This is a genomic window from Shewanella sp. DW31 (assembly GCF_015767295.1).
GTDB classification, from domain to species: Bacteria; Pseudomonadota; Gammaproteobacteria; order Enterobacterales; family Shewanellaceae; genus Shewanella; species Shewanella oncorhynchi.
The window spans coordinates 1-230,686 of sequence record NZ_JADWMP020000002.1 but is presented as its reverse complement, the minus strand read 5'-3'; the positions used below and the strand labels follow the sequence as shown (position 1 = coordinate 230,686).

The window sequence follows — 230,686 nt, the reverse complement described above, 5'->3', positions numbered from 1 at the left end:
TGGCACGTTTAGGTAGACTAGTTTTAAACATGCAAAAATAAAGCATGAATTTAAATTAGGAGTCTATCCATGTTCTGTATTCAGTGTGAGCAAACCATTCGTACACCCGCTGGCAATGGTTGTAGTTATTCCCAAGGTATGTGTGGCAAGTTGGCGGCAACGTCCGATCTGCAAGACTTGCTGATTTACATGCTACAAGGCGTGTCTGTATATGCGGTTAAAGCTCGCGAGCTGGGCATTATCGATGCTGAAATTGATAGTTTTGTGCCTAAAGCCTTTTTCGCGACCCTCACCAACGTCAACTTCGATGATGAGCGCATTATGGCCTATACCCAGCAGGCGGCTAAGTATCGTGCTCAGTTAAAAGCTTCTTACGAAGCGGCTTGTGAACAAGCCGGTATTGCTGCTGAGCAAGTGCCGCAAGTCGCTCAGTTAGTGCTGGGGACCAGTAAGATTGAAATGCTAGCGCAGGCACCGATTGCATTGCTGAATAAAGATAAGCATGAAGTTCATGAAGACATCATGGGGTTGAGGTTATTGTGTTTATATGGCCTTAAGGGCGCGGCTGCTTATATGGAGCATGCTCGCGTGTTGGGTCAGACTGATGCTGATGTGGCAGGGCGCTTCCATGAAATTATGTCTTTCTTAGGTGAGCCGAGTGTTGATGGCGATAAGCTGTTTACTACGGCTATGGACATAGGTCAGTTGAACTACCGCATAATGGCAATGCTGGATGCGGGTGAAACTCAGGCCTTTGGTCATCCTGAGCCAACTGTGGTCAACACTAAGTCAGTTAAGGGCAAAGCCATACTAGTTTCTGGCCATGACATGAAGGATTTAGAGCTTATTCTCGAGCAGACGGTAGGCAAGGGTATCAATGTGTTTACCCACGGTGAAATGCTTCCTGCACTGGCGTATCCTGCCTTTAAAAAATATGCACATCTTGTCGGAAATTACGGCAGTGCTTGGCAGAATCAACAGCAAGAATTTGCCAATTTCCCTGGCGCTGTAATGATGACATCTAACTGTATTATCGATCCAAATGTGGGTAGTTATAGTGATCGTATCTTTACTCGCAGCATAGTGGGCTGGCCTGGTGTGGTGCATATCGAAGGAGATGATTTCTCGGCTGTCATTGATAAAGCGTTAGCCTTAGAAGGCTTTATCTATGATGAAATCCCACACACTATCACTATTGGTTTTGCCCGCAATGCCTTGATGGCCGCAGCGCCCGCCGTGGTTGAAAATGTGAAAAGTGGTGCGATTAAGCATTTCTTCCTTGTTGGCGGTTGCGATGGCGACAAAGCTGACAGAAGCTACTTCACTGAACTTGCTAAATCCACACCTAAGGATTCAATAATCCTGACGCTAGGCTGTGGTAAGTACAAATTCAATAAGCTCGAATTTGGTGACATTAACGGTATTCCACGTTTGCTCGATGTGGGCCAATGTAACGATGCCTATTCAGCGATTCAGTTAGCGATTGCATTAGCTGAAGTGTTTGAATGTGATATCAATGAATTACCTCTGAGCTTAGTGCTTTCTTGGTTTGAGCAAAAAGCCATTGTAGTACTGCTGACGCTGTTGTCACTTGGCGTTAAAAATATTCGAACAGGCCCGACGCCACCTGCATTCCTGACGGCCAATTTAGCCAAAATTTTGGAAGATAAGTTTGGCTTGCGTAATACCACGACAGTCGAAGCCGATTTAAAAAATATGTTAAACGTGGCTTAAATCAACCAAGAATTGTTGCTGAACTGCGGTTTTGGCTTGTTTACTGAGGCCGCAGTGTTTTGTGGGTAAATGCTATGAACATGAGTGTGATAGCGGGAGCGCGGGCATTATCGGTTTCGCCCCATAAACCCGGAAGTGTTAATCAATTAGTGTGCGTCGAACGCTGGAATGAAACCTCGGATGTCGTGAGTTTTCGTTTTCAAGCGGGCGAGCCGATGAAGTTTGACTATAAACCCGGTCAGTTTATGACCTTTGTGCTTGAGATTAATGGCGAGCAAGTGTGCCGCAGTTATACCTTGTCATCATCGCCATCTAGGCCCTATTCCTTGATGGTGACGATTAAGCGTGTTGCGGGTGGACTCGTATCTAATTATCTTATCGACAATCTATTACTCGGCCAGAGTGTACGAGTGCTGCCGCCCGCGGGGCAATTTAATCTGTTTGATATTGCTCGGCTAAGCCATAAACAGCCAGAGACTGAAAAGTTAGATGCTAATTTGTTAGCTATAACGGCGCAGAAATACCTTTTTTTGAGTGCTGGTTGCGGTATTACCCCCATGTACTCTATGTCGCGTTATCTGACTGATACACAAATTGATGCCGATATTGCCTTTGTGCACAGTGCGCGATCAGAGAATGATATTATTTTTAAGTCATCATTGGCGACTATGGCCAACCGTTTTAATGCATTTAAGCTCAGCTACGTACTTGAGACTGTCACTGAAACACTGGGGTGTTCACCAAAGATAGCATTCGATTTCGGGCGGTTAAGTGCACAGATGCTACAAACCTTAGTACCTGATTTTGCAGAGCGTACTATCTACCTTTGTGGGCCAGAACCTTATATGCAAGCGGTAAAAGCCTTATTGGTCGAACTCAATTTTGATATGAGTCGGTTATACCATGAGAGTTTTGCCACGGCCGAGAAAGTTGCCCGTAGTCAGCTTATGCAAGCAAACTCGTCAGATGGAACGAGTGAAAACCCACCAGAAGTGGCTTTCGCCTTGTCTATTGGCGATCGAAGCACGACGCTAAATCAAGGACAAAGTCTGCTGGAGGGAATTGAGGCGGAAGGGTTGCCGATTATTGCGGCCTGTCGTTCGGGCGTTTGCGGCGCGTGTAAGTGTCAAGTCTTGGAGGGCGAAACGGTATCGACAAGCGTGATGACACTGACTACTGCAGAAATTGAAGCCGGTTTTGTACTCGCTTGCTCCACAAAATTAGCATCCGACGTGACACTTAAACTTTAACGTGCTGCTAATTAGCGTCATTTACTTGTGACTTATTTTTAAATGGATGGAAATATTTCTAATCCTTAGTTGCGCTTATCTCAGTGAGAACGTAAGGTTAATGACAAGGGCGTATGATGTTTGCGCCCAGTCTATTAGTCTGGCTGGAGTCTCTCAATGACAATGACAACCACTTATGCCGCAAAAATTGAAGACCGTACTCTGGGACATTTGTTGTACGCCTTGATGTCGGGTTTTCCCTTATTATTACTTCCTGTGCTGCTAAGTTTGTTCATTAATGTTTCCCAACGCCAATTCCATGGTAATCCATTATTGGCGTCGCATTTACGTTGGCAACGGCATTCTAATCTCGCCTTTCTTGGCTTACTAGTGCTCGGCTATTGCGTTCCACTGACTTGGCTCAGTCTTTCGATTTATCTCTTTGGGATCATTTGGTTTTGCCACAGGATCATTAAAGGGTGGTTAAGTCTATTGGATGGTTTAGAAATCTAAACTTGTGCTAGAGTCTCTAAATTGATGATTTTTAGAGGCTCTTATGTCCAGCTACCAAATTCTGTGTGTCCTCTGCGCATTGGCGCTAGTGACTTCGGTTATCTCCTCTCGCGTCCATAAACTGCAGGAAACTGTGGCCATTACTGCTATTGCCCTAGGAATGAGTTTGTTGTTGCTCCTTGGGGGAAAGGCTTTAGGTGGGGACGTTTATGTGTATTTTGTCTCTGGCTTAGAGAAACTCGATTTTCAAGCTTTACTGCTCAATGGCATGCTCGGTTTTTTACTCTTTGCCGGCGCATTACAAATCCGCTTAAAAATACTGAGGCATCAAAAGTGGGAGATCCTAATCCTTGCTTTTATAAGCACCTTATTGTCGACATTTATTATAGGTGGGCTGTTATTTTGGTTCGCGCCTATGCTGGGTCTCCCGCTACAATTCAGCCACTGCTTACTGTTCGGCGCCTTGATTTCGCCCACCGATCCTATCGCTGTTTTGGCTATTTTAAAGAAAATGGGTGCGCCGGAAGATATTGCGATTCAAGTAGAAGGTGAATCTTTATTTAACGATGGCATAGGGTTAGTGATTTTTGTGGCAATATCGCAATTGGCTTTCTCCACCGAGCCACTGACGTTTATCCATATCTCTGAGTTATTTATTCGTGAGGCGGTAGGTGGGGTTATTTACGGTAGCGTGCTTGGTTTTCTGCTGCATCATTTTTTCCGCTACTGCGAGGAAGAAACGCAATTAATGCTGGTTACCCTGCTGATCCCAACCGCGGGATATGTCATGGCGGATGTGCTTGGTGTTTCTGGTCCTTTAGCTATGGTGAGTGCGGGGATCATCATAGGAAATTTCAGTGTGCCTAAGTTTTTTGCTCGCAACGAGCGAGTGAAACTATTTACTTTTTGGTCGCTGATTGAATCCTTCTTTAATGCCTTACTCTTCCTATTGCTTGGTTTATTACTTTTGTTAGTCACTTTCAAAGCGCCATTATGGTGGTTTATGTTTGTGGCTATACCAATAGTCTTGTTGGCGCGTGCAATGAGTGTGTTATTACCTTATTTAGGCTTTCGATTGTTTAAGTCATACAACCCCTATGCAGAGACGATTTTGATTTGGGGTGGCTTAAGGGGAGGATTAGCCCTCGCTATGGCGATGAGTTTGCCAGAGGGTATCGTCATAGATGCTATTGGTGGTGTGGAGCTGCGGGAGTTGTTGTTAGTGATGACCTATGCCGTCGTCGTATTTTCGATTCTAGTGCAGGGCTCTACTATGACAGGGCTTATCCGTAGGAGTAATGCCGTTACTGAACCATCGAGTGCTGTTGGCTCTTCTTAAAATGCATAAAGGCTCACTGCGCTGCAATACTAAACAATATTAAGCCTGCTAGTCATCACACTGGCTAGCAAGCTTGTCTGAGTCAATTAGGAATAAAAGAAGCCTCATTTATCCCTTAACACACTTCGAACTAACCACATTTCACTTTAAATTAAATCACTCAAGATCAAAGCTTTAGTTCGCCCGATATAATTCCCGTACCACAGCGCTTATTAAGTTAAGCGACTCATGGTCATCACTGCTAGCTAGTGGACAATTGAGTATCAATCCATCCACTTTAAGCTGTTTAATTCCTTGTGTTTGAACCAGCAGGGCATCATCCGAAACGGCATAGCTAGGGTTGATCAAAATGGGCAAATGACTCGTGGCTTTAATCTGGATCAGGCTCGCCAAATCGAGTGAGGGTAGATTGGCGTTATTTAAGGTTCTAATGCCAGAGTCACACAGGATAAGTTGCTGATTGCCTTGGCTTAAGATAATTTCTGTTGCCGTGAGTAATTCTTCAAAACTTGCCATATCGTTACGTTCAAGTATTAAAGGTATCGGTAGGGTTCCAGCTTGAGTCAGTAAAGTTTGGTTAAACATCTGCTTGCCTGCGAGGAATAACATATCGGCGTGCTGGACTGCTAATGGCATATCAGCTTCTTGCGCTATGGCAATAATGCACACTAGGCCATATTGATGCAGGATTTGGCGTAGTTTAGCGAGAGTAACTTCTGCCATAGTCAGTTGATTAACAGCGCTGAGCAAAACGGCTTGGAATCCCGCTTCTTTAAGCTGCTTCACTTGCTGCTCGAAAGCCGATAATGCTAAATGTGAAATGTCATTATTCAGTGTGATTTGGGCTATGGCACCGACATGCCCTGCACCGATTGTCATTGCGCCACAGTTGATTTCACTTGCTTGCTCTTTATAGGCTTTGTTATATCGAACTGGACTGGCATTAGCACCATTTTCGCTGATGACTTGATCCTTAGAGGTGCTGGGCTCAATCAGTAGCTGGCTGTTGCTCAGCTGTGTGGGCTTGACTGTTTCACAAGGATAACAGCCTAATACTTTGATAAAACGGGTGATCCGCTCGAGTTGCTTTAAACCCGCCTGCATAGATTCACTGGAGATATTCGCGTCGATATCCAAATAGAACATCTCTTCCCAAGGAGTTCCTGGAATCGGGCGTGACTCTAATTTACTCATGTTTAACTGATGCGCTTTTAGAACCAGTAAGGCTTCCACTAAAGCACCGGCTTTTTGGCCTGTTGCCATGATCAATGTAGTCTTAGCGGGTAACTGCTCTGGTACGGCAACGGCTTTGCGTGCAACAACGATAAAGCGACTTTGGTTGATCTTCTGATTCGCTAAACCTGCTTCTATGGACTCAAGTTGATAGAGTGCACCACCTTCTGCGCTGCCAATCGCTGCTGCACTGTTATCTGGACTTTGGTTTACCTTTTCCATTGCTTCTGCGCTGCTTGAGCAGTATTCCAGTCTCAAGTCTTTGTGTTGAGTTAAATATCTGCTGCATTGGCTAATAGGTTGAGGGTGGGCATAGACAGTTTTGATCTCAGCTAATTTACTGCCAGCTTTTCCTAGTAGGCAATGGCTGACTTCAATCGTCGTTTCGCCAACAATCGACAGACTGGTGTGCTGTAGCACGTCGTAGACTTCGTTGATTGAACCTGAAGATGTATTCTCAATCGGCAGGAAACCATAATCAGCATGTCCAGACTCAACGGCTTGCACTATTTCATCGAAACTTTGGCAACCTAAGTCCAGCATTTCAACTTGGCGACGTTGGCAATAGCGTGTAGCTGCGAGATAAGAGTATGAACCTCTAGCACCGAGGTAAGCGATACAATACTGTTGTTTTTGTGTCTCTGGATTGGCGCGGCCGTGAAGGTAAGCTTGTTGATTCAATACTGAATCTTCAATGATGCTCTGGTAAAGGGAGATAACATAGTGGGCATCTAATCCTTTCTCTCTGCCTTCTTTCACGAGTCGAGCGAGCAGTTCTTTTTCCCTTTGAGTATCTCTGATGGGTCTGACATCCACTTCTTTGCTACGGGCTACTTCTAAACTTAAGCGACGGCGCTCTGCGAGTAATGCCAGCAGTTCATTATCCAGATGGGTGATCTGCTCTCGGGTTTGATTTAAAGGCTGTGGTGTATGCATTCTGACCTCAATTGCCGCCATGTATTTTATCAATCGTTTAAGACAAAAAAGCCTCCCAGTTGGGAGGCTTTGGATTTTTACTTTCGTTTTTACACAGTAAATCCGCCTCCTAGAGTGGGGGTGTAAAAAAGAAAGTAAAAAAAGCTGCTGTTATCATTTTCATGGTCTTAAAACTAAAGGGCTAGGGCTTAGCTGTCAATCAAAACTTTCTTAAAGGTAATCTAAAAAGAAAGCGCACCCGAGGGTGCGCTGGTTTGGTTCAAGTATGTATATATGGTCAAGCGAGTTTATCCTCCTTATGGTCAGTGTGGGACAAGGTAACACATTCGTTTATCTTACATTTACGTGTAACAGTAAAACGTTGACAACTCACTAGATAACGACTTGCATTTACAATGAACATTAACAAGTACTTTATGCGGCATAGCGTATAACCTTGAAACTATGCAGTTTGCAGTACCAGCGAACTTACGTTGACATGTCTTGCACTTATATTTTAACAATTAACACTTGCATGGAGCTATAACATTAAAAACTAACACTAACAAAACGAACATTTAAAAATAAACGATTTACGGCTCATTGGTTGTACTAGGTACATTTTGCTGTAAGAACAGCTTAGCCTTGTCACGCGTTTAGGTCTTGCTACTTACATTATTACCATTATTATTTTTTACTTTAAAACCTAACATGTTAATACATGGAGCGTATAAAAACTTTCATTTACTGTTATTACAATTTTCGTCAAGTCTAGATTTCCTCCTTTTAAGTTGATAAGTAAACATTATTTAAGGTGTCTATAAATATCAAAACTCAACTAATGGTAAACGTTAACACATTACATAAATAAACATTTATACGTTTTACAGTTTTTACTATACAAATAACACTAAGTAAACTAATGACTTTTAATCAAATCAACGTATTGCACTTACATTAAATCACACGCTAAAACGCTAACTAACATATCAGTGTAAATATGACTCTCTTCATATAACTAATCTACATCTAACTAAACGTGACAGTTGTTACCTCATTTTATCTCAGTGTTTAGCACGTATTGGTGCTGACCCGTTTTACAATAAACGCTTTTATTCATGTAGCTTTTGTAAATGTGACTTTTGTTTATGTTTACCTGAGCCTCCATTGTGGATATAAACATTTTATAGTTAAAGGTTTTGCTAATGTACTCGTTGTACTGTACTCGACTCCTTATGTTAACTCTGGTATTCAGCAATGCCGCCTGTTTCTGGTGGTCATCCTGATATTGGGTCAAAATTGAGTACTGCTTTTAGTGAATGCCAACATACTTGATTGTTTCTAAAATCAAATTGTTCGCTCTTGTGTTGCCTCCTTTCCAAACTTGCTATTGAAAGTGGAACCTAGTTGAAAATAAAAATTGAACTTTTAAACGTAGAAATTATAAGTAAAATTAATCATTAACAGTAAACCTTAGTACTTAAAACTATATAGCTTAGATTAGTAGTGCTCCTTAGTTATATCCAGTAACGTTACTTAGAACTTAAGATCTGTTAATCAATATTTGTAAATCAAAATTTAAAGTAAATCAACATTTGAAACGATTTAAATCCGCACCACTTCGATTCTTGCTGTCACTTTGTAAAGTGTAGTAGGTATTTAGTCAAAAGAACTGTTTTTTTCATCATTAAAATGATTGCACTAAGCTTTTGTAAAAACTGTGATCTGATTAAATATTTCTACTTTATTGCTCTCAAAGTGATGCGTTTCTCGTACTCACCAGATTTAAATTATGCCGCATCTTCCTCCTCGTACTCGTCGTCAATTTCAACAACATTATTAGTCGGTGTTAGTGATGTGGAGCGTTGAGCTTCAGGTTTGTGTGTTATGCGATTGAGCTGCTTCTCTAATTTTTGGCCCATAGCGTTAATCGCAGTATATAAATTTTCATGTTTTGCTTGAGCGAAGAGTTCTCCATTTGGGATGCCAACCGATGCTTCAATTTTGAAACCAGGTTTCTCCTCCGTAATGATTACATGGGGATTTATCATTTGCACATCATGCCTTGAAAGTTTTTCAAAACGGCTTTCAATGCGTTCGCGAATAGGAGATGTGACTTCAAGTTGCTTGCTAGTAATCTTTAGCATATTTCGAACCTTCTGTTGTTTCCTTGGATTTCAGATTACCAAGGTTCGCACTATAAAACGAGATGTAGATCACGTTTTTGTGCCCATTAGATACTGTTCGTTGGATATTTGATCACTTAGACAAATATCAATAATTCTTGGCCCAAAAGCCTTGTATTGCCAGCTAAATGGGGTCATATTCGATGGGATAACTCCGCAGTCTTTGCCCTTATTTACTTATATTTACTTTAAGTTTCATCCCGAATCCCGATAAAATACTTCTACTTATTCCATTCGGTCACTTTGAGTTTGCCCATTTTATGAATACTGAACACGTTAAAATTAAGATCTGGGATTTACCCACGCGAATTTTCCATTGGGGCATGGTGTGTCTGTTGGCACTTTTATGGTGGAGTGCCGATGCGGGAGAAATGCAGTGGCATCAAATTTTTGCTTATAGTTTGCTGATCCTTATTGGATTTAGGATCCTCTGGGGGCTCATTGGTAGCGATACGGCAAGGTTTAGCCACTTTGTTCATCACCCCAAAGTTGTACTCGATTACTTGAGATCGATTCGAACTAAAGGGATGTCTGTGGTACTTGGACACAATCCTATCGGTGGCTATATGGTCATCGCGTTGATTGGGATCATTAGCCTTCAATTAGTTACAGGCCTTTTTGCGACCGATGATATTTTTACCGAAGGTCCGCTATATAGCTATGTCAGTTCAGATACCAGTGGGTTTTTGACTTGGTTACACAAAACGAACTTTAACCTTATTCTCTTGCTGAGTGCCATTCATATACTGGCTGTGATTATTCATGCCATGAAAGGGGATAAGTTAGTTGGTGCTATGATCAGTGGTTACAAGAAAGTCTCGAAGGTTGCTTTTTCATCAAGTGCGAAGAGCGAGCTTCGATTCAAGTCTGAGTGGCTTGCTTTAGTGCTGTTCACAGTATGCGCTGCTGTGGTCTTTGGCTATTTAATGTGGCCAATAGTGCAAGTTCTGTAGATTTATACTCAGTTTGGGAACAACAAAAAGCCTGCTATTTAGCAGGCTTTTTGATGGGAAAAACAACGTCAAATTAATCTTTCTTATAAATGTCGTGACAACTTTTACAGCTTTTTCCTGTGTCCATAAAGGCTTGTTTGATTTCAGCTTGATTACCTTTTTGAGCTACAGTAGCCAGAATGGCAGCATTCTCTTGGAAGGTTTTCATTTTTGCATCAAAATCAGCTCTGTCTTGCCAAACTTTGGCTAGGGCTTCGGTATCACCTTTGTCTGAGCCATCAATAAAACCTTCGAAAGGAATTTTGGATAATGCAGCAACATTCGTTGCGCGCATTGCGAAGGTTTCTGCTTCGAAAGGTTTTTTACCTTTCATCATGGCAGCCATATCGCCGAAGTTATAAGCAATAAGACCAAATGCAGATTGGCGGTATTCAATTGCATCTTTAGAGTCTTCGAAATTGTGTGCTTGAGCAGTTGAAGCCAATAAGGTACTGGCAACGAGAGTAAGTAGTAATTTTTTCATCGTATTCTCACAAATTAGCGTCGAAGTGTGACATTGCACTCCTATTGTACACAAATTAACTTGATGTACTAGAAGCAATTTTGTCAGTTTTTGTCTGGATAAGACGGCTAAACGTAACAATTTATTTGTATGTAGGCGAAATCTGTTAGACTGCTAATGTAATGCTTGAACAGTACTTATGAGGGTGATTATGCGAGCTAACTGGGATCTAGTATTAGAAAAAATTTTGAGCCACAGCAATTATGAAGATCTTTCTGTGTTGTTTCATTTACTGTTAACCGAAGAAGAACGTAGTGCCGTTGCCGGACGTTTGAAGGTCTTTCAATTGCTGCTAGACGGGGAAATGAGTCAAAGGCATATCGCTGCGGAATATGAAGTCAGTATTGCAACGATTACACGTTGTTCTAATTATTTGAAGAATATGTCTTCTGAGCATAGGGCGAAAGTTCAAAAATTAATTGGTTAGTGTTCATGTGGATACAACTCTTGTGAATATCATCTGCTCCTACTGTGGTGAATAGAACTAAGCCTTAAGGCGTGATGGGAAGCTTATGACGACGATAGAGGGAACGACGAACCAGAATGTATAAGCCGTAGCTGAGTAAACAGATAGCCAGAATTGGGTAAAGATCCTTGGGAAGGAATTTAAAGATAGCCAGCGCCGCTAAGAGATAGATAAAAGGTAGAAAGTTATAAATTATCTCGGGAAGATAACCCGATTTACGCCGCTTAGCCGAGTCTGTTCGACGGTTTTGAGAACGCATAACGTAGATCCTCGCACCTAATACAAATACCACAGTTGCCGCTATCAAGGCATAGTTGATGTCGAGTGCAATAAAACTCGAACTACCGAGCGCCATGTAGCCAAAAGGCAAAATTTCGTAAAGTGGTTTGGTTAACATAAGCACTCCGTCGCTTAACTTAGGTTGATATCAATATCTAATTGAAAATATTCATATAAAATTTGAATACTTCAATTTACCAGTCAGTTATTTATCTATTACGAATATTATAAACGCTTGTGTATAAAAAATGCACGACCTTAAATTAAGGGCGTGCATTTTAAAAGGTTAAACCATGGCAGTTTAATCACTTACGGATAAACAACTTCTCGTTTAACTTCTGGTATCAGGCTTTGTTTAGCCGCGGCAACCACAGCCGCCATTGCCGTCACAGCCTGTTTTAGGTGTGTCGCAGGCTTCGTGTTCTTCATGGTGGTGTCCATGATCGTGGTCTGAACCACCACCACAACAGCCGCCCGCTTCTTGTTTACCTGAACCGCCACAGCATCCACCGCCGTGGTCGTGATCATGTCCATGGCTTCCACAACCACCTTGGGCATGAATGTGGCCATGAGCGATTTCTTCGGCTGAGGCTTCACGAACGTCAACGATTTCGACGCTGAAATTGAGCGATTGGCCCGCTAAAGGATGGTTGCCATCGACGATAACCACATCGTCTTTCACTTCCATGACTTGAACTGGGCGCTGACCCATTTCAGTTTCAGCGATGAAGCGCATACCTGGGACGATATCTTCGATATCACCAAAGGCTTCTAATGGCACGGCTTGACGTAGGCCATCGTGATAAGGCCCATAGGCTTCTTCGGCGCTAATAGTGACATCGAGTTTTTCGCCTTTGCTTTTACCATCTAATGCGGCTTCTAAACCTGGGATCAGGTTTTCAGTGCCGTGTAGATATAGCATAGGTTCAGAGTCGAAAGAGTCTTCTAATAGTCTGCCTTCTTGATCTGATAAACGGTAATGAATGGTTACCGCGCTGTGTTGAGTGATCTTCATATCGCCTCCAATTCGTAATGTGTGCGCATAATAACGTGCTTTTTTAGTGCTGGCGATAATTTGAAGTGGCTTATGTTAGATATCGCACAGGTTTTTTTTAGGCAAATTTGTCGGTGCTTTACGGTAGAAAGGATGAGTAATGTGTTTTTTGCTCGTTAGCCTGTTAATTTAGCCTGAGTGATGAGGTAGAACAAATAACGCATTATTTTAAAATACATTATAAATAATCAGATGTAAAACAAGTGATTATCTAATGTTTTTCGTACCGTGTTACGTTGACGTCAACAGTTATCTGTTGCGTAAATCGCATTTTTACCCCTAGAAAACTTCATATTAACGAATCTTGATGCAGTATTTTATCGAGCGTTAATATTTGCCTATAAATAATCCATTTTAGGGGTTGACAAGCGCGGGTAAAAAAAGCAATTCTGTTTATCAAGAAATTAACATGGATTAGCCCAAACACATGCATAGCCTAGGTTTCGTAGTAACTACCATTATTACAACCACCACTACAACAACAGTGGGGGCGGGCTGATACACCCTAAAGAATTTTAACGATGAGCCCGCTTCCCACAAAGAAGCGGGCTTTTTTGTTTCTAGCTCTTATTTCTAAGTCGGGCGCGGTACAGGAGAACAAGATGAAAGTAATGAAATTTGGTGGTACCTCGCTTGCAAATTGGCAGCGATTCTCGATGGCGGCGGATATCGTTGCTAAGTCATCTAAGCTTGAACCCATAGCCACTGTGCTATCGGCCCCGGCGACTGTGACAAATGCGTTACTAGAAATGGTTGATGTAGCCGTTAAAGGTGAAGATTATTCGTCTGTGCTGCAGCATGTTGAGCGGGTATTTACCTCGCTATACCAAGATGCTGTTACTTCAATGTTGTCGAGTGAGCAGAGTGAACAGCTCTTTTCTGGACTTAATGCACAGCTGGTGATTTGGCAGGATAGATTACGTGGCATTAGCTTACTGCAAGAGTGTCCCGATGGCATACGTGCTGAAATCGTGGTGGCAGGTGAGCGTTTATCTGCAGCCTTGATGGAACAAGTGATCCTATCTAAGGGGATCACGTCTGCTCAACTCGATCCGCGCGCCTTGTTTCTAGGTCGTGGTCGGCCGTTAGAATCCGTGGTCGATATCGCTGTGAGTAAGCCAAGGTTTCGTGCGTTGGCATTAGGTGAAAAGCGCGTATGGGTAATGCCGGGATTCACCGCAGCCGATGAACAGGGCAAAGTGGTGACGTTAGGCCGTAATGGTTCGGACTATTCTGCTGCTGTGCTCGCCGCCTGTTTAGATGCTTCGAGTTGTGAAATCTGGACCGATGTTGACGGTGTTTATAATACCGATCCCCGTGTGGTTGCCGATGCTAAGCTGTTATCACAACTCAGCTATCAAGAGGCGATGGAACTCTCCTATTTTGGCGCTAAGGTGCTGCATCCTAAGACGATTGCGCCTATCGCCCAGTTCCATATTCCCTGTTATATCAAAAACAGTTTTAACCCCGATGCGCCCGGCACTCTGGTATCAAACCAAGCCGATGAAACGGGCTTACAGGTTAAAGCTATCTCCAATTTAGATAACCAGACCATGTTCGATATATCAGGCCCTGGCATGAAAGGCATGGTTGGCATGGCGAGCCGTACCCTTGCGGCGATTTCCCGCAGCGGCGTGTCTGTGTCTTTAATCACCCAAAGTTCCTCTGAATACAGTATTAGCTTCTGTGTGGCGACGTCTGACTCGGCCAAAGTGAAATGGGCCTTAGAGCAAGAGTTTGAATTAGAAATAAAAAGTGACTTGCTTGAACCTATTGCTATGCGTCATGAGCTCGCTATTGTTTCTTTGATTGGTGATGGCATGCGCACCCACAAAGGTGTGGCAGCGCGTTTCTTCCAAGCGTTAGCGCAGGCGAGCGTGAACATTATCGCCATCGCCCAAGGTTCGTCCGAACGGTCGATTTCGACTGTGATCGAGCAGCGTAAGACTAAGCATGCGGTGGCGGCTTGTCATCAAGGCTTTTTCGATGTGCAGCAGTATTTAGATGTGTTTTTAGTGGGTTGCGGCAATGTGGGGGCAGGCCTGCTTGAGCAGATAAAACAACAGTCCGCCATGCTTAAAGAGCAGCACATCAGTATCCGTGTTTGCGGTATAGTGAATTCGAACAAGATGCTACTCGACAGTGCGGGCATCGATTTAAATAATTGGCCAAGTTTGCTTGCCGATAGCCAGCAAGCTTGTGATATTCCAGCATTACTCGCATGGGCGAAAGATCAACAATTACTGAATCCTGTGCTGGTGGATTGCACTTCGAGCGAGCAAGTATCGGATCTGTATTTGGATGTGATGAACTCAGGTTTGCATGTGGTCACGCCGAACAAAAAGTCGAACACTCGTGATTATGCTTATTATCAAGCACTGCGCCAAACGGCATTAAAACAGCGTCGCCAATTCTTATACGAAACCACAGTCGGTGCGGGTTTACCTGTGATCGATAACCTGAAAAAACTGTTATTTGCGGGTGACAAACTGCATAAATTTAACGGTATTTTATCGGGCTCTTTATCCTTTATCTTTGGCATGCTCGATGAAGGTATGACGCTTTCTGAAGCGACAGGTCTGGCACGGGAAAAATGTTTTACTGAGCCCGATCCCCGTGATGATTTGAGTGGTATGGATGTGGCGCGTAAGGTGCTCATTCTTGCCCGTGAAGTGGGACTAAAGTTAGAGCTCAGTGATGTGCAGGTTGAATCTGTATTGCCAGCAGAGTTTGATGATTCAGGTGATGTTGAAAGTTTTATGGCGCGTCTGCCGCAGGTTGATGCTGCAATTGCCGCAAAAGTGGCGCAGGCCAAAGCCCAAGGTAAAGTGCTGCGTTATGTTGGGCAAATTGAGGATGGTGTGTGCCGTGTGCGTATCGCCGAAGTGGATGCACAGGATCCGCTTTATAGCGTTAAAGGCGGTGAAAATGCCTTGGCGTTCTATAGCCGCTATTATCAGCCCATTCCCTTTGTGCTACGCGGCTATGGCGCAGGGACTGAAGTGACCGCTGCTGGTGCCTTTGCCGATGTATTAAGAACCTTGAATTGGACTCGTGAGGTGAGTGTATGAGTTTGACTGTTTACGCTCCAGCCTCTATGGGTAACGTGGGCGTCGGATTTGATTTACTGGGCGCTGCATTAGCGCCGATTGATGGCAGTTTACTGGGCGATAGAGTGACTATCGCCGCGGCAGCGTCGGGTGTGAGTCTGATACAGATCGGCGCTTGGGCCCATAAACTACCTGATAATCCGCAAGACAATATTGTGTACCAATGTGCCGAATTCTTCTTAACAGCCATGAGTAAGGAGTTTTTAACTGCGCTGGGTAAAGCAGATGAAGGCGTGGCACTCACACTGGAAAAGAACCTGCCCGTCGGTAGTGGGTTAGGGTCGAGTGCAAGCTCTGTCGTGGCGGCGTTATATGCCTTGAATGAACATTTTGACAGACCCTATAACGAGCAAGCACTGCTTGAACTGATGGGCGAGTTTGAAGGGAAGATCAGCGGTAGTGTGCACTATGACAACGTTGCCCCCTGTTATTTGGGCGGCATGCAATTGATGCTCAATGTGCCGGGCAATGTCTGTGAAGCGATACCCAGCTTTAAAGAATGGTATTGGGTTGTGGCCTATCCAGGGATTTCACTCTCAACGGCAATGATGCGCAAACTCATGCCTGATCAATATGATAAAAGTGTCACTATCGATTTTGGCCGTTATTTAAGCGCCTTTGTGCATGCGTCTTACCAGCAGAATGCCAAGCTTGCGATCAGCGTATTAAAGGATGTGTTAGCCGAGCCCTATCGCGCCGCCGCGATTCCGGGTTACGACAAGGCCAGAGCCGCTTTAGCCGCTTTAGGCATGTTGACTACGGGGATTTCCGGCAGTGGCCCAACGCTGTTTTCGATTACCGATGATTTAGCCACGGCAAATGCCGCTAAAGCCTGGTTAGAACAGCATTATCTTACCGAGGTGGGTGGCTTTGCCCACGTGTGTCGCCTCGATGAGCAAGGCACGCGTAGAGTCGATTAATAGTTAATTTAGCTAAGACTAAGTACCCCAAATTAGCATTTAAGGTTTAGCATCAAAAGGTTGAGTTGAGCATGGAACTATATAATTTAAAACACCCTTCGCAGAAAGTGAGCTTTAAAGAAGCGGTACAACTGGGGTTAGGTAAAGACAGAGGTTTGTTTTTTCCTAGTCAAATACCCGTACTAGACGATATTGAAGGGCTGCTGGCGTTGCCATTCGTTGAGCGCAGTAAAAAAGTACTCGGCGCATGGCTTGCCTCTGAGTTAGGCCAAGATGCGGTCGATGAATTAGTTGAGCGTGCCTTTAACTTTGATTTACCTTTGGTTGCCGTCGATGAGCAGCGCGCTTGCCTCGAATTATTCCACGGTCCAACACTGGCGTTTAAAGATTTTGGGGCGCGTTTTATGGCGCAATGCGTTAATACCTTTGTGGGCGACACGCGCTTAACCATTTTGACTGCGACCTCGGGCGACACTGGCGCCGCGGTTGCCGATGCTTTTTATGGGCTTGAGAAAGTCAATGTGGTGGTGCTCTATCCTAAGGGCAAGATCAGTGAACTACAGGAAAAGATGTTCACGACTTTGGGCAAGAATATCCATACAGTTGCCGTTTCGTCCGATTTCGATGCCTGCCAAGATCTGGTTAAGCGCGCCTTTGATGATCCCGAAGTCCGCGATGGGCTGAGCTTAAACTCGGCAAATTCTATCAACATCAGTAGGTTGCTCGCACAAATTTGCTATTACTTTGAAGCGGTTGCCCAGTCTAAACAACGCCATGAAGCCGATCCTGTGATTTCAGTGCCAAGTGGTAACTTTGGCAACCTCACCGCAGGTTTATTCGCTAAAGCGATGGGATTACCAGTTAAACGCTTTATTGCCGCGACCAATGCCAACGATACAGTGCCGCGTTATTTAGACAATGGCCAATGGCAGCCCAATCCGACTCAAGCGACTATGTCCAATGCCATGGATGTGAGTGAACCCAGTAACTGGCCGCGTGTGGAAGCCATTTGTGAGAAATTAGGCTGGCCACTGAGTAGCTTAGTGGGTATTCGCTTATCGGAGGAACAAACGTCACAGGCATTAGCTGAGTTGCATGCACAGGGTTATGTGTCTGAACCCCACGCGGCGATTGCAGCTAAGGCCTTATCTTTAACCTTAGTGCCCGATGAAGTGGGCATATTTTTGGGGACTGCCCATCCCGCTAAATTTAAGGATGTTGTGGATAGAGAATTAACGCTTAACTTACCCTTGCCGCCTGAGCTTGAAGCTGTTGCGAGTAAGCCCATCTTATCCGCGGAATTAGCGGCAGATTTTGCTGCATTAAAAGTGCATTTATTCAAAATATTAGCTTAAGGGCTTTAGCCCTACTGATGTCTGCCTAGCAGTGGAATAACATGGCGTAAAAGCAGGAAGGGAGCTTGGCTCCCTTTTTTACAAGTGTGAGTTTTATGGTGAGGAATTGATGAGCTTGTGTTACCAGTGAACATAAAACAACCCTTAGTTAACTACATGATATTTAATTAATATTTGTAACTTTCTGTATTATCCTTGGTTTCTTATATGTGACATTGTTCACAATTTTATCGATTGCAATTAGTTATGTTCATCCGCGTGTTTAATCTGTGGGTTAATTGATTTGTCTAAATTTTTTCTGTTAAGTACATGTTTTTGCATTTTAATATCTGGATGTGCGACCAAGCAGCATGAACTATATCGTCGCATTAACGTGGCCTACGATTTTGAAGTCACCCACTGCGATAGTTTTGCTTTAGTCACTGGGGTGAGCCGCCATGAAAACCGGCTTGATGAAGCTAAAGAGTCCGCCACGGCTCAGGGTGAGGAATTGGGGGGAACACACATAGTTTGGTTACAAGTCGATATGGGGGATCCCACTAAAGTTGTTGCTATTATTTATAAGTGTCTGATTTAAATTTATAAAACTTTATTTTATTTCCTGCGTTCAGGCTTAGCCTTTATCGCAGTATAGTGAGTCGTTTAGATCTCACTCTTGGCTGTTGTGCTTTTTTGTTATTATCCCCCGTCCTTTTTTAGGCTAATTACTGTGATCTCGCCGGTGTTTATGGCGCGCTATCTAAGTGACAACTACGCTTACTGAGGTAGAACCCCCTCGCGGAAGTCTGACACTGAATCGTTATACTTCATCTTAATCAAGAGAGGATCGTCAACTTAAGAGGCAAGTAACTTAGCCTATGCCATGGTTTAAATACGTTCCTGTCTTATTTTTGCTTTTTTTAGTCTTGCCCGCTGTAAGTGCGCCGCAGGTCAATAGTTCTTTACCTTGTAAGAACACGATTAAAGTCGGTTACAACGATTGGCCTCCCTATGCTTGGCAAGATCCTCAAGGAGAAGCCCAAGGCTTAGATGTGGATCTGATGCGGGCATTTGCAGTGTATCTTGGTTGTGAAGTTCATTTTATTAATGTGCCCGCTAAGCGCTCGCATCAGATGTTGCGAGCAGGACAGTTAGATGTGTTGATGGGAGCGACTATGACGGATGAACGTCAAAACTATGCTCTTTTTTCAACCTATTACCGGGATGAAGAGCTGCGCTTATTTGTACTTTATGAGCAAAAAGATCAGATTAATATCGATAAATGGGAGGACATTTTTACCAAAAAATTGCGTCTACTTGTCCCTTCTAGCGGTTGGTATGGTGCAGATTATCAAGAATCTCAATATCGATTAGAGCAGGAGCACTTGTTAGTATTAAGTCCAGACTCAGATAAGTCTGTGCAAATGCTTATCTACGGTAGAGGAGATATGATCGTCGGAGATACCTTAGCCATGCCCTATATCGCCAGCCAGCATCAACGCATCAAGCTAGTGCCACTTAAGTTAGTGTTAGATCAAAACCATATTCATTTAATGTTCAGCAAAGCGAGTATCAAGACAAGCCAGTTAGAGCAGTTTAATCATGCGATTAAGGCATTGATGGATAACGGTGAAATTGCACGAGTGATCAATAAATGGCAACAAATGACACTGGCGAAACAGTCTAATATGAGCCGCCTAAACAGTCCGCTAAAGACGCTGTATGTCAGCCCTTAACATTAGCCACTCATGTCCGACTCTGGTATACTTTTATCCTAGTGCAATATGGTAACGCTATGATCTTTGATGTTTTCCTCTAAAGAATCTTGTCTTTTATTCAGTTGTTCCTCCGCGATTTAAGATGTGACACATTTGCTAAAACTTCTCTGACTTGAAGTTACTGAACTCTCTATCAAATTCTGCTAGCTTGTTGGGCTCAATTGTCATGCTTTGGACTTGATTGTGGTTTTTTACAAAAGCCCATGGCAAGAATTTCTTCGCTAAATCTGCTAGCAAAATCTCGTAGTAAAGAGTCTATTGCTAAAAAATAACAATAGGATAGAGGTCATACATGAAACTTCGCCATTCTGTCGCCTGCTGTATGCTTGCCCTAGGCACATTAACAGCGTTCCAAACCATCGCTGCCGATGCGGTGAGCAATCATGGGTATTACCGTGCACCCGCGTTGCACGATCAAACCTTAGTCTTTACTGCAGAAGGAGATTTATGGACTCAGACCTTAGGTCAAAAAGCGGCTACTCGCTTAACGAGTTTACCTGCGGAAGAGCTAGGGGCGACTATTTCGGCCGACGGTAAGTGGGTTGCTTATGTTGCCAACTATGAAGGCGCGAGCGAAGTGTATGTGATCCCCATTACGGGCGGTGTGGCTAAACGGGTGAGTTTTGAGAATAGCCGTGTACGAGTTCAGGGCTGGACTGCCAAAGGCGAGATTTTATATTCTACCGACACTGGTTTTGGTCCTGCTAATAATTGGATACTGCGCAGCGTCGATCCTCAAACCCTCACCACCACAGATTTACCCTTAGCCGATGCAGTTGAAGGTGTGATTGATGATCGCAACGAATACGTGTACTTCACCCGCTTTGGTCTGCAAGTGACTGGCGATAATGCCAAAGTGTACCGTGGCGGCGCAAAAGGTGAATTATGGCGCTTTAAACTTGGCAGCAAAATCGAAGCACAGTTGCTTAGCGGCCAACACGACGGCTCAGTGCGCCAACCTATGCTATGGCAGGACAGACTCTATTTTATCAGCGACAGCGATGGCAACGACAACCTCTGGTCGATGGCGCTCGATGGTTCAGATGCAAAACAGTTGACTCAATTTAAAGATTGGCAAGTCCGCGGTGCGCGGATGGACCAAGGCAAAGTGGTATTCCAGTTAGGTGCGGATATCCATGTGTTTGATATTGCGGCCGCTAAAGACTCGTTACTCAATATTGAACTCATTTCCGATTTTGCCGAGTGCCGTGAGCATTGGGTAAAAGATCCTATGGATTACGCTTCTTCGACTAATTTTGCCCCCGCTGGCGATAAAGTGGTGATTACCGCCCGCAGCCACGTGGCGATCGCGGGTGTTGATGGATCGCGTTTAGTTCAAGTTGCACTGCCGGGGACTTATCGCGTTAGGGAAGCTGTGTTGAGCCAAGATGGCAAGTCGGTTTATGCGATTAGCGACATGACAGGTCAGCAGGAAATTTGGCAATTCCCTGCTGATGGCAGCAGTGGCGCTAAACAGTTAACCAAAGACGGTCATACTTTAAGAATGAGTCTTAATTTGTCCAGTGACGGTCGATTTATCGCCCATGACGATAACGATGGTAACGTTTGGCTGCTCGACTTAAAGAAAAATACCAATCAAAAAATAATCACTAACGGCGAGGGACTTGGGCCTTACGCCGATATCCGCTGGTCAGGTGACAGCCGTTTTATTGCATTAACTAAGTCGGAAATCGGTAAACAACGTCCGCAAATCGTCCTGTATTCTGTGGATGAAAATAAGGCCGAGACGCTCACAAGCGACAAATACGAGTCCTATTCGCCAACCTTTAGCAGTGACGGCCAGTGGCTATATTTCCTGTCAAACCGCCAATTCAGCGCAACACCAAGTTCACCTTGGGGCGATAGAAACATGGGCCCTGTGTTTGATAAACGCAGCCAAATTTTTGCCATCGCACTGGTCAAAAATGCCAAATTCCCCTTTAGTAAACCCAATGAACTCGAATCGAATCAAGTTGAAAAAACCGATGCTAAGGATAAACCGAGTCCAGTAAAAATCGATTGGGCAGGGATCTCTCAGCGTTTATGGCAAGTGCCTGTCGATTCAGGCAATTACAGTAAGCTGCGCGTCGTCGATGATAGACTTTATCTGTTAGATCAAGCTATTGGTGACGATGTTGCACCTAATTTAATGACCATCAAATTTGACCGATTAAGCCCCAAAGCCGAGGTTTTTGCCGAGGACATTGGCCAATATGAGGTTTCTGCCGATGGTAAAAAGCTGATGCTACGTAAGCACAGTAATGAGAAATCACTCCTGATTGTTGATGGCGGCGATAAATTAGGCGATACGGATAATGCCAAAGTGCAAACGGAACAATGGCAGTTAGCGATTTCTCCGCAGCTTGAATGGCAGCAAATGTTTGAAGATGCGTGGTTGATGCACCGAGAATCTTTCTTCGACAAAAAAATGCGCGGCCTCGATTGGCAAGCAACCAAAGCTAAGTATCAGCCTTTGCTCGACCGCCTGACTGACCGTAACGAACTGAACGATATCTTCATGCAAATGATGGGCGAGTTAGATTCTTTGCACTCACAGGTGCGCGGTGGTGACATACCTCAAGATCCCGATGCGGCTAAAGCGGCAAGTCTTGGCGCGCGCCTACAACAAACGGCAGATGGCGTTAAAATCGCGCACATTTACAGTAACGATCCTGAGTTACCGGCTAATGCTTCACCGTTAAATCGTATCGAAGTCGATGCTAAAGAAGGCGATATGCTGTTGGCTATCAATGGCACGCCAGTGGCGAATGTGGCTGACGTCACGCGTCTTTTACGCAATCAACAGGATAAGCAAGTATTACTACAGCTTAAGCGTGGTAGCCAAACCCATAAAACCATCGTCATGCCCGTTAGTGCTGTGGTGGACAGTCAATTACGTTACTTAGATTGGGTGAGCCATAATGCGGCTGTGGTCGAGGATGCAAGTCAGGGCAAGATGGGTTATTTGCACTTATATGCCATGGGCGGTGGTGATATTGAAAGTTTCGCCCGTGAGTTTTATGCCAACTACGATAAAGAGGGTTTGATTATCGATGTTCGCCGTAACCGCGGTGGCAATATTGACAGTTGGATTATCGAGAAGTTACTACGCCGCGCTTGGGCGTTTTGGCAACCGACCCACGGCACGCCAAACACCAATATGCAACAAACTTTCCGTGGTCATTTAGTGGTGTTAACCGATGAACTGACCTATTCCGACGGCGAAACCTTCTCCGCAGGGATTAAAGCGCTCGGTATTGCGCCCTTAATTGGTAAGCAAACGGCAGGGGCGGGCGTGTGGTTATCTGGGCGAAATGCGTTGACTGATAAAGGGATGGCGCGGGTGGCCGAGTATCCACAGTATGCAATGGATGGCCGCTGGGTGCTTGAAGGCCATGGCGTAACGCCGGATATTGAAGTCGATAACTTACCTTTTGCTACCTTTAATGGAAAAGATGCGCAGCTTGAAACTGCAATAAGTTATTTAAAGGATGAGTTGGTTAAACAGCCAATCCCAGCCTTAAAAGTGCAACCTTTGCCTGTAAAAGGTATGGCACAGGATATTAAAGCTAAGTAATTGATATTTAAATTCAGTATTTAACCGAAATTTAAGGTATCTCGGCTAGCATATCCGCGTACAAAGTTAGGGTGTTGTCTCTTGGTTCCCGAGACAACACCCATTTTTATGCCCATTCATTAATACTTCTATTCCCATTTTTACTTGTTTCCGCATAGGTTTGCATAGTGTTCACTTGCTGTTGTTGGGCAAGGTGATTAACTGTCATTGCTCTCGCGTCTTCGTTATGGCTTAGATAATAGGCCGTTGGCGCTGAAATTCCTTGGCTCGTTCCTGTCGCTAAATTGGTCATGTCGGCGATCACTTGATACTTCATCTTCGCGTGTTTCAATTCGACTAAGGTTTCTATGTTATCCATCAGTGCTGGCATTTCTGCTGGTTTTTGCGCATTCGCCGCCAATTGTTTTGCATTGCTAGAAAGCGTTACTGTATCAGTTGACGCGGGTGCGCTGGTTTGAACGGCATTGTTAACTTGTGCAAATTCAGCAGTGGAGACATTTTTTTGTGGGCTGACAGACGGGGAATTTCGCAGTGGTTGAATGTGCATCTTTTAACTCCAACAGATGATACCAAGCTAAGATTGGCTTATATCGTACTGTTTAAAAGCTGGACCTGAGCTGAATAATGGTGAAAAGTTAGACTATGTGGATGGTTAGGTGGCGCGGATAATTCGATGATAGCAATGATTCAGACAGGTATTGAGTTACGGTGCGGCAATAAAAAAGCCCGCTTAGGAAAACCATCAGCGGGCCATAAAGATCTGCTCAAATCCTAAAACTTGATTTGAATATCTGTTGCTAAACTATTAGCGATAAAGCAATTTGCATGTGCTTTCTCGTGAATTTTCTCAAGGGTTTCTTGGCTGACTTCGACCCCTTCAGCGAAAATGACCTTAGGATTAAGCACCATCTTAGTCACGGCCAACTTGCCCGCATCGTTTTTACCTAGCTCTGCAGTGGCATTATCCACATAAGAGGTTACAGGTAAGCGCTTAAGATGCGCAATTGCTAGAAAGGTCAACATATGGCATGAGGATAATGCAGCCAACAGGCTTTCCTCTGGATTGACATTTTGCCCATTGCCTTTGTATTCCGGTGCCGACGAGGCTTGAATCGTCTGGCCGCTGCCAAAGGTAATACTGTGGTCTCGACAAAATTCGCCTTCTTCGGCGGGCGAGGTTTGCCAGTTAACCGTTAAGTTAAAGCCCATTATTTTCTCCTATCTGAAGGACATCAGGGCACTATAGCCTAGCGGTGCTCACTTAGCCATGATCGCCATGTCAGTGTTAGCTGGACATTAGATCCCAGCACTCAGTAATAGAGTGCCAGTGAGCACGCTGCCAGTGACGATTCCTATCGGTAAATGGCGCGGGCTGTAGCTTAACGTTAGGATGACTAGCATTGCCGCGAGGGAAATTATTCCCATAAACAAAATGCTCCCGTAGGCCCAGCCCTGATCGCTCGCGCAGGCACTTAAGCTAAATGCTAGTAGTAACCAAGCAAACAAGGTTAGCAAACGACTTTGCCATTGTGCTGGTGGACGATTGAACACATCCTTGAAGTGACCAAATTTAGCTAAGGCAAACAGGGCGAGGGAAAGATAACTCAAACCTAAGATCCCAAGTAGGGGAATAAGTTCTGGCATCATGATTTGGCTTCCTCCAATGAAGATGACGAACTAAGGTCGCTGGCAAGGGATGTTTGGGATTCGCTTCTACGTACATTTTTTGCTTTTGCTGGGCGTTTAGTGGGGGCCTTAGCAATCAAAGTCACTCTTTTACTGGCAAATAGCATAGCGCCACCAAGTAGTACTGCAAGCACGTCAAATCCGACTAAAGCCCATTGATGGGATTGGATATTGTCGATGATATTGCTTGGTGATGTGAAGGCATTGAGCACGGGCAGCGCACAGCACAAAGTCCCTGTGAGTCGTAATGCGGTTTGCCACTGGCGACGTGAACGACCCAAGAAAGCCCAAACACCCATTACCGCTAACGCGATAAAGAAACTGTGAACTTCCCATTCAGAGCGGCTTGCAAAACTTGTTGATAAGAGACGATTGGCGTAAAAGAAGGCTACAGTGCCTAAGGGTAATCCTAAGATAAACATGAAGTTTAACCCTTCAACTAAACGTAATCCAAAGCTTGGTTTCTCGCCTTTATCGATCAATTTTTGCTGTTTTTGACGTAGACGAATGGCCCACATCAAAGTGCCTGTCGCGATCATAGCGCAGCCTAATAAACCGCAGAAAAAGAATAAAAATCTTAGCAGCGGTGCGGCAAAACGTGCCGTGTGCAGCGACATCATAGTATCGTAAGTCGCGGAGGCTCCAGAGGCTTCGTGCGGGCTGGCATATTTAAGCTCACCATTTACCCCGTTGAATATCAAAATATTGGCTTCATCGGTCACATCTTTACCTGTGTTTTGGTAAAAGGTCACTTGGCTATTTTGATCTTTAGGGTATGACACTATCACTTGCTTAATTGGCGCATCGCCCCATGCGGCTTTCACTTGAGGTAGTAATTGGCTCAGTTGCACCTGTGGCGCACTAATCCCCGCGGCTTTCTCGGTTTGTCTGGCGGGATTAAGTTCTTTTAAAAAAGCTTGGTTATCACCCGAATAGGCGGTATTAACCGTCCATGGGATATAGATAAGCATTAGGGTAATAAGCCCTGTATAAGTGATCATCAAATGGTAGGGCAGGGCGATGACAGAGCTCACATTGTGCGCGTCTAGCCAAGAGCGAGCGCCTTTATCCCGTCTAAAACTGAACAAATCTTTGAAGATCCGTTTGTGGATCACTATGCCACTGATAAGGGCGATCAGCATAAACATAGTGCAAACGCCGACGATATAACGCGCTGTAATAGCGGACATATAGTGCAAGTCAAAGTGCAGACGATAGAAGAAATCACCGCCGCGACTCTCACGCACTTCAGAGATCATGCCGCTGCCATCTGCTAAGGCTACATGTTCTTCAGTCTTGCCACGACGCTGACCTTTTTCTGGTGGCAGTTGCCAGCTAACGCTTTGAAAGGGGGTCCGTTCAGTTGGAAAACCTATCATCCAGCGCTGCGCTGTTGCCGGCGAATGCGCTTCTATGTAACTTTGCCCTTTATCTAATTGGTTTTCGAGGGTATCGGCTCGGTAGTCTTGATAAACCCCTTTGTGTAATTCGGGTTCATTCCAAAGGCTGATCTCATGGCGAAAATAGCTCAAGCTACCCGCAAAAAAGATCAACAATAATACCCAACATACCAGCAAGCCTGCCCAGGTATGTAGCCAAGATAAAGTTCTAAAAAATGTCTCTTTCATCTTATTGCCCACATACCTTGATCAATCCAAAACATAACAAACTCACTAAGCCTAAATCTCGCCACGCATGCCAGGTTTTACGCACACAAAAGGCATAAATAATAGCGATGGCATAAAACAGGAAAGCTAACATATTGGCCGTTATCGTGCTTTCAAAGCGCGGCATAGGTAGCACTAATGTCAGCAGGCAAGCCAAGGTTGCTGCCGCAACATAACCCGCCAGTAGAGCGGCACTCGCACGGGCAAAGACTTTGAAGGCAAACTGCGATTGTTCTTGCTTAAACCATTGCACAATTCCCCGCGAAATCAGCGAGAACGAGCGCATTTGAGTTGTAGAAGATTGCGTTGAGGTTTCAAACGCGGGTGTATTAGACATAAGTGCCACTTCTCATTTCGAGCCAATATGGGTCTGTTATGGCTATCCGTTACTGTTGATTCTGCAAAGTGTGCTTGAGCTTTTTGGCTTAACGACAAATGCATTTCTATAGCAGTAGATAGCTAACCGCGAGAAGTATAACTTAGTTAATTCAAATGATAAACGATATCATTTAGATTCGAATGTGAATTTGTGATCTTAAGCTGATCTGCTTTAGCGAGTGTAGGGTGACGAGTTTAACGTATGTAGCGTAACGAGCGCCCTGTCACAATTGTTTGTTTTTATTTGTTGATATGTGTTTAGTGGTTACTGCTTGTTTAGCGTTAGGTTAATTTTTATGCTGCCAATGTGAGCTTTATCAATTTTGATAGACGACGGTTTTGGCAGAATGCGTTATCTTTTTTACCGAGACCTAGCCTGATAACCCTATGCATAAAAATTCTACAAATGGTGAAACACACCTGTCAGATAATGCGATTTTACTATCAACGACGGATCTGAAGGGAAACATTAAATATGTGAATCAGACCTTTTCGCAGATCAGTGGGTTTAGTGTTGCTGAGTTGCAAGGGAATCCACATAACATAGTGCGCCATCAAGATATGCCTGCGGCTGCATTTAAGATCCTCTGGGAGCGAATTAAGCAGGGCAAGCCTTGGATGGGGATAGTTAAAAATCGCACCAAAACGGGCGGCTATTATTGGGTGAATGCCTACGTCGCGCCTGTGTATGAAGATGGTAAAGTTCATGAGTATCAATCTGTTCGTCGCCAAGCTACCCCTGAGCAGATTAAAGCCGCTGAGAGTATTTACCGTGATATTAATCAGGGCAAGCAACCTAAAGTATTGCGTAAAGATAGGTTAGGTTTCAGTGGCAAAATACTGCTGGCCATGTTGGTTTCGATTACGGCTACGGCGATGATTGCCAGTTATTCCCCCATAGTTGCCGCGATGGTAGGGATGAGCCTCGCGTGCCTAGCATGGTATTACCTGATGCAGCCGCTGCAAAAGCTTGTGTCTATGGCAACCAACATTATTGACGATCCCGTCGCTACGGGCGTGTACACCGGCCGCCAAGATGAGATCGGTAAATTAGACCTCGCCCTACGTTTTTTGATCACTGAAATTGGTGGCGTTGTTGGCCGTATGGCTGATTCTGCCAGTGAGATCCAAGCACAAAGTGTCAGCCTTAAACAAACCATTACAAACACTTGGGAGCATGCCGATAGTCAGAGTGAACAAACCACGCAAGCTGCGACTGCGATGGAGCAGATGAGTGCCAGTTTTGCTGAAGTAACGGGAAACATTCATCGCACTGCCTCGGAAATGGTGTCGAGCCATGAGGCGGCTCAACGCGGTCATTCACGTTTAGAAACGGTTATTGATGCGATACATCAGTTAAGTGTACAAGTGAGCCACTTTTCCGATGTTGTACAAGCTATTGAACAAGATAGCCGTGCGATTCACCAAGTGCTAGAAGTCATACGTGCCATTGCCGACCAAACTAACTTATTAGCCTTAAATGCGGCAATTGAAGCGGCACGGGCAGGGGAGAGTGGTCGTGGTTTTGCCGTGGTGGCCGATGAGGTCAGGCAGTTATCGAGCCGTACTAGCCAATCCACCTCACAAATTGAGTTAATTGTTAGTCGTTTTAGGGAAAGCACTCAAAGGGCAACCTCGACCATGATGGCAGGGCAGGAACAGGTAAAACGTTCGGTAAGCTTAGCGCAAGATGCGAGTGTGGCTTTTGGCGAGTTGCTTTCATCTATTTCGCGAATTAATTCTTTGAGTGATGATAATGCGGCGGCGATGACGCAGCAGACTTCGGTGGCCGCAGAAATTAGCCGAGCTATCCATGTGATCAGCGACTTGGCTCAGCAGAGTTTAGAGCAGACGCTCGATGCGGCAGCGCGGGGTGATCAAGTGTCGCGTTTATCGACCAAGACGCATCATTTGTCCCAACAGTTTTGGCAGCAGAGTGTGCAACGTAAATATTAAGCGTATTTACCTTATGTCGTATTGCATTTTGTGATTGATTTATTATTAATGCCTGTTTATAAATCAATCACTTAATCATGTTTTTCTCGCTGTTTTATTTTTGACTTCTTGATGGAGGTCACATTTAGGAGATGCTAATACCTGAGTTGACCGAAATATTTGCCAATAACCCTTGTGTTTTATCCTGCATGCCCCAAGCTCTATTAGTGAAGCAAAAATAAAAGTAATGACACTAAAAGGGACAACCTATGAAAATAAATATTTCTGGTCACCACGTCGATGTTACTGATTCTATTAGAGAAGATGTTAACGAAAAATTTGCAAAAATCGCCACCCATTTCCCCTCTCTGATCGCACTGGACATTATTATTGCGAAAGAGCATGGCGAGTATCAGGTTGAGCTTCGTACGAATTATGAAGGAAGCCGTATTTCTGCTTCAGGTACCGATGAGGTTATGTACCCAGCAATCAAAGCAGCATCGAAAAAATTAGATGCAGCACTTAAGCACCGTAAAGGTCAGTTAAAAGCGGATTTGCATGAAACCCCGAGCTGTACAACGCCAGCTATTGCCCATGAAATTATCCAAGAGATGGATCTTCGTTAGGTTTTAGCCATAACTCATCGCTTTAGATGAGCACAAAAAGGGCCTTAAATGGCCCTTTTTGTTGGCAATCGGGTTTGGTTTAATGCTAATGGGTTAAATCAATGCCAGTTGTAATCCCTTGAGCACAGCTTGGGTACGGTCTCGGCAATCGAGTTTAGTGAGTATGTTAGAGACATGATTCTTCACTGTGCCCTCGGCTAAAAATACCGCATTGGCGATTTCCTTGTTGGAGAAGCCGCCCGCCATAAAACTGAGAATTTCCCGCTCCCGTTCCGACAATAATTCATTTCTAGTTACCCCAACGCTAGGTGCAGGTTTAGGCTCACTCATCTGTTTGAGTACCGAAGGCTCTATCAAGTAGCCGCCTTTGGCGACGGTTTCGATGGCGTGCAGTAACTTGTCGAGTGACACGTCCTTGAGCAAAAAACCATTGGCGCCCGCCTGCAAACTATTGAGGAATAACTCACTGTCATCGAAGGTGGTTAACATGATGATAGGTAAACTATTGGCACTCTGGCGTATCTGTTTGAGCATGGCGATACCATCAAGATTTGGCATGCGGATATCACTGAGCAGTACATCGACGGGATTGCTGGCAAGCTTTTTGAGTGCATCTTGGCCGTCTTCGGCTTGCCATAACACGCGAATGTTGTCGGAAATGGCGAGCAGGCTGGCGATACCTTGGCGAACCAATTGTTGATCTTCTACTAAACCGACACTGATAATGTTGTTTTGCATATCCATAGAGATCCCAAAGCGTTTTTAATAAAAAGTTAAGCGAGTGCAGGGAGTGTGAGGGTGAGTTGGCAGCCGGGCGCCGAGTCATTTGCTCTTAACTCCAAGGTGCCATTAAAGGGTTGTAGCCTTTCCTGCATGCCGCCGAGCCCAGTACTGAACTGTCCAGTGCCGCTTTTAGCTGATGCGTTTCGCGCGGATCCCCGTGTTAGCCCCATGCCGTTGTCGCTTAGTTGCAATACCAGCGCGCTTTGGGAGTCTTGCATGCTCAATTGCAGTTGATTCGCCTTGCCGTGACGAACGGCGTTGCTGATGCCTTCCTGCAGCACTAACAGTAGTGCCTGAGTCAGTTCGGCTGTTTGCAGTGGCTTCATCCCTTTGCAGTTAAGAGTCACGCTGGGTAAGCGGGTCATCAGTGCCTCTAAAGGTGGGACTAAATCCAATCCCACTTGCACTCTTTGAGCCCTGACGACGGCGCGAATACTTTCAAGTAGCTCTTTAGCTAAGGATTTACTTTGGTTCACTTGAGGTTTGAGTTCCTCGGGCGCTGTATGGCTTAGTACTTCCAATTGCAGGGAAAGCGCTGTGAGTTGGTGGCCGAGAATGTCGTGCAAATCGCGTGATATCCGCAGTCTTTCTTGCTGTTCGCTGGCTTGGCTCAGTAGGGCGCGAGTGGCAATAAGCTGTTGGTTTAGCTGTTCTTGTATCAAACGTGATTTACGTTCAGAAAGCCTTGCTTGGCTACTGCTGTAGGCAAAGAATTGAAAGCCAAGATAAATCAAAATATTGAACACATTGCTTTGTTCATGCAATTGCCATTTCAGCAGCGCGTAATAAACAAGGTTGGCTAGCAGCAGCTGTGAAATAGCTTGGCGACGACTAAAAAACTCAGGCAACAGTGACGCCCAAATGACGAAGAGGATCGGCAGCAATGCATGGTTTGCCGTGAGTAATAAGCTCAGTACGATCAAGGGCATTGCTAGCGTGGTTATGCGGCGAAGTTGAATATTATTATGTGGAGCTATGTCCGTTGCTATTAGTATAAATTGCACTAAAAACAGCCCATACAGTACGGCATTTAGCATGCCTTGCCATGTATGCAATGCGGCTTGGGTTATTCCGACCCAAGCGATTAATGCCCAAGTGATCACTCCAGCGGCAATCAACATGCTCTCTTCTTTTGCTAATCGATTTTCTAGCACGAATGTCTATTCCTTAATCCGATTCTGCCGACCATTCTAAGGTATCAGCGCCAGATGTCACTATGCCAAAAGTCATCTTGTTAAATTCTTGTTTCATGACTTTTGGCACCTGTTTTTCGTCCTGTGATTTTTTAAGCTAACTCCATCGCAGTCACTTATCAGCGCAAATAACAGGAGCAAGACATGAAACACGTGAACTTAACGATGACAACAACCCAGATTCGCCGAGCAAATATGACCAAAAGGACGTTATCAGCGATTTGGGGCGTAGGCTTAGCTTGCTTGCTCTTGTCGGCTGGAAGTGTATCGGCTGGAAGCATGTCGGCTGAGAGCCAGGCACATACCCTGACTGTGGATATCGATAATATTCAAGTACAAACCGGCGCCTTGATGGTTGAGCTTTACGCCAATGCCGAGGATTACGCCGCAGGCCACAATCCTAGTGCGTCTATGATAAAACCCGTCACTAAGACAGAGCATAGGCTGGTATTTAGCGATCTCGCTGATGGCCAATATGCGGTCAAGGTCTTTCACGATGAAAATGGCAACCACAGCTTAGATACCAATATGTTAGGTGTGCCGAGTGAAGGCTATGGTTTTAGCAATAACGCCGGCAGTTTTGGACCTGCGAGCTTTAAAGACGCCAGCTTTAGTTTGCAGGCCGATGCGCAAATCACTATACACATTCGCTAAGAGGGGCGCTGCACCATGGATAGACGTCAATTTCTAGCAGGCTCAGCCGCCCTCATGACGAGTGCAGTTTGGGCCAGTTCAGTGGATAAATTGCTGGCGCTGGATAACGCACAAACGGTCGCACGTGAGCCATGGGCGATTGGATTTAGTGGTGCTGAAGCTGACTATCAGCCACTGACTATGCAGGTTTCAGGCGAGTGGCCAGCGCAGTTGAGCGGCAATCTATATCGTAATGGGCCAGCGAAAATGTCTCGGGCAGGTAAGGCATATCAGCATTGGTTCGATGGCGATGGCATGGTGCAGCAGTTTAGTGTGAGCAATAGGCAAATTCAGCATCAGGCTAAGTTTATCCAAACAAAGAAGTTTAAAGTGGAAGAGGCCGCTGGCGCGTTTAAGTACACGACTGCAGGCACAGTGATCCCCAATGCTTTACCTATTCGAAATAACGACGATTTGAATGTGGCCAATACTAGTTTATTGCCGCGCCACGGCGAGTTGCTCGCTTTATGGGAGGCGGGTTCACCCTATCGACTTGATGCTCAGACCTTAACCACGCTTGGCGTGAAAAGTTTTGGTGACAAATTTAAGGGCTTGCCCTTTTCTGCTCACCCACTCGATGACGGACAAGGTGGACTATGGAATTTTGGCGTCTGGTATGTCGGTGGTGATAAGCAATTACTTGTGTATCAAGTGGCAGCCGATGACAGCATTGCCAGAATGGAAGTGATTGAATTACCTCAAGCTAGCTATTTACATGCCTTCGCGCAGAGTGAGAGTAAGCTGGTGTTTTACATTTCATCCTGCGTGTATGAAGAGGGCGAAACCTATGTTGATGCCTTTAAATGGCGCCCCGAATTGCCATCGCAATTACTAGTCATCGACAAAGCTGATTTTAGCGTGCGCCAGTTGCACCTGCTACCTGCGGGATTTGTATTTCACTTTGGTCAAGCCATTGAGAAGAATGACGAACTTTCGGTGCAGCTTTGCCTCTATCCCAATTCTGCTATTTTAACCCAAGGGATGAAGGGGTTGCTGACGGGGGAGCGAAAAACTAAGACACCCCATGCAGAGTTAGTGACGATCACAGTACCGCTCACAGTAGCACTTACAGCAGCTAGCAAAGCGCAGTTTGCGGAGACCTTGTCTTCCTCTGCACGTATTAACCGCAGCGGCGTGATGATGGAGTTTCCCCAGTTTTCGCAGCACATTATGAGTAAAAAACAAACTAGCGGTGAAAAAGCGTTTGCAGAGAAAACAGGTGGGGCTTCGGAGTTGGTTCCGTTATTTGGCGTTGGAGCAAGATCAGATTCAGCTGTTAACTCTGGCTCCAGCTCTAACTTTAAATATGAAGCAGAATCTGACTCTGAATCAGGGCTAAGTAACACTCTGTATTGTATTCATAATGCAAAAGACAGCAGCAAGCACAGTGCGGATACACTTGGCGACGCGAGCTATAGCGCGTTTTATCTTGGCAAAGGCAAGATTGCCGAAGAGCCGCTCTATATCCCCGCCACTGAGCAGCACGAAGCCTATTTACTGATGACTTGGCTCGATTACCATAATGCACAGTCTGGTTTGTCTTTGTTTCGTGCCAGTGATATCAGTGCGGGCCCCATCGCTTCGGCTCAAATGAACAGGGTATTGCCACTAGGGTTTCATGGCTGCTTTATTGAAGCTTAATATTTTGATCTATAAATAAAAAAACGCAGCTCTTAGCTGCGTTTTTGTTTCAGGCGAAAGAAACGTTTAGTCATCAATTTCCGCATTGTGATAGACGTTTTGTACGTCGTCACAATCTTCAAGTGCGGCAATAAACTTTTCAAACATAACGACATCTTCACCTTCAACTTTAGTCATGTCCTGCGGTACGAAGGTGATATTGTCAAATTCAAAGTTAACCTCTGGCATCGCTTCGGTCAGTGCAGTTTTGACTTTAAAGTATTCAGTGTGCGGCGCGTAAACTGTGATTAAGCCATCTTCAAGCTCAACATCGCTTACATCAACGTCAGCCATCATCAGCAGTTCTAAAATCGCATCTTCGTCATCACCCGCAAACACGAACACGGCTTGATGATCAAACATGTGGCCAACTGTACCTGGGCCGCCGAGTTTGGCATCGTTTTTCACGAAGGCTTGACGCACTTCGGTGAAGGTACGTTTTACGTTATCGGTTAAGCAGTCAACAATGACCATGCAGTTGCCTGGACCAAAACCTTCGTAACGGGCGGTATCGTAATCTTCACCACCGCCGCCTTTGGCTTTTTCAATTGCGCGTTCAATAACATGCGCAGGCACTTGGTCTTTCTTAGCGCGTTCAATTAAGCGACGCAGTGATAAGTTTCCATCGGGCTCAACGCCGCCTTGCTTAGCGACAACGTAAATCTCTTTACCGTAGCGTGAATAAATGCGGGTTTTTTGACCGGCTGTTTTCGCCATGGATTCTTTCTTGTTTTGATATGCTCTGCCCATCTTGATCTCGTTAGCTCAAAAAAATTGCGCCGATATTAGCAGTTTTCTTGGCATAAGTGCAGTCGTCCCTATGTGATTTATTACCTAGAAGGCGACGGGGCACGCATTTCAGGGCAAAGTTGGTTTTATCAAGGAAGATCTGCTTTTAGATAGGCTAGGACTATATCGCGATAGATTAATACTAATGTCTAATGCCATACGCTCGTGAGACTGTTGATGATAGCTAACTTCTACTTTGTTTATTTAGCGAGATAAATTATCTAGCTTATTCAGAGAAATAGACTAAAACTATAAATCTTGAGCGCTATCATAGTTAGCCCTCCCTCGTCAGTTGTAAGCAATAGCCGCTGTAATTGATAGCAGCTGAACGAAGGCTAATGATTCGACTCTTAGCATTTCCCTTTCATTTTTACCTTGCGCAGTTACGGGAAGTATATGGAAATACAGCACAAAATTTTAATTTTCATCAGTTTCACGCTGGTCACTCTGGGGAGTTTATTACTTGAGGGACTGCATCTTCCTAGTATTGTGCAGGCGTTGATCTTGGGCGTTCTTGCCTGTGGCTTAGTGGTGTGGGTGTGTTTGCGCGCATCTAAGGCTAAGCTCGACACCGATGAGGCAAACATTAAGGCATTACAAGAGCAAAGCATTCCCGCCCACGACATTAGTGTGCAAACCAGCAAAATGGCTATCGGTTCGGCTGAGGTGTCGCATTTTATTGATTTATTGAATAAATCAATTGAATCAAATGGCGAGCATGCCAGCGCCATTGCGGTTGCTGCAGGGCAATTGAGTCACACTACGGCCCAACTTGGCGATAATGCCGCCGACATTTTAGGCCAAGCTCAAGAGGCTGAGCGCGTTAGCGTGCAGGGACGAAGTCAAGCTCAGAAAGGTGTTGCGGCCATTCGTTCACTGAGTACGGATATTGATACTGCCGCTGAGCAAGTGCAGGCGCTTAAATCAAGAGCCGAAGAAATCCAAAAAATTACCGAAGTGATTAACTCCGTTGCCGAGCAAACGAATCTGTTGGCGTTAAATGCGGCCATCGAAGCGGCTCGTGCGGGAGAGCAGGGTCGAGGTTTTGCGGTAGTGGCTGACGAAGTACGCAGCCTTGCGGGTAAAACCGCAGGTGCGACCCAAGATATCGGCAAGATGTTATTAGAAATCCGCAGTGAAACGGATAAAACTTCTGGGCTGATGGAGCGAGTCGTGACGCAAACAGCCGATGTGGTCGCCGCCATGGGCGAGTTAGACGCGCACTTCACTGAGATTTCGGCTTCTGTGACCCAATCGGCCCATGCCTTAGGTGATATGGAAGATTCACTCAAACAATATAACAACACTACTAACGACATTAGCCGCTCGGTGACTCAAATACGTGACTCATTAAATTCGACGGGTAAACAGAGTCATAGCGTATCCGAGCAGGCCTTTACTTTATCCTTGACCACTGAGGGTATTTTTAAAGCGCTGTCTAAATGGGATACACAAACCTTCGATCAGCAGGTTCTGCAATTGGCGAATGTTGCCGCTAAAGCGTGCGGTGACAAGTTAGCACAAGGTTTAGCCAGTGGCAGTTTTAGCGAGGCTGATTTGTTTAATCCTAAATACCAACCTATTACCAATACTCAGCCGCAGAAATACAGCACGGCTTTCGATCGTTATACCGATCAGCATTTTCCAACAATTCAAGAGCCCATTCTGGCAAAACACAGCGAAATTATTTATGCGGGAGCCGTTGATAGGAAAGGTTATTTTCCGACCCATAATAAACGCTTTAGCCAAGCACTGACAGGCAAAGTTGAGGTTGATATGGTGCACAATCGAACCAAACGCTTGTTTAATGATCCTACAGGGATCCGTTGCGGCGCCCATACTGAACCTGTGCTATTGCAAACTTATAAACGCGATACGGGCGAAGTGATGCACGACTTGTCGGTGCCCATTTTTGTAAACGGTAAACATTGGGGCGGATTTCGAGTGGGATTTAAAGCTAAGTAGATTACTGATAACTCAAATTTAGGTTATTTACTCTAAAAAATGCATAAAAACGCATCTTTATTTGTGTCTTATATGTGATCGATCGTGGGTAATTGATTAACATAATAGAAATAGATTGGCATCTTTTTGCCGAAGTGCTTAAATAGCCCAAGGTGTACAGTATAAGACAGTATTGTATCCAATAAAAAATCATAAAATTTGAATAAGACCTTAAGTAATTGATTTAAAATGTTTAAAATATCTTCCTGGATATTTTAAAATGTTGAGGACAGGGAGCTCTCTTGCGACGTAAATATAACGCAGTAGATGCTGCTTAATGTGAGTTAAATGTGATGCAAGCAAATCAAGCGACTGTAACTGTTTTATATTATGATGCGCCCGTAGGGTTAATTATGCACAACGCCGTATTAGGTAATTTGCCAGTGAGTGAAGCTGGGCGTGTGATGATACCTGCAAGTTTCCGCAAGGGAAAATCTATCATTGCTGTACTTGAAGGTGAGTGTAAGATATTGAATTCATTAGGCGAGCGAGTGTTTGCTCAAGCTAATATAGGTTAACATTTTAAACTAATCGTCATTCTTGGGACGAATAATTCACTTTGCTAAATTATCGTCCCGACATTTTCTGCAAAAACTCTATTCAATCCATCTATTTCTATTAATGTTAGCGCTTGTTCGCTTAATCATATTCGATTAGTCATTCAGATATTTACTGTCCCACAAATTAACGCACTTTAATGGCAGACTTCTACCAGCAATTGGTCTGCAAGATACTGTAAGGTTTCGGCATTAGGATGGGTGTGGGCGAAGGTTCTTAAACCATAAATTCCCATCATTAAATATTGGGCTCTTTGCTCGCTGCTGCGATCGCCTTGGAGGAGTCCTTGTAACGTTGCGGTGGCAAATTGTAGTGTGAGTGCTTGCTGCCAAGATTGTAGATACTGATTGATGATGTCCCGGATCTCAACATCTTGCTCTGCAATTTCATTTAACGCTTTTGTCAGTAAGCAAGCTTGGGCGCTATCGCAACTCAGACATTCAATAACGAGATGATCTAAGTAGGTTTTCAAATTAGTCAGCACATTCTCGCCATTGCCGAATAGATTGTTGAATTGCTCGTTTCTGTCGAGTTGATATTGCTCTATGGCCGCGATTAATAACCCGCGTTTATTGGTGAAGGCACAGTAAATCGACCCCGGATGTAATCCCGTGGCTTGAGTAAGATCTTGCATGCTCGTTTTGGTGTAACCCTTGTGCATGAAGGCGGCCATAGCGCCGCGAAGTACCTGTTCTCGGTCGAACTCTGCATTACGCATCGAATTTAATTCACTTGTATAGAAACGCTTAGGCCAGATTCTACCTAAATTTGAACAAACATTCAAAAATGAACTTGAATGATCGTTCAAATAATAATATCTTGAATGCATATTCAAGAATGGGACTGAGAAAATGACCACACAAACCACGCCAAATTCATTGGTAAATCTGTTCGATACCTACTCACTTAATGACACTATTACCTTAAATAATCGTATCTTAATGGCACCTTTAACCCGTTGTATGGCGGATGCCGATTTAGTGCCGACCGATGATATGGTTGCCTACTATGCACGCCGCGCTGAAGCGGGTTTGATCATCACAGAGGCGACTATTATTCGTCCCGATGCTCAAGGTTACCCAAATACCCCTGGTATTTTTACTCAAGCGCAAATTGCTGGCTGGCGTAAAGTGACCGATGCGGTACATGCCAATGGCGGTAAGATTTTTGTGCAGTTATGGCATACGGGCCGTGTTGCTCATCCACACTTTTTCGATGGTGGTGATGTGCTTGCGGCATCAGCACAGAAGATTGAAGGCAGTGTGCCAAGAATGCGCGAACTGACATATGTCACGCCAAAACCTGCCACACTTGAGGATATTCAAGGCCTAGTGCGTGATTACGCCAAAGCGGCGGAAAATGCCATTGAAGCTGGGTTCGATGGCGTCGAAATCCACGGTGCAAATGGTTATTTGATTGACACTTTCTTACACCATGACAGCAATCGCCGTACTGATGAATACGGTGGAACACCTGCCAATATGTCCCGTTTTGCGCTTGAGGTTGTCGATGCTGTTGTGGCTCGTATCGGCAAAGACAGAACCGGTTTACGGATTTCTCCAGGGGCTTATTTCAATATGGCGGCAGATAGTCGTGACCGCGAAGTGTTCGATTACTTCTTGCCTGAGCTGGAATCCCGCGATATCGCTTTTGTGCATATTGGGATTTTCGATGACAGCATGGAATTCGACTATCTTGGTGGCAGAGCTTCAAGCTATGTGCGCGCACACTATGGCAAAACCTTAGTGGGTGTTGGAAGCTACAGCGCTGAAACCGCCAGTGAAGCGATTGCGGCGAATAAGTTTGATTTGATTGCTATTGGTCGCCCATTCATTGCTAACCCTGACTATGTTGCTCGCGTGCGTGATGGCGTTGAACTTGTTCCTTACAGCGATGAAATGCTTACAAGCTTAGTGTAATTTCGCTTAATAGCTTTATAAAGAAAGGGTTAGCATGTGCTAACCCTTTTTTTGTCTCTCTCGTTTTTATTTAATCCGCTTTAACTAAGGATCTGAGTGCGGTGAGCTTTTGCTGAGCTATGCCAAAAATACTCTCGGGAGAATATTGCCCTTGGCTAGGTGCTGCCGTTTGCGGCAAACTTCCTGCGGTTTTACCGAGCAGTAATTCCATTGCTTGAGTCACATGGGTAATAGCCCAAATATGGAATTCCCCCTGTGCCACTGCATCGACAATGTCTTTGCGCAGCATAAGGTTGGCCATGTTCGAGGCAGGAATAATCACCCCTTGCTCCGGCGTACGGCCTTTTATTTTGCAGACATCGAAGAAGCCTTCAATTTTTTCATTCACGCCGCCAATGGGCTGAGCCTCACCAAATTGGTTCATCGAACCTGTGATGGCAATATCTTGCCTAATTGCTTGCTCGCTAATAGCCGAGATAATGGCGCAGCATTCGGCCATCGATGCGCTGTCACCGTCCACACCGCTGTATGATTGCTCAAAGGTGAGGTAAGTGGTGAGCGGGATTTGCGCCGTCTTACCTAAAACTGATGCTAAATAAGCGGTTAAGATCAACACGCCCTTAGAATGGATCCGGCCTCCAAGTTTGACTCTGTGCTCGATATCCATCACTTCACCCTTACCAAACGCAGTGGTTGCTGTGATGCGATTGGGCATACCAAACTGATGATCTGAGGTCGAGATGACGGATAAGGCATTGATTTGCCCAACCACTTTACCCTGAGTGCTAATCAAGGTCGTGCCGTTGGTAAAGCTTTGCATTATGTTATCGTGCAGGCGCGAGACTCTTTGCTCCTGATTTCGCAGTGCTTGCTCAACGTGCGGCACTAAAATTTGTTGACTGCCCGAAGATTTAGCGCAGTAGTTTGATTCCCGCAGCAGGTTGGCAATATTGGCTGAGTGTAGCGACAGTTTTTGTTGATCTTCGGCTTCCCGCGAGCTGTATTCGATGATGCGTGCTATAGCCGCACGGTCGCAATGTAGCATGTTGTTGTCGTGAACTATGCTCGAAATAAAGCGGGCATAGTGCGCCTCAGAAGTTGAGGTTCTGTCCATCACATCTTCAAAATCGGCGGTAACGCGGAATAACTCACTGAAGTCAGGATCATAGTGCTGTAACAGCTGATAAGTTTCGTGATCGCCAAACAGAATAATTTTCACATCTAAGGGGATAGGCTCAGGCGCCAATGAAATCGTGCCCGACAGTGACACTTCCCGCTCCAGTGAACTTAAATCGAGTTTGCGTGAACGCAGGGCGCGTTTTAACCCGTCCCACACGTAAGGGCGCTCTAACACTTTTACGGCATCCATCAATAACACGCCGCCGTTAGCTTTGTGCAGACTGCCAGAGCGGATAAGTGAGAAGTCGGTGAACACTGTCCCCCTGAAGGTAGCGTTTTCCACATAGCCAAATAGGCTGTGATAACTTGGGCTTTCTTCTACGACAATAGGGAATTTTTGAGTCCCTTGAGCGACCAAAACGTTAACTTGGTAGCGGCGGGGCATTTTCTTTTCAAGGGAAGCGTAGGCTAGGCCCAGTTGTTCTTCACTTTCTTCTAAAAAGATATCTAAATTGTCTAAGATATCCGCCTGCATACCGGTTAGGAAAGTCCGCGCTTCGGGCTGGTGCTTGAACTTATCTTTGAGTGGCTTAATAAAATGAATTAACACTTCTTTGGCGACTTGTTCGTCATGCTCTTGCTGCTTGTCGCTGAATTCTTCTTCCCATTCAGTGATTTGGCGAATAATACCGCGCAGTTTAACTTCTAGGCCATTGATATTACTTTCAAATTGACTACGTTCAGTCTCTGTCAATGCTTCGAATGAAGCTTCGTCATGGGGTTCTTCACCATTGAGCGCTACCATTTGATAGTCGCCCTGCATGGTTAAACTGAGGCTGATGCCTTTCTGTTTCGCTTCTTCGGTTAATTCAGTGAGTGCGACTTCTTGTTTCTGTGATAATTGGCTTTTGAGCTTTTCAGTCCGGGCATAATACATTTCATTATCAAAGGCTAAAGGCATAGCTTTGACAAGTTTAAGCATCAACTTTTCGACGGCTTTTTTAAATTCAAGCCCCGTCCCTGCGCTCAGTTTCAGCACTTTAGGGCAACGGGTATCATCGAAATTGACCACATAGCACCAATCGTACAGGGTATGGTCGTTTGGCTCGTGACGGCTTAGGTAACGCAGCATCATGGTCCGTTTGCCGAGGCCGTTCTGACCTATTGCGTAGATGTTGTAACCCTTTTCTTTAATTCCCATTGCAAACTCTACCGCTTGCTGGGCGCGTTCTTGGCCGACAATATCATTGAGAGGTGTGAGTTCTGCTGTCGATTGGCAATCTGTACTTAATTGGTCGAGTTCGCAAATGCGATATAATTGTTTACTGTTGAGCAGGGTAGCTTGGCTTGATACGACGTCAGTGGGCATAAATATCCTTGGTTTTTCAGCCTTATTATTTCCATTGTAGACAATAAGATAGCATTTTTGTCAATCAAAACTCTGTTATTGCTGATATATGTCTTTAGGGATGGTTTTCTCTCGCTAAGAAAGTGCTGAATTATCGGGGGAAGACTTAATTGATTAAGTCTAACTAATTGTTACTCAATAAACTTATCGCGATACTGACACTAAAATTTTGTGCTAAAGTAGCAAATGCAATGTTAGTTGGATTTACCCGTGCAAGCAGTCTGCTGAGTGTGAGTAAGTTAGTGTGAATTTTGATGGTTTGACCTCTACCACCCTAAAAGGTGGATATGATGGAGTAAGTTTTAGATCCAACCTTAGTGCCAATTGAGATGTATTGATTTGATGTTAAACGTAAAATTTTATGAGATTTTACTGCTTGGTTAACGTTTTCCCTCTGTAGCAATATTGGGCATGTGTTTAAGGTCTTACGGTATTCTCGCCGTAGGCCGATTGAGCAGTAACGAGATCTGAGTTGGCAAGATGATGATAGATGTACCTATTAAGCAGCAACAGCTGGATAACTGGTTGAGTGACTTAAATTTAGTCGCTGAGTTATCAAGCAGTAAAGCAATGTTATTAGCATGGAATGCTGCGGGTGAACTTAGCAGCATGTTAAGTTCAGACTCTGCGGCTGAAAGTGAAATACAGGCAATACTCAGCCACTTAAGTGGCAATCATTTGGCTACCTCCCAGCCTGCGATAAGCCAGTCCGTTGTGATGCCCTCAATGCTCACACCATCAGAAATCGTTTCCAATCCCTTTGATATTATTGATAAACCTACTATTTCCCCTCTAAGCAATGCTAAGTTGTCCAGCCTGAGTGAGCCGATTTCAGCATTGCCGCGATTAGGCAGTCATCAAATCACGGCTGCATTATCTGTATCACAGCTAACTGAGCAGGTACGTGAGCCTCTGTTAATTATGGATACTCGGCAGCACTCAGATTGGCACACTTGTAGCGCAATCGGCAGCGTGATTTGTTTGTCTCTCGCTTGGCCATCTGGGGCAAATTTTGGCTTTTTATGTTTCTATCATAACGAGGCTCACGGCGTAGATTCAAAAACGCTACAACTTGCCAAGCTTATCAGCGATAGCATTCAACATCAGTTAGGCGAGATATTGAGCCAACATAATGCGGCTGAAACATTAAGCCGAGGTTCACCGAGTCGTGTCGAAACGGTCGATTTACAAACTTTTATCGATAGTTTTGACGAACATATTTGGATGAAAAATGCCGCTGGCATTTACACTCTTTGCAATCGTAGTGTTGAGAATGCGTGGGAAATGCCCCGTAGTGAGATTGTTGGTAAATCCGATGTTGAACTCTTTGGTACTGATATTGCAGAGATTTTTCTAGAGGGTGATAGGCTCGCTATCGAGTCTGGTACGCCTATCATTGTCGCTGAGTGTTTAGATGGCTGTGAAGCTAAAAATCATCTTTGGTTAGAAACGCTAAAACTCCCAACACTCAATGCCAAGGGGGAGCTCGTGGGCGTTATCGGTATGACTCGCAACATCTCCAAGCATAAAGCAGTTGAAGAACAGCTGACACTGGCGACCAATGTGTTTAAAAACTCGGTTGAAGGTGTCGTTGTGACCGATCGGCATGGCAATATTACCGACGTTAACGGTGCATTTTTTGAGATCACAGGTTATGTGAGGGAAGAGTTACTCGGCCAGAATCCTCGGATTTTTTAGTTCGGGTCGGCATGATAAAGATTTTTTCGATAAACTCTGGAATACCTTGTTTACTCAAGGTAAATGGAATGGCGAAATTTGGAATCGGCGCAAGAACGGCACGATTTTTCCGCAAAATATCACCATAAGCACTATTTATGATGACGTTGGAGGTGTGCGTTATTTTGTCGCTGTGTTTGCCGATATTTCAGCCCAGAAAGAGAATGAAGCGCAACTCACGCACTTAGCGTATTTTGACCCGCTAACGCATTTGCCCAATCGCATGAAGTTCATGATGCAGCTTAAGCAAGAAGTGCGACAAGCTAAGCGGCTGAATTTGCAATTAGCGACAGTGATGATTGATGTCGATTTGTTCAAGCATATCAACGACAGTTTTGGCCACAGTATAGGCGATGAAATGTTAGTTGAGCTTGCCAAGCGTTTACGCAGCCAAGTAGGCGATCAGGATGTGTTATCACGGATTGGTGGCGATGAGTTTGTGGCATTGATTTCAGGGATCGACAATAGTGCAGATGCCGCAGTTGCCATAAATCAATTGCGCCAAGTGTTTGAGCAACCTTTTATTGTGAGCACGGGCGACCACTTACGTTTAACGGCGAGTATGGGCGTTTCTTTGTATCCAAATGATGGAACCGATGCGGACACTTTACTGCGTAACGCCGATGCGGCCATGTATCGCGCCAAAAATGATGGCCGCAATAATTATGCTTTTTATACAGAGTCCTTAACTCAACAGTCTTTTGAGCATCTTAAGCTGCAAAGTGCCCTCTATGGCGCGATTGAGCAAAATGCCTTGTACTTAATGTACCAGCCAAAACTTGATTTAGTGACTCGACAAACCGTGGGATTTGAAGCATTACTGCGTTGGCACGATCCTCAACTGGGTTTGATTTCGCCCGCGATATTTATTCCTGTGGCAGAAAAAATAGGTCTTATCCATGAAATTGGCTTATGGGTGTTAGAAACTGCTTGCCGTCAGGGAATGCGCTGGCTTAGTGAAGGCAAACACTTTGGCCGCATTGCCGTGAACGTGGCAGGACAACAGTTACAGCGCAGTTCCTTTGTGGATGATGTGAAACGTGTCTTAGCTGAAACGGGTTTGCCCGCCAAGCATTTAGAGCTTGAAGTGACCGAAAGTGTGATGATGCAGAATCCTGATCTTGCTATCCGTGACTTAAAGCGACTTGGCGATCTGGGTATCGAATTATCGGTTGATGATTTTGGTACTGGCTATTCATCGCTCAACTATTTGAAAAAACTGCCTATTCATAAATTGAAAATTGATCAATCTTTTGTGCGGGACATTCCCTTCGATACCAACAATACCGCTATCGCTAAGGCTGTGATTGCGCTTGGACATGCGTTGAAGCTGGAAATTATCGCCGAAGGGGTTGAAACTAAAGAGCAAGCTGATTTCCTACAACAAAACCAGTGCGATCAAGCCCAAGGTTACCTTTTTAGTCGTCCGCAACTAGCTGCAGATCTCGACGCATTTTTATCGTAAAACAAGTTTGCATATAACAATAGGACTAGCGCTATGCCGCTAGTCGCTTAGGGTTGTGTCTGCTAAAATTCTAGCCATTATTTTCAGTGGTTAACCGCAATGTCTTTTAGTGCCTTATCCTTAAACTCCACGTTAGTGAATACCTTAGCGGCTCTTGGCTATGAATCGCCAACGCCTATCCAGTTAGAAGCGATCCCTGCCATCTTAGCTAAACGGGATGTGATGGCTGGCGCCCAAACGGGTACAGGCAAAACCGCTGCGTTCGCCTTGCCTATCTTGCATCATTTGATGACACTCAGCCCTTCGCAAGAGTTAACGGCTGTGAGACCCGTACGTGGATTAGTCTTAGTGCCGACACGTGAACTGGCGGTGCAGGTACAGCAGAGTTTTGTTAAGTACGCTAAAGGGACTGATATTCGTATCGGTATCGCCTACGGCGGCGTGAGTATCGATGCGCAGGTCGCTGTGTTTAATGCAGGGATTGATGTGTTAATCGCAACTCCGGGTCGCTTACTTGACCACCTTAGGCAAGGTGCATTAAATCTTAAGCAATTGAGTGTGCTTGTTTTTGATGAAGCCGACCGCATGCTCGACATGGGGTTTATGGATGAAATTCAAGCCGTGCTCAAGCAAGTACCGAGTGACAGACAAACCCTGTTATTTTCTGCCACCTTAGATGCCGCTATCTTCAGCTTAAGTAAAACCTTACTGCGCGATCCCAAGTTGATTGAAGTTGCCAAGCGCAACACGACCGCTGCCGAAATTGAACAAGTGGTTTATGCCGTCGACGCCGACCGTAAAACCGAACTCGTCAGCCATCTGGTACGCAGTAAAAACTGGCATCAAGTGTTGATTTTTAGCCGCACTAAGCAAGGCGTCGATAAACTGGTTCAGCAACTCAATAAAGCCGATATTATCACTCAGGCGTTTCACGGTGACTTGTCCCAAGGCGCGCGCGAGAAAGTTTTGCAGGAATTTAAACAAGGCAAAATTCAAGTGCTAGTGGCAACGGATGTCGCCGCCAGAGGCCTAGATATCGTCGAGCTTAAATATGTGATCAACTTTGAGCTACCCTTTATCGCCGAAGATTATATTCATCGTATCGGTCGCACAGGTCGAGCGGGTAGTGCAGGGCTTGCCATCACCCTCTTTAGTCAAGAGGACGCCCTATTATTGGAAGAAGTTGAAGTTGTGCTCGACAAGCGTCTACCACAACAATGGTTACTAGGCTTCGAACCCGACTTTAATAAGATGGATACCGAACCTAGACGTAACGGCAAAGCGGCTCAGAAGCAAAGAGCGAAGAAACGGGCTTTGGGTGGAAAGGGGAAAAGGTAGGTTTTTAGGTGCGGCGTCTGAATGGCTGAATCTAATAGAGATTAGATCAAGTGGTGACATGATTCATTTATCGACGCCAGTTCAGTTCCCGCCGCCGCATTTGAATCGTTAGCAATCATTTGAACAGCCAAACAAAAAGGGCTTAACCTTGCGGTTAAGCCCTTCTGGTAAAATTGGTGGAGGCGGCGGGACTTGAACCCGCGTCCAGAACACCTACATCCAAGGCACTACATGCTTAGTCTCTCTTTTAATTAACCCGAATAAACTCCGAAAGACAGGATTTCATCGGGCGAGTCCGGTACTATTTCGCGGTTCACCCCCGGACGGAGTTCCCTCGCTATCAAATGTAAGATGACCATCTGTATACACCGCCCATTTGAGAGACCTGTGTCAGATGGCTAGCTAGCCTAAGCTGCTAGAGCGTAGTTATCGTCGTTTGCAACTATAACTGTGCGGCTTTTTACGAGGCCAACCGCCCCTCGGCATGCTCCCAGGGTTTCGTGAATCCTGTCGAATCCAGAATCGCCCCCAAGAATTTGATTGTAACCCGTAGCACTATGATCACCTAGCATCATTTGCTTCAAGTTCAATCGTTTGTTCATTATCCGTGCGTTTTTTCTTTTTTCATCACGCGGGCTTTTTCAACTTCCCATTCACGCGCTTTAGTATCTTCGCGCTTATCGTGATCTTTCTTACCTTTACCTAGACCAATTTCCACTTTCACCCATGCACCTTTACGCCAGTACATTGAGATAGGAATGATAGAGTAGCCTTGGCGCTCAACTAAGCCCGCAAGTTTATCTAGCTCTTTACGGCTGAGTAGCAGCTTTTTCAAGCGCAGGGGATCGCAGACAACGTGTGTCGATGCCGTATTCAAAGGAATAATGGTGCAGCCATGCATAAAGGCTTCGCCATTTTTCAGGAATACGTAACAGTCGGACAAGTTGACCTTACCCATACGGATAGATTTAACTTCCCATCCCATTAGGGATAGGCCGGCTTCCATTTTCTCTTCGAAACGGTATTCGAAGGTTGCGCGCTTATTACGTGCGATAGTCGCAGGCGCGGCTTTGCTTGAATTTTTCTTTACCATAGTGGCGCCATTATACGCACGGTGAATCAATTTGGTATTGATATAAGGGTTTATTTAGTTAATTTCAAGCCTCTATCGTGTTGTTGCTTGTTTTTTGAACGCCATTAAGGGGTTGAGTATCAGCTTAAGTGCACAAGGGGTGCGTTTTTTACGTATCGTGATAAAATCCGTGCAAATTTTGATTGCTTGCCTAAGTTGTTTATTGCACGTGCGTTATTTTCGTGCGTTTGAGTTTGCTTAGGTCGCTGTGAATACGTTAGTGAAGAGTACTAAGTCCTATGCCGCAAATTTCTCGAAGTGTGTTAGTCCGTTTTAGTGCGATGCAAATGTATGACTTAGTGAATGATGTCGAGTCGTATAAGGAATTTTTACCCGGTTGTGTGGGTGGCAAAGTCTTAGAATTTGATGGTAAGACTATGCTGGCATCTGTTGATGTGAGTAAAGCGGGGATCCGTAAGACATTTACGACTCGCAACCAAGTGGTTCCTGGTAAGAGTATTGATTTAACATTGGAAAATGGGCCCTTTAAGCATTTATTGGGGCAGTGGCGTTTTACTGAGCTGACTGAAGAGGCCTGCAAGGTAGAATTCGAGCTGAGTTTTGAGTTTTCAAGCTCGTTAGCCGATATGGCCTTTGGTAAAGTGTTTAATGATCTTATGGTATCAATGGTGACGGCATTTACGAGTCGCGCTAAGGTGATTTACAGTGACAAATGAGACAGATAAGTTTGTAGTTGATGTGGTTTACGCCTTGCCTACACAGCAAAAAGTGATTTCGGTGAATGTGAATCCCGGCACGTCAGCGATTGAGGTGGTGCGTTTAAGTAACATTGTAAGCTTTTTTCCTGAGATCGATTTAGATACGGTTAAGCTCGGTGTGTTTAGTAATGTGGTTAAGCATGACCAAGTGATTTTACCGGGGCAAAGGGTTGAGATTTATCGTCCTTTGATTGCTGATCCTAAGGATGTGCGTCGTCGCCGAGCAGATAAAGCTAAAGATGAAGGCCGCGCGAATAAAGTGACGGGTGGACGAGCTTAAATATTGACATCATAGCTCAATAAAAAAGCGCCCTTGGGCGCTTTTTTATATTTGATTGACTGAGAAGAGCATAAGCAAAGTTTAGGATATTACTTAATTGGTTTTTGAACTTGCGCTTCAGCTTGATTTTCTTTAACTAATGGCTTTTCATCGGCGCGCTGTGCTGGAATTTGTGGCACTAGCTCAGTTTTATTACCTGTTGGCAAGCTGCTTTGCTCTAGCGGCGTACTAAATTCTTTGCTCAGTTCATAATCGCCTTTCACTGAGGTAAGTTTATCGCCCGTAAAGTGCAGTATGAGTTCTTTATGCGTAATGCTGGCATCACGCCCACTCTTGTAGTGATACACATAGTACCAAGTATCGTCAGCAAAACTATCTCGTAATACCGGACGGCCGAGAATGTATTCGGCTTGTTCTTTGGTCATGTCAATGCGCAACTTTTCAACTTGTTGCGGTTCCATGTAGTTGCCCTGTGGAATGTCGGGCTTATAAATCAACCAATCGAACACGCTACAGGCACTGAGCGAAACAGAGAGCGCCACAGCGCCCAGTAGGGTAAGACTTTGCTTTTTATTGATCATTGTATGCGCTACTTCTGAAAATCTGGCGGCCATAATACCCAAGCATTCCCCCTCATGACAAGGGCAATCGGGCTTTGCTACCGTCATAGATCGAATTGTGTGACTTTTCGACCCAGTATGTTGGCTTTAGTTCTCAATCTTTAAGGATATTTATTAGCTAAAGTCATATGGGGCTATGAGTATGATTTTCGGTGTCAGAGCCGTACAGGTTTACTGTTGGCTGGATTGGGAAAAGAGTAAATGTGAGCGATTTCTTCTTTAAAGCCAAGCAATTAGTTACTAAGTCGATAGACAGTATGTGTGGCGATAAACATAGTAATCTCATTAAAATCAGATTAAAGTTACCGATATGTTTTTATTGTGTTCTTGTACTGTGGCTTTTTTGCCGTAAGTTTGCAGTGTTCGAAATAAAATAGTGGGATAGATGCATTGGGTTCTTTAGTTTGCGTAGGTACGGGTTTACAACTGGCCGGACAGATCAGTGTGATGAGTCGTAGTTATATTGAGCACGCTGATGTCGTGTTTTCACTCTTGCCCGATGGTTTTTCGCAGCGTTGGATCCAGAAAATTAATCCCAATGTCATCAATTTACAGCCGTTTTATGCACAAAATGGTGAAGTTAAAAATCGCCGAGAAACCTACGAACAAATGGTTAATTCTATATTGGAGGCCGTAAGGGCTGGCAAAAAAACCGTTTGTGCGCTCTATGGTCATCCTGGAGTCTTTGCCTGTGTTTCCCATATGGCGATTACGCGGGCGAGGGCAGAAGGGTTTTCAGCGAAGATGGAGCCGGGGATTTCGGCTGAGGCGTGTTTATGGGCTGATCTGGGTATTGACCCCGGCAGCTCTGGGCATCAAAGTTTTGAAGCTAGCCAGTTTATGTTTTTTAATCATGTGCCCGATCCGACAACCCATTTATTGTTATGGCAAATTGCGATTGCTGGTGAACATACCTTAACTCAGTTCCATACTACGAGTGACAGGCTGCAGATTTTGGTTGAACAACTGAATCAATGGTATCCGCGAGATCATCAAGTGGTGATCTACGAAGCTGCTAATCTGCCAGTTCAAGCCCCTAGAATTGAGTATTTGCCGTTGAGTAAGCTGCCCGAGGCAAACTTGTCTCCGATCAGTACTTTACTGATCCCGCCAGCAAAAAAACTCGAATACAACTATGCTATTTTAACTAAATTAGGCATTAGACCTGAAGATTTAGGCTAATTGTGAGTGCTGTACTTCTGAGCTGAATTCGGGAGTCATCATATAAATAAGGAAAGGTATGTCTGCATTATCGGATTTTTTTACCCAGTTAGGTCAAGATGCACAACTGATGGAAGCGTATCAACAGGACCCGGAGGCCGTAATGCGCGCCCATGGGTTAACTGATGAAGAAATTAGCGCTGTAATGAGAGGGGATATGACAAAACTAAAAGTTTTGAGTGGCGACCAAAATTATCAAACATTTGTTTTAGTCAATCATGGTAATAATTAACTAATCTTGAAACGGTTACGTTGTGCCCTATTAGCCATCTTCGCCTTGTGTTCGACAGCTTTGATGGCTAACTCTCTCGATTTTGATCAGGCACTCAATGAGCTTGATGTATTACTGCAATCTGATCTTAGTGCTGCGCAGAAAAAGCTTGCCGAATATGAGAAAGAATTCAGTCGTTTAACTACAATACAACAAGGACGACTGAGGATAGATAGAGCGATAGGTTATTTTTTCACTGGTGAATATACTAAAGCGTTAGATGATCTACACCAAGCCGAAACCTTAGTGCCAAATACTGATTTATTGGCGTCAGTTTATAGTTACAAAGCCACTGTATATATAGGTCTGCGTGACTATGACAAAGCCTTGGCTGCAGTCGCTCAAGCATTAGCCCTAGTGGTGAATATTGATGATGTCACGATTAAACGGCACTCATATCTAAGAATTGCCAATATTTATTCCGAAATGGACGCTTATAGCGATATGGGCCTTTATGCCAATAAGGTGTTACAACTCGCAAAGGAAACCGATGTCCGCGATATTTGCCATGCCAAATTGCTGCGCGCTATTTATTTACTCGGCGTGAAAAATCCCGACGCCTTCGATGCCTTCGAAGATAGCCGTCAATACTGTGATGCGAAGCAATTCCCCCTTTTGGCGACTATGTCGATGAAAGGCAAAGCTATGGTTTTGCAGGAGCGGGGCGACTTTTTAGGTGCGAGAGCGATTCTGCTATTAGCTTTAAAAGGGTATGAAGCTTTTCAATTTCAGTTAGAAATTAGCCATGTGCATGCACTACTTGCCGAGAATTACTTTGCCATGGATGAGCAGGTTCAAGCGAAAAGTCACGCCGTTAAAGTGCTTTCATTCCCCGATGATAATAGCTACATCGAACATAAGCATATTGCATATAAGGTATTTGCCGAACTGATGGCGGCGGATAAACAATTTGAGCAAGCCTATGAATACACAAGAAAAGAACAATATTATAATCAATTGATTTTTGACCAATCTAGAATGAAAACCCTCGCTTATCAGGCGGCTAAGTTTAATGCTGATGAACAGTCGCGTGAAATCAATTTACTCAATAAAGAGCGTGAACTTTACATCGCTCAGCAAATGGTAAAAGAGCGGGAATACACCAATATGCTGATGTTTATCACTATTCTAGTGGGTGGGCTGTTCTTCCTTGGAATTTTGTTAGCCGTAGGTCAGATGCAGAAACGTAAGTTTATGCGTATGGCGAGAATGGATGCCTTAACAGGCATATTGAATCGTGGTGCAGGGCAAGAGTTGGGAGAAAACCTTTTTGTGCAAGCCACGGCTCGTAGCGGGGATTTCTGTGTCATTTTATTCGATTTAGATTTCTTCAAACGCATCAACGATTCTTTTGGTCATGGAACTGGCGATTGGGCGCTTAAAAAGGTGGTTGACTCCCTTAAATCCCATATCCGAAATGGTGATGTTTTTGCTCGTATCGGCGGTGAGGAGTTTGCAATTTTATTACCCTATGCCGATGAAGCGAAAGGCATGGAAGTGGCGGAGCAATGTCGAGCTCGTATCGAGGCCATTGATACCCAACATTCAGGGCATAAGTTCGTCATAACGGCGAGTTTTGGCGTGAGCGGTTTAATGGCTGATGATCTGAGTTTGGATCCATTATTTCACCGAGCCGACATGGCGCTCTATGCCGCTAAGGCCAATGGCCGCAACACCGTAGTACGCTATTCTGACATATTAAAATGTGACAAGCAGGCAACTGATTTACGGCGTCATATCGCATCGCCCTCTGTGTAATGCAAGTCGAGTGAGCATTTAGTCTCATCCAGAGTTGGCAAGCCCTTACTGGTTTTATCCTTCCTTAGTTTATTGCTCGTTTTTTTATTTTGCAGCCACTCACTAAAATGCAATAACAGTCTAAGGTGTCTCTAAGCGCTCTTTTACTCTGCTTTGTTGCTCCAGTTGATTTCCCCCACGCTTAAGTGTTTTCCGTATCAAAAATTTCTTATTTTTAATGAATTGCCTTGACCTTGTTAATAAATAAATGGGATATCATAGCTGATAATTGCCTAGCTATTGCTGGGTCCTTACATAGAACAATGCGCATTCCTTTTTCCGTTGGAGCCTTCATGGAACAGTCGAGTTTACTCACGTCGGTGCTGCTATTTTTATTGGCGGCGGTTATTTTTGTTCCCTTGGGTAAACGTTTTGGCGCGGGCCCTATTCTTTCCTATTTGGCCGCAGGGATTATTTTAGGCCCAGGTGGTATGGCGTTGGTTTCTGATCCTGCAGCCGTGTTGCATTTTGCCGAGTTAGGTGTGGTACTTATGCTGTTTGTACTTGGACTCGAATTGAATCCAAGTAAATTATGGGAACTTCGCAGTGCTATCTTTGGTTTAGGCAGTGGTCAGCTGTTGTTGTCATGGGCTGCGATTGGAGGTTTGGCTTGGGGCTTTGGCTTGTCTATTGAGGCGGCTTTAGTGGTTGGTGCCGCGCTATCTTTATCATCGACAGCCTTTGCCGTGCAGTTAATGAGTGAGCATAGGTTGCTCACAACCCCACTTGGACGTGATGCTTTTGGGGTCTTGTTAATGCAAGATCTTGCGGTTATCCCTATGTTGCTGCTGACAGCATATTTGGCGCCCAATTCTGCTCAGATTGAACATCATGCGGTGCCTTGGTACTGGACGTGTCTTGCGCTCGTTGGTTTTGTGTTAGTGGGGAAATATTTATTGCCTAAATTCCTTAAACTAGTGGCAAGCAGTGGGGTGCGTGAAGTGCTCACCGCTTTTGCATTATTGCTGGTCATGGGTAGCGCTGAGTTAATGGAGTGGTTGGGACTTTCTGCGGGCATGGGGGCATTTTTGGCGGGTATTATGCTCGCTAACTCAAGTTATCGGCACCAGCTCGAAACTGACATAGAACCTTTTAAAGGCTTATTGCTTGGGCTGTTTTTCATGGCTGTCGGTATGAGTATGGATTTGAGATTATTGATATCTGATCCGTTACTTATTCTGGGCATTTTAATGGCTATGTTGCTGATTAAAACCTTTGTGCTTATGGTGCTGGGGCGCATTCGGCACCACAAATGGCGGCCTAGTATTGCACTAGGGTTGATCCTTGCTGAAGGGGGCGAATTTGCCTTTGTGCTGTTATCTCAGGCGCAGCTATCTGGTATTGTCGGCGATAAAATTGCGCAAGTGCTAGTGCTGGCGATTGGTTTGTCTATGGCAGTAACGCCTCTATTGTTTACTTTGTTCCGAGCAACTAAAGCCAAAGTGGTGGATACTCGTCTGCCAGATACGATTAATGTCACCGAATCTGAAGTGGTGATTGCTGGATTTGGTCGAGTAGGCCAGATCACGGGGCGTATTTTGGCCTCATCAGGTATCCCTTTTGTCGCATTGGATAAGGATGCGAGTCATGTGGATGTGATTCGTAAATACGGTGGTGAAGTGTATTTTGGTGATGCCAGACGCTTAGACATGTTGATGTCGGCGGGGATTGCTCGGTCTAGATTACTATTGCTTGCCGTGGACAGTGTTGAGGATTCCATTGAAATTGCTCAGCAAGTGAAAACACATTTTCCCCATATCAACATAGTCGCGCGGGCGAGGGACCGTAACCATGCTTATCGTTTGATGAGCCTTGGGGTGACGGATGTGTTTCGTGAGACCTTTGGTTCGGCGCTATCGGCCAGTGAGAAGATTCTCCAAGGTCTAGGTTTATCGCAGGTACAAGCCAACGAGCGGGTAAAAATCTTTGCTGAGCATGATAAGAAACTGGTGATTGCGAGTGCGGCTCATCAAAATGATTTAGCGACGTTAATCAATTTATCGAATAAGGGTAAGGCAGAGTTGGAATCCCTTATGCGTGGCGATAGGGAGAATGTGAGCTAATGTTGTCACTCTGATTTGGATATAAAAAGAGAGCATAAATGCTCTCTTTTTTATTGGTTTAAAACATCAAATATAACGCTGATGTTTAGGTGTTAAAAGCTATAGCTGTATTGCAGTTTGACGTTGCGTTCTTCACCCGGCATACCACCGAGGAACATGGCTTTACTGTAATAGTCTTTATTGAAAAGGTTATTGATGTTCAGCTGGATTTTCCAAGAATCCGCGTTGTAGCTCACTGCCGAGTCAACGACGGTATAGCTAGGCACGTAACCGTCTGGAATACCAAATGAGCTTGAGTGCGTACTGCGATCATCGACAAATTTTGCACCAAGGCTCAGCTCGATTGGACTTGATAATCTAAACCAATCCGCGCCATAGGTAACCCAAGCACTGGCGGTGACATAAGGCACACCTTTTTGACGGCTGTCGTAATTTGCGACGTCATTCGGGTTTTGCTTATCCCTTGCATCTTGGTACATGCCATTAAGGTTAACGCGCCATTGATCATTCAGGTGGGCATTGAGATCGAGTTCGACCCCCTGAGTATCTTCGCTGCCATCGTAAAAATACACGGGAATATTAGGGGTTAATATGCCATTGGTATAATCAGGGTTGTTATAGGCGACATTAGTACGCGAGCTTTTAAAGAATACCAGTGAGCCAAGCAATTGATCCTCAAATGCTTTAAAGCGCATACCTAGATCATTGCTAATTGATTCTGAATCATCTCGGTCGGTAGCATTATCTTTTACTGCATCAAGTACACTGTAAGCGGTTCGCCCTTTAGAATGGTTGATGAAAAATGATAAATCCTCAATCGGCATGTAGGTTAACCCTAGGTTATAGGTCATACCGTTATCTGTGGTATCAGCTTCTGGTGTCGCTTGGGATTGGCTAGTGCTATAGCGTGGATCAACACCAAAGTGCTCATAGGCTTGTTTAATTTCATTAAAGGCAACACCAATACGTGTGGTAAAGCCGTATGGCAGATAACTGACATGTTGTAAGCCTACGCCCCAAGCGCTGACTTTTTTGTCATAGTTAGCGGTTTTGAGTGGGTCATAGTCCTCGAATTTACCTGTGCCCCAATTAGGATTGCGGATGTCGTATATATAAGGCAGAGATCCTTGGTAAATGATTTTGCCATCTTTGTTTTTAAAGATTTGATCCGCATCGTAGATAGAATATTGCTGGAAGCGAATATTACGGTCTTCATAGTTGGCATTGACCAATAATTCATTGTCTATATTGCCAATTTGGAAGTCATAACGTAAATCGGCAAAGTACTGCCACGAAGTCTCGTCGGCATCCACTTTACGGTATTCCTGACGTCTTGCAGCAAAAGGATAAAGTTCGCCGTTTTCAACTAAAGGCGCGCGGGGATCAGCGTTGATCGGGTTTTTGCCTTGTTTCCAGTAGACGTAGTTATAAGCACCTGTTTGGCGGGCGAAGCCTGAAGTGTAGTCGCGATACTGTAATTGCTGATTAAGAAACAGACTATCGTTGAAGTAAATATTATGGGTTAGTTTAAATCTTAACTCTTCGCCTTCATTGTCCTTCGCCATGGGTGAAATCAGCCCTGCATCACCAAACGAATAGGGCCTTAAGCCATCAGCGCCCGACAACGAGGCCGCTAACTGCTGACGCTGTGCATCGGTCAGTTGTAGACCCTTACCACTTGGATCGTTGATTAAATCCTGCCAAGTGACCTCTCCCGCGCTCTTACCGCCGACTGAATCGGCATTGTAAATTCGAATCGGGTGGCCAATAGAGTCAACGGCAATAGCATCTTTGATGTAAGCACCTGAAAGCATTACATCTTGGCTATCACTTAATACCCATTTTAAGGCGCCATAGATTTCGTCTCTGTCTGTACCGATATCGCGATACCCATCACTGCGGCCGGATTTTGCCACTAAACGGTAGGCGACATCATCATTCAGGGCGCCTGTGCTATCCAGAGCAAGGGAGTAGGTATCCCATTGTCCAACTTCGGCGGTAAATTTGTTTTTTGACTCGAATTGCGGTTTTTTCTCAATTAAATTGATGACGCCGCCAGCACTCCCCATGCCATAGAGTCCAGTCGCTGGGCCTTTTAATACTTCTACGGATTCAACGTTGGTTAAAGAGCGCGTGGGGTTGAAAGTGTTACCAAGGCCAGCACCGCCATACATACCGTCATAGGTGTAATTTGCGCCTAAACCACGGATGACTATGTTGTCACCGATGCCATAGTTATTACCCGCTTGAGTCACACCACTGATGTTACGGATCAAGTCTTGCAGATTATCTGTACCTTGGGTTTCGATCAGTTCTTGGTCAACAATTACAACTGCAGCGGGTGTTTCCATGAGAGACATGTCGGACTTAGTTGCTAGCCCTGAATTCTTCACTACTGAGTTTTGTCTGCCATAAACCGTGATGCGCTCAACGTTGGCTTCAGCATTTGCTGATACCGAGTTAGCTTCGGCGGATGCAGTTTGCGATAAAACGGAAAGGCAGGCGAGTGCAGTTAGTGACAAACGAAATGATTTCATTAATGGTTCCCCCAAATAAATAGGTCGCGAATAGTAATGATTTGCATTTAAGTTGGCAACATATGTTTCAGATGTCGTGGTTGAAATGTGCAGTGCTGCGAATAAGTGTTACGAAAAGGCATGTATTTGAGGAAGTAAGGTATGGGTTCTCGTAGGAGAAAAGCTTCATAAAAAGTCGCGTCTAAGTTCCATCCCGCTGTAATGTCAAATTTGTTTCATTTTTTTTATAAAAAAGTGATTTATTTTTTGAGTTAACCATCACATCCCACCTTGTTGATCGGGAAACGCAACCTGGTACTTAGTTTGAATCGCACATGATACTTATTTCGTTTACGTAAACGTCAAAATGAAACGGTCGTTTAAATTTGTGACAATGGCAACAGTCTTTATCATTATGATTTATATGAATTTATCTGACTTACCTCTAGGTTAGTTCAAAACATTGAGCATTTTCTACTTAGGTCTAATAGAGTAAAAATGATGTAATAATAAATTTACTATAAGTTATTTAATTACGTAATTAATTACTTTGCGTATTGATTGGTAAAGTTGTCTGACAAGTTTCATTTAACTGCAATTGTCATATGTGATTAAAATGTTTAATTACATATTTATCAGTTGTTTGTTGTTTGTTTTCTTGCTTGGTCAGACCAATTTTAGCATGGTTTTTACTTAGGTAATGCATGTTTTTGTCAATCTTGGACTGTTGCAAATACAAACGTTTGTCGGTAAGTTTTAGTTCGAAACAAACATTTGATGGTTTTTTGGTGAGTTTATAAGCAGTGGTGATTGGGGATGCTACTGCTTTATATGTCAGCGTTAAGCCTGTGATAGTGGAGCCTCTTGGGAGGGCATCAAGATGACGGAACACACTTTGAGTGAACAGCAATTGAATTCGACACTGGGTAAAGCTACAGCAAACGCCACGCTTAATATTGTGGGTCGTGACATTCCAGGCCAAGAAGTCATATTTACCGAAGGGGCTGTCGCCTTACTCGAATCCCTTTGTCGTGAGTTTGCCGACGAAGTACCTGCCTTACTCGCTAAACGTAAAGATAAACAAGCACGTATTGATAAAGGAGCATTACCTGACTTTCTGCCTGAAACCCGCGCTATCCGTGATGGTGCATGGCAGATTCGCGGTATTCCCGATGACTTGCTTGACCGTCGCGTGGAAATCACAGGTCCCGTTGAACGTAAAATGGTGATTAACGCACTCAACGCCAACGCCAAAGTGTTTATGGCTGACTTTGAAGATTCCTTAGCACCGAGCTGGGAAAAAGTCGTCGAAGGTCAAATCAATCTACGTGATGCCGTGCGTGGTGATATTGAGTACACAGCACCGGACACGGGTAAGCACTATAAATTAGGGCCAAATCCTGCAGTGCTTATTTGCCGCGTTCGTGGTCTGCACCTTAAAGAAAAACACGTACAGTTTAATGGAAAAGCGATTCCTGGCTCACTGTTTGATTTCGCACTGTATTTCTACCACAACTATCGCCAACTTTTGGCCAAGGGCAGTGGTCCATATTTTTATATTCCTAAGTTAGAAAGTCATATTGAAGCGCGCTGGTGGGCAAAAGTGTTTGCTTTTGTTGAGGAAAGGTTTTGTCTGCAAGCGGGCACGATTAAATGTACTTGCTTGATTGAGACTTTGCCTGCCGTGTTCGAAATGGACGAAATTCTCTATGAACTACGTTCCAATATCGTCGCACTGAACTGTGGTCGTTGGGATTACATCTTCAGCTATATCAAGACATTAAAGCGTCATGGCGACCGAGTCTTACCGGACCGCCAAGCCGTCATTATGGATACGCCTTTCTTAAGCGCTTATTCAAGACTCTTGATTAAGACCTGCCACAAACGCGGTGCCTTAGCGATGGGCGGCATGGCAGCCTTTATTCCTGCTAAAGATCCTGCTCAGAACGAAGCCGTATTGCAGCGTGTGCGTAAGGATAAAGAACTAGAAGCGCGTAACGGCCACGATGGCACTTGGGTCGCGCACCCTGGCCTTGCCGACACCGCTATGGGGATTTTCAACGAATACATAGGCCAAGATCACTGTAATCAATTGCATATTACCCGTGATGTCGACGCGCCAATCCTGGCTAGCGAACTGCTTAAAACCTGCGATGGTGAGCGCACTGAACAAGGGATGCGTCTGAACATTCGTATCGCCCTGCAGTATTTAGAGGCGTGGATCAGCGGCAACGGTTGTGTACCTATTTACGGCTTAATGGAAGATGCGGCTACGGCTGAGATCTCTAGAGCATCAATTTGGCAATGGATCCAACACGGTAAGTCGCTGTCAAACGGCAAATTAGTGACCAAACAACTCTTTAAAGACATGTTGGTTGAAGAGCTGTCGAACGTGAAAAAAGAAGTGGGTAGCGACAGATTCACCCATGGCAAATTCACCCAAGCAGCCGTGTTGCTTGAAGACATTACCACCTCCGACGAGCTGGTCGATTTCTTAACCTTACCCGGTTACGAAATGCTGACAGCTTAGAATGAACTCATTTGCTTGAACCGTTTTAGGTAAACCAGATTTAGCTGTGGCGGGGCTACCGCCAACCAAACAATTTAGCAGAGTGAAACTGGGGGCAGTTTCATGATAGCTACAACATCAAAGAGAAAGGAGCGACATTATGACTAAGGCAACGACTCAGACTTCACGTCAAGAGCAGATTGATGCAATCAAGAGAGATTGGGCAGAAAACCCACGTTGGAAACACGTGCGTCGTCCTTATACCGCAGAAGAAGTGGTTGCGCTTCGCGGTTCAATCGTGCCTGAGAATACTATCGCTAAGCGCGGTGCTGCTAAGTTATGGGAATTGGTTAACGGTGGCGCTAAAAAAGGCTATGTGAATTCACTGGGTGCGTTAACGGGTGGTCAAGCGGTACAACAGGCGAAAGCGGGTATCGAAGCGATTTACCTTTCAGGTTGGCAAGTGGCAGCCGATGCTAACTTAGCCGGCACTATGTACCCAGATCAATCTTTATACCCAGCCAACTCAGTGCCTGCTGTGGTATCCCGTATCAATAACTCTTTCCGCCGTGCTGACCAAATTCAGTGGGGCAATGGCGTTAATCCAGAAGATGAAAAATTTGTTGATTACTTTCTGCCAATTATTGCTGACGCAGAAGCGGGTTTTGGCGGCGTATTAAATGCCTTCGAACTGATGAAGTCGATGATTGACGCAGGCGCTGCCGGTGTTCACTTTGAAGATCAGTTAGCTTCAGTGAAAAAATGTGGCCACATGGGTGGCAAAGTATTAGTGCCAACCCAAGAAGCGGTACAAAAGCTGGTTGCTGCACGTTTAGCGGCGGATGTGAGCGGTGTCGATACACTGGTTATCGCACGTACCGATGCTAACGCGGCCGATTTGTTAACTTCAGATTGCGACCCATACGATCGTGATTTCGTGACTGGCGAGCGCACCAATGAAGGTTTCTACCGTGTTAAAGCTGGTCTTGACCAAGCGATTTCTCGTGGTCTGGCTTATGCTCCGTATGCGGATTTGATTTGGTGTGAAACCGCTAAACCGGATCTTGAAGAAGCGCGTATTTTTGCTGAAGCGATTCATGCTCAGTACCCAGATCAACTGCTTGCTTATAACTGTTCGCCTTCGTTCAACTGGAAGAAAAATCTGGACGACGCCACTATCGCGCGCTTCCAACAAGCATTGTCAGACATGGGCTACAAGTACCAGTTCATCACTTTAGCCGGCATCCACAACATGTGGTACAACATGTTCGACCTCGCTTACGACTATGCTCGTGGCGAAGGTATGAAGCATTATGTTGAAAAAGTTCAAGAAGTTGAGTTTGCAGCAGCGAAGAAAGGTTACACCTTCGTGGCGCATCAACAGGAAGTGGGCACAGGTTATTTCGACCAAGTGACTACGGTTATTCAAGGTGGCCATTCTTCAGTGACTGCACTGACTGGGTCTACCGAAGAAGAACAGTTTTAAGCAGTAGAAGCGCTTAGGATGATCCATTGTGATTGTGGATCACTCCTTAGCACGCCTTATGCTGATGTATCTGGTGAGGCGTGGTTAAAAACTCGAAATAGAGGGCAAGAGCGGACTGTGATGAGTTACCGAGCTTGCAGCTTAAATCTCGAGTTGAGTATGAAAGAGTGTTACCCGTAAGCCTGTGTTTAGCTGCTTTGCAGCTGTTGTCCCCGTACAGTTCGCCTACATGTGCTGCGCGGGTTTTTAAGTCAAACCTTGTGACTTAACTTCCTACCCTGTAAGTTTTTGCTTGCCTTAGCTTGGCGACTCTATGAGTCGCTATTTTTTTGCTTATTGGTTCACTATTGCGCTGATTAATATGGTGCAACTCTGATACGACTTGGTGCAATAATCGGATTATTTTACAGCAACTTATTGCTATCTCATTGTTATTTAATAGCTATCAAATGTGGCCTGAATAATGCTCTGAATATTACGGGAAGTTACAGTGTATTAAAGCTGATTATTGGCATTCACATTGAGGTCACCGCCATGAAATATTACAGTCGCCGTTTAGTTAAACCTGAACATTTAAATCCAGCAAATACCCTGTTTGGCGGTCAGTTGCTCAGTTGGATAGATGAGGAGGCCGCTATCTTTGCTGCCTGCCAGATGAAGAGCACGAGCCATGTGACTAAGCTGATTTCTGAAATCAACTTTATGACGCCAGCGCATCAAGGGGATGTGATTGAGTTTGGTCTGGAGCTCGTGAGTCTCGGCCACAGTTCTATTACCGTAAGCTGCCAAGTACGCAATAAGATGACGCAGGCGCCAGTGGTGAGCATAGATAAGATGGTGTTTGTGCATGTCAATGCCCAAGGATTGCCTGTGCCCCATGGTATTCGGGCGAATGCGGCTTAAGGGGCGTGGCGCTTAAAATGCGTGATGCTTAAATGTATAAGATGCTTAAAATGACAGTGACGCCTAGGCGTCACTGTCATTAGTCTTTGGTTAAATCTTCTTTTACCGATTTGACCGCATCCCGTGAAGCATGACCTATGGCTTTTGTCGTGTCTCGAGTCGCGTGGCCTATCTCAGTGGTGACTTCTTTAGTCGTTGTGCCGATGGCACGGCCTGCGTCTTTTAAATCCGCACAGGCGGATGTAGCGAGTAATAAAGGAATAATAATGAGCGTCGCTTTATTCATTGTGATGCTAATCCTCAATTTAAGTTCGTAACTCAATTTACTGGGCCTTGCCATTTTTACTGTGCTAAATGACATTCGGGACAATATAACAGATCTTTAGCTGAATCACGCTATGGCGACATTATCTGCTGAGTCGCCGTTGCAATGTTTCTGTTCGAGTATCAACCGAGTGAGCTAAACTAAGAGCATTAAATGACGTCGTGGGTTGAGTTATCGAACTCGACAAATAAAAACGCCAGTGGCGTTTTGCGCACTGGCGTCTAAGGTCGCTAAATAATACTGCAAAGATTATTCGAGTTTGGCTAAGCGTTGTTGATAGTCTTCAATCAGGTGCTGCATGATTTCTTCTGGCGCCGCATCGTCACAGCAATCGTCTAAAAAGATTTTAAAGGTGACTAAGGCATGGCCGTCATTTTTGAGTCTGTCACTCTGCATTGAGAAGTAAGCATCTTCATTTTCGGCTTTACGAACCACAAACTTATTAGTTTCGAAGGTTTTTTCCCCAGAAAGCTCGTGCCATTTAGTGATGCGATTTAACGCGATCTCACAGGACTGGTTCATTTCAATATGATTTAACCAAGTAACGGGATGTTCAGGATCTTTGTAATGTGGACATCTAACTGTGTAGTTATATACATGGGTGATTGCAGTCATAGCGTACCTACCTGTTCGAGGATATTGTTGCCATCATAGGCATCGTTTTTGAATTCGGTCAATCATTAATTAAGTCTATATAGCCTTGATGTTTTTTGACGGAGAAGGATAGTTACTGCATGAAAATTAACCATTTACTTAATCTGTCATGTCTCTATTTAGCATGAGTTTTATGCCAATAACTTTGTGCTAGATCTCAGTTTTGGGTGAAGTTTCGCTTTTGCTGAATTACTGATTAATAAAGCAACAACTTGGTCGTCAGTAAGTCTTATTCAGTGTAAGTGATAAAAAGAGCGAATAGCGGAGTAAATAGGTTAATTAAGCTTTGGTGGGCGTAATACGATTAAGTGGCAGTATAAGTTGTCGCAGAGGAAACGCAGAAGGCAGAATGGACAGAGGCCCATTCGTTAGAACGGGCCTCTCAGCTGGCTTCATCTTTTGCAGGGAAAAAGCGAACTGGGGCCATCTTATCGGATCTGTAACAGTCTGTAACCCACAGAGATCACGTTTTTTATATCATTTTGCTATGAATATTTTAGGTTCAGATCCTTTCTTCTTGAATATGCAGATTTGTGAGTGTTTTGTCAGTTCAAAGGTGCATAGACACTGAGTTTTATGTTGGTTTTTGTTACTCAATTTTTAAGATAGTAACTTACCTCACCATCTTGTTGATACAGGTGTAAAAAAGGCCCCAATAGTGCAGCAATAATCTGTGCACTATTGGAGCCTAAAACGAATTCATTGGAGGATGAAGTCGTGTTTACGCACTAGCAGGACAATAAGTCGTTATCCAGCAAGTTAGCGCACGATTGTTGTGTGCTAACTTGCGATTGGTAAGGTATGGCGATTACAGCGCACAATTACAGCGCATTAGTGAAGATCTGACAGATCTCCGCATGGGTCGCTTGTTTTGGATTCGTGAATCCACAGGCATCTTTTAACGCGTTATCTGCAAGTGTTGGAATATCTTCCGCTTTTACGCCTAACAAGGTCAGGTTTTCTGGGATCTTAACCGCAACAGACAGTTTTTTGATTGCCGCTATCGCCGCACTGGCACCTTGCTCATCTGTCATCGCAGACACATCCACGCCCATAGCATTGGCAATGTCTTTTAAGCGAGCAGGGACGACCTGGGCGTTGTATTCCTGCACATGTGGCAACAGCAGAGCGTTACACACGCCGTGGGGCAGATCGTAGAAACCGCCTAATTGGTGCGCCATCGCATGCACATAACCTAAGCTGGCATTGTTAAACGCCATACCCGCTAAGAACTGGGCGTAGGCCATTTGTTCACGGGCGTTGATGTCTTGACCGTTTTCAACTGCGTTGACTAAGTTAGCTTGAATCAATTCCATGGCCTTGATCGCACAGGCGTCGGTGATCGGGTTAGCCGCAATAGACACATAGGCTTCAACCGCGTGAGTCAGTGCATCCATACCGGTTGCGGCAGTTAGGCTCGCAGGCTTTTTCAGCATGAGCTCAGGGTCGTTGACCGACAGCAAAGGCGTGGTGTGTTTATCGACAATCGCCATTTTAATGTGGCGGGCTTCGTCGGTAATGATACAGAAGCGCGTCATTTCACTGGCAGTACCTGCCGTCGTATTAATGGCCACTAACGGCAACTGTGGTTTTGCGGATTGATCTAACCCTTCATAGTCTTTAATGCTGCCGCCATTGGTGGCAACAAGGGCGATACCCTTGGCGCAATCATGGGGTGATCCGCCGCCGAGTGAAATCACAAAATCACACTTGTTGGCTTTTAACAGGGCTAAACCCGCTTCGACGTTGGTCACTGTTGGGTTAGGTTGTACGCCATCATAGATGGTGGAGGTAATGCCATTTTGACCGAGTTTTTCGGCCACTTCACCGACTAAGCCAATCTTGACTAAGGGTTTATCTGTCACTATGAGTGCGTGTTTAAAGCCTAAGGTTTTGATGTCACCGATAGCATCATCCACTGCGCCTTGGCCTAATACGTTGACAGAAGGAATAAAAAATTTAGCAGCCATAAAATCCACCTATTTGCTTGTAAAGATTAAGTTGTGTTCTTTTCTGGTGATCAAGCTACCAATTTGGAGGTAGTGAAAGTGTGAGCTTGATCGAGTTCGGCGCTTATCTGAGGGTAATTTCCCACTAAAGTTGGAACTGGGTAACTAAATTTCGGACTTTTATGACGGGTATTAGTGTTGGCGTACGATATGGTTTTTTAGCGTTGTTAGCGCCCCTGGTGATGCATCATTCCTGTGCATTTTTCGTTTACTTTTTATCCCACTTTTTATCCAGAGTTTGACGGCTCAATTGTTAAATCTAACAGAGGTTAAACCTCATAAATACTCTCATTTGTAGCATTAATTCCAATTAATTAGTTTGACATCTAATATTAATTTATGCGTGCTGCTGTGGTTGTGGTAGGGCCGTAAGTCAAAGGAATCTATACATTTATCTTGTTTTTACAGATTAATTCTTTTTTACATAACTAACTTGTGAGCTTTATCACTGTGCTATTTTAGGTTGATAGTTACATCACTAATCATTATTATGATTGTTAATTGAACGTTCAATTAACGTCGTTCAGAGTATTGAGAGAGTGGTTATTCCTTGAGTATTTATGCCTAAAACCGCCATGAAATTGATACGCAGACAGCAGCTTATTGATGCGACATTAGCATCGGTTGCCTTGCATGGATTGCAGCACACGACCATCAACAGCATTAGTCAGTTGGCGGGGATGTCGTCGGGGATCATCAGTCATTATTTCAGTGGTAAGCAGGGCTTGATCCAAGCGACGCTGCGCCACTTGCTCGAGCAGTTAAAGCAAGCGTTGCTCAATCGAATCCAAGGACAAGTGTTGGCGCCAACAGAGCGCTTAATGATGATAGTTGAAGCGAATTTTACCGAGTTACAACGCTCGCGAAATGTCACTCACACTTGGCTGAGTTTTTGGGCACAGGCCGTCCACGATCCCCAGTTAGCCCGTTTGCAGAATATCAATAGTCGCCGCTTATACAGCAACTTACATTTTTCCTTTCGGCACGTGTTGCCCAAAGAGTTTGCCCTGATGGCTGCTGAGCAAACGGCGGCGATGATCGATGGATTCTGGTTACGCAGCGCCTTAAGTGAAACCCCTGAGCAGGATTTTGTTCAGGCCGAAAAATTATGCAAAACCTTTATCCACAATGTGATAAAGCAGCATGGAGTCAAAACATGTCAGTAGAAGTACAGTACAACTTTATTGCGGGTCAGTTGCTCGCAAACGATAGCGGCGAAACCTTCGACGTCGTCAATCCTGCCACTGGGCAATTGGCGTATCGAGTGCAAGTGGCCGATGAAAAAATTCAGCAAGCGGCCATCGAGAGCGCCAAAAAAGGCTTTGCTATTTGGTCTGCCATGAGTGCCACTGAACGCAGCCGAATTCTGTTAAAGGCGGTCGCATTATTGCGCGCCCGTAATGATGAACTCGCGGCAATCGAAGTGTGCGATACAGGTAAACCTTGGCAAGAAGCCTCAGTGGTTGATGTGGTCACAGGCGCAGATGCTATCGAATTTTTTGCCCATATCGCCCCAGGGCTTGAAGGCGCGCAGCAGCAAGTCGGTGGGGATTTTTATTACACCCGCCGTGAGCCCTTAGGCATTTGTGCTGGCATTGGCGCGTGGAATTATCCATTGCAAATCGCCTGTTGGAAGGCGGCGCCTGCCTTAGCCAGCGGCAATGTGATGATTTTTAAACCTTCGGAAGAAACGCCGCTTGGCGCACTGAAATTGGCGCAACTCTTTAGTGAGGCGGGTCTGCCCGATGGCGTATTTAACGTCGTGATGGGTGACGGCAAGGTTGGCGCTTGGTTAACGGGGCATCCAGATATTGCCAAAGTGTCCTTCACGGGGGAAGTCGGTACCGGTAAAAAAGTCATGGCCGCGGCGGCAAGTTCATTACAAGACGTCACTATGGAACTCGGTGGTAAATCACCGCTTATCGTGTTTGATGATGCTGATATCGACAATGCGGTTTCAGGTGCCATGCTTGGTAACTTCTATACCCAAGGTGAAGTCTGTACCAATGGGACGCGGGTGTTTGTCCATGAGTCAGTTTATCCAAGCTTTATCGAAAAACTGCTTATGCGTACTCAAACCAATATTGTGGTGGGCGATCCTATGGCACCAGAGACTAACTTTGGCGCCTTGATCTCCAAAGACCACCAGCAAAAAGTGCTCGATTATATTCAGCAAGGTATCGATGACGGCGCAACTCTGCTCACCGGTGGCACAGCATTAACGCCTGATAATGCTCCCAATGGTTACTTTGTTGCCCCGACGATTTTCACCCATTGCACCGACGAGATGCGCATCTGTAAAGAAGAAATCTTTGGCCCTGTAATGTCCGTGCTTACCTTTAAAGATGAAGCCGAAGTGATTGCTCGGGCAAATAATACCGCCATGGGTTTGGCCGCAGGGGTATTTACCCAAGATATCAGCCGTGCTCATAGGGTCATTCATCAGTTACAGGCGGGTATTTGCTGGATCAATGCCTATGGCGCCTCGCCAGTCGAAATGCCCGTTGGAGGTTATAAGTTGTCGGGCATTGGCCGTGAAAACGGCTGCGAGACACTCAAGCATTACACACAAATTAAAGCCGTTTACGTGGGTCTACAGCCCTTAGAAAGCCCATTTTAAGGAGGCATTTTGACTCAGTCATTAGAGCAAAAATATTATAACTACATCATAGTTGGCGCAGGCTCAGCGGGTTGTGTGCTTGCCAATCGCTTGTCAAAGGATCCTAAAAACGAAGTGCTGTTATTAGAAACCGGAGGCAGCGATAAGAGCATCTTTATTCAAATGCCTACGGCGTTATCAATTCCGATGAACAGCCCTAAATATGCTTGGCAGTTTGAAACTGAGCCTGAGCCGTATTTAGATAATCGCAAGATGCATTGTCCTCGGGGCAAGGTGCTTGGCGGTTCATCGTCGATCAACGGCATGGTATACGTTCGTGGTCATGCCAGGGACTTTGATGAGTGGCAGGCGCAAGGGGCGACCGATTGGGATTATAGCCACTGCTTACCGTACTTTAAGAAGGCGGAAACCTGGGCCTTTGGTGGTGATGAGTATCGCGGTGAGTCAGGGCCGTTAGGCGTGAATAACGGCAACCAGATGCAAAATCCCTTATACCAAGCCTTTGTGGATGCGGGCATTGCGGCGGGGTATTTATCGACCGCCGATTATAATGCCGCGCAGCAAGAAGGTTTTGGCCCTATGCATATGACGGTCAAAAAAGGCGTACGCTGGTCAACCGCCAATGCCTATTTACGCCCAGCGATGGCCAGACGTAATCTCACTGTTGTGACCCATGCATTAGTGCATAAAGTGTTATTGGAAGGACAAACAGCTGTTGGCGTTCGCATTGAACACAAAGGTAAAGTTGAAGATATTCGTTGCAACAAAGATGTGATTTTAGCGGCGGGCTCAATAGGTTCGCCGCATTTGTTGCAATTATCTGGCATTGGCGATCCCCAAGTATTGGCTGATGCAGGGGTCGAGTTACAACATGAATTACCCGGTGTCGGCCAGAATTTACAGGATCATTTAGAGTTTTATTTCCAATTCAAATGCCTTAAACCGATTTCACTCAATGGCAAGCTAGATCCTTTCAGCAAGTTCTTAATCGGTGCCCGTTGGATATTAGATAAGTCTGGCCTAGGGGCCACGAATCACTTTGAATCCTGTGGTTTTATTCGCTCAAAAGCGGGTCTGGAGTGGCCAGATTTGCAGTACCACTTTTTACCTGCGGCTATGCGTTACGATGGCAAAGAAGCCTTTGCGGGTCATGGGTTTCAGGTGCATGTGGGCCATAACAAGCCTAAAAGTCGTGGTGCCGTGACCTTAGTGTCGGCAGATCCAAAAGTGCCGCCCAAAATTCAGTTCAATTATTTACAGCATCCCGATGATATTGAAGGCTTTAGGGCCTGCGTGCGTTTGACCCGTGAGATCATCAATCAAGCGCCATTCGATGAGTATCGCGGTGAGGAAATTCAACCCGGCATACAAGTGCAAACCGATGCGCAAATCGATGCCTTTGTGCGTCAATCGGTTGAGAGTGCTTACCATCCTTCTTGTTCGTGCAAGATGGGCATGGATGCGATGGCGGTGGTGGATCCAGAAACCCGCGTGCATGGATTGCAGAATTTACGGGTGGTGGATTCTTCTATTTTCCCGACTATCCCGAACGGCAATTTGAACGCGCCGACCATAATGTTGGCTGAGCGCGCCGCGGATCTGATTTTAGAGGCTGAGATGTTAGTGCCAGCAGATTCCGCCGTTGTGGTTGCCGACGCTTGGCAAACCACACAAAGAAGCACTGCGACAAGTTAAAGCCATAAGTTAACAACACGCCTGCTCAGTCCGTCGAATCGACGGACTGGCGGCTTCAATTTTGAAGTGACTCATTAATTGATGACTCAAAAGGGTCATGATTCATTTTATCTAAAGGGTCGGTCAGCCCGCAGTGAGTGTGCAAATGACCGCTTTCACGACTGATCATCTATCAGGGTTTAACTATCGCGGAGTGTTTTTAAGTAGCGATATTTAAGGCTTGAGGGCAGAACGTTGCCTTTAAAAATGGATCAGTTTTTATTATTAAATAAAAACATGGAGTTACATTTTATGGGTTTATATCCAGATGCCGACTTACACCCAGTATCGACTGGGACTGAGTGCTCATTATGACTTGGTTATTATCCGCAGGGATACTGTTCACTTTTACCGCGATTGCGTTTGTGATTTATCGCTGGGGCAATATTCGCTGTATCGGCGTGACGCCTGTGCGTACTTTTACCTTTATCGCGATTCTGTTTACCTCAGGACTTGATGTCGGCTTGATCATGTTTCCGCTCACCGAGTTTGCGGGTTATGCCAATGTGGCGGCGAGTCCTGAATACGGCTTTAGTAATCCGCTGGCGATTGAGTTTGGCTTCTGGGCCTTCTTGATTTGGAGCTTCTACTTTTTAACCTGTTTCTATTTTTGTGTCATCGAACCTAGGGTGAAGTTTTTTGATATTCCTTGGGTTAAGTTCATCAATAATATCGTAATTATTGGCACCTGTGCCTTTACCGCCTATTTACTATTGAGCAATTTACCTTGGTATTTACCCGAATTAGGTGATGGCGAAACCATAGTCGGTAGCTTCTATTTAATCGTATTTATGGTGATCGCCGCGGCAGTGTATTCCAGCACTAGCATACGTTATGTGCGTATTTTGAGTCTGGCGAGCACTTGGTTATTTTTAGGCTTGATTGCCATCATGTGGGCCAGTGCATTTTTATCGGCTGACTCGAGTGTGGGCGAGTTCTTTACGACCTTTGCCATGCTGGGTGACTACTTCGGCAATATTCAACATTTTGTGTTACCCATTAATGACTACCATGAGTTTTATCTGTTCTGGTGGTTTGCATGGAGCATTATGATAGGCCAATTTACCTCGCGCTTTGTCGGTGGCATGAAAACCTATCAAGTGCTGTTGGCCATGATGGTGTTTCCGTCTATCCCCATCGCGATTTGGTTCACCGTACTTTATTACTACAGCGCCAATGGCTTAGATACTTCGGGCTTCTATAATCTGGCGATGGTGATCGTGGGAATTACCTTTGTAATCAATTCCCTCGACTCATTGGTGCGCCTCTATACCGATAATCTTAATTTGACCATTGAGCGGTTAGGCAAGTTTAAATATGTCAGTTTTAACTTAGTCTTGCTCTGCAGTCTGACACTACTCTTTCAATTAGACTTTCTTCAAATTCAATGGATTGGTGCAATCGCACTGGGCCTGATCTTTAGCTGTTTTGGTTACATCATGATGACGCAATTGCAAACTGTTCGTGCCATTGAGCGCTCGCCAAAAGAGAACAAAATCGACTTTACTAAAATTGAGCTAGCCAACTAATGGAAAAATTAATAATGAAATCAAAATGTTTTTATCTTGTCGCCGGCGGATTATTATTGATGTCGACTGCGGCGAATGCCGGATTATCAGCCACTGTGACGGCCACTTCGGATTACACCTTTAACGGTGTCAGCCAAACTGACAGCGGCCCAGCGCTGCAAGGCAGTTTGGATTATGGTTTTGATTCGGGATGGTATGTGGGTGGCTTTACGTCGAACGTCGACTTTGGGGGAAACGACAGCACTTGGTTGGAACTCGATGCCTATGCGGGTAAGTTTTATCAGCTCAATGAGCAACTGAGTTTCGATGTCGGACTGGCTTATTACACTTACCACGGCGAGTCGTTTTCCGATGAGTACAACTATCCTGAGCTGTATAGCAAGTTAGGATATGATAGTTCACTGGGTCACTCTGAGGCTAAGTTGACCTATACATGGGATTACTTTGGTTTGGGTGGTGAGCATTACACTATGTTGCTTGGCCATACTGTCAGTGTCACTGAAGGACATGATATTCGCTTTAGTGTCGATCGCTCGACATCACTTGATGAGGATAAATGGTCATGGGATGGTGGCAAATCTTTTAATCATTTCCGTATCGCCTATCTGACCAGCTGGAGTGGCTTTGATTTTAGCCTTGCCGCTGAAGATACCAGCATGAACTTAGATACCAGTGACGAGCGTCTCGTGTTGTCGGTATCGCGTCAATTCATGTTGTAACATCAGGGATTTTGCCGTAAAAGCGCCTCCCGTGGGTGAGTTCAGTCGCGCTTTCTGGTAAGGTGCACTCGTTGCTTAGAATGGGGAGAATGAAAAGAACGATGGAAAAGTACGAACAATTGCTTATTTCGCTGCGCCGAGTGATACGCGCTATCGACATTCATTCTCGCCAGCTGAACAAACACTCAGGTTTAACTGGGCCGCAATTGATGGTGATGCAGAAAATCGCCCAATTGGATGCGCCATTGGCTAAAACCGTGGCGGAAGAAATTACGCTCAGCCCTGCGACAGTGACGACTATTATCGATCGACTCGAGGGCCGTGGTTTAGTGATCCGTCTACGTAGTGAGACTGACAAACGTAAGGTGCATTTATACCTTAGCGATGCGGGCCGAGTGCTGTTACAGGACTCACCTAAACCGCTACAGGATCATTTTATTAAGCGTTATCAGAATCTTGAAGAATGGGAGCAGAGTCAATTGCTCTCAGCCGTTGAGCGTATCGCGACTATGATGGACGCCGATAAAATTGATGCGGCGCCTATGCTCTTGGTGGGGAAGATCCAAGGGGATGAGTAATCGTTTAGCTCATGCTTTAAATTGATTAGACGTTAAAATCGATTAGATTTTAAAATGAAAAAGCACTGAATCTTCAGTGCTTTTTTGCTTTTAGTTAGATGTCGTTTAGCTGTGCGTCTTTTAGATGCTTAAGCAGCAGGGCAGCTTGTTTTAGCAACAGAGTTAATCAGGATTTCTTGCACTGGCGTATTAGCAAAACCACCGCTGTTTTTTGTCGGTACTATGCTGATCTGATCCGCCACATCCATGCCGTCGACCACTTTGCCAAACACGGCATAACCATAATTACTCGCAGACGCATCCAAATGTGGATTATCTAACACATTGATAAAGAACTGTGATGTTGCAGAGTTAGGATCATCCGTGCGAGCCATGGAGATAGTGCCACGTTTGTTGCTAATACCGACTGCGGCTTCATTCTTGATGGGGGCATCGCCTGGTTTGCTTTTGAGCCCAGTAGTAAAACCACCGCCTTGGATCATAAAGTTATTAACGGTTCTATGGAATAAGGTGCCGTTATAGAAAGACTTATCAACATACTGCTTAAAGTTTTTACCTGTGATTGGCATGTTAGTTAAGTCAATGGCAAGTGTGATATCGCCTTTCGTCGTTTTCATTAAATAACACACATCCGCAGCTAAGGTTGGCGGCGTGGGATCGGGCGTCGGTGGCGTTGGCGTTAAATCACCATCTGTACTTCCTTCACAACCGGTTAAGGCTATGCAGCCGACAAACAGTAATCCTGATAACTTCTTCATTTCATATCCTTATTCTCAATCATCATTGGGGTGTTTTTGCTTTAGCATTCCATGGGTTTGAGCCACTGGCGTATATGCGAGGGCATATCAGGTTCCATGAATTTAATGTTGTTATTATGTTTCTATGCTGTAGCGAAACGAGATGTTGACAGAGGAGAGATAGGCTGTTCAAGTTATAAAACGCAATTGATACAAAGTGTTGCACTGATGTCTGTGGTTAATATGTCACCTGACGTATTTGTTAGTATTAGTCTGAACGCAATGACATAAAAATGACTTACGCTTGCCATGTTATTTCTATCCCTTTGCTCTTTACTTATTGCATGCTTTAGGAGCCATGCTTGCCTTCTTGCTGAACGCATGCCCCAATTTAGTGCATTCCGCTCTTTATATCCTGATAGCTACTGAGCGCCAACTTAACTGAGTGCTTCTAGTAAGTTACTGATTTTTTGAAAAAGTTTTTTGTTATTTCTCTGAAATATTTATGTCATCTTCTTGTTACTTTTCGTTGGCATGGTTACTGTATATCTAAAGCTATGGATGAGCGGTCGCGGGGGCGACAAAATATGGGGCTGGAAAAGTTGCTGTATTTGCGGGGAGTTGGAGCAGAATTTACTGATTGTTTTGGCCAAAATATCCATATTTCCGAGGTAGACAGGCAAGGTATCTTGACCTGTATGTTACAGGAAAAAAACAGCGTGGCAGGGACTGCCATTGATGCTCCTGCTACAGAAGCGTTATCGAGTGATGCTGGGCTGACCTGTGTCGATACGGTATTGACCGAAGCACTGATCGCGTCGCAAATTGATTTACTGGATGCCCGTCCTTGGACTCAGGTGCTACCTGAATTCCATTGGTGTTTTGTGGATGAACCTTGGATAAGCCTTTGTTTACCGGAAACCTATACCTCAGATCTGAGTGTGGCGATTGAATGCGAACAGGGTGAGTCCATCGTATTCGATGTGCCTTTCTCGGCGCTTAAGTCCATTGGCGATTACCGCATTGAACAAACGCTTTATCTACACTATCGCCTTGATCTTACGCAACTGGGATTCGCACGCCTCGATTTAGCTGAGGCCAAGACCCAAGCTTTCCCTGACAACTTAATGCCCGCCGAGACTGAAGCGGTGAATTTAGCGTCCTATTTCCTGAGCAGCCAAGAGTTCACTAACAACCCTGCATTCACGAAAAACCAAGACTCATTTGCGCAAGTAGCAGACAAAAATGCGAGTGATTTCTCTGTGTTAGGTTTGGGCTTTCATCGTATAGCCTTAAGCTTAAAACATGCCCTATCGACAAGTACACAAGCGCTAAGCTTGGCGCTAGAGAGCTGTGTGACGGCTGAAGCTGATACTCGTACTTTGTTTTCTGGCACCTTAATGGTGGCGCCGCGGACCGCTTACCAAGGCGTACTCACGGCTGTTGCCCAAGGTAAACGCCATAAACCTTGGGGGATCAGCGTTCAACTTTACAGTTTGCGCAGCGAGAGCCAATGGGGCATTGGTGACTTTGGTGATTTAGAACAACTGATCGGGCTGGTGGCGGCGCAGGGCGCGGATTTTATTCAACTTAATCCCTTGCATGCCCTCGATATCGCGGCGCCAGAGCATCCGAGTCCCTATAGTCCGTGCGATCGCCGCAGACTTAATCCTCTTTATATTCAATTACAAAGCGTTCCTGAATACCAAGATCTTGCCACTGAATTTTCAAGTTCTATTTGGGTAGAGGCTATCGCCTTACTGAATCGTGATAATTGGCTCGATTATCCTAAAGTGAGCGAGCTGAAATACCGTGCCTTTGAGCAGTTATATCGCGTTTTTTGTGAAACCCATTTAGCGAATGACACGCCCAGAGCGCAAAGATTCTATGAGTTTGTGCGTGAGCAGGGCAGTGCGCTACAAGAGTTTGCTCAAGCGGAATATTTACGTAGTCCTAAAGCGTTTGTGCAAGAGGAAGGTTTCTATCTTTACCTGCAATTTGTGGCTGAAAAGCAGTTATACCTCTGTCAGCTAAAAGCTAAAGAGGTGGGTATGGGGCTGGGATTGATCCGTGATTTGGCCGTCGGTGCAGCGCTGCAGGGCAGTGAAGTACAGGCTAATGCCGAGCAGTTTTGTTTGAATGCCAGCATAGGTGCACCGCCCGATCCCTTTGCACCCCAAGGACAAAATTGGGGCTTAACGCCACTCGATCCTGTGAAGTTAAAACAACATCATTTCAGCCATTTTATCGCCTTGATCCGCGCCAATATGGAAAGCTGTGGCGCCTTGCGTATCGATCATGTGATGGGCTTACTGCGACTCTGGTGGTGGCCGCTGGATAAGCAACTCGGTCACGGTGCCTATGTGTATTATCCCGTCGAAACCTTGCTTGCCATCGTTTGCCTTGAGAGCCAACGTGCTCGCTGTGTGGTGATTGGTGAAGATTTAGGACTGGTGCCACCTGACATTATTCATCGTCTCTACACTTCTGGCATTTATTCCAACGAGTTGTTCTATTTCTGCAAAGACCATCAAGGCTTTAAATCACCGGATCAATATAAGTCTCAAAGCTTAATGATGCTGGCGAATCACGATGTGCCGACTTTAGTCGCTTGGTGGTGTGGCAGCGATTTACACCTGCGTCGGCAGTTATCCCTGTTTGAAACTGACGAGCAGCTAGGCGAGGCGCTTGCTGGGCGTGAACATGAAAAGCAGCAACTGATTTCACTGTTAGTCGCTCAAGGTCTGTTAGCCGATGTGACGATAGCCGAACTCGATATTCAAACCTTGCTCACGGCTTGGATGACCTTAGGAGCTCGCGGTAATAGTGCGCTATACAGCGTGCAACTGTGCGATTTATTAGCCGATCGCCATGCGGTGAACATTCCTGGTACTTGGCTCGAATATCCAAATTGGCAGCGTCGCCTGCCGCTGAATTTAACGCAAGTGTCGACTTCGCCAGAGATACTGCAGCGATTACAAAATATCGCTGTGGCGAGACAGCTACCGAGCTAAATCTAGCACCAGCGAAAGGCTGCCTAAGTCGCACCACATTATGCCATCCCTAAAGATGAGATTATTAGGGGGATGTGGGTAAAGAGTGCCAATTTGCAAGTTTAATTGACTGATAAACGGAAGAAAAATGATGACTCAAGCCAATGCCTATTTCTACGATGGTGCCGACGTCGCCCTACTTAATGGTCAATACACTGATGTTTTTTCGCTCTTGGGTATGCACAGTGCCAACGAGGGTAAGGCATTAATTGTTCGTTGTTTTTTACGCAATGCCCTCAGTGTGGATGTGATCAGTATTAAAGATGGCCGCAAAGTGGCGAGTCTGGACAAGGTCAACGAGCAGGGACTGTTCGCTGGCACTCTGGGACGACGCGTCAAGCCGTTTCTCTACTTGCTACGGGTGGAATATCCCCTGTGTCAGTTAGATATAGTCGACCCTTATCAGTTTGATTCACTGCTCAATAGTGACGATATTTACCTGTTTGGTGAAGGCAGCGCCGAGCGTGCCTATGAATTTTTGGGGGCCAACTGGCGTCAAACCCAAGGCGTCGAAGGTGTGCATTTTTGTGTGTGGGCACCCAATGCTAAGCGGGTTTCAGTGGTGGGAGATTTTAACCATTGGGACGATACTCGCCATGTGATGCGCCAACATATTGCCAATGGTTTATGGGAGCTATTTTTACCCAATGTGGCTGAAGGCGCACACTATAAGTTTGATTTGGTTTATCAAAATGGTGAGCGCCATACTAAATCCGATCCTATGGCAACCCAAATGGAATGCGCGCCCCACAATGCTTCTATCGTGCCCCAAAAAGCTCACCATAGCTGGAATGATACCGCTTGGATGAGTAAGCGAGCGGCGACTGCTTGGCATAAAGCGCCCATGTCGGCCTACGAAGTGCACTTAGGTTCGTGGCGTCGTAAGGGAGAGCAAGGCGAGCAATATCTTGATTATCAAGACTTGATTGAACAGCTTATTCCCTATGTGAAGGAGCAAGGCTTTACCCACATCGAACTGATGCCGATCAGCGAGTTTCCCTTTGATGGTTCGTGGGGATATCAGCCAGTGGGTCTCTATGCGCCGACCCACAGATTTGGCGATGCCAATGGGTTAAAGGCCTTTGTGAATGCCTGCCATCAGGCGGGGATTGGTATTATCCTCGATTGGGTGTCGGCGCATTTCCCTAAGGATCCCCACGGCTTAGTGCGTTTCGATGGCACATGTCTGTATGAGCATGAAGATCCTCGCAAGGGCACACATCCCGATTGGGATACCCTGATTTATAACTATGATCGCGGTGAAGTGCGCAGCTTCTTGTTGAGTAATGCTTGTTACTGGCTGCGGGAATTTCACTTTGATGGTCTGCGTCTCGATGCCGTGTCTTCTATGTTGTATCTCGATTACAGCCGCGAGCCGGGCCAATGGCTGCCTAATGCCTATGGTGGACGGGAGAATCTCGAGGCCATCAGTTTCTTACAAATTTTGAATCAACGCTTGTACCAAGCTTTCCCCGGCATTTGCATGATTGCCGAAGAGTCCACCGCCTTTGCTGGGGTGACTAAGCCGACGGATCAGCAAGGTCTCGGCTTTGGTTTTAAGTGGAATATGGGCTGGATGAACGACAGCTTAAGCTACTTAGGCCGTGACCCTCTTTACCGCCAGTTCCACCATCATCAATTGACCTTCAGTTTAATGTACGCCTATACCGAGCAATTTATGTTGTCCGTGAGTCACGATGAAGTGGTCCATGGCAAGGGCTCATTGCTGCATAAAATTCCCGGTGATGATTGGCAGAAATTTGCAACTCTGCGTGCCTATTACGGTTTTATGTGGGGGCATCCAGGTAAGAAATTACTCTTTATGGGCTGCGAGTTTGGTCAGCGAAATGAGTGGAACCATAACCAGAGTTTAGATTGGCACTTATTGGCTTACGAGCCGCACCAAGGCGTCCAGCGTTGGCTTAAAGATCTCAATCACTTATATCAAAAAATGCCAGCCTTATCGGTTCAGGATTACGAGGGTGCAGGATTTAGTTGGCTAGATTGTGAAAATAGCCGCGACAGCATCTTTACCTTTGTGCGTTACGGGTTAGCGGGTGATGCGCCGTTAGTGTTTGTCATCAACATGACTCCCCAATTGCACACTGGGTTCCGTATTGGTTTGCCCTTGGCAGGAGATTACCGCGAATACCTGAATAGCGATAGCCAGATTTATGGTGGCAGTAACCAAGGTAATGCGGGCACTGTGGTTGCTGAGTCGCTGCCGTGGCAGGGGATGGCGCAGAGCGCGCTGATCACTGTGCCACCCTTGGGCTGTCTAGTCATAGGGCCTGTGTTAACCGGATTGGCTGAGGCGAACTAGCATGCAAAAGCCCACGGCTGATGATATTAAGCTCAACCCTGACGCTAAAAACCACCCATTTCAAAGCGAAAAATGGGCGTTAGGGGTAGGTGAGCCTTTTCCGCTCGGTGCTAATGTTGAGGGCGATGGTGTCAACTTTGCGTTATTTTCAGCTAACGCCACAGCGGTCGAGTTATGTTTATTTGATGACAATGGCGAGCAAGAAATCGCGCGTATTGTGTTAACTGAACAAACCCAGCAAATCTGGCATGTGTTTGTGCAAGGGCTTAAGGCGGGGCAACTCTACGGTTATCGCGTTTATGGCTCCTATGAGCCTCTGCTTGGTCACAGATTTAACCCCAATAAATTATTGCTCGACCCCTATGCGCGCCAGCTCGTCGGTGAATATCGCGACCATGAGTCTAACTATGGTTACGAGCTGAACCACATGGATGAAGACTTATCTTTCAGCAAGTTAGATAACGCTGCCTATGTGCCAAAATGCAAGGTCGTGGACATTCGTCCATTAATCGAGATAGCTGCCAAGCAGTCGATTCAGCCCCTTGCGACGAGGTTTCAGCCCAAACCCCTAGAGCGCAGTATCATTTATGAGATGCACGTTAAAGGCTTTACGGCGGTGCATCCTGAGATTGAACCCCATAAACGTGCCACCTTTGCGGGTTTAGCGACTCAGCCGGCTATCGATTATTTGGCCGAACTTGGGGTGACGTGTGTCGAGTTACTTCCTGTACAGGCCTTTTTCACTGAGCCATTTTTGCTCGAGAAAAAGCTCACTAACTATTGGGGTTACAACAGTATCGGCTTTTTTGCCCCTGAGCCGAGTTATCTGTCATCCGACGATATTGGTGAGTTTCGGGCCATGGTGGATGCACTTCACGGCGCAGGTATCGAAGTGATCCTCGATGTGGTCTATAACCACAGCGCCGAGGGGAGTCGACTTGGGCCGACCTTTAGTTTTCGTGGCATAGATAATCTCAGTTATTACCGCCTGCATCCGAATGATAAGCGTTTTTATATTAATGATACGGGTTGCGGAAACACCTTAAATATCAATCATCCACGCATGTTACAGCTAGTGCTAGATTCGCTGCGTTATTGGGTAGAAATCATGGGCGTCGATGGGTTTCGCTTCGACTTGGCGGCTTGCTTAGGTCGCGAGGCCTATGGTTTTGATCCCGGCTCAGGTTTCTTCGATGCGCTGTTGCAAGACCCTGTTTTGTGCCGAGTGAAATTGATTGCTGAGCCTTGGGATATCGGCCCCGGTGGTTATCAATTGGGCAATTTCCCCGTGGCTTTTAGCGAATGGAATGACAGATATAGGGACACTATGCGCCGCTTTTGGCGTGGCGATCACAGCATGTTGCCCGAATTTGCTCGGCGGTTTCATGGCTCGGGGGATTTTTTTGAGCATAGTGGCCGTCCACCTGCGACTAGTCTTAATTTTTTAACCAGTCACGACGGTTTTACCCTTAAAGACTTAGTGAGTTATACCCAGCGCCATAACTTGGCAAATGGGGAGGATAACCGCGATGGTCACCAAGAAAACTTCAGCCATCATTATGGGATTGAAGGGGAAACCGAAGATAGCGCAATTCTGGAACTTCGCAGTCGTCAACAACGTAACTTATTGACTACGCTATTTTTATCTCAAGGTGTGCCTATGTTGTTGAGCGGTGATGAGACTGGCCGCACTCAGCAAGGCAACAATAATGCCTATTGCCAAGACAATGAACTGAACTGGTTTGATTGGTCGGCAAAGGGCATGGACACTGAGTTGTTGGCCTTTACTCAACAGCTTATTGCTCTGCGGAAACGTTTCCCGCTGTTATGTGCTAAGCGCTTCATTCACGAACAGTTATTGGCTGAATCCTTAGCCGATATTGGTACTCGATTAGATTGGTTTAGTCGCCAAGGTGAACAAATGACCAAGAGCTTGTGGACCGAATCTATGTGCCGCAGTTTGTCTGTGGTGCTTTCCGGTGATTTAGAAGATCAAGGCAAGCAGCAAGCTTTGCTGTTGATGGTTAATGCCGACGACAATCCTCTCGCTTTTACCCTGCCGACTTTCGAGCACTTGAGTCCGTGGCAATGCCTTATTCATACCCAAACTGAGCCGCTGGATGTTCAGATCTCTGCGACGCGATACTTACTGCAAGATCGTAGTCTCATGCTTTTTCATGCTGATTTTATAGGAAATGAAGGAATTAACTATGAGTGACAAAAGCGAGCTGAGCCCCAATACCAGCGAAAAACCAGTAACACTAGCTCAGTCAAAAGCCGCGAGCAAGAAGGCTCCTGCTAAGCGTCAGACTAAGTCTAAAGCCGCTGAGCCCTGTGAACCCTGCGATGCTTTGCCCGCTTCTTTTGAGCGCCATTTACGTTATGGACTCAGCCGTGGCGAAGGCGTGAGCTGCGAATTATTTCAAGCGTTAGCATACAGCGTGAAAGAACAGATGCTAGATAATTGGCGTCAGACTCGAGTGGATGACAGCCATTTTAAGCGCAAGCAAGTGGCGTATTTATCCCTCGAATTTTTGATGGGCCGGGCGCTAGGTAATGCACTGCTGAGTTTAGATTTACAGCAAGATAGCCGTGATGCCTTGAGCAACTATGCGGTATCGTTAGAAGAGTTAGAAGAGGCCGAACATGATGCTGGTTTAGGCAACGGCGGCCTAGGTCGATTAGCCGCGTGTTTCCTCGATAGCTGCGCCAGCATGGACTTATCAGTGACAGGCTATGGCATACGTTACGAATATGGCATGTTCGCCCAGAAGATAGTCGACGGTTACCAAGTTGAACGCCCTGACCGTTGGTTGCGCGAAGGCAATCCGTGGGAAGTGCGTGTCCCTACCCACAACGTAATAGTGCCATTTTTTGGCCATACCGAATCCTATGTCGATAAACAAGGCCGTAGGCACATTATTTGGGTTGAAACCCAAGATGTGCTCGCCGTCGCCTATGACATGCCAGTTCCTGGTTATCGCAATGGGCGGGTAAATACCTTGAGATTGTGGAAGGCTGAAGCGACCGATGATTTTGATTTAGCTGAGTTTAACCAAGGCGACTACACAGAAGCCGTGGCCCGTAAAAACTTGGCCGAGCAGATCACTATGGTACTCTATCCAAATGATGCGAGCGAGAACGGCAAAGAGCTGCGATTACGTCAGCAATACTTTTTATCCTCCGCTAGCTTGCAGGATTTACTCAAACGTTGGGTGAGTCGTCATGGTCATGATTTTACGCAGTTTGCCGCTAAAAATGTCATGCAGTTGAATGACACTCACCCTAGCATTGCCGTGCCTGAGTTGATGCGGTTATTGATCGACGAATACGGTTTGGAATGGGACAGTGCGTGGGCGATTACCAGTCAGACCATGGCTTACACTAACCATACCCTGTTGCCTGAAGCACTAGAGCGTTGGCCCGTGCGTATGATGGCGCAAATGTTGCCACGCATCTTAGAAATCATTTATGAAATCAACGCCCGTTACTTAGATATAGTCGCCCACCATTGGCCTGGAAATAGTGAGAAATTGGCGAGTATGTCAATTATTCAAGATGGCCCACATCCCCATGTACGTATGGCGTATTTGGCGATTGTGGCGAGTTTCTCGGTCAACGGTGTCGCGGGTTTACACACGCAACTACTCAAATCTGGGTTGTTTAAGGATTTCTATGAGTTGTGGCCGCATAAGTTTAATAACCGTACCAATGGTGTGACGCCAAGGCGTTGGCTTGCCCATTGTAACCCTGCCTTAGCTAAGTTACTGACTGCCCATTTAGGTCAAGAATGGGTGACAGACTTAAGCCAGTTAACGGCGCTCAATGCTCTCACACAGGACAATGCGTTTATCCAAAAATGGCGTGATGTGAAGCAAGCCAACAAGGCTTTGCTGGCTAAGATGATTGTTAAGGAATGTGGGGTTGAGTTCGATCCGGCTATGCTGTTTGACGTGCAAGTGAAGCGTATTCACGAATATAAACGTCAGTTACTCAATATCTTACATGTGGTTCATCTCTATCATCAGATCCAACAAGGCCACACCGAAAACATGGTGCCACGTTGTGTATTGATCGGCGGTAAAGCGGCGCCCGGTTACTTTATGGCTAAGTTGATCATCAAGCTCGCCAGCAATGTCGCCCACATGGTCAATTCCGATCCTTTGGTGACGCCTTACCTACGTTTTGCTTTCTTACCCAATTACAACGTCAGCGCCATGGAAAAAATCTGTCCGGGGACTGACTTGTCCGAGCAAATTTCAACCGCGGGCAAAGAGGCATCGGGCACGGGCAATATGAAGTTCATGATGAACGGCGCCCTGACAATCGGCACTATGGATGGCGCCAATATCGAGATGTTAGAGGAAGTGGGCTCTGAGAATTTCTTCCTGTTTGGACTCAATGCGGAGCAGGTCTCGCAGGTACGTAGTCACTATCATCCGCGCAGTATTATTGATGATTCACCGGCGTTATCTGAGGTGATGAAGTTACTCAAAAGTGGTCACTTCAATCTGCTGGAGCCGGGGATTTTCGATCCCATTATTGCCGCCATCGAAAGTAGCGACGATCAATGGATGACGGCCGCCGACTTTGACAGTTATCGAGTCGTGCAAGAAGCCGTGGCGCGAGCCTATAAAGATCCGCAGGTGTGGACGCAGATGAGTATTCGCAATACCGCCGCCAGTGGACGTTTTTCGAGTGATGTGACGATCGCAGGTTATCGCGATGAAATTTGGAAACTGTAAGGGTTGGGCTCTTGGTTATAAGTCTCTTGTTATAGCGGATGAGTATAAGCGTTAAGTGTTTGAAAGGAATGCAGCAATCAATGGAAGGAATGGGGAATGCAAGTGAGAAATACTCAGGGGAGTACGGCAGTGTCTGCCGTATCGATAAGCCATTTATGGGCAATCATTTTGCCGATTTCGGAGTAAGAGCCTATGTCTAATGTTCGTTATATCAGTAATTTAACTCGTGAAACCTATGCGTTGATTTTAGCTGGTGGGCGCGGGTCTCGCTTGCATGAACTCACGGATTGGCGTGCTAAACCTGCACTGTATTTCGGTGGTAAGTTTCGTATTATCGATTTCCCGCTCTCAAATTGTATCAACTCGGGTATTCGTCGAGTCGGGGTTGTGACTCAGTACAAGTCGCATTCCTTGATCCGCCATGTGATGCGCGGTTGGGGCCATTTTAAGAAGGAGCTGGGCGAGTCGGTGGAGATTTTACCCGCTTCACAACGCTATTCGGAAAACTGGTACCAAGGCACGGCCGATGCGGTATTTCAAAATATCGATATCATTCGCCACGAGCTGCCTAAATACGTGATGGTATTGTCTGGCGATCACGTGTATCGCATGGATTATGCTGGGTTATTAGCCGCCCATGCCGAGTCGGGTGCAGATATGACAGTCTCTTGCCTTGAAGTGCCGATTGCCGAAGCTGCGGGTTCGTTTGGGGTGATGGAAGTCGATGAAGAGATGCGCATTTTAGGCTTTGAAGAAAAGCCGCTGCAACCTAAGCATTCTCCGGGTAATCCTGAAATGTGTTTAGCATCTATGGGCAACTATGTGTTTAACACAGAGTTTTTGTTTGACCAGCTCAAGAAAGATGCCTTAAACGAAAGCTCAGATCGCGATTTTGGTAAGGATATTATTCCTGCGATCATCGAAAAACATAATGTGTTCGCCTATCCCTTTAAGAGCGCTTTCCCGAACGAGCAAGCCTATTGGCGCGATGTGGGTACGCTAGATTCTTTCTGGCAAGCGAATATGGAACTGTTATCGCCCACGCCAGCACTGAATTTGTACGATGCGAAATGGCCAATTTGGACTTTCCAAGAACAATTGCCTCCGGCTAAATTTGTGTTTGATGACGATGACAGACGCGGTATGGCGCTGGACTCGATTGTTTCGGGCGGTTGTATTATTTCGGGGGCGACAGTGCGCCGTAGCGTATTGTTTAACGAAGTACGCGTTTGTTCTTATTCGTTGGTTGAAGATTCAGTAGTGCTACCCGATGTAGTCGTGCTGCGCCATTGCAAAATCAAGAATGCGATACTTGACCGTGGCTGCATTATTCCCGAAGGCATGGTAATAGGTTATAACCATGATCACGACAGAGCTAAAGGCTTTAGGGTGTCCGAAAAAGGCGTGACTTTAGTGACCCGTGACATGCTAGGTTTGCCTGTAGGCTATGAATAGTGCTTTGATCATTAAAGTAAATTGATCATTAAAGTAAAAATGGCTTAGGTATAGGCAGCTTAATAAAAGCTGCACAGTTGAAGTAGCGGGAGTATCCAATTAATTGAAACAACGCATTTTGATGGTCGCGGCTGAAAACGGTGCCCTTGCGGGCGCCAAGGTTGGCGGTATGGCGGATGTCATCCGTGATTTACCCGCCGCTCTGGCGGGTGTTGATTTGTGCGCCGATGTGATCATGCCAAGCTATGGCTTTTTGACTGCGGTAGCCAATCAACCCCAAGATCTGGGTGAGTTAACTGTGGCCTTTGGCGGCCGATTGGAGCGAGTGCATTTGTTTGCCATGCCCCATCCCCATGTGCCAGAGGCGATGATTTATCTGCTCGAACATGCATTATGGCAATCCGTACCTGGGCAGATTTATAGCCAAGGCAGTGCCGAGCGTCCTTTCGCCGACGATGCGACTAAGTTTGCTTTCCTTTGCGCGAGCGTCGCGACAGCATTAGTTACTGGCCGAGTGCCTATGCCGACTGTGCTGCATTTACATGACTGGCATGCGGGCTGCTTAGCCATGTTAAGAGCATTCGTGCCTGAGTTCAGTGCTCTCAAAGACATTGAGTGTGTGTTCTCTATCCACAATCTTGCGCTGCAGGGGATACGTCCCTTAAGCCAAGATTCATCCTCTTTTGCGGCTTGGTTTCCCGAGCTGTTTGCCACTTTGACGCAGGGGCAAAAACAGCTGATCACCGATCCCCGTTATCCCTACTGTGTTAACCCTATGCGCATGGGCATAGTGCTGAGCGACAAAGTGCATTTAGTCTCACCCAGTTATGCCAAGGAAGTGTTGCAGCCCTCCAGACCCGAAGCGGGATTTTTTGGTGGTGAAGGGTTAGAGCAAGACTTACAGGCCAAGGCCAATGATGACAAAGTGGTGGGGATTTTAAATGGCTGTGTATATTCGTCAGTATCGGATTTACCCGCTAAGCCACCTGCGCGTATTCAAGTACCCGAGTTCAAGCAATTGCTGAGTGCGGTTGAAACTGCGTTAGTGCAATGGCAGGGGCATCAAACGCAAGTGAGTGGCGTGGACATGATTGCCTTTGCCCGCACCCAAGCCCATTGGCGTCAAGCAATGGCGGAGCAAGTACCGAGTCTGTTATTGACTTCGGTGGGCCGCTTGACCGATCAAAAAGTCTTACTGCTGCGCCATCAATTGCCCTCGGGTTTATCTGTGCTTGAAACCTTACTTAACGCGTTGAAGCAGACAAAACCGACGGCACTGCTGATTTTACTCGGCAGTGGCGATGCATCGATTGCTAAGTCCTTCCAAGCGTTAGGGGCTAAATACGATAACCTATTATTTTTGCAAGGATACAACGAGGCGTTATCCGAAGCGCTGTATCAGTATGGCGATCTATTTTTGATGCCAAGCTCCTTTGAGCCCTGTGGCATCAGTCAAATGTTGGCCATGCGCGCGGGACAGCCATGTTTAGTGCATAGTGTAGGCGGTTTAAAGGATACCGTTGAGGATGGCGTTAATGGTTTTGCTTTTAACGGCAATAGCTTAAATGAGCAAGCCGAAGCGTTTTTGCAAAGGTTGATGCAAGCCATTGCTTGTTTCGAGGGGAAAACATGGCCACATGTGCGTGCTGCGGCCATGGCACAGCGTTTTGACTGGCATTCTATTGCAGAGCAATATCGTCAACAACTCTATTGCAAAATGTAATGTGGTAAGTCCAAAGTGTGATGCGGCAAAGGGAATTAACGCATGATTTCTAAGTGATTCTGCTACACTTGTGGGGGAATGTTAAAATGGTATCAAGCCCCCTCATTTTTGGAGTCGCTCTCTGAGTTATGGATAAAGGTATTCTCTTTCCGTTGGTACAAAATGCGGCTTTATTGCTGGCGTTGGTATTTTTGTACGACGTGATCCCTAAAAAGCATCAGCGGCAGTATTTCTTGCTGTGGCGTATCATTATTGGGATGCTCATCGGTGGTATTGGTATCACCATCATGAGCACGCCTTGGATATATCAACCGGGCGTTTTCTTTGATACCCGTTCGGTTATTCTCTGTATTTCTGGTCTATTTTTCGGTGGTTTACCGACCTTAGTTGCTGTCGTGATGACGGCGCTGTATCGCATCAGTATCGGTGGCGCTGGTATATGGATTGGCGTCGGCGTGATAGTGTCATCCGGTTTAATCGGGGTGATCTGGCGTCAATATCGTAAGTCTCTGTTAGCCAATATTTCAGGTGGAGAAATTTTTCTCTTTGCCTATACAGTTCATATCGTGATGTTGTTGTGGTTCTTATTTCTACCCAATGGCATTGCAATGCCATTGCTCGCCAAAGTGACCCTCCCAGTATTGACCATTTTCCCAATTGCGACTTGGCTACTGAGCCGCTTGTTATCGCGACGTTTTGAATTAGAGCGTGATGAACAAATTCGTCTGCAGGATGATTTTCTTTTTCGGAGCCAATTCAACGCGGGCAATATTGGTATTGCAATAACGGGAATAGATAAAAAGTGGATAAAGGTGAATCCACGGTTATGTCAAATGCTCAAATATTCAGAAGCTGAATTGCTACGAATGACGTGGACGCAAATTACCCATCCCGATGATTTAGAAGCGGATGCACTGAAATTTGAGCTTATGCTGCGGGGGGATATCGATAATTACGAGATGGATAAACGCTTTATCGTTAAGGACGGCAGCGTGGTTTACACCCATATGACAGTCGCCTGTAAGCGCGGTGGCAATAACTCCGTGCAGTTGGTGATTGCCGGATTTATTGATATCACCTCACAGGCCAGAGCTGATCAAGAGGTGCTCGCTAGCCGTGAACAACTCGAACTGGTGTTAAGCAGTAGCGATCTTGGGGTGTGGGATTGGGATATTCGTCATGATCGTATCGAACGTAACGCCCGCAGCGCTGATATTCTTGGCTGCGATGTTGATATGCTCAACGCTAATAGTCGCCAATGGATGGATGCGATAGTCGCCGAAGACAGACCTAAAGTGCTGCATTCGATTGAGGCCCATATTCGTGGCGAAACGGCGCAACATAAGATGGAGTACCGTTTAAATACCGTAAACCGTAAGGTGCGGTGGATCCTTGATACAGGTAAAGTCGTGAGCAGAGATGCAAACAACAATGCCCTGCGGATGTGCGGAACCTATACCGATATTACCGACGCAAAACTTATCGAAGAATCGTTAAAATTGTCGGCACTGGTTTACGATAACAGCTCTGAAGCCATGAGTGTCCTCGATGAAAAGGGCGTGATTATTACAGTCAACGCCGCCTTTAGTGTGATGACGGGCTATCGTGAATTTGAAGTGCGGGACCAACATGTTCGGCTGCTTTATTGTGACCTCAATGGCCGTGATTTTTACACCAAAATGAACAATGATATCCGCGAGAAAGGCCAATGGCAGGGGGAAATGTGGCAGCGGCGCAAAAATGGTGAGGAATATGTCATCTGGTTAACCATCAACACGATTAATGATAAAGAAGGCCATCCCTATCGACGTGTTGCCCTGTTCTCAGACATTACCGATAAGAAGCAAAATGAGCATCTGATTTGGAAACAAGCTAACTACGATACGCTGACGGGGTTGCCTAATCGGCGCATGTTGTTGGAGTATTTAAGCAGTGAAGTGAAAAATGCCGACCGCAATCGCAACCACTTTGCCTTATTGTTCTTGGACTTAGATTTCTTTAAAGAAGTGAATGACACCTTAGGCCATGCCATGGGCGATTTACTGTTGATAGAAACCGCGAGTCGATTGAAATCCTGTGTGCGTGATGCCGACGTCGTGGCGCGTCTTGGCGGCGATGAATTTACTGTGGTGTTAAGTTCGATGGAAGACCATAAGGGGATTGAGCGCGTCGCCGAGAATATTTTGCGACGAATTGCCGAACCCTATGTGTTAGGGGAAGAGACCGCTTATATCAGCGTCAGTATTGGGATTACTTTATATCCCGATGACTCTACCAGTATTGAAGGGCTTCTCAAGCATGCGGATCAGGCTATGTATGCGGCGAAAGATCAAGGGCGTAATCGCTTCAACTATTTCACCCCATCGATGCAGGAATACGCCAAATACCGCATGCGCTTGATCCAAGACTTACGTCAAGCGGTCGTGAATAAAGAATTTGAACTGCATTATCAGCCGATTGTTGCCTTAGTAACGGGTGAAGTGACCAAGGCTGAAGCCTTGATCCGCTGGCATCATGCAGAGCGTGGTGCTGTGTCGCCTGCAGAGTTTATTCCTGTTGCGGAAGACACCGGCTTGATTGTTGAAATCGGCAATTGGGTGTTCGAGCAAGCCGCTCGCCAGAGTGCGGCGTGGCGTCATGAATTAGGGGTTGAAATCCAAATCAGCGTCAATAAATCCCCAATCCAATTTCGTGATGAAGGCACGCTGCTCAATGATTGGTTGAAGTTATTGCAAGATCTTAATATTACAGGCGCGGGCGTGTGCGTTGAAATTACCGAAGGCTTGTTATTGGATGCCAGTATGGGTGTAACCGAAAAACTACTGGCCTACCGCGATGCGGGTGTGCAAGTGTCGCTGGACGATTTTGGTACTGGCTATTCGTCACTTGCCTATTTGAAAAAGTTTGACATTGATTATCTTAAAATTGATCAATCTTTTACCCGCCATATCGATACAGATTCAAACGATCAAATTCTCTGCGAGGCGATTATCGTGATGGCCCACAAGTTGGGAATGAAGGTGATTGCCGAAGGTGTCGAAACCGATGCGCAGCGGCTAGTCTTGTTGGCTGCAGGCTGTGACTACGGCCAAGGTTACTTGTTCTCAAGACCTGTGCCTGCGGGTGAATTTAGCCAAAAATACTTACAGGATCCGCTTTTAGTCTCCCATGTCTGAGGAGATATTAACTTAGTGGCGATAATTGCCTATAAAAACGCCGCGGATTTTGCTAGACTCCGCGGCCCCGCGTTGGGGCATTGAGTATCACCTCGCATCAAAGTTTTACTACTTAGCTAAAGAGTCCCTATGAAATTTGAAACACTCGGTTTATCTTCTCCTATTTTGAATGCGATAACTGAGTGTGGCTATCAGCAACTCACTCAAGTGCAAGAGAAAGTGATCCCGCTTGCCTTTGAAGGCAAAGACATTATGGCCTGCGCCCAAACGGGTACAGGTAAGACGGCTTCCTTTGCTCTGCCTGTACTTGAAAAGTTGGCGGCTGATTCTTTAACAAGCGACAGCAATGATAAACCGATTTTACGCGCGTTGGTGATGACGCCAACCCGCGAACTTGCGATTCAAGTCTGCGAAAATATCCAAAAATACAGCCAGTTCCTACCACTGAAAACCTTAGCGGTTTACGGCGGCGCCAACATGAATCCCCAGCGTAAAGGGGTAGAGCAGGGCGTTGATATTTTGGTGGCAACTCCTGGTCGTTTATTCGATATTATCGGCCAATTCCAGTTAGATTTATCGAGTGTCACGACCTTAGTGATCGACGAAGCCGACCGTATGTTAGACATGGGTTTTGTGCGCGACATTGAAAAAGTGAAACGCTTAATTGCGCCGCAGCATCAAACCATGTTGTTTTCAGCGACCTATAGTGATGCCGTCAAACAACTCGCCGAGAAAATGCTGAATGAACCTCAGTGGGTGAATGTTGCTGACACGACTACCGCATCCACAGTTGTGCAGGAAGTCTATCGCGTTGATAAACGTCGCAAAGCCGAGCTGTTGTCTGAATTGGTTGGCCGCAACAATTGGCGCCAAGTGCTGGTGTTTGCCAGCACGAAAGAAAGCGCCGAGCATTTATTACAAGAATTAAAGCTGGATGGCATAGCCGCAGGTGTATTCCACGGCGATAAAACACAAGGCGCCCGTAATCGGGTGTTGGAAGAGTTTAAAGCTGGTAAATTGCGGGTGCTGGTGGCGACCGATGTGGCCGCTCGTGGTTTAGACATTCATGCCTTGCCTATGGTGATCAACCTTGAATTACCTTTCCTTGCCGAAGACTATATCCATCGTATTGGCCGTACTGGCCGAGCTGGATTAACGGGTCGCGCGATTTCGTTTGTTTCACCTTCTGACGATGAAATGCTCGCTGAAATTGAAGCCTTGATTGAGCAGAAACTGCCCGTGTCGGTACAACCGGGTTATGAAGAAGGCACGCCTTTGCCTGCCCGTTACCGTGATGCGCCAGCGGCACCGATTAAGCCGATTGGAAAGTGGAGCCATAAGGCGCCGCAGGATCGTACTATTGGTCAGTCTCGTCAGGGTAAGTACGCGAAAGGTAAAGCGCAGGATAGCAAAACCAGTGTCGATAAATCCTCTAGCCGTGCTAAGCCAGCTTCTGGCTCAGGTAAGCCGTTTAATGCAACTAAACCTAAGTCGAATTTGGTGAGCAATAAGTCAGGTTTTGGCTCTCGCGCAAATAAGTCAAAATAGGCTAAGTCAAAATAAGCTAAGTCAAAATAAGCTAAGTCAAAATAAGCTAAGCCCAACAATCAAGGCAAATAAGTGCAAAGTGCTTATTAGTTTAGCCGTCTAACGGTTGCCTAGTTTGTTGATTTGACTGTTGATTAGACTGTTGAATAGTCAGTTGCATATTTTGCTACATAGCCTGTCGCGATTCTAAAAGCGCATCCTCACCGATGCGCTTTTTGTTGAGCTTCAAAGCCAATACTTCTACACTCGAGCGCTAAGCTTTCTATTCGAGCGAGTTTCCTTATGATTATCAAAGCGATTCCCACCAATATCATTACAGGTTTTTTAGGTGTAGGTAAAACCTCTCTGATTAAGCAATTGCTGGCGACTAAACCCGCGGATGAAATTTGGGCTGTGTTGGTCAATGAATTTGGTGAGGTCGGCATTGATGCGGGGTTACTGAATTCCTCCGATAACGGCATACAAATTCGTGAGGTTGCGGGTGGCTGTATGTGCTGCGCAGCAGGCGTACCGACACAAGTGGCCATCAATCAGTTGATTGCGAAAGCGAAACCTGACCGCTTATTGATTGAACCGACTGGGCTTGGGCATCCTAATGAAATCATTAAAGTATTGAGTGCGCCCCATTATCAGAATGTGATTTCACTGCGTAGCACCCTATGTTTGGTGGACGCGCGTAAGATCCACGATCCTCGCTATCGTGAACATGCAAATTTTATTCAACAATTGCAAGTGGCCGATGTGATCATCGCAACTAAGTCTGACTTGTATGATGCTGAAAATACTAAGTTACTCTATGAATTGCAGACTTATTTAAGCCATATTGAACGTACTGATATTCCTGTAGTGAGCCACTCAAATCAACAGCCTTTACCTAGCGCTTTGCTGGACTATCTTAACCAACCAAGGCGCGTGTCACTCAATATAAATGGGCATGCTAGCGCGGGCCTAAAGCTGGGCAGCCTACCGACGACTGCCCCAAGCTTGTTTCGTGCTGGTGGTTCGCGCTTGAGTGAGTTGAGCCTCTTTGCCGAAGGTGCAATCGAAGCCGAACTTGATTTTGATGATCGCGGTATAGTGCGAAAGCAGAATCAAGGTGAAGGTTGTTTTAGCTGCGGCTGGGTGTTTGAACCGAGCCAAGAATTTGATTTTGATAAATTAATGGATTTTATTCAGCGGCAAGCTCAATCATCCGACGTTGGGCAAGTGTTGCTTAGATTAAAGGCCGTGATGATCACTACTGATGGAATTGCAGGATTTAACTGGATTGACCATGAGTTTACTGTGGTTGAACTCGATGACATCCTAGATTCCAGACTAGAAATGATTACCATGGAGGAGGTTAATTGGGACGAGATTGAGCTGCAGTTGATTGCTTGTCTTAGCTAACTGAGTTCCCCATCACTCTTTATTACAGGTGTGAGCATCGCCAAGAGGGTCAGATTTAACGGGAATAATAAGGTTGGATCAGTAAGGCAAGGTCACGCGGTATTTTTGGCCGAGTGTCGTGAGTGTGCCATTTTGGATCATCTCCTCGAAGAAGCTGTCAAAACGAATTCTTAGCGGATCAAATTTAGCTTGTTTCGGAAAAGCCATAAAGCCGTCTCGCACATCGATTATCGGCATGATTGGCGAAATTGCTTTAGGGATTTTGATTTGGGCGAGCACTGCATTTGTATTGCGACTATTGGTGGCGAGTAAATCTAAATCACCCCGCGAAAGCCGTTCTATGCCACTTTTAATATCGACAAATTCATTGATATTTAATGATTTAGTTTGTTCAGTAAACCTTGTGCCATAACTCCAACCCTGCATTTTTCCAATCCGTTGCGTTTTAATACTGGCATAGTCGCCATTCCACACTATTTCATTGTCTGCCCGAGCATAAAACACCATATCATCGCGGTAAAATGCCTTCGCCGCAAAAACCAAGTTGGCATTACGCTCTGGGGTATCGTAGGGACCAATAAGAATATCCGCTTGGCCACGTTCAACCATAGAGATAGCGCGGCGCCATGGGGTAATTTGATAGTGAATGTTCACACTTTGCTGCTGGGCGAAGCGATTCAAAATATCGACACCTAAGCCGGTATATTCGCCATTGGCTTGTAGTTCAAAAATTTGACTGAAACTCGAACCCACTGCGAGCAGGTCTTTGGCCTGTGCAGTCAAGCAAAGGCTGCTGAGCGCCAAAAGGACGACTTGTGCAAAGCCTTTGCTGAGTATCATGGCATTCCTTGTGTGGTTTGAATGCGGGAGGTTAGAACACTGTCTCTCGTAAAAGCGGCGATATCGTTATGCAATTCACTAGGGTTAAGGTTAGCAAATTTTACTCAGATTTGATTGCACGTTAACATTTTAATGTTTTGAAATAAATGGAAGATTAATCGTAAGGGCATTAAGCCGTTGATCTTCAATCGATACATCATCCTATCCCTCAGCCTGCTTAGTTACGATTAAAGGTTTCAGTTTTTATCATTCACTGATGGGAGGGAGAAATGTATTTTCCTTATGCGTTTAAATCAGTTAAGGCCGAATAAAGGGGATTGGGGTATGCTCTGCCATTCATTGATTTATACGCCAATGCTGGGCGGTTTATTTGAGTGGGATGTTATGAAGCTGCAGGAAATAGATAAAACCTTGTATCGTAAAAACATGAATTTATTCATTGTTATTCTAGTTGTTAGCTTAGTCGTGTTATCACTGATTTTTGGTACTGGACTCATTGCGCTGTTTGGGGCAACGCCAGTGGAAGGTGAGCCAACAGGTAATTTTCACTTGAATCTTTTAGGCGTAATTTTCAGTCTGGGTCTGTGTAGCTCCTTGATTTACAACTTAAAAGACCGACCTTTTTTCAGTGAAATTTATTATGTGTGGCAATTGAAGCTGCTCCATAATCGTATTTATCGCAAGCTGATAAAGATTAAAGCCGCTGCGGCGCAAAATGATGTGAATGCTTTGATTATATTGCTTTTTTATTACACCAGTTTAAGGCAAGTGTATGTACTCGATGACAATACGCTGACCTTGCCAGCGCTGACTCAAGATCTCAATCGTTTGAATGCACAAATCGAGAGCTTAGGTTTATTGCTGTCGCCCGAACAATTTACGCCTGAGTTGCTGACGCGTCCTTTCTGATACTGATGAGGCAAGATGAGGATCGCTCCTCACCTTGTCATATCTAGCCCTTATCTTGTCTTTGTCGTCCTTGCCCAGAATGAGGTCAGCGAGTTTCACTTAGGCGGCTTGCTGGGCTCTTTGTAGTGTGAGTAACCACTTACCATAGATGTAAATTCCTACCGCTGAGATAGTCCCTATGGCGGCGATGATGTACCACGCCATGCCAATGTTATGGTTGTGGTACAGCAATTGGGTGAGATCGTGTGCGTTTTCACCTGTGTAACTCACCAAAGTGGTAAAGGCTTCACCTTGGGGAATGGCGCTGACCTCAGTGCTGTTCATGCCGCGCTCTAGCAATAAATCCCGCGAAAACAATTCCTTTGATGCATAAATCTCGTAGAGTTTAGGGCCAAAGTAGCCTTCTAATCCCCAGCCGATCCCTTGGGGCAACATCACAAATCCCAAGTACATGGCTTTTTTGCCTTCGGGAGCAATATTACCCATAAACTCGTTTTTCTTCGGGCTAATCATCATTTCGCCAATGGAGAACATGGCAATCGCGAATACGATAAACCATGCCGCATGGAAAGCACCGATAAACACAAAAGCTAAAATACTCAGCAAACAACCAATAAACATGGCGGTAGTGATACGGTATTTAGCCGTCAGTGCCGCGACGATAAAACAGCAGGTCATGATCAGGCCCGCATTAAGGTTTAGCATACCTTCTGGCATCACCTTAGTGCCTTCGTTATTGAGGCCAAGCCAAAATTGCAGAATACCGTTGCTGGTGCCTTCGCTGCCAAAGAGGGAGGTTACGATTACGCTGGTATCGACCCATTCGGAAATATGGATAGGCAGCACATCGAATAGGGCATTGAACAAGAACCAAAATCCTGAAAAAACGAGCATATAGTAGATTACAATCGGCTTTTTCAACTCGCGCCAAGCATCACGCCACAGGGATTCTTGTTCGACTTCACCTGATTTTATTTGCTTATTGCGTTCCAGTCGCTCGGCTTTACCAGGCTCGGTATAGGTGAGTAAGAATAAGAAGTTGAGTGAAATAATCGCGGCGCAGGCGAAAAATACATTGTCCCACGACAATTGGCGCATATGCACAGCAACTAAAGGCCCGAGGAAACCGCCAATGTTTACAACTTGGTAAAAAATGCCCCAAGCCATTGAAGTGTTATTGCGATTAGTGGACAGCACTAAGGTGCCTTGAATGCCCGGTTTAAATATGCCAGTGCCTATGGCAAGGAGTAATGCACCGACAAGGAAGCCCCAAAAGCTGGGGAAGAATGCCATGACGAGATAGCCAAAGATTTTAATGATGGTGGAGCCGAAGATGGTTTCTTTGTAGCCCACTCGGTCAGACATGCCACCAGTGAACACGGGCACAAAGGTTTGCATGATCGCCCAGAGGGAAATAATAATGCCGTAGTCACTCAGGCTGATCCCAAGGCCGCCCGCAGACTCTGGCGCCTTAGCATACAGTCCTGCACTGGCTTTAACGCCGTAGTAGGCGATACGCTCGACTAACTCCATACCGCCAACTAACCAAAACACATAACCTAAGCTAGTAATGGAGGCCCACATGCCGAGCTGTTTGACTTCTCGCAGATCGTTGCCTGCATTTGGACTATTCTGACTCATGTCCTTCCCTTATTATTGTTATTGAATTTATTTCTGTTTAACCCATTAATTATCAAAAACTTAAATTTATGAAGTTAATGATTTCATCTTGTTTAAATACGATAATGGGCTTGCTTGAACGGATACTTTACCTAATTCGGCCTTAAACACCAAAAAAGTAGCAGAAAATGATGAATTAACCCACATCTGTTATTGAACTGTACTGAGTTTGTCATTTGGCTGAAATTGGACTGTTTCTGCTTAAGTCATTGTGATGATTAATCTTTATTGTTAATTATTCACAATGAACATGCTTTGAGTTCTCGCTATTTTTAGGTACAATCCATTGTCGCATTTTTGTTCACCCGATCATTTTTCTAGATAGATTACGACTCTAGCCCCCCTTTTTGTGAGAAACGCTAATGACAGCAACAACATCTAATCATGCTCCTGCGGATATGAGCTTGCTCGAGGAGCCGATTGCGAAGCTTTTTTGGCGCTATACCATACCCACCATAGCCTCTATGTTGGTGACGGGCGTATATGTGACAATTGATGGCATCTTTGTTGGCCACTATTTAGGTGAAACAGGGCTGGCGGGGATGATGCTAGCTTACCCTGTGGGCGCGATTTTATACGCTATTGGCGCCATGATAGGTATGGGTAGCGCGGCATTAGTGTCAATCAATCTTGGCCAAGGTAATGTAGTCAAGGCCCGTAAACTACTGGGTAATGCCTTTACGTTATGTCTATTAACGGGATGCTTTTTTGCCCTTGTTGGCGGGATATTCTCGCGAGATATTTTGGTTGCCCTTGGGGCGCAAGGTGAGATGCTCGAAAATGCTAACGAATACTTATTCTGGTATTTTGCACTGTGTCATTTCCCCATAATTTCAATGACCTTCACCACACTGCTGCGTAATGATGGCAGGCCATCCATGGTGACTTGGGTGCTGATTTTGGGTGGTGTATTAAACACTTTCTTAGACTGGCTGTTTATTGTGGTTTTCCCCTTTGGTTTAGCGGGCGCAGCGATTGCGACTATGTTGTCGCAGGCGGTAACGGGGCTTTTGTGTTTACAGCATTTTTTCAGTCCGCGCACTCAGCTTAAAATCACTTTTGAGCAGATGAAGCTCAAGCTCGATAATTGCCTTAATATAGCCCGCGTTGGTTTCCCCAGCTTTTTGATGAATCTCTATTTGTCGATAGTGTTAACCCTGCATAATACGGCTTTTTTGTGGGTTGGCGGTCCATTACATGTGGCCGCCTATGGTGTGGTGAGTTACACAGAAGCGTTTTTCTATCTGATTTTTGAGGGCATTGCGCTTGGTACTCAACCCATTTATAGCTTTAACGCGGGAGCTGGGCGTTTTGACAGGGTTAAACAAGCGCGCAATATTGCTTTTGGTATGACGTTACTCACCGCAGCTTTAGGTTTAGCGCTGATTTATTCTCGCCCTGAATGGTTAGTGTATTTGTTTGCCGGTGATAATCCGAATTTAACACCAGTGGCGATTGAAGGTATGCGCTGGTATTTTTGGGGTTTGCCTATGGAAGGCTTAATCTTAGTCGGTGCGAGTTTCTTCCAAGCTATTAACTGTTCGAAACAAGCTTCTATGCTGACGGGCGCTAAGCTTATTCTTATCGCTGCAATTATCTACTGCTTTGCATGGGCGTTCGGCGTGATTGGTGTGTGGGTGTCGCTTGCGACCTGTAGCACTATCTTGACGATATGGATGTTTTACGCCATGAAGCGAGTCGAGGCACGTCTGCATTAATCCTTGCTTTGGGTTGTATTGGTTTCGCCTGATATATTGACAAGACAAGGGGCGAGGCAAGTAACCTGTAGCTGTGGCATAAGTGTTTAGTTTTACGTAAATTTTACAATTGGGGCGATTAATGGCCCCGATTGTAATTGCCTGCATATCTTTCGTCGTTAAACATGACTTAGGGCTAGCGTGGGATGATGGCCTCTGGTACATTTCGCTGGTTTAATCTGCAATCAAAAATGACTTATCCAAGTGTGCTGTTGAGCCGAGGCTATAGCCCTCAATTAACAGACTGAGTTCGCTTAGGCTTTTGGGTCGATTGATCGTTGATATGACTGGGTATTGAGCCGAATGACTCGCTCGTTGATTTTAGTAATTTATGTTTTATGAGGCCCTTATGCGCACCACTGCAGTCATTTCTATGCTGTTGCTTGGCGTGTTAACGACAGTTAATGCCAGTGCAAAAGAGAATGAGTTAGTGTTTGCCAGCGACTTCGAAGGCAATCGTTTATCTCAACCTTGGTCGTGGATCATGGGTTGTCAATTTGAAGGCGCTGAACCTCACACAGGTGAAAGTGCGCTGCTTTGCGTCGAAGGCAATAGCAGTATCGTCAGTAAGTATCCTATTTCTGAAGCGGGTCTATTAGAGTTTTGGGTCAAAACCCAGAATACTCAAACCCAATATCGAATCAATGTATTGACCTCTCCGGTATTAAAGCTCGATGCCCAGTGGCAGCATGTTGCTTTAATCGATATCACCCCTGGGGCTAACGAATATTTAGCACACCGAGTGTCTATTGATGATCCGAGTCGCCAATATATCCGTCTTGATATTGAGGCCATTAATGGCCCTATCAGTTTGGACGATTTGAGCTTAGGTAAAATTCGCCTTGATATGGCCCTGCAAAAAAATGAGCAGAAAATTATCGGCGGGATTTTAGATAAGCTGAAAGCTGATAAGAATTACGAAGTGCAGTCTGAGTCATTTCGTACTTTAGGTAAAAATTATGCCGCCCAGCTCGAGAGCCAAAGACAATACCTCGAGTACTCGAATGCTATTTATTCAAGTATCACCTTTGTGTTGGCGACGTCTGAGCGCAATAAAATGTCTAACCCTATGGGATATAACACCTTTAGGTCGGTTTTAACTGACGCTAAACGTGTGGCATCACCTCTCCAACAGGCGCGTTTAGGCTCTATGGTGAAACCCTTTGGTGACTTAGCTACTGCCACCTTAAACGTAGTCAGTGCCGGCGCGTACTCTGCCTTTGCCGAACCCTTTAAGTCATTCTTAGCAGCGACTTTTGATCGCTCTAATTATGACAACAGTGACTTAAGCCGTAGTGATAAAAAGTTTGCTGAAGAAAATGGCCTGAAAATTTATCAGCAGGCCGAACGGTTTATGTCTGAAATCGAAAAAGAACTGCAACAAGTCACTGCACTCGACAATGATTTAGTCAGTATGCAGAAGAACTTAGATAATTTCCGTAAGGATCTCGACAAGCATCTGCGCAGTTACTTACAGCATGCCAGTATTGCCCGCACACCTGAAAATTACAGCCGAGTGATGAGTAAAGATGAGCAGGCACGCGCGCTGGTGATTGCCGAGGCGAGTGCCAATATCAGTGCTAAAGCTGAGGCGCTATTGGCTTCGAACAGCAATGCAGAGTTAGTGCAGTACATGATTAAAACCACTGAGAAGATTGATGAATTTCAAGAGTTCAAGGAACGTTTTAATCAGATCACTTCGGCCATGCTGACCTTCTACGACAAATTTGAGCGCTCAATTGCCGCTGAGCAAAACCCCTTTACCGATCCTAGCGACCGTGCCGTGTGGGAGCAGCACGCCAAAAGCGCCCGTAACTACATTCGCCAGTCGAAGGAAGCGTTCACTAAAGCCTTTATGTAAAGGATTGTTGTAATTAAGTGGTAGTAACGGCCTAAAATTATGGCGATTTTTCTATTTTAGGTTTGGAGTTATCAAGGATAAAACAGGTAGTCAGAATCATTTCTGTTAGTGGGCAAGGATGATGAGTAAACCCTATACAACAACTCGGTTTGACACAGATACCGCCACAATGGCGATATTTGATCCCGCGGCATTAACTCATCGCTGTGAAGATACGGCTGATTGGTGGTCTGTGCCGAGTGACGAAATTTTGGAAATCAATCAAGGTCATGTGCTATTCGTAGGACTTGGCGCCGATGGCTGTTATGAGGTTGAAATTTTCCGTAAGCTAGGTGAGGCTGGGCTCAATTCGAATTATCTCTCTGCAAACTTAACAATATTGTCAGGGTGCCTGTATATTGGCGCCGCCGAGCAAGTTCCAGCAGGAGATCTTGGGCCTGAAACAACCTATGGCGGCGCTTTAATTTATGCTGTGCGAGGGAATATTGAGGTGAGGGTGTATCGGCTTACACCCCATAAACTGGTGGTTGAATATGAGTCAACCTCAGAAGATGTACTAAACGAGTTTACGTCTAGCCCATTACTTTAAGCGGCTTACTTTATTCGCTACCATTTTTAATCCCTATACGGGCTGTTAAACACCAAAGGTAACTTGTTAATCATCAGGGGTAAAAAAGCAATTTAACATTATGAGTTCTATGATGAATAATACTAAATGGCGCGAATGTATGACGCTGTTAGCTTCTCGTCCTGTGTATTTGCAACTACAGTTGGTCGGTGAAGAGGACTTTCCTCTCGATTATGAAGCCTCAAATCAAGTGTTATCCGAGATCATGGCTACTGATTGTCTTTTTGTGCAAAGGTGTATTCGCTATAAATCCATTAACGCGATTAGAATTGCGAAAACCGTTTTTCCCGCCGGTTTGGCGGATGACAATGTATTTCTGCTTGCTGAATTAAAAATCAGATTACAGCAACTCGGCCAGTTACCACTAATTGAAGACGATCAGTTTATTGTTATTCATGGCTATCATGACCTCATGGTTTGTTGAATCCAGAGCATCTACACTGGCTTACAACACACACCATATCTTAAGCTCGCTCTGCGATGGAGTTCATAGACTTCACAACCTAACAATGGCTCAGTTCTATTAAGAACTGCGCCAAAACGCTCAAAGTAGTCTTCATTAACTTGTTTTGCACTGATAAGTGGTACTTCAATACTGACATCTACACGACCTTTACGTATCAACGCTGGGTCAAGATTATCAGGATGATTTGTGGTCATTATTACAAGGCAGTCATCAAGAGGAATGATTCCGTCTAACGCGTTTAGAACGCCACCTAAAGTGAGTGGTGGGTTATCTACATTGCTTTCAGCAGTACGTGATACCGTAGCCTTTACACAGTCACAGTCCTCTATTAACAACATAGCTCCGGGTGGTACCTTTCTAATCGCCTTATGAATAGTGGCATCATTTACAGTCGATAGATTCAATATGTAAAGATCGCGATGATACTCAACAGCTAAGGCTCTCGCTATACCCGTCTTACCTGTACCCGTTTTGCCATGTAACAGTATGGTTAGCTTACTTACAACCGATTTCCCTCTACTTGCGAAGTTATCAACTTCTCCCATCAACTTCTGCTTAAACCCTTCATCTAGCACTAATTCACTAAAACCCGATGATTTCAATGTGCCATAGCGACACCATTCGGTTTCTTCGAAAATATTCACTTTTGGCTCTGTAGAGATGTCTCCACGAGTATCTTCTAAAAAACTATATAGTTTATCTTTTGCCCACCATGGTGCACTTACAGTAATAGTATCGTATGCCATCGTACTATCGACCTTAGAGCGGGTAGCCAACATGAAACAACCACCGTATTTAAACAGGTGCATACCGTAGCCGATAGACTTAACACTGACACGCCCGTCGTAACTCACACTATAGTCATAGTACACAGCCTCAGAGATAGAGCGTGAAAAAAACGGAATGGTAGTATTACTGATCAAAAAGGATAGTTTATTGAATACCTCTGTGCGCGCCTGATGGCTATCGTCTATAGTGAGCCGCACAAACAGCAGACTACTGAGCCAACTTAACAGCTTCGCGGGGACATCTTTTAGCATATAGCCTACGAGTCCAATTAACGTTAATGTTAATACTCCAACAATGACAGCCGTCAATAAAGGCTCACCATTGGTGAGCGCCTTTATTTGTAGTAATACCTCGTTCATTTACTCACCTTTACTATAAATGCCTCATGGACATAATCGAGAATACTATCAACCGAGTCGAGGATACTACCAAGGTATCCTCAGTATGTGCGCTATCGCACGTGGTTAAAGCGACTTGATAAAGATCCCCTGCCTATCACTAACGATTGCCTTATAACGTAGTAATATCACATTTTAAATCAATATCTTAATGTTGGGTTTATATTTAAGCGTCACTAACGTACACAGATAAATATCAGAGATGGCGCCGTTCATCAAAGAGTAGGATGGGGCGGCCCTGCATCCACGGATTGACTTGAACAACATCCGTGTTTAACTGCCAGTTCGCTATCTGATAGGCAGGACGCCTGAATGTCGTGCAATGCAGGGATGCATGAGAACGACCATGGCTCTCGTTCATAAGCTTAAAGCCCTAGGTTTCTATTCACCGAGTCGGCGAGTGAATGCCATGGCAAGCCTGTAAACTGCTCGTCAATAAACGTTAATTGGTAAGCTGTGTTAGTGGTTTATCAGCCTACAACTCAAATATCATTCAGCGAAATCTCAATAAGAAAGCCGCTAATGGAGGCGGCTTTTGTGTTTCGATGATTCCATAACCCTTGAATTTTCTTGGTTACATTAAATCTCGAGGCATTAGAGCAAATACACGTTTAAGCTGCAGGCACCGTGGGCGCCGACGACGAGGGCTTGTTCGATATCGGCGGTTTTTGATGGACCCGCGATAAACACCCCGAACTCACCTGATGCTAACGTGATTTCTTTAGCTGCCTGATGTAGGGTCGGCACAATCTTATTCGTTGGCAGGGCTAAGATCAGGTTTTCACAGATAAAAGGTGTCACTCTGTGGCCTAGATTTTTATTGTTAACCCAAATGGCACCGTTTTCGGCAACGCCAATGTCACCAGGGATCACTGCATAATCTATGTTTTTGAGCTCGTGGGCTGTGGGTGGCATTTCACGGTTTGCCGTGACACCCTCTACAAGGGAGATGACCTGTAACCCTTGGGCGATAAGTTCATCGACTTTGGCTTGCAGGGCTTTGATGCCACCTTCTTTATGCAGCGTACCCGCGACAGTATTGAGGTTGGTCTCGAACTGGCCGACGAGATTTTCGACTCTTGGCGTCACATCTATGCTTGGCATAGGATGATTTGTTAAGGCCGACAGTTTGAGCGCATTGAGAATTTCAAGTTTACTAGACATCTTATAGGCTCCTGTGTTTCTTAAACCAAGCTTCGAAGCTGGAGTTCGGGGCAACGGGCAGTTCACGGTATTTACCCCATGCACCGCTAAAGGGTTTTAACAGACTACCCGGTAGAATGCGCAGCGCAGTTCTCGCCATACTCATAGAGCAGTTCAGCATGGTTTCGCTTGCCATAAATTTACCCACTAATGGCATGTAACTGTTTTTGCCATAGGGGAGTTTTCCGGCTTCAGCCTTAAGGCGTCTGTGGTGGAAAATAATCTTATCGAGCGGCACCTTAGTTGGGCAGATATAGGTACAGCTGCCACACAAGGTACAGGCCCAGGCAATCGAGTTAGTGTCATCAATCTTAGCGCCCACTGCGATACCAATTGGGCCAGGGATGGTGTAGTTGTAGCTGTAACCGCCGGAGCGACGATACACAGGACAGGTATTGAGGCAACCACCACAACGAATACACTTCAATGATTCTGCGAGGATTTTATCCTTGAGCATCTCAGTGCGGCCATTGTCGACGATAATAATGTGCATCTCACCTTCGGGCTGTGGGCCACGGTAAAAGGCGCTATAAGTCGTGACAGGTTGGCCCGTGGCGTTGCGCGCCAGTGTTCGCAGTAAAACGGCGGCGCTATCGATATCGGGCACCACTTTGTCGATCCCCATTGAATGCAACTGCAACTTAGGCAGGTTAGCACCCATGTCGGCGTTGCCTTCGTTCGTGCAGACCACCACGGCGCCTTTATCGGCAATCGCCATGTTCACGCCTGTCATCGCGGCATCGGCGCTAAGGAACTGTTCACGCAGGTGGGCACGGGCGGCGCGGGTTAAATACAAGGGATCGGCTGCCCCTGCTTTAGTGCCGAGTTTCTCATGGAAGAGTTCGCCGACTTCTTCCTTTTTCATATGGATAGCGGGCACGACTATGTGTGATGGTGGCATTTTGGCGAGCTGAATAATCCGCTCACCTAAGTCGGTATCTATGACCTCAATGCCACGTTGTTCTAAGTACGGATTGAGGTGACATTCCTCGGTCAGCATAGACTTAGACTTCACCAACTTTTTGACTTTATGGCGGGATAAAATGTCATGCACGATACGATTGTGCTCTGCGCCATCTTTCGCCCAATGGACTTGTATGCCGTTGGCGATACAGTTTTGTTCAAAGGTTTCAAGATATTGAGCAAGATGGGTTAGCGTGTGGAGCTTAATTTCTGAGCCAAGCTGGCGCAGTTGTTCCCATTCTGGGATGCTACCCGCGGCGCGGTCGCGTTTTTCTCTGAGCATCCATAGCGCTTTTGAATGCCAGTCGACACGGGCTTCGTCGCGGCAAAAAATATCGGCTTTATGGGCATGGACTTGGGAGCCATTAGCTCCGTGATTATGATTGTAAGCCATGGTGAGTCTCCTAGAGCGCGGCGTTTAGCACTTGCGCTATGTGGCGAATTTCAATCGGCAATTGCTGTCTGCGGATCATGCCATCGAGGTGCAACAGGCATGAAGGATCAAAACCCACCACATACTCAGCACCCGTTGCGGCGTGGGCTTGGGCCTTGTCTTTGCCCATTTTGGCTGACACTGCGCCTTCATCGACGGCGAAGGTGCCACCAAAGCCGCAGCATTCGTCACGGCGGTCTGGATACACTATGTCTATGCCTGCAATATTGGCCAATACAGCTTCGACTTTGTTGAATCTTGGCCCCATTTGTTCACTTGGGGTGGCAAGGCTTAACATGCGAATGCCATGGCAACTCAGTTGCAGGCTTACCTTGTGCGCGAAGGGCTTGGTAAAGGCGGGGATCGGCGCGATATCGTGTAAAAACTCTGTGAGTTCATAGAGTTTGTTGATCACAGCTTGTGCTTCTGGGCTGCTATCAAACTCGTGGAAGTTTTCTTTGGCGGCCACTAAACAAGAGGCGGCAGGGCAAACAATAGCGTCGCATTCCACTCCTTTAAAGGCGTTGAGCAATTTAAGGGTGGTACTGCGTGCTGCATCGAAGCAACCCGAGTTTGTCATCGGCTGGCCACAGCATGTTTGACCCGCGGGTAGAATCACTTGGTGCCCGAGTTTCTCTAATAATTCCAAGGTGGCAATCGCGACCTCTGGCATCATTTGATTGACTAGACACGGGATGAAAAGGGCGATTTTCATTGTGTTTTCTCTTTCTTGTTAGTGAACGACATTGCCTTGCAGTGTGACCCAATATCCACACTAATGCTAAGGTAGTTGAACAAATATAGGCCTAACTTAGCGGAATAAGTAGCCCTAATTTAGTAAATGAGCTTGTAGATTTTTTCAAAAATGAGAATATTTTAACTTGCTGATTAAATTGATTTTAAAATGTATTTATTCAGGTTTGAAATTCTCAAAAAATACTTAATGACAAATAAATGAGAATAGTTCGCTTATATAAACAAACTGGGCTAAAAATAGCCCCGTTGTTTACTACTGTCATACCAGATTAGCGGCTGCACTCTTCGAGCAGATAAGCTAAGTGGCGGTAGGAAATGCCGCTGTGTTGGGTCAAACCGACCTCGCACATACGGTTGGCGTAATAGCCTTCCTTAATCTCGACAGGAATGAGCTTTTTGATATTACGCAGTGCGCTGGCGTTGATTTCAGGCTTATACAAGCCTTTTTCACCCGCGTAACCGCAGCAGTCAATTCCCGCAGGTTTGAGTACTTGCGCTGAGCAGGCATCGGCGATTGCTTGCATCTTAGGTTCAAGTTTCATCTTGCGTGCGCTACAACCTAAGTGCAGTGCCACATTGACTTTTTTGCTGATGTTGAGCTTAGTCAGTAGCTTGTCGTGCATAAACTCAACTAAGTCGATAATTTGTACTTTTGGATTACCTGACAAAGTGCGGTAGGTGCAAGACAGGGCATCGACGATCACTGGCAGCTTGCCACCATTGGTCATCTTGCTCACTGCATCGATAAGTTCTTGGCGTTTGGCATCGGCGTTTTTAAAGTCGCCCTTAGATTCCCACATCTGGCCGCAACATAAATCGCGGGTTTTTTCTGGCGTGATGACGTTATAGCCAGCACGTTCCAGCAGCGTGACGACCACCTCAGGTAAAGTGCGGTTATCGGGATCTTTGGGTGTCGGACCAAAGGTTCTGCCGCCGCATGCTGGGAAGTAAACCACTGTTTCTTGGCCAACTTTAGCGGGGGATGGTTTTGGCAATTTGCCGCCTTTCGGGAAATCGGGGTTCCAATAAGGCACTTCTTTTGAAATCAAACGGCCGGTTTTCATTAGGGCACTGGTAATGTTATCGCCAGTGATCTTGTGGATCACGCCAAGCATGTCAAAACCTGAACTGATAACTTGGTTAACTGCGCCAAAGTGTTTGGCTTGGAAATCTAAGACTTTTTGTTCAGTAGTGCTGATGTACGGCGTGCGCAGTTTACGCACCAGTTGCCCCATGCTGTTATCCACTGGGCAAGCAATAGTACAAAGCTGGCAGGCGGCACAGGTATCAACTACATCGTATTTAGCGGCGGCGCGCATTTCTGCTGCTGCGGCTTTATCACCGGATTGTTCTAAACGTTCGATTTCACGTAGAGTCGCAATACGCTGACGAGGTGAGAAGTTGAGTGCTGATGTTGGACAGGTTTTTTCACAGAAACCACATTCGATACATTTATCAACAAAATCATCGACCACAGGGCAGGGCTTGATGTTTTTAACGTGGACATTGCTATCGTCGTTAAGAATAACGCCTGGGTTTAGAATACCCTGTGGATCAAATACTTGTTTGATGCTCTTCATCAAAGTGTAAGCATCTTGTCCCCATTCTTTTTCGACGAACGGCGCGACAGCACGGCCAGTACCATGCTCGGCTTTCATTGAACCGTCGTACTTGTTAATCACCATGTCGGCAATATCATCCATAAAGGCATGGAAACGATCGATATCGGCTTGAGTCGAGAAGGTGGGGGTAATGATAAAGTGGAAGTTCCCCGCAAGAGCATGGCCATAAATACAGCCTTCAGGGTAACCATGTTTATGGAAAAGCTCAGTGATATCGTGCGCCGCAGCAGCAAGGTGCTCTAGTTCAAAGGCTACGTCTTCGATGATAACTGAGGTTCCCTTTGGACGCTCACCACCTACAATCGGGAACAAGCCTTTGCGCATTGCCCAGTATTTGTCATAAACCGCTGGATTAGTACTAAATTCCATTGGGCGGATAAAGTCAAATCCGGCGAGTTTCGCGGTGACATCTTGAGTATAATTTTCTAAGGTTTTGTCGTCATCAGCACGGGATTCTATCAGTAGAATAGCGGATAGGGCCGGTAATTCTGATAACCAATCTGGCATGCCAGGCTTGCCCGTTACTGCTTTGATTGATGGCCAATCAAGGAGTTCAGCAGCAGAAACGCTTTCACCGTTTATCAGTGGTATGGCTCGTGCGGCATCTTCCATATTATGGAATACGGCCATAGCTGAGGCTTTAAATTTAGCTTCATTCACTGTGTGATAAGTGACTTCATTAATAAAGGCTAAGGTGCCTTCCATCCCCACCATTAAGTGGTTGATGATGTCAAATGGGTCGGTAAAATCGAGTAACGAATTGATGCCGTAGCCGGTGGTATTTTTAATGGAATACTTTTTACGAATTCTGTCCGCTAACACTGTGTTATGGCGAGTCATGTGCGACAGTTCTGTCAGCGCATCCAGTATTTTTCCATGGGATTTAACAAAGGCTGCTTTTGATTTTTCACAGCCTGTATCGAGTTCAGTACCATCTGCAAAAAGAAGTTTCGCGGAAGCGATAGTTTGGTAACTGTTTTGCGCAGTACCACAGCACATTCCCGAAGCATTGTTTGCCACAATACCACCAATTTTGGCGGAGCCTATGGTGGCGGGATCGGGACCAATTTTGCGGTTAAGCGGCGCGAGTACGGCGTTAGCGTCGGAACCAATGACAGCAGCACCTAAGGTGATCTGTTTGGCATCGCTACTGACTTCAATCTTTCTAAAACCATCATGGCCAAGGATCAACAAAATACCTTCACCGATAGCTTGGCCAGATAAACTGGTTCCAGCGGCCCTAAACGTGACGGGTGCATCATGCTTACGGGCAACGGCTAATGTGAGCTTTACCTGTTCTAGGGTTTCTGCATGGACAACCACTTCTGGGACTATCCTGAAGTAGCTTGCATCGGTGGACCAGGCAAAACGGCGAACGGGATCATCCGTCACGGGATGATCACCTAATTGCGTTCTTAGATCATCGATGACCAGTTTATAGTTAATCGACATAGCATCACTCTCTTTATTAATAGATTAAAGCCGAAGTCACTGGGAGTGACTTCGGGCATTCAATAAAATAAAACGGCTTAGAATCCACCCCACAGGGTAGCTATTGTGCCCGCCAGTAAGGCATAACCAATGGCAACAGGCATTGTTTTACGGATAATTTCTGATTCTCTACCTGCCATACCCACTACCGTTGCAGCGGCAACCACGTTCATTACGCACATCATGTTACCGGCGTTTGCACCGATACCTTGTAGTGCCAATACCAGTGTGTGGTTCATGCCAATATTGTCGGCAACGCTGTATTGTAGGCTGGAGAACATCATGTTTGAGAAGGTGGCTGAACCGGATAAGAAGGCACCAAAAATCCCCACGATAGGCGCCATCCAAGCCCACACTGCGCCCATGGAACCTGCCAACATATCCGCTAAAGCGACAGGCATTGAGGCAAGACCTGCACCATTCGCGCCTGAGTTTAAGAAGATTTTTACCATAGGCACTGATGCGCCTAATGAAATAATTGTTGGCAACATGGACTTACATGAAACACCGACCGTTTGCTGAATCGCAGGGCTTTTCATTTTGAACAGGAAGAAACCTAGAATACACACGGCAACAAAGAAGGCACCTGGTGCATATAAGGTTGCGAAGCTGGCTTTAAGCTCAGTGCCCATTAGGCCTGTCCAGCTGATGTTAAAGCTTGATAACCATGCTTTTAACGGTGCCACTGTACGCGACAGTACCAAAAGCGCAGCCATGATGATGTAAGGTGTCCAAGCGGCAATTTGGGAAAACTTAGCCGTTGTTTCGACTTTTCCGCTTTCTTGACTGTCATTCTCTGCGAAATCATTCCATGGTGTTTTAGGCAGTAAGTAGCCTTTACGCGCAACCGGGATCACTAAGGCCATACCGATCAATGAACCGATAACCGAAGGGAATTCTGGGCCTGCAAGGTAGTTGATGATCCATGCGGGGACGGTAAAGGCAAGACCTGAGAAAATCGCAAATTTCCAAATTGCTAAGCCTTCCTTAAAGGATTTATTGCGACCAAAGAATCCAGTTAGCATGGTCACCATTACGAGAGGAATTAATGAACCTGTGATTAAGTCGATAGTGATCATATGCATGACGATATATCGAGCATAACCAGCATAGTTACCCCCATGGGCAGCAAATTGCTCCGCCGCCATGCTCACGCCACCTTGGATCAGACCCTGTTCCATCCCAAAAAGTACGGGTAGACCAATCGCACCGAAGGATACACAGGCCGAGTCAGCAATCAAAGCCACGACAGCTGCGGCAACGGGTGGTACACCAAGCAATACCAGTAGTGGTGCGCCAATGGCTGCGGGAGTACCAAAACCAGCACTACCTTCAATAAAGGCACCGAATAACCAACAGATGATGATGACTTGTACACGGGCATCGGCACTGATGTTAGTAAACCCAGCACGGATAGTGTCCATGGCACCTGAGTATTTCAGGGTATTGAGTAGGAATACGGCACCAAAAATGATGGTTAACGGTGTGATGGCTGAGAGCAGTCCTTCGAGGACCGATGCCGCCAGTAATGTGGTATCCATTTGCCAAATAAACACGGCGGCGAGCGCTGTGATTATCATGGAGATAGGCATAGCCTTAGATGCAGGCATTCTGAGTAACACTAGAAATAGCATTACACTGAGCACTGGCGTCAAGCTAGCGAGGAGTTGAAGTATTGTCATGCTTGCCTCTTCATAAAGTGGTCTGTCTTATTATTGATATTAGGATTTTTCATCTGCCTTCATGTCGACTTCCCAGACCAATAAATCAGCAGTTAATACTGCAAGTACTTACGGTCTCGACATTCTGTGTTGTGTACTAGACGCTATTGTGAGCTTGACTAATATGATCTAGATCATCTTGGCTGTTATATGAAATGCTAATTTACAGTGCTGCGGGGTGCTTCTCTCGGGGGATTTTCTTATATGTGACAATGATCACTTAGACTGTTGGGTGTATATCTACTTTGGTTATATTAAATTAAATTTGTTGTTTTTCTGGTTATTAAAAGTAGAGCTATCACTCATATTCATCGTCATTATTGCAATTAACTGATCCATTTATTTCATTAATAGTCTGTTATTGGTTTTTTCAGTCATTTTTAAGGTGTGATTAAGGTCGCATAGATTGTTGTGGCTAGATTAACTCATTTACTTCTATTTTCATCAAGCTATTGTAATGTTTGCCTAATATGTCCATTTTGGAATGGTTTTTTATAGTGATCTAGAGCACGTTTTAAAATGGTGGGATTTTATTGTGATGGATATCACTTAATGAATTTTACTTTAATATGAAATTTAATAACCATTGTTTAATTTAGTTTCAGTTTATTTGAGCGAACAGCCAGCCCAAATATTCAAGTATATTGAGCGAATAACAGAAAAGTTGAAATAAAAAGTGACCGCTTCTAATGGGTTAAGAGGGGAAATTGAGAGAACAGGGTGAAATTGAAGCAGAAATTTTAAGTAACAAAACTAAAAAATACTGTTTGAACTTTTATCAGACTGGTTAGTGTCATTAATGCTCAAACGCCATTAATGCGAATATTAGTTGTTTGTGAGAAGTGCTAAAAAGTTCACCAAAGACTGTGCAGGGGAAAAGATAAGGCTTTAATCGCAACCTTCTAGGTTAAATTTACAAAATAAAAAAGAGACGTGATATGTCTCTTTTATTAGTGATTTAGCCAACAGATACAGACTTAAAACAACTTGCTGCCCCAGCCTAATTTGGTCCGCAGCACGTGGAAATAGTTGTGTCCTTTAGGATGAATAAGCCGTAAACGTTCAGAGCTGCGGCGCACTATGATTTCATCGCCGGGTAACACGGCTAAATGCACGTGGCCATCACAGCTGACTTCGAGGTTTTCGCCATTTTCAGGTGACACAACCATTTTTATGGTGCTGCACGCATCGACAACAATCGGGCGACACGACAGAGTGTGCGGGAACATAGGTACTAAGATTAGGGCCTGTAAATTAGGCGTCAGAATAGCGCCGCCAGCGGAGAGGGCGTAGGCCGTTGAACCGGTAGGCGTTGACACTATCATGCCGTCGGCACGTTGGCTGTACATGAACTGATCGTCAATATAGACCTCAAACTCAATCATGTGGGCAATTTTACCCGGATGGAGTACGGCTTCGTTGACGGCGGTGTTGCTCGCCTTGAGCATACCGTGGCGATAGACTTCGGCTTCGAGTAAGAATCTATGCTCGGTATCGAACTCCCCATCGAGTACCTTGGCGAGTGCCTCTTCGAAGGCATCGGGCGGCAGATCGGTTAAAAAGCCTAAATTGCCGCGGTTAACCCCAATCACGCCTAAATCGAAGCGGGCTAATACCCTTGCCGCGCCGAGCATGTTACCGTCACCACCGACGACTATGGCTAAGTCGCAACGCGCGCCAATTTCTAGTAAATCGACCGCTAGGATATTGGGTCCTAATTCGGTAGCAACACGCTCTTCCACTAAGACTTCAAAGCCCTGCATTGTCAGCCAATAATGCAGACGCTTTAAGGTTTGGTTGGTCCCTTGGTGGTGAGGTTTGCCGATAAGGCCGATAGTATGAAACTTTGTGGTCATATTTATGCTAGATCTGGCCTTAGGCCTTGAAACGTCAAAATTGATCCCCATAATATGCCCAGAGTATTTCAGAAACAAAGCATTTTTAGCTGGAGTGAAAATGAGCAACGAATCGATTAAAGCAGAACAGGATCTGATCCAAGAGGGTGTAGAGTCTGAAGTATCTACCGCAGAAGCAAGTCTGATCGATGAGCTTACCCAGGCCAATTTCCGTATTGAAGAGCTGGAACAGTTACTCGCTGAAGCTTTGGCGAAAGTTGAAGAGCAGAAGGATTCAGTCATCCGCGCCGCAGCCGAGGTCGATAACATTCGCCGTCGTGCCGCAATGGATGTGGAAAAGGCGAACAAGTTTGCCTTGGAAAAGTTCGCCAATGAGCTTTTGCCTGTGCTTGATAACATGGAGCGCGCGCTAATGGGTACAAACCCAGAAGATGAAGCGACGAAAGCGATTTATCAAGGTGTTGAGTTAACTCAAAAAAGTTTACTCACTGCGGTGGCTAAATTTGGTGTTAAGCAAATTGATCCACAAGGTCAGTCATTTAACCCTGATCAACATCAAGCGATTGGCATGCAGCCAAGCGCTGAGTTCCCTGCGAACACTGTGATGTTGGTGATGCAAAAGGGGTATGAGCTGAACAGTCGCTTGCTGCGCCCTGCTATGGTAATGGTGTCACAGGGTGGCCCTAACCAAGAAACCGCGACGATAGATATCGAAGCTTAAGCTTATTGGTTAGGCCGCTGTTATAACAGACAGCAACAAAAAAGGACTGCAATTGCAGTCCTTTTTTATGGGCGGAATTTTTTATTGATAAGATTTAGCGTCTTAACGAGATAAGCAAGTTCAGCCTATTGCGCTAGATAAGCATTGATTTGCGCCAGTATGCCTTCGGCATCCAGTTGCAAGTCGTGGATGACTTCTTCTGGCGAGCCATGTTTAATGAACTCGTCTGGCAAACCTATTTGGAGTACGGCTTTAGGCATTTTTAGCTTTTGAAGCTGTTCAAGAACACCTGCACCCGCACCGCCTATAATGGCATTTTCCTCCACAGTGACTAACACTTCATGGGTTAGTGCCATTTCTTTTATCAGATCAACATCAAGTGGTTTCACAAAGCGCATATCGACAACCGTCGCATCTAAGCTTTCGGCAGCGGTTAATGCCGATGCGAGCAAGGTACCAAAGTTAAGTATGGCAATACGCTTACCGATGCGCTTAATGACACCTTTACCAATTGGCAACGCAGTCATGGACTCGACTTGCATCGCTCCCGTGGCACTACCTCTTGGGTAACGCACCGCACTTGGGCCCGCATCATAGCAATAGCCAGTGTAGAGCATTTGACGACATTCGTTTTCATCGGACGGCGCCATGATCACCATATTAGGGATACAACGCATAAAACTTAAATCGAATGCACCTTGGTGGGTTGGACCATCGGCACCGACGATACCGCCACGGTCAATGGCAAATAACACGGGCAATTGTTGTAGTGCGACATCGTGAATAAGCTGATCATAGGCGCGTTGCAGGAAAGTCGAGTAAATTGCGACTACAGGCTTGAAGCCTTCGCAGGCAAAACCCGCCGCTAAGGTGACGGCATGCTGCTCAGCAATCGCTGCATCAAAATATTGTTTCGGGAAGCGCTGGGAAAACTCCACCATGCCAGAACCCTCACGCATCGCAGGAGTAATCGCTAACACTTTCTCATCTTGTTCGGCAATGTCGCACAACCATTTACCGAAGACTTGAGAAAAGGTCGGTAAACCGGGTTTGGTGGCCGGCTTTTTAAAGAGTGATGGGTCAAACTTAGGCACAGCATGCCAACCGATAGGATCTTTTTCAGCAGGTTCATAACCACGACCTTTTTTGGTCATGATGTGCAGCACCTGTGGACCTTTCAGATTACGCATATTGCGCATGGTCTCGACCAGAGCGTCTACATCGTGGCCATCGATAGGACCTATGTAGTTGAAACCTAACTCTTCAAATAGAGTGCCAGGAACGACCATACCTTTGAGGTGTTCCTCAGTGCGCTTGGCCATTTCTTTGATGACAGGCATACCTTTCAACACTTTTTTGCCGCCTTCGCGCAGTGTGGTGTAGAAACGGCCTGACATCAGTTGTGCTAAATGATTGTTGAGGGCGCCGACATTTTCTGAAATCGACATTTCGTTGTCGTTCAGTACCACGAGCATGTCATTGTGCAAGTCGCCCGCGTGGTTCATGGCTTCAAACACCATGCCGCCAGTCATAGCGCCATCGCCGATCACAGCGACCACTTTACGACCTGCTTGTTCTTTTTCTGCAGCTATCGCCATCGCCAGCGCGGCGCTAATCGACGTGCCAGAATGGCCAACGCTGAAAGTGTCGTATTCACTTTCTTCACGCCATGGGAAAGGATGTAAGCCATCTTTTTGCCGAATGGTGTGCATCTTGTCACGTCGACCCGTGAGAATTTTATGGGGATAGGCTTGATGGCCTACGTCCCAGATCAGTCGATCAAAGGGGGTATTGTAGACATAGTGCAGTGCCACAGTGAGTTCTACTGTGCCGAGCCCAGAGGCAAAATGTCCGCTGGACATGCCAACAGACTTAAGAAGGAACTCGCGCAGTTCATCGGCTACTTGTGGTAAAAGTGCCTGAGGAAGCTGGCGGAGCTCATTGGGGGTGTTGGCCTGCGCCAACACGGGAAACTGAGAAATGTCCAAACTCATAGCGAGATACTTCGACTCTTATTATATTCTTCGCTCAATGATATAGCGGGCGAAGTCTGCAATTAACTGGCTATTGTATGGCAATTTAGCCAGCGCTGATAGTGCCTCTTGGATCAGTTGTTTGGCGGTGTCTTGTGCACCTTGTAGTCCAAGTAGTTGTGGAAACGTACTCTTATTCGATTCAGTATCAGAGCCTTGCGGTTTACCTAGCTCTTCGGTGGTGGCTACGATGTCAAGGATATCGTCTTGTACTTGGAAGGCGAGTCCGACCGCACGAGCAAAATCCATCATAGCAGCATACTGATCTTTTGGCGCGTTTGCGGCGATCAAAGCTAACTCAACGGCGCAGCTGATAAGGGCGCCAGTTTTCATATTATGTAGCTGAGTTAACGCTTTAAGATCAATATGTTTATCGGTCGAGGCTAAGTCTATCGCTTGGCCTCCACACATACCACGATAACCTGAGGCTTTGGCTAATACTCTTACCATAGCAATATGTTGTTCGCTGCTGATCCCTGCTACGGCTTCGGTGACAATTTCAAAGGCTAAGGTTTGCAGAGCATCCCCCGCTAAAATGGCCGTCGCTTCATCAAAGGCGATATGCACTGTCGGCTGGCCACGGCGCAGCTCGTCATCGTCCATGGCGGGTAAATCGTCGTGGATTAATGAATAAGCATGGATACATTCAATGGCTGCGGCGCAAGCATCTAACTTTTCGAGTTCGACCCCAAACATGCGTCCTACACTGTATACGAGGAACGGTCGAATGCGCTTCCCTCCCAATAAGGCACCGTAAGTCATAGCGGCTTTTAATTGGGGAGCGGTATCTTCAAGCGTACTAAAACGCTGTTTTAATTGATCATCAACTCGTTGTTGATATTCTTGAATGGTACTGACTAACACGCTTATTCGCCCTCAACGGCATAGGGGGATAGGGGCGCATTTTCGTCTTGTTTCAGTAAAATGGCCACTTTTTGTTGGGCTTGTTCGAGTTTTGCTTGGCTATTTCGAACGAGATTGATGCCACGTTCAAATTGTTTTAACGCGTCATCGAGGGAGATATCGCCTTGTTCTAGATCGGCAACGATGCGTTCAAGTTCGCCAAGGGATTCTTCAAAACTAAGATTTTCGGGTTTCTTCGCCACGTTCAGGTTTCCTTTGATTTAGCGGACACAAGGTATATCAGGGCGGCGTAAGGGTCAAATTCAGACTAAAGATATTTGCTCAATAGCACGCTTTGTTACTGAAATTTTTCCAGAAAATATAAATTGTCGCTAAACTTGCTTAGTGTGTGTCCGATAACTGACAATAGTATCATCATTTGTATGGTAATTTTTAACTGGATAAACAAGGCTCGTATGTGTGTCGGTGGGATTATCTTATTCGGTAGAATAACTGAGTGTTCTTGCTTACCCAGAGTAAGTATTATGTCGTTTATTACGAAAATTGAGGAGCCGTTGTGGATTTAGCAACAATAATCGGAATTGTGGGAGCCTTTGGTTTTATTCTCGGCGCTATGGTGACCAGTGGCGGCTTGATGATTTTCGTTGATGTGCCCTCGATCCTGATTGTGTTCGGTGGGTCCTTCTTCGTGGTAATGATGAAGTTCACTCTTAAACAGTTTTTAAGCGCCGTTAAAATTGCTTTGAAAGCTTTTGTATTTAAGATTGATAAACCAGAAGACTTGATTGAACAGTCAGTGACTATGGCAGATGCTGCCCGTAAAGGGGGGTTTTTGGCATTAGAAGAGGCGCAAATTAGCAATACTTTTATGCAAAAGGCTGTCGATATGTTAGTCGATGGTCATGATGGTGAAGTAGTGCGTGCAGCTCTAGAGAAGGACATCGCTCTAACGGAAGAACGTCATCGGACGGGGATTGGCATATTTAGAGCCTTTGGTGATGTTGGCCCAGCGATGGGGATGATAGGTACACTCGTTGGTCTCGTGGCCATGTTATCAAATATGGCGGATCCTAAATCTATTGGTCCTTCGATGGCGGTTGCGTTGTTAACCACATTATACGGCGCTATGGTTGCTAACATGGTTTGTCTTCCTATCGCGGATAAGCTAACGCTTAGGATGGGGGAGGAAATGCTCAATCGTAACCTTATTATGGATGCGGTATTGGCGATTCAAGACGGACAAAACCCGCGGGTGATTGAAGGCTTTTTGAAAAATTATCTCGCTGAAAAAAATCGTAAAATCGATACAACGGACGGAGAGTAGCCCATGGCTAAGTGCAATTGTCCACCGCCCGGAGCACCGCTCTGGTTGGCAACATTTGCCGACTTGATGTCGCTGTTGATGTGTTTCTTCGTATTGTTATTGTCATTTTCTGAAATGGACGTGATGAAGTTTAAGCAGATCGCGGGCTCAATGAAGTATGCCTTTGGTGTGCAAAATAAGGTGGAAGTTAAAGATATCCCGAAAGGGACTTCTGTCATTGCCTTAGAATTTAGACCAGGACGCCCCGATCCGACTCCGATTGAAATCATTAACCAGCAAACGAATGAAATGACTGAACCTGTATTGGATTTCCAAGCGGGTGAAGACGATAGTGCGGGCGGCGTGCAGCAGCAAAATGGTTCTCAGCGGGGGGGCGAAGCGAGTGCTACGGCGCAAGAAGTTGCCGATGCGGTTAAAGCGGAAGCGGCAGCGGCGCAAGAAAAGATCAATCAGCAAGTGAAGAAGATGGCGCAGGAGCTCAATAAAGAGATCACCGATGGAGCGATTGAAATTGAGTCATTAGGTCAGCAGATTATTATTCGTATACGTGAGAAGGGGTCATTTGCTTCTGGCTCAGGCTTCCTGCAGCCTCGATTTAAACCTGTGGTGCGCTCAGTCGGCGAATTGTTAAAAGATGTGCCAGGTGTCATCACAGTGTCAGGTTACACGGATGATATGCAAATAAGTGATGAGCTCTATAGTTCTAATTGGGATTTATCCAGCAAACGTGCCGTAGCAGTGGCCCATGAGTTAGTACAGGTCAGCGGCTTTGATTCTAATCGAATGAAAGTGGTTGGTATGGCGTCTAACAATCCGATTGTGCCTAACGATTCTCCGGAAAATCGTGCCCGTAACCGCAGGGTTGAAATTGCTATTGAGCAAGGTAAAGCGAAGGAGTCTGAAGAAATTCAGATCGGTAATTTGCCTTAAGTGTTTAGATACTCCCAATCTAAAGCCGCAATAATCTTGCGGCTTTTTTATCGAGCTAATGTGGACTTTTCCCTTTTTAGTTAACGTGTTATGCATCAAATTTCTGTGGTTGATTTAAATCCATTTGGGCTTTACGTTAATCACATTGAGTGTGTAATCCCTAAGTTTCCTTAACTATCCCTCAACGACTTATTGTTAATGATTTATCTCAAATCACTTATTTTAAGCAGGGAAATTCAAACCATTCGAATAGGCTTTAGTGACATTATTTCAGCCTAATTAGCTGCCGTGATTTAGTCATTAATACGCGATGAATACGCCACAAATTTGGCCTGTGTCGCTGTTGGCTATGTGCGCTGAAACTCGCCTTTTTAGGTTGCTTGGGTATATAATCCCCCGATTATTCTTTTAACCAATTTTGCTGTTTTAAAATTGCCCGCGGAAATCCCATGAAGTTTATTGTAAAGCTGTATCCAGAAATCATGATGAAGAGCAAGCCTGTACGCATGCGCTTCACCAAAATGCTCGAAACTAACATCCGTAATGTGCTTAAAAAAGTTGACGAAGATGCAAAAGTGCAGCGTCAATGGGACCGCATTATGGTGATGGTACCAAAGGATAAGCCTGAATTGGCCCAAGCTTTCGGTGAGCGTCTGGCGTGTATTCCTGGCATTGCACACGTAGTGCAAGTGGATGAGTACAGCTTTGAATCTGTTGATGATATTTATCAGCAAGTCTTGCCTGTTTACCGTGACCAACTCGCGGGTAAAACCTTCTGCGTGCGAGTAAAGCGTACTGGCGATCATGATTTTAATTCTATTGAAGTTGAACGTTATGTCGGTGGTGGCTTAAACCAGTTTACCGATGCGCTAGGCGTGCGTTTAAAGAATCCGGACATTACCGTTAATTTAGAGATTGAGCGCGATAACCTTTATATGGTGACTAAGCGTATTGAAGGTCTAGGCGGTTTTCCGATGGCAACACAGGAAGATGTATTGTCCTTGATTTCGGGTGGTTTTGACTCTGGCGTTTCTAGCTATCAATTTATCAAAAAAGGCGCTCGTACCCACTACTGCTTCTTCAATCTGGGCGGCGCACAGCATGAAATTGGTGTTAAACAAGTGGCTTACCATTTGTGGAAAACCTACGGTGAATCCCATAAAGTGAAGTTTATCTCTGTGCCTTTTGAGCCTGTGGTTGCTGAGATTTTAGAGCGTATCGATAACGGTCAAATGGGCGTTGTATTGAAACGCATGATGATGCGTACCGCGGCGCGTATCGCCGAGCGTATGGGCATTCAAGCCTTAGTTACCGGTGAAAGTTTAGGCCAAGTGTCTAGCCAGACCCTGACCAACTTAAACGTCATCGACCGTTGTACTGAGTTATTGATTCTACGTCCCTTAATCGCCATGGATAAGCAAGACATTATCAACGAGAGCCGTAAAATCGGCACCGAAGATTTTGCTAAATCAATGCCTGAATATTGCGGCGTAATTTCGCAAAAGCCAACGGTAAAAGCGGTATTAGCTAAGGTTGAAGCGGAAGAGAAAAAGTTCTCTGAGGATTTGATCGATCAGATCATCGCCCAATCTGTCACTATCGATATCAGGGAGATCGCAGAACAAATGGATACTCGGATTACTGAGACTGAAACGGTTGCCAGTATCGATACCAACCAAGTGGTCATTGATATTCGTGCCCCTGAAGAAGAGGAAAGCAAACCGCTGCAAATTGAAGGTATTGAGATAAAGCGCATCCCATTCTTCAAGTTAGCGACTCAGTTTGCCGATCTCGATAAGCAAAAGACTTATTTGCTCTATTGTGAGCGTGGGGTGATGAGTAAATTGCAGGCATTGTATTTAATTGAGCAAGGCTACACGAACGTGAAAGTGTATCGCCCATAAGTCGGGCGAAAACTTGCCCATTGCCGTATATTGTCAGTGGGATTGATTTGCGATTTAAGTACAAAAAAGCCGCATATTAATGCGGCTTTTTCTTTGGTCTTACTGATCGTGATCTGAATTTCAGTGTCGTTTAGGTTATTCGGCTTTAACGACCTGCTGATGAGATGTGACATCGTCTGTGGCAATCAACAGAGTGGCTTCTTGTAGCACTTCTTGGTGCATTTTATTCATTGCAGCGGTTAAATCTGCAGTGATATTGGCTTGCAAGTCGCTTGTGTCAATGACGATTTCGTCAACGAGTACATTTGCACTGGCATTAAAGCTGAGTGCTGAGACTAATATTAACGCAAATGCCGATTTTAAATTGAACATAGTCGCCTCCGGGCTGACAAAGTAACGCTGTCAGACATTCCCATCACCAACTTTGAGATTGTCTAACTTAGGTATTTCATAGCTATGGATGTTTCATCGCTATTGGTGTTTCATTGGCGCAAAATTTAACCAAAAACGCTGGCCTTTACAAACGATTAAATGTAACAATACGGATTAGAAAAACTAATTAAAAAACGAGACTGAGATCACTATGTCGAGACGATTACCACCGCTTAATGCGGTTAAAGCATTTGAAGCCGCCGCACGGCATTTGAGCTTTACGCGGGCAGCGGAAGAATTGTTTGTTACACAGGCTGCGGTGAGCCATCAAATAAAGGCATTAGAGGATTTCCTCGGATTAAAATTATTTCGTCGAAAGAACCGTTCTTTACTATTAACCGAAGAAGGGCAGAGCTATTTTCTCGACATCAAAGATATCTTTATTCAGCTTGCCGATGCCACCGACAGATTACTCGCCCGCAGTGCGATTGGTTCGCTGACGGTCAGTATGTCACCCAGTTTTGCGATTCAATGGCTAGTGCCACGTTTGGCTAAATTCAGTGAGAAAAATCCCGATATCGATGTGCGAATTAAGGCCGTTGATACCGAAGCGAGTTCATTAACCGATGATGTGGATGTGGCTATTTATTATGGCTTAGGTAATTGGCCTGGGCTACGTGCGGATAAGCTCAGAAACGAAGTGCTTATTCCCGTGTGTTCGCCCATGTTGCTCAACGGTCCTAAACCACTCTCAAAACCGAGCGATTTAAAGTATCACACGCTATTACATGATATGAATCGTCACGATTGGCAGGCGTGGTTTAGGCAATGTGGCATTACCGATATTAATGTGAATCAAGGACCTATTTTCAGTCATTCGTCTTTGGTATTGCAGGCGGCGGCCCACGGTCAAGGGGTTGCTCTGGGTTACAGCGTGCTGGCACGCCCCGATATCAAAGCTGGGCGGCTTGTGTGTCCATTCCAAGAAGTCTTGGTCAGTAAAGATGCTTACTACTTAGTTTGCCAGCAAAACCATGCTGAGCTGGGTAAAGTGGTGGCGTTTCGTGAATGGATGTTAGACATGTTTGCCGAGGAGTCTCGCAGTGAGTTGTTGCCTGGATAAGCCGAGTTATGTATTAGAAGGGGAGCCTGCGAGTACTTTGATTTTATTGGCCCACGGTGCGGGTGCTAACATGGATTCTGATTTTATGCAGGCCATGTCGGCGGGATTCGTTGCTCAGGGCTTCCGAGTGATGCGCTTTAATTTTCCTTATATGCAGGCGAATGCAGTCGATGGCAAACGGCGTCCACCGGACCGTGCGCCTAAATTGCTCGCGTGTTTTACACAGATGCTCGATATCGCCCACTCACAACCACAAGTTGAACGTGTGGTGTTAATGGGGAAATCCATGGGTGGTCGTATGGCGGCCCTATTAGCCTGCGATCTTACGTTAGCGGCGCACATCGATAGGGTGATTTGTTTAGGTTATCCTTTTGTGCCACTCAAAGGCGGCGAGCCTAGATTGGAACCTTTGAATGAATGCCAAGTCCCAGTATTAGTCGTACAGGGTGAGCGGGATAAGTTTGGTGGCAAAGCGCAGATCCCAAGCTGGCCCTTGAAAGCTGAGATAGGATTGGTTTGGATAACCGACGGCGATCATAGTTTTGTCCCAAGAAAGTCGTCAGGCACCAGTGAAGCCGCTAACCTTGCACGTGCTATTGATTTATCAAGTGATTTTATTCGTGAGCTTGATGTTGAGCGAATAAAAGTTGAATGAGTTAATCCCATTCCAGCAGGAGCGTTAAATGCGTAAAGGTTTATTGTTACTCGCCGCCGTGAGCGGATTCTTAGCCGTCGCTTTAGGGGCTTTTGGTGCCCATGGTTTAAAAGCGGTCGCGCCACCAAACTTAATTGAAGTCTTTAACTTAGGTGTGCAATATCATTTCTACCATACCTTTGCCCTCATCATGGTTGCCTTCTCGGGCCAATGGTTAACCTCGCGTTTACTGGACTGGTCGGCATATCTCTTTGTCGCAGGCATAGTACTATTTTCGGGCTCACTATATGGACTGGCTTTGTTTGGGACTAAGTGGTTAGGTCCTATTACGCCTATGGGTGGTGGTTGTTTCTTACTCGGTTGGTTATTATTTGCCGCCGCGGTATGGCGTCACAAAGTTATCGACGGTCATGAGTCTTAATCGCTGATGCTTATGTGAGTTAACAGGCTTAGGGCGCACCTAAGCCTTTTTTATTTCTCTAATCGCAATTCAAGGTTCAGCAGTAGGCAAATAGGGCATTTGTGGATTGAAATTGGTATACTGGCGCCCAAATCGATAGTCAGCCAATGCTTTGGCTTGGATTTCTCAGGGATCCCCATGAAAAACCTATTTTTATTTTGCCGCGCAGGCTTTGAAAAAGAATGCGCTGCAGAAATCCAACAGCGAGCCGGTGAGCTCAATGTGGGTGGCTTTGTTAAGGCCAACAATAACGACGCTTATGTTGTATACCAATGTTTTGAAGACGACGCTGCCGATACGTTAGTCAAACAATTACCTTTAGATTCGCTCATTTTCGCTCGCCAGATGTTTGCTGCTAGCGACTTGTTAGTCGACTTGCCTGAAAATGACAGAATAAGCCCAATCGTTGCGGCGCTCAGTGACGTCAGCAAAGCGGGTGAAGTGCGGGTTGAAACACCTGACACTAACGAAGCGAAAGAGCTCTCGGCTTTTTGCCGTAAGTTCACTGTGCCTTTACGCCAGCATTTGAAAAAATCGGGTAGTTTGCTTGCGCAGGAAAATCCCAAACGTCCGATTATCCACGTGTGTTTTATTGGACCCGGCCGTGCCTATGTGGGTTATTCCTACAGTAATAACAGTTCGCCACATTTTATGGGCATTCCACGCCTTAAAATGGCGGCGGATGCACCGAGTCGCTCTAGTCTGAAACTCGACGAAGCCTTTGGCCAATTCGTGCCTAAGGAAGAGCAAGAAGAGCGTATTCGCAGTGGCATGAACTCCGTGGATTTGGGCGCCTGCCCAGGTGGCTGGACTTATCAACTGGTGCGTCGCGGCATGTTTGTATCGGCAGTTGATAATGGCCCTATGGATGAAAAACTGATGGAAACGGGCCAAGTGAAACATTACCGTGAAGACGGTTTCCGTTTCGAACCGCAACGTAAAAATATCTATTGGCTGGTGTGCGACATGGTTGAGAAACCAGCGCGTGTTGCCGAACTGATTGAAGCTTGGGCGATTAACGGTTGGTTTAAGGAAGCGATTTTTAACCTTAAATTACCGATGAAGAGCCGCTATAAAGAAGTGACAGCCATTCTTGAGACAATGCAGACGATTCTTAAAGAGAATGGTGTGACCGATTTTAAAGTGCAGTGTAAGCATCTTTATCACGACCGTGATGAAGTGACTGTGCATTTATGGCTACGCCCTAATACCGCGTGGAATTAATTCCAGTGCTAACCCTGCGGTGATCTTGTTGTCGCTAGAATGGTAATTGTCACGCGGGTATAAAGCCACGCAGGTTTAAAAGCTAGATAACAAAAAGCCCCAAAGGAAACTTTGGGGCTTTTTTGTGTTTACTCATTCGAGTTTCAAACGCTTGCTTCTTTTAAACTTTTGCATGAACAAGCGCATTATAGACTCGTCTTAAACGCGCTTAGCATTGAGATCACAGACGCTCAAGCACAGCTTGCGTGAAGTCAGTCGTGCCGTGAGTGCCGCCTAAATCGCGAGTCGTACGGTCGCCTTCTTCGATTACTGCAGATACCGCTTTACGGATTTGCTCAGCTTTGTCAGCCATACCTAAGTATTCCAGCATTTGGATAGACGCTAAAATCACTGAGGTTGGGTTTGCGAGGTTTTTGCCAGCGATATCAGGCGCACTACCGTGAACGGCTTCGAAAATCGCAGCATCACGGCCAATGTTTGCGCCCGGTGCCATACCTAAACCACCCACTAAACCTGCACACAGGTCCGATAAAATGTCACCGAATAGGTTAGTCGTCACGATCACATCGAAGTTTTCTGGGTTCATCACTAACTTCATGCACGTTGCATCGACGATCATTTCTTCTGTTTTGATGTCTGGGTAACGTAGGCTCACTTCACGGGCCACTTTCAGGAACAGGCCTGACGTTGACTTCATGATGTTGGCTTTGTGTACAATAGTGACTTTCTTACGGTTTTCTTTACGAGCCAGTTCGTAGGCGAAAGTGGCGATTTGCTCAGCACCTTGGCGAGTGACGATACTGGTTGCTTCTGCCGTTAAACCATCTTCAGACACTTTTTGACCATGGCCAGAATACATGCCTTCGGTGTTTTCACGTACTGTGATGATATCGATATTTTCGTAACGGGCTTGGGTACCTTTGAAAGACAGTACTGGGCGTACGTTAGCATACAGACCGAATTTCTTACGCAAGGTTACGTTGATAGAAGTAAAGCCTTCACCAACGGGAGTCGTCAGCGGCCCTTTCAGTGTGATACGGTTTTTTTCAATGAGTTCTAAAGTGCGTGCTGGCAGTAACTCGCCTTGCTTTTCAAGTGCAGTCAGGCCGGCATCGGCAAATTCATATTCAAAATCACAGCCCGCTTTATCAAGAATTTTTAAGGCTGAATCAATAATACTTGGGCCAATTCCATCACCTGGAATTACGGTTATCGTTCTTTTTGACATGGAGAAGTCCTTCCACGGTTCGTCGTTACTGCAATTGTCTGCCCCAGTCTAACTGGATAGCAGGACTATGAATTTGGTATTTTTTCTGCCTATTATTTTAACCATCTTTGGTCAAACTTCACAGGAAATAGTGAGCAATATCACGATTTTTTATGTGGTATAACTTGTAAAAATACTGGGTTCTCACCATGATGGAGAGCCAATGGTTAAAAAAGTCTACTTTAGTCTAACAAATATATAAAAGAGGAAGACATTGAAGTTAATCCCTATCACATCTCTGGTTTTGTTATCCCTTGGAATATTGCCAGCAGTGCAGGCTGAAACCAGCACTAAACCGCTCACCCTAACAGACATTATGCATTTTGAGTCCCTTGACAAGCCGGTTATCTCAGATAAGGGGCAAGTCATCGCGGTCGAGTCTGCGCCCGATCGCGGGGATAGTCACGTCATTGTGAAAAATGTCCTGTCGCAGCAAAGCTATCAAATCGCGGGGGCGTCAGATCCCTTGGTGAACCACGATGGTCGTTATGTAGCTGTGGTGGTTAAACCGAGTTTGCTCACGCGTGAAACGAGTGATGCCAAGGCGAAGAAAAAACTCAAGTCCGACATGGTGTTGCTCGATACTCAAACTGGCACGCAAACTCGCTTTGAGCGCGTGAAGGAATTTGTGTTCAGTGATGATGGTAAGCATCTGGCGATTTGGTTTGAGGCTGATGAAGAGTCCAAAAAAGATGCTGAGCCTAAAACTACCGAAAAACTCGCTGAAGCAGGCACACAAAGCCCTGCGAATATTGATAAGCCAAAGGTCGATAAGTTTGACCAAGGTCGACGTTTTACGTTGCTCAGTTTAGAAGACCAAACAAAGCGAATTGATGTCGAGCAGGTTACTGGCTATGTTTTTGATAAGGCAAGCCGCAGACTTGCGCTAGCGGTGAATGATATCGCCAATAAACAGCATCAATTGCAGTTAGTCGATTTAAACACTCACAAAAAAACCGTTGCCTTTGATTCGCCTAGCCAACAGATTGGTGCGTTAGCGCTGGCTAAAAATGGTCGTTGGCTTGCATTTACGCAGGGCAAAGACAGCGAGTTACCTTATGGCCGCACCTATCAGTTATCGCTGGTCGATTTGCAGTCTGGCAAAATCAGTACCCCCCCTGAGTCACCCGAGTGGAAACTTAATCGCTACACAAGTTTAAGCTTCTCATTGGACAGCGAACGGTTGTTTTTTGGCCGCGTACCTGAGGTGAGTCAGCTGCTCAGTTTGCAGAAGATCACCGAAGAAAAAGACCTGTTCGATACAAATATTGTCACCGGACAGCGTGGACTTAAGGTATGGCATGGGGATGATCCTCGTATTAAGCCTAATGAAATCAAGCAATATGAGGATGAGCAAAAACGCACTTACCTTGCGGTATTGCATTTAGGCTCAAATAACGTGGTGCAGCTTGGCGATAAAACTGTTCCAGATGTGACGATTTCACAACATAAACGTTTTATGTTGGCCAGTTCAGATTTGCCCTATCGCAAGATGGCAACTTGGGCAGGGTTCTACCAAGATTATTATCTGGTCGATATTAATACTGGCAGTAAAGTGCCATTTTTGACACAACAGCCGAGTGATGCCGAGCCTACGCTGTCGGGAAATGGCAAGTATGTGGCTTATTATCAGCAAGGTAATGTGTATCTCTATGATATTGCACAGGACCGTCGCACTAATCTCACAAAATCCCTAAAGGTCAGTTTTGCCGATGAAGACCACGATTATCCATCCAGTGCTCCAGGATATGGTTTTGGTCCTTGGCTTAAAAATGATGCGGGTTTCTTGGTTTACGACAAATACGATGTTTGGCAGTTTAATACCGAATCTAAGGCGGGTTTTGCCTTAACCGCAGGTAAAGGACGCACCCAGAAAATTCAATATCGGCTTGAGGGCTTAGTCGATAATCCCGATGAGCCGACAGAGCTTGCCTATAACGCCACGGTTTTACTCCACGGTTATAGTGATAAAACCAAGGCCGATGGTTTTTATCAAGCCACCTTGGGCGAAGCGGGTGTGAAGACGTTGATGCAAGGTGAGTATAAGCTGACAGTATTGGGACGCAGTAAAGACGGCGATACTATCGTGTTTTCTAAGGAGCGTTTTGACTTATTCCCTGACGTGTATACGGCCAGCTATAGCGCACCGCAAAATGCAGTTAAGCAAACCGATTTAGATAAGCAGCGTCAAGCCTTTAACTGGAGCCAATCCGAGTTAGTTCACTGGACAAATGGCGATGGTAAACTGTTAGATGGCGTGCTGATTAAGCCGACGAATTATCAAGAGGGTAAGCGCTATCCTGTACTGGTTTATTACTATCGCTTTATGACGGATAGACTGCACGCCTTCCCGCAGATGAACATTAACCACAGACCTAACTTTGCTTGGTACATCAATAATGGCTATGCGGTGTTCCTACCGGACATTCGCTTTGAAATTGGTTACCCAGGGGCGAGTTCAGTACAAGCGCTCACGTCTGGCGTGCAAAAGCTGATTGAGATAGGAATTGCTGATCCCGATGCTATTGGTTTGCAAGGTCATTCTTGGAGTGGCTATCAAACGGCGTTTGCCATTACTCAAACTAAGATGTTTAAGGCGGCGGTTGCAGGTGCTCCAGTATCGAACATGACCAGTGCCTATAGCGGTATTCGCCACGGTACAGGCATTGCGCGTCAGTTCCAATATGAAACCGGACAAAGTCGTATTGGCGCAAGTTTGTTTGCCGCGCCGCAAAAGTACATTGAAAATTCGCCAGTATTTTATGCTGACCGTATTCAAACGCCTTTGATGATCATGTTTGGTGATAAGGACGATGCAGTGCCTTGGGAACAAGGTGTTGAAATGTACTTAGCTATGCGCCGTGCAGGTAAAGAGGTGGTGTTCTTGCAATACGAGGATGAGCCGCATCACTTGAAAAAGTACCCGAACAAGCTCGATTACAGCATTCGCATGATGCAATATTTCGACCATTATCTGAAGGGAAAACCCGCGCCAGAATGGCTCAGTAAAGGTGAAGCCTATGTCGAGTATAAGGCCGATGATGAATAGGCAATTGGCTTAGTTGTTTTACAACTGAGTCAATTCGTTGATTGTTAAAATAAAAACGCCACCGATTCGGTGGCGTTTTTATTTAACTGTCAGTCGTATTTATTTACTGGTTAATGTCTCTTGGGCAGAGCTGAGGGCTGTGTCAGTATCTGCATCGAGATATTGCTTATAGGTATCTTGGCCCCAAGCAATCAATTGATCATTTTTAAAAATAAGTGGGGTACATTCCTCTTTCGTGGTCACACCGTCTGATTTTTCATGGTGAGTGCGATAAAAGAGCACCTGTAGCTTGGTTTCTTTTACGGCTTTTGCCTCTGAAAAGTCAGCTTTACCTAGTAACTGTTTTACTGAAACGATATTTTGCCCTAGCGCTAACTCGTTCATTTTTTGGCTGTTATAGGATTGTCTGTCCTCCCAACTCATGTCATCTGGCGTAGGTTCATAAACGAGTACCACCACAGCGACAAAGGCGACGTAGGCGGCGAAAATGCTACCGATGATTACCGAAACTTTTGATTTCATTTACAGTTATTCCTTTACCTCATTAAATGAGTCACGTTATTACGTCCATAAAATACGCTTTTGTTGTTCTAAGGTAAATGCGTTAATTGCAACTTTATATTAACAGATGTTTAGGCAGGATTGATTGGGTTTTCAGGCAGACAGTTATTATCAGGCAAGGAGTTCATCACGCGAAAATCTTTTAAATTAATATTGAGTGGCAGGTCTGTTTGTAACTGCGCGAGCTTATAGCAGAGTCTTGCCATCTCCTTACCTTCGGCAAGTTTTTTGGCTTGTTTAGCGCCTAAGTTAGATAGCGATGAAAACAAGGTTGGTAAGCTTCTAAAGGTTTTCAATAATTCGGCAGCCGACTTAGGGCCTATGCCCGCAATACCAGGAATTTTATTACCGCTATCGCCAGCTAATGCCATCAAGTCGAGAAATTGACTGCGTTCGACACCGAGTTTTTGTTCCAATGCAGCGATATCTAAGTACTGCTGATTAAAGTGATCCCACTGGCTGATTTGGCGATGATTGAGCTGACTAAAACCTTTGTCGGTGGACACAATTATGGCTTCACCCTGCGCTTTGGCGGTTTTTATCGCTAGAGTGGCAATCACATCATCGGCTTCAGCCGCCGCATAAATAGAGCCAATGTTTATCATGGTTAAGTGATCTTGCAGCGCAGCAAGGCCTTTTGCCAGCGGCTCTGGCATAGGTTTACGGCCTTTTTTGTAATCGGGGTAAAGCTGTTTACGCCATGAGATTTCATCACCGTCCCACACGATAGCCACATGGGTAGGGCGATGCACCCGCAGCAGTTTAGTGCACGCCAAACTGACGCGCTCTGTGAGGCTTTGCATATCGGATTCATCGGGGATCGCCGCATAGATGCGGCGAACCAAGTTGAGACCATCGATGATTAAAAACTTGTTCATGGGGTGTTGTTGCTTCGCTCTCTATTTCACTATTTGATAGCAAGGAATATAGGCGCTTCCTGGAAGCTTCATTCTTTGTTGTTGTACAAATGCACTTAAGAGTTTATCCATCATATCCATGAGCTTAGGATCGCCTTTTAATTGGAAGGGGCCATCACGCTCTATGTGCTTGATTGTTTCCGACTTGACGTTACCCGCCACTATACCCGAAAACGCTTTACGCAGGTTGGCGGCAAGTTCGGCTTTATTGGTTTGGAAGTGTAGATCTAAGTTTGCCATCACTTCGTGGCTTGGGATAAAAGGTAACTGAAACTCAGACTCTATCTTCAGTGCCCACTGATATTGGTAAGCATCACCCGTTGAGCGGCGATAGGCTTTTACTTGCTCCATTCCTTGCTTCATGATGCGTGCCACTTCAGTGGGATTATCTATGATAATTTGGTACTTTTTCTGAGCTTCGGGTCCTAAGGTTGAGGCAATAAACTCATCAATCTTAATGAAGTAATCTGCGCTCTCCGTTGGGCCTGTGAGTATCAGGGGGAAAGGTGTTTGTTGGTTTTCTTCGTTAAGTAAAATACCCAATATATAGAGCAATTCTTCAGCCGTGCCAGCACCGCCAGGGAAGATAATAATGCCGTGGCCTAAGCGCACGAAAGCTTCGAGGCGCTTTTCAATATCGGGTAAGATCACCAGTTCATTGACTATTTGATTCGGTGGCTCGGCGGCAATAATACTTGGTTCAGTTAAGCCAATATATCGTGCATTTTTAATCCGTTGCTTGGCATGGCCTATCGCCGCACCTTTCATCGGACCTTCCATCGCACCTGGACCACAGCCAGTACAAATATCTAATTCCCTCAGGCCAAGTTGATAACCTACCTCACGTGTGTACTGATATTCGATGGCATTAATACTGTGTCCGCCCCAACAGACGACCACATTAGGGTCTTTCATCGGTGCTATCGCCCGCGCATTACGCAGAATATCAAACACCACATTGGTGATATGGTGGGCATTGGTCAGATTAATGTGTTTTAGTGAGTCATATCTATCACTGATATAAAGGATATCGCGTAAGACTGAGAACAGGTGCTCTTGAATTCCCGTGATAATTTGACCATCGACAAAGGCTTGTTCGGGGGGATTGATCAGTTCTAATTTTACACCACGCTCCCGTTGTAGAACGTTGATGTCGAAATCATGGTATTGCTCGAATAGGGCTTTAGAGTTGTCGGTTTTTAAACCCGCGGCAAGCACTGCTAAGGAGCAGTTGCGGTACAGTTGGTATAGGGCACTTTTGGCACTATTTTTGAGTCGATCAACTTCAAGTTGCGAAAGCTGATCCATGCTGCCTTTTGGGCTGACTTTTACTATCATTTACCACTCCTTCGTCATGACAGGAGTGATTAGAGGAGGCGTATAGTGGGGCTTAATTATACGTCAATCACAACCCTGTCTCTGCTTTCGTGTTTCGCTTTGTAGAGTGCTGCATCGGCGCGTTCAAAGGTCTCATGTATGAGTTCACTTCCCATAACTTGCGCAGCCCCTATAGATACTGTAACTGTAATTCTCTGATTTTTAAATTTAAATGGAATATTTTTTACTTTCTCGCGCACTCTGTTTAAAAGTTGAGCGATATCAGCAGGTGCCACATCAGGTAATAGCAGTACAAATTCTTCACCACCATAGCGGGCTACAAATTCTGTATCTCGCAGTGAGTTTTTCAATGCCATTGCTATAACTTGCAAGGTTTTATCACCTGTGCTGTGACCAAAACTGTCGTTGATGGTTTTGAAGTGATCGATATCGGCAACGGCAACCCACAACGGGGACTTATGCCGTTGATAGTTACGGTATTCTAGCTCCATGCGCTCTTCTAATGCAGCACGGTTAGGCAATTGAGTTAAGCTGTCGAGTAAGTTGAGTTTTTGTTGTTCAAACAAACGCTCTTTGTAGGTGTTAGCCTCACTACTTAACTCATTAAGCTCTTTGCGCATTGTCTCCATAGACTTGCGCAGCAGAGCTTGCTCTCTTTGCTCTAGGGCCTCTTTACGGGCTAATGCCGAGCGGATAGAGTTAAGTTGCTCTGTTAGTTGAGCTTTAAGGTCAACGACGTCTTCCACATCGATAATGATTTCACCTGCATTATCGACGCGGGTGTTAATCTCACGATTCAGCTGGGTTTTTAATTGGAAGCTACGTTGATTGTGATTGTAAGATTCGCTCACCACTTCACGCACCGCGGCTAAGGCATCATTGAGTGCAAACAAAAACTCTTGGGATGCCGATTTCTCGCGGGCGATGTTATCAAGCAATAACGCTAAAATGGTTTGGTAGGCTTCGAGCAAGCTATCAACTTCAATCTCAGAAGAGAGTACTTCTTTGATCACTAATACTTGGTCACGTTGATCTTTACGAAACTCGATTTCCGAAATCATCTGCGCCAGCTCATGGGCTAGTTGCCTGTGTTTTGGTAAGACATCAAGTTTTTCAGATTCGCTAAATTGTAGCTGTAATATGGTTTCGTAGAAGCCAATGATTTGCTTAACTTTAGGTATATATTCCCACACAGTATGAAAAGGTTTAGCCAGATCTTGCTTGAAGTAATTGACCTCTTTTTTGAGCTTTTCAGGTGCAGAGTTAACACGTTGGATCTGACGGATCACCTGTGACAAACCAGTACGACTCTCTTCGAGTTGTACCATCACATGGTGATATTGGCCTTTTAGCAGGCGCTCGACATCAACTAATTCTGGCAATGCCTCATCGACTCGCTCAAACGTATTTAAGTTATGGCGAAGTTTGGCGAGTTTATTATCCAGCTCAAGATTTTGCCCTTTACAGGCGAGGCTTAAGTGACCAATAAATTGGAGTAATGTCTGTAACTTTGCATTTCTATCTTCATTAACTTCATCAAGGGCAAGTTTGGCCGAATGGAGTTTCTGTTGCAGCAAGGCAAGTTGTGAAACTGTAGCGCTTGAATCCTTCATCCTGAGTATTGTCCTAACTCTGCAAGGCTAAAAAACATGACAATCCTATGTCCAGATTAGCTGTTAACTCATATGATACTAATGTTATAACACTGGGCGTAGAGTGCAAATGCGATTTACCTGTGACTCTGTGATTAATTACCGATATTGATCAAATATTTTCCAGTAATTGCCTATCTTGGTTATTTTCCCAGCAAGGCCAGCGAACATCCTCTTTATTGCCGTTGGTCTCTAATCTGATTAATCCACGCTCAATGCCTTTTTCAAGGTGCAAAAATAACGGATTTGCAAATAAGCTCAAAGGAACAAAGTCGAGGGCTCTGAGAGCGACATAATAGTCGTTATTGCCACCTAAACTACGGGCACAGGCAAGCGCCATCTGCACTGTTTCAAATTTTAATTTTGCGGCCATTTTAATTTCTGATTTCGCTAAAAGTGGCAAATGCGCAAAGCCAAGACGGAAATGATGTGTGATTTGCTGTTCATCGAGTTTCAGGCGTACTTGGCTGAGTATTTGTGTCGGCTCAATAGGTTGCGTGAACCGAACCGCAAATACCCCTTGGCGTACCACATAAACAGATGCTGCAAGTGCATCCGTTAGATGATTGGCAATTTGCGCTGTTACTGCATCACTAAAATATTGGCCATAGTCCAGATCCGCCGTAAGTTGGGTGGGAAAGGCGATAATCCCGAGTGCTGTTGTGGATTCCTGACTTTGATTATGGCTTAAGTGCGCTAATAATGCGGCATACCCTAAATTGTGAGTGAAGGGCTCCTGTAGCGTTAATTGAGTTAATGCCGCGTTTTTAGCCGTTATTTTGCGGCGATTTTGTAGCATGAAAATAATCACGAGCAGCAAGAGTCCAGCAATAAGGCTGCAAATGAGCAGTAGCGTGTGAGTGTTGTTGCTTTCTTTCACTGTCTCAACGAGTTTTCCCTGTAGCATGTTGAGCTCAAGTTTAAGCTGTTGTTCTGCAAGGGCAGAGGCTGACACAGGTGAGTCTTTATCTGTCTCAGCTGGCTTTTTACCTAGCTCAATGATACGGGCTTGGGCATCGATGGTTTTTGCTAATTCACCTAATTTTTGCGCCGCCGAGGCGATAAGGGTGAGTGCGGATTTTTGTTCATCGACCAGTTTTAAATCGACCGCGAGTGCTAATGCGATATCGGCATGGGCCATCATCAGCGGCCAATCTTGGTTGGTTTGGGCGATTTCACCAATTAAGAGTTCGTTATAAACTTGATAGTGATGGCTTTGTTTTTCTTTGAATATTTGATTGGCCATCAGTAAATATTTTAGGGCGTTAACATTGTCTTTAATATTTGAGTAGGCTTGTCCTAAATTATGGAAATTAAGCCCCTGTGCGATGTAGTTACCGCGTTTTGCATCTAATTGCTGGGCATTTAGGTAGTAATCAATCGCTTTATGCCAATCCCCTTGTTCGCCATAGACCATAGCGATCACTGTCATACAACTTGAAAGATAAGTGTCATTGCCCATTTTTTTAAAGCCAGCCGCGGCTTCATGAGCGTTTTTAAGCGCTTCATCCCACTGCTTTAAGTCACGGTATACTTTAGAAAGTTGCAATTGCAGATTGGTTTTCATTGAAGGGTAATTAGAACGATTGGAGATCCGAATCGCTTCACTATAATGCTGTAATGATTTTGTAAGCTGCTGGTTAAAATTGTAATAAAAGCCAAGCCTCGCTTCAGCCGCCGCGATTAAGTAATCGTTTCTGAGTTTATAGGCAATGTCGCGGTATGTGTGGAAGTGCATCAGTGCAGGCACTTCTTGGCGGATCAATAAATGTAAGCCACCTAGATGTTCATGAATATTGTGTTTAAGAATTAATGCTTCGATGTCATAGCTGTCGTTGATGCGGGTGAGCGCTTCATTATAAAGACCAATCGCTTCTTGATATTTCTGTTCCGTACGGCCAAGGTAACGGCCATTTAACATGGCGACCATGGCAAGTTCGTAGGGCGATTGCGCCGCAGTCGATAGGAGTTCAATCAAGCTTTTTGCGTTTTGAAAATCGACCTTGGTTTTAACGTTTGGCTCCATATTGAGGCGGGCCAGTAAATACAAAATCTGTTCAAATTCGAGTGGATTGTAGCCTTGCTCTTGGGCTGCGCGCTCAAATTGGTCACGGTTTTGAAAAGCGAGGGGAAAGGAAATCGTTTTGTTGAGCGCATCATACATTTGCTGCGGTGATTCTCTTAACTCAATCTCATCCGCTTCGATATCTCGGCTTTGGACAGTAAAAGGCAGTGACAGCAACAGAGTAAATAAAATAACCGTGAGTTTTTGCATTTGAACTGTGATTCCTCATTCCTTTAGTCAAGGAACTTATTTTGTTAGCTTTTGTTAGCGCCTAATGAGGATGCTACATCGACTTGTTATACTTGGAAAAATCATATGAAGCATAATAACAGAAGGAAGCAAGAGTGAAACCCAACAGACTATCAATCTTGATATTGAGCGCATTATTTTCGGGTCAAGTATTGGCCGATGTGAAATACCAAATCGACCTTATTAAACCCGAACACCATATTGCCCAAGTGAGTGTCACTTTTCCTGAAGTGAAGACGAACGATTTTACGGTGAATCTCCCTGTGTGGCGGACGGGCAAATATCAAGTATTGCCTTTGGCCGATGGTGTGCGCTTATTTAGTGCTAAAGATAGTCAAGGTCATGAACTGCAATGGAAGCGCACCGCGAGCAGTGAATGGCAAGTGGCGCTCACGCAGCCAACCCGTGTTACCGTCAGTTATCAATTGTATGCTAATGAATTAGGCCAAAGGGTGCGCCATATTGACGCGAGCCATGCCTATTTAGATGCTAGCGGTGTGTTCATGTACAGTCCGCAATTTCGCTCTGAACCAATATCCGTAGAATTAAAAGTACCTAAAAATTGGCAAAGTTACTCTGGGATGTCATCGGGTAAGGCCGCTCATTCCTTTATTGCCCCTAATTATGATGTGTTGATCGACTCCCCGATTGAAACTGGTGTGAGTACCCATAAACAATTTAGTGCTAATGGTAAAAACTATGAATTGGTGTTTTGGGGGGAAGGTAACTATGACACGGATAAAATAGTAAAAGATCTTAAAGCCTTAAGCGGTCAAGCTAAGGTGATTTGGGATGATTATCCTTTTGATCGTTACGTTTATATGGTGCATGCAACGAGTGGTGCCAGTGGCGCGACAGAACATTTAAATTCTACTGTCATTCAGCTGCCGCGCTTTAGTTTCCGTGAACGCAAGGACTACCTGCGCTTTATTAGCACGGCATCCCATGAGTTTATCCATACCTGGAACGTGAAGGCTTATCGCCCCGAGGGATTAGTTCCCTACGATTATCAACATGAAAACATGACGGAATTACTGTGGATGGCTGAAGGTTCTACCAGTTATTTTCAAGATCAGTTGCTGTTGCGGGCTGGAGTGATAACAGTTAAAGAGTTCCTCGAAGATTTAGCCAAGCGCGTCGAGAAAAACCAACTCAATCCAGGTCGTGAAACTCAATCTGTGGCAGAGGCGAGTGCGGGGGAGTGGAGCAGTATCGGTGGCGATTATGCCATTAACCACAGTGTAAATATTTACTCAGAGGGCTACTTAACCTCTTTAGCCTTAGATTTTTCATTGCTGCAAGACTCCGAGCTTAAGTATTCATATCGCGATGTGCACCGTCGTTTATATCAAGAACATCGCGTACCAAAAGGCTATGGTGTTAGTGATGTTCAGTACATTCTTAAAGACTTATCCGGCAAAGATTATGCACCTTGGTGGCAAGCCAATGTGAATAGTCCCATGAGTTTAGATTTCCCAGAATTATTATCACAGGCTGGGTTAAATCTGTCCTATGGTAAAGATTCAAAAGCTGAGGCATTTGCGGGAATGACCTTGAGCAGTACCCATGGCTCTTTAGTGTTAGACCAAGTGTTGCGTAATGGTCCTGCTTGGCAAGCGGGTATAGTTGCGGGGGATGAAGTATTAGCGATTAATGGTCTCAAGGTGACTGCTGCGGGTTTCTATAAGCGCATCAAAGACTTTAAGGTTGGCGATAGTGTAGAGGTGACATTATTTAGCAACGATAAAATCAAGCAAGTACAGCTCACCCTTGGCGAGCAGCAAAGCGGTAAGCTAGTGCTCAAGGGGGATGCAAAAGCGACTAAACAGCAAAAAGCTTTCTTCAAGACTTGGTTAGGCATTGATTGGCCGTTTGACAATAAAGGCGAGTTAGCAACTAAAGCTTAATGTGGTTAGGGCTTCATCTTTAGCATCTAAATGCCTTTGTCTTAAAACCACCTTAAGTAAAATCGTCATAAAAAAGGCGCAACCATTATTTTGATGTGGCGCCTTTTCTTATCTTGTACGGCTCAGTCTAACAAGCGAGTCGTAGCTCTCGTCTGCTTAACGAGTTTTGCTTAAACTTGTGCGTCTTCGAGTCCACCAAGGGCGGCCACGAGTGCATGCATCAAGGCGACTAACTCGCTGCCCATTAGGGCAAAGTCTGCATCTAAACGAGCCATAGGATCGTCAGTGCCGACTTCATCGTTCCCTGCTCTAAATTCTTCAGAGAATTTAAGGCGCTTCACGCTGGCATCTGATTGCAATAATAGTGCAATCGATTGGCCGAAATGCAGCGCTAACTTGTGTACTTGCTTACCTGTTGCTAAGTGAGCTAACACTTCGTCTTCTTTCAAATCCTGCTGCTTAAAGCGCACAATTCCGCCTTCATCAGCTTCAGATTTGAGCTCGGCTTCGTCTTGCATTTCAAAGGGTAATGGCGCGCTGCCAAGTTTTAACCATTCAGTTAAATTGGATTCGACTGGCGCTTTAAAGCTCAGTGGGATCACAGGTAAACTGCCGAGAGCTTTACGTAATAACGCTAATAATTCTTCGGCCTTAGTGGCACTTGAACTATCAACGAGGATCATTTCTAGCTCAGGCAAAATCAAGGCGTGGGTTTGGCTTCGGCGCGAGAAAGCGCGTGGCAGTAGGCTAGTGATGATTTCATCTTTTAGCGCATCTTTTTCTTTTTTCGCCAGTTTACGATTTTCTTCATCTTCAATGAGAGCCACTTTTTCTTCTAAGGCTTCTTTGATGACTTGGCCTGGCAGAATTTTCTCTTCTTTAGTCACGCAGATCAGATGGCGATTGTCAGCGCTATGGACCAAAGAACTGCCTTTTTTGCCTAACGCATTTGAGAAACCAAATTTACTGACATCTTGGCTTGAGCAGGGGGAGAAAGTGAAATCGGCCAACGCAGTTTCTAGCGCTTCGGTTTCGACGGCAAAAGGTTTATTGAAACGATAAAGAGTAAGATTTTTAAACCACATAAGAGGCGCCCATTGAAAATTAAAGTGGCAGTTTACGGCATAGTTTGGGCGGGGTAAACCTGTGTTCAATAGCTGATTTTTAACGGAAGATCAGAATTCATTAAACTGTAACATAATAATTAGCTTAGCTGCAGCCTGCATTTTTACTGGGTTTTATGCCTGGCTTCGCGTCAGCTTTTTTGCACGCCAACGTTAATGGTCACAATTGAAATAAAATTGAAACACATTCATTGCAAACTTTCGGTCGTTCCAAACCAATAACCAAGACGAACATAACGTCGAAAGGATTAAATGATGAACGTTTTTTGTAAAACTCTACTTGCTTCTGCGCTAGCTTCTGCAACTCTGGCTTCAGCTAATGCCGCTGAGCCACTGACTGTTTATGGTAAGTTGAATGTCACTGCTCAATCAAATGATGAGAAAGGTGATGCTACAACAACTATTCAAAGTAATGCTTCTCGTTTTGGTGTGAAGGGTGATTTTGCGCTGTCTAGCTCGCTGGAAGCTTTCTACACAGTGGAATATCAAGTTGATACAGGTGCAGCATCAAGCGATAACTTTACTGCACGTAACCAATTTGTTGGTTTGAAAGGCGCATTTGGTTCGTTCTCTGTGGGTCGTAATGATACCTTGTTGAAAATTTCTCAAGGTGATGTTGATCAGTTTAACGACCTTTCAGGTGACTTAGGTAAGCTGTTCAAGGGTGAAGTTCGCGCTGCTCAAACGGCGACTTACCTTACGCCTTCCTTTGGTGATTTTGTATTCGGTGTTACCTATGTTGCCGAAGGAAATGATGTAAAAGGTCAATTTGCTCAAGATGGTTTTAGCTTAGCGGCCATGTATGGTGATGCGAAACTGAAGAAAACACCCGTTTATGCATCTCTTGCCTATGACTCAGATGTGTCTGGATATGAGATTGTTCGTGCCAGCTTACAAGCTAAGTTAGCCGGTATTAAACTGGGTGGTATGTACCAGCAACAAGAGCAAACCTATAAATTTGATTCTGCAACGTCGATGCCAGTTGAAGTCACTGCAGAAAGTGCTAACGGCTATCTATTAAGCGCTGCCTATGATATCGATGCTGTTACTTTAAAAGCTCAGTTCCAAGATATGGAAGAACTTGGTGATTCATGGTCGGTAGGTGCAGACTACAGCTTAGGTAAGCCAACTAAACTATTCGCTTTCTACACGAACCGTTCGTTAGAAGCGTCTACAGATGATGACAAATACATTGGTGTTGGCTTAGAACACAAATTCTAAATCCAGCATTAAAACTCAATTAAGGAGGCATATAGCCTCCTTTTTTATTGCTATAAACAAACAGTTATATAAACTTATTATGACAAATATTACTACTATATGGCTCAAGCGGCGTGCTTATTCATAAATCTGTAATAAAAATGACTAATAATAGCCGTGTTGACATTCACTGACAGAAAATCACTTATGACTGCAAGGATATTGATAGTAGAAGACGAGTTGGCCATCCGCGAGATGCTGACTTTTGTAATGGAACAGCATGGGTTTACCACCTCTGCGGCGGAAGATTTTGATTCGGCCATTGCGCTGCTAAAGGAGCCTTACCCCGATCTGATTTTATTGGATTGGATGTTTCCTGGCGGAAGTGGTATTCAATTGGCGAAACGCTTAAAGCAAGATGAGTTTACGCGCCAAATTCCAATCATTATGTTAACCGCCCGCGGTGAAGAGGAAGATAAAGTCAAAGGCCTCGAAGTTGGCGCCGATGATTACATCACTAAACCTTTTTCCCCTAAAGAGCTGGTCGCACGTATTAAGGCCGTATTGCGTCGCAGTGCACCGACTCGTTTAGAAGAAACCATTGATGTACAGGGCTTAATGCTCGATCCTGTGAGTCACAGGGTGAGTGTGGGTGAAACTGTATTAGATATGGGCCCAACCGAATTTCGTTTATTACACTTTTTCATGACCCATCCTGAGCGTGTTTACAGCCGTGAACAGCTACTTGATAATGTGTGGGGCACCAATGTGTATGTTGAAGACAGAACCGTTGACGTGCATATCAGACGCCTTCGTAAAGCCGTTGAAGAGTCTGGTCATGATCGCTTGATCCAAACGGTTCGTGGCGCTGGTTATCGTTTCTCTACACGCATTTAGTGCTGAATAACTGTTAGGCACAAGTTAGCTTTTACGCTATCTTGTGCTCCTCTTATTTAGCCTGATGTTTGGGTTTATTTATGTCTGACTCTTATTCAGGGTATCGGTTGTTTACGCGCTTAGGTTTATATCTACTGCTTTGCGCGCTAATAGGTTTATTGGTAGGGGAACTTCTCTGGATACTCTTTATCGGCACGCTAGGGTTAGTTTGCTGGCATTACCGACAATTATCACGGCTTAACTTTTGGTTATGGCGGGATAGGAAACTCACGCCGCCGCAGGGCAGTGGGAGCTGGGAAGGTGTATTTAACGGTATTTATCGCCTTCAAGGGAAGAATCGTCGACGAGTCGGTCAACTGGCCGCACTGCTGGCACGATTCCGTCAAGGTGCAGAGGCGTTACCCGATGCCGCTGTCGTGCTTGATTCAGAGCATAATATTTTATGGTGTAACAAGTTAGCGCAACTCATTCTCGGTTTTGTGTGGCCACAGGATAATGGTCAACGAATCGATAATTTAATCCGTCATCCTGATTTTTCTGCTTACATTAAATCCGCACAATACAAAGAGCCGCTGGAGTTACCTTCGCCGGTATCGGATAGGCGTTTGCTTGAAATCCGTATCATGGCTTACGGTGATAGGCAGCTACTGTTAATTGCGCGGGATATCACTCGTATACGTCAGCTTGAGGGAATGCGAAAAGAGTTTGTCGCCAATGTGTCGCATGAATTAAAAACGCCGCTCACTGTGCTACAGGGTTACCTCGAAATGATGCAAAGCATGGCTGAGCCTGATTCGATGAACGTCAAGCCGTTAGCATTGATGCAGCAGCAGACACGACGAATGCAATCTATGGTCGAACAGCTATTGATGTTATCGCGAATTGAAGATGCGGCGGATATTAATCTCGAAAACACAGTCAATATGACGCAGTTAATGGAGGTACTCAAGGAGGAAGCTAAGGCGCTGGCACAAGATAAGTATGAGTTGAGTTTCTATTGTGAGCCTGGACTTGATTCTCACGGCAATGAATTGCAGCTGAGAAGTGCCTGTTCTAACTTGATTTCTAATGCGATTCGTTACACAGAACCTGGCGGGAAAATTACAGTGCAGTGGTGCAGTGTGGCTACGGGTGCCATCTTTAGCGTAACGGATACGGGTGAAGGTATTGCGGCTCAGCATATTGGTCGATTAACGGAACGCTTTTATCGGGTAGACAGTGCGCGCTCAAGGCAAACTGGTGGTAGTGGTTTAGGTTTAGCGATAGTAAAACATGCGCTTAACCACCATCACAGTAAGCTTAAAATCAGCAGTGAAGTCGGTAAAGGCAGTACTTTTAGCTTTATTATCCCTTTGCATCTTATCGAACGTAAGAAATAGTATGTGTGAGTGAAATATTTACAATAAATATTAAAAACAGGCCATTAGGGCCTGTTTTTATTTCTAGGTTTATTGAGTCTTTATTATACCAATAGTATTAAATATCTGTTCATTCAGCGGGGATTCAACGCGCTTTAGACAAGGCGAAGGCTTGAAGGCATAGTGGTGCTCTGTCGAAAGCCTTTAACGCAGTATAAAGCGCGTTGCCATGCCGTTAACATCAGCCGCCCTTCGGGAGCCACACTGGCATCCCACTCCGGTGTTGCATGAATGACCATTTCTGCGTCAATGCGCCTTGGATTGAAATGCCTGTGAGGCTCTGAACTGATTAGATATTTAATGTGATTGGTATTAATGACAGAAAAAAGCGATAAATAGTGCATTGTCATTTAAGTGTCATATCACGGACATAGAATTGTCATTGTAGCGATTGATACTGGCTGCGTCTGAAGAAACTTAAGTTACAAATTAGTTAGCTTACTACTGGAGCACATAATGAAACTGAAAAAGCTTGTCGGCGCGATTACTCTAACAGCCGCTGGTGTATTCTCTGCCACTGCGATGGCATCGATTGATCCATCTCTGCCTACTTATGAAAAAGCGAGCGGTGTATCTGGCAACTTATCATCTGTAGGGTCAGATACCTTAGCCAACATGATGACACTTTGGGCAGAAGAATTTAAACAAATGTACCCTAACGTCAACATTCAGATCCAAGCGGCGGGTTCTTCTACTGCGCCACCAGCGTTGACTGAAGGCACTTCACAGTTCGGTCCTATGAGCCGTAAGATGAAGCCTAATGAAGTCGAAGCGTTCGAAAAGCATTTTGGTTATAAACCAACTGCGATTCGTGTAGCTATCGATGCTTTAGCCGTATTCGTGCACAAAGATAACCCAATCAAAGGCTTAAGCGTTGAGCAAGTTGATGGCATTTTTTCTTCAACTCACAAATGTGGTAGCAGTGACATCCAACGTTGGGGCGATTTAGGCTTAGACGGTAACTGGTCTGCCAAAGACGTTCAACTTTACGGTCGCAACTCAGTATCGGGCACTTACGGTTACTTTAAAGAGCACGCGCTTTGTAAAGGTGACTTTAAAGCTAACGTAAACGAGCAACCTGGTTCAGCTTCTGTTGTGCAATCTGTTTCTCAATCTTTGAATGCGATTGGCTACTCAGGTATCGGTTACAAAACTGCAGGTGTTAAAGCTGTTGCCATCGCTAAGAAAGGCAATGAGTTTATCGAAGCTACAGCTGAAAACGCGGCTAATGGTACTTACCCACTATCACGTTACTTATACGTTTACGTGAACAAGCAACCAAACAAAGACTTAGCACCAATGGAAAAAGAATTCCTGCGTTATGTGTTGTCTAAGCAAGGTCAGCAAGTGGTAGAGAAAGATGGCTATGTGCCAGTGCCTAATAGCGTAGTTGCTAAGGATTTAGAGCAAGTAGGTATTCGCTTGTAAGCCAAACGGCTTGTTAATCAAGGACCTCTTAGGAGGTCCTTTTTGTTTTTGTGGTTTTAAATGTGTGATGATGTCAGGTTTAGACCAAATTAAAGACATAAAAAAAGCAACCTAAGTAGGTTGCTGTAAATTCCAATTCGGAATCTTGGGACGGTCGCGCTAGAAACCATCTAAAGGAGAATGATGATGAACGAAGAAACTCATTACAAAGATTCGGTTCATAATATCTGACTCAGCATCATCAAATTAGTTCAGGGAAAGTGCGAAATATTTTAAATAATTTTGCATTTTGTTTTTATAAAAAGAGGCTGACTCGATTTTTGCCAAGTTTGCACGTCTCAATTTTAGCTGCTTCTACTGTGACTACCGATAAATCCAGCAAGCTAGAGATAGCCTATTGCAAACTCGGTATCTACACCTAAAGATGAACTGTTACAAAAAACTTGTTCCTAAGGAGCTCTAGAGCTCAGTTACGATTTGCCTCTGAGTAAATTTGCAGTCGATAATACCTTCTAATGATTAGTGATAAGTTATCAAGCCCGTCACCACCGCAAGGTAACTCATAACTCACTATTTAGAACATACCGCTCAAAACTTGAATATCGAGGCGACAGTGTTGCAACCAACTAAGAGTACATTAGCTGATGTAGCCCCTTGGGATTTAACCCGAGATTACCATTCTTTTGCGAATACCGAACAAGTGCAAGTGACCCATGTCTCTTTGGATGTCATGGTGGATTTTGACGCGCAGCGTCTTTTCGCTAAAGCGACGCTGTCCTTGGATTTTCTTGAGTGTGATGTAACAGAGCTTTGGCTTGATAGTCGAGATCTAACCATACTCGCTGTGACTTGTTTTAATGCTACAGAGGGGGTGAATGCATTAACAGAAATGGATGAAGAACCGCTCGACTTTGTGCTTAATGAAGCTGACCCCATACTCGGGCAAAAATTGTGTATCACTTTACCTGCATTTCTTTGCAAGCAGGTTTGTATTCACTATCAAACCTCTCCGTCCGCCCAAGGATTACAGTGGCTAGTGCCTGAGCAAACCGCGGGTAAACAGTTACCTTACCTCTTTAGTCAATCGCAACCGATCAATGCCCGTAGTTGGATCCCATTACAAGATACGCCTAAGGCGCGGATAACTTTTGATGCTAAGGTGCAAGTGCCTAAAGGCATGCGCGCCGTTATGAGCGCGATGAATCATCCCGATACGCCACTTAATGGTGTGTTTCACTTTGAGATGGAACAGCCTATTCCGACCCATTTAATGGCCTTGGCTGTGGGTGATATTGCCTTTCAAGCTATAGGTCCAAGATGCGGCGTGTATACCGAGCCGAGCATGTTAGTGGCCGCCGCAAAAGAGTTTGAAGATACTGAACACATGCTCGACGTTGCCGAGTCATTGTTAGGTCCTTACGTATGGGGCCGCTATGACATGATTATCTTGCCGCCGAGTTTCCCATTCGGTGGAATGGAAAATCCGCGTTTAGCCTTTTTAACGCCCACACTCATTGCTGGTGATAAAAGCTTAGTGTCAACCGTTGCCCATGAGTTAGCGCATTCTTGGACGGGCAATTTGGTCAGTAATGCGACTTGGCGTGATCTCTGGTTAAACGAAGGTTTCACGACCTATTTTACTAACCGTATTGTCGAGGCTGTCTACGGCAAAGAACAGGCAGAATTAGAATGGGTAATAGAGTTTGGTCGCTTAAAAGAAGAAATAGCGTCTTTGCCTAAGGATAAGCAAACTTTACCCGCTAATGTGCAGCAGGACGATCCTAATCTTGCCTTTAATCGTTTTACTTATGATAAGGCTTCGATGTTTGTCCATGATTTAGAGCGCAGGCTAGGGCGAGTAGAGTTTGATAAATTTTTACTCACTTATGTGAATCATTTTGCGTTTAAAGCCATTACCACCGAAGTGTTTGTCGAGTACGCAAAACAAACTTTATTGCAATTACACGCAGATAAAATCACTGAAGCTGAACTATTAACGTGGATTTATGGTGAAGGCTTACCTGAGGGCTATTACGGGCCAACATCCATGAGTTTAGATAAAGTCGATGATGCGCTGGCATGTTTTTTACAGGGAACAGCAGCGGGCCGATTAAGCGTTAAAGATTGGCGAGTGCACCATTGGCAATATTTTCTGACCCAATTACCTGAAGTCGTTAGTCAAGTTCAATTGATGGATCTGGATGAGACCTTCCAATTAACCCAATCGACTAATGCAGAAATTGCCTGTGATTGGTTTCGAGTCGCTATTCGTAATCATTATGATCCTGTGTTGCCGGCATTAAGTGCCTATTTAGTGCGTATTGGACGCGGTAAATTTGTGCGGCCACTCTATGCTGAGTTACAAATTGCGGGATATCACTCTGAATTAAAAGACATCTATACAAAGGCTCGTGCAGGCTATCATCCTTCGATTCAAGTTCAATTGGACAAATCACTCAGCTTATAGAAATTTAGGTAAAAAAAATGGCAACCTATGGGTTGCCACAAAGAAATCAGTGCGGGATACAAATAGAATTCAATGCGCTAGCGTGTTTTCTATTGTGTCCCCAAAGGGAGATGATGATGAACGACCAACCAATTCGACTCAATGCGATAAAACAGAAACTGTGTCATTTGAGTGCATGAAACTGCGACTTCACATATTTCATTCTCAAGGTGCATTTAATCTTATCCGTTAATCCTTACCTATACTCAGAGTCGCCATTTTTAATTAAGTTCACTGATATCAGAAAAAAATCCCAAAAAGTTTAAAAAAGATTTGCTGGGGCATTTTCTGGGGAATACTGAGTGCTTACACTTAAGTTTTACATTTTTTAAATTAAAATCATGGGGATAAAAATTAAACGCGTGTCAATTTATTAATCTATGAGCTAGCGTTAGCGCTTGTTGAAATTTGAGTAAAAAAAATGGCAACCTAAGGTTGCCACAAGGAAATCAGTGCGGGATACAAATAGAATTCAGTGCGCTAGCGTGTTTTCTATTGCGTCCCAAAAGGGAGATGATGATGAACGACCAACCAATTCGACTCAATGCGATAAAACAGAAACTGTGTCATTTGAGTGCATGAAACTGCGACTTCACATATTTCATTCTCAAGGTGCATTTAATCTTATCCGTTAATCCTTACCTATACTCAGAGTCGCCATTTTTAATTAAGTTCACCGATATCAGAAAAAAGACAAAAAAAGTTTTTGAGAGATATTGAGTGCCCACACTTAGTTGTTACATTTATATTACATATAAAATAAAGGGATAAAAAAAGGCAACCTAATGGTTGCCTAATGACCTATTCCTAGGTCAAGGGGACTGCGCTAGAAGCCCCAGGGAGATGATGAACATGAAAAAGACATTCACTGTTCAATACATTTGAGGGGCCTTGTACGGTTAAAGTTCCATAAAAAATTAAAATAAATCTAAATTTTTATAAATTGCAAGATTTCAAATAGATAGTGATTAAATTATTTTAGCAAAGCAGCAATTTTACTTTCTAATGCTTCGGGTTTGGTCGTTGATGCAAATCTTTCGATTGCTTCGCCTTGGCGATTAACTAAAAATTTAGTGAAATTCCATTTAATACCTTGAGTGCCTAATACGCCGGGAGCGGCTTTCTTAAGGTATTGATAAAGTGGATGCGTATGTTCGCCATTCACTTCTATTTTAGAAAATAGCGGAAACGTCACGCCAAAATTCAATTCACAAAAGGCTTGAATGCCTTGTTCATCGGCTTTTTCTTGGGCGCCAAATTGATTGCAAGGAAAGCCCAAAATCACTAATCCTTGATCTTTGTATTTTTGATATAGCGCTTCTAATCCTTTGTATTGCGGTGTAAATCCACATTCACTGGCGGTGTTGACGATTAAGAGTACTTTGCCCCGATACTGCTCTAAACTTACCGCGTTGCCTTGAATGTCTGTTGCTGATTGGCTGTATATATTCGTAGTCATGTTCACCTCCGTAGGATCTTAGTCAAACAGCATAAACCTTAAAATAATTTCCAGCAATATAATTGCGTGCAATTTATTTTGTGGGTTTGCTAATTTACTTAATTATCAATATAGTTACAGCAATTTTGTGGCTAAAGAAAAGGGCATCTGTGTGATAGAAAATGACGCAGAATACGAAACAAACATGCAAGCGGATGTGGGGCAAGTAGTTCAACAACTCACTGAAGTTGAAGGCGAAGAACAGGCTGAAGTGTTTAGTGAAATTCTGAATGACTCAGAACCTGGAACCATAGCCTTAGCGCTTGAGTCCTTGCCCTTGGATGAGCGTTATGAGCGTTGGCAGCAAGTTGAATTTGCTGACAGAGTGACTGTGCTGAGCCTGATGCGTGCCGATCCACGTATGGGGATCCTGAAGCGGATGCCTGACAATGAAGTGGATCTGTTATTTGCGCAATTAAGCCCTGAAGATTTAATTGAGTGGAGTGATTATCTTCCTGAAAGTTTTACCGATCGTGCCTTGGCTCAGATGGGGGAGCGTCAGCGACAACGATTCGAACTTTATGATCAATACTCTGAGAATGAAATCGGCCGTTATACCGATCATCAAATGTTGGTGCTCAGTGATAAGGCGACAGTTGCTCAAGCGCAGCGCTTCTTTCGCCGTATAGAGCTCGATTGTAACGACAATTTGTTTATCGTTGATGATCTGGATAAGTATCAAGGTACTGTGCGTCGTTATGATATTTTTAAACATAATCCCGATGAATTATTGATTTCACTTTTGTCTGAGGACTGCCGTGTGTTATCCGCCGATACGAGTCTTTTAGAAGCGGCCGAAGCGATAGAGCACAGCCGCGAAATTGAATTGCCCGTGATTGATGAGTCCGGAGAGTTAATCGGCCGTGTGACGCTACGAACTGCAACGGCATTAGTGCGTGAGCATTATGAGGCGCAGTTGATGGCAACAGCGGGTATGGATGAATCCGACGACTTGTTCGCCCCTATTATGAAAGGTGCTCAGCGCCGTGCTGTATGGCTTGGGATCAATTTACTGACGGCTTTCCTTGCCTCAGCGACCATTGGTTTATTTGAAAATGTCCTATCACAAGTGGTTGCATTAGCGGTGTTGATGCCGATTGTTGCTTCTATGGGCGGTATCGCGGGGAGCCAGTCTCTAACGCTAATGATCCGCGGCATGGCCATGGGACAGATTTCGGCGGGTAACTTGTTTTCGCTAATGAAGAACGAACTCGGCATTGGCATAGTTAACGGATTTTTGTGGGCGATAGTGATAGGTTTAGTCTCTGGCTGGTGGTTCGGTGAAGCGACGATAGGTATAGTGATCGGTTGTGCGATATTGATTAATATGGCCGTTGCAGCCATAGCTGGGGTGATAGTGCCTATGGTGTTACAGAAGTTTAATCAAGACGCGGCGTTATCGGGTTCAGTGATCTTAACGACTGTGACCGATGTGGTGGGTTTCTTTACTTTCTTAGGTATGGCGACGTTGTTATATCTGTAGCGTGGGCACTTGGGTGAGTTTGGAAGATGAATGCACGGCAATTTGGTGTGCATTCACCGTATGTTGGGAACATTAACGGTTTAATCTGGATATGAATAACATTCAGTTTGTTATAGGTGAAAAGCCGGAAGAATTAGCGCTGGCGGCACAATTAATTGATGGGCGTGATGATAATGCTCATCCGTTGGATCATCAGGTCTTTTTCCATTCCCGTGCGGTGATCTTAGCGAAAACTATCGAGGGTGAGATAGTGGGTTGTGCTGCGATAAAAGCTGGTAAAGGCACTGTTGGTAAAGGCACTGTTGATAAAGGCACTGTCGGTGAATTGGGTTATCTGGTGGTATCGCCCCATTATCGGCGTCAAGGCATAGCACAAGGTTTAACGCAAAAACGTATCGAAGTGGCTAAGGCTTTGGGGATCTTGATTTTATACGCCACTATTCGCGCCGAGAACACGTCGAGTCAAGCTAATTTATTGAAGGCAGGTTTTCAGTTTTGGCGTAATTATTTGAGTATCCGTGGCACGGGAAATACTGTGGGTTGGTATTACTTAGCTTTAAGCGTTAATGTCGATGCTGAAGCGATAATGCAGTCTTTAGTTGGCGATCGTACCCCAGCGGTCTAATTGTGTTGTAAGTGAAAAGACTTAGATCTTAATGTGTTTTCATCTTGTTTTACATTTGTATATTCCTCGCAAATAATCCCTCTTTATACGCAAATAGGCTGATTTTCTTTATTTATTCGGTATGATCCGCGGCTATTACCCACAGTCATTATTGAGGTGTTTTTTTATGGCTAAGTTCAGAGTAGCAAGTGTCTTATTATTGAGTGCAGCAGCGCTGCAAGTGAATGCGTCAGAATTTAATCTTGGGTTGAACAACGATGTGGTTTCAACTGAGTTAGAACTGCAATTGAACAAAGATACTAACGCGGTTTTGGGTTATATCTATGCGGATGAAGGCGGCCATATCGCTCAAGGTGCAATGCACATGACCCATGATGCGGGTGTGCATCACTTTGAGGTCGGTGCTCAGTTAAGCCAGCTTTGGTCTGACTATTCACCCAATGGCAGTGCCGTTTCTGTTGGTGGTCGTTATGCACTATCAATGGGACCCAATATTTCACTGCACGCCGCGGCTTACTATGCGCCGTCTGTATTGTCATTTGGCAATGTTGATGGTCATTATGAATTAGACTCAAAAGTGCAATACCGTATAACGCCAAACATGGCACTTTATGTTGGTTACCGCAAGATTGCCTTCGAATACGATGATGCCCGCAATTTTACTTTCGAAGATGGTGTGTATATTGGCGGTAAATTCCGTTTCTAAGCACAAGGCATATTGATTTAGCTATATTGCGATCGTGATGTCGAATTAAAGAGCCGGCCGAGGTTAACTTCGCCGGCTTTTCCATTTTGCCTTTAGCTCACTGTAGCTTGGCAATATGGATGAGAAAATGACCAATCCAATCCCGATTAAAATCACTAGGCTGAGTTCTTCATCGAGTATCCACCAGCCTAACAAGGCTGCAAAAATCAATCCTGTATATTCTACTGGTGCCATTTGGCTCGCATCGGCACGTCGATAGGCATGGATGATGAGATAGGTCATGGCAATGTAAAATAGTCCCAAAGTCAGCCCCACTTGCGCCACTGGTAAACTAAATTCGGCGCCTTCGTATAAGGTCGCAGGTATCAGAAATATCATCGCAAAGGCATTAGACCAAAAGAGCATGGAAAAAGGATGTTCATGGGTCGAATAGGCCTTTAAAATCAAACTATTTAACGCTGATGTCATGGCGCCGAAAAAGGCTAAACCTATATACAGGTTAAATTCTGTTGGTTGGCTGATAAGCAAAATACCGCTAAAGCCGATAAGACCTGCGACCGTGCGTCGATAACCAATGCGTTCATTTAAAAAAATGGCCGATAATACTAGCAGTAACAAGGGTGAGGTATAAATCACTGCTGTTACTGTTGCGAGCGGAAGATGCAGAATAGCAAGCATAAAAATGGCGTTGCCCAGTCCAATCAATAGTGCGCGGGCGAGATGCACTTTGTAAAAAGGACTCAGCTTAAGATTACCCTGTAAGTGCCACACAAAAGGCAGTACAAGCAGGGTGGCAAATAATTGCCTGTAGAGTACCAGTTGAAAAACAGGCGCATTGGTTTCAAGCAACTTAACCAATAGGTTACCGCTGGCAATCAGTAGTTGTGCGGCTAAAATCATCAGTAGAGGCTGCATAGGATCCCAGCAAAAATAAGTCAGTATTAAGGTGTATCTTGAATTTCATGCCGCAGCTTGGACTTTGAGACTAAAATAGCATCATAAGGCATGGTATATCCGACTAATTTAGCCTAACTGATTGTAAAAAACTAAATGTAGCCATAAAGTTAACCTACAAATCCAACTATCGACTAAGATTGACAGCATTAGCATTTTCTTCATAGCTGTAAAAATGATCTATGGCCCTTTAACTAAATAAGCCGATGAACAAACTTAAACAAACTCTATTTGGGTGTTTTTTACTTTTCTTGTGGACATTAAGTCCCTCTGTATTAAGCGCTGAAATTGCGTTGGACTCCCCGTATTTGTTCCATGCTAAAGCGGATCAACAGCCTCCTGAGCGGTTTGAAACCGTGCCCCATTGGATGGAGCAACTCGACGAAGCTAGTTCGGTCAGCTTAACCGGTGGCGATTATTGGATGATTACACCTGTGATGGTCAATCAACGTCAATCAAACTGGGTAGTGGATGCAAGTAATTCGATTATTGAATCCGTAGATTATTGGATACTCGGCAGTGACGGCAGCGTACAACATGCCCACAGTGGCTACAGTGCTCCATACCAGTTTTTATTCGATTATGGCCGTAAGGTCACCTTGAATATGGGCACGGATTATTGGCTGGTGGTGAAGCTGAGTAGCCGTTATTACTCCTCTCCCCCTGAGATAGCATTGCAAAGTGTGGCGGATCATCAGTTGATGTCTGACCGTCTCGCAATGGCAGTGCTGCTGTGTTTAGGCGGATTATTGTTTATCGCCTTATATAATATTTTGATTTATATCTCTATTCTTGATAAAGCCTTTCTCTACTATGGCCTTTATGTATTTGCTTATTTTGGTGGCTGGGCACTGACTTTCCATTTGCCCGCACACTTATTTAATTTTCATTACCTTGAGTTGCATCATCTGTTTTTCATCAGTTTGCCCATTTTTAATATCATGTTTTACAAGCACTTCCTGCAGTTGCCTAGTTACTCACCGCGGCTGTGGCGTCTTAGTCAGTATTTAATGTTTGCCTGTATTGTGGCTCTGCCGACCAGTATTTGGTTGTTGTCCTATACGGCAATTATTGCCTCTGTACTGATCATGCTATGGATTGCTTTAGCGATTACCTGCGGTAATGTGTGCTTGATGAAAGGCTTTGCTCCTGCGCGTTATTTTATTCTTGCCTTTACTTGCTTGCTGTTGCCTGCGGTGATTATTTTACCCGGAAATATGGGGTTAACCCCTGATTTTATCGAACATGCTGAGCTGGCGACACTGATGGGCGGCACGGCCGATGCGTTATTACTGTCCTTAGCGTTAGCGAATAAGCTGAAATTACTTGCTGAGGAACGTAAGGCGCATATTGAAGAGTTAGCGATTGCATGGGAAAAGGCACGTTTAGATGGATTAACGCGAGTCGGTAATCGTTATGCTTTTGACGAATATATGAACTCACAATTAGGATTTGCCGATAAAGTCGTGCAACCGATGGCGTTAGCACTATTGAATATCGATAGTCTGAAAAGTGTCAATGAAACACTCGGCCATCAAGAAGGCGATAGATTATTGCTGTTGATAGTGCAGTTATTGCAAGCAACAGACTTAGCGCACATGAAGGTTTATCGTATTAGTGGTGACGAGTTTGTGATTGTGACGCCTTCTGCTGGTATCCAGTTATTACAGAGTGCTTTGAGTGGCTTAGGTGAAGAATTAGCAAGCCATGGTTTTAAAGATTGCCAGTGTAGTTTTGGGATGTCGTTAAACACTGAGGTCGCAGATCCCCATGAGTGGTTGCGTTCTGCTGACACTCACTTATATCAATCGCGTATGGATAAGCGTCGTCAAGAGTATGCAGATACTCGCGGTGTCGATGTGAGGCTACATTTAAGCTAGCTATTGAAAATTTAAAATAATCGTTTTATACCAATCACATTAAATAGCTAATCAGTTCAGAGCCTCACAGGTATTTCAATCCAAGGCGCATTGACGCAGAAATGGTTATTCCCTTTTAAGTCAATGCAACACGGGAGTGGGATACCTGTGAGGCTCCCGAAGGGCGGCTGATGTTTACTACATGGCAACGCCCTTTATACTGCGTTTAAGGCTTTCGACAGAGCACAACTATGCCTTCAAGCCTTCGCCTTGTCTAAAGCGCGTTGAACTCCTGCTGAATGAACAGATATTTAATACGATTGGTATTATTAGAACATTAGAAAACATAAATGGCGCAGAATTTATCTGCGCCGTTTATGTTTTTATCTTAGATTTATTAGCTTCATCTTGCTTGGATTGAGCAGTGTCCAAGTTTGCGACTTAGCTAGATTTAAGGACGAGCTTAGAAGTCTTTTTCGCCCTTAATCACTGCAGGATGACCCGATATCGCTTTTGAAGTGTGCATTCCTGCCATCGTCGCCGCTTCGACGCAGCCCGCATTAAGGCCTGTCTTTATCCAATCGCCCGTCATATACAGGTTGTCTATCCCTGTGCCATCTGTCGTGATGCGATACTGCGAGCTGTCTTTAACCGATAAGACATAACGCTCGGATGGGTCTACATTTGCGCGCCAATATTGGCTATCGAAGCGGGCAACACCTTGGCGGTCTTGTTCATCGTGTAACCATTCCCAAGGGAAGCTATCACCGACATTTTGCCAAAGTTTATGGATTTCGGTATTAAGTTGATGGATAGCACCCGCTTTAGCTTCTAAGGTTTTCCGTTGTTGGAAATCTACATCCGAGCTTGGTGGATAGGCCTCGACAGGCAATGCCGAGCAAAAGTAACTGGCATTTTTAGGTTCTAAGCCGCGCCAATCTTCTTTGTCTAGTAGTTGGTTCATCGATGCCCAAGTATCGAAGGGTTCGGTGAAGCCCGATAATACGGGTTCCTCGCCATCTTCAGAGTAATTAGGCCAGCCTATCCCATTCAGATCTTGGTTCATCCACAGTTGATAGGCTTGAGTGGCGACAGTTTGCACCTTATCAACGCAAAGCTTGAGGGCTGGGCTTTGTGCCATGACTTCACTCGCCACGTGGGGCACAGAACCTATGGATAGACCGAAGATCACTTTGTCGAAATCTACGCCTTTGACTAAACGCTTTTTCGGCAGGGCTTTGCCAAAGTGAGTTTCATACACGCTGTCCCAATCGCTCCAGAAGTGTTCAAGATTGATATTATGGGCTTTAAGCAGTGCCGCTTGTTCAGGCTCAAGTTGCTCATAATTGGGCGTACTCGGCCAGCAAGCGAGACCTTTCACATCGACTAAAGGATCGTAGTTTGTGACAGTCGGCGCCAGAGCTACTTGCTCAGTGATCTCAATCGCTTGAATACTTTGATTGTGACATTCGAGATTATCAACTCGATTGAAGTAGTGGAAATTGACTCCGCGGCGTTTGAGCACTTCGTAAAAAGGTGTAAACACAACATCGCCCATGCCGGCCTGCATTTTCCACATCACGCCACCTTGATAGCACAGGGCAATACGCAGCATAGCGCGGATAATTGTGCCCGCTTCGACATTAGGTTTGTCGAAGTTCCCTCTCTCATAGGCAAACACTAAGTCGTAAAAACCGCGCACTGTCGCACTGTCGACTGTGTACTTAAGGCTTGCACCATGTTTGGTTAACCATTCGCGATAATCATAGTTATTGATGGCGTCAAAGCCTTTTTCAAATACATCGTCGGCAAACATGCCCTTTAGAATCGTGAGGCCCAGATCGGCGGCTATATATAAGTGGCGCAGTTCGTCATTATTATCTAAATGTCCGCTAAAACGTTTCACGAGTCTTTGATGCAGGGCATCGACAGCCGATTCTACAAGACCATCGTCACTTTCACTGTGTACATGCTCATCGCACTCGCGGCCAATCATTTGATTAAAATGGCATTCAAGCTTATCACCGAGCGCGTCGAGTGATTCTTTGGCGTCTTCGACTGAATCCTCTAGCTTATCTTTTAAACGTTCAAACCAGCTGCTATCGAGCCAGTTTTTAGGTGTTCCCATGGCTTTTTCATCTGCATCGAGCAGGTCATCCATGTCTTTGAGCCATTCTTTGATCCACGCAAAGGCGACTTTAACAACTTTCCAGAAGGTGAGGGTTTCGGTGCCATCACCTGGGATGCCTGGTAGCATTGGGAAAGTGATTGGCCAACTTACAGAACGGCCATCAACTTCTTCCTGTAAGACGATGAAGTTATGGGGTTTAAAGGCATCAAAAAAAGTCGCAAGCGGCGCGTTTGCTGGCCTATCCAATTCCTCATACGCTTTGCGCATTAAGGCAAACGCGTTTTGATAGAAACCAAACCAGATGTGTAAACCATGTTCTTCTATGCGTTGCCCCATAGCGGCATTGCGGCCACTAGCCCCTTTACCACCGATACGCCAGCCGAGTTGATAGACATCAATCTCATATTGATTCTGCCAGCCGGGTTTATCGGTTAGATAACAGGCTGCTGTCATTGCCGCGACACCGCCACCGAGAATGGCTATTTTCTGTTTTTTGATTTCGGAGTTATCGACTAATACTTCGCCGGGCGGCACTTCAAAATCGAAGTTCACATGGTAAGGGAGTAAAACGTGCTGCTCACCAATCTCGACCCCAAGCGTATCTTTTAACGGGAAGCTGGCATTATCAAAAATGGTCGCGACAAAATCATTTTTTAGCAGGGTAACACTGTGCACTTTATTCACTTGGGCTGGCGCGGCAACGATGGCTTGATAAATGGCTTTTTGCCCTGACGAGTCGGGGAACTGTTTTAGAAATACTTGATCGATAGCGGGTTTAAATAACAGATGAAATAGCTGCTCTTCGCCAAGCTGGTCAAGTTCTGGAATAAAATCGGTTTGTTCTTTAAAGAGTTGCCAAGTTTGAGCTATCGCTTCAAGGGTTGAAAGCTGTGCCTCGGGTTTGGCATCGCAATTCACTTCAATTAATGGATGCAGGGCAAGTTCGGTTTCGGGTGAGAAATGTAAAAAACTTTTGGTCTCAAGGGATAATCGCGTCAGAGGCTCGCCAACCGCTGGCATAGTGTATTCACATAAATATTTAGGATAACCAAAGAGTTCTCTGCCATTAATTAAGGCCATGGCATCGTTCACCCAAATGTGTAGTGGCTGAAAATACACTTGGCTGATTTGTTTACTGTCGCTGCTATCTTGGCGCCCGACCATGACCCAAGTGATGATGTCCGTTTCTTGGATCCAGCCCTTAGCTCTGTCCTCTGGATAAGCGGAGTAGGCTTTTTCAATTTGAGTGAAGGTTGTCAGTACGTAGGGAGACAGCACCTTAAAATACATTGCGCTACCGGCAACTTGATTCAGGGTTTTATCGATAGAGCGTTGCAGGTTTTCCTGTTTCCCCTTAAGAAAAAAACCGTACATATCGGCTTTATTTAGCACTAAGGGCGAGTGCATCAACATACTGCCTTGGGGATAAATAAAGTCGGGGCGCTGTTTTTCCATGGCGTTCATCCTTAAATTTCAGTGTAAGTCCAATGATTTGGGAGTTATAGCCCAAAAAGCATAGGGCAAATAAGCAATTAAGCCCATTGATTTTACACTGGAATGATTAAGTATTTGAGGGGGGATAACGGGGTTGAGTAGCAAGTTGGATATTATCCAACTTGCTCAGATTTGGCAGGTTTAGCACAGAACGAATTTGTAAAACAAACCCGTGAGAGCAAGGGTACTTAGATTTAGTTACTTCGATTTATTTTGGTAGAAATCCACCTCTGTATTATCGTCCGAGTAACGTCGCTTAGTATCTCTGCGGCGCTGTTTCACGCGTTTATTCTTTTGCTTACCTTTGACGTTATCGCCCCATGGCGCATCATCGTCGTCAAATTCATAGGAGTGTGACATGGTCAAAATTCCAAAAATACCTGTGCCATTCGCAGCACCCGATCTTTTTACCCAAAGGAGAGATGAAGCTAAAGCGAAATATTTCATCACTGATGGTGAAAAGTTTTGTCCAAAGGCTATATCTTGCCACTGAAATGGCCGTATCTGAGATTTTAATGGGGAGTGTGTTGGTTATCTTTATGATAATTAAAGGATAAGTGTAATTATCATCAGAAATTATATTATATGATTGAAACTGGCGCCCAGAATGAAAGGCGCCAAGTTTTGATACAAAATAATGAGTTAGTGTTACTTGACGCGCAGCATACGCGCGACAAACATACCATCACTATTCGCTTCAAAGGGCCAAACGGTCAACATTTCTGTTTGTTCACCCGTAAAAGGATGGCGTATCGGCGTGAGCGTGAACTCTGGATGTTGCTGTAAAAACGCCGTCACCACGTCTTGGTTCTCGAGCGGCGACAAGGAACATGTGGCGTAAACGAGTACGCCGCCCGCTTTAACTGCGCGGCTACTGCGGCTTAAAATATCGAGCTGTAACGCGGCTTTATCGGCCACGGCTTCAACACCATCCAACCAACGCATATCAGGATTACGTCGCCAAGTGCCAGTACAACTGCACGGGGCATCGACTAACACACCGTCGAAATGATCCGCAGGTACCGGCAGGGCATCACTCTTCCAACGGGCCACGCTAATATTGTTAAAGTGGGCTCTTTGGGTACGCTTAGTCAGTTCTTCTAGGGCATTGGAGCGAATATCGGACGATATGATGCTGCCCGCAGAGGGTATTTGATTATCAGCAGCCTTGGTCAACATCAAAGAGCGTAGCTGCAGGGTTTTACCGCCGGCGCCACTGCAGGCGTCCCACCAATGGGCATCGGGTTCTGGCGCGCAAATTTGCCCTATGACCTGTGAAGCCAAATCTTGGATCTCAATGTTGCCGTCTTTATACAGGGCGATTTCATTAAGATTCATACTCTTGCTGCCAAGGTTAATGGCATCGTTAAAGTAATGACCATAACTAGCATCGATACCTATCGCTTGCAGCTGCGCCGCCGCATCTTGACTCGTGATCCCTTGCGCGCGGCCCCAAATCGGCGGGCGACTGGACATAGCTTCAATTAATTGCGTTTGCTGCGCAGCATCAACAGGGCACACTTGCCAGAACCAGTCGGGTAATAAATCCTGTGATTTAAGCTTAGCCGCTGGAAATAAATGCTGCATTAGCGTGAGTTTGTCGTTGAGACTGTCAACTGCAAGTGCTTGAGCCTGTTGATAATCGATAGGCGACTGCGATAACTCATGCCAAGCAGTGGCGATATCTTGCCAGGCATGGGCTTCCAATAACGCACTGGCGCTTAGGCTGGCAAAATAAGTCGCTGATTCTTGTTGATCGCCTATTCGCTGAAACCACCCCCACCAACGAAATAGACTAAATAAGGATTCACGAATGACTTTACGATCCTTCGAGCCGTGTTTTTTATGTTCTCTAAAGTAATTTGCCAGAATACGGTCGGCGGGCATTTTACTGCTTTGAATTTCATCGAATAACTGCTTAATTGTACTGGCGTAACTGAGCGCACGTTTTTGCGCGGGGGTGCTCGCCTCTGTATTTAACGCTGACGATGTGTTTGAGTTAGATGCCTTATCGGAAGAGAAGCTGCTTGGATTACCCATAAATTTAGCCTGAATTATGCTCTCTGTGGCTGCGCCTTATGTAGGAGGCATAACTGTAACAGAGGGGAAAAATAAGTGGCGCAGAGTGTAGCAGTTTTGCCCGATAACAGGCAGAAAAAAAGCCCCAAAGTAGCATCAACTTGCGGGGCTTTTTGTGGTTGAGTCACTGAGACTCATAGTGCATTCAGTACCAAAGGGTTATTTGCAGGCTATTCGCGCAATGACCGCTTGGAAGGTGACTATTTCGTCACCATCTTTTGGATTTGCTTAGCCCGTTCTTCATCACTCATTTCCACAGGTGGCGGCGTGATTATGCCTTTTTGGCACGCGGGTCTGAGTGCTAACTCATCTAACCAACGTTGCAAATGGGTCAGACCTTCCATATTGATGCCGCTCCACTCGTGGATCCGCACCCAAGGCCAAGTTGCGATGTCGGCAATCGTGTATTCGTCACCAGCAAGGTATTGATTTGTAGCTAGTTGAGTATTCATAACCTCGAATAAACGTCGACCTTCTTTTTGGTAACGGTCAATGGCTGCGGGGATTTTTTCAGGGAAGTACCTAAAGAATACGTTGGCTTGTCCCATCATGGGGCCGACGCCGCTCATTTGGAACATTAACCATTGGATCACCTGCGAGCGTTTTTTAGGATCGGCTGGTAGGAATTTACCTGTTTTTTCGGCGAGATACAGCAGAATTGCACCGGATTCGAATACCACAAAATCTTCGTTGTCGCGGTCGATAATGGCGGGAATTCGACCATTAGGATTAATGGCAATAAACTCGGGCTGTTTTTGCTCACTGGTGCTGAAATCTAGCTTGTGGACGCGATATTCAAGTCCCATTTCTTCCAGTGCGATGGAAATTTTAAAACCATTAGGGGTCGCGGCTGTGTATAAATCTATCATGATGATTCCTTTAGGTTATAACGCTTATAGCTACTCACTTTAGTGCCCATGAATATTCATCATCAGGCATTAGCGCCGCTATTTTTAGGGGTTAACGATACTATGGCAGGACGCTGCGCCATAGTGTTGAACCAAGCCTTGATATGCGGCAAGTTATCAGTCACTTCGATGTCTAAATTTTTAATAAAACTGATAAAAACGTAAGCCGAAATATCGGCAATACTGAATGCATCGCCTGCCACAAAGGCTGACGTGTTCAATTGTTGGTCTAAGGTTGGTAGGAAGTCAATGACCCTTTGGCGTGATTCTACGCCCCAAGACTCGACACAATTTTCCCTGTCTTTATAGACACCGCTTAAATTACGAAAGGCTTGAAACCCGACCATTAATCCTTGTAACTCTATGATGCGTTGCCACATTTCTACTTTGGCGCGCTCAAGCGGTGTATTACCAAACAGTGAACGCTCACTCGGGTGGATTTCGTCTAAATAGCGGCAAATGGCAACAGATTCACACAGGTAGCTGCCATCATCGAGTTCGAGCAGTGGAATGCGGCCATTTACACTTTTGGCTTTAAACTCAGCGCTTAAATTTTCCCCTCCACGGATATCGACGTTCACTCTTGGCACTTCTATGCCTTTTTCCGCAAGAAAAATACTGACGCGGCGTGCGCTGGGAGTCGGAGCTAATTCGTAGAGTTTCATCTAAAGTCCTTTAGTTTTTATCAGTGCTTTATGCTCGATTTGAGCATATAAGGCTTTAACGGAACGATCGGTTAGGTTAGAATTTACGCCATATCTAAACGATCAGTCAAGAATGTTTTCTCCTCAACTTTCTGTAGTAAAGAGGAATGGTGAAGCTGAACGTGAACGCGTATTCAAGAGATTAGGTCGAAGGCTATGGCACGGAGTTGTAATTTTGATCGGCAAGAAAAACTCATATTGGCGATGGAGCTTTTTTGGCAAAAGGGCTTTGCCGAAACCTCGATTTCCGATCTCGTCGGCCATTTAGGCATTAATCGATTTAGTCTCTATAACAGTTTCGGCGACAAGCAGAATCTTTATCGCGAGTGCCTCAGTTTCTACCTTGATAACTACTCTTTTGGTGCCTCAGATACTTTGCTGCATGAAAAAGCGGGCTTAGCTGAAATAGAAGCTTATTTAGCGCGCTTTGTTGCTTTGCAGCGGGAGCAAAAGTATGGCTGTTTTATGCAAAATGCTGTGCTCGAAAAGAGCCTTAACGATGAAAGTGTGCTGCAGGAATGTCAGCGATTATTTTGTCGATTACAGACCTCATTCACCCAAGTGTTACAAGTTTGCCAAGCGCGTGGAGAGCTATTAGCCCATGTGCAACCACATCAAGTTGCTGCTTTTTTAGTGCTGCAATTACAAGGGATTAGAGTGTTAGGCAAGGCGGGCGAATATGAGTTGTTAGACAATGCGTTTGTTGTATTGCAAGACTATTTACGTAGTTTGAGTGCTAATCAGACGGCATAACTGCAAATGACATAGTTTGATTGGCCTAGTTTTTTGCCTAGGCCATGTTTTTTAGAAATCTATTTTTTAAAAGTTTATTTTTAAAAGCTATTTCTAAAAGTCCAAGTCCAGCGCAAAACACAGATAGGCCATCAGTTGAGTGCAGTGTGCAAACTGCTCGGCACAAAAACTGGCTGCATCTGGGCGGCAGAGTTCCTCAAAGGCGATATTTTTAACTGCGATAAAATCTTTTCGTTTTAGCTCTATCAGCATAGGGTGGTTTTTATCAAATCCCTTTGGTGGTCGAGTTAAGCTATCGCCATCCATATTAAATCCATGACTTTGTAAGGTTTGTAGCGCCTTTTTATAGCCGTTGGGATTCTCATCGATGCAAGTGCGAATGGCATTTAAGGCTTTCGATTCTGGGTGCCAAATCCCTGCTGCAATAAAACAGCCATCTTCGGCAATGTGTAAATATAGTCCCGGCGCATGCACGTCTTTGCCCTGAAAATGGCGAAATTGAATGCCAACATTGGTTTTATAGGGCGTTTTATCTTTGCTAAAACGGCTGTCTCGCTGGGGACGCATCAAGCTGCCGCCGACTTTTTTTGGTACGGCAGTGAGCCTAGGTGAGAGGGCGAGAATACTGGGCTGCATTTGTTCGATAAACTGCAGCGCAGGCGTTCGCACTGTTTCTTCGTATTCCGCCTGATGGGCTTTAAACCAGTCGCGGGAGTTGTTTTGTGCCAGTTGATTTAAAAATTGCAGGCTCGCAGCGCTGAACGTTGCACCAGTCGCAATAGGGATTTTAGTTGTTAGAGTGGCCATTATCAGGGAACCTTATTAATGCAGATAAACCGAGCATAAGCAGTATTAATGCCGATTGAGGAGCAAGGTGAGTTGTGCTGACATATCCTCCCGTATCGCCCGCTCGTTCTTACTCACGATAGTTAAGACACTATAGTTAAAACACGATAGTTAAGACTGCCAAGTTGGGTGCCAATACTGCCATCCTTCGGCAAGATCTTCACTTAAATTTTTGCATTGTGCCGCTTCTACCTTGTTTTCAATAAGTCGGTTATTTACACGTAAAGCTAAGTGAGAACTATTCTTATCTTGTTCGTTAGTGCCTATAATGCCGCCCTATTTTTAGATTGGTTTGTTAATAGGATGACGTTGAATGGGTTGCCTGCCTAAGTGTGATAAGTGGAAAGCGAATAGAAATCTGTCGCTTATGGGATTATGTATATTGCCCTCAATGCCGTTGTACGCCGCTGAGGTATTGGGCGAGCCTAAGGTTGAGCCGATTGAGATCCTGCAGGTTCATGGGCAGCAATATCGCAGGGCCATCACAGTCGCTAAACCCGGTGAAGCGATTATTTCTATGGAACAAATCGAGGAGATGCAGGCGACAACTTTCGCCGAAGTGATCGATGATATGGCGGGGGCGCATATCGATGGCGGTACCCGCAGTGGCGGTGAGCGGATTAATATCTGGGGCTTTGGCGAGACTGAAGATTTTAACGTTTATGTGGATAATGCTCCGGTGGGATTTGAGCAGTATCGCTACGGCTCATTTTTCCTCGATCCTGACCTCATCAAACGAGTGGAAGTGATCAAAGGTGCCCATGATGTGCGCTCGGGCAATGGCGGTTTTGGTGGTGCCATGTATGTGGTCACTAAATCGGCCGATGATTTTCTTAAATATGATCAATCCCTTGGCGCTCGAGTCAAAACCAGCTACGCCAGCAATAATGACGCTATGGGTTATACGGGGACCGTTTATGGCCGCGTGAATTCACATCTATCTGGCTTGCTGCATCTTACGCGTCGCGATGCGGGGGATGTCACTTTAGCCAATGGTGAAGAGTTTGAATATTCGGGCTATGAGCAAAATAACTACCTAGGTAAGATGGATTATGCGCAGGGCGATCACCAATTAGCCTTGAGCGTGACCCATTATCTTGATGAGGGCCGCAAACCTTGGGCTAACCGCCGTGGCCCTATGCCTGCAATTTCGGACTACAACATCAAAAAGTACGGTTCCTACGAGCAGGCTCTGTATGCCACAACCGCCTACAACACCTATGAAGACAACACTTGGTCGGCAAATTATCGCTATTCGCCGAGTAATCCCCTGATCGATACCCAAGTGGTGATTTCCCATTCGGCGAATGCACGCCACTGGGTAAGACCCGATATCGCGTGGGAGAAAATGACGGTTTCCGTAGGCAACTTCGGTCACGAATCTTGGCTAGACTATAAACGTGACTACATTGATATTAACAACTTGAGCTTGATTGGTGACCATGAGATCACCACAGGATTACAGTACCGTAGTCTCGACCGCACTTCGCTCGTGTTTAACAAAAGTTATGAAACAAATCCCGAGAAAAACTTTGGCTGGTACACACCTTACTACCAACCTGAAGGCCGTCAAGATACCTATGCTGCCTATATTCGCGATGCAATTCATCTTACTAATGACTTAACTGTGACTCCCTCGCTGCGATATGACTTTATCTACAGCATAGGTCGACCAAATATTGCACCAGATTACAATGATATTGCTGCGGGCCATGACTATAGCTCAACCCATCATTCGGGGTTCTCACCCAGATTAGGCATAGATTATCAACTGACAAATCACGCTCGGTTAAACTTTGATTACGCTTATAGCTTGCAAGCCCCTGTGGTGGATGAGATTTATGCCGTGCAATACGCTAAAGCCAGCATTACCGGCACGAGTCGCGACATTGATGTCGAACGCTTACATGCCTTCAAATTAGGCCTAATGACGCAGCATCAGCATGTACTTGCCAATGAGGATGCTTTGTCGACGCAAATCACCCTGTTTGCCAATTTAGGTCGTGATGATATTGCCCAGCGCCGCGGAGCTAAGTCTGATAAAACCCAGTTAATTCAAAGTGGTTATACAAATCTTGATGGTTACCATATTTACGGTGCCGATTTTGAAGCCCAATATCGCTATCAAGATGTGTTCAGTGATCTTGCGGTTTCATGGCTGCAAGGACAGCACAATGGGTCACTCAGAGATAGCCAAGATGACGATGAATATTTAGCTAACATAGCCCCGCTCGATATTCGTCTGCGTTTAGGCATGTATATCACAGATGACATTTCTATCGCTTGGCAGGGCGCTTGGTATGATGCGCAAACCAATGTTCCCCACGGTGATATCTTTAATGCCGAGTCGCCAAGCGAAAATTACTTCCTACAGAATGTGTATCTCGCCTATGAACCTCAAGCCATCTTAAAGGGATTAAGTGTGCGTTTGATGGTAAAAAATCTTACGGATCTGCAAGTGGTGCCGTTTCTCTCCGATGGGATCCCCGCAGCTGGGCGTGATGTTCGTTTGAGTTTAGCCTATGAATTTTAAAGACTAATCACTAAGGCTGTGTGGACTAGGCATATATAGCTCATAAAAAATAGGGTTATATTGCCTCAGCCCCCTGCCGAAAAATGCCAGTTTATGGCATAATCCGCGTTTTACTAGGCATATAGAACAGAAAAATGACTGAAAATGAATTGCTAAGTCGCTGTGGCGGCAAGTGTGAACTGTGTGGCAGCGAGCTTGAACTCTCTATTTATGATCTGCCAGCCTCCGATGGCCGTGACAATGAGATCATGATTTGTGAAACCTGCAGTGGCCAAATTGCGGCACCGGATACCATGGATATGAACCACTGGCGTTGTCTGAATGACAGCATGTGGAGTCCTGTACCGGCAGTTCAAGTGATGTCATATCGTATGCTTAAGCGCTTAAATGGCGAAAGCTGGGCGCAAGATTTGCTGGATATGCTTTATCTTGAAGACGATTTAAAAGCGTGGGGTGATGCCGAAGTTGCCGCAGCAGGTGACGATGCTACGCCAACGTTAGACAGTAATGGTGCAGTGCTCAATGCTGGCGATACTGTGGTCATCATCAAAGACTTAAACGTGAAAGGCACTAGCTTTGTGGCTAAGCGTGGCACAGCTGTGCGTAACATTGCTTTGACCAACAACCCAGAGCATATCGAAGGCCGCGTTAACGGTACTCGTATTGTGATTCTGACGTGCTTCGTTAAAAAGTCTTAAGTTTCGCTTAGTGTGAGCGCGATTTATTTAGCTCAACACAATAAAAACCGCCATGATCGTTAGCCGACATGGCGGTTTTTTTATTTTAAATTAGATGGTTAAGATACACAGCGGGTGATTTGATATTGGCGTGCATAGCCCTGCGGATTAAATTGCCAAGATAATATCCACGCGATCACACTTAAGCCACCGAGTAATAACCAAGCACTGTTAAAGCTGTTGAAATTATCGCGAATTAATCCGGCAATCCAAGGCGAGATAGCCGCTATGGTATATCCCACACCCTGCACGAAGGCGGTTAATTTACCTGCTAACATAGGATTTTGTTGATGATCCATAGTGACAATCAGCCCGAGTGGAAAAATCCCGCCAATACCTAATCCTGCAAGTCCCGCCCATAAAAATAGCGATACTTGAGGGGCGAGTGCCAGTCCCATAAAGCCAATGAGTTGTAGTAAGCAGAGTAGGGCTATGATGGCGCGTCTGTCCGTCGACTTGCTGGCAAGCCAAGGAAACACTAAGCCCGCGATCACTTCCATGCTGGTTAAAAAACCTAATACTAATCCAGATTGAGTTTGGCTATAACCTAGCTCGACCGCGTAGGGGGCTAACCATGCAAGTACGCAGACATAACAACTTGTGCCTAATGCAAAAAATATCGCCAATAGCCAACTGCGACGAAAACGCCAAAAGTTAAGTTGCAAAGCTTGCTCTTTTGCTTGGCTCGGTAATGCGGCTTTATGTTTAATCAGGAGCCACAGCACGAGTGCGAATATGCCTAACCAAGTCCAATGACCTAGACCCGCGCGCCAACCTAAGTTCATCTCGATAAAAGGCGCGCTACTCGCCGCTAATGCGGCGCCGCCCATAATGGCGGTGACGTAAAGCCCCATCATTAAGGGCACCCGTTCACCGAAATTAAGCTTAATCATGGCGGGCATTATGGTTTGAATGAGGGCGATTGCGACCCCTGCCAGTAATGCCGAGCAGATAAGCCAATTGGCATCTATCGTCCAGAATCGCATTGCAGTAGCGGCGATCAGCAGTAGCAATGATCCTGTCATTACGGTATTGAATCCTAAACGTTTGGCGATACTAAAGCCTGCAAAACAGCCCAGTCCCATGGCGAGCACGGGCAGCAATGTCAGCATAGATGCTAAGGTAAAACTTAAGCTGATATCCTTTTGTATGCTGGGCAGTAAAGGCCCAACGGAGGCGAGAATGGGTCGTAGATTTAGACCAATAAGGATGAACGCGAGTCCGAGCAGCAATAAATTCGCTTTCTCTGTCAGGGGGGATCGCATGGATTGTCTCCAAAAATAAGCTGAGTTTGATTTGCTGAAAAAGTGATTTGTAGCAGCATTTAGCATACTCATGATGATTTCCCTTCAACAACAGTAGGTTGAAACCACATCACTACAATTCAAAAAGAATCTCTTTCAGATGTATCTTGATATAAAGATATTTTAATTCTGCGAGAAAATGACTAAGATGTAAAGAATGATGTAAAGAATCTTTATATTGAGATAAACCTATGACAGCTAAAATGACGCTAACTAATGCCAGTCCTGCGGATACTAACGCGAGTTCTACGGATAAAAAGAAAGCGGATTCGAATACCAAAGAAGATGGCCTCGATAGAATTGTTGAACAGTGGCAACAGCAAGGGGTGACTGAGGATTTGATCCCTATGGCTGTGCTCGGGCGAATCGCTCGTTTAACGAAATATATCGAAGTGGTACTGCTGCAATGCCACGCCGAATTTGGCTTAGGTCAGGGGGAGTTCGATGTGCTCGCGACGTTAAGGCGCTCGGGAGAGCCGTTCACACTCTCGCCTTCGCAACTTTATCAGAGCATGATGCTAAGTTCTGGCGCTATGACCAGTCGTTTAGACAGACTCGAAAATAAGGGGCTGATTGAGCGGGAGCACAGTAAGGAAGATCGCCGCGCTGTCCATGTCTCGTTAACTGCTGAGGGTAAGTCGCTCATTGATAAGGCATTACCTCAGCATATTCAATGTCAAAGTGCGTTGTTCGCGGGCGTGAGTGCTGAAGATAGGCCTGTGTTACTGCAGATTTTAAAATCTTGGCTGAACCAATTTGAGCCGCAATAATTCGTTTAAAATCCCACTTTAGTCTTTAGAGTAGGCTGATATGCAATAGCGGATCACTTTGGCAAAATGCGGTAAACATGAGCCAATCGCGCGGGATAACATTTGATAGAACAAGGGAGTTGCCATGGTAAAAAGACGTGAAGCATTTGAATTAGCGGGAAAACGAGTCACAGCTGGGACGCAATTAGGGATCAAGCTGCCTGCCGCTAAGTTGTATACCGATACGCAACTCGATATTCATGTGGAAGTGTTTCACGGAGCCAAACCTGGCCCGACTTTACTGGTTTGTGCCGCCATTCATGGGGATGAACTCAATGGTATCGAAATTTGTCGGCGTTTATTAGCCAGAGTGAATCCCAAGAATCTGACGGGCACGTTAATTGTGGTGCCAATAGTGAATGTGTTTGGTTTTATTCAGCAATCCCGTTATTTACCCGATCGTCGTGATTTAAATCGTTGCTTTCCTGGTTCTAGCAAAGGGGCGCTCGCAAGCCGTTTAGCTAATCTGTTTGCCACTCAGTTATTAGTTCATGCAACCCATGTGATTGATTTACATACTGGGGCCGTCCATAGGGATAATTTGCCGCAAATTCGCTGTGATACTAATGATGAGACTATGCTCGCCATGGCGAATGCCTTTGGTGCGCCGCTTATTATGCATTCTAAAGCGCGCAGTGTTTCTATGCGAGGTTATGCTAATCAACAGGGCATTCCTTGCATTTTATATGAGGCTGGAGAGGCGTTACGTTTTAGCGAGTTGTCGATAAAATCTGGCCTCAAAGGTGTGCTCAATGTGATGCGCAGTTTAGATATGCTTAAAGGGCGAGTGAGTAACAAAGGCGCGAGTGTCAGTGCTATTCGCAGTTATTGGGTTCGCAGTGAATCCGATGGTTTAGTGAATATGAAGCTTAAACTTGGCCAGCGGGTGACTAAGGGTTATATCATTGCCCATATCGTTAGTCCCCACGGCGGTGACAGTGTGGCCATTCGCGCGCCAACCGACGGTATTATCATAGGAATAAGTAATATCCCTGTGACTAACGAAGGTGAGGGTATGTTTCATATCGCCCAGTTCGAAGGTGACGAAATTGAAATTGCCAACGAACAACTCGATGAATTCCTGATGGAATATGCCTAGAATCTAGAACCTAGGTCCCATCACCTCTACAGTTTAAACCGCTCCACTGAGCTGGTGAGTGAATGGGCAAGCAGAGTGACTTCGTTGCTGCGTTTGGCCATGTCCATGGCTTCATTGGCATTTTGGTCTGCAGATTGTGCCGCCTCACTCATGCTCGACTCAATCCGTTGGCTGTAATCTAACTGCTCGTGGGCGGCGTGGGTGATCTCTAGACTCATTTTATTGAGGGTATGTAAGGTGCTTTCTATGTGAGCGATAGCATCCTGCAGGGTTTGGCTTTGTCCGACACACTCATTTGCTTGATTTTGCCCCGTAGTAATTGCATCGGCTGCCGTGGACGTTTCTTTTTGCAGGGCCGTGATCATGGTTTGAATTTCGGCGGTGGCGGCTTGGGTGCGTGAGGCAAGTGATCGCACTTCATCGGCTACGACGGCAAAACCACGACCATGTTCCCCCGCTCTGGCGGCTTCAATGGCGGCGTTCAGTGCCAGCAAATTGGTTTGTTCGGCAATGCTGCTAATGGTGGTTAAAATGCTGCCAATATTATCGCTTTGAATGCTCAAGCGAGACATGACTTCAACTGAGCTACTTAAACGGGCGCTCAGTTCGGCAATTTTATTGCGATTATCATCGGCAATTTGCTTCACTTGATTACCGTATTTCGAAGCTTGACTGATTTGTCTCGCCGACTCACTGGCCTGTTCTGTCACTAGATTTGAGCTAGTAAACATCTGTTCTGCCAAGGCTTTCGTTTCATCGACTCGACTGATTTGCGCCGTTGCGGCATTGGCGATGCGCTGGCCTTGCTCATTGGTTTGGGTGGCAGAGCTGTCTAATGAATGGGCATTTTGGCTGATATTGGTTAACAGCTTGGCAAGATCGTCACTCAAGGTATTCATGTTATCGATTAGGGCACCAAATTCATCGTTATGACGTTTATGAATGCGTTTAGATAAATCCCCTCGGGCGATACTGGCGAGTGCGCCGTTCACTAAGGCCAAGGGATTCAGCATGGCCTTGGAGGTGAAGAAAGAGATAAAGCTCACCATGATGATAAATACCAGTGCTAGTACAATCGCTAAGGTTTGACCCTGTTGAATATCATTACTGGCGATGGTTTGCAGGCTGGTAAATCGGCGGTCGGCTAAGTTGATTAACTTATCTAAGGCGAGATTATTCGCATTAAACTCTTTATCGGCATCGAGGTAATGTTGCTCTGCTTGTCGTTGTGCCTCAACTACGGCTTCCTGCACTTTATAAAGTTCGGCAGGCGCTGCGAGTAAGGTATTGATAATCGCATATTCTTGCTCGAATGTTTGCAGTAATCCTAAGGTATCAAGCCCATCAGTTTGTTGTTTTAAAAAGGTAAAGTTAGTGGTGAGGTTCCCCAGTAAAATACCGACATCCTGTTGGTGCGATTGAATAACATCCAAACTTTGAGTGTGGATCAGTTCCCCCATAGTGTTGGCTAGCGTATAGAGCATGTCGTCAATGCGAGTACCTGTGCCGACAATTTCTTCGAGTAAAGTGGGATTATCGGGGATGGAAAGAGTTTCGAGATCAATCATCGCATTACTGGCGTTGGTCTTGGCATGGTTAAAGCGCTCAAAGAGTTGCAGGTACTGCCGTTTTGCTTGTTCATTGGCGAGTTTAGCGCTAAACATGGCTTGGCTTTGCTGCAAATAGGCTTGGTATCTTGCCTGTGCTTCGTTCAGGGATGTTTGCATCTTAGGTTGATCTGCAACTCGCTCAATTAACTCATTTTCGATACTTTGATATTTCTTCTGCAGCGCGGTAAATGCTTGCTGACTTTTGGTTAAGGCGGCAGTGTCTTGCTGACTATGGGCCAAGGTGGCAAGGCGTGACATTTTTAATAGCACTAGTTGTAAGCTATTACTCTGCTTTTGCACGGGTACGGCTAAGGTTTCAATATTTTGATAGGCAGTTTGTACTTGGGAGAGTGAATAGTAGAAAAAGCTACTACCAGCGATGAGCAGCGCGCCAATTGCACTAAAACTAAAGATGATTTTTTGTTTTATGGTAAGCGTTAACATAGTGCGAAAACCTCTTCTATGACTGTCCCTGTAAAATGGGTTTATTAATGGTTAGATCGCTGTTTTCGTTGAAATATTGATTTAAGTGTAGCAGAGTTCGTCATAAGTACAGTGATTAGTTCAATTGAACGTTTAGATCTAATTTAGGTTAACTAGTTGGTTTTATTATTTAAAATTATTTCAACCCTATCTTGAAAAGGATTAAAGATGAAATCAGTCGTGTTAGGTGAAAACCTTATCGTACCGACAAAAATTCTCTGCATTGGGCGTAACTATGTTGAGCATATCCATGAATTAGGTAACGAAATTCCCGAGGATATGGTGGTATTTTTAAAGCCCAATTCGGCTATTTCGACTGTGCTTCATTCTGAGCATCAAGGGGAAACCTTGCATTATGAAACCGAGCTGTGTTTTATGTTTCAAAATGGCCGTTTCAGTAGCGTCGCCGTCGGTTTAGATCTCACAAAACGTGATTTGCAAACTAAGTTAAAAGCTAAGGGATTACCTTGGGAACGAGCAAAAGCCTTCGATGGTGCAGCGTTATTCAGTCCGTTTGTGGCGATTGATGATGCAGAGGCACAGCTGCATTTCACCTTGAGTATCAACGATAACTTGGTGCAAGAGGGGCATATCGATTTAATGATCTACAAACCTCAGACTATATTGTCCGAGCTACAGGCATTTATCAGTTTAGATGAGGGCGATATTGTAATGACAGGCACGCCTAAGGGGGTGGGAAGCATTCCCGCTAAAAGTGTATTTAACGTCACGCTGAGCCGTGGCTTGCAAGCGAGTGCTGAACCCTTACTCGAATGGCAGTGGTTAAGTGTTTAGTGATAAATCGCTGAGTAGCTCGCATGATTGAACCTGATGACGTAAAAAAGACTGCTGTATTGCAGGTGCCAATTTGTCAGCCACTGCAACAATATTTGATTGCGTTAGGGGCGAGTCAAGCTGCTGTTGAACGTTACTTACCACAGTTTAAAGCGTTGAACGTGCCGGCGGGAGAGGTACTTCTTGGTCAAGGAAATGAGCAGTCACAGGCATATTTTGTTGTGGATGGTATCGTGCGCGCTTGCCATTATACTCAGGAGGGCACAGAGCGCTGTAAGGAGTTTTATTTCGAGGGTGAACTGTGTTTTTTGTATGTCAGTTGGCTTAAGCAAATTCCCGCTCGTTACCAATTAGAAGCTTTAAGCGCCTGTAAACTTATCCAAATGCCCTTGTCCGTGTTGGATGATACTTCGCTGCAGTCAGTGCAACTTGGGTTACTTAAACAGCAATTATTGTATAAAGAACAAAAGGAAGCCTTTTTACTGCTGCACACACCTGAGCAACGTTATCTGTATTTACGCGAACATTCACCACTTTGGCTTGAGCGGTTAAGCCAAGGTCAGCTAGCTAATTATATTGGCATTACGGCAATCAGTTTGTCGCGTATGCGTCGACGACTTCAAGACTCTCTTTAACGGTTTTTGCTCCCAGTTAACTTAAGTTAATGCGCTAAAGTGCGATTCCCATGATGCTGCGCCTTAAGTTGCGCGCTCAAGTCTGTAAGGCTTTCAATTTGAGTGCGCATTATTGCTTAAAGTGAAGGAGCTTAATAAGTTGACAGCGTTTACTTTGTCTCAAATTTTGGTGGCGATAGCCATTATCTTCGATCTGATTTCGTTTCAATTTAAGGCGCGGGAGCGGATAGTCGCTTGCCTTTTTGTGTCTGGCATCTTGATTTCAATTCATTTTTGTTTGCTGGAGCAATGGACTGCCGCAGGCTTAATGGGCATAGCCACAGTGCGTTATCTCACCAGTATTTTTACCACCTCAAAAGTAGCCCTATGGTGTTTCTCTATTGCTGCACTTGTGATGAGCATTGTGACCTTTAATGGGGTAACGACTGTGATCAGTTGTATAGGCACCTTGTTTCAAACCCGCGCCGCATTCTGTCAAAGGGATAAAGATCTCAGACTGCTTATGATAGTCGGAACCAGTTTTTGGCTCGTTCACAATGCCTTAGTGGGATCGCCTGTGGCAGTGTTAATGGAGGTACTCTTTATTGGCAGTAATTTGGTGGGCTATTATCGACACTATTTTCGTGGGCAGCTTAAGCAACTGCCGTGATCAGTTTAAATAATCTCATTGATAATTAGAGAGATATTTACTTTATAACGGTGAATTACAGTGACTATTGTAATCGTCGCTTGGCCGTCGATGTGAGGCTAATGCCAGTGTGGGTTGGCTCTGGAATGATTAGAGTCCCGCGACGGCTTCCATATCCAGTTCGATATCAGTGCAGCCTTTAGCACAGTAAATGCCTGCGGCTTGTTCTGCCTTTGCCTGCTCAGGCAATATGACTTTAAGTGTCTGTTTACAGCTAGGACATTGCACTGGCTTACCTTTAAATACCCGTTTAATCAGATTTTTCTGCTCATTGAACGAGGTCGCTGTGCTTTGGTTTAACACGGCAAAGGGGCTAGTAGAAGCAGTTGTCATCGGTTGGCGGATCCTTAGGCTTGATAAAGTATTATCACGAGAGTGTTATCGCGAATAGCGAGATTATAGCCTGAGTTGCGCTGTTATTGAAAAGCTTCAATGTAAGCTCATGCTTAACCCATCGACCAGTGGTATTAATAGTCAATTAACGTATCGACCATCACATACGATGGCCGACATTGTGCGAGAAACGACTAGAGGGTGTTTTGCCAAGTCGATGGGCGAGAGTAACGCGCGCCATCTTTGACTCTGGCGCGGATGTGTTTGACATCATTAAGCTTGAAAGCTTGGCGGTAGCTTAGCCAAGGTCCTGAGTCGAGTTGGTATTCCAACTCGGCATTGGGATATAAGCTATTGAGCACTAACTGCTGATGTTCAACACGTATTCCAGGCGGTGCTATGCGGTAGAAAACTCCTGCTTTTGCTAACTTAGGTTGCACTTTATTGGCGTAAACCGCAGCGAAAACTTGCCAATCCTGTTTGAGGACTTGCTCGGCTTGGCCATTGAGTTGGCGGGCAAAATGTTGAGTTTGCTGACTATAAATTTTACCTTGATAATCATAGGCTAATTCCCATGGTGCCTTATGCCATGCCCGTTCGGCGAGGGCGACCATGCGCGGGAATAACATGTATTCTGCTTGCTCGTCCGATTGCACCATTTCGCTCCAAAGGTGCCCCTGTAAGCCGTAAAACCTGTGTCCCGGTTTGAGCTGGCTGTGGCTATCGTCCGACACAAATGGCTGATTTAAGCTATTGTGCCAGCGCTCGGCATGTACAGGCAGATTATCGGGCATAAAGCTAAACACCTTAAAACTGTCTATTGCCCTCGAGGCCCAATGATTGCCGCGCTCATCTGGATGGCTAGCGTAGGGGAAATCGAAATAGGTGACTTCTGGCGTTGAGATAACGACCTTCCATCCAAGATTTGCTTGCTTATGGGCGATTTGATGGCCGTTGTTTGAAATCTGCGACCAAGCGTTAGATTGCACTTGGGCGGGCATGTTTTCGGGGCGCACTTCACCCATGCCATCATTCCAACCAGCGGCAATAATTCCTTTCTCTGCCAACATGTTCGCAACTCGCTCGATAAAGTAACCATTGAGCGAATGCAGTCCGGCTAACTCATCGGCTTTTTGTTTTTTCATTGCGATACACGCGGGGGATTCTACCCAAGCGCCTGCGGTTTCATCGGCGCCTATGTGGTAATGCACTAAAGGAATGCCTACGGCTTGGTGCATCTTTTTAACTTCATCAATCACAGTATTGATAAAGTGATAGGTGCTTGGCAGACACACATTGAGTGTGTTGTCGTGGTAATACTGAATCGACGAATATTGGGTTTTATCTGCAAATTCAGTCAGTAAAAACTCCTCCGCCTTAGCTTTGTCTCCCTTGGCGAGGTAATGGTGATAACGCGCCTCCATGGATTTTATCGCGGCGCGGGAATGCCCCGGCATGTCCAGTGAAGGGATCACTTCGATATGGTGAGCATCAGCCAGTTGTAATATTTCTTGGTATTGCGCCACGGTTAAGTAGCCATCGACGGGGTTTACGTCCGCTATGCCGCTGCCCAGTTGTGGCAATAAACAGCTTTGCTCGGTTAAATTGAAACAGCGTTTTGCACCCACATCGGTCAGTTCAGGTAAGCCGGGGATGGCTAAACGCCAGCCTTCATCGTCGGCTAAGTGCAAGTGCAGCTTATTGATTTTATAGGCGGCGAGCTGTGGGATAATGCGTTTAATAAAATCGAGCGAGTGAAAGTTACGGGCTAAATCGATATGTAGGCCGCGAAAGGCGTAGCGAGGCTGGTCTTGAATATCGATGGCGACCAGTTGATCGTCACTTAAACTGATCAGCCCTGCTAGGCTCTGTAGGCCATAAAAGAGTCCCGCTTCACTGCTCGCTCGAATACTGATTTGCTCAGCCGTTATGGTTAACCGATAGGCTTCGCTGTTTTTAATTTCACTATCATGGGCTTCAGTGCTTGCGACTTTAGGAGCTTGAGTATCGAGTTGCAATAATAGCGGCGTGCCTTTGTCCTTGGCCGAAAAGCCTAAAGAATCGAGGTAATCAAATGCCGCTTGCCGTCCTTTAAAATCGACAGTCGCAGCCGTGAGTCGATAACCTTTGGCAAGGGATAAAGGCACCGAGTTTAGGCTTTGGCTATGAAGTGGCGTGGGGATGAGTTTGCCGCTAATGTCAGGTGCTTTGTCTGCGGCTAAGGCTTGATATTGCTCTGCTAAATATTGGCCATCGGCAAAGGGGGTTGCATCGTTTTTTGCCAGTAAGAATTGTTTCTCTGCATTAAAAGGCGCCAGGTAGTCTTGCTCGGCTAAACCTGTTTCTTTATCGCGCCTTGTTTGAGTGCTCTTTATGACCTGCGCCTTATCGCCCATAGCGACAAAGAAGTTTGGCATAAACTCGGAACGGGTGATTTGGCTGCCTTTGCTATAAAAATCAATACGATAAACCTGATCGGCGACGAAACCCTTAAAACTGGCTTTAGGAGTGATTTTGTGTAAATCGCCATTGATATGCTCAATGCTAAAGTCACCCGCATCGACGAAATAAACGGGCGATAATTGGCTGAAATAAATTTGCCAGTCGCCATGATTTAGCTCTTCGCTGGATAACTTGTCGTTGGATAACTGAGTGGGCAGGGTTAGCTCAATGGCGGAGCGATAGCATTGGGCTTCTTTAGCGGGACAGGTTTCAAGATAACTAGCGGTTAGCTGATAATTTAATTGGAGCTTATCGGCCAATTGATTCAGCGCGACATGATTTGCCTCCTGCACAGCATTGGCGGCCTGTACTGATGGCATAGCAAGTATTGAAAGCACCGACGCCACGGGAAGCACTGCCATGACGCCGCTGACAAAGGCCGTCTTAATCCTCTGCCACTGTATTTTCCCTTTCTGTGTTATTTGTCCTTTCACTTAGCTGAGTCCTTTTGTTGTAAAAACCACTGCGCGGCACCTATGAGGGCTGCATTGTGATGTTGGCTGGCTGAAATCGTCAAGTCTGTCAGTTGCGGGCCATAGACTAAGCTTTGCAATTTCTGTTTAAGCGCTTCAATAAAAAAGGGAAAGCTTTGGCTGACTGAGCCGCCAAGGATAATATCTTTGGGATCGTATACTAGTAAGGTTTGGGCGATCATGTGTGCCAAGTGTTCGCCAAAATGGACGAAGGCTTGTAGCGCTTGGCTGTCACCTTCACAGGCTTTTTGGTACAAATGCTCGCCACTCATTTGATGATGAACGGTGAAGTATTGCCCCGAGCAGTAGTGCTCAATAATGCCATCGCGATAACTCAAACTGCCGATTTCACCTGCGGCGCAATGTTTACCCGAATACAGCTGACCATTAAAAATCACCCCAGCGCCTACGCCAGTGCCTAAGGTAATCCCGAGCATGTCTTGATTACTGTTGAGTACAGCTTCGCCGAGGGCAAAGAGGTTAGCGTCATTATTCACAACAACATCCATTTCAAAGGTATTTTGCAGCTGCTGGGCTAACTGCGTTGCCGTCAGCGCAGGGATGTTGAGCACTTCGAGTAAAGTGCCGCTCTGCATATCCACCATACCGGGCACCCCGATGGAAACACCATTGGTTTCAGGCGTGAGGTGACTGTGGATACAGGTCACGAGGAAATCGAATAATTGTTCAAAGTTGCCATCGGCGGGAACAGGATACCGCCAAGTGTCGAGTAAGGTTTTACCTTCCACCTGTGCCAACATCAGTTTAGTTCCCCCAAGATCTAAACATAGGACGCTCATAATAGCTTGTTGCCTCTCGTGTTGTTTGTTGCCATAGGAACGGCATCCTTTGAGGCCGCTTTTGTTGAAAATAGGGTGGTGTTTTTAATCAAGGGACGAGCCGTTAGGGCGACATAACCTATGTAAGCCATAGGGATTAGCAGCACTAACATCCCGAACCGTAATTCGCCGGACAGCTCACTGATAACACCAATGATCGGCGAGATAAACGCGCCGCCGATAATGCCGGTACAGAGAATGCCGGCGAATGATCCATGATCTTGAGTGCGCGAATTGAGCGCCAACGAGAAGATCACCGACCACATGATAGAAATGAAAAAGCCAACCAATGGGAAACAAATTAATGTTAGTTGGCTCGGTCCCCAAATCGCCACCAGAAAACAAACCAGTGAACTAAGGGAAAAACTGAGCAGCAAGATCTGACTGTCGATAAGTTTAAGTAGCAGCAAACCGAGTAGGCAGCCGAGCGTCATGTAAAACCAAAAATCGCTAACCACATTGGCGCCGACACTTAAGGTGTCAAGACCATGATATTGCAGCAAAAAGACTGAGATACTGTTAGCAAGCCCTTGCTCAAGCGCAACGTAGGCGGCGATAGCGAAGAAGAATTTCAAAACGGTTTTATCTTTGAAAAGGCGTAAATGGGTCTCGAGGGCACCTGCCGACTCATCTGCCAGTTTATTCACTTTGGGCATCTTCACTAGGCTGGCAAAGAGCACCATGGCGAGCGCGACCACGGCGAATAACCAATACATGGCGAGCCAACTCATGTTCTCGGGCAATAGCTGTTGCACATAGTTGGCTGATGCAACACTGGCTTGATCTAAGGCGACAAAATGCTGATACACCAGCGGCGCTAAGGTCGCGGCGCCGCCAAAGGCAAGTTGGGCCAGTACGGAGAAAAAGGCAAAATGCTCTGGCCCCGCAGCTTGTCGTAATAAGGGATTCACTGCCACCTGCAATAAACTCATGCCAGTGCCAATACAAAACAGGCTAAACATGGCGATGCTAAAGGTGGGCAGACACACAAAAGTCACGGCGCCGATAAACGCGAGGCTAAAGGCTAAGATGATCACCCGCTTTTCACCGTACTTGTCCACCAAAATCCCCGCAGGAATCGATGTCACGCCGTAGGCGATAAAAAACGCAAAGGGAAATAACCCCGCCAACGTCAGGCCGATAGCATAACTGTCAATTAACGCAGGGAAAATCGGCCCCATGCTGTTGGTCATCAAAGAAATCACAAAGAAAGTGCAGAGAACAAACAGAATGATGAGTTTGTGTTTCATGTGCTTAGCCAATTGAATTAAGTGAAATTCATTGTGGCTTGACGCTCGCCTTGGTGGTGATACGAATGGTGCCTCTGTCGATACTTTTCTCACATAGTCAAATCGTGTTTGCGCTGATTGGGCTGATTTACATCAGGTGCTGTAAATACTTGCTGTAGATAGTGGGCAGCAGATAGCTGCTGCGGATGGGCATAGGTAAAACCGTGTTTTAGCCTCTGCTGATAAAGTGTTTACTTGTAAAATAGTTACCTTTAATTAACATTGGATAGAATAGTATCGGAGTAGCAGAGTTGAGTATCACTGTGAGGCTGGCTTGCTATAGACAATAGTGCGCGTGGCACTGCTATTTCACCGCGCTGATAGGTCAAGGCTGGCATTAAAAATAAGGTCTAAGTAATTGAATAATTTAACAGGTTGGCATAACGGCTAGCTTGAGTGAATGGCGTTGAACTATAAGAGCTGATTGAAGCTAAGGTAAAGGAATGAGCAACTGGAGTTTAATGGATGAAACCTCTGTGTGAAAAAGTGATCCCCGATGAAAATAGCTCTTGGCGTTACTTTCGTTATGAATGGGACCACATGGATCTCAATTGGCATTATCACCCCGAGTACGAAATCTGCTTAACCCTCAACAGTTATGGTATGCGTTATGTGGGCGACCATATTGCCCGCTATGGCGATTATGATTTAGTGATCATCGGCCCAGATATGCCCCACGGCTGGCAATCCGAGGCGAACCTTAGTGTTTCAACTGACGAGATATCAAATAGCAATGCGCTAAAAGACGGCACTTCGAATGCGAGGGTGCAGGAAGTTGTTTATGTGGCACAAATTCCAGCGGTCTGGCTACACCAAATTGTGAATGAGCAACGTGAGTTAGCGTCTTTGCATTCACTTTTGACCCATGCCAAACGGGGTGTGTTGTTTAGTGAGGAAACGGCGCGTAAGGCCCATAGTGTGTTTATCGAAATGGAGACGGCCAATCCTTTCAGACGCTATATTTTGTTATTGGAATTATTAGGGTTATTACAACAGGATAGTCAGCAAGAACTCTTGTCGAGCACCTTGTTTACCCACGGTAGTAAACTCGACTTTACCGTGAAAAAGCTCGATAAAGTGATTGAGCATATTTATGACAATTACACTCAGGCCTTGTCGGCACAGGATTTGGCAAAGTTAGCGCACATGAGCACCAATCACTTTCATCGCTTCTTTAAAAAGCGCACCGAGAAAACCTTAACTGAGTTTATCAATCAACTCAGGATCGCTAAGGCGTGCAAGTTACTGCTGTCAAATCAAAGTCCGATATCAACTATCAGCGATCAGTGTGGTTTCAATAACTTATCCAATTTTAATCGGCGCTTTATTCAATTTAAAGGTGTCACGCCGAGTCGTTTTCGTCAGTGCTTTAGCAGTAAACAAAGGGCAATTTAACCATTCTTATCACGGATGCTTAGGCTGAAAATACTGCTCCACTAAGGTTTGGCTGTAGCGTATCGCTTGCGCCGTGATCTCCGCTGAAATCGGCTCAAATGGGCGCTTCAGTTTTGGGTCGCGGTAATCCATTCCCGCTAACAGCGCATACCAAGAAGGGCGAAAGTAGGCGAGTTGCTGATCGTATTGGTAAAGCAGTAAATCAAAGTCTTCCCCTTGATACCAAGCTTGCAATAGTTGCGTCAGCCTTTGGGAAATGGTGACTTTTCTCGCCGCCAACCAATAGGGTTCGTTGCGCTGGCTGGTGACATAATGGGCCTGAATATAATCCTTTATGCCGAGCACTAACTGCATTACCGCCTGATTGAGTGTTTGTCGACTTAAGGTCTCTGCCTGCTTATTCAATTGATAGCGTTCGAATAACGACATAAATTTTTCAAGGGTGAATTGGGTCATCATGATCGACGTGGCTTCGAGCGGTTCGATAAAACTTTGCGCGAGTCCTATCGCCAGTACATTGTTGTGCCAAGCCTTGTCACTGACACCGACCCGCATCTTGAGAAACCGTACTTGGGTTGATTCAGGCAGATCAACACTGTGCAATAATTCTTTGGCCGCGGCATTGGCACTGAGGTGGCGACTGCTATAAACATAGCCATTGCCAAGCCTGTGGGTGAGGGGGATTTGCCATAGCCAGCCCGCACTGAGCGCCGTGGCGCGGGTATGGTACTTGGCTTGCTGTGCTTTGGCTTGCAGCGTTTGGGTTTGCTGTGTTTGAGTGGAGTCCATTAATGCAGGAACAGTGACGGCGCTGTCGTTGAGCAGTTCATTGGCGAAGGATTGAAAGGGTACGCCTAGGGTTTTATGAATCAACTTAGCGCTAAAGCCACTGGCATCGATAAAAAAGTCGGCGTTAAGTCGTTCGCCATTCGCCAGCATCAAGGCGTCTATATGTTGATTTTGGGTTGTTGAAACTTCAATGACATCGCCGATGAGGTGTTTTACGCCGCGTTGGCAAGCGTATTCTTTTAAGTAGTTGGCAAGTTCAGTGGCATCGAAGTGATAGCCGTATTCGTTAGCGTAGGGCAACGCTTTATTCGGCCTAGGGCTGAGATTGTGTTTGGCCAGTACGCCGCTGGAGAAAAACGCATCGGGTTTTACTGCGCTGCCATGACCGCGGCGCCTCGCATTGGCGTTGATAAAGAAAACTTCAGCGGGTTTCACATCCATTTGACAATAGAAGGGATGAAAGTATTGCTGCCCGTCCCCATTCCAGTTGATAAAATCGATGCCGGTTTTATAGCTGGCGTGGCATGGCTCCATCCAATCTTTTTCGCTAATGCCTAAGTTGTCCATAAAGCGTTTCAAGTGTGGCGTTGAACCTTCACCAACGCCGATGGTGCCTATGTTGTCCGATTCCACTAAACAGAGCTCAATGGCGGCAAATACGGGGTTATTCGCGAGGGCAGCCGCTGCCATCCAACCTGCGGTGCCACCACCTAAGATAATGATTTTTCTGATTGCTTGCTTCACTTTCATGGTTTATACCTCTGCATTATCAACGCAAAAAGCCGACCCTAAGGTCGGCTATGCTGTGACTCAAGATTAAAATTTGTAGCTGGCACCGACGAAATAACGTGAACCAAATTCGATGGTGTTTTGGGTTAATCCGTATTTAACATCATAGGATTGCACCACTTCATTGGTTAAGTTAACCCCTTCGAGTGAGATATCTAAGTTCTCCATTGCATGCCAAATAATCGAGGCATCCACTTGTTGATAGCTGTCGTTTAACACGTTTTGAATATTACCTACGCCTAAGTATTCTGAACGCCAGTTATAGGCGATACGGGCGCTGAACAGATCATCTTCGTAGAAGAGTGAGCCGTTGAAGGAGTTTTCTGATACGCCTTCAATCATCTGCTCTGTGCCATCGGGGCGAGTGCTTTTACTGTCAACATAGGTGTAGTTGGTTAAGAAGCCAAAACCGCTTTCAAAGTTATGTTGTAGCTGGATTTCAAGCCCAGTCACTGAGCCGCTACCGCCGTTGGCTGGGGCTGTGACACGGCATTTATCCCACTCGGATTCTGACGCGCCGCAACCTTCAATGTACTGAGTCGACTCAGTGACAAACACTACGTTATCAATATCTTTGTAGAACAAGGCTGCCGACAGCATAGAAGATTCAGTGAAGTACCATTCGATGCCAAGGTCAGCTTGATTCGCCTTATAGGGTTTTAAATTGGGATTACCGCCGGTCGCAGTACCAAAGTTTTTCGCTATGGCTAAACCGGGTTTAAGGTCGCTGTAGTTGTTACGTGCCATCACGGAAGAGGCCGAAGCACGTAGGATTAAATCTTCTTGCAGATCAAAGGCGACGTTGATGCTCGGTAGCCAATTATCGTAATTGACGGATTCATTGTAGGGCTTGCCATCGGCAAAACCAGTTGAGGTTTGGTCTGTGTTAACGTAACGCAAACCAAAGTTGCCACGATAGAATTCGCCGCTAAAATCCGCTTGGGCGTACAGGGCCAACATATCCTCTTCGACAGAGAAGGTGTTACCGAGATCGGCGACTTCCACTAACTCGCCATTGGCGTATTTCTCGCTGATAAACGCCCACCATTTGTCTTCATCTAACTTGGCATAGGAGTCGAGTACATTGCCGCCACTCTGGGAATGCAGGCCAGACAGTACGCCATTACTCCAGTTGGCTAGGTTGCCATTAGGCACGAAACCTAGGATTTCTGCGGGGTTACGGTTGAAGGCATTACGCTCGAAATCACTGGTGTTGTACTTAATCCCGACCGCAATTTTATTAATAAAATCATGATCGAGTTGATATTCGAAGTCAGACTGTGCGTAGGTGACTTTATGATCTTGCACTGTGGTTTCGTAGTTTGCCTCTTGAGCGTGCTTGAACTGGCTGGCATCGTTGGCATCTAAACTCGTCAGTACCACTTGGTAGGGACCCGTGGCATCGTAACTAAAGCCACCATCGACACTGCCTTGACCGTTAGGGAAGGCGGGATCGCCAATTTTACCGCCTTGATCCGTCGCAGGGATCCACCAAGAAGATGAGCCGCCTTGGGTGCCGCCATCTGAGGTCGATTGGCCAATGACGCCACTTACCGTAAAACTGTCTCCGACGTATTTTCCGGTTAAGTTGAGTACGTCAGATTTCATATTGACCGCGTGGCGTACAACAGGGTTATAAATAATCGACGCATACGCTGGCAGAATTGTTGCCGATGCTGTGCCGCCTTGGGCGTTATTTACTACGTTGGTTGAGCCCGAACCGCGGGCGCCAACGGTTAAGAAGTTATGGTTTACGTGGGGGATATCGAGTTCAAAATTAAAGTAATCTAAGGTGAACTCTGTTTTTTCAGTCGGTGCAAATTGCAGTGTGACTTGGGCACTGGTCCGTTCACGTTCGGCCCTAAATGCTTGTGAGCCAATCCCCCATGCTCCTACAGTTGATTCTTGGTTTTGTGCAGGATCGGCGGAAAAGTACTCATAGTAACCGCTGAGCGATTCTAATACATGCCGACCACTGGTGAGTTTTTCTACTGAGTAAGCGCCTAAAATACCAAATTTTTCATCGTCATTTTTCCAGCTTCCGACGAAAGATCCACTCGGATCTGTTTCATCGTACAGGCTGCTTTGGCTCAACTCACCTGCCACTTGATATGTGTGAGCATCGAGATCTAAGGGCTTACGGGTTTTGAGATCGACAGTGCCGCCCAGCGCACCTTCTTCAAGGCTAGCGGTTGGCGTTTTGTGGACTTCAACCGCACTGACTTGCTCGGCTGACAATAATTCCATGTTGAAGGTACGAGTGGCAGGACCAAGATCATACCAAGAGGTGCTCGCAACGGTTTGACCGTTCAGCAAAATACGACTCTGTTCTGGCGCTGTACCACGAATGGTGACCCCACTCACTTCACCGTATTGCCTATCGACCGTCACCCCAGAAATTCGCTGCAGCGCATCACCGATATTTTTATCGGGAAACTTACCGATATCTTCCGAGGTGATGGCATCGACCGTGGAGTCGGCGAAGCGTTTGGTATTCATAGAAGCTTCAATCGAGCGACGTATGCCGCGTACTTGGATTACCTCAATATTTTCTGCAGTTGCCTCTTGTTGCTCCGCTGCGACTGCGGTTGAGCTCATCCCGAACAAGGCGTTAGCGATACATAATGCGAGCAAAGAGCTCTTAAATAGTTGACCTTCTGACATGTTATTGCATCCCTGTAGTGCTTTTGTGTTGTTTTTTTCTCCAGTTAACTTACCTGTTATCGAATTGTTGATGCGGTACTTTTCACACTAGGATTGGTATTTTTCTATTGTCTTTGAAGCCTTGGGTAAGGGGGATAGTTAATACCAATCGTATTAAATATCTGTTCATTCAGCGGGAATTCAACGCGCTTTAGACAAGGCGAAGGCTTGAAGGCATAGTGGTGCTCTGTCGAAAGCCTTAAACGCAGTATAAAGCGCGTTGCCATGTAGTGAACATCAGCCGCCCTTCGGGAGCCACACAGGCATCCCACTCCGGTGTTGCATGAATAACCATTTCTGCGTCAATGCGCCTTGGATTGAAATGCCTGTGAGGCTCTGAACTGATTAGATATTTAATGTGATTGGTATAACTGGTGCAAAGGCAGGATTTATCGACTTAGCGTAGAAAAGTATGGCTTGTTGCTAGGATGGTATAACTAATGCCAGCGGGATTACTCACTATAGATAAGCTAAACGGATGAGTGAACTCGCTGTCTACAGGTTATGAATTAACCAGTGCGTAAAGAGAACTAACTTATTCATCTTTAAACATTATTTATAGGATGAAATCATGAAACTGAAATCGATAGCCGTTGCAGTTGGGCTTTGTGTTGCGAGCTTGAGTACTGGCTTAAGTGCGGCCTACGCCAGCGATAAAACCATTTACCTTACCTTTGATGATGGTCCAATTGACGCGACCTTAGGGCTGTTAGATGCGTTAAAGGATGCCAATATTAAGGCGACGTTCTTTATTAATGCGTTTCATATGTATGGCGAAGGAGATGAAAACGAGGCATTAGCGGCTGTCGCCCTACAACGTTTGCTAGACGATGGTCATATTCTGGCAAACCACAGTTACGATCATATGCTGCATAACTGCACTGATGGCGTGCAATCTGGGGCGGCATATTGTAATCAAGTTGGACTCTGGCCGGTAAAATCCTATCAAGATGCGGCCACCGATTTCACCTATTTTGTGACGAACACGGCCAAAGTGGTTGAGCTTATTCCTAATGCCGCCAGTTATCCCAATAACAAGATGACTAAGTTGGCACGTTTGCCTTACACCAATGGTTGGCGAGTGACCAGTAAACTCAAAGGCGACGGCTTGTGTGCGACATCCGATACTGTGCCGCCTTGGGACCCCGCTTTTGCTTGTACCGCAGAAACCTCGACCAACAGTTCGCAAGTTGCGGTGCAAATTCAAAACATGCTCGCCGAGAGTGACTATAAAATATTTGGCTGGGATCTAGACTGGGGACCTGAGGATTGGGGCGTTGCCTTTCCTGCTGAATCCATGACCGATGGGGTTGAGCTGGTGGCAAAAGTCAATCAAGTGATCAACACCTGTGCGGGCACCACAATGAACCCTCTTAACAGTCGCACGCAGAACTTAGATTGCAGCGATGGTTTGCACGACGGTAAAGTGGTGATCTTGACCCACGACTTCCTGTTTGAGAATGCTCACCGAGGACAAGGTGCAACCATCAACTTGCCTAAAATTAAGCGTTTTGTTGAAGAAGCTCAACGTCAAGGATATCGTTTTGATACGCTAGATAACTATGCCCCTGCTTGGCAGGAACAGCATAATTATCAACTACCTGAGTTTGTGTCCTATCAAGATAAAATCTATTCCTTAGTGCAAGCGCATTTCTCCCAAAGCAATTGGCAACCAAGCCAAACCCCAGCCTTGTGGAAAAATGAAAAGTAGTGATGTATTGGGCTGAGTATTTACTCAGCCCATCATATTGGTCGAGTAAAAGGCATGTTGCTGAACTTAGCCTGACAAAATTCAAAATAGCGGCATTTTTTACACTTTACCCACTTCGCTTTAACTCAGTATCTGTAATACTGCTCCGACATTGATTTGAAGTTTATCGGTGTTAGAAAAGTAGCGCATAACGAGCGCGATTGGGGAGAGAAGATGAGTACGTTTGTAAAATTAACCATAGCGGCAACCTTAGTGGTATTAGCCTTACTTGCTGCGGGTATTTACCGTTTCAACATGACCAATGATGATATTTATATGGTGATGGAAGATGGTAAGGTCATGCAATACGATGAAGCCATGGCGCATGAAAAAACTCAGGCTCAGGCGAATGAGATCGAAACTGTGACACCTTTTGAGGTAAAGCCTGTGGCGAATGCATCGGAAGTGATGCTCAAACTCTTTAGCTTAAATACCGCCAATCCTGTTGAAATAACGCTGCCTGAGGGCGGCAAGTCCGTTGCATTGACTCATTTTATTAAGATCAAACAAACAGAGTTTGCTATGGGCGACTACCAAGATGGTGAGGTAAAAGGTCGAGCATTACTTGATTACTTACGCATTACACCGTTAAATTTCGATCCCGCTCTAGAGCCGGACACCCAAAGTGACGCACCGATTCAAGATGATCCTAAAATGCAAACTATGCCCTTTGTGGCGCCCTTTATTGTGACGACTCAAGGTTCAGGCGTATTTTGGTATCTTGGATTGTTTAATCTGGATTTTAAACACAATAGCTTGAAACACTTAGGCAGTGTCATGCTTGGCGATCGAATCGAGGTGGATAGTATTGAACCTGTTTATCCTTTTGAAGCCCCATTTAAAATTGCTGTGACTTATCGTGATAGAGCGTCTGACCAACCCATGTCTGAAAGCCCTGAAATAGTCAAAACCATAGAGATGATAGTGAGTGAGACTAGCCTACATAAGTAGCGTGTAAATGCCATTATGGATCTGCGCAGGCTTATGCTAAGTTGTTTTTCGGTCTGTGGGTGATGTTTGCTTCAATAGCAAGCGTTAGCAGGTAATAGGTCAGCATAAGATTTCGACAAGGAGAGTGTCATGCAAGTTAGCAAAATCACTGGGAAATTTGATGTTAAGCTCACTCCTGATAGCCCCTATGCTACTGGCATTGGTGGTGTGACGTTAGGACGTATGGGCTTAGATAAAACCTTTTATGGTGAGCTTGAGGGGCGCAGCAAAGGGGAAATGCTCAGTGCTATGACGTCAGTCAAGGGCTCAGCTGGCTATGTGGCCATTGAACAAGTGGTTGGTAATTTGTGCGGTAAGCAGGGCAGTTTTGTATTACAACATTTTGGCATTATGACCGATGGACAAAATCGTCTGATCTTAGAAGTGGTACCCCATTCTGGGGCGGGGGAGTTGCAGGGGTTAACTGGCACTATGACCATCAATATTGAGAATGGCCAACATTTTTATGCATTCCAGTTTGGCTTTGAAGCTTAGTTTGGCTTTGAAGCTTGAATAACGCCTGTGTTTTAGCTCAGTTTTCTGTAACTCTTCTCCTTTATGATCATTCGAGTCATCTTAATTCACCCCTCTTAATTTAAGCGAGTAAGTCTTTTCGATTGAGTCTGAAAATGGACATAAAAAAAACCAGCTGAGGCTGGTTTTTTTGATTCTTTTTTCATAAAGCACTATCGAACCTTTAGTCTAGATCGGCGTGCTGTTACTTAAAATACGTTTAATTTAAAAAATGCCGTTGTCGCGAGAGTTAAGACACTTTTTTAACCACTTTAATTTTATCAACGACCTTTTTCACATCGTCGGTATTTTCGGCAATTTTCAGTGCTAGTTGACGTTCTGCATCGCTGGCAACTTCACCTTTCAATGTGACTATGCCATTGGCAACATCCACATTAATTTGGGTGCCGGATACGTCAGTTGAAAACAGTAAACGCGTTTTGATGACTGTGGCAACTTTAGAGTCAGTTAAGGTGGCAACAACTTCACTGGTGCCTTCTTTTTCATTCATCACAGTGAGTTGGTTATCGACATCTTTCACCCCATCTAAGCTCTTGATGAGCTCTGTGGCGAGGGCTTTATCCACACTGCTTTCCACTTTACCTGTTAATGTCACTTTACCATCTTTGACATCTGTAATGATGTCGAAGGAATTGAGATTCGTGTTGAGCAGTAAAGTGGTTTCTGCTTTACCATCGATCCACGCATCCTTGGTTCCGCCTTTCCAATCTTGGGCGGCAGCCACATTTAAACTGATTGAACCGACAAGTAAAGCCACTAGTACTGATGCTGTTGTAGTTTTCATAATCATATCCTCCGTTGTTTTCTCGAAGCTAGATAACGCACCAATCGTGCCAATGTTTTTAACGTAATGATTTTTAATGTTTTAATTGTTTTGTCTGGCGTTTTTATACCTTAGCATTTTCCTTTTGGTCGGTCTTTTTTACCGACAAAATGTAATTTTTTCTGGCATGCTGAGCCATCATTCGAGCATAAAAAACCGCACTCATCAGTGCGGTATTATGTCTTTAGTAAAAGTGGAGGGGAGTCGGTTAAATATGGCTCACTTAGCGACAGGGAATTAATGGTGATTGAGCGATCCCGTACCGTCGTAACTCATTTGCAGCCAAGCGGCACCCTCTGCAAGTTGGTTTGCAAGTTGTGGCTGATGCGCTTGCCTTACTGCTTGTTTTATTTGGATTAGCACTTGCTGCTCTATGTCGACAAGAGCGGTCATTGCCTGCGAGATTTGGCACTGTTGCAGCAATTCTGTTGCTTGAGTATAAGTGACGGACACGGTGTGACTTAGGCCATTAATTGGCTCGTCAGCCAAACGTCTCAGCTGTTCAAACCGAGTTAACATTCGTTGGTGGATGTTAGCTTTGGCGGAAAAAACACGCTTAAGATTATAGTCTTCGACATACCTCCTCGCTTGGTTGTAAAATGTGAGTCCTTCTTGATTCAGCTTGATGATTTCATCGATCAACATGATATCGGCGCGGATATCAGTCTGATGTTGCACAACATTAGACTTCATTATGGGCCTCCTAATGCCAGTGTTCGACATAGATTGTTTAACTGCTTGGGTAAATTGATTTCGTTTCGTTCAGCTACCATGCATATTCTGTTCTCGTTTTTAATGATATTTTAACAGGCTGATTTTTAGACTGATATTCTCAGTTCATCGAGATATCATCTTAGAACATCGGCAACTATTACCGTTGCTGTTGTTAAAATTTCATGGCTGACATACAGTAGTTTTTCATACAGGGAGTAGATACGCATGGCTCGACTGACACTTTTTTATCACTTGCAGGATGTTGGCGCCGAGCAAGCAATCATCGAACTTGCTGGCGCTGCTGACTTTAATAAGCTACGCAGTGTCGATGACTTGCCTTGGATAGAGCAGCTTGGGGCAAATCACGTCGATGTTGCCATTATTGAGTTATCCAGTCTTAGTCGTGAAGATTACCTTGTGCTGCTAGATAATGCGGCCATGTCAAATATTGAGTTTATTTTTCTCTCCGATGGTCAGCCAAATCCTAATCTTGATCAGTTAATGTCTCATTTTGCTGGTTACCACTTTCGCAAACCTTACGATATGCCGCTAATCAGCGAAATTTTTGCTGATTTTGCACAGTATTTAGCATCATCGCCTAATCGACTACATCCTTTTGCTAGCGAGCTAGACCAGTACGGTTTGCTTGTTGGTTCATCAGCTCCTATGCACAAGCTATACCGCACAATTCGTCGCGTCTCTGCTACAGGCAGTAATGTGCTGATTATTGGGGAAAGTGGGGTCGGGAAAGAACTGGTTGCTAATACCATACATCTTGCCAGCCCTAGGGTGAACGAGCCTTTTATTGCGATTAACTGTGGTGCATTAAGCCCAGAATTGGTCGACAGTGAGCTGTTTGGCCATGTCAAAGGCGCATTTACGGGGGCGAATCGCGATCACAAAGGCGTATTTGAACAGGCTGAAGGCGGGACCTTGTTTCTCGATGAAGTCACTGAAATGCCGATTGATCATCAAGTGAAGTTACTCAGAGTGTTGGAAAATAGCGAGTATCGTCCTGTGGGTGGCGACAAAGTGCAACGTGCAAACGTACGTATTGTGGCAGCGACTAACCGTGATCCCATAGTGGCGATAGAGGCAGGGCTATTTCGAGAAGATTTGTACTTTCGTTTGGCTCAGTTTCCCATTCGCGTTCCGCCCTTACGGGAACGTGGCGAGGATATTATTGGGCTTGCGCAGCATTTTCTTGCCTATCGTAACGTGGCCGAAAAGCAGAATAAGAGCTTAGCTGAAGACTGTATTCAGATGATTGCTAAGTACCCTTGGTCTGGTAATGTGCGCGAATTAAAACATGCAATTGAGCGAGCCTATATTCTGGCCGATCAGGATATTTTACCCAGCCATTTACAGCTACCTCAGACGAATGAAGTGGGTTTATGTGGTGGTGAACAAGTTGTTATCCCCCAAGGCATGCGCTTAGATGATTTAGAGAGAATCGCTATTTATCAAGCACTAGAAACCACTCAAGGTAATAAAACGGATACCGCCGAACAACTGGGGATCAGCGTTAAAACCCTCTACAACAAGCTTAGCAAGTACGAGCAGCAAGTCGAGACCGGTGAAACGACTGCTGAATAAATATTAATTATCAAATTAATATTGAAACAGAGCTAAACTTTATACTCTTTTTTTTGTAAATAATAACTCCTATTCTACAGCCCTTAAACAGAAAAAGCGGAGATAGAATATGAAACACTTATTAACAACAGCATTATGGCTTTCTTTGACAGCCAGTAGTTTTGTAAACGCCACCCCAGTAGTAGGAAGTCTTGAAACAGTCGCTGAATTGCCAATACGACCTGGCAATGTCAGCGTCACTGCACAAGGTCGGATTTTTGCCACAGTACATCCATTTGATACACCATCAGGTTTGCAATTGATTGAAGTTAATCGTGAGACCAACGCTTATAAAGCTTGGCCTTCAATGGATTTGCAAAAAACATCGACAGCCAATACTGCTCAATTTGATACCTTATTAGGTATTGCTCAGGACAAAGCTGGACACCTCTGGACCGCAGATATGGGGTTAGAATTAGGCCAGACAAGGATTTGGGGATTCAACATTAAGGACGGCAGTCTATATAAACAAATCGTCCTACCACAAGCTCTCGCGCCTAAAGGCAGCTTTATGCAGGATCTGGTTGTCGACTCTCAAAAAGGCTGGATTTATTTAGCCGATATCGCCAACCCTGGCCTCTTAGCGGTGCGTATCGACGATGGTCATACAATACGTTTTTCAGGTCATAGCTCGCTGCAGGCCGAAACGGATGCAGTAATGAACATAGATAACAAAACAACATTGTTTAATGGCAAAGTTGCCAGTGTAGCGGTCAATCCAATCAGTTTATCTGCCGACGGAAGTACACTCTATTATGGTGCAATGAATGGCACTCACTGGTATCAGTTATCGACTGCAGCTTTACAAACAGGCAATAATGATAAAATTATCGCCACGGTAAAATTAGTCGGAGCCAAGCCTGTATCAGATGGCGCAGCAACGTCCAAACAAGGTAATCATTACTTTACCAATTTGAACCACAATGCCATTTCCATGCTAGATAACAAAGGCACACTAACAACAGCGGTCAGTTCTCCACTACTGGATTTTCCAGATAGTGTGCAATTTGGTGAAACAGGCTGGTTATATATTTCAGTGAATCAATTGCATAAAGCAAAAGCCTTTAATGGAAAAGCCGAAACAGCCAAACCGCCTTATCGTATCATGCGACTCTGGACCGGTGAGGATACTGCTGCGGGTCAATAACACCTTAGCTGCAACAGCAAAGTTGCAGCTTATATTTGCAGTATGAGTTATATCGCAACTGTTTATTTACGTTGATGTCAGTCTTTGGTTTAACTCGAAAGCGTCTAGAAATGAGTTAGGTGTTGATTGTGCAAACTATCAATGCCACTTATTGTGACTGGCACAGGTCAATATTGAATGGTGAGATAATTTTTGGAACAAGGAACAAGTTCAGTGAAACTCAATCAACCTTCTAAAAATGCATTTTATATTCAAACTCTGAGTACTCAGTACCGACCTCTATTATGGCTGTTTGCTGCTGGGTTATTACTGCTTGGTTTACTCTGCGCCAGAGTAACCTATTTACAACCCGATCCGATACTACAGCTCGTTCTCGGCTGGGTAACACTGTTTCTATTGTTACCCGTGTTACCGACTGCGTTTGTTCAGCAACAGTGTTGGTTAGATGCCGAGCAACAGCAATTGTGGCTCGGTAAAGGTTTATTCAATGGGAGGTATATGGGATTGTGGCGGTGGCGTTCCTATGCCTTTCCGGACATCAAAGCAGTGCAACTTTATCAGCTGCAAATCACCCGCTGGCATCAGATCAGTCGCAATCGCCAAGCGGAAGATACTGTCCAACATTATCTGGCTTATTTAGAATTGCACCAGCCCAACGGTGCTCAATTGATATTGGGTGACAGTACTGATAGAAAGGAATTACAACAAGTTCTACAGCAATGCGCGCAGGCGATAGACTGTAAATTGCAGGATTTTAGTAACACTACTCAAAAATCACTTCCCAAAGGTAGTGAATTTAATTTCATGCGGGTACTGGTTCTGCTGGTTATATTTATTTTGTTGAATATTTTATATTTTTTGTTCGTTCTATAAATGCTCAGTCATCCAGCCTAAAAAGTTAGGCTGGATGTCCTCCACAACGATCACTCATCTTGCTCAGTGGTTTCCTGATAAGGAACAAACACTTTAAGAGATGCTGGCTGGACTTCAATAGTGAGATCCGCAGGCTCAAATACTTCACCATCAATCACATATTTACACTTAGGCTGGCTGCTGATGGTGACCTTTTTAGCATGGGCATGATGGACTTTACTTGCACTCGCTTGTTGATCTCGCACACTCTTATTGCCTTCTTTTACCCATCCCGCAATCGCTAATTCAGCGAGGCTAAGCAACTGCTCTTTGGGTTCATCGCCAGCATCCAACCAAGTAATGTCGAGCAACCCGTCGGTCATGTTTGGTTCGCCATCGCCCTGCGCCAACACGCTGGTAAACGGTGCGGCATTGGCAACGATTAGGCTATGGGTCGTTAATGTTGTGGGTTTTGCATCATCTAAGCTGAGCTGGATGGTTAAAGTGATATCGGCATTCACTGCGCGCCATAAGCCATCGAGGTAGGCAAACTGGCCGAGAGCATTTTTACGCTCACGATTAGCGGATTCAATCATTTGTTGCTCAAACCCTATGCCTACAAGCAACAACACTAACTCCTCATTACAACGCGCGGTATCAATGGCTTGGCAATGCCCTTGAATAATATTATCCAGCGCCTGAGAGATAGGAATAAGCTTACTGCCTAAACCAAAGAGGGCATGGCTGAGGGCATTAGTTGTGCCAAGAGGAATGATGCCTAAGACGATATCCGTATCAACGATTTGAGAGGCCACTTCAGTCACAGTACCATCGCCACCGCAGGCGATAATGATATCAGCACCTGCATTACGGGCTTGCTCGGCGAAGATATTTGCAGTTTCGTCTGCTGTTGTGAGTTTTAACGTTAGGTCAAAATAGGCTTTGAGTTCATCTTGGATTTGCTCGCTGTATTCTTGCCATTTCCCGCCACCAGAGACTGGGTTGGCGATAATCCACGCCACTTTGTGGATGTTAATTTTCCCTTGACTGAGCATGCGATCGAGCGCGCGTAATTGCCATTTGTTTAAGCCAGCGGTTTTGCGAATTTGCTTTATCTGCTGCAGTACTTCGGCGAAGTGCTGTTGTTTATCTTTACAAACCAAATAAGCGGCGAGTACCAGCACTGAGCGGCCACGACCCATAGCACAGTGGATGAGTACCTGTTTATTGGCGCGCACTTGGCGGTGCAGCCAGTTAACGGCTTGATTGAGTTGGGCGCTGGTCGGTACGCTATGGTCGAGGATGGGAATATTTAAATACTCGATATGATCCTCAAATTGCGACCAATCTAAGCCATCAAATTCAGCGGTGACATCCAGAATGGCAGTGATCTTATTGGCTTTAATCGTTTCCAGATCTGCGGAAAAGAGTCTACAGCCGAGATACAGATGTTCATCAATCCTTTGCATGGGCGGTACTGAATCGTATTTTCTGGCCCAGTGGTTATAGAGTCGACAGCCTAATAAAAAGGGAATAAAACCCCAACGAATATACCAAGGAATAGTGCCATCTTGGCGTTTTCTAAAAATACTGGCGAGATTAAACCAATAGGCGGAACCGACTAAAAACAGTGACAGACTTGTCCATGCACAAATGAAAGTGAGCAGGGGAGAAGTGTCTGTTACTGCAAAATAGGCTAACAATACTGCACCTGCAGTGTACAAATATTTGATGTGGATCTTCGTTAGCATGCAAGTCCTCCAATGCCATTGTTCTTGGTTAAAATCGTTGCACTTGAATGGATAGATGTCGAGATGAGAGATGCAGAAATGAGCGAGTCTAAACCAAAAGGGTGGCAGTAGACGAGTCTATTGCCACCCTAAAGTCAGGTTTGTTTAGCACTTAGTATCTTTAGCTTTAACACCTTCTTTGACTTCTTCACAGGCATCTTCGATGGCGTTACCTGTATCAGTCATTACTTCATCGATTTTTTCGCCCGTGTCTTCGGCTTTGTTATCACTACAGGCCGTTAAACCTAGGGCGAGTAATAATGCGAATGCTGCACTTGTCATCAGGGTAAATGGTTTCATATCTATCTCCTTTTCTAAAAAAAATTATAGTCGCGGTGATTTACCCTTAAGGGCATTGATCAGCAGAGAAATCACTAATAACACAATAAATATGAAGAAAATGATTTTCGCTATTCCCGCCGCTGCGCCAGCAATCCCAGCAAATCCTAACAACCCGGCAATCACGGCAACAACTAGAAATACTAATGTCCAACCTAGCATAATAACCTCCTGCCCTTGTATTAATCCTTCTCATGACCGTTTGTGTCACTTGTAAGGTAACGGCTAATGGCTCTTACTTGATTGCGATCTTAATGCCAACTTTAAAAATTTTAAGTAGTTAATTGATTTTAAATATAATTTAAATCATTTTATTTAAAATGGTGTGAGTGAATTAAAAGAGGGGTAGGCAATTTTTACCTAAGCTTCGGTAAGAGTTTCAGCCTAATACGTTGAATCAAAGACTGTGAGCTGATGTCGTTCATAAGTAAAGACAAATAAAAGCCGACACTGTGAGTTTGTGTCGGCTTGAAGATATTATGATCTTATAATACAAGATGATATGAGCTAAATACGTTTAAAAACGATTTAATGGTTTCCAGCGTTGCAGGCTAACTGGAATGCTCGCGCCTTGGGATAACAGCAGGTTAATGCGGGATTGATATGCTGCGCCCACCATTAAATGTTTGGCTAAATCCACCGCATTACGGGCCTTATAGTCATCTAAATAACTGCCTTTGGCCCACGCATTAAATGCGCCGAGCGCTGGGCCTGCCCAAATTTGGTAATCCATTTCGCGGCCGACTTCGCCTGTGTTTGACCAGCGGCTCGATAGACCCAAATACCAGCGGAAAATCAGCGCCATCTTACGTTTGGGGTTATCCAGTGCGCGCTCGATTTGCTTAGGATCGCGCTCGTTAAAGTGGGCTACTGTGCCAGCCCAAATGTCATCGAGTGATGAGCGGAACACTTGCTCTTCGAGTTTTTTACGCTCGTCCGCAGGGATGGCATCAATCGAATCGTAACGGGTGTAGATCTCATAAAGCTTATTGGCGCGCATCGGGAACAAAGTACCGCGCTTAACCACTTGTAATTTCACGCCCATTTCGAACATATCGGCGGCAGGCGCCATAGTCACATCGGCCATTTCTGTGGTGGCGAGTAACTTACGGGTGTGTTCGCTGGCGCCCGCTTCGACGCAAGCTTGGTTGATAGAACCTGTGACGATGAATGCCGCACCCATGTTGAAGGTGGCTAATGCTGCATCGGGTGTACCGACGCCGCCGCCTGCGCCCACACGGATGGGCGTTTTATATTGATACTTAGCTTGGATTTCATCTTTGAGCGCCAAAATCGTCGGTAAAAGCGTGACGAGTGGGCGATTGTCGGTATGGCCGCCTGAATCGGCTTCGGCCGTGATGTCATCCGCCATGGGCACGAGTTGCGCCATCGCCATTTGGTCTTGGCTGATAAGGCCGTCACTCACTAGTTGCTGGAGGATTTTAGCTGGCGCAGGCTCCATAAACTTAGTCGCGACTTCGGTACGGCTGATTTTGGCGATGACTTTGTTGCCAATGACTATCTCGCCATGTTCGTCGCGGCTCAAACCCGCCGCGCGGTAATAGACGATTTGCGGCGTTAACCCTAAAAATGCCGAGGCTTCGACCGTGCGCACTTTATGTTTTAAGAACAGCTCAACACTGCCGCGCTCTAATGCGGGCTCACTTGGGCTGTGAATTAAGTTAAAAGCATAAGGACCATTAGGCAGCGCCGCCTGAATGCGAGTAATGGCCGCTTCAACGCGGGATGGAATTAACCCCGCCGCGCCAAATGAGCACAAAATGCCCGCTTGGCCAAGGGCGATAACCAGTTCTTCCGAGGCAATACCGTTTGCCATAGCGCCGGCGTAGTAAGCGTATTTAACCCCGTGTACGCGGCGAAAATTACTGTCGCCTAAACTTTGGGTGCCAAGGGCGGGCGCAAAGGCGCTGACGGGGTGTGAGCCTAGTGGCGCTTGGCTGTCACTTGTGGTCACTTCGGCCGTTTGCGCTATGCCTAAGCCTTTTTCACTGTGATTGACTAAGTAACAGGCTTGGCTTAAATCTTTGAGTTTTTTGCCTAATGCGTCGATATCAAAGCACAGCTCGGCATCGTTGACTTGCCACGGCCAAGGGCTGAGTTTTTCATTATTGCTATTGAATTGATCTAGAGTATGGCTAGTCATAGGTGTTCTCATGTTATCAGTGCCGCCCTGTGCGATGTGGATAGCCAAGGCGGCGCAACTATTTGTTATTTGTTATTTGTTATTTGTTATTCGAGATTAGCGTCTTTCTAATAGCGTAAACTCATTAAGCTTCTTCAATACAGATGGCGATATCTTTAACTTCATAAATTCGCAGGCCATCTTTACTCAAGTTGGCATCGCCCATAATGATGCGTTTGCCATTGTCGTCTGTCACGCTGGTAATGTGCACATCCAGCGACATCTGCTTGTTTAATGGGTTAATTTGGCCGCGATATTTCCATTTGATATCCGATAAAATCTGCCCAAATTTAGGACTCTTAAAACCCGCACCAAGGTCTTGGTCAATCGCATAGGTTTGCATCAGCTCGATAATGGCTTCAACCCCTAATGAGCCTGGCATCACAGGGTCTTGATGGAAATGGAATTGGAAGAACCAATCACTCGGGTCAATGGTGCGCTCGGCGTATAAATAGCCAAGGCCTGCTTTACCGCCGGCTTTCACTATGTCGGCCTTGTCGATAAAGTTAAGCTGACCGCCCGCTAAACGATAATACGGCTGACCTTCTGGCGCGTTAAAGCTGCGATGCTGTTTATCTAACAGATTGATTTGGCTATCGGCCGCTATGCCATTTTGCACATGCCAAGGCTGAGTTGTCTTGCCGTTGTCTATGCCTAACTGGTTTTTCAGTGCATCGCCCTTGAAATAACCAAATACCGCTTTACCTTGGTAGAAAGGCTCGCCATCGCAGCTTAATTCAAAACTGAAATTTTGGATGATGTTGCTGCCGGCAATCACAGTCGATAACAAACGTGAGTCGTTTACGATTGTCTTGCCGCGTAAATCCACATGGCGCAGCAGCTTACCGCTACCGTCTAAGTTACGGAAGAACAGCTCTTGGCCGGGGAAGCCCAAGGTGGTGCCCATATAGCCTGAGATAAAGCCGTTAGGCTGCAGTGATATTTCCATCAGCACTGAATAGGGCATCACGGCGTGATGGCTATTTTTAGCGTAATACCAAGCGTTTGCAGGCACTTCGTATTCGGCGATACATGAAGAGGGCTTTTTCAGCTCGCCGCGCTTGCCGTCAATGGCAATGACGCGAGTCGTGAGCTGTAAATCACCGCAAGGCGTGCGCGGTGGAATAAGGCCGCGATAGATATTGAAATCGGGGCCGAAGCAGTTTTCGATGTCGCCAGTGGCAAATTCGAACATGTGATACGGCGTGAACGGCAGGGTATCGGGCACGCGGTTGGCGTACTTTGAATCCGCTGGCGCAATCGGCGCAGGCACATGCTTAAGCGGCACTACGCCTTTATTGGTTGGCGCAGTTAAATCAGGCAACTGTGCCATCAGTGGCGCCGCTAATGATGCGGCTGTTGTCGAAACCTGCGGCGTAGTCGCCTTAGCCGCATTGCTAGCTGTGCTGGCATCATTATCCGCGAGGTAGCGGGTGCATTCGGCTTCTTCTTTGATCATCACTCCAAGGTTTTGGAAATCCACGACCACTTTGCCATTGAGCAAAATATCGATATTCGCCTTAGCATACGGGCGCGGGCTCATACCTATTTCGGTGATTTCCATGCGATAGGTGAGCAGGCCAGATTGCGGCAAAACTTGACCGCGACAGCGCACTTTTTGTGACGCATTTTCGAGCGGTTGGAAACGACCGTTTTTGACGCCCCCTTCTTCTGTGCTGGCGTGCATACCAATATGCAGCATAAAGAATTGCAGTAATTGACCACAGCCTTCGGCCATTAACGATCCCGCCATCACTTGGTCGCCCTTGAAATGACATGGGAAATACCAATGATCGGCTTCGAGCTGCTTATGGCCTTGAACTGAACCTAAGCCCCACGCGCCGCCATGCACCTCAAGATTGCTGACCTGTTCAATCATCAGGAATTTTTCAGATGCAAAACATAAAGAGGGCTGCAAACCATATTGGGCTTGATGCGCCGCGTGTGCACCGCCAAAACAGCCACCGATATCCGCGCCGAGCAGTTTATGGATTTGGCTGTAATCAAATTGGTTTTGCGCGCAATCAAGCAGCGGATTAAAGCGCTGTTTATTCGGATTATTCAAGGCGAGGTTACGCGCTTTGATTTCAGCTTCGGTGTGAATAACGCCTTTACCGTCGGCCAGTTCTTTATCGGTGAAGAAGCCGGCACAGCCGCCATCCATTTTAAGGATCAGCTTGTCACCCACGAAACATTCGTAGGAGAAGAAGAACAACAAGGTATCGCCATTGCGGGCAAAGTGATTGATGGAAATGTCGTAGCGCAGGGTGTCGCCACCGCGCGGTAAGTCGCCAAGGAAGGTCAGGGTGCAATCGAGCAGGCGATAAACGCGCTCGCCCTTGTTTTCAAAATCGATACCTAAGTAGCTGATCAGCATCAAGTCGCATTGCCCCGATTCGACCGCCACGGCCCAAGGGATTTGGCCATCGACCAAATACGGTGCGTCCACAGGAATGTCGTATTCTGTGGTCATAGTGCAAGGCTGATATTGGTTCATCTGGGCGTTTAATTTTGTTACCCGAGATACCAGCAAATAGTCTGTGGTTGGCAGACGTACACGACGCGAGTAGCTGTCGATAATGGCGTAATCTGGGCCAAAGACGTTAGCAATATCACCTTCGGCGTACTCGACTAAATCCGCATAATCCCAAATGCAAGGCTTGCTTATCGGTGTTGGCGGCGTGTACTCAGGCACTTTTGCATGATTGGGAAAAAGTGCAGGATGTGGAAGAACCGCTGTCGTAGATGCCTGAACTATGGCTTGCTGCCCCACCGGCGCAACTTGGCCAATTGATGTCAGTTCTCCCTTAAGTTGGGCTTTCATCAAGGCATCGGCCAGTTTCAAGCCTTCAGCACGGCTTTGTAAAAAGGCTAAATGGGCTTCACGGGCGAGTTGCTGATTGCTTAAAAATGCCGCGTCTTTTAGCTCTGCTTGAGTGGCGTTTTTATTGGTGCTTAGGGCATTCATTGGCATGCTGCTTAATGTCTCTTTTTGTTGAGCCGTGGTTGGGCTGCTTGTTGCAAAGCTATTCGTGTCTTTGCTCGCTATTTGGGCCAAATGTTTGCGCTGGCTGCGTGCTGGCAATGCCGTCATGGCTTGGGCTTTTTGTTGTATAGCATCAAGGCCTGCGATCGGAGTATCTAGGATATGCTGATAGATATCGCTGCCACCGAGCGTCACTTGTTTTATTAAGTGTTTTTGCTCTGAAAGCGTTAAGTCTTGTTCAAGCCTTTGCCGCAAACTGTGCGCTTGCGTGGCACTTTGGCTGAGCAGTAACTGCGAGCATTTACCTTGGCTAAACGTCGCTACGAGCGCGTGCTGCTGAGCTTGAGAAGAATGCTTGTTAAGTTGCGCTTGATTTTTAAGCTGCACCTGATTTTTAAGCTGAAGCAGCGCGCTTAAAATACTCGCCATACCCGCAGCGGCAAAGTTGTGGCCTAGGGTATCAGCGGCTTGGCTGCGCTCACTCACACTCGGCAGCAGGGTATTGAGTACCAACTCTGAATCGGCAAGTTGCTCAACCGCAATACTGGTTTCAATCAAGCTAATCTGGCTGCTATTCACCTTGGCTTGGGTTAGCAAGTCATCGCAAATACGCGCAGTGTTGCTATTACCTTGTATGTCACAAATCGCGCCAAATACTTGGCCGCTGATGTGACCATAACTGTCGCCATAGCTGCTATTGGCATTAGCATTGTCAGCGGCATTACTTGGCTGGGCTGCACTTGATTGCGCTGCCGTGAGCACTAATGCGCCTGCACCTTCACCGACTTTCCAGCCAGTGTCAGTCGCATTAAATGCCACTGGCGATACGGCATTTTTGAGGATCACTTGCTCTAGACTGCCACTTAAATCGACGGCGGCGATCACTACGGCATCTAAGGATTCTTGGGACAAGAGGTTTTCGGCCACATCGATACAGCGGGAGACCGATTGCTCCGCCGCCGAAATGGTAAAGGCAGGGCCGTTAAAGTCCCAAAGGGATGCGATACGTGACGCCATGATGTTGCCAATAAAACTGGTGTATTGGTTCAGTTTGGCGGCATCGAGCACACTGTCCATGGCGATTTTTTCAAGGGCGAGATACTCGGCTTGCGTGAGTGTTATCCCTTGTTTTTTAAGACTGTCTGCCAGTTGGGTGTGTAGATTTACGCGGCCACGGAACTGGTGTAATTCCAGTTCAGTTTCCATCGCCACTAATACGGCCACCTTGCCACCGGGTTTTAGATTGGCATCACGGATCGCTTCATCGGCCACTTTGATCAGCAGCAGTTGCTGGGAGATCAGGCGGTCATCCTCATTGGGCGGCACTTTAAAGCGCAGGAAGTCAAAATCGAACTGGTCGATATATGCGCCTTGCGGTACAGAAGACAAGCCAAAGTTAGCTAAGATCTCAGGATGTTTATCTAAGCCTTTCCAGCGTTTAGCGGGCAGCGGGATAAAGGCATCTTGCCGAGCATGAATCGTGTTATCCAGTGCATTAATGGAGGTTAAAGGCCCAAAGTGCGATGCTAAACCAATGATATTTAATGGCGTGTGCTGATAACTTACAGTAGCAGCCGGTTGTTCACTCTTTTTGTTTGTATTGGCAGCATAGGATTCCAGCAATAAATGCGCGTTACAGCCGCCAAAACCAAACACGGAAACACCTGCGTGGCGGCGGTCATTGCCAGCTTTATCGGGCCAAGCATGTAATTCTGTTGGCAGATTTTTAGCGCTAAATAAGCCCTTAGGCGAGGATATCGGCGCTGATAAGTTAATACTTGGCGGCAGTCGACCCGAGCGCATGGCAAAAATCATCTTCATGATCCCCGGCATGCCTGCGGCTGTGAGTAAATGGCCTAAGTTGGATTTTGCCGAACCGATCAGCGGCACTGCAGAGCCTGCGAGTTTGTCCTCAAAAAAGCGTTCCATCGAAGCGAGTTCGACCTTATCCCCAAGCGGCGTGCCTGTGGCATGGCATTCAATCACTTCGATATTGGCAGGCAGTGTGTTTGCCGCATTATAGGCGCGCTCGAAGGCTTGTACTTGGCCCTTGCTGTTGGGGCTTAATACAAACTGGCCTTTACCGTCGTTCGACAAACCAATGCCGCTAACGACGGCATAGATGTTATCGCCATCGCGCTCGGCATCTTCTAAGCGTTTTAAGACTAACACCCCAGCGCCTTCTCCAGCGAATAAGCCTTTGCTGTTGCTATCAAAGGGCGCTGAAATACCGTGATCTGGGTAGGCGTGGAAAATTGAGAATCCCATGTTGATAAAAAAGGGATCGGCGCCCGATACTGCGCCCGCAAGCATCATATCGGCCTTGCCAGTTGTTAGGTAATCGCAGGCGAGTTTGAGTGCATAAACCGAGCTGGCGCAGGCGGCGTCCAGACTCAACTGAGTGCCACCCAAACCGAGCGCATCGCTGACCAGCTTTGAGGCTGTGTGGGCAACCGCGCCATTGGCGACGTTTAATGCTTGGTTATTGGCATTGAGAGCGTTAACTGAGTTGCCAAAATCAGCCAACTGAAATGCGCTTTGGTTAAGTTTGTTTTGTAGCGCCTTTTCAACGGTTTGATGATACAGAGGCAAAAATAATTCGTTGGAGCGGGCCGTGGGGAACGACAAGGTTCCCATTACGATACCTGTGCGCGCCAGTACGGCATCGCTTGGTGCAATCCCTGCGTCTTGAAGGGCTTTACGACTGCAATCGAGTGCCCATAAAAAGCTTTCATCTAAACCGTCAAAGGCAGACTCAGGCAGTTGATAGCCCTTGGCATCAAACTCAAAGTGCTGGATGTAGCCGCCCTTATCACAGTAAAAACGGTCAGACTGACCCTGCACACCTTGGTAATCGGCGGGATTGGCATTGAGCTTTTCGCGACTGATTTGGGTGCGAGAGTCTTTTTTATCCAACAGATTTTGCCAGAAGGTTTGTGGATTATCGGCGTCAGGATACTGAGTCGCAAGACCGACAATCGCAATTTTTGACGCACTTTTTGATGCGCGGTTTGACGCAATGGTAGGCACGTTAGTTTTATCAATAGTAGGGGAATGCTGAGAACTCACTGGGGTTCTCCTTCTGGTGATACTGCTGATGATAAAGGGGCTTTGTTAGCACTTAATGGCTGAATGAGCGGCGTGAGCGAAAGCGGCACTCTGTGGCTTATTAGCTGAGCTAAACACTTGAGTAAGCAGGTAATCGCATCGGCACCCTTGGCATTGCAAGCAATGGCGACTGTTGCCTCGTTCGCCGTGCTTTGGCCTGCATGGGCGTGGCTAATTTTATCTATGAGTGTGCTGGTTTGCCTATCGGCGCCCACTTCGACAAATAGCCTTGCGCCTTGCTCAGTGGCATTTTGAATGAGTGCACTAAAGTCGAGTGGCGAACAAAAGGTATCGGCAATCGCGCGGCCAATGCTGTGACTATCAACGGTTACTGGCGCAGTTTGCGCTGCGCTAATAAAGCGAATAGGCGAGCCATGTGCTGCCGCTTCCAGCGCCTTAGGTTCCAGCGCCTTAGGTTTCAGTGCCTCAGGTTTCACTGCTTGAGTATAGAAATCTTGTACTTGCCCATGGACTAACAGGGCTGGCGCGGTATGCATTGCCGTGACGCGATTGGCGGCAATCCCACGCTTACCTAACTTTGCAAGCAGGGCTTTACAGCTTGTTTCGCAGCCGGCAATAACGCAAGTATCACCTTGAATGATGGCTAAGTAAGCGCGAGGGAACTCTGGCAGTAATGCTTTGATTTCATTGCTATCAGTACGCACCACAAAGCTGTTCCACACTATGGATTCATTATCCTTAAGCTGCCATGCTCGGCGCACTGCGGTTAGCTCGCCAGAAATGGCATGGTTGAAAATATCGCTATTTTCGGTGGCCTTGATCATAGCATGGGGCGTTTGCCACACATCTAGGCTGGCCCACATGGCGGCTTCGCCCATTGAGTAACCCAGCGCCATTTTTGGCTTAATATTAAAGACTTGGGTTAAAAGCTTAGTGAATAGGTAGCTGGCGCCCACGCCACTAATCGCTTGCTGGCTTAAGCTCATGCTTGCTGCGGTTTTTACATCTGCGGCATAAATCTGCGATGATTGCAGCATGGCGCTTAAATCGCCTTCACGTTCTAGCTGGTGATACAGCGCGGGGAAATACTCATGCAAGTTATTGAACATATTGGCGTAAACCGTGCCAACACCGGGATATACAAAGGTCAGGCCCGCATCCCCTAGCGGCTTAGCGGTGAAACAGCTACCCGCTGGCGTTTTAAAGTGTTGACCATGATGACGCACTGCATCATTTTCAAGCGCCGAAAGCATAGCTTTGGCTTCAAGTTTGAGGTCATCAATTGATGCCGCCATCAAGACTAATGCCAGTGGTGCGTTGGCATCATAGCGTTCAAACCAAGGTTTGAGATATTCCGCGAGAAAGCCTACGCTATTTTCCTGGGTGCCTGCACCATTTTCGACTGTATTAACTAGTTGCAATACTTGCGCGATGAGTGAATCAATATTGTCAGCACTTATCGGCACAAACAGCCGGTTTTCATCAACAAGAGCTTTGGGCACCACAACTTGTGTGCCTTGGGTCAGTACTAGGCTTTGGCTTAGATTTCGAGACTCATCCGTTTTACTTGACGTTTTTGCGACAAGATTTAGACACAAAACCCGCGCTTGATGTTGGTCGCTAAACCAATAGCCTGCTTGATGATTTGTGCCGTTTGCCTCTTTAATATCAGTTGCGCCATGAAGCGGCGCTTGTGTTCGCGCTGCGAAGGCGGTTACGCCTTGGCGCAGCGCAACAAATGCCTCGTTGAGAGTGTTGGCGACAGTCTGATGTTGAACGGTTTGAGCTGGGCTGCGCTTTGCCGCCACTAACGCCGTATTTGCAATAGCCGCTACATTTGCAACACCTGTAGTTTGATTGCCAGCGGCAAAGCCAGCAATAAACGCGTGGGCGTGAAGACGCAGTTTGGCGGCGCATAAACCATCAAGCAAATACAGAGACTGGGGCAGATTGCCATCATTGAATTTAAGTTCAACCAGCTTGCCTTGCTCAATGGCTGTTGTTGCTTGGCCTAACAAGGCGGTGAGCGACCTTTGCTCATGCACTGACGGTTCATGTACTGTTGATTGGTTGGCATCGGCAGCGCAAATTTGAACTCTTTCACGTTCCGCAAACGTCTTTAATACTTGGGCTGAGTGAGAGTCAAGATTGACCGCGTCGCCAAGCAACACTGCAATACGCAGTGGCTTGGCAAGCTTTTCAGTCATAGCCGTGTCTGCTATCGACGTTTCAGTTTGGCCGCTATGTAGAGTTGCTAAAGTGTGGGCTAAATTCACTCGACTTTTGCCTCCACGCTTTCAATGGCTTTATTCGCAGCGGTTTGATTAGCAGCAACTTTATTCGCAACTTTATTGGCTAAGAATGCACCGTTAAGGTTTTTACTGATGGTGACTTTGGCGTTGTTCATCTCGCAGCTTAAACGACCATCTTGATGATACAGCGTGATATTGGCTTCAAGGGCACGGCCTGAGTGTTTTACAACCTCGAGCACTAGATACCCTTTATCGCCAAAGGCAAACGGCGCATGGGAAATAAACTCCCCAATGCTTGATGGCAAACTCGCCGCGCCATATTTGAGTCTCGCCCACACCAGCATAGCCTGCAGCAACAAATCATCCGCAAAGGCTTGTGAGCCTTTAGGGGCCAGATTGGGCACAAAACTCCCGCAGTCCGCTAACGCAACATGGGGAAGACTCACCTTAGCGACTAAGCTCGCATCGTCAAACTTCACCACCGACTCAATACCTTGCAGTCTTGGGCCGTGGAAAAGCGTGCCGTCGCTGTAAAGGCTGCTCGCGGTTGTGATGGCAGAAAGTCCTGCCAAACTGTGCGCGTCAAAAGCAGTTGCTTTGCTGTTAGTGGCTAAGTTATCACTTGCCGCGTCATCAACAGCATCATCAACGACTAGGATGGCCTGATATTGCGGACGACCTTCAAAGCTGATTAAGGCACTGAATTGTTCACTCAAGTACTCGTCAGTATCTTTCGCGGCTTTATCCGTTAACGCAATCGGTGCAAGTTCAAGTTCTAGCGTGATGGGGGCTGCACTTTCTAACACTCCATTTTGTAACACGGCAGTGTCGAAAATAATGCCCTTCAACAGCTTGTAGCTTTGCACTTTGACAGGCTGCTTGAGCACATCAAAGGCGGCTTCACGCATCCACTGAATCGCGCACACAGTCGGTAATACGGGATTACCATTAATGCAGTGATCTTCAATAAAGATCATTGCCTTAGGGTCCAGTGTGCGCTTTAGTTTTACAGCGTTAGGCAAAGCATGCGGACCCGACGAGTCAGTGGTCAGATCCGCTTCAGGCTTTTTTAGATTGCTACCTTGAGTTGCTTGCTCGTCACTTGGAACTGTGCCTTGCATATCAGTACCGACCAGCAATTGTGCGCCTGTGTTGCTCAGTAATTGGCTAGCAAATAACTCAGCGCCTGCCTTTAGCGGGATCACATAAACACCGCGATCCATAAACATCTTTTTCAGCGCAGGATTCACCATGCCGCCGTCCCACGGACCCCAATCGAAGCTCATCACTTTGGCATTTGGCAGTTGCTGCGCCAGTTGCAGTGCGGCTTTGTTGAGTATGTCGTTGGACATAGCGTAATCGCTTTGGCCAGTATTGCCGTAAAAACCCGCCGCCGAAGAGAATAGGGCAATCAGTTTTAATTTATCTAAATCCAGTGCAGCAAGTAGATTGCTTATACCTGTGACCTTAGTGCCATACACCCGTGCTAACTCATCTAAGGTTTTGTCTTGGATGTGTTTATCGGCGAGTACGCCCGCACCATGGATGATGCCAGTAATAGGCGACAACTCGGTGATCGGCACTATCGTGCTGGCGATCGCATCGGGATTGTTAACATCGAGACTTAAGTACTCGGCGCTCGCGCCCACAGCGGTAAAGGCTTGCAGTGCGGCTGCAATTTCTAGGCTGCTTTGAACTGGCCATACTAAGGCATCCACTTGTTTTGGCGTGGGTTTCTCGCCCAAGCTTTGAATGTGGGAAATAGCTGCGGCTTTAAGTTCACTGTTATTCTTACCCTGTGCCCAAGCGGGAATGGCTTGTTGGCTGCTTCTGCCAGCAAGGATAAAGTGCGCCTTGCTGCGTTTGGCTAAACTTAGCGCACATTCAAAGGTCACGCCTTTTGCGCCACCGGTCACCAGTATTTTATCTGCACTCGTCAAGTTTGCCGCGCTGTGGCGGGTATCAGCCTTGCCAGCAACTAAGGTTACACGCTCAAGTGCTTGGGCTGCGCCTTGGTTAACACCGACTTCCAATACGTTATCGGTTGCAAAGAGCTCAGCGATCACAGCATTGGCCAGTTGCTTGGCATCAAGTGTTGGCGCGATATCTAAGGCGCGGCAATGCACGCTTGGCCACTCGTGGCTCAAGGTTTTCGTTAGACCTGCCAATGCTGCTTGGTTTAACTCGCTGCGGGCAATTTGGCTGTGGTTAAGATAACCAAAACCACCGTCGATACGACTGACGCTGATAAAACTACTACCAGTATTGGCGGTCGCTGCTGTTGTTAAAAACGGTTGTAAGTGCTTGGCGAACAAGAACGCTTGCTCGACGGATGCCTTGGCGGCACTGGACAACACTAAACCTTTCGCATCGGCTGAGGTTTTATGTTGTGGTTGCAGATGAATAAAGCCTGCAACTGTACCTAAGCTTTTGATCTCATTAATTACTGCACCAATGCTGGCATCGTCAATCGCCGCCAATGTGAAGCTGGTAATGTGGCTATTGAGCGGTGATGTACTGGCCACAAGGCTTTCAGGCGAGCGCACAACCGCAACCGTTAGACCTTGAGCATGCAATTTTTCGGCAAGTACGCCAGCATTGTGACCATCATCGCTAATGATAATGCAGGCATCTTTAGCAAAAACGCGTGGCAGACCTTGTTGCGCTGATTGCTTTGACGATTGCTGTGGCGATAGTTGCGCTAGCTCAGCCGCCGCTGGCAACTTTTTTAGCACCACCTCACTGTGTGGCGGTAAATCGATAGTAGGTTCAGGCTGAACGACAGCGCTAACTGGCGCGGCATTCTGGCTTACCGCGTTTTGGCCTAGCTTGCCTTGCATATAGCTAACGATTTCACCTAAGGTACGACACTCGGCCAGATCTTCAGGATTGAGTTCAGGTAAACCCGGTAGCTCGTCTTGCACTGTGCCTAAAATTTCAACGCGCTTGATGGAATCGATACCTAGATCGGCTTCCATATCCATGCTGAGTTCTAGCATTTCAGTGGGGTAGCCAGTCTTGTCGGCCACCACAGCCATCATGGTTTGTTGGACTTTTTCAGCGCTTAAACCGTTATTTGTTGTAGCGGTAACAGTGACTTGCGCTGCTGTTGTAGTTGAAATCGAGCCAACCGCAGGTAGTTTGCTGTTCATGTAGTCAACGATTTCACCTAAGGTGCGACACTCGGCCAGATCTTCTGGACTGAGTTCTGGTAAGCCTGGTAGCTCGTCTTGCACTGTGCCTAGGATTTCAACGCGCTTAATCGAATCGATACCTAGATCGGCTTCCATATCCATGCTGAGCTCCAACATTTCAGTCGGATAGCCTGTCTTGTCAGCCACCACAGCCATCATGGTTTGTTGTACTAACGCAGCGCTTAAACCGCTGGCGGCAGGCGCGGCAGTTGTCACATGAGTTGCTACGATAACTGATCCCGCAGTTGGCAGCTTGTCATTTTGTGTAAGCTTACTTTGCATGTAGTTAACGATTTCGCCTAAGGTACGACACTCGGCCAGATCTTCTGTGCTGAGTTCAGGTAAGCCGGGCAGTTCGTCTTGCACTGTACCTAAGATTTCAACGCGCTTGATGGAATCGATACCGAGATCGGCTTCCATATCCATGCTGAGCTCCAGCATTTCAGTGGGGTAGCCCGTCTTGTCGGCTACCACTGCCATCATCGTTTGTTGCACTAACGCAGCGCTTAAACCGCTGGCTGCAGGAGTTGTTGGCGCTGTTGTAGAAACGACAACTTGGTCAGCCGCTGGCAATTTGCTGTTCATGTAGTCAACGATTTCACCTAAGGTACGGCACTCAGCCAAATCTTCTGGGCTGAGCTCTGGTAAGCCCGGCAGTTCGTCTTGTACTGTGCCTAAGATTTCAACGCGCTTAATAGAATCGATACCTAAATCGGCTTCCATATCCATGCCAAGTTCCAGCATTTCAGTCGGATAGCCTGTCTTGTCAGCCACCACAGCCATCATGGTTTGTTTAACAAGTGCAGCGCTTAAACCATTAGCGGCAGGAGCTGTTGGCGCAGTTGTAGAAACTACAACTTGGCCAGCCGCAGGCAATTTGCTGTTCATATAGTCAACGATTTCACCTAAGGTACGACACTCGGCCAAATCTTCTGGGCTGAGTTCAGGTAAGCCCGGCAGTTCGTCTTGCACTGTGCCTAAGATTTCAACGCGCTTAATCGAATCTATACCTAAATCGGCTTCCATATCCATGCCAAGCTCTAGCATTTCAGTGGGGTAGCCTGTTTTATCGGCAACCACAGCCATCATGGTTTGTTGTACTAACGCAGCGCTTAAACCGCTCGTTGCTGTTGCCGCAGGTGTCACTTCTGGCATCACTACAGCAGGCATGACTAATGCTGGAGCAGCAGGAGTTGCTGGCGCAACTTGTACAGTCACAGCAGGTGAATAAGCAACGGGAGCGGTTTGCACAACAGGCGCAACAGGTGTGCTAACCGCGGGTCTCGTCGCAACAGCTTGAGCCGCTACTGGTGCAGCATTATGTGGCATTGTCGTTGCAGCAACAGGTGCAGGAGCCGGCGCAGTTGCTCGTGGCTGACTTGCAACTGCTGGAGTAAAGTTAATCGGCGCATTGTTTAGCATGGCCAAGGCCGCTTGGCAGCTACTGCTTTGCAGTTGCATAAATTCGGCGTGGCTTTGCAGGGTTTGCGCTTGATGCTGGTGGAACATTTCCATCGAGCGTTGCAGGCTTTCAGGGATTGCAATGCCAAGGCTTGCCATCTTGGCTTGTTCAGTCATCAGTGTCGTGAAGGTATCGCCGTATTGCTGCGGGATAGCTAAAAACTGTTGATGTAACTGCGCCGCTTGAGATTGTGCGCTGAAAAATGCCGTTAACGCATCGCTGCTGACGTTAGGTGTGCTTGGGTTTAACTGCGCCGTCGCTTGCTGCTGATTGCTTAAGCCTTGCGCAACGCTTGGGGATGTTTGTTTCATTTCAACAGCTGCCACTTGATTCGCTTCCACTTCTATTATTTTCTCAACCACTTTTTCGACGATGACTTCTCTCTCAACAATTTTTTCGACTTCTTTTTCGACAACCGTTTCAACGATGCGATCCACATATTGCACTTGGCTAGTCACGCTGCCTGTGGCGAGGGATTTGGCCATCTTAGCTTTGGTCGCAGCACTAATGTGGTTAGTGGCGGTGAGTTTGATGTTCATTGCTGATGGCGCTTCACGCTCGGCAATCTCTTGTGACGTGACGGCTTGATAGGGGTCAACCTCAGTTAACGCCACGCCGGCTACCGCGAGTTGCACTGTGGCTAAGCGTAATTGACTGTCACTGTCGCCCTTAGGATTCGGGTTCATGCTGACAAGGCAAAGCTCATTTAAGTGTTCGCCTAAGGTATTTTCAACTAACTTTTGCAGTATGTTTTTAGGGCCAAACTCAACAAACACACGGGCGCCAGCGTCATACATGGCCTGCAGTTGTTCGCTAAAGCGAACCGATTGCAGCATATGTTGCTTGAATTCTGCTTTAATCGCTTTGCCATCGGTTGGGTGTAATTGACCCGTGCCGTTGGCATAAAGTGCGACAGAAGGTGCGCTGAATTTAGCTTTATCAATGGCTTTGGCAAATGGCTTTTGTGCGTGTCCAACCAATGGGGTATGGAACGCGCCTGAGACGGGCAAGGCAATCGCTTTAAAGCCCAGTTCGCTAATGGCTTTAGCGGCCAGCTGAGTTTGCTCTGTGCCACCTGCGATGACTAATTGCGTCGGCGCGTTGTAGTTGGCAATTTTAACGCCATCAAACTGGGCTAAACAGCTATTGAGCGCATCGATGTCATTCTTTTGTTTAAGAATGATGGCGAACATTGTCCCTAAGTCAGTTTGAGTTCCAGTGTCTGCGGCTTTACTCGCGGTATCGCTCGGCACTTGCGCCATGGCGTGCCCGCGGGCGAAGGCCAGTTCGACGTAATCTTCATTGGAAATCACGCCTGCCGCGCAAAGGGCTGACAATTCACCAAAGCTGTGACCTGCCACCATATCGGGTGCAAAACCCGCTTGCGTTAATAGCGAATATTGCGCCATTGAAATTGCGCCAATGGCGCTTTGGGCGAACAGGGTATTGGTCAGCGCCGCTTCTTGGGCTTTAACCGCATCGGCATCGAATGCCGGAATAGGGTAAAGGATGTTCGATAACGGTGTTTGACCGTGGTGAGCAAATACTTTATCGCTGGCCGTCACTTGTTGGCGCATTTCAGGGAAATGGCAGGCGAGTTCGCGGCCCATGTTCAGGTACTGTGAACCTTGACCTGCAAACAGGGCAGCTACTTTCTTTGATTCATTTTTAGCGACCAAGGCATGGGAGCGGTAGCTGATACCAGAAGGTAATTGCCACGCCTCGCTTGCACTGGTTTCTAGGTGCCCGCTTTCTAAATGCGCAATCGATTGATTTAGCTGAGCTTGTAGCTGAGCGATATCCTTAGCCACAAAACCTAAACGGGCATCTGTGTCTGCCAGCGGGCGCAGCGGATATTGCTGAGCGATAGCGTTCAGGCTCGCAGCGCTGCTCTTATTCGCATTTGCGCTTGTGTTCACGCTTTGGCTCAGCGCAGCTTTTAACTCGCTAAGCAGCGCGGCTTTATTGGCTGCGGCAAACAATAGTGTCTGCGGCACACTGCGCTGACGATATTGCTCATCGCGGCTGTGCTCAGGTTTGTATTCTTCTAATACGAGATGGAAGTTCGTGCCGCCAAAACCAAAGGAGCTTACACCTGCACGGCGCGGCGTTGCATCGGCGCGCTGGAACCATGGGCGAGTTTCGGTATTTAAATAGAATGGTGAGCTTTCGATATTCAGTTTTGGATTAGGCTTGCTAACGTTAATGGTCGCAGGCAATACCTTGTGGTGCAGCGCTAGCGCGGCTTTGATCACCCCAGCAGTGCCTGCTGTGGATTTAGTGTGGCCCACTTGGGATTTTACTGAACCTAACGCGATATGTTGATTTGTGTCGTTGCCTTGGGCAAATACTGATTTTAAGCCATTAAATTCAGCCACATCACCTGCGGCAGTACCCGTGCCATGGGCTTCAACTAAGCCAATGCTGTGCGGGGCAAAACCCGCATCGTCGTAAGCGCGTTCGAGAGCTTTAGCTTGGCCCTCAGGGCGCGGCGCATAAATACTCTTAAACTTACCGTCAGATGAGGCGCCAACGCCTTTGATGACGGCATAAATTCGGTCGCCATCGCGCTCGGCATCTTCAAGGCGTTTAAGCGCGACCATGCCGATCCCTTCGCCGATCATCATGCCTTTTGAATCGATATCAAAGGGTTGAATGGTTTCGTTAGTGGTGAAGGCTGGCGTTTTTGAGAAGCTCATGTACATGGACGGCGAGTTATCAGTACAGACACCGCCGGTTAACATCATGTCGCTGCGACCTTCGGTCAGTTCAGTTAGCGCCATACGCATAGCGGCAAGCGAGCCCGCACAGGCAGCATCGACCACACAGTTCATGCCGCCAAAATCAAACCGGTTGGCGATACGGCCTGCAATCACGTTGCCTAAGGACCCTGGGAAAGAGTTTTCTTCCCAGTGGATATATTGGTCTTGGAACTTTTTGATCAGCATTTCGCTGTCTTCATCGCTCAGGCCGCTGCTTTTGAATACTTTTTTAAGCACTGGATATTGCAGGCGCGAGTTCAAGCTCTGACTGATTTTTTGACCACCACCCACGCCTAGGGTGATGCCGATACGGTCACGGTCGTAATCGGCGGGCAGATTAGCATCGGCAAGCACTTCTTTGGCGACAATCAGCGACAGCAGTTGCGAGGTATCTGTCAGCTCAAGAATATTGGGCGGCAGACCGAATTCCATTGGATTGAAGTCGACTTCTGGTAAAAAACCACCGCGTTTACAGTAGCTTTTATCGGCTTTGCTTTTGTCGGCATCGTAGTAATCTTCGGCGCGCCAATGGGTGTCTGGGATGTCAGTAATGGCATCGATTTTTTCGCTGATCAAATCCCAAAATTTATTTAAATAACGCGAGTTAGCGAAGATGCTGGCCATGCCGACGATGGCAACGGGCATATCTTTTAAACGTTTGTTGAGTCGTTTATCTTTTTTTGACTCAGTCGCAGAATTAGGTACAGAAGGGGTATGGCTCATAAAGAGTCTCCACGGGTCGACCTGGATACGGTGACCTTGTTTTGGGATCCAGCCGCGCTTGTCTTTGGCGTGCCATGGGCACTGGGAAAACGGGCTAAGAAGGTGTGATAGTTGCGAACGAGCAACTTTCGTAAATGAAACGGCCCATGTCTGAGGACATAGGCGATATATCTATTGGTCGCTTGGGTATTGCTGTCTTGATAAATATCGAGGTAAATCCAATCACTTGCCGTGTCTACGCCTAATAGTACTGAGCTTGGCGCTTGCTCAGTGAGCTGCGGCGGTATGGTGAGTGACACCACTTGCACCACAGTATTGCCGTCGGTACTCGGCAATGCGAGGGCTTTGGCCAAGGTTTCTGGATTGACCGTATAGGTTTGGATATCGCTGCCTTGCGTCACAGGCAATTGATTAAAATAGCGTTCGGGGACTTGCGGTGCTTCAAATTCATCGAGCCGCGATATGCCGTAGCGCTTTAAGCAACGGGCAAGGCCGGAGCGCGACACATTGGGATTAATAAAGGTTTGGGTAACCTGAAGTAATCTATCTAAGGTGAGTTTGAGTTGGTAGCGTAATCCCACCACCACATATTCTTCCATCGGCGTGAGCGTGGTATTGAGGTGGTGGGGCGTGTTCGAACTATTGCTAATGGACTCACGCTTCCGCCATTTACGCACCGTTGCCTCGGTGATATTTAAAATTTTTGCCAGCTGGCTGACGCTCAGATCCGATTGCTGGATAAATAGTCGCATTTCAGGCGTGGTGGTGGCGTTTCGATGCCGAGGTGCGCTGTCTTTTTTCGCCGCTTGAGTCGTGCTCTTGGGGGCGTAAGACGGCGCTTTAGATTGAGAGTCGCGAGCTGCCATTAATAATAATTATCATCCGACATAATCTATTGGGACTGAGAAGCCATTTTGGCTGAGTCAGCTGTGGCACTCTTGAAGAACATAGTGACACTCATCGTAAAACCTGTGCTTATCATCTGTGTCACTTAATGGGGATGCAGATTACCTGAGGTTTCGGGTCGATACAATCATCTGGGACTGGAATTTATCGGCTTTCGTTGAGTAATGGTATTTTCTGTGCGTTATGTTGGGTTTTCGTTGACCGCTTGGGCTTTTTAATACTTTGATAGTGGAATAATTAAATTTTTAGGGGCGATAAAGACCGCTTTTTTGAGTTAGCGGGGTAAAATAGCCCAATATTGGCTTACGTCCCTTTCGTCATGAATGAGACTGTGCGGCTAAACCTGTTAATTTGGGCGCAAAATCTTGGCGCAATTGCAGCAAAAATTTGCGCTTAGGATGGCGTTCAGAGTCGTTCTAAGAATTGCTCTAATTAGAGTGCTGCTAAGAATTGAACTCGGGCTTAGTTGAAACTATTTAAGATGCATAATGAACTCAGATAACGATGAACCTAGACAATACCGAGATAAGAATGTTGCTAAGTGCTCTCCAAAAAGCCAGACAATGATAACCATCAGCCGCAAGGCTTTGTCCTGCAAGGCCCTCAAATGACCGACTCCAGAACATCTAGCAAAAACGGCGTGAATGTGGATCTATTTTTTATTCCTCTGAGCGATATTTCATTGCCGCAAACATCACTCGCTCAGTCTTGGTTAAGTGATGATGAACTCGCTAAGGTCGCGCGTTATCGCGATCCGAAGGCGCAAATGAAGGGATTACAGGTCAGGGCAGCGTTGCGGGCCGTGTTATCTCGCTATGCGGATTTATCGCCACACGAGTGGTGTTTTGAATATGGCGCTAAGGGCAAGCCGAGTTTAACGGCAAAATTGCAACAGCAAACGGGGCTTGAGTTTAACTTAAGCCATAGCGGCGATTGGTTATTGATTGGTGTGACTCAGTTTCATGGTGTTGAGACTGGTTTATTTGGGGTCGATATTGAAAGATTGCGGCCGAAGACGGATATCTATCCAATCCTAAATCATTATTTTTCTCCCCAAGAAACGTCAGCCTTGCTCACTCTCGCCGATGAAGCGAGTCAGCGGCAGCGCTTTTTCGATTTATGGGCGTTAAAGGAATCCTATATTAAGGCGACTGGCCTAGGTTTAGCGCAGTCGCTTAAATCCTTCGGCTTTGATCTAAAGCCATTCGAGCAATTGGTGGCCGGATCGGTTGAGCTTAGATGCCAAGATGCAGCGTTGATGCCGTTCTATGGTGTGGCGCCTTTGCTGAGTGTCTATCCTAATATCCCGCTGCAAACCATTGATGCAAGTTCATTGTATTGGCAAACCTATTTTGGGCGTTTGACCGAGGAGTACCGTTTTGCCGTGAGCTTAGGGCATGCTGGTAACACCGAGATTTCCATAATGCTAACGGCGCAACTGAGCAGCATAGAAGCCTTACTTGCAGATTATGGTTAACTGGTCTTATTCATCTTAGGTTAAACATTGCTGGGTATAGTCACGCCCATAATATTTTGAATTTGAATGAAATAAATGAGGTTTAACAATGAAACGGATTAAGTGCCTAATACCTGCCACTATGATGGTGTTGCTATCTGGTTGTGGTTATTTTGGTGGCGATGAAAAGCAGCAATTGGAGCAGGCTTGGTTAGCCCAAGATCCACAGTTGCAGCAAGTGGTTGAGCAAATTCGTGCCAATGGCTTAGATGTTGTGGCTCAAAGCGCGGCAGCAGGCACAGTTTCGGCCTGTGTGGCTGAAAAACTCAGCCAAGATCCGCTGGGTAAGTTAGTCAATGTTGAAGGCTCACTGATGGAGTCGGCTAAAGTGGCAGAACTGCTGGGTGACTTACAGAAAGTAATGGAGCAAGACATCAGTTTTGATCAGGTCGCGAGCTTGCTACAAAAGGGCGCCGATGCGGCAGCTTATGCTAAAAGTCTTATCGAGCAACAAGGTTTAGATCAAGCCTTACAAAGCCTTAAGCAAATGGTGACCGCGAGCGAGCAATTTGCCCAGCAAGACTTAGGCGCGCATTTTCAGCAGTTATTGCTTGAGTGCAAAACTTCAGTCCCAACGCCAGAGTCAGCGAATTAATTCTGCTTTGTTAATCTGGCCTTTAAAGATTGCATGAGAGAACATGTCGTGCAAATGGCTATCCGTACTTCACTCTTTTGCTTACAGAACACGACTCGCCAAGTGTCAGAATGATTAGTGCTAGTGTAATTTTTCCATAAAAAAGCCCTGAAGGTTCAGGGCGTTGATTTGGTTATTTCGCGCTTGGTAGTGGGACGATTTCAAAGCTTTCATCGAACTTTACTAAGGTCGACGCTATCTTACCGAAGGCATCTTTATCACCCTCTAACTTGGCAGTACCCTTAGCCAGTAACTCTTTAAGTGTGACTTTTCCGAGTAAAATCCCCGTAATATAGCGTTTATCAATATAAAGATTGGCATTGGCCTCCATCGGTTTATCAACCTTAATATTGCTTAAATTACCGTTACTTAGTTCAACATAGAGCGTTTCTTGGGTGTCGGGGTTAATCACATTAAGCCGGATTAGCCCAAGTTCAGCAGCTTTGAGGCTATCGACTTTTACGGCGAGGAAGTCAAATAGGGTCGATATTTCCATTTCTCCTAAAATATCTGCTGAGGCCGATTTAGGCGCGCCAGGTTGAATGCCTACGCGTAACTCTTGGGCGCCAGTGAGGTAAATGTTGCGCCAGCCTGCCCCTTCGGCTTGATAACCCAGTTGCTCATAGGTATCGGCAAGTAATTGTCTTGCCTCTTTATTATTAGGTTCTGCCATCACGACTTTATTGAGTGCGGTGGCCACAAAACGGTACTCGCCTTGGGCATAGTCGGCTTTGGCGTGTTTCACTACGGCTTTGGCACCACCCATATACTCCACAAATTTCGTCGCTTCATCTTTTGTCGGTAGTGGGTTTAAGTTGGCGGGATTCATATCGAAATAGCCAAGGTACATGTTGTACACGGCTTTGGCATTATGGCTGTAGGTGCCATGGTAACCATTGGTGTACCAAGTATCGCGTACAGCCTTAGGGATAGTGGTTTGAATCGCATCGCCAATATCTTGAATACCCACGCCATTATTGGCTAAACGCAGGGTTTGATTATGCACTAGGCCATAGTTATCCCTTTGCATTCTTAAGTAATGGTTTATATCAGTATTGCCAAATACGGGGGCTGAGTGGGCAGTGAATATAACCTGTGCATCATTACCAAAATGGGTCAGTAATTCGTTGATATCCTTAGACCATTTTATCGCATCTCGAACTTTTGCCCCGCGTAAGGTATAAATGTTGTGCATGCCGTGGTAGGTGAGCTCTGCGGTCCACAATGCTTTCATTGAGGGAATATAGGTGGTCATTTCCGAGGCGGCTTCTGTGCCTGAGGCATCCATAAACACCATGTCGATACCATCAATGGTGAGTGTTTCCCACTTGTCTTTGGCATTTAAGGTGACATCGGGTTTAACGTAGGTCACTTCGCCTTTGGATAATCCCTTAGCAAGTGCGGCATCGACAATGCCTTGATCGTTTCGCTCTAATGTTGCGCCGTATTGATAGGCGGCGCGGCGGCTCATGGCATTACCGGCAAGCACGTTTTCGTCGACAATTTCTTTGGTGATATTATTGGAACCATAGACTTTGACGTTTGGGAACATGTCTTTGATGGCGCGGGAGCCGCCAAAATGATCTCCATGACTGTGGGAATAAATCATTGCGACTACGGGTAAGTTATTGCCCTCTGGTAAGTGTTTTAGCGCAAATTCGAGGGATAATTTTGCCGCTTCTTTGGTCAGCAGCACGTCATAAAGGATCCAACCCGTTTTACCGCGGATAAGGGTTAAGTTCGATAAGTCTGTGCCACGCATTTGATAAATGCCATCTGTGACCTTGTATAAGCCGTTAGACACCATATTCAATTGAGCTTGGCGATAAAGTGAAGGGTTTACTGTGTCTGGGGTTTTGTCGCCAATAAAGCTGAAATCGGCACGTAAAATGGCTGCTGTTGGTTCATCTAGTTCAGCAATAAGATTTTTAGAAAACTCTTCAAAGGCTTTTTTGTCAGCAAAATTAAGGCTTGCTGCTGAGGCTTTATTTACCGCAATGGTTTGCTCGGTGGCAGGCTTTCCCTGATAGTGCAGGCTAATATGTTCATGCTCGTGTTCAGCGGCCACGGCGCTTAAAGAGAAGCTGGCGATAATACTCATTGTCATCAAAGATTTTTGCATTATTTTACCTACCGAAAAGTGGGATAGTGTCGTCGATGGTTTGAGTATAGCCAGCTTGTGTATTTAGATTACTCGAGTTAGCTTGGGTTGTAATATTTATATAGTGAATGAGTGCACTCTTTTATGCCGACACGAAAGCCATTAGATTTAAATTTATTACGCGTGTTTATGGTGGTTTACCGTACTCGTTCATTCACTCAAGCGGCACAGGAGTTAGATTTAACACAGTCTTCCGTGAGCAATGCGATAAGCCGGTTCAGGGCTTGGGTCGGGGAGTCGCTGTTTAATCGAGTTGGACGGGGAATTGAGCCTACATCGGTGGCACGGGAGATGTACCGTAAATTTGAGCAGCCCATGGCGGATATTGAAACCGTATTACTGGGGTTTGAGCATTTTGATCCCAACTCGAGCCAGCGGCGCTTTTATGTATATGCTAATGAGTCGGTTATCGAAGCGCTGCAATCAGGCGTGCAGGCTTTATTACAGAATGCGGATATTGAAGTCATTTTCCGCGAGTCGCCGCCGCAGGAGGATGAGCTATATCGCGATATTTTGCTTGAGCGGGTCGCCGTTGCCATAGACATTAAGCCCGCGCAGCAAAGTTTGCTCTCGAGCAAATTACTCTTCACCGAAACCCTCGTTTGTATCGTCAGTTTGCAGCATCCTCGTATTCAAGGTGCTATCACCCATGGGCAGTATTTTGAGGAGAAACACGTCTTTTTAAATATGCGGCGTTTTAATTTGACTGCAGGGGATTTGTTTACCGAAGGCGTGTTACCAAGGCGCAAAATGTACAGTGAGCAATCATCTTTATTGAGTATGTTTGCAACTGTCGGCAAAAGTGAGGCGATAGGCATAGCGCCTTTGCGGTACGCCAGTCAGTACGCTGAGATGTTCGGCTTACAGATTTTACCTATGCCCCTGAAAACAAAGCCAATTGATTTGTATATGGTGTGGAGCAGTAAATATACCCAAAACCCGAGCCACCAATGGCTACGGCGTTTATTGCTTAATGCGAGTGCAAACACTGTGAATAAAAAAGCTCTGAATCTAGCGAGCAGCTAGGGCTAGCGATTCAGAGCTTTGTTGCAGTTTTTAAACCTTATTTTCTATCTCAGATTGTTAATCTAATCGCCTAAGAAGGTCATTACTGTCTTGCGAGTCTGTGGCTTTCACCAGGTTGCTCGAAGTCACTGCGATAAGGGTTGATATCTAAACCACCGCGACGCGTGTAGCGGGCGTAAACTGTCAATTTAGTGCAATGGCAAAAACGTTTTAAATCGACGAAAATTCGCTCGACACATTGCTCGTGGAATTCGTTATGTTGGCGGAAAGAAATCAAATAGCGCAGCAGTTTCTCGCGATCGATTTTAGGGCCTTGATAACGGATCATCACGCTGCCCCAATCGGGTTGCGAAGTGATCAAACAGTTGGATTTCAGCAGGTTTGAATTAAGCGTTTCCGCGACCGTTTGCTTATCGTCTGTACTGTTAACTAAGTAATCAGGATTAAAACTATAATCGCTGACTTCAATATCGAGATCGTCAATACAAGTGCCAGGTAACTCAATAATACGCTGAATACCAAAGCTTTTGGGCTCGATAATCTTAACGCTAACATCACCTTGAGCACACTGACTTAAGTCTTGCACTAAGGTTTTTTGCAGTGAATCTAGGCTATCAAACTTGGTTTGATTAAAGCTATTGAGATACAGTTTGAACGATTTCGACTCAATCAGATTCAGGCTTTCATAGCTTAAATGAAATTCAGCTATGGCCACCATAGGCTTACCTTTGGCATTTAACCAAGACAGCTCATAACCCGTCCAGATATCGGCACCATGAAACGGTAACGTCCCAGTGAGTGCAATAGCATTACGGTTTAGTGAGCGTGGAACCCCTTGCAGCAGCGACGCATCATACTCGGCTTGGTAGTCGGTGGCTTTACCTAAAGTCAGGCCAACAAGCGCTTGCGCATCACTATAGGGATCGTGATTCTGTGTCATCAATACTGTTTCCATGTCAAAATAGGCGCACATTATACCTGAAATTGGATTGTGCTTAAGTGTCTTGTCTGCCCGCACTCGATAAATTTTTGCAAAACTATCATCAAGCTTACTTAACGAGTTTAGGTGAACTACCGCGTTATTACCCACAGGGTGAGCCTTCTGTGTGTATTCAAGGCGAATTTCAACCCGATCTTGAACAGGCTGTTTCTTGGCAGCCAGTGAAACGCAAAGTTGAAGGCAGTTTCGCCAATGTAGAGCATGCACTGGAGTTAACTTTATGGCCAGAGATCAATGATTTTTACGGTCATTATTTCTCCGCCCCAGTATTATTTGACTCTAAGTGGGGCACGGGGGAGTTACTGCAAGTCTGGAATGATGACGATTTTAACTGCCTGCAACAAAACTTGATTGGTCATCTGATGATGAAGAAAAAACTGAAGCAGTCACCGACTTGGTTTATCGGTCTGTTAGATGAGGGAGATAAAATGCTCACCATCAATAACAGTGATGGTAGCGTATGGATTGAAATCCCTGGTGAAGTGCAATCTGAGCAATTGTCCTCGAGTTTGACTGCGTTTATCGAAGCATTATCGCCACGGATAGCACCACCCGTTAAACATGAAGAATTACCTATGCCCGCATTAGAACATCCTGGTATTTTCGCCAGTTTTAAACGTATGTGGCAAAACCTTTTCGGTAAACGTTAACTTCTGTGAGCGACATTTTTATTATCAACCTAAGTATTAACTCAACCTAAGCGTGGCTTATCTTAGGTTGAGTTCTGCAAGGGATAAACAGATGTTATTGATGATCCCAAGACAGATTCGACACTATGCGGCAAGGCTCGCAGCGAAAATGGAACATATCCAATAAAGGTTCATCGAGTTTCCAATCATGACTGCCACAACGTGGGCAAGGTCGCGTTTTTTCTGTGGCTAAATCTTGGCCGCCAACGCGATATAAGTAGTAATAGGTCGGGATCTGAGTGAGATATTCGATACGACCGCGCAAATCCCAACCTCTGCGAAATAAATCACTGTCAGAACTCGATAATTCCTCTAGCGCGGCAAATTCTGCCTTGGTGGCCGCTGCCATTTGCAGCTCGTCGCAGGCTTGCCATTCGCTCTGCCAACGGATAATACGTTTATGATCGCCATTAAAGGTTGCGGGTATACGGTACAGGGGAATGGGCAATAAATTGTCGCCGCTGCGTAGGGGCGAGCACATATGCACAAAACTGGTGTATAGCAGTTGCCAGCTGGGTGTTTCGGTATTACTTACTTCAGAATTGATATCCTGACCAATAAACTTTTCCCGCGGCGCGAGTAGTTTAGCGTCGGTTAATTCTACTAAGGCTTTTTTGACCCAAGGGCTGTGATATTTGTGCGCTAAACTGCTTTTCTCTGGCATCAATAAACGCACTCTAAACTCACCGTCATTAAAGGCGACCGCAAATTCTCGTCCTAAGATTTGGCCATTAGCTCGATAGGCTTCAAGGAGCTGATTAATGGCCTTCTCGGCGGCAGATATCGTGGTGTCGGCGAAGCATTCGAAGCGCAGTTCAGTAACAAACATTAAGCTGTTTTTCCTTGGATTTCTAATAAGTTGATGCGTTGTTTAAGTTCAAGCAGTTCGTTTTTTAATTGCATTATTTCTGTTTTTTGCTGCTCAGCATGACGTTCAAAATACGCCTGTTGCATCTGCAGGCGCTCGGCGAGCACTGCAAGGGTTAAGGTATCGTTAGTTGCGGGAGTGTCAGTTGTAGGGCTGATAGTTTGCAACTCAGCTAAACGCTCGCGATCCGCCTTAGGCATAGATTTAAATTGCTGTAAGCCTTGGATCAATATAGGTAAAGGTAGGCTACTACCTAAACGGGTTTTAATTAAGGCAAGGCTCGGTACTTTACCGCAGGCTTCGAGCGAACGTGCGGCCGCTAATACTTGGTCAAGGGGACTCATAATTAGCAAAATTCCTTAATTTGTTGAATTGTTTAAACCAATTTTAAAATAATAATTAATTTTTTCATTTAAAAACAGTGTGTTGTCTTGTGGCATTTATTTTGCTTATTGTCCAGCCGAAATACCATTTTTAAGCTTCAATAATAATTACATAGGATGTCACAAGATGAACCATAAATTGAATAACAAACTTATCGCCATCACTTTTTTAGGGCTCGCAAGCTTAGGTCTTAGCGGCTGCGTGGTCAATGTCGGTGATGGAGAATCGGGCTGGGATAGCAGCGAATCTTGGGAGAAAGTGCAGGATAAAAATCGCACTAACTTAACCAAACTGAGCTTAGGTATGCCTAAAGACCAAGTGATGATCTTAATGGGCACCGCTGATTTTAGTGAAGCCTATATTCAACAAAGTGCTCAACAAGGTGAAGCCAATAAAGAAGTCTTAGTGTTGTTTTATCGTACCCAGCGTAATAATGGCGATGGAAAAACCACTAAGGATGAATGCACGCCTATCGTGCTGAGCAACAATGCCTTAGTGGGTTGGGGCGAAACGGCTTACGGTAAAATCTGAACCAACGAGTCTTATCGTTTACGTAGCTGAGTGTCTAATTGCTCAATGGGCTCAGTCCAGAGGGCATCGGCTTCTAAACCTTCAATGATAAAGCTCTTTTGGGCAGGGGTCCAAAAGGGCGCTTGGCTTAAATGGATGTGATGGTCGATATCATGGGTTGCAATAAACTGCGCTATGGCCTCGTCGCTACTGTCTAAACCGAGTTGCTCAAACAAGTGGCTTAAGTCTACTGGAGTTGTATCCATCATTATTTCCTTTTCAGTATAGTGCCTTCGTTTAGAGTAAGCGCCTGATTGAAAAATGCAATCTATGATTAAAATTTGCACTTTTTAGTTTCCTTGGTAGATTAACAGTTACGCATAAAAAGTGTGAGCTAAGTCAAGGAATGCTAACGATGGACAATGAAATTCTGGAGGACTGCCGCGCAGTCTATTTGACCGCGGAAGACTTACGCATTGCCGCTTCTATTCTCTATAACGCTTACCATGATGATCCTTTTTTTGTCGATTCACTCTTTACCTCAGACAAAGCCGCTTATGAGCAAAAATTGCGCGCCGCAATCAGGGAAGAACTCAATACGTTATGGCAACAAAAACAAGCCCTCATTGGTTTATTCGACCATGAAAGACTCTTTGGGTTAGCCTGTGTAGTTACTCAAGAAGTGCCTTTAGGTGAAGGACGTTATTGGCACTGGCGCTTAAAGATGTTGTTAGGTACAGGTTGGCAATCGACTCAAGCGCTAATGAACAAAGAGTCCAGTATTATTGAACTTTTACCCAGTAAGCACTGCGGTATTTTGCAGTTTATTGCTCTTGCACCAAATGAACAGCACAAAGGACTTGGACATAAGTTAGTGCAAGCTGTGGTGAGTTGGTGTGATGAGCAGCCTGATTTGGATGGCATTGGTGTGTTTATCGCTCAGGAGAACCACTTGCAACTGTTTACTCAGCATGACTTTGTATCCATAGGCGAGCTGAGTATCGGCAGTGTCCATGGCCAGCTTTTATTCTATTCGGTTCAACAAGATGACTAACTCTTATAAACGTTTCGCCGATTTTTATCCTTTCTATTTATCCCAACACCAGCACCCGACTTGTCGGCAATTACACTTTGTTGGCAGTTGTTTAGTTCTGCTGCTGATTGGCATTGCCTTGGTTTCACAAGCCTGGTGGCTATGCTGGTTTATTCCTATTGTTGGTTATGGTTTTGCATGGGTGGGACACTTCGTATTTGAGAAGAATCGACCCGCGACATTTCAGTATCCTTTTTACAGTTTGATGGCAGATTGGGTGATGTTTGCGCAGATGATCCGCCGCTTTTTTAAACGTTAAAAAAAATTGCCCGAGTGAGATGCCCATGCCCGTGTGAGAGATCGCTTACAAACGTTGTAGGACATAATGTTTTCTTTTTGATTGTTTTTCGTCCTTCTGTATTTAATTTTAAATAGAATCATTGGGTTGTATTTATTTTTCTTTGGTTGGTCCGTAATTAATTTTGTAGTCCGTTCTTTGAGCCGAACAAAAACGTTAGGGTTAACGTAGAATTCACTCATGGTCAAAGCAAATGGATAGCAAGGAAAGCGAAACAGGCCAAAGGGACGCAAGAAGCAACGAATTAAGATTTCAAGGTTGAAATCGCTGACGGTAGGAAAGCTGTCATTCGCCTCGGATATGCTAAGGAAAAGCAGGATTGCTTTTCAAGGATGATTAGGGACAGTGAGTTGTATCGTCAGGATGATGAATTTCAGGAAGAATACAGGACACGCTTAAGGATTAAGCATGAACTCGAAACAGGATGTATCGAGATAAGGATAAAGTATAAGGGTGAACAGCTTGTACTAATCTATGGAAAATAAATTTTGCAGGATGCAATAGGAATACGTCATAGGAAGTGACAGGCTCTGTAAAAAGGATTTACAGGTCAAGGGACTGAGTGTTATCTCACGTAAGTTTGATACACAGGGACGAAAAGGAATTACAGGGACGACGCAGGACGCAAGTAGACGCATGGATGGTGCAGGGAGCACAAATCGAGCAGGACGGCTTACAAAGGATAAATGGGGCGCACTTTAGTTGCGCCCTTTTCTTTGGTTCATTTTCCGCATTAATCTGGTTTTACCAAGCTATAACGCTATTCACACAGACTTTATCTTCACGCTGCTTAAAGACATCTTGCCGTAAAACATGTTTACCAGTCTTACTTCTCTTATTGCCCAATGATTTACTCTGTGTTGACTGTGTTGACTGTGTTTTGGTCATGCGCCGAATGCTTGTCGAATTTTGAGCGATAGCGGTTTATGTATAAGTCCTTCAGGGGAGAACATCTAGCGCTTTGCTTGCTTTTGATTCGAATTGCCATCCTCCGTGTAAGAGATCTCTCACAAGTATGTAAGTAATTTGTAAGTCCAAAGAGTGGCTATGTCTCTGGGTTGGTTATTATTTTTATTTATATCAGTTGGTTAGTTTATTTTTCATCAGTTAAGCTCACTATTTTCATTAACATTTTAAATAATCCGCAATGAGTACTTTTGTTGGTTGGCGTAGAATTCATCTTGTAGAAGGAGTTACGGGCAACAGGATGTTGGCGATCAGGATGATCGAACAGTGGCTAAGGAATGTGACTTAAGGAAAGATAGGGATATAGGCCTTTCAGGATGAAAGAGAGCCAATACCAAGGAAGGGAGACTATCAAGGATTGATAGACTCATTGCATAGGATGGCAATGGCACATGGAGTGCAATTTAAATTGAATGGATGCAATACCCGTTTCATGGATGATGATGGAACCGCTCAGGAAAGAGCAAGCTTGGGACTGGATGACCAAGAGATAGGGAAGTACATGAGTACAGGGACCTCAAGGATTGAGCAGGGATGAAGCAGGACGCAGATTGACGCATGGATGGTGCAGGGAGCACAAAAATAGCGGGATAGCTTAACAGAGAATAGGAGGGCGTGGCTTTAGGGCCGCGCCCTTTCTTTTTTAACTTTGACAGTGAGTTATTTTTTAGCCGTATTTACGATAAAAAAGAATGATGTCTTGCTCTATATGTTGGCTCACATTTTATTTGAGCCAACATTGTCGATAAAAGCTTAATGGCATTTGCCTGAGTTACAACCACTTTGCGTACCACACCCGCCAAACTTACCCTGTGACGTTGGGGCTTCATGCCATTCGGGCTCAGGGAAGATAGGCCATTCAATCTTTTGAATTTTCTTGCCTTGCATCCAAATATGGCCACGATATTGGTTAATGCCGTCGGTGCTGAATTCAAATAAATATTTCGCCTTCCAGCAGATCCCCGTCGTGCCGCCAATGCTAGGGCGGGCAGTTTCCATGGCAATGGCTAACAGTTGAACTTTTTGTCGCCAACATTCTTTTTCGGCAAAAATACGGCTCAACTCTGCCATTTGGCGTAGTTGCCAAAAGAATGCGGCAATCACGACGAGGCCAATAATTAACAGTAAATCTGACATCATTTGCTAGCTGCCTTAAACAAACCACCTATGGCTTGTGATAGTTGAACACTTCGATTGGGATTTCTTAATTCGCCTAGTAGTTGATTGCGCAAACTAGGAATAGCCACAATATCAGCAAAGACCTGATTAAAAAAGGCTTGGGGCTGCAGTGCTAAAGCTTCTAAGTAAAGACTGCGACTTGAATTTTGTTTTAATACCGACCAGTTACGTCCGGCAATGCTGATGAGGGCATTGGTATCTAAAGAGGATTGGCCGTGTAGATGCGCAAACGCTTTTTGGCTGTGTTTGGCGCTAGAAGCCAAAGCGCGAAGGAAATAGGCTTGGTGTTCTGGCGCTGCGTCTTGAAGTTTCGCGAGAATCTTATCGGCGAGTGTGTCGCTAATCAGTAAGTGTTCAAGGCATTGGCATAGGGCGATTTGCACTTCGATGGCGGCTGTATCAAAACTCGATACCAAGTGCTGCTCATGATCAAATTCTTTTGCGCGTACACACACATCAGCTATGCCTTGCATTCCAATATGTTGCCATTGTGATGGGGCAACTTGGCCTGACAGATATTGCACGGCAAACTCGTATTGTGATGAAGCGCGTTGGCCAAGTTGTTTACGAACGAGTGCGTTAAATACGGCAAGTTTTTCCTGGCTTGGCTTGAAATTAAACGGATTATTCGCGAGTCGTTCTTGCTGCTCATCACTGAGTGGCTGAGTGGGATCTTGCCCTAATGCCGCTAATATCATTTCGATAAATTGTGAGCGAGGCGCGGGCGACAGTAATCCTTGCTCATCTAACGCCAGCTTTAGAAACCAAATAAAGTGCTGCTGGCTTGCATCCCAAAAGACAATAGCAAATTGTGCATGCCCTTGAATGGGATAAGGATAAGGGGCTGACAGAGATTCGATTTGGTGAAACGCGAGCATATCAATATGTTGCACCCTACGGCCAAGATCATACACTTGGAACTGGGTTTTGGCTGTGGTTAAAAACTGGCTTAAAGTAGTAATTTCAGTCATTTGGCTGCCATATCAATCAAAGAGGCTCAATAAATTGGCGCCATTATAGGGGGAAGTGCGTCTGGATGGTATGATTGCGGCACTTTAATCGACCTATTCGGCTTGTGGATTGTGGCAAGTTCCTCAATCACAATGGCTAATATGAGAATGGATCTGAAAGCTATGTTATACAGTCAAACCCAAGCTAAATTGGCTCAGATTACCCACGCGCTGCAAGCGGCAGAGTTGTGGTCTGAGCAAGCGCCTTCTGCCGCAGCAATGGCAAGCACAGCACCTTTTGCCTGTGATCTTATGCCCCTTGAGCAGTGGCTGCAGTTTATTTTGCTGCCTAGAATGCAGACTTTAATCGAAACGAGGGCGCCATTGCCGACGCAAATTGCGATTGCCCCTATGGCTGAACATGTTTGGCTGGATATGCCCCCGCGCCAAACTTTAATTAGCCTATTAAATGAATTGGATATGTTGTTAAATGAATCAAGATGATATCTGGCTTGAAACGCCTGAAAATGCAGTGAATGTATCCCAAGAGGATGATTCAGAAGAGCAGGCGCCTGAGATTGAAATTCTTTATGAAGATGAGCATTTAGTGGCAATTCATAAAACCGCAGGCTTATTGGTCCACCGCAGTTATTTAGCGCGTCGGGAGCGATTTTTTGCCATGCAGCTGACCCGTGATTTAGTGGGCTGTCATGTGTTTCCTGTACATCGTCTCGACAGGCCGACATCCGGCGTGCTCTTGTTTGCCAAGAGTAGTGAAGTGGCTAATGCTCTGTGTGAGCAATTTGCCTCCCATACGGTTGAAAAACAATATCTGGCTTTAGTGCGCGGTAATATGCATGAGAGCGGTATTTTAGACTATGCGCTTAAGGTTGAGTTGGATGAATTAGGCGATAAGAATGCCGATCCTAACAAAGCCGCGCAGGAGGCTGTGACGGCTTATGAGCCATTACTCAATACTGAAATTCCGTATTCGTCAGGTCGATATTCCACTAGCCGATTCGCACTGGTACGCTTGAGTCCAAAAACGGGGCGTAAGCATCAGCTTAGAAGGCATATGGCACATTTACGCCACCCCATCGTCGGTGATACCACCCATGGCGATGGTAAGCAAAATGCATTTTTTCGTGAGCATTTCAGTATTAATCGCCTGTGGCTTATCGCAAAAAAACTCACCTTTACACATCCAATAACTCAAACTCGGCTCAGCATAGAAACCGAGCTCGAGTCCGAGTGGGAAACCGTGTTTGCCGAGCTAGGTTGGGACGAGGCGACCTTGAGTCAGCAAGCTGAGTTATTCATCGCCCAAGAGGCGTGAACAGCAAGCGGCCAATGCTTGATATGGTGATATCAACTTAGCCGCGTGAATAAAATTAAGTGCATTCACTTTGCTTTGTTATTGAAACTAAAGTCATCGAATTTAAAACGAGGTGGATTGCTTAATCGAGGAGTTGTGGCGTTTGTGCTGTTTGTGGCCGCAGCTCTTGCATCATAACGGCTAAGGTTGAGAATCCAGACGTGAGTGCAAGTGGCGATATGAGATTTTGCTGGGCGGAGTGGAAGTAGTTTTTACGTCGAATATGGGTTGTTTTGTGGTGCTGCTTGAGGTGTTTTTGGCGGGTGGACTGTCGCATTAGATATTTTCTCACGCTCAATGGCTTGATTTATAAAAAATTTGCGCCTTAGCTTGCTCATACGCTGAACAATAAAGTAAGGTCAGCCTAATAAGGTTTGCAACGCGATGTGGAGTGTATCATGAAAAAGGTGAATCTGGTGTTTGGCACTGTATATGGTAGTGCACAATTTGCCGCTGAAACCCTAGAGAAAGAAATGCAAGTTTTAGGTTATGACGTCACATTGTGGCAACCTAATGAGGTAGCAAGCTTTATTCCTCCTCAGGATGAATTGTTAGTGGTGGTGACTTCGACGACCGGACAAGGGGATTTACCCGATGATATTCAGTCTTGGTATCATAATCTTAAATATCTAGCACCCTATTTACCTGAGCTTAGATACAGTGTGATAGCTCTAGGTGATTCAAGTTATGAGACTTTCTGCGGTGCAGGTAAGTCTGTAGATGCACTCTTGAGTGAACTTGGCGCTAAGCCGCTGGTGGAATTACTCGAAATTGATGCCTGTGAAACCATGGAACCTGAGGTTGAAGCGATAAAATGGCTAGAACGCTGGAATCAAGTCGTCAAAACCGAGCTCGTCGCTTAGGTAGTTTCGTCAATCTACAGTGGTTTAAATTTGCCCAGCGCTTAAGCCAAGCGCTGCTTATTCCTATTGCCATTTTACCCGCAGCTGGGGTTATGCTCGGCTTAACTGTTAGTCCGATTCCTTTTATGCCCGAAGAGCTGACAGTGCTGATGCTGGCGGTAGGCAAACTCATTTTCGCCATTATGCCGATGTTATTTGCCGTGGCTGTCGCTATTGGTTTTTGCCGCGATCAAGGCATTGCCGCCTTTTCGGCAGTGTTTGGTTATGGAGTGATGACGGCGACGTTAGCCGCACTGGCCGATTTGTATCGACTTCCAACCCACCCTTTATTAGGAATGGATACCTTAGATACTGGGATTGCAGGTGGCATGATGCTCGGTGGTATTACTTGCCTCGCAGTCCGTTGGAGTCAATATATTCGCTTGCCTGCGATTTTCTCTTTCTTCGAGGGACGTCGCAGTGCATCTTTACTTATTATTCCCCTAGCGATGAGCCTAGGTTATGTACTCGCCCATGTGTGGCCACCCTTAGCTTTATTGATTGAGCTCGTATCCGACTGGGCGGTTTATCAAAAACCCGCCATCGCCTTTGGCGTTTATGGCGCATTAGAGCGGTTACTTATTCCCCTTGGCTTACATCATATTTGGAATGCGCCTTTTTACTTAGAGGTGGGCCAATATCAGTTATTGGGGCATGAAGTCGTTCGTGGTGAGGTGGCGCGCTATTTAGCGGGCGATCCGCAGGCAGGAAACCTTGCCGGTGGTTATCTGATTAAAATGTGGGGATTACCGGCGGCTGCACTGGCAATGTGGCGCTGCGCAGATCCCTCAGAGCGGAATCGCGTGGCGGGTATTATGCTCTCGGCGGGGGCGGCAAGTTGGTTAACTGGGGTGACTGAACCTATCGAATTTGCTTTTATGTTTGTGGCGCCGATTCTATTTATTATTCACGCCTTACTCACTGGGCTCGCTTATTTTGTCTGTATTATGCTGGATATTCACCACAGCATAGTATTCTCCCAAGGGCTGGTGGACTTTACGCTGCTATTTCCATTGTCCCGTAATGCCAGCTGGTTTATTTTCCTTGGGCCTTTAACCGCCATAATATATTACCTGTTGTTTAGGCTGAGTATTTTAGCCTTTAATTTGAAAACTCCCGGTAGGCTTGAGCATAACGACAGCAAAGGACCCAAAGAAAGTTTACGGGCGATTATTGCGGCGCTCGGCGGGCGTGAAAATATCGTTGAACTTAATGCTTGTTTGACACGGTTACGCTTGAGCGTGCACAAGCCTGAGTTAGTCAATAAGGTGCGTTTGAGTCAGTTGGGTGCTAAGGGCGTGATCGTTATGGGCAAAGGTGTGCAGGTGGTTTACGGCACTAAGGCCGAAACTTTGCGTAAAGTATTGCAGCGTTACTTAGATACTCGCCGCTAGGATTGTGTTTTTACAAAATTAACTGCTTAATTTTTACATTTTATTGATTCAAGCCTCTGAAATATCATTTTTATTTTCGCATTATAGGGTTTTCATACTGTTCAGCATGATTTGCTATGGCAAACTCGATGTAGGGACAATATAGGAGAGCCAACTTTGCAACAAATGACTGAAACTCGCGGTAATACTTCGCCATCCATAGAGCGTAAAATCTTACTGACGGATTGCGCTGATGCCCAAGGCCTCATCGCTAAAATCACCAGTGTTTGTTTTACTCATAAACTGAATATCATCAAAAACAGTGAGTTTGTGGATAATGCCCAAGGGCGTTTCTTTATGCGAACTGAGTTAGAGGGCATTTTTAACAGCGAACAGTTATTGCAGGATCTGCGTGACGTACTGCCTACGCAAAATCATATGACGTTAGTTAGCGCAGGTAAAAAACGTATTGTGGTGTTAGTCACAAAGGAAGCGCACTGTTTAGGCGATTTGTTAATGAAAGCCTATTACGGTGGTTTAAGTGTCGAGATTGCCGCTGTGGTGGGTAACCATGATGCACTACGTGAATTGGCAGAGAAGTTTAACATCCCCTTTCATCTGGTGAGCCACGAAGGCTTGGACCGAATTCAACACGAGCAAGTACTGTTGGCCGCGGTATCGCAATATGAGCCAGATTATCTGGTGTTGGCTAAGTACATGCGGGTGCTAACTCCAGATTTTGTGGCGCAATATCCTAATCGCATCATCAACATTCACCATTCTTTTTTACCTGCCTTTATCGGCGCAGCACCCTATCGTCAGGCTTGGGAGCGCGGGGTGAAAATTATCGGTGCGACGGCGCATTTTGTGAATAATTGCCTCGATGAAGGGCCGATCATCAAGCAAGACGTGATTCCCGTCGACCACAGTTATAGCGCCTTAGAAATGGCACGTGCTGGGCGCGATGTTGAAAAGAGTGTATTGAGTAAAGCGCTGCAATTAGTGCTCAACGAACAAGTGGTCGTGTACGGCAATAAAACGATCGTTTTCTAAGATGTAGGTGAGTCGTGGCAATTGCATGACATTCAGCGGCGTTTATTGTCATCCCAAAACCACCGCCTCTGGCGGTGGTGATTGTTCCTTGAGGCTATAGTCTGAATTACGCCCATGCTAAAAGAGACTTCTTATTCACCACAAGTAAGAGGAAACGAAAAGCATGGGCGATTATAGA

173 protein-coding genes, 1 other RNA gene, 1 pseudogene and 1 other annotated feature are annotated in these 230,686 nt (G+C 45.6%); of the genes and pseudogenes, 98 read left to right on the top strand and 77 right to left on the bottom strand.

The window, feature by feature from the left end:
* Positions 1-69: 69 nt before the first annotated feature.
* The 4 genes from hcp to GWI56_RS03220 all read left to right on the top strand — a co-directional run bounded on the left by hcp (position 70) and on the right by GWI56_RS03220 (position 4,815).
* On the top strand, positions 70-1,734 hold the full coding sequence (hcp, locus tag GWI56_RS03235) for a hydroxylamine reductase (protein ID WP_198572127.1): 1,665 nt from the start codon (positions 70-72) through the stop codon (positions 1,732-1,734).
* 74 nt (positions 1,735-1,808) lie between these two features.
* A complete protein-coding gene (locus GWI56_RS03230) occupies positions 1,809-2,984 on the top strand; it encodes a hybrid-cluster NAD(P)-dependent oxidoreductase (RefSeq protein ID WP_198572126.1) in 1,176 nt (391 codons plus the stop codon).
* Positions 2,985-3,140: 156 nt separating this feature from the next.
* Positions 3,141-3,476, top strand: a complete 336-nt coding sequence (locus GWI56_RS03225) for a hypothetical protein (RefSeq protein WP_105249849.1) — start codon at positions 3,141-3,143, stop codon at positions 3,474-3,476.
* Positions 3,477-3,519: 43 nt separating this feature from the next.
* On the top strand, positions 3,520-4,815 hold the full coding sequence (locus GWI56_RS03220) for a sodium:proton antiporter (RefSeq protein ID WP_173246106.1): 1,296 nt from the start codon (positions 3,520-3,522) through the stop codon (positions 4,813-4,815).
* A 174-nt stretch (positions 4,816-4,989) separates the two neighbouring features.
* Here GWI56_RS03220 and GWI56_RS03215 read toward each other — a convergent pair whose 3' ends face one another.
* Together GWI56_RS03215 and raiA (GWI56_RS03210) are read right to left on the bottom strand one after the other, a co-directional pair.
* On the bottom strand, positions 4,990-6,984 hold the full coding sequence (locus GWI56_RS03215; RefSeq protein WP_198572125.1) for a chorismate mutase: 1,995 nt from the start codon (positions 6,982-6,984) through the stop codon (positions 4,990-4,992).
* A gap of 41 nt (positions 6,985-7,025) precedes the next feature.
* Positions 7,026-7,142: a sequence feature (Phe leader region), on the bottom strand.
* A 1,611-nt stretch (positions 7,143-8,753) separates the two neighbouring features.
* The gene (raiA, locus tag GWI56_RS03210) at positions 8,754-9,110 is read right to left on the bottom strand and encodes a ribosome-associated translation inhibitor RaiA (protein WP_105249847.1); all 357 of its coding nucleotides are present in this window, start codon (positions 9,108-9,110) and stop codon (positions 8,754-8,756) included.
* Between the two features lie 299 nt (positions 9,111-9,409).
* On the opposite strand from raiA (GWI56_RS03210), the gene GWI56_RS03205 reads away from it, so the two are divergent.
* A complete protein-coding gene (locus GWI56_RS03205; protein WP_198572124.1) occupies positions 9,410-10,102 on the top strand; it encodes a cytochrome b/b6 domain-containing protein in 693 nt (230 codons plus the stop codon).
* 73 nt (positions 10,103-10,175) lie between these two features.
* Here GWI56_RS03205 and GWI56_RS03200 read toward each other — a convergent pair whose 3' ends face one another.
* A complete protein-coding gene (locus GWI56_RS03200) occupies positions 10,176-10,625 on the bottom strand; it encodes a cytochrome c (RefSeq protein WP_028760800.1) in 450 nt (149 codons plus the stop codon).
* A gap of 190 nt (positions 10,626-10,815) precedes the next feature.
* Here GWI56_RS03200 and trpR point away from each other — a divergent pair, with 190 nt between their 5' ends.
* Entirely contained in the window at positions 10,816-11,091 is a 276-nt protein-coding gene (gene trpR / locus GWI56_RS03195) for a trp operon repressor (RefSeq protein ID WP_028760799.1), read from the top strand.
* 64 nt (positions 11,092-11,155) lie between these two features.
* Here the strand turns inward: trpR and GWI56_RS03190 are convergent, their stop codons facing one another.
* Together GWI56_RS03190 and slyD are read right to left on the bottom strand one after the other, a co-directional pair.
* The gene (locus GWI56_RS03190; RefSeq protein ID WP_028760798.1) at positions 11,156-11,527 is read right to left on the bottom strand and encodes a hypothetical protein; all 372 of its coding nucleotides are present in this window, start codon (positions 11,525-11,527) and stop codon (positions 11,156-11,158) included.
* Positions 11,528-11,764: 237 nt separating this feature from the next.
* Entirely contained in the window at positions 11,765-12,424 is a 660-nt protein-coding gene (gene slyD / locus GWI56_RS03185; RefSeq protein WP_198572123.1) for a peptidylprolyl isomerase, read from the bottom strand.
* A gap of 641 nt (positions 12,425-13,065) precedes the next feature.
* Here slyD and thrA point away from each other — a divergent pair.
* From thrA to GWI56_RS03155, 6 genes are all read left to right on the top strand, one after another.
* Positions 13,066-15,534 carry a bifunctional aspartate kinase/homoserine dehydrogenase I gene (gene thrA / locus GWI56_RS03180; protein WP_198572122.1) on the top strand — a complete coding sequence of 823 codons (2,469 nt, stop codon included), beginning with the start codon at positions 13,066-13,068 and terminating at the stop codon, positions 15,532-15,534.
* Positions 15,531-16,493, top strand: a complete 963-nt coding sequence (gene thrB / locus GWI56_RS03175; protein WP_198572121.1) for a homoserine kinase — start codon at positions 15,531-15,533, stop codon at positions 16,491-16,493. Before thrA ends, thrB begins: the two co-directional genes overlap by 4 nt.
* 71 nt (positions 16,494-16,564) lie before the next feature.
* Complete coding sequence (gene thrC, locus GWI56_RS03170; RefSeq protein ID WP_198572120.1) at positions 16,565-17,848, top strand: threonine synthase; 1,284 nt, start codon at positions 16,565-16,567, stop codon at positions 17,846-17,848.
* A 283-nt stretch (positions 17,849-18,131) separates the two neighbouring features.
* On the top strand, positions 18,132-18,425 hold the full coding sequence (locus GWI56_RS03165; protein WP_198572119.1) for a hypothetical protein: 294 nt from the start codon (positions 18,132-18,134) through the stop codon (positions 18,423-18,425).
* A 280-nt stretch (positions 18,426-18,705) separates the two neighbouring features.
* The gene (locus GWI56_RS03160) at positions 18,706-19,563 is read left to right on the top strand and encodes a transporter substrate-binding domain-containing protein (protein WP_198572118.1); all 858 of its coding nucleotides are present in this window, start codon (positions 18,706-18,708) and stop codon (positions 19,561-19,563) included.
* A gap of 334 nt (positions 19,564-19,897) precedes the next feature.
* Positions 19,898-23,182 carry a S41 family peptidase gene (locus tag GWI56_RS03155; RefSeq protein ID WP_198572117.1) on the top strand — a complete coding sequence of 1,095 codons (3,285 nt, stop codon included), beginning with the start codon at positions 19,898-19,900 and terminating at the stop codon, positions 23,180-23,182.
* 106 nt (positions 23,183-23,288) lie between these two features.
* On the opposite strand, the gene GWI56_RS03150 is transcribed toward GWI56_RS03155, so the two are convergent.
* From GWI56_RS03150 to GWI56_RS03130, 5 genes are all read right to left on the bottom strand, one after another.
* Positions 23,289-23,729, bottom strand: a complete 441-nt coding sequence (locus tag GWI56_RS03150) for a hypothetical protein (RefSeq protein WP_198572116.1) — start codon at positions 23,727-23,729, stop codon at positions 23,289-23,291.
* Between the two features lie 224 nt (positions 23,730-23,953).
* The gene (locus tag GWI56_RS03145; RefSeq protein ID WP_131523019.1) at positions 23,954-24,391 is read right to left on the bottom strand and encodes an OsmC family protein; all 438 of its coding nucleotides are present in this window, start codon (positions 24,389-24,391) and stop codon (positions 23,954-23,956) included.
* An 87-nt stretch (positions 24,392-24,478) separates the two neighbouring features.
* The gene (locus tag GWI56_RS03140; RefSeq protein WP_198572115.1) at positions 24,479-24,829 is read right to left on the bottom strand and encodes a DUF3325 domain-containing protein; all 351 of its coding nucleotides are present in this window, start codon (positions 24,827-24,829) and stop codon (positions 24,479-24,481) included.
* On the bottom strand, positions 24,826-26,496 hold the full coding sequence (locus tag GWI56_RS03135) for a PepSY-associated TM helix domain-containing protein (protein WP_198572114.1): 1,671 nt from the start codon (positions 26,494-26,496) through the stop codon (positions 24,826-24,828). The genes GWI56_RS03140 and GWI56_RS03135 overlap by 4 nt, the downstream gene beginning before the upstream one ends.
* Before the next feature lies 1 nt (position 26,497).
* Positions 26,498-26,872, bottom strand: coding sequence for a DUF3649 domain-containing protein (locus tag GWI56_RS03130; RefSeq protein ID WP_131523016.1), 375 nt, complete (start codon positions 26,870-26,872; stop codon positions 26,498-26,500).
* A gap of 428 nt (positions 26,873-27,300) precedes the next feature.
* On the opposite strand from GWI56_RS03130, the gene GWI56_RS03125 reads away from it, so the two are divergent.
* Positions 27,301-28,869 carry a PAS domain-containing methyl-accepting chemotaxis protein gene (locus GWI56_RS03125; protein ID WP_198572113.1) on the top strand — a complete coding sequence of 523 codons (1,569 nt, stop codon included), beginning with the start codon at positions 27,301-27,303 and terminating at the stop codon, positions 28,867-28,869.
* Between the two features lie 248 nt (positions 28,870-29,117).
* Positions 29,118-29,474, top strand: a complete 357-nt coding sequence (raiA, locus tag GWI56_RS03120) for a ribosome-associated translation inhibitor RaiA (RefSeq protein WP_028760784.1) — start codon at positions 29,118-29,120, stop codon at positions 29,472-29,474.
* A 93-nt stretch (positions 29,475-29,567) separates the two neighbouring features.
* Here the strand turns inward: raiA (GWI56_RS03120) and GWI56_RS03115 are convergent, their stop codons facing one another.
* On the bottom strand, positions 29,568-30,218 hold the full coding sequence (locus tag GWI56_RS03115; protein ID WP_198572112.1) for a response regulator transcription factor: 651 nt from the start codon (positions 30,216-30,218) through the stop codon (positions 29,568-29,570).
* Positions 30,219-30,247: 29 nt separating this feature from the next.
* Positions 30,248-31,411 (bottom strand): histidine kinase, encoded by a 1,164-nt coding sequence (locus GWI56_RS03110; protein ID WP_198572111.1) that lies wholly within the window; start codon positions 31,409-31,411, stop codon positions 30,248-30,250.
* A gap of 183 nt (positions 31,412-31,594) precedes the next feature.
* Here GWI56_RS03110 and GWI56_RS03105 point away from each other — a divergent pair, with 183 nt between their 5' ends.
* Together GWI56_RS03105 and GWI56_RS03100 are read left to right on the top strand one after the other, a co-directional pair.
* A complete protein-coding gene (locus GWI56_RS03105) occupies positions 31,595-32,104 on the top strand; it encodes a DUF2141 domain-containing protein (protein WP_198572110.1) in 510 nt (169 codons plus the stop codon).
* Between the two features lie 15 nt (positions 32,105-32,119).
* The gene (locus tag GWI56_RS03100) at positions 32,120-33,784 is read left to right on the top strand and encodes a carotenoid oxygenase family protein (RefSeq protein ID WP_198572109.1); all 1,665 of its coding nucleotides are present in this window, start codon (positions 32,120-32,122) and stop codon (positions 33,782-33,784) included.
* A gap of 66 nt (positions 33,785-33,850) precedes the next feature.
* Here GWI56_RS03100 and GWI56_RS03095 read toward each other — a convergent pair whose 3' ends face one another.
* The gene (locus tag GWI56_RS03095) at positions 33,851-34,573 is read right to left on the bottom strand and encodes a YebC/PmpR family DNA-binding transcriptional regulator (RefSeq protein WP_028760779.1); all 723 of its coding nucleotides are present in this window, start codon (positions 34,571-34,573) and stop codon (positions 33,851-33,853) included.
* Positions 34,574-35,008: 435 nt separating this feature from the next.
* Here GWI56_RS03095 and GWI56_RS03090 point away from each other — a divergent pair, with 435 nt between their 5' ends.
* Together GWI56_RS03090 and GWI56_RS03085 are read left to right on the top strand one after the other, a co-directional pair.
* Positions 35,009-36,577 (top strand): methyl-accepting chemotaxis protein, encoded by a 1,569-nt coding sequence (locus GWI56_RS03090; RefSeq protein ID WP_198572108.1) that lies wholly within the window; start codon positions 35,009-35,011, stop codon positions 36,575-36,577.
* Between the two features lie 332 nt (positions 36,578-36,909).
* Positions 36,910-37,134, top strand: coding sequence for a TIGR02922 family protein (locus tag GWI56_RS03085; RefSeq protein WP_028760777.1), 225 nt, complete (start codon positions 36,910-36,912; stop codon positions 37,132-37,134).
* A 176-nt stretch (positions 37,135-37,310) separates the two neighbouring features.
* Here the strand turns inward: GWI56_RS03085 and GWI56_RS03080 are convergent, their stop codons facing one another.
* Positions 37,311-37,892: a TetR/AcrR family transcriptional regulator gene (locus GWI56_RS03080; protein ID WP_173246058.1), complete on the bottom strand. Its 582-nt coding sequence runs from the start codon at positions 37,890-37,892 to the stop codon at positions 37,311-37,313.
* A 133-nt stretch (positions 37,893-38,025) separates the two neighbouring features.
* Between GWI56_RS03080 and GWI56_RS03075 the strand changes: the two genes are divergently transcribed.
* Complete coding sequence (locus tag GWI56_RS03075; RefSeq protein WP_198572107.1) at positions 38,026-39,093, top strand: alkene reductase; 1,068 nt, start codon at positions 38,026-38,028, stop codon at positions 39,091-39,093.
* 70 nt (positions 39,094-39,163) lie between these two features.
* Here GWI56_RS03075 and GWI56_RS03070 read toward each other — a convergent pair whose 3' ends face one another.
* Positions 39,164-41,581 (bottom strand): ATP-binding protein, encoded by a 2,418-nt coding sequence (locus GWI56_RS03070; RefSeq protein ID WP_198572106.1) that lies wholly within the window; start codon positions 41,579-41,581, stop codon positions 39,164-39,166.
* Between the two features lie 522 nt (positions 41,582-42,103).
* Here GWI56_RS03070 and GWI56_RS03065 point away from each other — a divergent pair.
* Together GWI56_RS03065 and GWI56_RS03060 are read left to right on the top strand one after the other, a co-directional pair.
* Positions 42,104-44,822 (top strand): annotated as a pseudogene (locus GWI56_RS03065) (EAL domain-containing protein).
* 99 nt (positions 44,823-44,921) lie between these two features.
* Positions 44,922-46,160: a DEAD/DEAH box helicase gene (locus GWI56_RS03060; protein WP_113940634.1), complete on the top strand. Its 1,239-nt coding sequence runs from the start codon at positions 44,922-44,924 to the stop codon at positions 46,158-46,160.
* A 174-nt stretch (positions 46,161-46,334) separates the two neighbouring features.
* Here the strand turns inward: GWI56_RS03060 and ssrA are convergent.
* Together ssrA and smpB are read right to left on the bottom strand one after the other, a co-directional pair.
* Positions 46,335-46,690: a transfer-messenger RNA gene (gene ssrA, locus GWI56_RS03055) on the bottom strand.
* A gap of 71 nt (positions 46,691-46,761) precedes the next feature.
* Positions 46,762-47,253, bottom strand: a complete 492-nt coding sequence (gene smpB / locus GWI56_RS03050) for an SsrA-binding protein SmpB (RefSeq protein WP_006080832.1) — start codon at positions 47,251-47,253, stop codon at positions 46,762-46,764.
* Positions 47,254-47,531: 278 nt separating this feature from the next.
* Here smpB and GWI56_RS03045 point away from each other — a divergent pair, with 278 nt between their 5' ends.
* Complete coding sequence (locus tag GWI56_RS03045; RefSeq protein ID WP_028760728.1) at positions 47,532-47,969, top strand: type II toxin-antitoxin system RatA family toxin; 438 nt, start codon at positions 47,532-47,534, stop codon at positions 47,967-47,969.
* Entirely contained in the window at positions 47,959-48,291 is a 333-nt protein-coding gene (locus tag GWI56_RS03040; RefSeq protein ID WP_006080834.1) for an RnfH family protein, read from the top strand. Before GWI56_RS03045 ends, GWI56_RS03040 begins: the two co-directional genes overlap by 11 nt.
* An 89-nt stretch (positions 48,292-48,380) precedes the next feature.
* On the opposite strand, the gene bamE is transcribed toward GWI56_RS03040, so the two are convergent.
* Positions 48,381-48,872: an outer membrane protein assembly factor BamE gene (gene bamE / locus GWI56_RS03035; RefSeq protein ID WP_028760727.1), complete on the bottom strand. Its 492-nt coding sequence runs from the start codon at positions 48,870-48,872 to the stop codon at positions 48,381-48,383.
* A 429-nt stretch (positions 48,873-49,301) separates the two neighbouring features.
* Here bamE and GWI56_RS03030 point away from each other — a divergent pair, with 429 nt between their 5' ends.
* The 4 genes from GWI56_RS03030 (at position 49,302) to GWI56_RS03015 (ending at position 54,263) form a co-directional block, all read left to right on the top strand.
* Positions 49,302-50,093 (top strand): SAM-dependent methyltransferase, encoded by a 792-nt coding sequence (locus GWI56_RS03030; protein ID WP_198572105.1) that lies wholly within the window; start codon positions 49,302-49,304, stop codon positions 50,091-50,093.
* A gap of 58 nt (positions 50,094-50,151) precedes the next feature.
* Complete coding sequence (locus tag GWI56_RS03025; protein ID WP_131523005.1) at positions 50,152-50,364, top strand: hypothetical protein; 213 nt, start codon at positions 50,152-50,154, stop codon at positions 50,362-50,364.
* 63 nt (positions 50,365-50,427) lie between these two features.
* Entirely contained in the window at positions 50,428-52,161 is a 1,734-nt protein-coding gene (locus tag GWI56_RS03020; protein ID WP_198572151.1) for a GGDEF domain-containing protein, read from the top strand.
* A gap of 332 nt (positions 52,162-52,493) precedes the next feature.
* A complete protein-coding gene (locus tag GWI56_RS03015; protein WP_198572104.1) occupies positions 52,494-54,263 on the top strand; it encodes a monovalent cation:proton antiporter-2 (CPA2) family protein in 1,770 nt (589 codons plus the stop codon).
* 92 nt (positions 54,264-54,355) lie between these two features.
* On the opposite strand, the gene GWI56_RS03010 is transcribed toward GWI56_RS03015, so the two are convergent.
* Positions 54,356-56,800, bottom strand: a complete 2,445-nt coding sequence (locus tag GWI56_RS03010; protein WP_198572103.1) for a TonB-dependent receptor — start codon at positions 56,798-56,800, stop codon at positions 54,356-54,358.
* Between the two features lie 859 nt (positions 56,801-57,659).
* Here GWI56_RS03010 and aceB point away from each other — a divergent pair.
* The 3 genes from aceB (at position 57,660) to GWI56_RS02995 (ending at position 61,677) form a co-directional block, all read left to right on the top strand.
* Complete coding sequence (gene aceB / locus GWI56_RS03005; RefSeq protein WP_198572102.1) at positions 57,660-59,309, top strand: malate synthase A; 1,650 nt, start codon at positions 57,660-57,662, stop codon at positions 59,307-59,309.
* Positions 59,310-59,448: 139 nt separating this feature from the next.
* Complete coding sequence (aceA, locus tag GWI56_RS03000; protein ID WP_198572101.1) at positions 59,449-60,774, top strand: isocitrate lyase; 1,326 nt, start codon at positions 59,449-59,451, stop codon at positions 60,772-60,774.
* A gap of 534 nt (positions 60,775-61,308) precedes the next feature.
* Positions 61,309-61,677: a hotdog domain-containing protein gene (locus GWI56_RS02995; protein WP_006080843.1), complete on the top strand. Its 369-nt coding sequence runs from the start codon at positions 61,309-61,311 to the stop codon at positions 61,675-61,677.
* Positions 61,678-61,756: 79 nt separating this feature from the next.
* On the opposite strand, the gene GWI56_RS02990 is transcribed toward GWI56_RS02995, so the two are convergent.
* The 3 genes from GWI56_RS02990 to yiaY all read right to left on the bottom strand — a co-directional run bounded on the left by GWI56_RS02990 (position 61,757) and on the right by yiaY (position 64,626).
* Positions 61,757-61,963: a hypothetical protein gene (locus tag GWI56_RS02990; protein ID WP_028760719.1), complete on the bottom strand. Its 207-nt coding sequence runs from the start codon at positions 61,961-61,963 to the stop codon at positions 61,757-61,759.
* Positions 61,964-62,251: 288 nt separating this feature from the next.
* The gene (locus GWI56_RS02985; protein WP_028760718.1) at positions 62,252-62,617 is read right to left on the bottom strand and encodes a hypothetical protein; all 366 of its coding nucleotides are present in this window, start codon (positions 62,615-62,617) and stop codon (positions 62,252-62,254) included.
* 860 nt (positions 62,618-63,477) lie between these two features.
* Positions 63,478-64,626, bottom strand: coding sequence for an L-threonine dehydrogenase (gene yiaY, locus GWI56_RS02980; RefSeq protein WP_198572100.1), 1,149 nt, complete (start codon positions 64,624-64,626; stop codon positions 63,478-63,480).
* A gap of 599 nt (positions 64,627-65,225) precedes the next feature.
* Here yiaY and betI point away from each other — a divergent pair.
* The 6 genes from betI to GWI56_RS02950 all read left to right on the top strand — a co-directional run bounded on the left by betI (position 65,226) and on the right by GWI56_RS02950 (position 71,845).
* On the top strand, positions 65,226-65,831 hold the full coding sequence (gene betI, locus GWI56_RS02975; RefSeq protein WP_198572099.1) for a transcriptional regulator BetI: 606 nt from the start codon (positions 65,226-65,228) through the stop codon (positions 65,829-65,831).
* Entirely contained in the window at positions 65,822-67,285 is a 1,464-nt protein-coding gene (gene betB, locus GWI56_RS02970) for a betaine-aldehyde dehydrogenase (protein WP_198572098.1), read from the top strand. Before betI ends, betB begins: the two co-directional genes overlap by 10 nt.
* A gap of 9 nt (positions 67,286-67,294) precedes the next feature.
* Positions 67,295-68,980 (top strand): choline dehydrogenase, encoded by a 1,686-nt coding sequence (betA, locus tag GWI56_RS02965; RefSeq protein ID WP_198572097.1) that lies wholly within the window; start codon positions 67,295-67,297, stop codon positions 68,978-68,980.
* A gap of 350 nt (positions 68,981-69,330) precedes the next feature.
* Complete coding sequence (locus GWI56_RS02960; protein WP_198572096.1) at positions 69,331-70,548, top strand: BCCT family transporter; 1,218 nt, start codon at positions 69,331-69,333, stop codon at positions 70,546-70,548.
* 14 nt (positions 70,549-70,562) lie between these two features.
* A complete protein-coding gene (locus GWI56_RS02955) occupies positions 70,563-71,267 on the top strand; it encodes a TorF family putative porin (RefSeq protein WP_198572095.1) in 705 nt (234 codons plus the stop codon).
* Between the two features lie 101 nt (positions 71,268-71,368).
* Entirely contained in the window at positions 71,369-71,845 is a 477-nt protein-coding gene (locus GWI56_RS02950; RefSeq protein ID WP_198572150.1) for a MarR family transcriptional regulator, read from the top strand.
* A 128-nt stretch (positions 71,846-71,973) separates the two neighbouring features.
* Here GWI56_RS02950 and GWI56_RS02945 read toward each other — a convergent pair whose 3' ends face one another.
* Positions 71,974-72,603 carry a peptidylprolyl isomerase gene (locus tag GWI56_RS02945; RefSeq protein ID WP_198572094.1) on the bottom strand — a complete coding sequence of 210 codons (630 nt, stop codon included), beginning with the start codon at positions 72,601-72,603 and terminating at the stop codon, positions 71,974-71,976.
* 566 nt (positions 72,604-73,169) lie between these two features.
* Between GWI56_RS02945 and malQ the strand changes: the two genes are divergently transcribed.
* The 10 genes from malQ to GWI56_RS02900 all read left to right on the top strand — a co-directional run bounded on the left by malQ (position 73,170) and on the right by GWI56_RS02900 (position 91,994).
* Complete coding sequence (malQ, locus tag GWI56_RS02940) at positions 73,170-75,596, top strand: 4-alpha-glucanotransferase (protein ID WP_198572093.1); 2,427 nt, start codon at positions 73,170-73,172, stop codon at positions 75,594-75,596.
* A 127-nt stretch (positions 75,597-75,723) separates the two neighbouring features.
* Positions 75,724-77,958 (top strand): 1,4-alpha-glucan branching protein GlgB, encoded by a 2,235-nt coding sequence (gene glgB, locus GWI56_RS02935; protein WP_198572092.1) that lies wholly within the window; start codon positions 75,724-75,726, stop codon positions 77,956-77,958.
* 1 nt (position 77,959) lies between these two features.
* Positions 77,960-80,176, top strand: a complete 2,217-nt coding sequence (gene glgX, locus GWI56_RS02930) for a glycogen debranching protein GlgX (protein WP_198572091.1) — start codon at positions 77,960-77,962, stop codon at positions 80,174-80,176.
* The gene (locus tag GWI56_RS02925; RefSeq protein ID WP_198572090.1) at positions 80,169-82,703 is read left to right on the top strand and encodes a glycogen/starch/alpha-glucan phosphorylase; all 2,535 of its coding nucleotides are present in this window, start codon (positions 80,169-80,171) and stop codon (positions 82,701-82,703) included. Before glgX ends, GWI56_RS02925 begins: the two co-directional genes overlap by 8 nt.
* A 68-nt stretch (positions 82,704-82,771) precedes the next feature.
* Positions 82,772-82,903, top strand: a complete 132-nt coding sequence (locus tag GWI56_RS21800) for a hypothetical protein (protein WP_277925163.1) — start codon at positions 82,772-82,774, stop codon at positions 82,901-82,903.
* Positions 82,896-84,158 carry a glucose-1-phosphate adenylyltransferase gene (gene glgC, locus GWI56_RS02920; RefSeq protein ID WP_006085131.1) on the top strand — a complete coding sequence of 421 codons (1,263 nt, stop codon included), beginning with the start codon at positions 82,896-82,898 and terminating at the stop codon, positions 84,156-84,158. Before GWI56_RS21800 ends, glgC begins: the two co-directional genes overlap by 8 nt.
* A gap of 103 nt (positions 84,159-84,261) precedes the next feature.
* Positions 84,262-85,881 (top strand): glycogen/starch synthase, encoded by a 1,620-nt coding sequence (locus GWI56_RS02915; RefSeq protein ID WP_198572089.1) that lies wholly within the window; start codon positions 84,262-84,264, stop codon positions 85,879-85,881.
* 128 nt (positions 85,882-86,009) lie between these two features.
* Complete coding sequence (locus GWI56_RS02910; RefSeq protein ID WP_198572088.1) at positions 86,010-89,057, top strand: EAL domain-containing protein; 3,048 nt, start codon at positions 86,010-86,012, stop codon at positions 89,055-89,057.
* A 129-nt stretch (positions 89,058-89,186) separates the two neighbouring features.
* Positions 89,187-90,605 (top strand): DEAD/DEAH box helicase, encoded by a 1,419-nt coding sequence (locus GWI56_RS02905; RefSeq protein WP_198572087.1) that lies wholly within the window; start codon positions 89,187-89,189, stop codon positions 90,603-90,605.
* Positions 90,606-90,887: 282 nt separating this feature from the next.
* Positions 90,888-91,994, top strand: coding sequence for a GTP-binding protein (locus tag GWI56_RS02900; protein WP_198572086.1), 1,107 nt, complete (start codon positions 90,888-90,890; stop codon positions 91,992-91,994).
* A gap of 78 nt (positions 91,995-92,072) precedes the next feature.
* Here the strand turns inward: GWI56_RS02900 and GWI56_RS02895 are convergent, their stop codons facing one another.
* Positions 92,073-92,834 (bottom strand): transporter substrate-binding domain-containing protein, encoded by a 762-nt coding sequence (locus tag GWI56_RS02895; RefSeq protein WP_198572085.1) that lies wholly within the window; start codon positions 92,832-92,834, stop codon positions 92,073-92,075.
* A 384-nt stretch (positions 92,835-93,218) separates the two neighbouring features.
* Here GWI56_RS02895 and GWI56_RS02890 point away from each other — a divergent pair, with 384 nt between their 5' ends.
* Positions 93,219-93,743 carry a DUF3087 domain-containing protein gene (locus GWI56_RS02890; protein ID WP_198572149.1) on the top strand — a complete coding sequence of 175 codons (525 nt, stop codon included), beginning with the start codon at positions 93,219-93,221 and terminating at the stop codon, positions 93,741-93,743.
* 99 nt (positions 93,744-93,842) lie between these two features.
* Here GWI56_RS02890 and GWI56_RS02885 read toward each other — a convergent pair whose 3' ends face one another.
* Positions 93,843-95,384: an MFS transporter gene (locus GWI56_RS02885; protein ID WP_198572084.1), complete on the bottom strand. Its 1,542-nt coding sequence runs from the start codon at positions 95,382-95,384 to the stop codon at positions 93,843-93,845.
* Between the two features lie 401 nt (positions 95,385-95,785).
* Between GWI56_RS02885 and GWI56_RS02880 the strand changes: the two genes are divergently transcribed.
* The 4 genes from GWI56_RS02880 to GWI56_RS02865 all read left to right on the top strand — a co-directional run bounded on the left by GWI56_RS02880 (position 95,786) and on the right by GWI56_RS02865 (position 100,093).
* On the top strand, positions 95,786-97,141 hold the full coding sequence (locus tag GWI56_RS02880) for an MATE family efflux transporter (protein ID WP_028760699.1): 1,356 nt from the start codon (positions 95,786-95,788) through the stop codon (positions 97,139-97,141).
* 388 nt (positions 97,142-97,529) lie between these two features.
* Positions 97,530-99,041, top strand: coding sequence for a hypothetical protein (locus tag GWI56_RS02875; RefSeq protein WP_113941018.1), 1,512 nt, complete (start codon positions 97,530-97,532; stop codon positions 99,039-99,041).
* Positions 99,042-99,162: 121 nt separating this feature from the next.
* Positions 99,163-99,630 carry a DUF6386 family protein gene (locus tag GWI56_RS02870; RefSeq protein WP_242068337.1) on the top strand — a complete coding sequence of 156 codons (468 nt, stop codon included), beginning with the start codon at positions 99,163-99,165 and terminating at the stop codon, positions 99,628-99,630.
* 109 nt (positions 99,631-99,739) lie between these two features.
* Complete coding sequence (locus tag GWI56_RS02865; protein WP_242068336.1) at positions 99,740-100,093, top strand: hypothetical protein; 354 nt, start codon at positions 99,740-99,742, stop codon at positions 100,091-100,093.
* A gap of 11 nt (positions 100,094-100,104) precedes the next feature.
* Here GWI56_RS02865 and GWI56_RS02860 read toward each other — a convergent pair whose 3' ends face one another.
* The 7 genes from GWI56_RS02860 to nadK form a co-directional block, all read right to left on the bottom strand.
* Positions 100,105-101,283: an AAA family ATPase gene (locus GWI56_RS02860; protein ID WP_198572083.1), complete on the bottom strand. Its 1,179-nt coding sequence runs from the start codon at positions 101,281-101,283 to the stop codon at positions 100,105-100,107.
* Between the two features lie 633 nt (positions 101,284-101,916).
* Positions 101,917-102,486, bottom strand: coding sequence for an LUD domain-containing protein (locus tag GWI56_RS02855; RefSeq protein WP_028760696.1), 570 nt, complete (start codon positions 102,484-102,486; stop codon positions 101,917-101,919).
* 1 nt (position 102,487) lies between these two features.
* Positions 102,488-103,882, bottom strand: a complete 1,395-nt coding sequence (locus tag GWI56_RS02850) for a lactate utilization protein B (RefSeq protein ID WP_198572082.1) — start codon at positions 103,880-103,882, stop codon at positions 102,488-102,490.
* A 10-nt stretch (positions 103,883-103,892) separates the two neighbouring features.
* Positions 103,893-104,636, bottom strand: a complete 744-nt coding sequence (locus GWI56_RS02845) for a (Fe-S)-binding protein (protein WP_006085148.1) — start codon at positions 104,634-104,636, stop codon at positions 103,893-103,895.
* 310 nt (positions 104,637-104,946) lie between these two features.
* Positions 104,947-107,751: an FAD-binding and (Fe-S)-binding domain-containing protein gene (locus tag GWI56_RS02840; protein WP_113941023.1), complete on the bottom strand. Its 2,805-nt coding sequence runs from the start codon at positions 107,749-107,751 to the stop codon at positions 104,947-104,949.
* Positions 107,752-107,828: 77 nt separating this feature from the next.
* Positions 107,829-109,472: an L-lactate permease gene (locus tag GWI56_RS02835; RefSeq protein ID WP_049821741.1), complete on the bottom strand. Its 1,644-nt coding sequence runs from the start codon at positions 109,470-109,472 to the stop codon at positions 107,829-107,831.
* 1,016 nt (positions 109,473-110,488) lie between these two features.
* On the bottom strand, positions 110,489-111,367 hold the full coding sequence (gene nadK / locus GWI56_RS02830; protein ID WP_198572081.1) for an NAD(+) kinase: 879 nt from the start codon (positions 111,365-111,367) through the stop codon (positions 110,489-110,491).
* A gap of 100 nt (positions 111,368-111,467) precedes the next feature.
* Here nadK and grpE point away from each other — a divergent pair, with 100 nt between their 5' ends.
* Positions 111,468-112,088 (top strand): nucleotide exchange factor GrpE, encoded by a 621-nt coding sequence (gene grpE, locus GWI56_RS02825; RefSeq protein WP_113941025.1) that lies wholly within the window; start codon positions 111,468-111,470, stop codon positions 112,086-112,088.
* 125 nt (positions 112,089-112,213) lie between these two features.
* Here grpE and dxs read toward each other — a convergent pair whose 3' ends face one another.
* From dxs to xseB, 3 genes are read right to left on the bottom strand one after another with little or no spacing between them, the layout of a single operon-like run.
* Positions 112,214-114,082, bottom strand: a complete 1,869-nt coding sequence (gene dxs, locus GWI56_RS02820; protein WP_168823303.1) for a 1-deoxy-D-xylulose-5-phosphate synthase — start codon at positions 114,080-114,082, stop codon at positions 112,214-112,216.
* A gap of 21 nt (positions 114,083-114,103) precedes the next feature.
* Positions 114,104-114,985, bottom strand: coding sequence for a (2E,6E)-farnesyl diphosphate synthase (ispA, locus tag GWI56_RS02815; protein ID WP_113941026.1), 882 nt, complete (start codon positions 114,983-114,985; stop codon positions 114,104-114,106).
* A 2-nt stretch (positions 114,986-114,987) separates the two neighbouring features.
* Complete coding sequence (gene xseB / locus GWI56_RS02810) at positions 114,988-115,227, bottom strand: exodeoxyribonuclease VII small subunit (RefSeq protein WP_006080884.1); 240 nt, start codon at positions 115,225-115,227, stop codon at positions 114,988-114,990.
* A 314-nt stretch (positions 115,228-115,541) separates the two neighbouring features.
* Between xseB and pomA the strand changes: the two genes are divergently transcribed.
* The 3 genes from pomA (at position 115,542) to thiI (ending at position 119,143) form a co-directional block, all read left to right on the top strand.
* Positions 115,542-116,309: a flagellar motor protein PomA gene (gene pomA / locus GWI56_RS02805; protein WP_173497062.1), complete on the top strand. Its 768-nt coding sequence runs from the start codon at positions 115,542-115,544 to the stop codon at positions 116,307-116,309.
* 3 nt (positions 116,310-116,312) lie between these two features.
* Complete coding sequence (locus GWI56_RS02800; protein ID WP_198572080.1) at positions 116,313-117,239, top strand: flagellar motor protein MotB; 927 nt, start codon at positions 116,313-116,315, stop codon at positions 117,237-117,239.
* 449 nt (positions 117,240-117,688) lie between these two features.
* Positions 117,689-119,143: a tRNA uracil 4-sulfurtransferase ThiI gene (thiI, locus tag GWI56_RS02795; protein WP_028760687.1), complete on the top strand. Its 1,455-nt coding sequence runs from the start codon at positions 117,689-117,691 to the stop codon at positions 119,141-119,143.
* Positions 119,144-119,278: 135 nt separating this feature from the next.
* On the opposite strand, the gene GWI56_RS02790 is transcribed toward thiI, so the two are convergent.
* A complete protein-coding gene (locus GWI56_RS02790; protein WP_198572079.1) occupies positions 119,279-119,515 on the bottom strand; it encodes a hypothetical protein in 237 nt (78 codons plus the stop codon).
* Between the two features lie 211 nt (positions 119,516-119,726).
* Between GWI56_RS02790 and GWI56_RS02785 the strand changes: the two genes are divergently transcribed.
* The 4 genes from GWI56_RS02785 to rlmM all read left to right on the top strand — a co-directional run bounded on the left by GWI56_RS02785 (position 119,727) and on the right by rlmM (position 122,977).
* The gene (locus GWI56_RS02785; protein ID WP_105249769.1) at positions 119,727-120,638 is read left to right on the top strand and encodes a transcriptional regulator GcvA; all 912 of its coding nucleotides are present in this window, start codon (positions 119,727-119,729) and stop codon (positions 120,636-120,638) included.
* Positions 120,619-121,293: an alpha/beta family hydrolase gene (locus GWI56_RS02780; RefSeq protein WP_198572078.1), complete on the top strand. Its 675-nt coding sequence runs from the start codon at positions 120,619-120,621 to the stop codon at positions 121,291-121,293. The genes GWI56_RS02785 and GWI56_RS02780 overlap by 20 nt, the downstream gene beginning before the upstream one ends.
* 28 nt (positions 121,294-121,321) lie before the next feature.
* Positions 121,322-121,714 carry a DUF423 domain-containing protein gene (locus GWI56_RS02775; protein WP_011918954.1) on the top strand — a complete coding sequence of 131 codons (393 nt, stop codon included), beginning with the start codon at positions 121,322-121,324 and terminating at the stop codon, positions 121,712-121,714.
* A 177-nt stretch (positions 121,715-121,891) separates the two neighbouring features.
* Complete coding sequence (rlmM, locus tag GWI56_RS02770) at positions 121,892-122,977, top strand: 23S rRNA (cytidine(2498)-2'-O)-methyltransferase RlmM (protein WP_011846285.1); 1,086 nt, start codon at positions 121,892-121,894, stop codon at positions 122,975-122,977.
* Positions 122,978-123,197: 220 nt separating this feature from the next.
* Here the strand turns inward: rlmM and GWI56_RS02765 are convergent, their stop codons facing one another.
* Positions 123,198-124,205: an isocitrate dehydrogenase gene (locus GWI56_RS02765; protein ID WP_113941031.1), complete on the bottom strand. Its 1,008-nt coding sequence runs from the start codon at positions 124,203-124,205 to the stop codon at positions 123,198-123,200.
* A 253-nt stretch (positions 124,206-124,458) separates the two neighbouring features.
* Between GWI56_RS02765 and GWI56_RS02760 the strand changes: the two genes are divergently transcribed.
* Positions 124,459-127,293, top strand: coding sequence for a prolyl oligopeptidase family serine peptidase (locus tag GWI56_RS02760; protein WP_198572077.1), 2,835 nt, complete (start codon positions 124,459-124,461; stop codon positions 127,291-127,293).
* A gap of 99 nt (positions 127,294-127,392) precedes the next feature.
* On the opposite strand, the gene GWI56_RS02755 is transcribed toward GWI56_RS02760, so the two are convergent.
* The 5 genes from GWI56_RS02755 to GWI56_RS02735 all read right to left on the bottom strand — a co-directional run bounded on the left by GWI56_RS02755 (position 127,393) and on the right by GWI56_RS02735 (position 134,036).
* On the bottom strand, positions 127,393-127,815 hold the full coding sequence (locus GWI56_RS02755) for a DUF3192 domain-containing protein (protein ID WP_113941033.1): 423 nt from the start codon (positions 127,813-127,815) through the stop codon (positions 127,393-127,395).
* 110 nt (positions 127,816-127,925) lie between these two features.
* On the bottom strand, positions 127,926-128,732 hold the full coding sequence (xni, locus tag GWI56_RS02750) for a flap endonuclease Xni (RefSeq protein WP_198572076.1): 807 nt from the start codon (positions 128,730-128,732) through the stop codon (positions 127,926-127,928).
* A 21-nt stretch (positions 128,733-128,753) separates the two neighbouring features.
* Entirely contained in the window at positions 128,754-130,109 is a 1,356-nt protein-coding gene (gene ppnN / locus GWI56_RS02745) for a nucleotide 5'-monophosphate nucleosidase PpnN (RefSeq protein ID WP_028760679.1), read from the bottom strand.
* A gap of 56 nt (positions 130,110-130,165) precedes the next feature.
* A complete protein-coding gene (locus GWI56_RS02740; protein ID WP_105249767.1) occupies positions 130,166-131,722 on the bottom strand; it encodes a GGDEF domain-containing protein in 1,557 nt (518 codons plus the stop codon).
* A gap of 151 nt (positions 131,723-131,873) precedes the next feature.
* The gene (locus GWI56_RS02735) at positions 131,874-134,036 is read right to left on the bottom strand and encodes a tetratricopeptide repeat protein (protein WP_198572075.1); all 2,163 of its coding nucleotides are present in this window, start codon (positions 134,034-134,036) and stop codon (positions 131,874-131,876) included.
* Positions 134,037-134,170: 134 nt separating this feature from the next.
* Between GWI56_RS02735 and GWI56_RS02730 the strand changes: the two genes are divergently transcribed.
* Positions 134,171-135,982, top strand: coding sequence for a PDZ domain-containing protein (locus tag GWI56_RS02730; protein ID WP_198572074.1), 1,812 nt, complete (start codon positions 134,171-134,173; stop codon positions 135,980-135,982).
* 170 nt (positions 135,983-136,152) lie between these two features.
* Here the strand turns inward: GWI56_RS02730 and rdgC are convergent, their stop codons facing one another.
* Positions 136,153-137,067 (bottom strand): recombination-associated protein RdgC, encoded by a 915-nt coding sequence (rdgC, locus tag GWI56_RS02725; RefSeq protein ID WP_113941038.1) that lies wholly within the window; start codon positions 137,065-137,067, stop codon positions 136,153-136,155.
* A gap of 291 nt (positions 137,068-137,358) precedes the next feature.
* Here rdgC and GWI56_RS02720 point away from each other — a divergent pair, with 291 nt between their 5' ends.
* The 5 genes from GWI56_RS02720 (at position 137,359) to GWI56_RS02700 (ending at position 144,516) form a co-directional block, all read left to right on the top strand.
* Positions 137,359-138,327, top strand: a complete 969-nt coding sequence (locus GWI56_RS02720) for a porin (RefSeq protein ID WP_168823290.1) — start codon at positions 137,359-137,361, stop codon at positions 138,325-138,327.
* Between the two features lie 186 nt (positions 138,328-138,513).
* The gene (phoB, locus tag GWI56_RS02715; protein WP_006085167.1) at positions 138,514-139,203 is read left to right on the top strand and encodes a phosphate regulon transcriptional regulator PhoB; all 690 of its coding nucleotides are present in this window, start codon (positions 138,514-138,516) and stop codon (positions 139,201-139,203) included.
* A gap of 80 nt (positions 139,204-139,283) precedes the next feature.
* Positions 139,284-140,582, top strand: a complete 1,299-nt coding sequence (gene phoR, locus GWI56_RS02710; protein ID WP_198572073.1) for a phosphate regulon sensor histidine kinase PhoR — start codon at positions 139,284-139,286, stop codon at positions 140,580-140,582.
* A 495-nt stretch (positions 140,583-141,077) separates the two neighbouring features.
* Positions 141,078-142,049 (top strand): phosphate ABC transporter substrate-binding protein PstS family protein, encoded by a 972-nt coding sequence (locus GWI56_RS02705; RefSeq protein WP_113941039.1) that lies wholly within the window; start codon positions 141,078-141,080, stop codon positions 142,047-142,049.
* Positions 142,050-142,662: 613 nt separating this feature from the next.
* Positions 142,663-144,516, top strand: coding sequence for a M1 family metallopeptidase (locus tag GWI56_RS02700; protein ID WP_198572072.1), 1,854 nt, complete (start codon positions 142,663-142,665; stop codon positions 144,514-144,516).
* A gap of 1,012 nt (positions 144,517-145,528) precedes the next feature.
* Here GWI56_RS02700 and GWI56_RS02695 read toward each other — a convergent pair.
* Complete coding sequence (locus GWI56_RS02695; protein ID WP_106651117.1) at positions 145,529-146,014, bottom strand: glutathione peroxidase; 486 nt, start codon at positions 146,012-146,014, stop codon at positions 145,529-145,531.
* Positions 146,015-146,165: 151 nt separating this feature from the next.
* On the opposite strand from GWI56_RS02695, the gene GWI56_RS02690 reads away from it, so the two are divergent.
* The 3 genes from GWI56_RS02690 (at position 146,166) to GWI56_RS02680 (ending at position 148,867) form a co-directional block, all read left to right on the top strand.
* Positions 146,166-147,536: a magnesium transporter gene (locus tag GWI56_RS02690; protein ID WP_198572071.1), complete on the top strand. Its 1,371-nt coding sequence runs from the start codon at positions 146,166-146,168 to the stop codon at positions 147,534-147,536.
* 91 nt (positions 147,537-147,627) lie between these two features.
* Entirely contained in the window at positions 147,628-148,161 is a 534-nt protein-coding gene (locus GWI56_RS02685) for a GNAT family N-acetyltransferase (protein WP_198572070.1), read from the top strand.
* A gap of 166 nt (positions 148,162-148,327) precedes the next feature.
* A complete protein-coding gene (locus tag GWI56_RS02680; protein ID WP_028760670.1) occupies positions 148,328-148,867 on the top strand; it encodes a YfaZ family outer membrane protein in 540 nt (179 codons plus the stop codon).
* Between the two features lie 63 nt (positions 148,868-148,930).
* On the opposite strand, the gene GWI56_RS02675 is transcribed toward GWI56_RS02680, so the two are convergent.
* On the bottom strand, positions 148,931-149,782 hold the full coding sequence (locus tag GWI56_RS02675) for a DMT family transporter (RefSeq protein WP_105249758.1): 852 nt from the start codon (positions 149,780-149,782) through the stop codon (positions 148,931-148,933).
* 245 nt (positions 149,783-150,027) lie between these two features.
* On the opposite strand from GWI56_RS02675, the gene GWI56_RS02670 reads away from it, so the two are divergent.
* Together GWI56_RS02670 and GWI56_RS21675 are read left to right on the top strand one after the other, a co-directional pair.
* Positions 150,028-151,701 (top strand): diguanylate cyclase, encoded by a 1,674-nt coding sequence (locus GWI56_RS02670; RefSeq protein ID WP_198572069.1) that lies wholly within the window; start codon positions 150,028-150,030, stop codon positions 151,699-151,701.
* 181 nt (positions 151,702-151,882) lie between these two features.
* On the top strand, positions 151,883-152,101 hold the full coding sequence (locus GWI56_RS21675) for a hypothetical protein (RefSeq protein ID WP_242068335.1): 219 nt from the start codon (positions 151,883-151,885) through the stop codon (positions 152,099-152,101).
* Positions 152,102-152,143: 42 nt separating this feature from the next.
* On the opposite strand, the gene GWI56_RS02665 is transcribed toward GWI56_RS21675, so the two are convergent.
* The 5 genes from GWI56_RS02665 to GWI56_RS02645 all read right to left on the bottom strand — a co-directional run bounded on the left by GWI56_RS02665 (position 152,144) and on the right by GWI56_RS02645 (position 158,957).
* The gene (locus GWI56_RS02665; RefSeq protein WP_198572068.1) at positions 152,144-155,266 is read right to left on the bottom strand and encodes an NAD(P)-binding protein; all 3,123 of its coding nucleotides are present in this window, start codon (positions 155,264-155,266) and stop codon (positions 152,144-152,146) included.
* Between the two features lie 237 nt (positions 155,267-155,503).
* The gene (locus GWI56_RS02660) at positions 155,504-155,665 is read right to left on the bottom strand and encodes a hypothetical protein (protein ID WP_006080915.1); all 162 of its coding nucleotides are present in this window, start codon (positions 155,663-155,665) and stop codon (positions 155,504-155,506) included.
* Between the two features lie 288 nt (positions 155,666-155,953).
* Positions 155,954-157,345, bottom strand: coding sequence for an RsmB/NOP family class I SAM-dependent RNA methyltransferase (locus GWI56_RS02655; protein ID WP_198572067.1), 1,392 nt, complete (start codon positions 157,343-157,345; stop codon positions 155,954-155,956).
* Between the two features lie 239 nt (positions 157,346-157,584).
* On the bottom strand, positions 157,585-158,253 hold the full coding sequence (locus GWI56_RS02650; protein ID WP_011790070.1) for a glutathione binding-like protein: 669 nt from the start codon (positions 158,251-158,253) through the stop codon (positions 157,585-157,587).
* A gap of 62 nt (positions 158,254-158,315) precedes the next feature.
* A complete protein-coding gene (locus GWI56_RS02645; RefSeq protein ID WP_198572066.1) occupies positions 158,316-158,957 on the bottom strand; it encodes a glutathione S-transferase in 642 nt (213 codons plus the stop codon).
* A 195-nt stretch (positions 158,958-159,152) separates the two neighbouring features.
* Between GWI56_RS02645 and GWI56_RS02640 the strand changes: the two genes are divergently transcribed.
* Positions 159,153-159,749, top strand: coding sequence for a TetR/AcrR family transcriptional regulator (locus GWI56_RS02640; protein ID WP_131525344.1), 597 nt, complete (start codon positions 159,153-159,155; stop codon positions 159,747-159,749).
* 93 nt (positions 159,750-159,842) lie between these two features.
* Here the strand turns inward: GWI56_RS02640 and GWI56_RS02635 are convergent, their stop codons facing one another.
* Positions 159,843-160,556, bottom strand: coding sequence for a DUF2461 domain-containing protein (locus tag GWI56_RS02635; RefSeq protein ID WP_168823266.1), 714 nt, complete (start codon positions 160,554-160,556; stop codon positions 159,843-159,845).
* 352 nt (positions 160,557-160,908) lie between these two features.
* Here GWI56_RS02635 and GWI56_RS02630 point away from each other — a divergent pair, with 352 nt between their 5' ends.
* Both GWI56_RS02630 and GWI56_RS02625 read left to right on the top strand, forming a co-directional pair.
* Positions 160,909-163,128, top strand: a complete 2,220-nt coding sequence (locus GWI56_RS02630) for a TonB-dependent receptor (RefSeq protein WP_198572065.1) — start codon at positions 160,909-160,911, stop codon at positions 163,126-163,128.
* A 134-nt stretch (positions 163,129-163,262) separates the two neighbouring features.
* Positions 163,263-163,826 carry an alkylphosphonate utilization protein gene (locus GWI56_RS02625; protein ID WP_011790067.1) on the top strand — a complete coding sequence of 188 codons (564 nt, stop codon included), beginning with the start codon at positions 163,263-163,265 and terminating at the stop codon, positions 163,824-163,826.
* 98 nt (positions 163,827-163,924) lie between these two features.
* On the opposite strand, the gene GWI56_RS02620 is transcribed toward GWI56_RS02625, so the two are convergent.
* Positions 163,925-165,130 (bottom strand): MFS transporter, encoded by a 1,206-nt coding sequence (locus GWI56_RS02620; protein WP_198572064.1) that lies wholly within the window; start codon positions 165,128-165,130, stop codon positions 163,925-163,927.
* Positions 165,131-165,360: 230 nt separating this feature from the next.
* Between GWI56_RS02620 and GWI56_RS02615 the strand changes: the two genes are divergently transcribed.
* Both GWI56_RS02615 and GWI56_RS02610 read left to right on the top strand, forming a co-directional pair.
* Positions 165,361-165,939: a MarR family transcriptional regulator gene (locus GWI56_RS02615; RefSeq protein ID WP_198572063.1), complete on the top strand. Its 579-nt coding sequence runs from the start codon at positions 165,361-165,363 to the stop codon at positions 165,937-165,939.
* 124 nt (positions 165,940-166,063) lie between these two features.
* Positions 166,064-167,077: a succinylglutamate desuccinylase/aspartoacylase family protein gene (locus tag GWI56_RS02610; protein ID WP_028760658.1), complete on the top strand. Its 1,014-nt coding sequence runs from the start codon at positions 166,064-166,066 to the stop codon at positions 167,075-167,077.
* 26 nt (positions 167,078-167,103) lie between these two features.
* On the opposite strand, the gene GWI56_RS02605 is transcribed toward GWI56_RS02610, so the two are convergent.
* Positions 167,104-169,131, bottom strand: a complete 2,028-nt coding sequence (locus GWI56_RS02605; protein WP_173497082.1) for a methyl-accepting chemotaxis protein — start codon at positions 169,129-169,131, stop codon at positions 167,104-167,106.
* 207 nt (positions 169,132-169,338) lie between these two features.
* Between GWI56_RS02605 and GWI56_RS02600 the strand changes: the two genes are divergently transcribed.
* The 3 genes from GWI56_RS02600 to GWI56_RS02590 all read left to right on the top strand — a co-directional run bounded on the left by GWI56_RS02600 (position 169,339) and on the right by GWI56_RS02590 (position 171,249).
* Positions 169,339-169,965, top strand: coding sequence for a fumarylacetoacetate hydrolase family protein (locus GWI56_RS02600; RefSeq protein WP_131525338.1), 627 nt, complete (start codon positions 169,339-169,341; stop codon positions 169,963-169,965).
* Positions 169,966-169,988: 23 nt separating this feature from the next.
* The gene (locus tag GWI56_RS02595; RefSeq protein WP_113941055.1) at positions 169,989-170,600 is read left to right on the top strand and encodes a Crp/Fnr family transcriptional regulator; all 612 of its coding nucleotides are present in this window, start codon (positions 169,989-169,991) and stop codon (positions 170,598-170,600) included.
* Positions 170,601-170,739: 139 nt separating this feature from the next.
* A complete protein-coding gene (locus GWI56_RS02590) occupies positions 170,740-171,249 on the top strand; it encodes a YgjV family protein (RefSeq protein ID WP_028760654.1) in 510 nt (169 codons plus the stop codon).
* 129 nt (positions 171,250-171,378) lie between these two features.
* Here GWI56_RS02590 and GWI56_RS02585 read toward each other — a convergent pair whose 3' ends face one another.
* From GWI56_RS02585 to GWI56_RS02570, 4 genes are all read right to left on the bottom strand, one after another.
* On the bottom strand, positions 171,379-171,621 hold the full coding sequence (locus tag GWI56_RS02585; protein WP_168823252.1) for a hypothetical protein: 243 nt from the start codon (positions 171,619-171,621) through the stop codon (positions 171,379-171,381).
* Between the two features lie 194 nt (positions 171,622-171,815).
* Complete coding sequence (locus GWI56_RS02580; protein WP_198572062.1) at positions 171,816-174,557, bottom strand: family 20 glycosylhydrolase; 2,742 nt, start codon at positions 174,555-174,557, stop codon at positions 171,816-171,818.
* Positions 174,554-175,396 (bottom strand): ROK family protein, encoded by an 843-nt coding sequence (locus GWI56_RS02575; protein ID WP_198572061.1) that lies wholly within the window; start codon positions 175,394-175,396, stop codon positions 174,554-174,556. The genes GWI56_RS02580 and GWI56_RS02575 overlap by 4 nt, the downstream gene beginning before the upstream one ends.
* Positions 175,393-176,685 carry an MFS transporter gene (locus tag GWI56_RS02570; protein WP_198572060.1) on the bottom strand — a complete coding sequence of 431 codons (1,293 nt, stop codon included), beginning with the start codon at positions 176,683-176,685 and terminating at the stop codon, positions 175,393-175,395. The genes GWI56_RS02575 and GWI56_RS02570 overlap by 4 nt, the downstream gene beginning before the upstream one ends.
* 504 nt (positions 176,686-177,189) lie before the next feature.
* Between GWI56_RS02570 and GWI56_RS02565 the strand changes: the two genes are divergently transcribed.
* On the top strand, positions 177,190-178,119 hold the full coding sequence (locus GWI56_RS02565; protein WP_198572059.1) for an AraC family transcriptional regulator: 930 nt from the start codon (positions 177,190-177,192) through the stop codon (positions 178,117-178,119).
* A gap of 9 nt (positions 178,120-178,128) precedes the next feature.
* Here GWI56_RS02565 and GWI56_RS02560 read toward each other — a convergent pair whose 3' ends face one another.
* Together GWI56_RS02560 and GWI56_RS02555 are read right to left on the bottom strand one after the other, a co-directional pair.
* Positions 178,129-179,658, bottom strand: coding sequence for a tryptophan halogenase family protein (locus GWI56_RS02560; protein ID WP_198572058.1), 1,530 nt, complete (start codon positions 179,656-179,658; stop codon positions 178,129-178,131).
* A gap of 66 nt (positions 179,659-179,724) precedes the next feature.
* Complete coding sequence (locus GWI56_RS02555) at positions 179,725-182,361, bottom strand: TonB-dependent receptor (RefSeq protein WP_198572057.1); 2,637 nt, start codon at positions 182,359-182,361, stop codon at positions 179,725-179,727.
* A gap of 610 nt (positions 182,362-182,971) precedes the next feature.
* On the opposite strand from GWI56_RS02555, the gene GWI56_RS02550 reads away from it, so the two are divergent.
* From GWI56_RS02550 to GWI56_RS02540, 3 genes are all read left to right on the top strand, one after another.
* Positions 182,972-184,111: a polysaccharide deacetylase family protein gene (locus GWI56_RS02550; protein WP_198572056.1), complete on the top strand. Its 1,140-nt coding sequence runs from the start codon at positions 182,972-182,974 to the stop codon at positions 184,109-184,111.
* A 213-nt stretch (positions 184,112-184,324) separates the two neighbouring features.
* The gene (locus GWI56_RS02545) at positions 184,325-185,101 is read left to right on the top strand and encodes a hypothetical protein (RefSeq protein ID WP_198572055.1); all 777 of its coding nucleotides are present in this window, start codon (positions 184,325-184,327) and stop codon (positions 185,099-185,101) included.
* A 129-nt stretch (positions 185,102-185,230) separates the two neighbouring features.
* Positions 185,231-185,635, top strand: a complete 405-nt coding sequence (locus GWI56_RS02540) for a DUF3224 domain-containing protein (protein WP_131525327.1) — start codon at positions 185,231-185,233, stop codon at positions 185,633-185,635.
* A 268-nt stretch (positions 185,636-185,903) separates the two neighbouring features.
* Here GWI56_RS02540 and GWI56_RS02535 read toward each other — a convergent pair whose 3' ends face one another.
* Positions 185,904-186,458 carry a BON domain-containing protein gene (locus GWI56_RS02535; RefSeq protein WP_105249747.1) on the bottom strand — a complete coding sequence of 185 codons (555 nt, stop codon included), beginning with the start codon at positions 186,456-186,458 and terminating at the stop codon, positions 185,904-185,906.
* Between the two features lie 276 nt (positions 186,459-186,734).
* Positions 186,735-187,190: a glutamyl-tRNA reductase gene (locus tag GWI56_RS02530; protein WP_198572054.1), complete on the bottom strand. Its 456-nt coding sequence runs from the start codon at positions 187,188-187,190 to the stop codon at positions 186,735-186,737.
* A 246-nt stretch (positions 187,191-187,436) separates the two neighbouring features.
* Here GWI56_RS02530 and GWI56_RS02525 point away from each other — a divergent pair, with 246 nt between their 5' ends.
* The 3 genes from GWI56_RS02525 to GWI56_RS02515 all read left to right on the top strand — a co-directional run bounded on the left by GWI56_RS02525 (position 187,437) and on the right by GWI56_RS02515 (position 190,866).
* The gene (locus tag GWI56_RS02525) at positions 187,437-188,807 is read left to right on the top strand and encodes a sigma-54 dependent transcriptional regulator (protein ID WP_028760641.1); all 1,371 of its coding nucleotides are present in this window, start codon (positions 187,437-187,439) and stop codon (positions 188,805-188,807) included.
* 109 nt (positions 188,808-188,916) lie between these two features.
* Complete coding sequence (locus tag GWI56_RS02520) at positions 188,917-189,993, top strand: L-dopachrome tautomerase-related protein (protein ID WP_168823228.1); 1,077 nt, start codon at positions 188,917-188,919, stop codon at positions 189,991-189,993.
* Positions 189,994-190,206: 213 nt separating this feature from the next.
* The gene (locus GWI56_RS02515) at positions 190,207-190,866 is read left to right on the top strand and encodes a hypothetical protein (protein WP_198572053.1); all 660 of its coding nucleotides are present in this window, start codon (positions 190,207-190,209) and stop codon (positions 190,864-190,866) included.
* Positions 190,867-190,916: 50 nt separating this feature from the next.
* On the opposite strand, the gene GWI56_RS02510 is transcribed toward GWI56_RS02515, so the two are convergent.
* The 8 genes from GWI56_RS02510 to GWI56_RS02475 all read right to left on the bottom strand — a co-directional run bounded on the left by GWI56_RS02510 (position 190,917) and on the right by GWI56_RS02475 (position 212,491).
* The gene (locus GWI56_RS02510) at positions 190,917-192,596 is read right to left on the bottom strand and encodes a diacylglycerol kinase family protein (protein WP_198572052.1); all 1,680 of its coding nucleotides are present in this window, start codon (positions 192,594-192,596) and stop codon (positions 190,917-190,919) included.
* Between the two features lie 144 nt (positions 192,597-192,740).
* Entirely contained in the window at positions 192,741-192,935 is a 195-nt protein-coding gene (locus GWI56_RS02505) for a hypothetical protein (protein WP_198572051.1), read from the bottom strand.
* A gap of 24 nt (positions 192,936-192,959) precedes the next feature.
* A complete protein-coding gene (locus tag GWI56_RS02500; protein ID WP_028760636.1) occupies positions 192,960-193,136 on the bottom strand; it encodes a DUF1328 family protein in 177 nt (58 codons plus the stop codon).
* Between the two features lie 355 nt (positions 193,137-193,491).
* Complete coding sequence (gene pfaD / locus GWI56_RS02495) at positions 193,492-195,138, bottom strand: eicosapentaenoate synthase subunit PfaD (RefSeq protein WP_198572148.1); 1,647 nt, start codon at positions 195,136-195,138, stop codon at positions 193,492-193,494.
* A gap of 124 nt (positions 195,139-195,262) precedes the next feature.
* Entirely contained in the window at positions 195,263-201,232 is a 5,970-nt protein-coding gene (locus tag GWI56_RS02490; RefSeq protein ID WP_198572050.1) for a beta-ketoacyl synthase N-terminal-like domain-containing protein, read from the bottom strand.
* A complete protein-coding gene (locus GWI56_RS02485; protein WP_198572049.1) occupies positions 201,229-203,508 on the bottom strand; it encodes a PfaB family protein in 2,280 nt (759 codons plus the stop codon). The genes GWI56_RS02490 and GWI56_RS02485 overlap by 4 nt, the downstream gene beginning before the upstream one ends.
* Positions 203,505-211,625, bottom strand: coding sequence for a type I polyketide synthase (locus GWI56_RS02480; RefSeq protein WP_198572048.1), 8,121 nt, complete (start codon positions 211,623-211,625; stop codon positions 203,505-203,507). Before GWI56_RS02480 ends, GWI56_RS02485 begins: the two co-directional genes overlap by 4 nt.
* On the bottom strand, positions 211,622-212,491 hold the full coding sequence (locus tag GWI56_RS02475) for a helix-turn-helix domain-containing protein (RefSeq protein WP_198572047.1): 870 nt from the start codon (positions 212,489-212,491) through the stop codon (positions 211,622-211,624). The genes GWI56_RS02480 and GWI56_RS02475 overlap by 4 nt, the downstream gene beginning before the upstream one ends.
* Before the next feature lie 647 nt (positions 212,492-213,138).
* Between GWI56_RS02475 and GWI56_RS02470 the strand changes: the two genes are divergently transcribed.
* Both GWI56_RS02470 and GWI56_RS02465 read left to right on the top strand, forming a co-directional pair.
* Positions 213,139-214,008 (top strand): 4'-phosphopantetheinyl transferase superfamily protein, encoded by an 870-nt coding sequence (locus GWI56_RS02470; RefSeq protein WP_198572046.1) that lies wholly within the window; start codon positions 213,139-213,141, stop codon positions 214,006-214,008.
* Positions 214,009-214,096: 88 nt separating this feature from the next.
* On the top strand, positions 214,097-214,642 hold the full coding sequence (locus tag GWI56_RS02465; RefSeq protein WP_198572045.1) for a hypothetical protein: 546 nt from the start codon (positions 214,097-214,099) through the stop codon (positions 214,640-214,642).
* 172 nt (positions 214,643-214,814) lie between these two features.
* Here the strand turns inward: GWI56_RS02465 and GWI56_RS02460 are convergent, their stop codons facing one another.
* Positions 214,815-216,803, bottom strand: a complete 1,989-nt coding sequence (locus GWI56_RS02460; protein ID WP_198572044.1) for an alkyl sulfatase dimerization domain-containing protein — start codon at positions 216,801-216,803, stop codon at positions 214,815-214,817.
* A 123-nt stretch (positions 216,804-216,926) separates the two neighbouring features.
* Between GWI56_RS02460 and GWI56_RS02455 the strand changes: the two genes are divergently transcribed.
* On the top strand, positions 216,927-217,868 hold the full coding sequence (locus GWI56_RS02455; protein ID WP_198572043.1) for a LysR family transcriptional regulator: 942 nt from the start codon (positions 216,927-216,929) through the stop codon (positions 217,866-217,868).
* Positions 217,869-217,950: 82 nt separating this feature from the next.
* Here GWI56_RS02455 and queF read toward each other — a convergent pair whose 3' ends face one another.
* A complete protein-coding gene (gene queF / locus GWI56_RS02450; protein ID WP_105249734.1) occupies positions 217,951-218,808 on the bottom strand; it encodes an NADPH-dependent 7-cyano-7-deazaguanine reductase QueF in 858 nt (285 codons plus the stop codon).
* Between the two features lie 59 nt (positions 218,809-218,867).
* Here queF and syd point away from each other — a divergent pair, with 59 nt between their 5' ends.
* On the top strand, positions 218,868-219,518 hold the full coding sequence (gene syd, locus GWI56_RS02445; RefSeq protein ID WP_028760624.1) for a SecY-interacting protein: 651 nt from the start codon (positions 218,868-218,870) through the stop codon (positions 219,516-219,518).
* Positions 219,519-219,612: 94 nt separating this feature from the next.
* Here syd and GWI56_RS02440 read toward each other — a convergent pair whose 3' ends face one another.
* Together GWI56_RS02440 and GWI56_RS02435 are read right to left on the bottom strand one after the other, a co-directional pair.
* Complete coding sequence (locus GWI56_RS02440) at positions 219,613-220,386, bottom strand: Zn-ribbon-containing protein (protein WP_198572042.1); 774 nt, start codon at positions 220,384-220,386, stop codon at positions 219,613-219,615.
* Positions 220,386-220,769: a hypothetical protein gene (locus tag GWI56_RS02435; protein WP_131523814.1), complete on the bottom strand. Its 384-nt coding sequence runs from the start codon at positions 220,767-220,769 to the stop codon at positions 220,386-220,388. The genes GWI56_RS02440 and GWI56_RS02435 overlap by 1 nt, the downstream gene beginning before the upstream one ends.
* Before the next feature lie 166 nt (positions 220,770-220,935).
* On the opposite strand from GWI56_RS02435, the gene GWI56_RS02430 reads away from it, so the two are divergent.
* Complete coding sequence (locus GWI56_RS02430; protein ID WP_081729086.1) at positions 220,936-221,340, top strand: DUF3192 domain-containing protein; 405 nt, start codon at positions 220,936-220,938, stop codon at positions 221,338-221,340.
* Between the two features lie 11 nt (positions 221,341-221,351).
* On the opposite strand, the gene GWI56_RS02425 is transcribed toward GWI56_RS02430, so the two are convergent.
* Positions 221,352-221,585, bottom strand: a complete 234-nt coding sequence (locus GWI56_RS02425) for a DUF2789 domain-containing protein (RefSeq protein ID WP_028760620.1) — start codon at positions 221,583-221,585, stop codon at positions 221,352-221,354.
* Between the two features lie 149 nt (positions 221,586-221,734).
* On the opposite strand from GWI56_RS02425, the gene GWI56_RS02420 reads away from it, so the two are divergent.
* Complete coding sequence (locus tag GWI56_RS02420; RefSeq protein ID WP_028760619.1) at positions 221,735-222,373, top strand: GNAT family N-acetyltransferase; 639 nt, start codon at positions 221,735-221,737, stop codon at positions 222,371-222,373.
* The gene (locus GWI56_RS02415; protein ID WP_105249730.1) at positions 222,366-222,671 is read left to right on the top strand and encodes a DUF962 domain-containing protein; all 306 of its coding nucleotides are present in this window, start codon (positions 222,366-222,368) and stop codon (positions 222,669-222,671) included. Before GWI56_RS02420 ends, GWI56_RS02415 begins: the two co-directional genes overlap by 8 nt.
* A 1,758-nt stretch (positions 222,672-224,429) precedes the next feature.
* Here GWI56_RS02415 and GWI56_RS02410 read toward each other — a convergent pair.
* Positions 224,430-224,816, bottom strand: a complete 387-nt coding sequence (locus tag GWI56_RS02410; RefSeq protein ID WP_105249728.1) for a DUF3301 domain-containing protein — start codon at positions 224,814-224,816, stop codon at positions 224,430-224,432.
* Positions 224,813-225,826 (bottom strand): DUF3549 family protein, encoded by a 1,014-nt coding sequence (locus GWI56_RS02405; protein ID WP_198572041.1) that lies wholly within the window; start codon positions 225,824-225,826, stop codon positions 224,813-224,815. The genes GWI56_RS02410 and GWI56_RS02405 overlap by 4 nt, the downstream gene beginning before the upstream one ends.
* Before the next feature lie 162 nt (positions 225,827-225,988).
* On the opposite strand from GWI56_RS02405, the gene GWI56_RS02400 reads away from it, so the two are divergent.
* Positions 225,989-226,309 (top strand): YqcC family protein, encoded by a 321-nt coding sequence (locus tag GWI56_RS02400; protein WP_198572040.1) that lies wholly within the window; start codon positions 225,989-225,991, stop codon positions 226,307-226,309.
* On the top strand, positions 226,296-227,141 hold the full coding sequence (truC, locus tag GWI56_RS02395; RefSeq protein WP_198572039.1) for a tRNA pseudouridine(65) synthase TruC: 846 nt from the start codon (positions 226,296-226,298) through the stop codon (positions 227,139-227,141). Before GWI56_RS02400 ends, truC begins: the two co-directional genes overlap by 14 nt.
* Before the next feature lie 121 nt (positions 227,142-227,262).
* Here truC and GWI56_RS02390 read toward each other — a convergent pair whose 3' ends face one another.
* Positions 227,263-227,457: a hypothetical protein gene (locus GWI56_RS02390; protein WP_105249725.1), complete on the bottom strand. Its 195-nt coding sequence runs from the start codon at positions 227,455-227,457 to the stop codon at positions 227,263-227,265.
* 121 nt (positions 227,458-227,578) lie between these two features.
* Between GWI56_RS02390 and GWI56_RS02385 the strand changes: the two genes are divergently transcribed.
* The 3 genes from GWI56_RS02385 to purU all read left to right on the top strand — a co-directional run bounded on the left by GWI56_RS02385 (position 227,579) and on the right by purU (position 230,508).
* Positions 227,579-228,043, top strand: a complete 465-nt coding sequence (locus GWI56_RS02385; protein ID WP_198572038.1) for a flavodoxin — start codon at positions 227,579-227,581, stop codon at positions 228,041-228,043.
* On the top strand, positions 227,995-229,476 hold the full coding sequence (locus GWI56_RS02380; RefSeq protein ID WP_198572037.1) for a PTS transporter subunit EIIC: 1,482 nt from the start codon (positions 227,995-227,997) through the stop codon (positions 229,474-229,476). The genes GWI56_RS02385 and GWI56_RS02380 overlap by 49 nt, the downstream gene beginning before the upstream one ends.
* Before the next feature lie 165 nt (positions 229,477-229,641).
* On the top strand, positions 229,642-230,508 hold the full coding sequence (purU, locus tag GWI56_RS02375) for a formyltetrahydrofolate deformylase (RefSeq protein ID WP_113938988.1): 867 nt from the start codon (positions 229,642-229,644) through the stop codon (positions 230,506-230,508).
* The last annotated feature ends 178 nt before the right edge of the window (positions 230,509-230,686 follow it).

What these genes read in the sequence shown, in the direction of transcription:
- hcp (WP_198572127.1), top strand. Translation starts at nt 70, where the DNA reads ATGTTCTGTATTCAGTGTGAGCAAACCATTCGTACACCCGCTGGCAAT.
- GWI56_RS03230 (WP_198572126.1), top strand. Translation starts at nt 1,809, where the DNA reads ATGAACATGAGTGTGATAGCGGGAGCGCGGGCATTATCGGTTTCGCCC.
- GWI56_RS03225 (WP_105249849.1), top strand. Translation starts at nt 3,141, where the DNA reads ATGACAATGACAACCACTTATGCCGCAAAAATTGAAGACCGTACTCTG.
- GWI56_RS03220 (WP_173246106.1), top strand. Translation starts at nt 3,520, where the DNA reads ATGTCCAGCTACCAAATTCTGTGTGTCCTCTGCGCATTGGCGCTAGTG.
- GWI56_RS03215 (WP_198572125.1), bottom strand. Translation starts at nt 6,984, where the DNA reads ATGCATACACCACAGCCTTTAAATCAAACCCGAGAGCAGATCACCCAT.
- raiA (WP_105249847.1), bottom strand. Translation starts at nt 9,110, where the DNA reads ATGCTAAAGATTACTAGCAAGCAACTTGAAGTCACATCTCCTATTCGC.
- GWI56_RS03205 (WP_198572124.1), top strand. Translation starts at nt 9,410, where the DNA reads ATGAATACTGAACACGTTAAAATTAAGATCTGGGATTTACCCACGCGA.
- GWI56_RS03200 (WP_028760800.1), bottom strand. Translation starts at nt 10,625, where the DNA reads ATGAAAAAATTACTACTTACTCTCGTTGCCAGTACCTTATTGGCTTCA.
- trpR (WP_028760799.1), top strand. Translation starts at nt 10,816, where the DNA reads ATGCGAGCTAACTGGGATCTAGTATTAGAAAAAATTTTGAGCCACAGC.
- GWI56_RS03190 (WP_028760798.1), bottom strand. Translation starts at nt 11,527, where the DNA reads ATGTTAACCAAACCACTTTACGAAATTTTGCCTTTTGGCTACATGGCG.
- slyD (WP_198572123.1), bottom strand. Translation starts at nt 12,424, where the DNA reads ATGAAGATCACTCAACACAGCGCGGTAACCATTCATTACCGTTTATCA.
- thrA (WP_198572122.1), top strand. Translation starts at nt 13,066, where the DNA reads ATGAAAGTAATGAAATTTGGTGGTACCTCGCTTGCAAATTGGCAGCGA.
- thrB (WP_198572121.1), top strand. Translation starts at nt 15,531, where the DNA reads ATGAGTTTGACTGTTTACGCTCCAGCCTCTATGGGTAACGTGGGCGTC.
- thrC (WP_198572120.1), top strand. Translation starts at nt 16,565, where the DNA reads ATGGAACTATATAATTTAAAACACCCTTCGCAGAAAGTGAGCTTTAAA.
- GWI56_RS03160 (WP_198572118.1), top strand. Translation starts at nt 18,706, where the DNA reads ATGCCATGGTTTAAATACGTTCCTGTCTTATTTTTGCTTTTTTTAGTC.
- GWI56_RS03155 (WP_198572117.1), top strand. Translation starts at nt 19,898, where the DNA reads ATGAAACTTCGCCATTCTGTCGCCTGCTGTATGCTTGCCCTAGGCACA.
- GWI56_RS03150 (WP_198572116.1), bottom strand. Translation starts at nt 23,729, where the DNA reads ATGCACATTCAACCACTGCGAAATTCCCCGTCTGTCAGCCCACAAAAA.
- GWI56_RS03145 (WP_131523019.1), bottom strand. Translation starts at nt 24,391, where the DNA reads ATGGGCTTTAACTTAACGGTTAACTGGCAAACCTCGCCCGCCGAAGAA.
- GWI56_RS03140 (WP_198572115.1), bottom strand. Translation starts at nt 24,829, where the DNA reads ATGATGCCAGAACTTATTCCCCTACTTGGGATCTTAGGTTTGAGTTAT.
- GWI56_RS03135 (WP_198572114.1), bottom strand. Translation starts at nt 26,496, where the DNA reads ATGAAAGAGACATTTTTTAGAACTTTATCTTGGCTACATACCTGGGCA.
- GWI56_RS03130 (WP_131523016.1), bottom strand. Translation starts at nt 26,872, where the DNA reads ATGTCTAATACACCCGCGTTTGAAACCTCAACGCAATCTTCTACAACT.
- GWI56_RS03125 (WP_198572113.1), top strand. Translation starts at nt 27,301, where the DNA reads ATGCATAAAAATTCTACAAATGGTGAAACACACCTGTCAGATAATGCG.
- raiA (WP_028760784.1), top strand. Translation starts at nt 29,118, where the DNA reads ATGAAAATAAATATTTCTGGTCACCACGTCGATGTTACTGATTCTATT.
- GWI56_RS03115 (WP_198572112.1), bottom strand. Translation starts at nt 30,218, where the DNA reads ATGGATATGCAAAACAACATTATCAGTGTCGGTTTAGTAGAAGATCAA.
- GWI56_RS03105 (WP_198572110.1), top strand. Translation starts at nt 31,595, where the DNA reads ATGAAACACGTGAACTTAACGATGACAACAACCCAGATTCGCCGAGCA.
- GWI56_RS03100 (WP_198572109.1), top strand. Translation starts at nt 32,120, where the DNA reads ATGGATAGACGTCAATTTCTAGCAGGCTCAGCCGCCCTCATGACGAGT.
- GWI56_RS03095 (WP_028760779.1), bottom strand. Translation starts at nt 34,573, where the DNA reads ATGGGCAGAGCATATCAAAACAAGAAAGAATCCATGGCGAAAACAGCC.
- GWI56_RS03090 (WP_198572108.1), top strand. Translation starts at nt 35,009, where the DNA reads ATGGAAATACAGCACAAAATTTTAATTTTCATCAGTTTCACGCTGGTC.
- GWI56_RS03085 (WP_028760777.1), top strand. Translation starts at nt 36,910, where the DNA reads ATGCAAGCAAATCAAGCGACTGTAACTGTTTTATATTATGATGCGCCC.
- GWI56_RS03080 (WP_173246058.1), bottom strand. Translation starts at nt 37,892, where the DNA reads ATGCGTAATGCAGAGTTCGACCGAGAACAGGTACTTCGCGGCGCTATG.
- GWI56_RS03075 (WP_198572107.1), top strand. Translation starts at nt 38,026, where the DNA reads ATGACCACACAAACCACGCCAAATTCATTGGTAAATCTGTTCGATACC.
- GWI56_RS03070 (WP_198572106.1), bottom strand. Translation starts at nt 41,581, where the DNA reads ATGCCCACTGACGTCGTATCAAGCCAAGCTACCCTGCTCAACAGTAAA.
- GWI56_RS03060 (WP_113940634.1), top strand. Translation starts at nt 44,922, where the DNA reads ATGTCTTTTAGTGCCTTATCCTTAAACTCCACGTTAGTGAATACCTTA.
- smpB (WP_006080832.1), bottom strand. Translation starts at nt 47,253, where the DNA reads ATGGTAAAGAAAAATTCAAGCAAAGCCGCGCCTGCGACTATCGCACGT.
- GWI56_RS03045 (WP_028760728.1), top strand. Translation starts at nt 47,532, where the DNA reads ATGCCGCAAATTTCTCGAAGTGTGTTAGTCCGTTTTAGTGCGATGCAA.
- bamE (WP_028760727.1), bottom strand. Translation starts at nt 48,872, where the DNA reads ATGATCAATAAAAAGCAAAGTCTTACCCTACTGGGCGCTGTGGCGCTC.
- GWI56_RS03025 (WP_131523005.1), top strand. Translation starts at nt 50,152, where the DNA reads ATGTCTGCATTATCGGATTTTTTTACCCAGTTAGGTCAAGATGCACAA.
- GWI56_RS03020 (WP_198572151.1), top strand. Translation starts at nt 50,428, where the DNA reads ATGGCTAACTCTCTCGATTTTGATCAGGCACTCAATGAGCTTGATGTA.
- GWI56_RS03015 (WP_198572104.1), top strand. Translation starts at nt 52,494, where the DNA reads ATGGAACAGTCGAGTTTACTCACGTCGGTGCTGCTATTTTTATTGGCG.
- GWI56_RS03010 (WP_198572103.1), bottom strand. Translation starts at nt 56,800, where the DNA reads ATGAAATCATTTCGTTTGTCACTAACTGCACTCGCCTGCCTTTCCGTT.
- aceB (WP_198572102.1), top strand. Translation starts at nt 57,660, where the DNA reads ATGACGGAACACACTTTGAGTGAACAGCAATTGAATTCGACACTGGGT.
- aceA (WP_198572101.1), top strand. Translation starts at nt 59,449, where the DNA reads ATGACTAAGGCAACGACTCAGACTTCACGTCAAGAGCAGATTGATGCA.
- GWI56_RS02995 (WP_006080843.1), top strand. Translation starts at nt 61,309, where the DNA reads ATGAAATATTACAGTCGCCGTTTAGTTAAACCTGAACATTTAAATCCA.
- GWI56_RS02990 (WP_028760719.1), bottom strand. Translation starts at nt 61,963, where the DNA reads ATGAATAAAGCGACGCTCATTATTATTCCTTTATTACTCGCTACATCC.
- GWI56_RS02985 (WP_028760718.1), bottom strand. Translation starts at nt 62,617, where the DNA reads ATGACTGCAATCACCCATGTATATAACTACACAGTTAGATGTCCACAT.
- yiaY (WP_198572100.1), bottom strand. Translation starts at nt 64,626, where the DNA reads ATGGCTGCTAAATTTTTTATTCCTTCTGTCAACGTATTAGGCCAAGGC.
- betI (WP_198572099.1), top strand. Translation starts at nt 65,226, where the DNA reads ATGCCTAAAACCGCCATGAAATTGATACGCAGACAGCAGCTTATTGAT.
- betB (WP_198572098.1), top strand. Translation starts at nt 65,822, where the DNA reads ATGTCAGTAGAAGTACAGTACAACTTTATTGCGGGTCAGTTGCTCGCA.
- GWI56_RS02960 (WP_198572096.1), top strand. Translation starts at nt 69,331, where the DNA reads ATGACTTGGTTATTATCCGCAGGGATACTGTTCACTTTTACCGCGATT.
- GWI56_RS02955 (WP_198572095.1), top strand. Translation starts at nt 70,563, where the DNA reads ATGAAATCAAAATGTTTTTATCTTGTCGCCGGCGGATTATTATTGATG.
- GWI56_RS02950 (WP_198572150.1), top strand. Translation starts at nt 71,369, where the DNA reads ATGGAAAAGTACGAACAATTGCTTATTTCGCTGCGCCGAGTGATACGC.
- GWI56_RS02945 (WP_198572094.1), bottom strand. Translation starts at nt 72,603, where the DNA reads ATGAAGAAGTTATCAGGATTACTGTTTGTCGGCTGCATAGCCTTAACC.
- malQ (WP_198572093.1), top strand. Translation starts at nt 73,170, where the DNA reads ATGGGGCTGGAAAAGTTGCTGTATTTGCGGGGAGTTGGAGCAGAATTT.
- glgB (WP_198572092.1), top strand. Translation starts at nt 75,724, where the DNA reads ATGATGACTCAAGCCAATGCCTATTTCTACGATGGTGCCGACGTCGCC.
- glgX (WP_198572091.1), top strand. Translation starts at nt 77,960, where the DNA reads ATGCAAAAGCCCACGGCTGATGATATTAAGCTCAACCCTGACGCTAAA.
- GWI56_RS02925 (WP_198572090.1), top strand. Translation starts at nt 80,169, where the DNA reads ATGAGTGACAAAAGCGAGCTGAGCCCCAATACCAGCGAAAAACCAGTA.
- GWI56_RS21800 (WP_277925163.1), top strand. Translation starts at nt 82,772, where the DNA reads ATGCAGCAATCAATGGAAGGAATGGGGAATGCAAGTGAGAAATACTCA.
- glgC (WP_006085131.1), top strand. Translation starts at nt 82,896, where the DNA reads ATGTCTAATGTTCGTTATATCAGTAATTTAACTCGTGAAACCTATGCG.
- GWI56_RS02910 (WP_198572088.1), top strand. Translation starts at nt 86,010, where the DNA reads ATGGATAAAGGTATTCTCTTTCCGTTGGTACAAAATGCGGCTTTATTG.
- GWI56_RS02905 (WP_198572087.1), top strand. Translation starts at nt 89,187, where the DNA reads ATGAAATTTGAAACACTCGGTTTATCTTCTCCTATTTTGAATGCGATA.
- GWI56_RS02900 (WP_198572086.1), top strand. Translation starts at nt 90,888, where the DNA reads ATGATTATCAAAGCGATTCCCACCAATATCATTACAGGTTTTTTAGGT.
- GWI56_RS02895 (WP_198572085.1), bottom strand. Translation starts at nt 92,834, where the DNA reads ATGATACTCAGCAAAGGCTTTGCACAAGTCGTCCTTTTGGCGCTCAGC.
- GWI56_RS02890 (WP_198572149.1), top strand. Translation starts at nt 93,219, where the DNA reads ATGAAGCTGCAGGAAATAGATAAAACCTTGTATCGTAAAAACATGAAT.
- GWI56_RS02885 (WP_198572084.1), bottom strand. Translation starts at nt 95,384, where the DNA reads ATGAGTCAGAATAGTCCAAATGCAGGCAACGATCTGCGAGAAGTCAAA.
- GWI56_RS02880 (WP_028760699.1), top strand. Translation starts at nt 95,786, where the DNA reads ATGACAGCAACAACATCTAATCATGCTCCTGCGGATATGAGCTTGCTC.
- GWI56_RS02875 (WP_113941018.1), top strand. Translation starts at nt 97,530, where the DNA reads ATGCGCACCACTGCAGTCATTTCTATGCTGTTGCTTGGCGTGTTAACG.
- GWI56_RS02870 (WP_242068337.1), top strand. Translation starts at nt 99,163, where the DNA reads ATGAGTAAACCCTATACAACAACTCGGTTTGACACAGATACCGCCACA.
- GWI56_RS02865 (WP_242068336.1), top strand. Translation starts at nt 99,740, where the DNA reads ATGATGAATAATACTAAATGGCGCGAATGTATGACGCTGTTAGCTTCT.
- GWI56_RS02860 (WP_198572083.1), bottom strand. Translation starts at nt 101,283, where the DNA reads ATGAACGAGGTATTACTACAAATAAAGGCGCTCACCAATGGTGAGCCT.
- GWI56_RS02855 (WP_028760696.1), bottom strand. Translation starts at nt 102,486, where the DNA reads ATGTCTAGTAAACTTGAAATTCTCAATGCGCTCAAACTGTCGGCCTTA.
- GWI56_RS02850 (WP_198572082.1), bottom strand. Translation starts at nt 103,882, where the DNA reads ATGGCTTACAATCATAATCACGGAGCTAATGGCTCCCAAGTCCATGCC.
- GWI56_RS02845 (WP_006085148.1), bottom strand. Translation starts at nt 104,636, where the DNA reads ATGAAAATCGCCCTTTTCATCCCGTGTCTAGTCAATCAAATGATGCCA.
- GWI56_RS02840 (WP_113941023.1), bottom strand. Translation starts at nt 107,751, where the DNA reads ATGTCGATTAACTATAAACTGGTCATCGATGATCTAAGAACGCAATTA.
- GWI56_RS02835 (WP_049821741.1), bottom strand. Translation starts at nt 109,472, where the DNA reads ATGACAATACTTCAACTCCTCGCTAGCTTGACGCCAGTGCTCAGTGTA.
- nadK (WP_198572081.1), bottom strand. Translation starts at nt 111,367, where the DNA reads ATGACCACAAAGTTTCATACTATCGGCCTTATCGGCAAACCTCACCAC.
- grpE (WP_113941025.1), top strand. Translation starts at nt 111,468, where the DNA reads ATGAGCAACGAATCGATTAAAGCAGAACAGGATCTGATCCAAGAGGGT.
- dxs (WP_168823303.1), bottom strand. Translation starts at nt 114,082, where the DNA reads ATGAGTTTGGACATTTCTCAGTTTCCCGTGTTGGCGCAGGCCAACACC.
- GWI56_RS02800 (WP_198572080.1), top strand. Translation starts at nt 116,313, where the DNA reads ATGGCTAAGTGCAATTGTCCACCGCCCGGAGCACCGCTCTGGTTGGCA.
- thiI (WP_028760687.1), top strand. Translation starts at nt 117,689, where the DNA reads ATGAAGTTTATTGTAAAGCTGTATCCAGAAATCATGATGAAGAGCAAG.
- GWI56_RS02790 (WP_198572079.1), bottom strand. Translation starts at nt 119,515, where the DNA reads ATGTTCAATTTAAAATCGGCATTTGCGTTAATATTAGTCTCAGCACTC.
- GWI56_RS02785 (WP_105249769.1), top strand. Translation starts at nt 119,727, where the DNA reads ATGTCGAGACGATTACCACCGCTTAATGCGGTTAAAGCATTTGAAGCC.
- GWI56_RS02775 (WP_011918954.1), top strand. Translation starts at nt 121,322, where the DNA reads ATGCGTAAAGGTTTATTGTTACTCGCCGCCGTGAGCGGATTCTTAGCC.
- rlmM (WP_011846285.1), top strand. Translation starts at nt 121,892, where the DNA reads ATGAAAAACCTATTTTTATTTTGCCGCGCAGGCTTTGAAAAAGAATGC.
- GWI56_RS02765 (WP_113941031.1), bottom strand. Translation starts at nt 124,205, where the DNA reads ATGTCAAAAAGAACGATAACCGTAATTCCAGGTGATGGAATTGGCCCA.
- GWI56_RS02755 (WP_113941033.1), bottom strand. Translation starts at nt 127,815, where the DNA reads ATGAAATCAAAAGTTTCGGTAATCATCGGTAGCATTTTCGCCGCCTAC.
- xni (WP_198572076.1), bottom strand. Translation starts at nt 128,732, where the DNA reads ATGAACAAGTTTTTAATCATCGATGGTCTCAACTTGGTTCGCCGCATC.
- ppnN (WP_028760679.1), bottom strand. Translation starts at nt 130,109, where the DNA reads ATGATAGTAAAAGTCAGCCCAAAAGGCAGCATGGATCAGCTTTCGCAA.
- GWI56_RS02740 (WP_105249767.1), bottom strand. Translation starts at nt 131,722, where the DNA reads ATGAAGGATTCAAGCGCTACAGTTTCACAACTTGCCTTGCTGCAACAG.
- GWI56_RS02735 (WP_198572075.1), bottom strand. Translation starts at nt 134,036, where the DNA reads ATGCAAAAACTCACGGTTATTTTATTTACTCTGTTGCTGTCACTGCCT.
- rdgC (WP_113941038.1), bottom strand. Translation starts at nt 137,067, where the DNA reads ATGTGGTTTAAAAATCTTACTCTTTATCGTTTCAATAAACCTTTTGCC.
- GWI56_RS02720 (WP_168823290.1), top strand. Translation starts at nt 137,359, where the DNA reads ATGATGAACGTTTTTTGTAAAACTCTACTTGCTTCTGCGCTAGCTTCT.
- phoB (WP_006085167.1), top strand. Translation starts at nt 138,514, where the DNA reads ATGACTGCAAGGATATTGATAGTAGAAGACGAGTTGGCCATCCGCGAG.
- phoR (WP_198572073.1), top strand. Translation starts at nt 139,284, where the DNA reads ATGTCTGACTCTTATTCAGGGTATCGGTTGTTTACGCGCTTAGGTTTA.
- GWI56_RS02705 (WP_113941039.1), top strand. Translation starts at nt 141,078, where the DNA reads ATGAAACTGAAAAAGCTTGTCGGCGCGATTACTCTAACAGCCGCTGGT.
- GWI56_RS02695 (WP_106651117.1), bottom strand. Translation starts at nt 146,014, where the DNA reads ATGACTACGAATATATACAGCCAATCAGCAACAGACATTCAAGGCAAC.
- GWI56_RS02685 (WP_198572070.1), top strand. Translation starts at nt 147,628, where the DNA reads ATGAATAACATTCAGTTTGTTATAGGTGAAAAGCCGGAAGAATTAGCG.
- GWI56_RS02680 (WP_028760670.1), top strand. Translation starts at nt 148,328, where the DNA reads ATGGCTAAGTTCAGAGTAGCAAGTGTCTTATTATTGAGTGCAGCAGCG.
- GWI56_RS02675 (WP_105249758.1), bottom strand. Translation starts at nt 149,782, where the DNA reads ATGCAGCCTCTACTGATGATTTTAGCCGCACAACTACTGATTGCCAGC.
- GWI56_RS02670 (WP_198572069.1), top strand. Translation starts at nt 150,028, where the DNA reads ATGAACAAACTTAAACAAACTCTATTTGGGTGTTTTTTACTTTTCTTG.
- GWI56_RS21675 (WP_242068335.1), top strand. Translation starts at nt 151,883, where the DNA reads ATGGCAACGCCCTTTATACTGCGTTTAAGGCTTTCGACAGAGCACAAC.
- GWI56_RS02665 (WP_198572068.1), bottom strand. Translation starts at nt 155,266, where the DNA reads ATGGAAAAACAGCGCCCCGACTTTATTTATCCCCAAGGCAGTATGTTG.
- GWI56_RS02660 (WP_006080915.1), bottom strand. Translation starts at nt 155,665, where the DNA reads ATGTCACACTCCTATGAATTTGACGACGATGATGCGCCATGGGGCGAT.
- GWI56_RS02655 (WP_198572067.1), bottom strand. Translation starts at nt 157,345, where the DNA reads ATGGGTAATCCAAGCAGCTTCTCTTCCGATAAGGCATCTAACTCAAAC.
- GWI56_RS02650 (WP_011790070.1), bottom strand. Translation starts at nt 158,253, where the DNA reads ATGATAGATTTATACACAGCCGCGACCCCTAATGGTTTTAAAATTTCC.
- GWI56_RS02645 (WP_198572066.1), bottom strand. Translation starts at nt 158,957, where the DNA reads ATGAAACTCTACGAATTAGCTCCGACTCCCAGCGCACGCCGCGTCAGT.
- GWI56_RS02640 (WP_131525344.1), top strand. Translation starts at nt 159,153, where the DNA reads ATGGCACGGAGTTGTAATTTTGATCGGCAAGAAAAACTCATATTGGCG.
- GWI56_RS02635 (WP_168823266.1), bottom strand. Translation starts at nt 160,556, where the DNA reads ATGGCCACTCTAACAACTAAAATCCCTATTGCGACTGGTGCAACGTTC.
- GWI56_RS02630 (WP_198572065.1), top strand. Translation starts at nt 160,909, where the DNA reads ATGGGTTGCCTGCCTAAGTGTGATAAGTGGAAAGCGAATAGAAATCTG.
- GWI56_RS02625 (WP_011790067.1), top strand. Translation starts at nt 163,263, where the DNA reads ATGACTGAAAATGAATTGCTAAGTCGCTGTGGCGGCAAGTGTGAACTG.
- GWI56_RS02620 (WP_198572064.1), bottom strand. Translation starts at nt 165,130, where the DNA reads ATGCGATCCCCCCTGACAGAGAAAGCGAATTTATTGCTGCTCGGACTC.
- GWI56_RS02615 (WP_198572063.1), top strand. Translation starts at nt 165,361, where the DNA reads ATGACAGCTAAAATGACGCTAACTAATGCCAGTCCTGCGGATACTAAC.
- GWI56_RS02610 (WP_028760658.1), top strand. Translation starts at nt 166,064, where the DNA reads ATGGTAAAAAGACGTGAAGCATTTGAATTAGCGGGAAAACGAGTCACA.
- GWI56_RS02605 (WP_173497082.1), bottom strand. Translation starts at nt 169,131, where the DNA reads ATGTTAACGCTTACCATAAAACAAAAAATCATCTTTAGTTTTAGTGCA.
- GWI56_RS02600 (WP_131525338.1), top strand. Translation starts at nt 169,339, where the DNA reads ATGAAATCAGTCGTGTTAGGTGAAAACCTTATCGTACCGACAAAAATT.
- GWI56_RS02595 (WP_113941055.1), top strand. Translation starts at nt 169,989, where the DNA reads ATGATTGAACCTGATGACGTAAAAAAGACTGCTGTATTGCAGGTGCCA.
- GWI56_RS02585 (WP_168823252.1), bottom strand. Translation starts at nt 171,621, where the DNA reads ATGACAACTGCTTCTACTAGCCCCTTTGCCGTGTTAAACCAAAGCACA.
- GWI56_RS02575 (WP_198572061.1), bottom strand. Translation starts at nt 175,396, where the DNA reads ATGAGCGTCCTATGTTTAGATCTTGGGGGAACTAAACTGATGTTGGCA.
- GWI56_RS02570 (WP_198572060.1), bottom strand. Translation starts at nt 176,685, where the DNA reads ATGAAACACAAACTCATCATTCTGTTTGTTCTCTGCACTTTCTTTGTG.
- GWI56_RS02565 (WP_198572059.1), top strand. Translation starts at nt 177,190, where the DNA reads ATGAAACCTCTGTGTGAAAAAGTGATCCCCGATGAAAATAGCTCTTGG.
- GWI56_RS02560 (WP_198572058.1), bottom strand. Translation starts at nt 179,658, where the DNA reads ATGAAAGTGAAGCAAGCAATCAGAAAAATCATTATCTTAGGTGGTGGC.
- GWI56_RS02555 (WP_198572057.1), bottom strand. Translation starts at nt 182,361, where the DNA reads ATGTCAGAAGGTCAACTATTTAAGAGCTCTTTGCTCGCATTATGTATC.
- GWI56_RS02550 (WP_198572056.1), top strand. Translation starts at nt 182,972, where the DNA reads ATGAAACTGAAATCGATAGCCGTTGCAGTTGGGCTTTGTGTTGCGAGC.
- GWI56_RS02545 (WP_198572055.1), top strand. Translation starts at nt 184,325, where the DNA reads ATGAGTACGTTTGTAAAATTAACCATAGCGGCAACCTTAGTGGTATTA.
- GWI56_RS02540 (WP_131525327.1), top strand. Translation starts at nt 185,231, where the DNA reads ATGCAAGTTAGCAAAATCACTGGGAAATTTGATGTTAAGCTCACTCCT.
- GWI56_RS02535 (WP_105249747.1), bottom strand. Translation starts at nt 186,458, where the DNA reads ATGAAAACTACAACAGCATCAGTACTAGTGGCTTTACTTGTCGGTTCA.
- GWI56_RS02530 (WP_198572054.1), bottom strand. Translation starts at nt 187,190, where the DNA reads ATGAAGTCTAATGTTGTGCAACATCAGACTGATATCCGCGCCGATATC.
- GWI56_RS02525 (WP_028760641.1), top strand. Translation starts at nt 187,437, where the DNA reads ATGGCTCGACTGACACTTTTTTATCACTTGCAGGATGTTGGCGCCGAG.
- GWI56_RS02520 (WP_168823228.1), top strand. Translation starts at nt 188,917, where the DNA reads ATGAAACACTTATTAACAACAGCATTATGGCTTTCTTTGACAGCCAGT.
- GWI56_RS02510 (WP_198572052.1), bottom strand. Translation starts at nt 192,596, where the DNA reads ATGCTAACGAAGATCCACATCAAATATTTGTACACTGCAGGTGCAGTA.
- GWI56_RS02505 (WP_198572051.1), bottom strand. Translation starts at nt 192,935, where the DNA reads ATGAAACCATTTACCCTGATGACAAGTGCAGCATTCGCATTATTACTC.
- GWI56_RS02500 (WP_028760636.1), bottom strand. Translation starts at nt 193,136, where the DNA reads ATGCTAGGTTGGACATTAGTATTTCTAGTTGTTGCCGTGATTGCCGGG.
- pfaD (WP_198572148.1), bottom strand. Translation starts at nt 195,138, where the DNA reads ATGACTAGCCATACTCTAGATCAATTCAATAGCAATAATGAAAAACTC.
- GWI56_RS02480 (WP_198572048.1), bottom strand. Translation starts at nt 211,625, where the DNA reads ATGAGCCATACCCCTTCTGTACCTAATTCTGCGACTGAGTCAAAAAAA.
- GWI56_RS02475 (WP_198572047.1), bottom strand. Translation starts at nt 212,491, where the DNA reads ATGGCAGCTCGCGACTCTCAATCTAAAGCGCCGTCTTACGCCCCCAAG.
- GWI56_RS02470 (WP_198572046.1), top strand. Translation starts at nt 213,139, where the DNA reads ATGACCGACTCCAGAACATCTAGCAAAAACGGCGTGAATGTGGATCTA.
- GWI56_RS02465 (WP_198572045.1), top strand. Translation starts at nt 214,097, where the DNA reads ATGAAACGGATTAAGTGCCTAATACCTGCCACTATGATGGTGTTGCTA.
- GWI56_RS02460 (WP_198572044.1), bottom strand. Translation starts at nt 216,803, where the DNA reads ATGCAAAAATCTTTGATGACAATGAGTATTATCGCCAGCTTCTCTTTA.
- GWI56_RS02455 (WP_198572043.1), top strand. Translation starts at nt 216,927, where the DNA reads ATGCCGACACGAAAGCCATTAGATTTAAATTTATTACGCGTGTTTATG.
- queF (WP_105249734.1), bottom strand. Translation starts at nt 218,808, where the DNA reads ATGACACAGAATCACGATCCCTATAGTGATGCGCAAGCGCTTGTTGGC.
- GWI56_RS02440 (WP_198572042.1), bottom strand. Translation starts at nt 220,386, where the DNA reads ATGTTTGTTACTGAACTGCGCTTCGAATGCTTCGCCGACACCACGATA.
- GWI56_RS02435 (WP_131523814.1), bottom strand. Translation starts at nt 220,769, where the DNA reads ATGAGTCCCCTTGACCAAGTATTAGCGGCCGCACGTTCGCTCGAAGCC.
- GWI56_RS02430 (WP_081729086.1), top strand. Translation starts at nt 220,936, where the DNA reads ATGAACCATAAATTGAATAACAAACTTATCGCCATCACTTTTTTAGGG.
- GWI56_RS02425 (WP_028760620.1), bottom strand. Translation starts at nt 221,585, where the DNA reads ATGGATACAACTCCAGTAGACTTAAGCCACTTGTTTGAGCAACTCGGT.
- GWI56_RS02420 (WP_028760619.1), top strand. Translation starts at nt 221,735, where the DNA reads ATGGACAATGAAATTCTGGAGGACTGCCGCGCAGTCTATTTGACCGCG.
- GWI56_RS02415 (WP_105249730.1), top strand. Translation starts at nt 222,366, where the DNA reads ATGACTAACTCTTATAAACGTTTCGCCGATTTTTATCCTTTCTATTTA.
- GWI56_RS02410 (WP_105249728.1), bottom strand. Translation starts at nt 224,816, where the DNA reads ATGATGTCAGATTTACTGTTAATTATTGGCCTCGTCGTGATTGCCGCA.
- GWI56_RS02405 (WP_198572041.1), bottom strand. Translation starts at nt 225,826, where the DNA reads ATGACTGAAATTACTACTTTAAGCCAGTTTTTAACCACAGCCAAAACC.
- GWI56_RS02400 (WP_198572040.1), top strand. Translation starts at nt 225,989, where the DNA reads ATGTTATACAGTCAAACCCAAGCTAAATTGGCTCAGATTACCCACGCG.
- truC (WP_198572039.1), top strand. Translation starts at nt 226,296, where the DNA reads ATGAATCAAGATGATATCTGGCTTGAAACGCCTGAAAATGCAGTGAAT.
- GWI56_RS02390 (WP_105249725.1), bottom strand. Translation starts at nt 227,457, where the DNA reads ATGCGACAGTCCACCCGCCAAAAACACCTCAAGCAGCACCACAAAACA.
- GWI56_RS02385 (WP_198572038.1), top strand. Translation starts at nt 227,579, where the DNA reads ATGAAAAAGGTGAATCTGGTGTTTGGCACTGTATATGGTAGTGCACAA.
- GWI56_RS02380 (WP_198572037.1), top strand. Translation starts at nt 227,995, where the DNA reads ATGGCTAGAACGCTGGAATCAAGTCGTCAAAACCGAGCTCGTCGCTTA.
- purU (WP_113938988.1), top strand. Translation starts at nt 229,642, where the DNA reads ATGACTGAAACTCGCGGTAATACTTCGCCATCCATAGAGCGTAAAATC.